Genomic DNA, 227,513 nt, shown 5'->3' with positions numbered 1-227,513 from the left:
CATATAGCAGGCGGCGCAACGCGCTGCCGGGGCGCTCGATCACCTTCAAGCCCGTCTCGTTGGGCGAGGCCAAGGTGACTCCGGTTTCGGCTGCGCAGGATGCGATGATGCTGCACGATATCCGGCTGCATGCCGGCGTCGCGCGTGAGGATGCCGGGCGGTTCGCCGATCGGGTTCGGCGCGACGCGCTGCGCTTCCCGAACGACGCCTTCGCACAGCAGCTTCGCGCGGAAGCCGACTACAATGCCAATGACGATGCCGATCTCAACGCCGCGGTGGACCGCTGGTTGGCGATCGCACCGCAGGATCCCAAGGCGATGCTGTTCGACGGGCTGCGCAAGGCGCGCGCGCTAAAGGCGGCAAAATCGACCGACAAGGCGGCCTGGACTGCGGCACGCGCGCCGATCGTCGCCGCGACCAGGATCGCCCAGGACGACCCGCAGATATTCAAGGGCTTCTACGACACCTTCGTCATGGAAGGCGTCACGCCGTCCGCAGGCGCCCAGAAGGGGCTGTTCCGCGCGCTCGAGCTCGTTCCCCAGGACGACGAGCTGCGCTACCAGCTCGCCGCCGACTTCGAACGCCGCGGCATGATCGGGGACGCGCGCAACACGATCCGCCCCGCCGCGCTGCAGCTCCCCGACAAGGTGCGTAGCGACGCAGAGATCGAGAAGGACCGCAAGGATCGAGAGAAGGAGGCGATCGCCGGCGTCCCGACACACGAGACCGCACGCGAGATGCTCAATCGACTGGACAAGAACGGGCTGCAGAAGGCGGAAGCCGGCAACTAGTCGATTGCGGCCAGGGCACGCGTGGTGGCGCTTGAACCGTCGCCGCTTTTGCTCGAAGGCTTCCGCAATGGAGGTCGCGTGATGGTTCGGCGGTTGGTGATGATGTTCGTGCTGGCGCTGGCGTGGAGCACCCCGGCGCGCGCCGACGACATTTCCGCCTCGGGCCGCGGCGTGGTGCGTATCGTCACGATCGCGGTGGTCGAGGACGAAGTCGTCGGCTTCGGGCATGGCAGCGGCTTCGCCGTGGCGCCCAACCGCGTCGTCACCAATGCACATGTCGTCGAGCTTGCCGACCGCTATCCCGGTAATGTCGTCATCGGGATCGTGCCTTCCGAGGGCGACAAGTCGTTCCAGGGGAAGCTCGTTGCGATCGACCAGCAGCGCGACCTGGCGCTGATCGAATTCAGCGGCGTGCGGCTATCACCGCTGACGCTGTTCACGGGGCTGCCCGCCGATGGCGAGAGCCTGATCGCGCTAGGCTATCCGGGCAATGTCGATCTCGCCACCGCGCGCTCGGCGGCGGACTTCATCCGGCCGCAATCGCCGGTGCGCTCGCAGGGCGGGTTCGCGGGCAACCGCATGCTCCAGGGCACCAACGTGCTGCTCCACACCGCGAGCATCGCACGTGGCAATTCGGGCGGGCCGCTGCTCGATCGCTGCGGCCGGGTGCTGGGGGTGAATTCGGCGATCACCCGCGCCGACGAAGGCGATTCGACCTTCGCGTTCGCAATTGCCGGCAACGAACTCGCCGCGTTTCTTCAGGGCGCGAAGCAGCCCTTCGCCTCGGTCGGCATTCCGTGCACCAGCGTCGAGGAGCAATTGGCGCAGGAGCGCGATGCCGACGAGAAAGCCCGGATCGAAGCCGATGCCAAGGCGCGGGCAGACGCCGCCAGGAGCGCGGACGAGCGCGAGGATACGATTGCCCAGGCGCGCGCACGCAACGCGGCGGCGCGCGAGAACTATATGGCGGGCGCCGCGGTGCTGCTGGTCCTCGGCGCGCTCGCGCTCGGCGGCGCGGGGCTGCTGCTTTCGCGAGAGCGCCAGCGCGAGGCGATCTGGCTCGCGGCGGGCGGCGGCGTGCTGATGCTCGGCGCGGTGGCGCTGTTCGTCAGCCGGCCCGATTTCGACGAAACCAAGATCCTCTCCATCCCCAAGGCAAGCGCCGGCCCCGCAGTGCCCAGCCAGTCGGCGCTCGGCCGGATGGTGTGCACGCTGGTGCCCGCGCGCAGCCGGGTGACGGTCACCGCGGTCGACAAGGTCGATCTCGATATCGGTGCCGATGGCTGCATCAACGGCCGTACCCAATATGCCGAATCGGGCACCCGCTGGCAGCGCATCCTCGTGCCCGAGCAGGAACAGTCGGTGTCGGTGCTCGATTACGATCCGGGCAGCCGCATCTATACCAACACGCGCTATTTGCTCTCCTCGGCGCAGATGGAGAAGGCCCGCGCGCTCCGATCGAGCGTGCCGATCAAGACGTGCTCGGCGGACCAGGCCGCCCGCGCCGCGCTCGCCACCCAGCAACAGGCGCTGCGCGCCGCGCTACCGCAGGTCTATAACGAGAAGCTGGTGTATAGCTGCAGCCCGGCGGCCTCGGGACCACCGACTGCGGCCGGCGGGGCTGCGGCGGCGGAATAACCCATCCCGTTCGTGCTGAGCTTGTCGAAGCACCGTTCGTCTGCCCACTTCGGAAGAAAGAAGGACGGCCCTTCGACAAGCTCAGGGCGAGCGGGGCTAAGCGGACCCTCCGCCTCCGGACTCAGTCGGACACCCCCTCGCGCTTGAGGAGGACGCGCTTGCGGTCGACGCCATAGGCGTATCCTCTCATGCTACCGTCGGCGCGCTGGGCGCGGTGGCACGGGATCAGCACCGCGACATGGTTGGCGCCGCATGCCGTTCCCGCCGCGCGCACCGCCTTCGGTTTGCCGGCCTGCGCCGCGAGCTGGGCATAGCTTCGCGTCTCTCCCGGCGGGATCGCGCGGAGCGACTGCCACACCGCTTCCTGGAACGCGGTGCCCTGCACGTCGAGCGGCAAGTCCATATCGCGCCCCGGCGTCTCGACTTCGCGCACTACCCGCGCCGCGAGCTCGGCGAGCGCCGCGCCGCCCTGAAGAATCTCCGCCGCCGGAAAGCGCCGGGCGAGCGCGAGCGAATCCTCGTCGAAGGCAACGCGGCACAGCCCCTTGTCGGTCGCCGCGATCAGCAGCGGGCCGAGGCTGGTCTCGGCGATCGTCCAGCGGATCGTCACCCCGGCGCCGCCGCGCTTCCATGCGCTCGGGGTCATGCCGAGCCGGGCATTGGCGGTCTCGTAGAAGCGGCTCGGCGCGGCGTATCCCGCCTCGTAGATCGCGTCGGTAACGCGCTCTTCCTCGGTGAGCGCGGCGGCGGCGCGGCGGGCGCGCAGCCCGCGGGCATAAGCGGCCGGCGTCACCCCGATGGCGCGCTTGAACAGCCGCTGGAAATGATGCGGCGCATAGCCGACCCGCGCGGCGAGTTGCTCGAGCCCGATCGGCGCCTCGGCCGCCTCGATCAGTGCGACGGCTTCGGCTACCGCGATCCTGTCGCGTCCCACTTCGTCGGGCTTGCAGCGAAGACACGCGCGGAACCCGGCGGCGCGCGCACTCTCGGCGTCGGGATAGAACAGCACGTTCTCGCGCCTCGGCCGTCGCGCCGGGCAGGTCGGCTTGCAATAGATCCGCGTGGTGGTCACCGCGACGAGGAAGCGCCCGTCAAAGGCGCGGTCGCGCGCCTCGAAGGCAGCCCAGGCGATGTCGGCGGTGATTGAGTCGTTGCCCATGCTCCGGATATAGCTACGCACGCGCGGCGCCACATCCCGAGCCTTGCGCTCAAAGCGAAACCACGCCACCGTTAGCGCTAACAGCGCCGGCTACGGGCGCAAATGGAGGGGCGCATGGGCTTCTGGCAACGCACCCGCGCGCTGCGCTGGTGGATCATCGCGATCGTGATGCTGGGCACGATCATCAACTATCTGGTCCGCCAGACGCTGGGCGTCGTCGTCGCTACGCCCGCATTCCAGGCCGACGTGCCGATGACCAAGGAGCAATATAGCTGGGTCACCGGGGTGTTCCAGGCGTTCATCATGCTCCAGCCGGTGGTGGGATACATCCTAGATCGCGTCGGGTTGCGCACCGGCATGGCGGTGTTCGCCACCGGCTGGGCCCTGCTGACCTTCGCGCATGGCTGGGTGACGAGCTGGCAGGGGCTGGCGGCGCTGCGCGGCGCGCTGGGCTTTGCCGAGGGAACTTCGCACACGGCGGGATTGAAGGTCGTCTCCGAATGGTTTCCCGCCAGGGAACGCGGGCTCGCCGGCGGCATCTACAATCTCGGCGCCTCGGCGGGGATCGCGCTGGCCGGGCCTATCGTCGCCATCGCGATCGTCTGGTGGGACTGGCGCGCCGCCTTCTATGTCGCCGGTGGCCTCGCCTTGCTCTGGGTCATGCTGTGGCTGCTCTATTACCGCAGCCCCGAGGACCACCCTGCCCTCTCGCCCGAGGAGCGCGCGCTGATCGCGACGGGGCAGGAATCGCATGTCCTAGCGACCGGCGCCAAGCCGGCGGTGCTGTCGCTGCTCGGCCGGCGCAATTTCTGGGGGATCGCGCTGCCGCGCTTCCTCGCCGATCCGACCTGGGCGACGCTGACCTTCTGGCTGCCGCTCTATCTGAGCGAGGTCCGCGGGTTCAATCTGGGCGAGCTGGCGATCGCCGTCGTCCTCCCCTTCGTCGCGGCCGATATCGGCTGCCTCGCCGGGCCGGCGCTGGTACTCTGGCTCGAGCGCCGCGGGATCGCGCTGATCGACGCACGGCGCTGGACTTTCACGGTCGGCGCGGTGCTGATGACGAGCATGATCTTCGTCGGCGGGGTGACCAGCCCCTACACTGCCGTGGCGCTGCTCAGCATCGGCGCCTTTGCACATCAGACATTGTCGGTGACTTGCATCACGATGGCGAGCGACCTGTTCCCCCGCAACGAAGTCGGCACCGTCGCGGGAATGGCCGGGACGATGGCCAATCTCGGCGTCCTGATCTTCACCCTGCTGATCGGCGCGCTGGTCGTCCGGATCGGCTATGACCCGTTCTTCATCGCGCTTGGCGTGTTCGACCTGATCGCCGCCGCCTTGCTGTGGACGCTGGTGCGCAAGCCGGGCGAGGCGCCGGGCGGCGAAAGCGGGTGGATCCCGATCTTGCTCGGCGCGATCCTGGCGGGCGGGCTGACGCTGTTCTACGCCACCAGCGCCGCGCCCGAGCCCTGCGCCCTGTTCACGGCGCTCAGCGCCTGCGACGTGCCAATCGCGATGCGCGGCATCTGGGGCTTCGGGCTGGCACTCGCCTTGCTCGGCATCCTGATCGAAATTCGCGCCCGGAGGAGCCGCGCCGCATGATTCGCAATCCCGTTCTGCCTGGCTTCAACCCCGATCCGTCGATCTGCCGGGTCGGCGAGGACTATTACATCGCCACTTCGACCTTCGAATGGTTTCCCGGCGTCCAGATCCACCATTCGCGCGACCTCGCCAATTGGCGGTTGGTCGGGCGCCCGCTGGTTCGCGCCAGCCAGCTCGACATGCGCGGCGACCCCGATGGCTGCGGCGTGTGGGCGCCCGACCTCAGCCACGACGGCGAGCGCTTCTGGTTGGTCTACACCGACGTGAAGCGCTATGGCCGCACCACCGTCGGCGGCGCTTCGGGCGCGAGCCTCCGCGACTTCCACAACTACCTCGTCACCTGCGACACTATCGATGGCGACTGGTCCGATCCGATCCACCTCAATTCGAGCGGGTTCGATCCGGCGCTGTTCCACGATGCGGACGGGCGGAAATACCTGGTCAACCAGCTCTGGGACCACCGCCCGGGCCGCAACCGCTTCGCCGGGATCGTGCTGGAGGAATATTCGCCAGAGGAGCGCCGGCTGGTTGGCGAGCGGACCAATATCTTCCCCGGCACTGCGCTCGGCCTCACCGAGGCGCCGCACCTCTATCGCCGGGGTGATTGGTACTATCTCATCGTCGCCGAGGGCGGCACGGGCTGGAACCATGCGGTGACGATGGCGCGGTCCCGCGACCTGCGCGGCCCCTACGAACTCCATCCCGACACGCATATCCTCGGCAGCCGCACCCGCCCCGATGCGCCGCTCCAGCGCGCCGGCCATGCGGATCTGGTCGACACACCCGACGGCCGCACCTGGATGGCCTATCTCTGCGGTCGCCCGCTGCCCAATCGCGGGCGTTGCGTGCTGGGGCGCGAGACCGCGATCCAGCCGATGGTCTGGGGCGACGATGGCTGGCTCTACACCGAGGACGGCAGCGGCATGCCGGTGCTCGAAGCGCCCTCGCTGCCCGCGGCCTCGCCGCCGCGCGAAACCGAGGGGCGCTACGACTTCGACGCGCCCGAACTCCCGCTCGACCTGCAATGGCTGCGCACCCCCGAACCCGACCGCATCTTCAGCTTGAGCGAGCGGCCCGGCCATCTGCGGCTATTCGGGCGTGAGACGATCGGCAGCGTGTTCACCCAGGCGCTTGTCGCGCGGCGGCAACAAGACTTCTGTTATTCCGCCATCTGCGCGATGGACTTTGCGCCCACGCATTTCCAGCAGGCCGCCGGGCTGGTCACGTACTACAATGGCAGCAAATTCCACTACTTCCATGTCAGCCATGACGAGGAGGTCGGGCGTCATCTCCGCGTGATGTCAGCGCTGCCGGATTCGCCGCAGGCCGATACCTTCACGACGCCGATTGCGATCCCCGAAGGCCGGATCGAGCTTCGCGCGGAAGTCGATTACGAGCGGCTGCGCTTCGCCTATCGTATCGAAGGCGGCGCGTGGACGTGGCTCCCCGAGCAGTTCGACGCGAGCATCCTGTCCGACGAGGCGACTCAGCCCGGCCAACCCAACTTCACCGGCGCGTTCGTGGGGATGGCGTGCCAGGACATGGCGGGCACAGGGCTCGCGGCTGATTTCGACTGGTTCGAATATCGCGAGCGGGAATATCGCGAGGATATGGTGGTAGATTAACCTGCTTAAGCCCCTTCCCTGAGGGAAGGGACTTGAAGGCGGCAGCCGAGCGCTCCCTACTTATCCAATATCTGCCGGATAGCGTCGACAAGCTTCTGCTTGCGAGCCTGGGGCGGCGGCGGAGCCTCAGCGGGTGCCGGCCGCGCCGCCGGCAGCCGCTTGCGCAATTCAGCCTCGAGATTGGCGATGACGCTCGCCTGCCCTTCGAACGCGCGCGCCATCTTCGATTGCGGCAGCGGCACCAGGAACTCGCAGCCGTGTCGGCGATCCTCGCGCCACACCACCTGCGCTTCGCGCGAGCCTGCGCCCGAAAGGCCGATCGCAATCAACGTGCCGGCCGGGAATTCTTCGTCCGATACGAACAGGAAACCGGTGCGCGAGAAATTGTCGACCAGCACTTCGATCGGCCTGCCATCGGCACCGCGCAGCGTGGTCTCGCTTGCAACATGGAAGCGGATTGCGCCGCGGGGGTCAACTTCGCCGAGAACTTCCAGACGCGCGACGAGCACGGCGCATTTCCCCAATACTACAGGAACCTCCGGGCTAGACCCCAATTGGTTAAGCAATCCTTTCGATTGTTGGTGAAGCGCACCGCAACCAGGACGGAATGAGCGCTACATTGACTTATGGCAGCTTTGCAGCCATATGCGCCGCCAGCGAGGCATCATGCAGCGTGATCGGACGACAGCCAAAGGCGTCGCCCCGGCTCTGCCTCGGTTATACCACGGCTTCCCTAGTCACGCGGGTCGTCATTTTTGACCCCGCCTTCGCGCGCCCATTTTGCGTGCGCGCGCCGGCCGCATTTGTAAGGTTCTCAATGCAATTCAAAGAACTCGGTCTCTCGCAGACCGTTCTCGCCGCGCTTGCCACCAAGGGCTATAGCGAGGCGACACCGATCCAGGCGCAGTCGATCCCGTCGCTGCTCGAAGGCCGCGACCTGCTGGGCATCGCCCAGACCGGCACCGGCAAGACCGCCGCGTTCATGCTGCCCTCGATCGATCGCCTGATCGCGTCGGGCAAGCGCGCCCAGCCGCGCGGCTGCCGCATGCTCGTCCTTGCGCCGACGCGCGAGCTCGCCAGCCAGATCGCCGACAATGCCCGGCATTATGCCAAGGGCACGCCGCTCAGCGTCGCGACGATCTTCGGCGGCACGTCGATCCACAAGAACAAGACCGATCTCGCCCGCGGCGTCGACATCGTCGTCGCCACCCCGGGCCGCCTCGTCGACCTGATGGACCAGCATTATGCGATCCTGCTCGGCATCGAGATCCTCGTGCTCGACGAAGCCGACCAGATGATGGACTTGGGCTTCATCCATGCGCTCAAGCGGATCGTCCGCGACCTGCCGACCAAGCGCCAGACGTTGTTCTTCTCGGCGACGATGCCCAAGACGATCCGCGAGCTCGCCGGCCAGTTCATCAAGAACCCCGTCGAAGTGAAGGTCACCCCCGAGGCGACCACCGCCGAGCGCGTCGAGCAGCACGTCACCTATGTGGCGCAGGCCGAAAAGCAGGCGCTGCTGACACTGGCGCTGCGCGATCCGAGCATCGATCGTGCGCTGGTGTTCACCCGCACCAAGCACGGCGCCGACCGCGTCGTCCGGCTGCTCGCGGGCAACGGCGTCGCGTCGAACGCGATCCACGGCAACAAGAGCCAGCCGCAGCGCGAGCGCGCGCTGGGCGAGTTCCGCAGCGGCAAGGTCAAGATCCTCGTCGCGACCGACATCGCCGCGCGCGGCATCGACGTCTCGGGCGTCAGCCACGTGTTCAACTTCGAGCTGCCCAACGTGCCCGACCAGTACGTCCACCGCATCGGCCGCACCGCGCGCGCCGGCGCGACCGGCCTCGCCGTCAGCTATTGCGCCGATGACGAGCGGCCGTACCTCAAGGACATCGAGCGGCTGACGCGCCAGAAGCTCACCGTCGTTCCGCTGCCCGCGGACTTCGTCAACGAGGCGAACAAGATCAAGTCGACGCGCTCGCCGATGCCGGTGAGCCGTGACGAGCAGAACGGGCGCAACGGTCGCGCGATGCAGAACGGCCGCTCGGGCGGTGGTCAGCGCAACGGCCAGGGCCAGCGCGGCGGCCAGGGTCCGCGCGGCGACCAGCCGCGTCGCGATGGTGCCCCGCGCGACGCGAGTGCCGAGCAGCGTCCGCGGCGCTTCGACGCGCCGCAGGGCGAGGCGCGTGGCGAGAAGCCGCGCAACTATGCCCGCCCCAAGGGCAAGTTCCACGCCCGTCCGGCGCGTCCCGCCGGTGCTGGTGGTGGCCGCGGGCGGTAAGTTCGGTCACAGGGCCTGAACACATGGGCGGCGGTGCGACCAGGCACCGCCGCCCGTTTTCGTTCCACGCCCTCACTCCGCACTAGAGCCCCTCCCCTGAAGGGGAGGGGCTTAGGAGCGCCGCCGCCGAGCCCGCTCCGCGGCATCCGCGCGGCCGGCGATGAGGCGGGTGGCGCGTTCGAATCCTTCGCGGCCTTCGCTTGCCCCTGCCTGCGCGGCATCCCGGTACAGCCCCAGCGCGTCCTCATAGGCCCCGCGCTGCTCGGCGCAGAGCCCCAGGTTGAACAGCAGCGAGGGATGCCCGGCCGCCTCGGCCCGCATCGCGTCCCAGCCGTGGCACGCGCCTTGTGCGTCGCGCTTGGTGCGCTTGACCCAGTCCTTGAAGCGGTTGGCGGTCTCCTTCGACAGCCCCTTGGTGTTCTCGCGAACCCGTATCTTGTAGGTATCGACATGCGGGACCAGGTCGCCGCGCAGCGATCCGGCGATGCCCTGGATCGCGTTCTCGATAACGTCCTCCGCGGTGCGCCCCGGATTGCCGCCCGGGCACCAGGTCACTTCCTCGCGGAACGGCTTGGGCTCCGAATAGAGAATGCGGCCGTCGCCGTTATGGACGATGCGGATATCGGCCTTGACGTCGATGATCCGGCGCTTGCAGCGGACCTCGACCTGCTCCTCCTTGGTGCACTTGCCTTTGCCGTCCTTCTCGACGCACTTCTTTTCCTTCCTGGTCCAGCCGCTCTCCTCGACTCCCGAGGAGATGCTGCCCGAGATCGATCCTTCGGCATTCTCGCGCCCGGTGCGCCCAGCGAGCAGCTCGAACTGGCTGCCCGCCAGCGCGCGCTCGATCGCGATCTGGAGCGCCGCGCCGTCATTGCCGCCGAACCGCTCGACCGCGACCGATTCGAGGAAGCTCGCCTCGCGATTGTTCGCCGGAAACTCGCCGGTGATCTCCAGCACCTCGCCCCGCGCGACTCCGGCGCAGGCCAGCGCCGACGCCGCGAGCAACAGGCCGATCCTATGCATTCCCCCCTCCCGATGACGTCCCCGGCGCGCAGAGCATCACCTTCGCCGCCGCTTGTCCAGAGGAGTCGGGTTGCATCCCCGTGACACCGATGCTAACCGCGCCGCGACCCATCGGGGCGCCCATCCGGCGTGCCCCTTTTTTGCATGGGGCCAATTCCGAACCCTCCAAGAGGAACAGACACGCGTGGAGAATTCCGGCGGTATCCAGGCCAGTCTAAGCGGACGCTATGCAACCGCCCTGTTCGAGCTTGCGCGTGAGTCGAAATCCCTGCCCCAGGTCGAGGCCAGCCTCGCCACGGTGCGGCAGGCGCTCGACGAATCGGCCGACTTCAAGGCGCTGACCAGCAGCCCGCTGGTCAGCCGCGGCGACGCCGCCAAGGCGATCGCGGCGACGGCGCAGGCGCTCAAGCTCGATGTCACCACCGGCAACTTTCTGGGCGTGCTCGCGCAGAATCGCCGGCTCGGCCAGCTTCCCGCGATCATCCGTGCCTTCCGCCAGCTGGCAGCGGCGCATCGTGGCGAGACCACTGCCGAAGTCACCTCGGCGCACCCGCTCGATGCCGAGCAGGTCGATGCGCTCAAGGCGCAGCTGCGCACCCGGCTGGGCCGTGACGTCAATGTCGACCTTTCGGTCGATCCCTCGCTCCTTGGCGGGCTGGTCGTGAAGATCGGCAGCCAGATGATCGATTCGTCGATCAAGACCCGACTGAACTCCCTCGCGCAGGCGATGAAAGGCTGAACATGGATATCCGCGCCGCAGAAATCTCGAAGGTCATCAAGGACCAGATCGCCAGCTTCGGCACCGATGCGCAGGTCTCCGAGACCGGCCAGGTGCTCAGCGTCGGCGACGGCATCGCGCGCATCCACGGGCTGGACAATGTCCAGGCCGGCGAGATGGTCGAGTTCGCCAACGGCATCCAGGGCATGGCGCTCAACCTCGAGGCCGACAATGTCGGCGTCGTGATCTTCGGCTCGGACGCCGAGATCAAGGAAGGCGACATCGTCAAGCGCACCGGCACCATCGTCGACGTGCCGATCGGCAAGGGCCTGCTCGGCCGCGTCGTGGACGGCCTGGGCAATCCGATCGACGGCAAGGGCCCGATCGTCGCCGACCAGCGCAGCCGCGTCGAAGTCAAGGCGCCGGGCATCATCCCGCGCCAGTCGGTCAGCGAGCCGATGCAGACCGGCCTCAAGGCGATCGACGCGCTCGTTCCCGTCGGCCGCGGCCAGCGCGAGCTGATCATCGGCGATCGCCAGACCGGCAAGTCGGCCGTCGCGATCGACGCCTTCATCAACCAGAAGGGCGTCAACGCCGGCGACGACGAGAGCAAGAAGCTGTATTGCGTGTACGTCGCAGTCGGCCAGAAGCGCTCGACCGTCGCGCAGCTCGTCAAGACGCTCGAAGAGAATGGCGCGATGGAATATTCCATCGTCGTCGCCGCGACCGCTTCGGAGCCCGCGCCGCTGCAGTTCCTCGCGCCGTACACCGGCACCGCGATGGGCGAGTATTTCCGCGACAACGGCATGCACGCGCTGATCGTGTTCGACGATCTTTCGAAGCAGGCCGTCGCCTATCGCCAGATGTCGCTGCTGCTGCGCCGTCCGCCGGGCCGCGAAGCCTATCCGGGCGACGTGTTCTATCTCCACAGCCGCCTGCTCGAGCGCGCGGCGAAGATGTCGGACGCGAACGGTGGCGGCTCGCTGACCGCGCTGCCGATCATCGAGACGCAGGCCGGCGACGTTTCGGCCTACATCCCGACCAACGTGATCTCGATCACCGACGGCCAGATCTTCCTCGAGACCGACCTGTTCTTCGCGGGCATCCGCCCGGCGATCAACGTAGGTCTCTCGGTGTCGCGCGTCGGCTCGGCCGCGCAGACCAAGGCGATGAAGAAGGTCGCCGGCTCGATCAAGCTCGAGCTCGCCCAGTATCGCGAGATGGCGGCGTTCGCGCAGTTCGGCTCGGACCTCGACGCCTCGACCCAGAAGCTGCTCAACCGCGGCGCGCGCCTGACCGAGCTGCTCAAGCAGCCGCAGTTCAGCCCGCTGCCGTTCGAGGAGCAGACCGTGTCGATCTTCGCGGGCACCCAGGGCTTCCTCGACGGCATCGCCGCGCAGGACGTGGTGCGCTACGAGCAGGCGATGCTCGCCGAGCTGCGCTCGAAGCATGCCGGCATCCTGACCGCGATCCGCGACAGCAAAGATCTCAAGGACGACGTCCGCGACCAGCTCAAGGCCGCGCTGACCGAGTTCGGCAAGACGTTCGCGTAAAGCAAAAGAGCCCTCTCCCCACCGGGAAGAGGGTTGGGAGAGGGGCAGTGTCCCGCACCTCTCCGTCCATGCCCCTCTCCCCCGCCCTCTCCCCGGAGGGGAGAGGGAGTAAGAAGAGAAGAAGATGGCCTCTCTCAAGGCACTCAAGGTCCGGATCAACTCGGTCAAGTCGACCCAGAAGATCACCAAGGCGATGAAGATGGTCGCCGCCGCCAAGCTGCGCCGTGCGCAGGAGGCGGCGGAGGCCGGGCGTCCCTATGCGCAGCGCCTCGAGAGCGTGGTCGCGAGCCTCGCCTCGAAGGTGACGGTGAGCGAATCCTCGCCCAAGCTGCTCGCCGGCACCGGCAAGGACCAGGTGCACCTGTTCGTCGTCGCGACGTCGGACAAGGGCCTGGCCGGCGCGTTCAACACCAACATCGCCCGCCTGGCACGCCGCCGGGCGCAGGAGCTGATCGCGCAGGGCAAGACGGTCAAGTTCTACACGATCGGCCGCAAGGGCCGCGCGGTACTCAACCGACTGTTCCCCAAGGACTTCATCCACTCGATCGAGCCGGGCGACCTGGGCAAGCTGAAGTTCGCCGAATCGCGTGCCTATGCCGACGACCTGATCGCGCGCTACGAGGCGGGCGAGTTCGACGTCGCGCACCTCTTTTATTCGCACTTCAAGTCGGTGCTGACCCAGGAGCCGACCGAGCAGCAGATCATCCCGGTCGCGCCGTCCTCGGTTCCCGAAGGTACGCCGACCAGCCAGGCGGCGCCCGCCGCGGTGATCTACGAGCCCGACGAGGAAGCGATCCTCGCCGACCTGCTGCCGCGCAACGTTGCGATCCAGCTGTTCCGCGCGATGCGCGAGAATGCCGCGTCGGAGCAGGGCAGCAAGATGACCGCGATGGACAACGCCACGCGCAACGCCGGCGATCTGATCAAGCGGCTGTCGATCCAGTATAACCGCGCCCGCCAGGCCGCGATCACCACCGAGCTGGTCGAGATCATCTCGGGCGCCGAAGCGCTCTGATGCTCGGCCGCGCCGCCCTTCTCCTCGCACCGCTGGCGCTCGCCGGCTGCGGCGGCGCGCCTTCGCAGGATGGCGCGGCGCTGCAGAAGCAGGAGCAGGCGCGCGCCGCCGATCTTGCCAAGGTTACCGGCTGGGAGCGTGCCTTCCAGCCCGACGTCGCGATCGCCGCAGCCAATCAGTTCGGCTTCCACGCCCCGGCGTACGGCCCGGCCAAGAACGGCTTCGCGAGCATCGGCACCCCGGTTCTGGTCAGCGACAGCGGCGCCAAGGCGCCCAACCGCGCCGGCTTCGCCGCGACCGGCGCGACGGCCGACCGCATCGACGCGCTGGCGTTCGACCTCGCGATCACCGATGCGAACAGCGCCAAGCTGGCGCACACGCGCTTCGCCGACATCGTTCGCGATTTCCTGTTCCAGTCGAAGATCGACGCCAAGTCGGTCCACGAAGCGATCGTCAAGGGCGAGGCCGCCAAGGGCCAGCTCGGCGGGATCGACTATGCAATCGAGAAGGCGGCCGACCGCCTCACCGTGACTTTCCACCGCACCGGGGCTAGTGCCCCCGCCAACAGCTAGAAGCCGCAAGGAAGAGACGATGGCAACCGCCGCTGAAATCACCCGTCCGGGCACCACCAACAATGTCGGCCGCATCTCGCAGGTCATCGGCGCCGTCGTCGACGTGTCGTTCGATGGTGGCGTGCTGCCCGCCATCCTCTCGGCGCTCGAGACCGACAATAACGGCAACCGCCTCGTCCTCGAGGTCGCCCAGCATCTCGGCGAGAACACGGTTCGCACGATCGCGATGGACGCGACCGAGGGCCTGACCCGCGGCCAGTCGGTCACCGACACCGGTTCGCAGATCCGCGTCCCCGTCGGCCCCAAGACGCTCGGCCGCATCCTCAACGTCATCGGCGAGCCGATCGACGAGCGCGGCCCGGTCAATGCCGAGATCACGTCGCCGATCCATGCCGAGGCCCCCCTCTTCGTCGACCAGTCGACCGAGAGCAGCATCCTCGTCACCGGCATCAAGGTGATCGATCTGCTCGCGCCCTACGCCAAGGGCGGCAAGATCGGCCTGTTCGGCGGCGCCGGCGTGGGCAAGACCGTGCTCATCCAGGAGCTGATCAACAATATCGCCAAGGGCCATGGCGGCACCTCGGTGTTCGCGGGCGTCGGCGAGCGCACCCGTGAGGGCAACGATCTCTATCACGAGTTCCTCGACGCCGGCGTCATCGCCAAGGACGCCGACGGCAACGCCCAGTCGGAGGGCTCGAAGGTCGCGCTGGTATACGGCCAGATGAACGAGCCGCCGGGCGCCCGTGCCCGCGTCGCGCTCTCGGGCCTGACGATCGCCGAGTATTTCCGCGACGTCGAAGGCCAGGACGTGCTGTTCTTCGTCGACAACATCTTCCGCTTCACCCAGGCGGGCGCCGAGGTGTCGGCACTGCTCGGCCGCATTCCTTCGGCCGTGGGCTACCAGCCGACGCTGTCGACCGACATGGGCGCGCTGCAGGAGCGCATCACCTCGACCAACAAGGGTTCGATCACCTCGGTCCAGGCCGTGTACGTTCCCGCCGACGATCTTACCGATCCGGCGCCGGCAACCTCGTTCGCCCACTTGGACGCGACCACGGTTCTCAACCGCGCGATCTCGGAGCTGGGCATCTACCCGGCAGTCGATCCGCTCGACTCGACCTCGCGCGTGCTCGAGCCCCGCGTCGTCGGCCAGGAGCATTACGAGACCGCCCGCGCCGTCCAGGCGATCCTGCAGAAGTACAAGTCGCTGCAAGACATCATCGCGATCCTGGGCATGGACGAGCTTTCGGAAGAAGATAAGCTGACCGTCAGCCGCGCCCGGAAGATCCAGCGCTTCCTCTCGCAGCCGTTCCACGTCGCCGAAGTGTTCACCGGCATCCCCGGCGCGTTCGTGCAGATCGAGGACACCATCAAGTCGTTCAAGGCGGTGGTGAACGGCGAGTACGACCACCTGCCGGAGTCGGCCTTCTACATGGTCGGCGGCATCGACGACGCCATCGCCAAGGCGCAGAAGCTGGCCGCCGAGGCGTAAGAACCACTAGCCCCTCCCCTTCAGGGGAGGGGTTGGGGTGGGCCCTGTCCGCGAGCCACAGGCTCGGCGAGCCGGCACTGCCCCACCCCCAACCCCTCCCCTGAAGGGGAGGGGCTTAGGAAGAAAAGAAATGCTGCACTTCGAACTCGTCACCCCCGAACGTCTCGTCCGCTCCGAGGACGTGCACATGGTCGTCGTCCCCGGCACCGAGGGCGATTTCGGCGTGCTCGAAGGGCATGCCCCGCTGATGTCGACGATCCGCGACGGCAATCTCGAAATCTACAAGACCGGCGCCACCACGCCCGAGACGATCCGCATCGAAGGCGGCTTCGCCGAGGTCAACGAGCGCGGCCTGACCGTGCTGGCCGAAAAGGCCGACTAATTATTCCGCCGTGCGGTGGAAGGTCCACCGCACCGCCCTGCTGCCATCGAGCATCGAGATCTCCGTCAGCAGCGCCTCGCCCTCGCGCCAATAGCGCACGCGCTGCGGATAATCGTGGCTGCGCTCCTCGAAGGTCACCGATCGCGCGGCGGAATCGAACTTCGCCATCCAGAAATCGGTCGGCTTCTGGTTCGCCGGCTCGGCGTGGAAGAATATCCCCGATTCACTGACCATGATCATCATGGCTTCGTTCGTCCGCACGCTCGTGCCCATCCGGCTGGTACCCGTGCCGTGCATCCTGCCCTTGTCCATCGGCGTCCAGGTCTCGCAAATGACTTTGCCGTCTCTCGGCTCGGTGCACCAATGCCCGGCAAGCCAGCTCAGATCAGGTTGCTGCGCGAGCAGCAGAGCAGCGAACAACATCGGCATCAGCCTCGCAGGGGATAGGCCGGGAAAGTCCCACACCGCCGCCACCTGCACAACCAGGCATTCGATGGTTAGGCAATTCTAAAGCCTTGGCGGCTAAGCCTGCCCAATCGCGGGGATTATGGGTTAACCGATGAGCGCTTTCGGACGACGCAACGGAATGGGTGGCGGAGCAGCGGGCGGACGGCCTGCGTTCGGCGTCGCACGCCCGATGCAGGGCCCCGGGCCCGCGCCGCGTCCCTCCGATCCGATGCCGACCGGCGGCGATCAGTTTCCGCCGCTGGGCAGCGTTCCTCTCCCCGGCGCTGGCGCTCCCGATCCGATGGAACTGCGCGATCCCAGCGCGGGCAACGCCGCCAATACCGACGCATTGCAGCGACTCGCCGATCGCCAGGCCGCTTCGGGCGAGGCCGGCAATTCGCGCGTCGAGGGTTTCGAAGCCTCGATCCACCGCATCAAGGAACAGGTGCTGCCGCGCCTGCTCGAGCGCGTCGATCCCGAAGCCGCGGCGACGCTGAGCAAGGACGAACTCGCCGAGGAATTTCGCCCGATCATCGGCGAAGTGCTCGCCGAGCTGAAACTTACCCTTAATCGCCGCGAGCAGTTCGCGCTCGAGAAGGTTCTGGTCGACGAACTGCTCGGCCTGGGGCCGCTCGAAGAGCTGCTCTCCGACCCGGCGATCTCGGACATCATGGTCAACGGCCCCGAGCAGACCTTCATCGAACGCAAGGGCAAGCTCGAGCTCGCCAACATCCAGTTCCGCGACGAGGAGCATCTGTTCCAGATCGCGCAGCGGATCTGCAACTCGGTCGGCCGCCGTGTCGACCAGACCACGCCGCTCGCCGACGCCCGATTGAAGGACGGCAGCCGCGTCAACGTGATCGTGCCGCCGCTGAGCCTCAAGGGCACCGCGATCTCGATCCGTAAATTCTCGGCCAAGCCGATCACGCTCGACATGATGGCCAACGGCGGCTCGATGAGCCAGAAGATGGCCACCGCGCTCAAGATCGCGGGCGCCAGCCGCTTCAACATCGTCATCTCGGGCGGCACCGGCTCGGGCAAGACGACGATGCTCAATGCGCTGTCGAAGATGATCGACCCGGGCGAGCGCGTGCTGACGATCGAGGACGCGGCCGAGCTTCGTTTGCAGCAGCCGCACTGGCTGCCGCTCGAAACGCGCCCGCCCAACCTCGAGGGCCAGGGCGAGATATCGATCCGCGACCTCGTCAAGAACGCGCTGCGTATGCGCCCGGATCGCATCATCCTCGGCGAAATCCGCGGCAGCGAGTGTTTCGACATGCTCGCCGCCATGAACACGGGTCACGACGGCTCGATGTGTACGCTCCACTCCAACTCTCCGCGCGAGGCGCTCGCCCGTATGGAGAACATGGTGATGATGTCGGACATCAAGGTGCCCAAGGAAGCGATCAGCCGCCAGATCGCCGACTCGGTCGATCTGATCATCCAGGTCAAGCGCCTGCGCGACGGTTCGCGCCGCGTGACCAACGTCACCGAAGTGATCGGGATGGAAGGCCCGGTGATCGTCACCCAGGAACTGTTTAAGTTCGAGTATCTCGACGAGAGCGCCGACGGCAAGATCATCGGCGAATATCGCTCGATGGGCCTGCGCCCCTACACGCTGGACAAGGCCAAGCAGTACGGCTTCGACCAGGCGATGCTCGAGGCGTGCCTCTAAGCGCGATGTCCTCGCGGGCGTTTCGGCGCTAAGGCGGACACATGCTTGCCCTGCTCGCGCCGGTCGTCGCGCTCACACAGGTCGTGCCCGGCGCTACGCTGGCACCCGATACCGAGGCGCGCTGGATCGATTTCCAGCGCACCGCCTACAATCAGCTCCGCTTCCCGATCGAGCTCGACGGCCATGCCGCCTGGGCGATTCTCGATACCGGGCTCAGCGACACGATCGTCACGTCCAGCTTTGCCGAGAAGGCAGGGTTGACGGCTGCTCGGCGCCAGCGCGCGATCGCGATCGGCGGCGGCGTCGAAGTCGGCTGGGCGCAGGCGAAGTCGATCCGCCTCGGCGGACTCACGCGCACTTCGGCGCGCGTCGGCATCGCCGATCCGAAGGGCGGGATACGATTCGGGGCCGATATCCTGGTCGGCGCGGACCTGCTCTCATGCTGCGCGCTCGACATCGATTACGACGCAAAACGATTCCGCATCCTGCAAAGCGGGCGGATGCCGTTCACCGGCAGCACCGCGATGCTGCGGCACCGGGAGCGCGGCGTATACCAGTCCGACGTCAGCGTGGCGGGCAAGGTACTGCGACCGATCATCGTCGATACCGGCGACGGCGGATCGCTGACATTGAGCCGCGCGGCCTGGCTCTCGACCGGCTATCGCGGCGGGCGGGTTACCACCACACTCGGCTGGGGGATGGGCGGCCCGGTGGTCACCGACACGCTGGTGATCCCGTCGCTCGCGCTCGCCGGCATGGCACCGCACGAGGCCGAACTGCGCATCGAAGGCGAAGGCGGCTTCTCGGCGAGCGTCGGCGCGGCGGGCCGTCTCGGCTCGGGACTGCTGGAGCGCTATCGCGTGCTGCTCGACCCGCGCGCCGGGCGGATGGTGCTCCAGCCGGGGAAGACCATCGCCGCGAAGGTGCCGCGCTCGACCAGCGGGCTGCTGATAGAGTTCACCGGCAGCGCACTGCGCGTCGTCCATGTCATGCGCGGCTCGCCCGCCGCGGCAGGTGCGTGGCAAGCGGGCGACACGATCTGCGCGGCCGACGGCATCGCCGTGGCCGAAGACGTCCGCGACGGGACCGTCGAATGGTCGGTCGGCCCGCCCGGCCGTACCGTCATGCTGAAGCTGTGCGACGGAAGCGAACGCAGCCTGACGCTGGCCGATTTCTACTAGCGCTGGTTGAGCGCGATGCTTGCCAGGGCCAGCGCGAGCAGCATCGCCAGCACCTGGAGCAGCATCCACGGCATGAACCCCACCCGGTCGAGATGCCGCCGCCGCTTGCGGCGGTACTCGCCGAAGCCGCTGACCAGCGCGACGAAGACGGCAGCCACCGCGCCGCCCCATAATTGCTGTTGCATCGTCTCGAAAAAGTCCCACATGGCCCGTGCCCATCTAGGCAAGGAATCGCCATGCGCCAGACCCTGACCGTTTTCGCTCTCCTCACGACGGCGATTGCCGTCGCCAGCGTCGCAGCGGGGGAGCCCAAGACCCAGCGCAGTACGGTTCAGGCCGCAGTCGCCGCGACCACGCGTACGCCGGCGAATATCGCCCGCGACAAATATCGCCACCCGGTCGAGACGCTGACCTTCTTCGGGGTCAAGCCGGGCAATACGGTGGTAGAGATCTGGCCGGGCGGCGGCTGGTACACCGAGATCCTAGCCCCGCTCACTGCCGGCAAGGGCACGCTCTATGCCGCGGCCCCATGGCCCAACGGCACAAAGGGCGTGCAAGGCCTCCAGGCCAAGGACGCGGCGCTCTACGGACCGATCAAGCTCGCCGCCTTCCCCTGGGCCGAGGGCCAGCCCAAGGTTCCCGACGGCAGCGCCGACGTGGTCCTCACGTTCCGCAACGTCCACAACTGGCGAATGGGGAACGCGCAGGAAGGCGATTACTCCGCCAAGGCGTTCGCGCAGATGTTCGCGATGCTCAAGCCCGGCGGCGTGCTGGGCATCGAGGATCATCGCCTGCCCGAGAGCGCCAGCGCCGAGCGCGAGAAGAACAGCGGCTATATCAAGGTCTCGACGGTGCGCCGACTCGCCGAACAGGCCGGGTTCAAGTTCGTCGCCGCGTCCGAAGTCAATGCCAACCCCAAGGACACCACCGACTGGAAGGACGGCGTCTGGACGCTGCCGCCAACCTATCGCCTCAAGGACGTCGATCGCGCCAAGTACGAAGCGATCGGTGAGAGCGACCGGATGACGTTAAAGTTCAGGAAGCCCTGAACTTTATTTTGTTGCGGTAGCGAAATACTCCATGCTCCGTTAACCACTGCTGGGTAGCAATGGGGTCCGTGCCACGCCGGATCCGCTCCTTGTTGTCCGTCCTTCGCGACGAGGTCGACACTTTCGCCAGCACGAGCGAGGAAATCGCCGCGCGCACCAACCTGCTCGCGCTCAACGCCGCGATCGAGGCCGCCCGCTCAGGCGAGGCCGGGCGCGGCTTTTCGGTGGTCGCGCAGGAAGTCAAGGCGCTCGCCCAGCAGGCGCGCCACGCCAGCCTCGAGTTCCGCTCCGAAGTCCGCGAGCGACTCGCGCTCGGCGCGGGCATCGCCGACGAGATGGTCGGGGAGATCGAAGGCACCCGCCTCGTCGAGCTCGCCCAGGCGCTGATCCAGAACGTCACGCGCCACCTCTACGATCGCAGCGTCGATCTGCGCCTGATGGCCTCGGACGCGGAAGTCATCGCGGCGACGCTGGATCCGACGCCCGAGAAGATCGCCGCCGCGCAGGAACGCCTCGCGGTGTTCGCGCGGACATCGCCTTATTATCTCAACGCCTTCGTCGCCGATCGCGACGGGCGGATCGTGATCTCGTCGGACCCCAATGCGCGCGTCCGCCAGACCAATGTCGCCAACGCCTCGCAATTCCTCAAGGCGATGGGCAGCACGCACCACGACCAGTGGTTCACCGACGAGGTCTGGCAGAACCCCTGGTCCGAGCACCGCGCGGTGCTCGTCTTCGTCACCGGCATCCGCGAGCGCGGCGCCGGCGGCCGGCCCGCCGGGGTATTCTATGTCGAATTCGACTGGGAAAGCCGCATCCCGGCGATCATCTCCGATCGCTCGCTGTTCGCCGAGCGCGAATGGGCGCGTACGCGCATCTCGATCGTCGACGAATCGGCGCGGATCGTCGCCGACTCGTCGGGCATGCGCTTCGGCGAGACGGTTCCCCTGCCACGCAATGCCGTCCGCGGCGCCGAGGCACGCGCCGACACGACGATCGCCTTCGCCACGGCCGCCAGCTATCACGGCTTCGACGGGCTCGGGCTGCGCTGCGTGATCGAGCAGAAGATGATCAGCCTGGACGAGATCCAGGCGGCTTTGGGCGGGTTGGGCAAGCGCAAGGCCTCTTAGCTCCCTCCCTGCAAGGGGGCGGGTGGGTGGCGAGCGCAGCGAGCCTCCAAACTATCGGCGAAAAAAGAAAAGGCCGGGCATCGAGCCCGACCTTTTCTAACCCACCCCTAGCCCCTCCCTTGCAGGGAGGGGAATCGGAGGCGCTTACTTTGCCAGCTTCTCGATCTTGTCCTGCAGGCGCGCCAGCTCGGCCTTGAGCGCGGAGACATCGTCGCCGCCTTCCGCCGGCTTCGCCGCGGGGGCAGCAGCCGCGCCGCCGCCCACCCCGGCGGCACCCGGCTTGAACGCCTCGGCCGCGGCTTCGAACATCGCCATGTTGCGCTTGGCGATCTCGGCGAAGGGCGAGTTGGCGAACGCCCCCTCGACCGCCGACTTGAACTGTTCCTGGTTGCGGCGGAAGCTGTCCATCGACGCCTCGAGATAGCCCGGCACCATCGCCTGCATCGAATCGCCATAGAGCGAGATCAGCTGGCGCAGGAAATTGACCGGCAGCATCGACGTACCGCGCGCTTCCTCTTCCATGATGATCTGGGTGAGGACGTTGTGGGTGATGTCCTCGTCAGTCTTGGCGTCCACGACCTTGAAGTCGCGCCCCTCGCGCGTCATCGCGGCGAGATGATCGAGCGTGATGTAGGACGAGGTTTCGGTGTTGTAGAGCCGGCGGTTCGCGTATTTCTTGATGATGACCGGACCCGAACCCGTAGCAGCCTTCTTCATGGACACCCCCGCGCGTGATTGACGCACATCTATCACCCTTTTCCGCATCGCAACAAGGGCCTCGCCCTTTGCCGCTGTTTCTGGCGCTTTTGCGCAGCGAAACTGCAGCATCGCCCGAAAGTCGCGCCGCAGCACTATCCGGGCTGCGTATCTATCAGGAAACGCCCCGTCCGGCGCCGCGCCCGGCGATGCCCGCCATCGCCCAGGCCGGCCGCGCGACGCTGCGCGACTATGGCGGCGAAGGCATCCCCGTCGTGTTCGTGCCGTCGCTGATCAATCCGCCGCTGGTGCTCGATCTCGCCGAGGACAATTCGCTGCTGCGCTGGCTGGCGACGCAGGGCTTCCGCCCGCTGCTCGTCGACTGGGGCTCGCCGACGCCCGACGACCGCGCCCAAGACGTCACCGCGCATGTCGAGCAATTGCTGCTGCCGCTGCTCGCCGCGCTCGATCGCGCGCCGGTGCTCGCCGGCTATTGCCTGGGCGGCACGATGGCGATCGCCGCGGCATCCGCAATCGAGACTGCGGGGCTCGTCACCATCGCCGCACCCTGGCGCTTCGCCGGCTATGGCGACGCGCTTGAGCCCATATCCGCGCTGTGGGACGAAGCGCACGAAACCTGCGAGCGCCTGGGCCTTGTCCCGATGGAAGTCCTCCAGGCTGGCTTCTGGCAACTCGATCCCAGGCGCACCGTCGCCAAGTTCGAACGCTTCGCCAGGCTCGACCCGAAAAGCGAAGCGGCGCGCGCCTTCGTCACGCTCGAGGATTGGGCCAATGGCGGCGCCCCGCTACCCTTCGCCGCGGGCCGCCAGTTGTTCGAGGATTTCTTCGTCGCCGACCTGCCCGGTGGCGGCCGCTGGCAGATTGCGGGCAAGCCGGTCGATCCCGAGTCGTTCGGCGCCCCTGCGCTCTCCTTCGTCTCGACCACCGACCGCATCGTCCCCGCCGCCAGCGCCGCGCGGCTGGGCGACGTTCGCGAGCTGGCGATGGGACATGTCGGGATGATCGTCGGCGGCCGCGCGCGCGCCGCGCTGTGGCAGCCGCTTGCGGACTGGCTAACCGCGCTCCGCCACCCTAGATAGCCGCCGAACCACGAAGATATCTGCGCAGGAGCCTTGCATGACCGAGATCGTGATCACCGCCGCGAAGCGTACCCCCGTGGGCAGCTTCCTCGGCGCCTTTGCCGCCACGCCCGCGCACGAGCTGGGCCGCATCGCGATCGAGGCTGCGCTCGAGCAGGCCGGTGTCAAGGGCGAGGACGTCAGCGAAGTCATCATGGGCCAGGTGCTCACGGCGGCGCAGGGCCAGAACCCCGCGCGCCAGGCGTCGATGGCCGCCGGCGTTCCCAAGGAAGTCCCCGCCTGGGGCGTCCAGCAGGTCTGCGGCTCGGGGCTGCGCGCCGTCGCGCTCGCGGCGCAGGCAGTCGCCACCGGCGACGCGACGATCGTCGTTGCCGGCGGGCAGGAGAGCATGTCGATGTCCACCCACGCCCAGTCGCTGCGCCCGGGCACCAAGATGGGCGATCTCGCGCTGGTCGACACGATGATCAAGGATGGCCTGACCGACGTGTTCAACGGCTATCACATGGGCATCACCGCCGAGAACCTGGCCGAGCAATATCAGGTCACCCGCGGCGAGCAGGACGCCTTCGCCGTCGCCAGCCAGAACAAGGCCGAAAAGGCGCGCGCCGAGGGCAGGTTCAAGGACGAGATCGCGCCGGTGACGATCAAGGGCCGCAAGGGCGACACGGTGGTTGCCGACGATGAATATATCCGCGCCGGCGCCACCGTGGATGGCGTGTCGGGCCTGCGACCGGCCTTCAAGAAGGACGGCACCGTCACCGCCGCCAACGCCTCCGGCCTCAACGACGGCGCCGCCGCTTTGGTGGTGATGAGCCGCGAGGAAGCCGAGAAGCGCGGCGCGCCGATCCTGGCGACGATCAAGAGCTGGGCGAGCGCCGGCGTCGATCCGTCGATCATGGGCATCGGCCCCGTCCCCGCCTCGAAGAAGGCGCTGGAGAAGGCCGGCTGGACGATCGCCGATCTCGACCTGATCGAAGCCAACGAGGCGTTTGCCGCGCAGGCGCTGTCGGTCGGCAAGGAACTCGGCTGGGACGCCGACAAGGTCAACGTCAACGGCGGCGCGATCGCGATCGGCCACCCGATCGGCGCCTCGGGCGCGCGCGTGCTCACCACGCTGATCTACGAGATGCAGAAGCGCGACGCCAAGAAGGGCCTCGCCACTTTGTGCATCGGCGGCGGCATGGGCATCGCGATGTGCGTCGAACGCGGGTGATCTGAGCCTATCGGGAACCGCCCATCCGGGCGGTTCCCGTCATGCCTGATCCCAGATACGGTCGAACCGCGACCCCAGCCCGGTGATCAGTTCGTACTGCGAGAGCCCACTCAGCGCCGCGGTCTCCGGCAGGCCATAGTCGATCGCCACCCAGTCGCCCTCGGCAAGGCCGGGCGCGGCATCGGCGCGGATCGCGGTCATGTCCATCGAAACGCGCCCGATCACCGGCAGCGCCACGCCTCCGAACCGCGCGCCGCCCTTGCCCGAGAAGCAGCGCAGATAGCCATCGGCATAGCCCAGGTTGAGCACCGCCACCTCGGTGTCCGCCGTCGCCGTGAAAGTGGCGTTGTATCCGACGACTTCTCCCGCGCGCACGCGCCGCCGCTGGATCACCTGCGCCTGCGGCGTCACCACCTGGCGGATGCCGGCATGCGCGGCGCATTGCTGCCCGCCATACAGCGCGATCCCCGGTCGGGTCAGGTCGAAGTGATAGCCCTCGCCCAGCGCGATCCCCGCCGAATTGGCGAGGCTCATCCGCTTCGCCGAGGTGCGCCCGGCGAGCGCCGCGAACCCGGCACGTTGCGACTCGTTGCGCGGCGACTCCTCGTCCGCGCAGGCGAGGTGGCTCATCAGCACCTCGATCGCGAGCCCGTCGAGCAGCCCGTCGGCCACGTCCTGCGCTGCGATGCCGAGCCGGTTCATGCCGGTATCGACCATCACGTCGCACGCCCCGCCGCCGGCCGCGTGCCAGCGCCGTACCTGCGCCACCGTATTGAGCACCGGCCGCGCAGTGCCGGGCCGATCGGCCATGTCTTCGTCGCGCACGCCGTGGAGCACCGACACCGACACGCCCAGATCCGCGAGCGCGCGCGCCTCGCTCCACATCGCGACGAAGAAGTCGCGGCACCCCGCCTCGGCCAGCCGCCGCACCACCTCACGCGCGCCGAGCCCATAGCCGTCGGCCTTGACCGCCGCGCCGCACGCGGCAGCGCCGCTCAACCGCTGGAGCAACCGCCAGTTGGCGACCAATGCGTCGCCATCGAGCCTCAACCTCAGGGGGGAATGCATCATCCGCCCGCGGTTAGCGCGCGGCGGACGCCCGCGCCACCACCGTCTCCTTCAGGCCCCATGCCGTGACGGCAAGTGCCAGCGCCACCACCGCGAAGGTATACCACAGCCCGGCATAGGGGTCGCCGGTCCGCGCGACGATATACTGGCTGATCAGCGGCAGGAATCCGCCGAAATAGCCCGTGCCGATATGATAGGGGATCGACATCGAGCTGTAGCGGATCTTCGAGGGGAACATCTCCGAAAGCAATGCCGCCACCGGGCCGTAGGTCGCCCCCGACAGCGCGGTCAGCCCGACGATCGCGAGCACGATCACCGCGATGTTGCCCGCGGGCGGCACCGACGGCGCGAGATCATAGCCCGCCGCCGCCAGTGCGGTGTCGAGCCCGGCCGGGCTGGTATCGGCGACCGGCAGCCCGCCGATCGACACCGTCACTGCCGGGGCCTTGGTGGTCTTGTACGCCACGCCCTTTTTCGAGAAATGGTCGAGCAGCGCGCCGCATTCGTCGGCCTGTTTCGCGGCGAACGGATCATAGCCGCAGTGCGGGCCGGAGACGATCACCGGCGCGCGCCGCGCCGCCTCGGCCAGCCCCGGATTGGCGGCGCTGCCGATCACCCAGAACAAGGGGAAGAGCATCACCAGCGTCAGCGCATAGCCCGCGACGATCGGCACCTTCCGCCCGATCCGATCGGAAAGGTGCCCGAAGAACAGGAAGAAGCCGACCCCCAGGATCGCCGCGCCGCCAGTGATCAGCTGCGCCGCGGTCGGATCGAGCCGCATCGGCCCCGACAGGAACGACAGCACCGAGAAGGTCGCGGTGTACCAGATCACCGTCAGCCCCGCCGCGATCCCGAACAGCGCGACGAACAGCCGCTTGCCGTTACCGGGATAGGTGAAGCTCTCGACGAACGGGTTCGCTGCGGTCTCCCCGGCTTCCTTCATCGCCTTGAACACCGGGCTCTCGGAGAGCTTCAATCGCATCCACAGCGACACTGCGAGCAGCACGATCGAGAACAGGAACGGCACCCGCCAGCCCCAGCTGTCCCACACGCCGGCGAGCGCGATCTTGGAAAGCAGCACCACGGCGATGCTCAGGATGAACCCGCCGATCACGCTCGCCTGGATGAAGCTGGTGTGGAAGCCCGCGCGCCCGGCCGGCGAATGCTCGGCGACATAGATCGCCGCGCCGCCATATTCACCGCCCAGCGCCAGCCCCTGGGCGATTCGGAGCGCGATGATCAGCACCGGCGCCGCCATCCCGATCGCGGCATAGCTCGGCACCAGCCCGACGCCCGCGGTCGCCACGCCCATCAGCGTGATCGTCACCAGGAAGGTGTATTTGCGCCCCAGCTTGTCACCGAGATAGCCGAACAGCACCGCGCCGAGCGGCCGGAAGCCGAACCCGACCGCGAACCCCGCCCAGGCAAGCAGCGCCTGCAGCACTTCGTTGCCCGCAGGAAAGAAGGTGCGCCCGATGATCCCCGAGGCGGCGAGCGTCCCGTAGATGAAGAAGTCGTACCATTCGAACACGGTGCCAAGCGACGACGCGCTGATCACCAGCCGCATGTCCTTGCCGCCCGGTTCCGCTGCTGCTGTGGCCATGCGTGTCCCTCCCTGTTTGCCCAAGGTGTAGCGCACGCGCACGCTGCGGCAAGGCCGGGCGTGGAACTGGTGCTGCCGTCACCCATTCTACAATCACTTCAACTGGATAGCTGGACTCGGGCAATGGCCAACGGATGGGCGCAGGATGGCGCCGTGCAGGATCAGATCGACGACACCGTGGCCGATGCCGTACTGGCCGCCCGCGCACGCATGCCGAGCGGCGAAAGCGCGCAGTATTGCGGCGTCTGCGGTGACGACATTCCCGAAGCCCGCCGCCGCGCGGTGCCCGGAACCCGCACCTGCGTCCTCTGCCAGTCCGGCCGCGACGCGATGATCCGCAGCGCCGGCATCAACCGCCGTGGCAGCAAGGACAGCCAGCTGCGGTAGGCGAGGCTCCCTCTCCCTGAAAGGGAGGGCTTGTTGGTTCAGCCCGCCGCCTCCAGCGCCTCGCTCGCCTCCATCCACGCCAGTTCCGCCGCCTCGACCTGCGCATCCAGCTCCGCGCGCTGCTTCATCAGCTCGCCCATCGACTGGCCGGCAGGCGTGGGCCCGGCCAGCGCCGCGTCGATCTCCTCGCGCTTGCCGATCAGCCGCGCCAGCGCCGCCTCGGCGTCGCGCGCGACCTTCTTTAGCTCTTTCTCCTTGTCGCGGTTCAGCGCCTTGCGGCCCTTCTTCTCGCCCTTGCCGCCCTTGTCGTCCTTGCTCAGCACGAAGGCGATATAGTCCTCGATCGAGCCGTCGAAGTCCTTCGCCGTGCCGCTGTCGACCAGCACCAGCCGGTCGGCGGTCATCTCGAGCATGTGGCGGTCGTGGCTGACGATCACCACTGCGCCCGAATAGGCATTGAGCGCCTGGATCAGCGCCTCGCGCGCGTCGACGTCCAAGTGGTTGGTCGGCTCGTCGAGGATCAGCATGTGCGGCGCATCGCGGGTGATCAGCGCCAACGCCAGCCGCGCGCGCTCGCCGCCCGAAAGCTTACCCACCTGCGTCGTCGCCTTCTGCCCCTCGAACCCGAACCGTCCGAGCTGGCCACGCACCGCGCCCTGGCTGGCGCCCTTCATCAGCCCCGTCATGTGCTGGAGCGGAGTCTCGTCGCGGTCAAGTTCCTCGACCTGATACTGGGTGAAATAGCCCACCCGCATCTTGCCGCTGGCGTTCATCTCGCCTTCCATCGGCGTCAGCTGCGCGGCAAGCAGGCGGGCCAGCGTGGTCTTTCCGTTGCCGTTGCGCCCGAGCAGCGCGAGCCGGTCGTCGGGATCGATCCGGAGATTGAGCCGCTTTAGGATCGGCGTCTCGCTATATCCCACCGCCGCCAGATCGAGCGTGATCAGCGGCGGACGCAGCTCGTCGGGATTGGGGAAATCGAAGCTCAGCGACGGATCGTCGATCATCTCGGCGATCGGCTGCATCTTCGCCAGCATCTTCACGCGGCTCTGGGCCTGCTTCGCGGTCGAGGCGCGTGCCGAATTCTTGGCGATATATTCCTGCAGGTGGGCGCGCTGCGCATCCTGCTTGGCCTTGGCCGAGGCGAGCTGCGCCTGGCGCTCGGCGCGCTGCCGCTCGAACGCGTCGTATCCGCCGGGATAGAGCGTCAGCTTGCCGCTGCCCAAATGGAGGATATGATCGACGATGTTGTTGAGGAAGTCGCGCTCGTGGCTGACCAGCAGGATCGTCGCCGGATAGCTCTTCAGGAAATCCTCGAGCCACAGCACTGCCTCCAAGTCGAGGTGGTTCGAAGGCTCGTCGAGCAGGAGGCAATCGGGCTGCGAGAAGAGCAGCGAGGCGAGCGCCACGCGCATCTTCCATCCACCCGAGAAACTGTCGAGCGGCCGGTGCTGCATGTCCTCGTCGAAGCCCAGACCGACCAGGATCGTCGAGGCACGCGAGGGTGCGGTGTACGCGTCGATCGCGATCAGCCGCTCATAGACGTCACCCAGCCGGTCGGGATCCTCGCACGTCTCGCTCTCCGCCATCAGCGCGGTGCGTTCCTTGTCGGCGGCAAGCACCGTCTCGAACGGAGTCGAATCCCCGTGCGGCGCTTCCTGCGCGATATAGCCGAGCGTCGTCCCGCGCGGCATCGTGATGCTGCCCGTGTCGGGCTCGAGCTGGCCGGTGATCGTCTTGATCAGTGTCGTCTTGCCGGCGCCGTTGCGGCCGATCAGGCCGACACGCCCGCCGGGCGGCAGCTTGGCGGTGGCACCGTCGATGATCGCGCGCCCGCCCAGGCGCACCGTGATGTCGGTCAGGTTGAGCATGGCGCGCGCCTAGCCCATTCCGGCACGAGCGTCACCCCGAAGCTTCCCCAACTTCCTACCAGTCACCCCCGGGGCCTGTGCCGGCGTGACGGTTTGAGGTGGGACACCTTCATAGTTGCTGGAATGTTGCTCGAATCTGACATAGCCTGTCCTCCGCGGCCTTCCGCCGCTGGAGGTCCGTTCATGCGCATCCTCGCTCCCCTGCTGCTTCTGCTTGCCGCCGCGCTTCCTGCACACGCCCAGGTCCCCGCCTATCCGTCCGCGTTCAAGACCCAGGAGATCGCCACCAACGGCACCACGCTTCATGTCCGCATCGGCGGCAGCGGGCCGGCGGTGCTGCTCCTCCACGGCTATGGCGAAACCGGCGACATGTGGGCGCCGCTCGCCGACACGCTGATGCGCGATCACACTGTGGTCGTCCCCGATCTGCGCGGCATGGGGCTCTCGGCGGTCGCGACCGGCGGCTATGACAAGAAGAACCAGGCGGCGGACATGATCGCGCTGCTCGACGGCCTCAAGATCGCCAAGGCCGACGTCGTCGCGCACGATATCGGCAACATGGTCGCCTACGCGCTCGCCGAGCAGAACCAGGCGCGCGTCACCAAGCTGGTGCTGATCGACGCGCCGGTGCCCGGCATCGGCCCGTGGGAAGAGGTGCTCAAGAACCCGATCCTCTGGCATTTCCGCTTCGGCGGCCCCGACATGGAGCGGCTCGTCGCCGGCCGCGAGCGCATCTATCTCGATCGCTTCTGGAACGACTTCTCCGCCGACCCGAAGCATTTCGACGAGGCTTCGCGTGCACACTATGCCGCGCTCTATGCCCGCCCGGGCAACATGCATGCCGGCTTCGCGCAGTTCGCCGCGTTCGATCAGGACGCGATCGACAATCGCGCATTGCTCGCGCGGTTCGGCAAGCTGCCGATGCCGGTCCTCGCGCTCGGCGGCGAAAAGAGCTTCGGCGACCAGATGGCCGCGATCATGCGCACCGCCGCGACCAACGTCACCGGCGGCGTCGTGCCCGGCTCGGGCCATTGGATCATGGAGGAGAATCCCGCGGCAACGGTCAAGCTGGTGACCGATTTCCTGGGTGCCAAGTGATCCGCGCCGCACTCGCGCTTGCCGCACTGCTCGCCGCCGCGCCTGCCGATCGCGAGGTAAGGCTCACGCCGGGCGAGGTCGCAGCACTGCCGCAGATCGGCGCCGTCGCGGGCACGTCCGGGCTCACGGGGGTCGAAACCCGCGTGCTGAGCGGCGACCCCGCCAAGCCCGGCCTGTTCGCGATCGAAATCAAGGTCCCGCCCAACACCCGCATCGCCGCGCACAGCCACAAGGACGAACGCACCGCGACGGTGGTCTCGGGCATGTGGCATTTCGGCTATGGCCCCAAGGCAGACGACAGCCTGCGCAAGCCGCTGCCGCCCGGCAGTTTCTACACCGAACCCGCCGGGATCCCGCATTTCGCCCGCACCGGGCCGGAGGGCGCACACGTATACATCACCGGCTACGGCCCGACCGACACGGTCTATGCCGAACCGGCCGACGCGGGGCGCTGACCCGTTTCACCCTGGCGAGTGCCGGAGTGAAATCAGTCCAGGTTTGGCCGCAGATACCGCGTAGCCAGGTCGAGCGGGATCCCGCGCCGCGCTGCATATTCCTCGAGCTGGTCCTGCCCGATCCGCGCGACGCCGAAATACTCGGCCTGGGGGTGGCCGAAATAAAAGCCCGAGACCGCTGCGGTGGGCAGCATTGCGAAACTCTCGGTCAGGCTGATGCCCGTGCGCTTGTGCGCGTCGAGCATCTTGAACAGGATCGGCTTGAGGCTGTGCTCGGGGCAGGCCGGATAGCCCGGTGCCGGGCGGATGCCGCGATACTGTTCCTTGATCAGCGCCTCGTTGGTCAGCTGCTCGCCCTCGGCATAGCCCCACAGCGAGGTGCGCACGAACTGGTGCAGCCGCTCCGCGAACGCCTCGGCCAGCCGGTCGGCCAGCGCCTTGAGCAGGATGTCCGAATAATCGTCGATCGCGTTCTTGAAGCGCGCGAGATGCGGTTCGATCCCGTGGATGCCCACGGCGAACCCGCCGATCCAGTCGCCGTCATGATCGATGAAGTCGGCCAGGCACATGTTCGCCCGGCCCTCGCGCTTGGCGATCTGCTGGCGCAGCATCGGCAAGGTATAGTGCACCTCGTCCTCGACATGGACGATGATGTCGTCGCCCTGGCGGCGGCACGGCCACAGCCCGGCGACGCCCCGCGCGGTCAGCCACTTCTCGGCGATGATCTTGTCGAGCATCGCCTGCGCATCGGCGAACAGCGACGTCGCGCTCTCGCCGACCACCTCGTCCTCGAGGATCGCCGGATAGTTTCCGGCAAGCTCCCAGGCGCGGAAGAACGGCGTCCAGTCGATATACTTCCGGAGATCCTCGAGATCCCAGTCGAGGAACTCGTGGACGCCGGGCATCCGCGGCTTGCGGGGCTTGAGCGCCATGTCGGCCTCGAACGCATTGTCGCGCGCGGTCGCCAGCGGCAGCAGCGCGCTCTGGCCCTTGCTCGCCCGCGCCACGCGAACCTGCTCGTACTCGGCGGCGACCTTGGCGACATAGTCGTCGCGCTGCGTATCGCTCACCAGCGCCGTCGCCACGCCCACTGCGCGCGACGCGTCGAGGACATGGACCACCGGGCCCTTGTACATCGGCTCGATCTTGAGCGCGGTATGCACGCGGCTGGTGGTCGCGCCGCCGATCAGCAGCGGCATCGTCATCGCCGAGCGCTGCATCTCCTCGGCGACGGTGACCATCTCGTCGAGCGACGGGGTAATCAGCCCCGAAAGCCCGATCATGTCGGCATCGTTCTCGTTCGCCGCCTCGAGGATCTTGGTCCAGGGCACCATCACGCCTAGGTCGACTACTTCGAAGCCGTTGCACTGGAGCACCACGCCGACTATGTTCTTGCCGATATCGTGGACGTCGCCCTTCACCGTGGCCATGATGACCTTGCCCTTGCCCTTGGCGCCGGGCTCCTTGGCGGCCTCGATGAAGGGCAGCAGATGCGCCACTGCCTTCTTCATCACGCGGGCGGACTTGACCACCTGAGGCAGGAACATCTTGCCCGATCCGAACAGGTCGCCGACCACGTTCATCCCGTCCATCAGCGGGCCCTCGATCACCTCGATCGGCCGCGCCGCCTTGACCCGGCACTCCTCGGTGTCCTCGACGACGAATGCGTCGATACCTTTCACCAGCGCGTGTTCGAGCCGCTTCTCCACCGCCCAGCCGCGCCACTCGGCCGCCTGCTTCTCGGCGACCGCATCGGTGCCACGGTATTTCTCGGCAAGCGCGACCAGCCGGTCGCCCGCCTCGGGATCCTTGTTGAGGATGACGTCCTCGACCGCGGTGCGCAGCTCGGGATCGATCTGGTCGTACACGTCGAGCTGGCCGGCGTTGACGATCGCCATGTCCATCCCCGCGGGGATCGCATAGTATAGGAACACCGAGTGCATCGCTTTCCGGACCGGCTCGTTGCCGCGGAAGCTGAACGACAGGTTCGAAAGCCCGCCCGAGATATGGCAGTGCGGGCACCGCGCCTTGATCTCGCGGCACGCCTCGATGAAATCGACGCCGTAATTGTTATGCTCCTCGATCCCCGTCGCCACCGCGAACACGTTGGGATCGAAGATGATGTCCTCGGGCGGGAAGCCGATCCCGACGAGCAGGTCATAGGCACGCGAGCAGATTTCGACCTTGCGCTCCTTGGTATCCGCCTGGCCGACCTCGTCGAACGCCATCACCACCACCGCGGCGCCATACGCCATGCACTTGCGCGCATGATCGAGGAACTGGTCGACGCCTTCCTTCATGCTGATCGAATTGACGATCGGCTTGCCGCTGACGCACTTGAGCCCCGCCTCGATCACGTCCCATTTCGAGCTGTCGACCATCACCGGAATGCGGGCGATGTCGGGCTCGGCCTGGATCAGCTTGAGGAAGGTGGTCATCGCCTCGTGCGCGTCGAGCAGGCCCTCGTCCATGTTGACGTCGAGCACCTGCGCGCCGGCCTCGACCTGCTGGAGCGCGACTTCGACCGCGGCGGGGTAGTCCCCGTTCATGATCAGCTTCTTGAAGCGCGCCGATCCGGTGACGTTGGTGCGCTCGCCGATATTGACGAAGCCGGTGGAGAGGTTGGTCATCGGTTCTTCTTCTTAACCCCCTCTCCCCTCCGAGGAGAGAGCTGGGGAGAGGGGGGGTGTCTTCAATCGCTAGCTTCGAGAGCGGCGGCACAGTCCTGCCCCTCTCCCAACCCTCTCCCCGGAGGGGAGAGGGCTTTAGAAAGTCATGCCGTCATCGTGAACGGTTCGAGCCCGGCGAGCCGAGTCTGCACCGGCTGCACCGGGATCGGCCGTGGCGGCAATGCCGCGACCGCGTCCGCGATCGCCTTGATATGCGCCGGGGTCGATCCGCAGCACCCGCCGAGCACGTTGACCTGCCCGGCATCGGCCCATTCCTTGACCAGCCCCGCAGTGGTCGCCGGTGCCTCGTCATAGGCGCCGAGCTCGTTGGGCAGGCCGGCATTGGGGTAGACCATGATCAGCGTGTCGCAGAGCGCCGACAGCGTCTTGACGTGCGGCCGCAGCTGCTCCGCGCCGAACGAGCAGTTGAGCCCGATCGTCACCGGCTTGGCATGCCGCACCGCGTGCCAGAACGCCTCGACGGTGTGCCCCGACAGATTCCGCCCGCTCAGGTCGGTCAGCGTCATCGAAAGCATGATCGGCAGGTCGCGGCCCAGCGCCTGCGCAGCTTCGAGCGCGGCCATCACCGCCGCCTTGGCGTTGAGCGTGTCGAAGATCGTCTCGATCAGCACGAAATCGATCCCGCCCTCGACCAGCGCGTCGATCTGCTCGCGATACACGTCCTTGAGATAATCGAAATCGATCTCGCGATAGCCCGGATCGTTGACGTCGGGGCTCAGCGAAAGCGTCTTGTTGGTCGGCCCCAGCGCGCCGGCGACGAAGCGCGGGCGCCCATCCTTGGCCTCGAACTCGTCGGCGATCGACCGCGCCAGCTTCGCGCTCTCGACATTGATCTCGCGCACCAGATGCTCGGCGCCGTAATCGGCCTGGCTGATCCTGTTGGCCGAGAAGGTGTTGGTCTCGGCGATATCGGCACCGGCCTCGAAATAGGCGCGGTGGATCGACGCCGGCACCTCGGGCTTGGTCAGCGCGAGGATGTCGTTATTGCCCTTCTGGTCGTGGCTCAGCCCGAGCGTACCCGCATAGGCCGCCTCGTCGAGCTTCCAGTTCTGGATCTCGGTCCCGAACGCCCCGTCGGTGATCAGGATGCGCTTTGCTGCTTCGGCCAGCAGGGATTCGCGTGGTGTCATGGTCTTCACCTTCTTAAGCCCCTCCCCTTCAGGGGAGGGGTTGGGGGGTGGGGCCTGTCTATCTCATCGAGAGCAGCGCTCGCGGCACTGCCCCACCCCAACCCCTCCCCTGAAGGGGAGGGGCTAGTTTTCATTACGCCGCCGCCAGCGCCGCACCGACCTTCGGCCGCAGCCCGAGCAAGTGGCAGATCGCGTAGCTCAGCTCGGCGCGATTGAGCGTGTAGAAGTGGAACTGCCGCACGTCGCCGGCGTACAATTTCCGACACAATTCGGCCGCCAGCGTCGCCGCGACCAGCTGCCGCGCCGCGGGGTGCTCGTCCAATCCCTCGAACAATTTGCCCATCCACACCGGCACGTCGGTCCCGCACATCGCCGACATGCGCTGGACGCTGGCGAAGTTCATCACCGGCATGATCCCCGGCACGATCTCGGCGCTGATCCCGGCCTTGGCGCAGTCGTCGCGGAAGCGGAAAAAGGTGTCGGGCTCGAAGAAGAACTGGGTAATCGCGCGCGTGGCGCCGGCATCGATCTTGCGCTTGAGATTGTCGATGTCCGCGCCCGGATTGGGCGAATCCGGATGGCACTCGGGATAGGCCGCGACCGAGATCTCGAACGGGTGCAGCTTGCGCAGCCCCGTCACCAGGTCGGCGGCATTCTCATAGCCGCCCGGATGCGTCGCATATTTCTCGCCAGCGCGTGGCGGATCGCCGCGCAGCGCGACGATATGCCGCACGCCCGCCGCCCAATATTCCTCGGCGACCTGATCGATCTCGGCCTTGGTCGCCTCGACGCAGGTCAGGTGCGCCGCCGCCGGGATCGCGGTCTCGCGCGCGATCCGAGCCACCGTGTTGTGCGTCCGCTCGCGCGTCGTCCCGCCCGCGCCATAGGTCACGCTGACGAAGCGCGGCCCGAGCGGCGACAGCGTCTGGATCGACTCCCACAAGGTCTCCTCCATCTTCTCGCTCTTGGGCGGGAAGAATTCGAAGCTCACTTCGATGTCGCCGGCCACGTCCGCGAACAGCGGTGCTGCCAGCGGGTCCACGATGCTCATGCCGCCTTCACTTCCTTCGATTCACTGCCGGTCTTGCGACCCAGCCACAATTTGACGGTCAGTTCGCCGCCCTCGAGCGTCTCGACCTGCACCGGCGCCAATCCGGCACCCGCGAACCAGCCGAGGATCTGCTCGTCCGAGAAGCCGAGCCGGGTATGCGCGTCGCGCGAGCGCAGTTCCTCGCGGTCGTGCGGCGCGAAGTCGACGATGAGCAGCCGCCCCCCGTCGCTCAGCACGCGCGCCGCCTCGCCGATCGCCGCGCCTGGCTGCTGCGCGAAATGGAGCACATGATGCAATATAGCCGCGTCCGCGCCGCCATCCGGCAGCGGCAGCGCATAAAGGTCGGCCTGGCGCAGCTCGGCATTGGCGAGCCCGCGCTCCGAAAGCTTGGCGCGCGCCAGCCGCAGCATCTCGGACGAGCGATCGATCCCCAGCGCGTTGCGCGCGAGCGGGGCGAATAGTTCGAGCATCCGCCCGGTGCCGGTGCCGATATCGACCAGCGACCCCAACGGCGCATCGCCCAGCGCCTTGGCCATTGCCGCCTCGACTTCGCTTTCTGCGACGTGGAGCGATCGGATCGCGTCCCATTCGCCCGCATTGCTTTCGAACCAGTCCGCCGCCGCGCTGGCGCGATCGGCGCGCACCGCCGCCAGCCGCGCCTCGTCGGCGATCGTCCAGTGATCGCCCTCGCTCCAGCTATCGAGCGCGGCGAGGATCGGCTGAACCTTGGCTTGCACGCCCAGCGCGACGAACACCCAGCTCCCCTCCTTGCGCCGCTCGGCAAGCCCGGCGTCGCACAGGATCTTCACATGCCGGCTGACCCGCGGCTGGCTCTGCCCGAGCACCTGCGCGAGCTCACCGACCGACAATTCCATCGAGCGCAGCAGCGCAACGATGCGCAGCCGGGTGGAGTCCGCGAGCGCGCGGAAGATGGCAAGGGCCTGGACCATGGGATATAGATATAAAGATATCTTTATATCAGGTCAACGCAGTTGCGCCTTCCCCTCCCGCGCTTTAGCCCTCCACCTACCGAACCATAAGGTGAATCATGCGCAAGTCCTTCCTGCTCCCCATTGCCCTGCTCGCCCTTTCCGCCTGCGGCGGCGCAAAGAACGAAGCCACCGAAGCCAATGAGACGATCACCGGTGACAGCAACACGATGGGCGAAGCGGTCAGCGACGTGAACGCCGCCAATGCCGCCACCGACGCCGCCTTCACCGAGGCCGAGAACGCCTACGCCGTGAGCAACGTCGCCGAGACCGGCAACGAGATCGAAGAGTGATCAAGGGCCTGCCGCTGCTGGCGATCGCGCTGGCGCTCGCCGGCTGCGGCGGGTCCGACGATAGCAGCGCGTCGCGCGACGAGGCCCGCCAGCTCGACGAAGCCGCGGCCGCAACCGATATCAATGCCAGCCTGGCCGACAACGGAACCCAACCATGACCACGCTCCGCGACCTCGGCGCCTCGGGCCTGTCGATCACGCCGCTGGTGCTCGGCGGCAACGTCTTCGGCTGGACCGCCGACAAGGCGACCAGCTTCCGCCTGCTCGATCGCTTCGCCGAGCGCGGCGGCGTGATGATCGACACCGCCGACGTCTATTCGTCCTGGGTGCCCGGCCATACGGGCGGCGAATCCGAAAGCGTCATCGGCGAATGGCTGCGCACCTCGGGCAAGCGCGACAAGGTGTTGATCGCCACCAAGGTCGGCATGCTCGACGGCGAAGGCGGATCGAAGCTCGCCCCCGCGCGCATCGCAGCCGCGGCCGAAGCGTCGCTCGCGCGGCTCGGCGTGGACACGATCGACCTCTATTTCGCGCACCAGGACGATGAGGACGTGCCCCAGGCCGACGCCCTTACCGCGTTCGACACGCTTATAAAGGCGGGCAAGGTCCGCGCGCTCGGCGCGTCCAACTTCCACGCCGTGCGGCTCAAATCGGCGCTCGACGTCGCGACCCGCGAGGGCCTGCCGCACTACCGTGTGCTCCAGCCCGAATATAATCTCGTCAGCCGTCACAAGTTCGAGGGCGAACTCGAGGATCTGTGCATCACCCACAATATCGGCGTGGTTCCCTATTACGGCCTCGCCTCAGGCTTCCTTACCGGCAAGTATCGCAGCGAAGCCGATCTCGGGAAGAGCGTCCGCGGCGGCCGGATGGGCGAATTGCTCCAGGGCAAGGGCAAGGCCGTACTCGAAGCGATGGACCAGGTCGCCGCCGAGACCGGCGCCAGCCTCGCCCAGATCGCGCTTGCCTGGCTCGCCGCGCAGGACGGCGTCACGGCCCCGATCGCCAGCGCCACCAGCCTCGAGCAGCTCGACGAACTGCTCGCCGCCTGGGATTTGGAACTCACCAAGGACCAGCTCGACCGGCTGACCGCCGCAGGCGCCTAGCCGCCCGAAATCATCCGGGGGGTATAGTGCCGCATCTCGGCGATCTCGGGGATGAAATCGCGGATCGCCGCGAGGAAAGGCGGGAAGTGCGGTCCTCGGCGAAAGCCGTGCATGTGCGCCGCAGCGCTGGTCCATTCGATGCGCAGAACGAGGCTGTTCGGCTCGTCATCGCATTGGGCAAGGTCGTAGGCGAGGCATTCAGGCGCGGCGTCCAGATGCACGCGCGCCGTCTCATAGGCAGCGATCAGCGCTGCCGGCACATGCGTGACCAGCAGATAGCGGATATACTCGACCGTCATTGGCGTTCCCCCGGGCGGCTGGATCGATGCCGCGCGACCGCTGGTTGCGGGCTGCGCGCTTCACAATCAACGCACCAGATGGTGCGTGCGGAGGCAGGATGAAGCGTTTGAAGGCGAGCTATGGCTGTCCGGTCGAGCTCGCGCTCGATTTCGTCGGCGGCAAGTGGAAGACGGTGATCCTCGCCCGGCTCAAGGAAGAGCCCCACCGCTATGCCGAGCTGCGCGCGCGGATCGGCGGGATCTCCGACAAGGTACTGACGGAGCGCCTCAAGGATCTCGAACGGCTCGAGCTCGTCGAGAAGCGCAGCGCCGCCGATGCATCGATCGTCTATCACCTGACCGATCGCGGCGAGAGCCTGCGCCCCGTGCTCGAGGCACTCTATCGATGGGGCGATCACGCTGCCGGCGCACTCCCCGTCACGGTCCGGCGGGGCTGACCGAGGAACACCCCGCGCGCTGCCGCATTCTCCCCTCATGCCTCACGCGACGCACGCTGCATGACCACCAATCGCTGGCCCAGCCGCCTCTGGCTCGTCCGGCATGGCCAGAGCGCGGGGAATGTCGCGCGCGACCTGGCGCATGCCTCGGGCGAGCATCGCATCGCGATCGACATCCGCGACGTCGACGTTCCCCTCTCCGAGCTCGGCTACGCCCAGGCCGAGGCGCTCGGCCGCTGGTTCGCCGAGGGCAAGGGCAATGGCCGCCCCGAAGTGATCCTCACCTCGCCCTATGTCCGGGCCCGCGAGACCGCGCGGCGTTTCCGCGATGCCGGCGGCGCCGATCCGGACGAGAGCATCTGCGCCGACGAGCGGCTTCGCGAAAAGGAGTTCGGCGTGCTCGACGGACTTACCACCGCGGGCATCCAGGCAGTCATGCCCGAACAAGCCGAATTCCGTCGCCTGCTCGGCAAATTCTATCATCGCCCGCCCGGCGGCGAGAGCTGGTGCGACGTGATCTTCCGCCTGCGCTCGCTGATGGACACGGTATCGCTTCATTATGCCGGGCGCGACGTGATGATCGTCGCACACCAGGTCGTCGTGCTGTGCCTGCGCTACGTCATCGAGAATCTGTCCGAGGCCGAGATCCTCGCGATCGACAGGCAAGGCGACGTCGCCAATTGCTCGATCACCGAATATGTGCACGACCCTGCGGCTGGAAAGGACGGCGGCCTTGTCCTCGTCCGCTACAATGTCACCGCCCCGGTCGACGAGGATCCCGAGGCCAAATCCACTTCGGCACCCGACGCGATGGTCGCCGCGCGCGGATGACGCCACTCGACGCCTCCTGGCTCGCCGAGCATCCGCTCCCCCCGCCCGGCACCGATCTCGACAAGAACAGCCGCGGCCATGTCGTCGTCGCCGGCGGCTCGGAGGCCGTCCCCGGCGCGCTCCGCCTCACCGGCGAGGCGGCGCTGCGCGCCGGTGCCGGCAAGCTCCAGTTCGCCACGGCCGAACGGCTCGCGCTGCCGCTTGGGATGCTCGTGCCCGAAGCGGCAGTCTTCGCACTCCCCGCCAACCCCGCGGGCGAACTCGACGCAGCCGCGGGCGACGCGCTGTGCGGCTATCTCATGCGCTGCGACACGCTGGTGCTCGGGCCCGGCATGGGGCCCGACGCCGCTGCCGAGGCGATCCTCGAGGCCGTCCTCGCCCGGCCCCGTGCGACGCTGTCGCTGGTGCTCGACGCCGCGATGATCGGCGCCGCCACCGATCTCGCAGCGCAGATCCACGCGCATGAAGGCCGCATCGTCCTCACCCCGCATCCCGGCGAGATGATGCGGCTGATGGGGTGCGACGAAACCCGCATCGCCGACGACCCCGCCGGGCTTGCGCAGGAGGCGGCGCGCCGCTTCAACGCGACCGTGCTGTTCAAGGGCACCGAGACGTGGATCGCCTGCCCGCGCGAGGGGCTGCTCCGCTATCCCGGTGGCGGTCCGGGGCTGGCGACCAGCGGCTCGGGCGACGTGCTCGCCGGCGTGATCGGCGGGCTGATGGCGCGCGGCGCCGTCCCCCGCCTCGCCGCCGCCTGGGGCGTCTGGCTCCATGGCGAGGCGGGCCGAAGGCTCGCCGAGCGCATCGGGCCGCTCGGCTTCCTGGCGCGCGAGCTGCCGGCGGAGATTCCCCGGCTGCTCGCGACGATCCGCTAGAGATAGCTCGTCACCGCGGGCGGCTGCCACCAGGCGTCGTTGCGCCCGTCGCCATAGTTGATCGGCGCCGCTGCCAGCTCATCGTCGGTGGCGTCGTCGAGCGAGCCGAGCTGCACCGATACGAACGCCCCGCCGATCTCGGGCACGTTGCCCTCGCCGAACGGCGCGCAGCCGCAGGTGCCGCAGAAGCGATGACTGCCCTGCATCGTGCCGAAGCGATAGTCGCGCAGCACTTCCTCGCCGCTGAGCAGGCGGAACGCGTCGGGCTTGAGCAATGCGGCCCAGCTGCGGCGCTTGGTGCAGATCGAGCAGTTGCACCGCCCGGTGCCGGCGGCGAGATCGATCTCAGCCTCGAAACGGACCGCGCCGCAATGACAGCTGCCGTGATAGGTCTTCAGCATTGATTCCTCCTTTGAATGCAGGAATCGACTTACTGCCATGCTGCTGCCAGCATGGTGTCAGCAGCATGGCAGTAGGAGTTGCGGCATGCGAAAGGCCGACCGACTTTTCCAGATCGTCCAGATCCTCCGCCGGACCACCAAACCGGTGACTGCGGAGGCGATCGCAAGCGAATTGGAGACGTCGAAGCGCTCGGTATATCGCGATATCGGCGCGCTGATGGCGCAACGCGTGCCGATCCGGGGCGAAGCGGGCATGGGATATGTCCTCGAAGGCGGGTTCGACCTACCGCCGCTGATGCTCACCGCCGACGAAATCGACGCGGTCGCGCTCGGCGCGCAATGGGTTGCCGGACATGCCGACCCCGCGCTCGCCCGCGCCGCGCGCGACGTGCTCGCTAAGGTCGCCGCAGTGCTGCCCGAGGAGATGCGCGGCATCCTCGACGATCCCTCGGCGCGCACCCCGCCGGCCTGGGACACCCCCGTGGACAAGGTCGACGCCGCCGAACTGCGCGGCGCGATCCGCGGCGCCCGGAAGATCGCGCTGCGCTACACCGACCCCGGCGGCGCCGCGACCGAGCGCACCGTCTGGCCGCTGGTGATCGGCTATCTCGACTCGACCCGCGCGCTCATCGCCTGGTGCGAGCTGCGCGAGGATTTCCGCACCTTCCGGCTCGATCGCATCGATCGGGCAGATATCCTCGACGCGCGCATTCCGCAGGATCCGGGAGCATTGCGCCGCAAGTGGCGCGCCTCGCTCAGCGATGATTCGGGGCGACGACCTGCGGGAGTGTCTTAATTTATGATACCGGTATCAATTTTACCATCCTACTGATTTTTATACGTTTTAAACATGCTCCTCCCGGTTGCCCCCGGCGAGTGTTGGCGTTACCATCATGCTACCGGTGTCTATGGGCCATCGGGAGAGACGGCCACAAGGCCGCGAACTGAGGAGAGGTGCATGCCTCGGGCCGCGCAGCGACGTGCATGCGCCCCGTCACGGCATCGCGGCCATGCCGCCCCCTCCTCGCTGGGAGACACACGCTGACGGGACGACCGCGGGGAAAGCGGCGCCCGACCAACGGGAGGGGACTATGATCAAGAAATATGCCACCACCGCAGCCCTGCGCACCGGCGCGTCCTGCGCAGCGCTGATGCTTGCCGCAAGCTGGAGTGGCGCCGCATTGGCGCAAGGGGCCGGCGCGACCCCGGAGGCACCCGCGACGGTCGGCCAGGAGGACGCCGCGCTCGATTCCGAAAGCGAGATCCTCGTCACCGGCTATCGCGCGTCGCTACGCAGTTCGATCCGCGAAAAGCGCGACGCCACCGTCCAGATCGATGCGATCAACGCCGAGGACATCGCCGACTTCCCCGACACCAACCTCGCCGAATCGCTCCAGCGCCTGCCCGGCGTGTCGATCGACCGCGACAATGGCGAGGGCCGCACGATCACCGTCCGCGGCCTGGGCGGCGACTTCAACCGCACCCGCCTCAACGGGCTCGAGGCGCTGTCGACCGCAGGCGCCAACGACGCGGGCACCAGCCCCAATCGCAGCCGCGCGTTCGACTACAACACCTTCGCGTCGGAGCTGTTCAGTTCGCTGAAGGTCCAGAAGACGCCCTCGGCGGAAACCGACGAAGGCTCGCTCGGCGCGACGATCGACCTGCAGACCGGGCGACCGTTCGATTACGCCAAGTCCGCCTTCGCGCTCTCGGGCGAGGGCAGCTACCAGCAGAACAGCAAGAAGTGGAACCCGCGCTTCGCCGGGCTCGCCTCGACGCGAATCTTCGACGGATCGATGGGCTTCCTGGTCTCGGGCGCGTACAGCAAGAACAAGAACGAGCTCGACCAGTATCGCCGCGCCGCGGGCCAGGCCGATTACCTTTACCGCAATTCGGACTTCCTCGGGAACGAGAACCCCCAGCGCGCCGGCTTCGCCGCGCCGACGGGGACCAGCTTCGGCACCGTGGTGACCAATCCGGAGGCGCTCGCCGCGCTCACCGGATCGGACCCCGCCGCTTACGCCAAGCTCTATCCCGGCGGCGCCTTCAACACTGCGGGTCGCTTCGACGATTCGCTGGTCCGCATCCCAGCGCTCGCCTCGATCGAGCAGCAGGACGTCCAGAACGAGCGCATCGGCGTCACCGCCGCCTATCAGTGGCAGATCAGCGACCGTACCTTGCTCAGCCTAGACGGGGCCTATTCGCGCTTCTGGAACCAAAGCACCTACAATCAGGTCTCGTCGGTCGGCCTCAACCGCAACAATACCAACGCGACCTACAACACCGCGAGCAACACGCTGACTCCCTCGGCGGCGCGCGCGCTCTATCCGGGCCTGTGCGTGCCAAATGCCGGCAGCGACCTCGTCCCCGCCCAGGATTGCGGACAGCAACTCTACGGCACCACCCCGGCCTTCGCGACCGCGCGCAATTCGGCCAACGCCACGGTCGCCTCGGTGCTCGCGCCCTCGGCGGTCGTGCCCGGCACGGTGGCAGCGAACGATCCGGCGAACGCCAACATCTTCAGCGTCAACCCGTTCAACCTCGACCCGTACGACTATTACAACAATCCGAACTCGGTCGGGTACATCCCGAGCACCAACCGGCTCGCCTTCCGCGGCGCGCTGATCGGGCGCCCGGCAGTGGAAGTGCTCGACGCCAACGTCACCAACGGGCTCGCCGACTATCTGGTGATGCGCAACGTCGACTTCCGCTCGGCGGCGGACCAATCGACCTACACCACCAAGTTCAAGCAGGGCTCGATCGACCTGCAGCACCAGTTCTCCGACGTGTTCAAGACCCAGATCATCGCGGGTGCTTCGGAATCGACCAACTACACTCAAGGGCTGCTGGTCGAGTTCAACCGCATGGATTCGCAGGGGCTGTTCACCTATGACGAGCGCGGCGGCGGATCGATGCCCAAGATCGATTTCGGCTTCGACGCAGCCAATCCGGCGAACTGGGAGACCGTGAAGGGCTTCTCCGGCATTCGCCACTATCAGCGCTTCGTCAAGAACACCTACAAGCAGGCCAAGATCGATTTCGACTGGCAGGCCAACGAGGAATTCAACCTCGGCTTTGGCGCCAACATCCGCAAATATACCTTCGAGACCAGCTTCTTCGAGCGCAACAACGACCTGCTCAACCCGACGCTGCGCGAGGCTGGGGTCACCACTGCCAGCGTCAGCAAGGTCATCAATTTCGGCCAGGGGCTGAACGTCCCCGACGGCACGCTGACCAGCTTCCTCGCGCCGAGCATCCAGGGCTTCGACAACGTCTTCGACTTCACCTGCAACTGCGTCAACAAATGGGGCGACTGGCGCCTGACCAACAAGCGCAACGGCGGGCGCGAGAATTTCAGCGTCGAGGAAGTCGATACCGGCTTCTATTTCCAGGCCGACTGGAATTCGGAGCTGTTCGGCCGCCCGTTCCGCGGCAATGCCGGCACGCGCATCGCGATCACCGACGTGACGTCGACCGGCGCGACCACCGCGGGCCGGCCGATCGTCGGCACCAACAAATACACCGATTATCTGCCGTCGCTGAACGTGGTGTACGAGCCCGTCAACGACCTGCTCGTCCGCATCTCGGCATCCAAGGTGATGGCGCGCCCGCTGCTCGGCAACCTTGCGCCGACGCTTACGGCTATCTCGGTGCCGACGACTGCCGGGGCGCAGTCAGGCGCGACGCTGACCGTCGGCAACCCCAAGCTCCAGCCGTTCCGCTCGACCAATTTCGACGCCAGCGTCGAATGGTATTTCGCGCCGGGCGGGCTGCTGTCGCTAGCGGCGTTCCGCAAGGATATCGACAGCTTCCCGCAGACGATCTTCTTCACCGCGCCGCTCAGCCGCTTCGCCGACCAGGCGACGATCGCCGCGATCCTCGCCCAGTTCACGCCGGGTTCGCCCCAGGCAAACTACATCACCGGCGGCTTCGACTTCCAGGCCCGCCAGTTCGCCGACGCGCCGGGCGGCTGGCTGAAGGGCATCGAAGCCAGCTTCCAGATGGACTTCACCTTCCTGCCGGGATTCCTCAAGAACTTCGGCGCGCAGGTGAACTACACGCATATCGATTCGGAGCTGAACTACATCCTCGATCCCGGAACGGCGACGGTGCCGCGCACCACCGGCAAGGGGCCATTCCTCGGCGTCTCGCCCGATGCGGTCAACGCGACGCTCTATTACGACAGCAAGCCGTTCCGCGCGCGCGTGTCGATGGCGCACCGCAAGGGCTACAGCACCAACTATCCGATCGCCGCGGGATCGTGCAGCCCGGGGATCATCCCCAACCCCACGCCGCTTACGCCCGGCCAGGTCAACGCCAACAACGCGCCGGGCGGCTATTGCACCGGCCCGCTGATCAACGACTTCATCTACAGCCGCTCGACCACCAATATCGACGCGTCGATGAGCTTCAACTTCACCGATTGGGTATCGCTGACCCTGGAGGGCCTGAACCTCACCAACCAGACCAGCGACCGCTATGCCTATGAGGGGCAGAATGCGGTGACTCAATATGCGAGTTCGGGCCGCATCTTCCGCGCCGGTGTGCGCGTCCGCTTCTAGGCGAGACGCACCGTTCGACCTTTCCTCCCTTTCACCGGCCTGGACGACCCCCGAGTTGATCGGCGGTCGCTCCTCGCCGGGGGCCTTTTGCTCGGGGGACTGGCGCTGGGCGGCGCGGCGCAGCAACAGGATCCGACCAGACCTTCGCTCGAACCTGAAAGAGACGACATGGACATCAGCAGGCGGGAAGCGTTCGCGGCCGCGCTGGCAGGGAGCGCGGCGGCAGTGACTGGTCCGGCGACCGCGGCGCCGCGCAACGCGCCCGATTGGAAGCGCGGGTTCGACAACCAGCGCATCGCTGATCTGGGCGACGGGCGTTTCCTCAACCCGCTGATCTCGGGCGATCGCGCCGATCCCGCGATCCTAAAGGACGGCGCCGATTACTACATGACCTTTTCGAGCTTCGATTCGTATCCGGGGCTGACGATCTGGCACTCGCGCGACCTGGCGAACTGGCAGCCGCGCAAGGCGGCGCTTTCGAAAAATATCGGCTCGGTGTGGGCGGTGAGCCTCGAGAAGCACGATGGGCGCTATTTCCTCTACATCCCGGTCAAGGCGAAGCCCAATTCGATCTTCGTGATCTGGGCCGATCATATCGATGGACCGTGGAGCGATCCGATCGATCTCGGGCTGCACGGCCATATCGATCCGTGCCATGCGGCAGGCGAGGACGGATCTCGCTGGTTGTTCCTCTCGGGCGGCGACCGCATCCGGCTCTCGGCCGACGGGCTTTCGACGGTGGGAGCGGTAGAGCACGTTTATGATCCGTGGCGCTATCCCGACGAATGGGAGGTCGAGGGGTTCTCGCCCGAAGGCCCCAAGATCCACCGGCATGGGAACTGGTTCTACATGATCACCGCGGTGGGTGGCACGGCGGGGCCGCCTACCGGGCACATGGTGATCGCCGCGCGCGCGACGTCGATCCACGGACCGTGGGAGAATTGCCCCGCCAATCCGCTGGTCCGCACGGTGAGCGCGTCCGAGAAATGGTGGTCGCGCGGTCATGCCTCGCTGGTCGAGGCGCCCGACGGGAGCTGGTGGTCGGTCTATCACGGCTTCGAGAACGGATACTGGACGCTCGGGCGGCAGACGCTGCTCGATCCGGTCGAATGGACCAAGGACGGCTGGTTCAAGATGAAGGGCGGCGACCTGTCGCAGCCGATGCGGAAGCCCAAGCGCGGTACCGCGCTGCCGCACGGGCAGGCGCTGTCCGACGATTTCAGCAAGCCGCTGGCGCTCGGCAGCAAGTGGAATTTCTTCAAGCCTGCCCCCGACGAGGCCGCGCGCGCACGAGTGGAGGACGGCGCCCTGGTGTTGAAGGCGTCAGGCACCGCGCCGAGCGGTTCGTCGCCGCTGCTGCTGATCGCCGGCGACCCGGCCTACCAGTTCGAATGCGATATCGAGATCGCGCCGGGCGGCATCGCCGGGCTGCTGCTCTTCTATGACGAGAAGCTCTATTGCGGGCTGGGGTTCGACTCGAAGCGCTTCGTCACCCACCAATATGGCATCGAGCGTGGCCGCCCCGCGAACCCACATGGCACAAGGATGCGGATGCGGGTGACCAACAACCGCCACATCGTCTCCTTCCACACCAGCGCCGACAATGGCCGGACGTGGCAGCGCTTCGATCGCGGCATGGAAGTCTCGGGCTACCACCACAATGTCCGCGGCGGCTTCCTGATGCTGCGCCCGGGCCTTTATTCGGCGGGCGAAGGCGAAGCGCGGTTCCGCGACTTCCGCTTCCGCGCGCTGTAATCGGCGCGCTGTGGGACCGGCACCCGTTGACAGCCGAGGCGACGGCCGCGACCACGGAGCATGGTAATCGCACTGCTTGGCGCCACCCGCTTGTTCTTCGCATTGGGAATCGGCGCGATGCTGCTTCCCGCAATCCAGGCAGAGTCCGGATCGCCCGGCGTCTATACACCCTCGCCCGGCAGCGCCGAGCGCACCGCGATCGTCAAGACGCTGCACGCGGGCGACGACAGTCCGCAGTCGCGCTTCACCTTCAGGAAGTTCCACGTGCTGCGCACAGGCCCGCGGTCGATCGCCTATGTTCAAGGTGAAGGCCCGGTCGGCGCCTTCCAGGCGATTCTCGAACGCGACGGCAAGACGCCGTGGCGCAAGGTCTGGGGCGAAAGCGACGGCGGCAGCAACAGCTGCGAAACGGGCGCACAGCATTATGTCTGGGCGCTGAGACGAATACGCGCCTACACCCCCGCCCCCGACGCGGTGTTCCCGGGGATCGTGGCAAGGACCAGGGAATTGCAGCGCATGGCCAAGGCCGATCCCGAGCTGCAATGCGTCGGCGATCTGGAGCGCAGCCCGGAATGAGATGCCGCCAGCCTTGATCGCAAGCGATCAGGCGGCCAACGGTGCCGTTTCGAGCAGGAACGGCGTCACCGCCGCGAGCGCCTGCGCGACATAGGTCCTTCCAGCCGACCGGCGAAGCGCGGTCTCGCCATGCGCGTGCCACGGCCCTAGAGGGCGGCGATGATCCGCCTGCGCCCCCAGACCGCCGCCTATGCCATGCTCGCTCTGGTGATGTTGCTGTGGGCGGGCAATTCGATCGTCGGGCGCGCGGTACGCGACGATATTCCGCCGCTGTTCCTCGCGCTGCTGCGGTGGACCGGGGCGCTGCTGGTGATCGCACCGTTCGCAGCGCGCCACGTCGCCGCCGACCGGGCGATCATCGTGCGGCACTGGCCGGCGATCCTGCTGCTCGGGCTGCTCGGAGTCGCCGCGTTCAACGCCTTCCTCTATTCGGGGCTGCGCTACACCACCGCGAGCAACGGCATGCTGCTCCAGGCGGCGATCCCGGCGCTCGTGCTGCTCGTCGACTTCCTGATCTTCCGCGCCCGCGCCGGGATCGGCGCGATCGCCGGCGTCGCGCTGTCGACGCTCGGCGTGGTCGTCATCGTTCTCCAGGGCCATCTGACCGCCCTCTCGCAGGTCGCATTCAACCATGGCGACGCGCTGATCCTGTGCGGGGTCGTCGCCTGGGCGCTCTACACCTCTCTGCTCCGCCTCCGCCCGCAACTGCACGCGCTGAGTTTCCTCGGCCTCACCTTCGCGATCGGCGTCGTGACGATGGCCCCGCTCGCCGCAGCGGAGTGGCGTGAGATCGCCGCGATGGCGTGGACGCCCGGGGTGATCGCAGCGATCCTGTATGTCGCGCTGCTGCCCTCGGTGGTGGCCTATGCGCTGTTCAATGCGGCGGTCGCGACGCTCGGCCCGGCAAGTGCCGGCCAGGCGATCACGCTGATGCCGCTGTTCGGCGCGCTGCTCGCCGCGCTGACCCTGGGCGAACAGCTCCACGGCCACCATTTCGCCGGCATGGCGCTGATCCTCGGCGGGATCGTGGTCAGCGCGATCGTCCGCGCGCGCAGTGCCCAATAAAAAGGGACCGCACCCCTGCGGGCACGGTCCCTTTCAAGCTACGAGGTTCAGCGGGTCAGGCGAGCGCAGGCTCGCCCTTCTCGTTGCGCTGCGCCCACTCCTTGTTGATGCCGAGCGCCGCGAGCGTGCAGATCGCGCCGGAGAGCAGATAGGCACCCACCGACCACAGCCCGAAATGGCTCGCCAGCGCGAGCGCGACCAGCGGCGCGAAGCCCGCGCCGATCAGCCAGGACAGGTTGGCGGTGGTCGCGGCACCGGTATAGCGGCGCTGGCTCGAGAAGCTGCTGTTGACCGCGCCCGAGGACTGGCCGAACGCGAGGCCGAGCAGGACGAAGCCGGCGATCATGTACACCGTCTCGCCAAAGCCGCCCGCGCCGAGCAACTGCGGCGCGAAGCCGCTATAGGCGCCGATCAGCACCGCCGAGACGCCGAGCACCGCGCGGCGGCCAACGCGATCGGCAATGAGCCCGGAAGCGATCATCGACAGCACGCAAATCACCGCGCCGATGATCTCAATCACCAGGAAGCGCTCCGCCGCCTCGCCGGTGTTGAGGATGACCCAGGACAGCGGGAACACCGTCACCAGGTGGAACAGCGCGAAGCTGGCCAGCGGCGCGAACGCGCCGAGCACAATCGTGCGGCCTTCCTCGCGCACCGTTTCGAAGAACGGCGCGGGCTGGAGCTCGCGGCTTTCGAACAGCTCCTGGAACTCCGGCGTCGCGACGAGGCGAAGCCGCGCGAACAGCGCCACCACATTGATCGCGAAGGCGACGAAGAACGGATAGCGCCAGCCCCAGGACAGGAAGTCCTGCGTCGACAGCGTCGAGAGGAAGAAGGCGAAGAGGCCCGCCGCGACGATCAGCCCGAGCGGCGCGCCGAGCTGGGGGATCATCGCATACCAGCCGCGCTGATTCTGCGGCGCATTGAGCGAGAGCAGCGACGGCAGCCCGTCCCACGCGCCGCCCAGCGCCACGCCCTGGCCGACGCGAAGCAAGGCGAGAAGCCACACCGCGAACATGCCGACCTGCTCGTAGCTGGGGATGAACGCCATCGACATGGTCGATCCGCCCAGAAGGAACAGCGCGATGGTGAGCTTGACGCCCTTGCCGTAGTTGCGGTCGACCCACATGAACAGCGCCGAGCCGAGCGGCCGCGCGAGGAACGCCAGCGAGAACAGCCCGAAAGAATAAAGCGTGCCGGTCAGCGGATCGACGAAGGGGAAGACCAGCGACGGGAACACCAGCACCGAGGCGATGGCATAGACGAAGAAGTCGAAGAACTCGCTGGTCCGTCCGACGATCACGCCGATGGCGATCTCGCCGGGCGCGATTCGACGATCGTGCGCGTGTAGGTTCTGTGCGTCGCGTTCGAGCGGAGTCGAACTGGACGCGGCGATCGGTGCACTCATTCGTTATCGCTCCGGCGGCCTGCTTGGATGTTATTGCGTTTGAACGCGCGTTGCACCAGAAAAGCGCACGGCGGGGATAGGACAAAATGTCCAATGTCGGCGTGGACACGCGCCGGGATAGGCGGAGGTCCATGCGCGAAGACAAACTTGTGCCCAACGGTCGCCGATTCCTGACCCTGTTGCCGCTAGCCGCGATGCTTTCGGCATGTAGCGGCGCCGTGCTCGATCCGGCGGGCGACATCGCGCTCCAGCAGCGCGACATCATCTACATCTCGACGGCGCTGATGCTGCTGATCATCGTGCCGGTGATGGCGCTGATCGTCGTGTTCGCGTGGCGCTATCGCGAGAGCAACAAGGACGCGACCTACGACCCCCATTTCGATCACTCGACGGGGCTCGAGCTGGTGATCTGGTCGGCGCCGCTGCTGATCATCATCTGCCTGGGCGCGCTCACCTGGTGGAGCACCCACCTGCTCGATCCGTTCCGCTCGCTCAATCGCGTCTCGGCGGAAAAAGCGATCGATCCCAACGTCCAGCCACTCGTCGTCCAGGTCGTCTCGCTCGACTGGAAATGGATGTTCATCTATCCCGAGCAAGGCGTCGCGACGGTCAACGAGCTGGTGATGCCGGTCGATCGCCCGGTGCGTTTCGAGCTCACCTCGACCAACATGATGAACACCTTCTACGCGCCGACGCTTGCCGGAATGATCTATACGATGCCCGGCATGCGCAGCACGCTCCACGCCGTGCTCAACCGTCCCGGCACGTTCGAGGGCATGTCGGCCAATTACAGCGGCGCGGGCTTCGCCAACATGCGCTTCAAGCTCTATGGCGTCGACCAGGGCGGGTTCGACGGCTGGGTCGCCCGCGTCAAGGCCAGCGGCACCGCCCTCGACACCGCGCGCTTCCTCGAGCTCGAGAAGCCGAGCGAGAAGGTCAAGCCGATGTACTTCTCGCGCATCGAGGCCGATCTGTTCGATCGCGCATTCAATCGCTGCGTCCGCCCCGGCACCAAGTGCATGAAGGACGTGATGCGCCACGACATGGAGTCGGGGATGGGCATGCCCGCGGGCCGCAACAATTCGACGCCGGGCGACAAGCCCGAAGGCGCGATCTTCAAGGAGGGCGAGGAAAAGGGCACTGGCCCGAACGTCACCAAGCCGCGCGCCACCGGCGCGCCGGGCAGCACCCAGCCCGCTTCGCAGAAGAACCGCGACATGTCGCTGAATCTCGTCCCCACCGCGCCGGGCTCGTCCCGCGCCGCCGCAGCGTAAGCGGCCGGAGCCATCATGTTCGACGAACCCATCCTCAAGGCGATCTTCGGCCGCCTCACCTTCGAATCGTTCCCGATCCACGAGCCGATCCTGCTTGTGACCTTCGCTGCCGTCGTCCTGGGCGGCATGGGCGTGGTCGCGGCGATCACCAAGTTCAAGCTTTGGGGCTGGCTGTGGCGCGAGTGGTTCACCTCGATCGACCACAAGAAGATCGGGATCATGTACATCATCCTAGGCATCGTCATGCTGCTGCGCGGCTTTGCCGACGCAGTGATGATGCGGCTCCAGCAGGCGATCGCGTTCGGCGGCAGCGAAGGGTATCTCCCGCCCCACCATTATGATCAGGTCTTCACCGCGCACGGGACGATCATGATCTTCTTCGTCGCGATCCCGCTTGTCGTCGGGCTGGTCAACTTCGTCATGCCGCTCCAGATCGGCGCGCGCGACGTCGCTTTCCCCTTCCTCAACAATCTCAGCTTCTGGCTCACCGCGGCAGGCGCAGCGCTGGTGATGGTCTCGCTGTTCGTCGGCGAATTCTCGACCGCGGGCTGGCTCAACTACGTGCCGGTCGCCAACCTCCAGAACAGTCCCGGCGTCGGCCCGGATTATTATCTATGGGCGCTGCAGATAGCCGGCATCGGCACGACCCTTTCGGGCATCAACATGGTCGCCACGGTGATCAAGATGCGCGCGCCCGGCATGACGATGATGCAGATGCCGATCTTCGTGTGGACCGCCTTCTGCTCGAACATCCTCGTCGTCGCGATCTTCCCGGTGCTCACCGCGGCCCTCGGCATGCTGATGCTCGATCGCTATCTCGGCTTCAATTTCTTCACCAATGATCTCGGCGGCAACCCGATGATGTATTGGAACCTGGTGTGGATCTGGGGTCACCCGGAGGTGTACGTCCTCGTCCTCCCTGCGTTCGGCATCTATTCCGAGATCACCTCGACCTTCACCGGCAAGCGCCTGTTCGGCTACTCGTCGATGGTCTACGCGACGGTGGTCATCACGATCCTGTCGTGGCTGGTGTGGCTCCACCACTTCTTCACCATGGGCTCGGGCGCATCGGTGAACAGCTTCTTCGGCATCGCCACGATGGTCATCTCGATCCCGACCGGCGCGAAGATCTTCAACTGGCTGTTCACGATGTATCGCGGCCGCATCCGCTTCGAGCTGCCGATGCAGTGGGTCATCGCGTTCATGCTGACCTTCACCGTCGGCGGCATGACCGGCGTGCTGCTCGCGGTTCCCCCGGCCGACTTCGTGCTGCACAACTCGCTGTTCCTCGTAGCGCACTTCCACAACGTCATCATCGGCGGCGTGGTGTTCGGGCTGTTCGCGGGCATCGAATATTGGTGGCCCAAGGCCTTCGGCTTCAAGCTCGATCCGTTCTGGGGCCGGATCCACTTCTGGGGCTGGGTGATCGGCTATTGGGTCGCCTGGACGCCGATGTACGTCGCCGGGCTGATGGGCGTCACGCGCCGCCTCCAGCATATCGAGGATCCGACGACCCAGCCGCTGTTCATCATCGCGGCGATCGGCGTGGCGATCATCGCGGTCGGCATCCTGGCCTTCATCATCCAGATCGCGGTCAGCATCATCAAGCGCGACCAGCTGCGCGACACGACCGGCGACCCCTGGAACGGCCGCACGCTCGAATGGGCGACCTCGTCGCCGCCGCCGCAGTACAATTTCGCGTTCAGCCCGCAAGTCCACGACCTCGATGCGTGGTACGACATGAAGTCGCGCAACGCGCAGCGTCCGACCAGCGGCTTCCGCGCGATCCACATGCCGCGCAACACCGGCGCGGGCGTGATCCTCTCCGGCCTGGCGCTGGTGCTCGGCTTCGCGATGATCTGGTACATGTGGTGGCTGGCGGCGCTCTCGGCCGTGGGCCTGCTGGTCTACGCCATCTTCCATACCTTCAACTATGATCGCGATTACTTCATCCCCGCGGAGGAAGTGACGCAGACCGAAGACGCGCGCACCAAGCTGCTCGCGGCAGGAGCCTGAACCATGGCCGCGGACGCACTGACCGACGCGCACCCGACCGAGCTGTCGTTCTACGACATCGAGGATGCGCACCACCACGAGGCCGGCGGCAGCACGCTGATCGGCTTCTGGATCTACCTGATGAGCGACGCGCTCATCTTCGCCACGCTGTTCGCCACCTATGGCGTGCTCGGCACCGCTTATGCCGGGGGGCCCTCGCCCAGCGAGATCTTCCAGCTCCCGCTGGTCGCGCTCAACACCGCGCTGCTGCTGATCTCGTCAATCACCTATGGCTTCGCGGTCATCGCGATGCAGGAAGACAAGCTCGGCGCCACCAAGCTGTGGCTGGCGATCACCGGGCTGCTCGGCGCCGGCTTCGTCGGGATCGAGCTCTACGAGTTCAATCACCTGATCCATGAAGGCGCGACGCCGCAGACCAGCGCATTCCTGTCGGCCTTCTTCACGCTGGTCGCGACCCACGGGCTGCACGTCACCTTCGGGATCATCTGGCTGGTCGTGCTGCTTGTCCAGCTCACCCAGCGCGGGCTGATCCCGGAAAACAAGCGCCGGCTGATGTGCCTCAGCATGTTCTGGCACTTCCTCGACGTCGTCTGGATCGGCGTCTTCACCTTCGTCTATCTGCTCGGGGCCCTGCAATGAACGACGCCACGCACGCACATGCCGAACCTGGCCACGGCCATGACGAGGCGCCCCACTTCACGCGACGCGGCTATGTGATCGGCTTCCTCCTGTCGGTCGTCCTCACCGCCGTTCCGTTCTGGCTGGTGATGACCGGCGCGCTGCAGAACCCGCAGGCGACCGCGATCGTCATCGTCGCGTTCGCGGCGGTGCAGATCGTCGTCCACACGATCTTCTTCCTCCACGTCAACACGCGGGCGGAGGGCGGCTGGACGCTGATGGCCTACGTCTTCACGGCCGTCATCGTGCTGATCGTGCTCGCGGGCTCGCTATGGATCATGTACCACCTCAACACCAACATGATGCCGGTGGCAGAGATGGGCGCACAGCCCTGAACCGCCGCGCCGCGCGCTGGATCTTCGCCGCGCTGGCACTGGCGGCCGCGGCGGGGTTCCTGGCGCTCGGCATCTGGCAGGTCGAGCGCCGCGCCTGGAAGCTCGACCTGATCGACCGGGTGGCGGCGCGCATCCACGCCGCCCCGTCTCCCCTCCCCGCCTTCACGCGCGATCCGCGCGACGACGAATATCGCCGCGTCCGTGCCACCGGCCGCTTCGACCACGCCCGCGAGACGCTGACCCAGGCGGTCACCGAACGCGGCCCCGGCTTCTGGGTGCTGACCCCGCTGCGCACCACCGAGGGCACCGTGCTGGTCAATCGCGGCTTCGTCCCCTCCGATCGCCGCACGCCCGCCAGCCGCGCCGCTGGCCAGGTCGCGGGTGTGGTGCGCGTCACCGGGCTGCTCCGCCGCAGCGAGCCCGGCGGGGGTTTCCTGCGCGCCAACGATCCCGCTGCCGACCGCTGGCACTCGCGCGATGTCGCCGAGATCGCACGGGCAAAGGGCCTGGGCGCCACCGCCCCCTATTTCGTCGATGCCGATGCCACTCCCAATCCGGGCGGCTATCCGATAGGCGGGCTTACCGTGGTCCGCTTCGCCAACAGCCATCTCGTCTATGCGCTCACCTGGTTCGGGCTCGCCGCGCTGAGCCTGGGCGGCGCGGCGCTCCTGCTTCGCCGACCTTCGCGCGCCTGATGGACGCCCCGCTCCTCGCGCTCACGCGGCGGCGCACTCCGGGGGGGCCGCCGCCCGAGAATGCCGCAGCGGAGAATATGCGCCAGCTCACCCAGCTGCGCTGGATGGCGGTCGCCGGGCAAACGCTCACGATCCTGCTCGTCCACTTCGCGCTGGGCGTGAAGCTGCCGCTGTTCCAGATGCTCAGCGTGGCGCTGGTGCTGGGCGCCGCCAACTTCGCCGCGCGCATCACGCTGCCGCATCACCGCGTGCGTAGCAGCGAAGTGATGGCGGCGCTGCTGCTCGACATGGGGGCGCTCACGCTCCAGCTCTATTTCAGCGGCGGCGCGACCAACCCGTTCACTTCGCTCTATCTGCTCCAGGTCGCGCTCGGCGCGATCCTCCTGCCCTCTGCCGGGATCGCGGTGCTCGTCGCCGCGACCGGGCTAAGCTATGCGCTACTCACGGTGAGCTATGTGCCGCTGGCGCTGCCCCAGGGACTGATCGCCGACGCTGCCGACCTGTTCGCGATCGGCCGCTGGATCGGCTTCGTCCTGGTCGCGGTGCTGCTCGTGCTCTTCGTCACGCGGATCAGCCGCAACCTCCACGCGCACGATGTCCGCGTTGCCGACCTGCGCCAGCACGCCGCCGAGGAAGACGGCATCGTCCGCATGGGGCTGTTCGCCTCGGGCGCGGCGCACGAGCTGGGCACCCCGCTCGGCACGCTGTCGGTGATCCTCGCCGACTGGCGGCGCATGCCGGTGATCGCCGCCGATGCCGAGCTGCTCGCCGATGTCGAGGCGATGCAGAACGAGGTCCAGCGCTGCAAGGCGATCGTCTCCGACATCCTCCACTCCGCCGGCCAGCCGCGCGGCGAGGCGATGCAGAGCCAGGCCGCCGGCCCGTTCCTCGATGCGGTCGCCGAGGCCTGGCAGGCGAGCTATGCGCAAGTACCGCTCGATTACACCCCAGGAGCGGCCGGGGACGCAGTGATCGCCGCCGACGACGCGCTGCGCCAGGCGGTGTGGAACCTGCTGGACAATGCCGCGGAGGCGTCGCCCGTCGGCATCCGGCTCCGTGCGAACATCGAGGACAAGATGTTCCGCATTGCGGTGAGCGACTGGGGAGAGGGCTTCTCCCCGGATGCCCTCGCCAAGGTCGGCAAGCTGTACCAGTCGACCAAGGGGGCCGGCCACGGCGTCGGCCTGTTCCTCGCGACCAACGTCGCCAGGCGGCTGGGCGGCCGGCTCGAAGCCCGAAACCGCGCAATGGCAGGCGCCGAAGTGCGAATCCTGCTACCCCTCGCGCAGTCCGAGGAGAAAGCCTGATGGACAGCCCCAGCCTGATCTTGGTCGAGGACGACGAGACCTTCGCCCGCACGCTCCAGCGCTCGTTCGAGCGCCGCGGCTATCGCGTCCGCACCGCCGCCTCTCCCGCCGAGCTCGACGCGCTTCTGGAGGCCGAGACGCCCGATCGCGCCGTGGTCGACCTCAAGCTCGGCACCGCCTCTGGCTTGCCCTGCGTCGCGCGCATCCACGCGCATGATCCGAGCACGCTGATCGTCGTCCTCACCGGCTATGCCAGCATCGGCACCGCAGTCGAAGCGATCAAGCTCGGCGCGAGCCATTATCTGGTCAAGCCATCGAACACCGACGACATCGAAGCTGCGTTCGGCAAGAGCGAAGGCGACCCCGACGCCCCCCTCACCGCACGCGCGACCTCGATCAAGACCCACGAATGGGAAATGATCAACGAGACGCTGGCGGCGACGGGATTCAACATTTCGGAAACCGCGAGGCGGCTGGGGATGCACCGACGCACGCTGGCGCGGAAGCTCGACAAGCCACCGGTGAAGTAACGCCCCGAGTGGAAATCAACGCTGGGGAGGGGTGGTGCCCGGGGACGGAGTCGAACCGCCGACACTGCGATTTTCAGTCGCATGCTCTACCAACTGAGCTACCCGGGCCCGTCCGGCATCGGCCGGCGGCTATGACCGGCGAACGCCGGAAGCGGGCTCTTAGTCGGGGTCCCGGCCCGTGTCCAGCCCGGTTTGTGCATTTGGATCGACAGCCTCGCCGGGAACGCGATAGCCCTCGCCCAGCCATTGCAGCAGGTCGCGGTCCTTGCAGCCGCGGCTGCAAAAGGGCTTGAATTCGCTTTGGGTCGGTTCGCCGCAGATCGGGCAGCCATCACGCTTGGGCACACTTCACTCCTTGGGGGCGACGAAGGCCGTCGCGCCGCCGATTCGCTGCGCAAGCTCAACGGTCCATTCAGGCCGCTGCGCCAGCCGGTTGGCGATTCGCCTGTGGACCATATGGGTAGTGGGCGGCGGCGGGGGAAGCCGCTCGATCCGGCGCAGTTCGGCGCGCGCCCCTGCCCCCACCGGATCGGCGCGCAGCAATTCGGGCAGCGAGGGCCGCACCCGCCGCCGCACGATCTGGAGAAAGCCGAAGCCGTTGACCGTAGTCCGCTCGAACGGCTGTGGCAGCGCCGCGTCGATCGCCTCGGCAACGGCCTGCCGCGCCGCCTTGCCCGGCAGCGTCGGAAAATCGATCCCGATCGATCCGGCGATCCCGTGCCGCTCGATCGCGCGCGCCACGGCATGCGCCGCAGCGACCGCCAGCGGCTGGAGCGGGCCGCCGCCATCGACATCGAACAAGGTCATCGCCGGAGTCGGCGACAGCCGCAGCATCCCGCCCGGAAAGGCGATGTCGCCCTGAACCGCTTCTTCGAGCACCTCGGACCAGCCCGCCTCTTCGAACGCGTCGCCCTCATGCGCACGAAGCCGACGCACCGGGACACCGCTCGCGATGATCCGCGCGAGCAGGTCGGGTCCGTCGCCCGGCACTGCATCGGCACCGGCAGGCACCGCCTTGGGAAGCTTAAAGCGGCCTTGCTCCGGAATCGCCTCGCGCACGATGCGCACGCGCAGCATGGCGCCCTGGGTGATCCCCTGCGGCAGCGGATCGCACAGCGCCTCGCCGCCTGCGAACGCGACCTTGCCGGTGCTCTTGTCGATCAGCCGCGCGTCGAGCACTGCGCCGTGGCGCGGCGCGCTGCCCTCCAACTCGATCCGCGCCTTCCAGATCGTGCCGCGCGAAACCAAGGCGGCGCGGTTCTCGCCGATCCCGGCCTCGTACAGCCACTCAGCCAAGGGCGTAGCCTGCGCCTTCGAGCAGCGCACGCGCATCGAATACCGGCAGCCCGACCACGCCCGAATGGCTGCCCGAGAGGAAGCGCACGAATGCCTCCGCCCGCCCCTGGATCGCGTAGCCGCCGGCCTTGCCGCGGCCCTCGCCGCTGGCGATGTACCAGTCGATCTCGGCGTCGCTCAGCCGCTTGAAGGTGACGATCGTGTCGGTGACTCGCGTGCGCGCCTTGCCGTCGAGCCCGATCACGCAGACCGCCGACAGGCAATGGTGGCGCCGCCCGGAGAGCAGCGCGAGCATCCGGCGATGATCGGCATCGTCCTCGGGCTTGTTGAGGATGCGGCGGCCAACGCCGATCGTGGTATCGCCCGCCAGGACGATCTCGTCCTCGGCACGGTGCACCGCACGCGCCTTTTCCTCGGCGAGGCGCAGCGCGTAGGGACGCGGTGGCTCGCCGGGGCGAGGGTCCTCGTCGATATCGGGACCGACGATCCGGTCGGGCACGACGCCGATCCGCGCGAGCAGGTCGCGACGGCGCGGCGAAGTCGAAGCGAGGACGAGCCGCACAGGCCCGCCGCTCACTTGAAGCGGTAGGTGATACGGCCCTTGGTCAGGTCGTAGGGCGTGAGCTCGACGAGCACTTCGTCGCCAACCAGCACGCGGATGCGGTTCTTCCGCATCTTGCCGGCGGTGTGGCCGAGGATCTCGTGATCGTTCTCGAGCCGGACGCGGAACATGGCGTTGGGCAGAAGCTCAACGACCTGGCCGCGCATTTCCAGAAGTTCTTCTTTGGCCAAAAATATGCCTCTCAGGTGAACGCCAGCAAAAGTGGCGGTGCCTTTACTCTGCTGCGCGCGAAAAGGGAAGGCGGACGGCAGACCGCCGACGCCTTGTCCCCAGATGGGAATTGCGCGCGGCAAAGTCCAGCGCGGAACAACAGCACGATTGAGGAGCTTGTCCCGCACGCATATGGAGGTCCGGCCCGCCTGTAGCCGCAAGCTGCCGGATGGAAACTGCTTAGGGAGCAAGCTTTGGCCGACGGCGCCGATATCGCCAATTTTCCGGTCGGCGGTGGTGAGATGGGGGGGCTGATCCGCGAGTTCGACTGGTCGAGGACCAGCATCGGGGCCCTCGTGCGCTGGCCGCAGAGCCTCAAGTCGGTCACGGCGTTCCTGCTCCACTCGCCCGTCCCGATCGTCCTGCTCTGGGGCGAGGACGGCATCATGATCTATAACGATGCCTATTCGGTGTTCGCCGGCGACCGGCATCCGCAATTGCTGGGCTCCAAGGTGCGCGAGGGCTGGCCCGAGGTCGCCGACTTCAACGACAACGTGATGAAGGTGGGACTCGCCGGCGGGACGCTCGCCTATCGCAACCAAGAACTGACCCTCGATCGACGCGGCAAGCCCGAGCCGGCCTGGATGAACCTCGATTATTCGCCGGTCCCCGACGAGAGCGGCAAGCCCGGCGGCGTGATCGCGATCGTGGTCGAGACCACCGAGGCGGTGCTCGCCGAGCGCGCGCTGGTCGAAAGCGAACGCAAGTTGCGCGCGCTCGCCAACGCCACCTCGGACGTGATCTATCGGATGTCGCCCGACTGGAGCGTGATGCAGCCGATCGAGGGACGTGGGCTGATTCCCGACAATAGCGCCGCCAATCCGAACTGGATGGAAGAGAACCTCGTCGCCGAAGACCACGCGATCGTGCGCCTGGGGATCGACGAGGCGATCCGCGGCCGCCAGGCCTTCCAGATGGAGCATCGCGTGCGCCGCCCCGACGGGACGATCGGCTGGACCTTCTCGCGCGCGGTGCCGGTGGAGGGTCCCGACGGCGAGATCGTCGAATGGTTCGGCGCGGCAAGCGACGTCACCGCGCGCCGCCGCGGCGAGGAGCATCTGCGGCTGGTGATCAACGAGCTCAACCACCGCGTGAAGAACAACCTGGCGATGACCCAGGCGATCGCCGCGCAGACCTTCCGCAATGCGGGCGACCTCAAAGATGCGCAGGAACGCTTCACCGCGCGCATCGTCGCGCTTGCCCAGGCCAACGACCTGCTCACCGGCGAGCGCTGGGCCAGCGCATCGCTGCGCGGCGTGCTCGAACAGGCGATGCGCACGCATTGCGGCGAGGAGGGACGCTGCACGATCGAGGGCCCCGATGTCGAGCTTTCGCCCAAGACCGCACTGGCGCTCACGCTGGCGATGCACGAACTCGCCACCAACGCCGTCAAATACGGCGCCTGGTCGGTGCCCGAGGGCGAGGTATCGATCCGCTGGTCGCTTTACATGCCCGAGGCCTGGGGCGAGCGTATCCGGCTCGAATGGCGCGAGCGCGGCGGGCCGCCGGTGTCGCCGCCCGAGCGCCGCGGGTTCGGCTCGAAGCTGATCGAACGCGGCCTTGCCGCCGAGATGGGCGGGACGGTCACGATGCAGTTCGCTCCCGAGGGACTGGCGTGCGTCGTCGATGCGCCGCGCAACCTCTACGGCAAGGGAGAATGACGATGCCGCTGCGCGTGCTGATCGTCGAGGACGAGATGACCATTGCCCTGCTGATCGAGGACATGGTCACCGACATGGGCCATGAGGTCGCCGGCATGGCGATGCGGCTGCCCCAGGCGGTCGAGCTAGCCGAGACCGGCGAGTTCGATTTCGCGATCCTCGACGTCAATCTCGACGGCCGCCGCTCCTTCCCCGTCGCCGACGTGCTCAGCGCACGCGGCGTGCCGTTCATTTTCGCAACCGGCTATGGCTCGGCGGGCATGGAAGGCGCCTATGTCGGCCAGCGCGTGATCAAGAAGCCCTTCCTGGCGAGCGACCTCGAGAATGTGATCCGCAGCGTCGCATGATCTTTTCTAGTCCCCGCCCAACACCTCTCGCCGCACCATGATCTCGGTGAACAACGGCGCGGCAAGCTGCTCCGCCAGCCAGCGCTGCACGCTGGGCAAAGGCTGGGCATCGAACCAGCCGCCATCAACCGCGGCGAACTGGCGGACGAACGGGAATAAAGCCGCATCGGCCAGCCCATAAAGATCGCCACACAACCACTTGGACGCCACCAACCGTGCCTCGAGCGCTCCCAGCAAACTCAACGCCTCCGCGCGGTGCACAACCGCGTCAGACCCGTGCCGCTCGGGATACTTATAGCGATCGAGATGGTGCTAGAACGGCCCGTCATTGGCCGCGATCAGCGCGGTGTCGTCGCCCGCGAGCCAATCCTCGGGATCGTTCCGCCCGAGCGCCCAGCGCATGATGTCGAGGCTCTCGTCGATCACGCGTTCGTCCGGCAACACCAGCACCGGCACGGTGCCCTTGGGCGACGCTGCGAACATCGCCGCGGGCTTGTCGCGGAGCTGGACCTCGCGGACCGCATGCGCCGTGCCGCTCACTGCCAGCGCCAGCCGCGCCCGCATCGCATAGGGGCAGCGGCGGAAGCTGTAGAGGATCGGCTCAGTCAGCCTCGCGCTCCCCGAAGGTCGCGCCGACATGGGCCTCGCCGCGCGCCGCCGCCAGCGCCGCTTGGCGGTGCCGCTCGGCATAACGGATGCGCTGGTCGTCGGTCCGCTCGGCATGGCAGGCCGGGCAGGAAACCCCTTCGACGAACTCGGGCGCGGCGCGATCGGCTTCGCTGACCGGCATCCGGCACGCGCGGCACAGCCCGTGGCTGCCGAGTTCGAGGCCGTGCTTCACCGACACGCGCTCGTCGAACACGAAGCATTCGCCCTGCCACCGGCTGTCCTCGGCGGCCACCTGCTCGAGATAGGCGAGGATACCGCCCTTGAGGTGATAGACCTGCTCGAAGCCCTCGGCCTTGAGCAAGGCCGTCGATTTCTCGCAGCGGATGCCGCCGGTGCAGAACATCGCGATCTTGGGTTTCTGGCCCTCGCCTTCCCATTCGTGGCGATGCGCGCGTACCCATTCGGGGAAGTCGCTGAAGCTCCGCGTCTGGGGATCGATCGCACCCGCGAAGCTGCCGATCGCGACCTCGTAATCGTTGCGCGTGTCGATCACGATCGTGTCGGGCGCGTCGATCAGTGCATTCCAGTCCTGCGGCGCCACATACGCGCCGGCGTCAGTCGGATCGAGATCGGCCACGCCCAGCGTCACGATCTCGCGCTTGAGGCGCACCTTCATCCGGTGGAACGGCATTGTCGCCGCGCGCGAAAACTTGACGTCGAGATCGGCGCAGCCCGGCAAGGTGCGGATATGCGCGAGCACCGCGGCGATCGCGTCGTCGCTTCCGGCGATCGTCCCGTTGATGCCCTCGGGCGCGAGCAGCAGCGTGCCCTTAACCCCTTGCGCGCAGCACAACGCGGCGAGCGGGACCTTGATCGCCGGGCAATCCTCGAACCGCGTGAACTGGTAGAGCGCGGCGACTTGAACTGGTAGCTTCTCGGACACCGCGCGCTCGTAGCAGAGCCGCGGCGCCGCGTCATGCCGCCATGCGCAGCTGCTCCTTGGAGAGCAGGGCCAGCAGCGAGATGCGGTTGAAGAACCACATCTTCTCAAGCCGCAGTGCACTGTATTTCTGGATGGTGTTGGCGAAGGTGTAGGGCGTGTACCAGGCGTTGTGATCGGGGTGGACCACCTCGACGAAGGTCTCGCTGTCGCCGAGATAGTCGAAATGGCGCGCCCGGCATTGGAAGGCATCGGGCACCGAGATCAGGAAAGCGCCGGCGTCGATCGCCTGCAACTCGGCGAGGAAGTCCGAGACATTGGCGACATGCTCCATCACTTCGGGGACGAGCACCAGGTCATAGCTGTCGGTGGCCTCGCTCAGGCTGGAGAATAGCCGGCCCTTCACGTGCGGGGCGAGCTGGTCGAGCGCCTCGGTATGCGGATCGACGCCGTCGAGCTGTGCGCAGACTGGCTCGAGCCCAAGGTGGAGCGAGGTGTTGATATCGGTGATCGGCCAGTCGGCGCAGCCGACATGGAGCACGCGCTTGCCCGCGCAGAAATTGCGCAACACCGATCCGCGACCGAGCCCGACCAGTTCGCTGCTCACCTGGACGCGCTGGACGAAATAGGGCGCGTTGCCCGCCTCGACCGGCGACACGCCCGGCGTCGGAGCGGACGACGGTGCCGGCGCGACGATGCGCGGCTTGGGCGGCGTCAGTTCGGCCTGCGCAGTCACGTCGAGTGCGTGGATCTCGTCATAGGCGCGCCGGGTCGAGCCCCAGAGCTGGTCGGCATAGACCGGGTCGTTGCCGTCATATTCGAGGCCGGTGAAATGCCGCGGGATGAAATAATGGCTCGGATAGACGCGCAGCTTCGAATAGCCGTACTTCCGGTAGCTGTCGGTCAGCCGCTGCGGGCCGACGGTCTTCCACGCCTTGGCATGGGTGACGCTGGGCTCGTCGTGGATGTCGCGGATGATCTGCTCGACGAACGGATTGCCCGCCTCGCAGCCGAAATAGCCCGCGGCAATAAGCCCAGGGCGCGCGATCTCGCTTTCCCAGCAGGCGAAGGCCTCGCAATCGAGCAAATGATCGTCGAGCGGCCGCCGCGCGATGCTGTCGGCATCGACCACCACGCCGCCCTTGGCGTGGAGGATCTCCCAGCGCATCATGTCGGCGACGCCGTTCAGCTCGACATCGTACATCGCGGCAATGTGCTCGCGGTTGAACCAGTCCTGGCTCGCGAGATCGTCATTGCCCCAGAGCAGGAACTCCCAGTCGGGATTGAGCGCGCGCCACGTATCCATGCAGTTGGTCGGGCATTTGCCTTCGTCGCCCACCCAGATGAAGTGCATCAGCTTCGGGATCATAGCCAGTTCCTTACGGTGCCGGCACGAAGCTAGGGCGCTTTGGTTAACAGTTTGTTTGCCTTGTTCGGGGATGTTTCGGGCACGTCACCAAATCGAGGCCTCGATGCGCAATCCTGAAATCGCCGCCGTGCTGATCGTCCGCGACGAGGCGCGCTGCATCGTCCGCTGCCTCGAAAGCGTTCGCCCGCATGTCGATCGCGTCGTCGTGCTCGACACCGGCTCGACCGACGGCACCCCGCTGCTCGCGGCGAGCGCGGGTGCAGAGGTCCACCACCTTCCCTGGCCGGACGACTTCTCGGCCGCGCGCAACCACGCGCTCGATCTGGCGGACGCCGAGTGGAATCTGATCCTCGACGCCGACGAGTGGATCGCCTCCGGCGGCGAGCGGCTCCGCGCCTGGTGTCGCCAGCCGCGGCTGGGCAAGGTCTGCGTGCATAGCGTGGTCGACGGCGCCGATGGCGATGCCGAGCGCCGCAACTGGCTCACCCGCCTGCTCCCGCGCGGCGTGCGCTACCAGGGCCGCGTCCACGAGCAACCGGTGTCGCCGCTGCCGCGCGGCCGAATCGAGCTTCATGTCGGGCATGACGGCTATCGGCCCGAGCAGCTCGACCGCAAGCGCGACCGCAACGCGCCTTTGCTGCTCGCCGAACTCGCCGAGCGGCCGGGCGACCCGTACATCCTCTATCAGCTCGGCAAGGATGCCGAGATGCGCGGCAAGCTCGAGACCGCGTGCGTTCGCCATGCGGCCGCACTCCACGCCACGCCACACGACGCCAATTGGCGCCATTCGCTCGTCGTCCACCAGCTCCACTGCCTGAGCAAGACCGGGCAGGCCGACGCCGCACTCGCGCTCGCCGATGCCGAGATGGTCCGCTATCCCGACTCGCCCGACCTGTTCTTCGTGCTCGGCAATCTGCTGCTCGACCGCGCAATGGCAGATCCGGCGCAGGCGCTCGACCAATGGCTCCCGCTGGCGATCGGATCGTGGGAACGGTGCCTGGAGATCGGCGAGCGGCCTGACCTCGAAGGCAGCATGCAGGGCTGCGGCAGCCGCCTCGCACGCCACAATCTCGATACTGCGCGCACCCAGCTGCGGCTGCTGGGCATGCAACAGGAAATCGACCGGCTGGTCGCCTGAGCTACGCCGTTCAGAACGCCTTGCGGACGGTCAAGCCGATCGTTCGGGGCTGGTTCGTCGCGAAGCCGAGACGCGCGCGGCCGCCGCGCTCGCGATCGAAGGAGAGCAGTGCGTTCTCGTCGAGCAGATTGTTGACATAGACCGACACCCCCAGGCCACGGGCGAAATCCACGCCCGCGCTCAGGCTCACCAGCTGATAGGCCGGCAGTTCCAGGTCGACGACGGTCGAGGCGCCGGCGGGCGCACCGCCGAACGGCAGATTGTGGACGAAGCGCCGCGGATTATTCTCCTGGTCGCCGGGCTGGGTGAATCGGCTGCCGACGTGCTGGAACGAAGCCGAAAGATAGGCATCGCTCCCCTCGCCGACCGGGAAGCTGTAGCTGGCGCTCGCCGACATCTGGAACTTGGGCACCGAGGGCAGGCGATTGCCGTCGCGGATACCCTCGATCACGGCGCCAGCGGGCAGCGCGATCGTGGCGTCGAACTGCGCCTCGACATAGCTTCCCGAAACCGACAGATCGAGGCCGCTGACCGGCGTGGCTTCGAGTTCGAGTTCGATGCCCTTGGTGTGCGCCTTGGGCACGTTGAACACGACGCGCGACGAGCACGAGCCGGCATCGGCGGTGACCTGCAGGTTGCGGATGTCGGTGTAGAACAGCGCCGCGCTTGCACGGAATCGCCCGGTGATCGCCTTGAACCCGCCTTCATAGTTCCACAGCGACTCGTCGTCGTAGCGCGGGCGATTGCCGAACACGCTCGCGTCGCTGGGCCCGCAGAGTGGCAAGTTGAGCGGATCGTTCACGCCGCCCAGCCGAAAACCCTTAGATACCTGCGCATTGAAGGTCACCGCATCGCTTGCCTCGAAGCTCAGGAGCGCGCGCGGCGAGAACCCGTCCGATTGGGTCTTGTCGGTATTGTCGTCGAGGTTGGTGAACAGCCCGCCCGAGGTGAAGGTCCGCTTCTCGTTGAACGCATAATATCGGCCGCCCACCGTGGCGGTGAACCGATCGGTCAGATCGTAGCTCATCTCGCCGAACGCCGCCATTTGCTGGAGGCTGTAGGGGATATTGGCATTATACGGCGAATCGGCGCCAAAGCCATTCCGCACGGCGACGGACGTGCCCGCCCCCAGCGTGGCGTCGGTCGCCGCATCATAGCCCGGGGTCGGCAGCCGCTGAGTATAATCACGATCGGTATTCGAATAGAACAGCCCGACCAGCCATTGGAACGGGCTGGCGGTGTCGTTCGACGCGAACCGCAGTTCCTGCGTGAACTGATTGAGCTTGGTCCGATCGACCAGGTTCGACGGCAGCAGCACCCCGCCGACCGCCGGGAACCCCAGATCGACCGAAACGCTGCCCGTGAGCGCGCTGGCATCGCGGCTGACCAGGATCCTGCGGTCGGTGTAGCTGGTCACCGAGGTCACATCGACGGGCCCGCGCGAAAGCTGGATCGTCAGGTCGCCCAGCAGGATCTCGTCTTTGAAGCCTTCGCGCAGCAGCAGATATTGCTCGCGCTCGCCCAGCGTGACCTGCGGCCGCGTGGTGGTGTAGGGATTGGCATAGAGGTTGTAGACCTCCTGGCGGTTGAAGCCGTTGGTCGTGATCTTCTGATAGACGAAGCGCGGGGTGATCGATAGCTGCTCGGTGGGCTGGAGCAGCATCGACAGCCGGCCGCCATAGCGTTCGCCGTCGTTGACGTCCTCGTCAATGCCGCCGCCCTCGCGCCGCGCGTCGATGAAGCCGGCATAACGCGTGTAATAGCCGACGGCGCGAACCGCGGCCTTTTCCGAAAGCGGCAGGTTGATCGCACCCTTCAGATGCCCGCCAAGGTCATCTTCACCGACCACATTGATGTTGGCCTCGACCTTGCCCTCGACCCGGTCGGTTCTCGGCTGGTTGGTGATGTAGCGCAGCGTGCCCCCAACCGATCCCGATCCGAACAAGGTGCCCTGGGGTCCGCGCAGCGTCTCGACGCGGTTGAGATCGTAGAGGTCGAGATCTGGCGTAAACAGCGAGAGCGAGACGACCGATTCGTCGAGATAGACGCCGACCTGCTCCTTCACGCCCGGCTGATCGCGCGCGACCTGACCGGCGGAAACGCCGCGAACCGAAACCTGGCTCTGCCCGGGTCCGAGATTCTGGATCGCCAGCCCCGCAACGTTGCGCGACAGTTCCTCGACCGTGCCGGCATTGGCGCGCAGGATGTCCTCCTCGGTCTGGGCATTGATCGAGAAGGGGACGTCCTGGATCGAGGTCGCGCGCTTGGTCGCGGTGACGACGATCTCGTCCTTGTCCTGCGCTTCCGGTGCCTGCTGGGCGTGAGCGACCGACGCCGACGAGGCCAGCGCGACGATCGCCGTGCCGCAGACAAGATATGGTCTCAGCGATTTGCGAATTCGGATCATGTTTCCTCCCCTCAGCCTCGCCGGTGCCGATAGTTGGCGATACGGTATCCCTGCCTTGTTCATCTACCCGCCAGGCACCGTAGACGCGCAAGTAACGATCCTTGTCGTATCTATAATTTTACAACGGCTATCACGCTCTTTGTAATAGGAAGTATCACATGGTAATTACCTTGACCAATAGATCATTATCAACCTGACGCTATTCGCTGCACTTTCCTTCCGACACACGAACTTCGCGCCTCGCCCAAAAGAAAAGCCCCGCCCGGATTGCGCCGGGCGGGGCTCCAATTATTCTGGATCTGGCCGCAGACTCACCCCACGACATGCCCTCCCGCCAGCGCCGCGAGCAGCAGCAGCGCGACGATGTTGGTGATCTTGATCATCGGGTTGACCGCCGGACCCGCAGTATCCTTGTACGGATCGCCGACGGTGTCGCCGGTCACCGCGGCCTTGTGCGCCTCGGATCCCTTGCCGCCGTAATTGCCGTCCTCGATATACTTCTTGGCATTGTCCCATGCCCCGCCGCCCGAGGTCATCGAGATCGCGACGAACAGGCCGGAGACGATCACGCCGAGCAGCATCGCGCCCAGTGCCGCGAAGCCCTCATGTTGCCCCGCGACTGCAGTGATCAGGAAATAGACCGCGATCGGGCTGAGCACCGGCAGCAGCGACGGGACGATCATCTCCTTGATCGCCGCGCGCGTGACGATGTCGACCGTGCGGCCGTAATTGGGCCGGCTGGTCCCTTCCATGATCCCCGGATTGTCGCGGAACTGGTCGCGCACGTCCTGCACCACCGATCCCGCCGCGCGGCCGACTGCGGTCATGCCGAACGCGCCGAACAGATAGGGCAGCAGCGCGCCGAGCAGCAGCCCGACAATGACGTACGGATTGCTCAGCGAGAAATCGACGTCGACGTTGGGGAAGAACTCGTGGAGGTCGGTGGTATACGCGCCGAACAGCACGAGCGCCGCCAGTGCCGCCGAGCCGATGGCGTAGCCCTTGGTCACTGCCTTGGTGGTGTTGCCCACCGCGTCGAGCGCGTCGGTCTTGTGTCGCACTTCGTCCTCAAGCCCCGCCATCTCGGCGATGCCGCCGGCATTGTCGGTCACCGGACCATAGGCGTCGAGTGCCACGACCATGCCCGCGAGCGCGAGCAGCGACGTCGCTGCGAACGCCACGCCGATCACCCCGGCGATCTGGTACGCCGCGATCACCGCGACCACGATCACCAGCGTCGGCAGCGCCGTCGATTCGAGGCTGATCGCCAGGCCCTGAATCACGTTGGTGCCGTGGCCGGTCACCGATGCCTTGGCGATCGACCGGACCGGGCGATACTGCGTGCCGGTGTAATATTCGGTGATCCAGACGAGCAGCCCGGTAACCGCGAGGCCGATCATCATGCAATAGACGAGGTCCCAGCCGGTGAAGCTGGGGCCGGTGGCAGTGCCGATATTGGCCTGGTCGGCCGTGCCGGTCGAGCTTTCGAGGAACGCCGCTGGATCACCCATCCCGCCGATCAGCGTGTCGAGTCCGCCCAGCGTATAGTGCGTTACGCCGATGATCGCCGGGATCGACAGGATCACCGTGACCCAGAAGCCCTTGTACAGCGCGCCCATGATCGACTGGCTCTTTCCCAGCCGGACGAAATAGGTGCCGATGATCGAGGTGATGATGCAAACACCGCCGATGATCAGCGGCAGCGACATCAGCGCCAGCAGCGTTTCCGGGGCGAGACCGCGCATCAGCAGCGCGATCGTCACCATGGTGATGCCGATCGTCACGACATAGGTTTCGAACAGATCGGCAGCCATGCCCGCGCAGTCGCCGACATTGTCGCCGACATTGTCGGCGATCACTGCCGGGTTGCGGGGATCGTCCTCGGGGATTCCGGCCTCGACCTTGCCCACCAGATCGGCGCCGACATCGGCAGCCTTGGTGAAGATGCCGCCGCCCAGCCGCGCGAAGATCGAGATCAGCGAGGCGCCGAAGGCGAGCCCGGTCAGCGTCTCGATCACCGGCCGCGCATTGGGCGCCAGCCCCGCGCCTTCGACCAGATAGGCGAAGATGCCCGCGATCGAGAGCAGCCCGAGCCCCGCCACCAGCATGCCCGTGATCGCGCCCGAACGGAACGCGAGGGTAAGGCCCGCCTGAAGCGAATGCCGCGCCGCTTCCGCGGTGCGGACATTGGCGCGCACCGAGATGTTCATCCCGATGAACCCGGCAAGCCCCGACAGGACCGCGCCGATCACGAAGCCGAGCGTGGGCAGCGCGCCCAACGTAAAGAACAGCACGATCCCGACGACCACGCCGACAACGGCGATCGCCAGATACTGCCGCGCAAGATAGGCCTTGGCCCCCTCCTGGATCGCGGCGGCGATGTCCTGCATCTTCGCATTGCCGGGCGAGGCCCGCAGCACTTGCTGACTCGTCAGAAAGCCATAGGCCACCGCCAGCAAACCGCAGGCGATGGCGAGATAAACAATCGTCATCAGGCGAAGTCCTTCCCCTAGAACTGGATCCCGCGCCGGTCTTGTGCCGGTCATTGCGGAAGCGGGAAGGTATCGGTCACCCCCGGCGGGCGCAACCCGCCTCAGCGGTGCTCGTATCCGAGCCGTTCGGGCGGGGATTTGCCGTCGAGCAGCAGGGGGTGCGAAGCCTTGTCCAGCATCGTGCCGATACGCGTCGCGGGCACTGGTAGCGCCACGCCCTCGGGCGCGGCGAACAGCAATTCATAATCGTCGCCCCAGCTTGCCGCGGCCAGCCGATCGGTCGTGCCGGCAGCGAACGGAATCGCATCCAGGGTCAGCGCGGCGGTGCAACCGCTCGCCTGGGCCATCCGCCGCGCATCGAGCAACAGCCCGTCGGACACATCCATCATCGCAGAAACATGCGGCCCCAGCGCCAGCCCCTCGGCCAGCCGTGGCTTCGGACGGAGATAGGCGACGCCATCCCCAGCCTCGAACCCCAGCAGCGCCGCACCGATCGTGCCGGTGACGTAGAGCGCATCCCCTGCCCTCGCGCCGGTTCGCGCCGGCACCGGGCGCGTGGTCGCGCGCCCGATCGCGGTGCAGCCGAAGGTTGCCGGGCCGGTATGTGAGATGGTGTCGCCGCCGAGCAGCTTGACGCCATAGGCCTCGAGCACGTCGCGCAGCCCCTCGACAAAGCGCGCGGCGCCTTCGACCAGCGTCGCCCCGATCAGCACCCCGATCGGCTCGGCGGCCTTGGCGGCGAGATCGGAGAGGTTCACCGCGACCAGTTTCCAGGCGATGTCGGCGGGATCGGTGCCGGCGCGGTAATGCACGCTCTCCGCGATCGCGTCATGGGTGACGACCAGCGCTTCGCCGGCGATCTCGATGACGGCCGCGTCGTCGCGCAGATCCTGCGCGCCGGGATGCAGCGGCAGCGACCGGAGTGCGGCGATGAAATCGGCTTCGCGCATCAATTCCTCCCCGGAACGGGGAGGTGGCAGCGCGTAGCGCTGACGGAGGGGGCTCTCCCCGCGAGACGTCCTTTGCGGCACGCCCCCTCCACCATGCTGCGCATGGTCCCCCTCCCCGTTCCGGGGAGGAGTTGATTCAACCCCGCACGTCCTTCGCCACGGCGTCGAGGATGCCGTTGACGAACCCCTTCTCGCGGCGGTCGTAGAACGCGTCCGTCACGTCGAGATATTCGCTGATCACCGCGCCCACCGGTACGTCGTTCCGCGCCATCAGCTCGTACGTCCCGGCGCGGAGGATCTGGCGCATCGGCTTGTCCAATCGGTCGAGCGACCAGTCCGCGGCGAGCTTGCCCGCGATCGTCCGGTCGATCTCCTCGCGGCGCGCATCGACGCCCTTCACGATATCGTCGAAGAAGGTCACGTCGGCGTCGGCATATTCGACATCCTCGATCGTCGCGCCGAGCCGGTGCTGGTGGAACTCGGTCAGCAGGACGGGGAGCTTCGTTCCCTCCATCTCCTGCTGGTAGAGCGCCTGCACGGCGGCGAGCCTCGCGGCGGCGCGGGCCTTGGATCGGGTCTTGGCTTTGGGGCTGGGCATAATTCTCTTCACTACACCGTTCGTGCCGCGCTTGTCGAAGCGCAGACAAACGGGTTCAGGGTTTCAAACGGATCGCGACGGACTTCGCGTGCGCGGGCAAGCCTTCTGCATTGGCGAGCGCAACTGCGGCGGGCCCGATAGCAGCAAGCCCGGCTTCGTCCAAGGCCAGGAAGCTGGTCCGCTTCATGAAATCGAGCACCGACAGCCCCGAGGCGAAGCGCGCGCGCCGCCCGGTCGGCAGCACATGGTTCGGGCCGGCGACATAATCGCCCACCGCTTCGGGGGTATGCCGCCCGAGGAACACCGATCCGGCATGGCGGACCATGTCGAACAGGTCATCCGCATCGTCGCAGGCGAGCTCGAGATGCTCGGGCGCCAGCCGATCGCACAGCGGGATCGCGTCGACCAGGCTCGGCACGAGGATGATCGCGCCATTGGCGTCCCAGCTCGCCCGTGCGGTCGCCGCGGTCGACAGCGTCTCGATCTGTGCATCGACTGCCGCGGCGACACGATCGGCAAAGGCCGCATCGTCGGTGAAGAGAATCGACTGGCTGGTCGGATCATGCTCGGCCTGGCTGAGCAGGTCGGCGGCGATCCAGTCGGGATCGTTCCTGCCGTCGGCGACGACCACGATCTCGCTGGGACCCGCGACCATGTCGATCCCGACGACGCCGTAGAGCTGGCGCTTGGCCTCGGCGACCCATGCATTGCCGGGGCCGGTGACGACATCGACCGGCGCGATCCGATCGGTGCCATAGGCAAGCGCGGCCACCGCCTGCGCCCCGCCGACGCGCCACAATTCATCGACCCCGGCGATATGCGCCGCGGCAAGGACCAGCGGATTGACCTCGCCGTTCGGCGTCGGCGTGACCATCACCAGCCGGCGCACCCCAGCCGCCTTGGCCGGGATCGCGTTCATCAGCACCGAGCTGGGATACGCCGCGCGCCCGCCGGGGACATAGACGCCCGCCGAATCGACTGCCCGCCAGCGCGCGCCGAGCCGGACGCCGGCGCTGTCGACCTCGTCGCGATCCTCGGGCTTCTGCTTGGCGTGATAGACTGCGATCCGCTCGGCGGCGAGCTCGAGCGCGTCGCGTAGCTCGGAGGTGAGCCCCTCCCACGCCGCGAGGCAATCGGCGCGATCGATCTTCCAGCCGCTCTGGTCGAGATCATGCTTGTCGAACAGTCGGGTCAGGTCCCTGAGCGCGGCATCGCCTTCGTCGCGCACGCGCTTGATGATGTGCGTGACGTTGCGCGCGACATCCTCGTCCGCCTCGCGACGCGCGTTGACCAGCGCGGTAAACTTGGCGGGGAAATCCGATGAGGAGGCATCGAGGCGGATCATGCCACTGCCTTCCGGAAACCGTCGACCAGCGGCACGACTTCGCTTGCGCGCATCTTGAACGCCGCGCGGTTGACGACGAGCCGTGACGTCACCTGCGCGATCACTTCGACTTCGACCAGACCGTTCTCCTTGAGCGTCTTGCCCGAGGAGACGAGGTCGACGATCCGCGGCGCGAGCCCGAGCACCGGCGCCAGCTCCATCGCACCGTTCAGCTTGACGCATTCGGCCTGTACTCCGCGCGCCTCGAAATGCGCGCGGGTGATGTGCGGGTATTTGGTCGCGATGCGGACATGGCTCCAGCCGCGAGGATCGTCCTTGGCGGCCAGGTCCGCAGGCTCCGCGACCGAGATGCGGCAATGACCGATCCCCAGATCGACAGGCGCGTACAGCTCCGAATAATCGAACTCCGCCAGCACGTCCGACCCGACGATGCCGAGCTGCGCCGCCCCATGTGCGACGAAGGTGGCGACGTCGAAGGCGCGCACGCGGATCAGGTCGATCGCAGCGTTGTTGGTCCTGAAGCGCAACGCCCGGCTATTGGGGTCCGAAAAGGCGGGCTCGGGAACGATGCCGACCGCGGCGAGCAGCGGCAGCGCCTCGTCGAGGATCCGGCCCTTGGGCACGGCGAGGATGAGCGGTTCTTGCATGAGTGCCGGGGCTTTACTTGTGGGGGGCCGGGCGCGCAACAAGCGTGGCATGGCCGACGAACAGACCAACCGCGACAGCTTCCGCATTCAGGCGGGATATTGCGCCGCAATGGCGGCGCCGATCACCACGCGCGTCTCGACTGTGCTCGGCCACAGCCTCACCCGCGACAGCGCGACCGGGCGCCGCGTGCTCGACTGGCCGGGCGAGCCGGTCGCCGATGCGCTGGTGCTGCGCCTGATCGGCGGGCTCCACGCGCTGTATCGCCACGGGGTGCCTGAGATCGCCCCGGTGTTCAGCGGCGCTGTGACCGACGAAACCGAGGTCGCCGCGATCCTCCACGACGTCTTCGTCAAACACGATGCCGACCTCCTCCCCTGGCTCGACGGCCCGCCCCAGACCAACGAGGCCGGTCGTTCGGCCGGGCTGATGACCGGCATCCTCCACCTCGCTGCACGCTACGGCCCGAAATTCGAATTGCTCGAGATCGGATCGAGCGCCGGGCTCAACCTGCTGATCGGCCGCTATCGCTTCGATCTGGGCGGTTTGCGGTTCGGCCCGGCAGACTCGCCGGTCCAGATCAAGCCCGACTGGCGCGGGCCGCAGCCACCGGATGCTCCGGTCGAGATCGTCTCCGCACGCGGCGTCGACATCCAGCCGCTCGATCTTTCGGGGGAACGCGATGCCGAACGGCTCCAGGCCTATTGCTGGGTCGAGAATGTCGAGCGCCAGGCGCGGCTGGAAAAGACGATCGCGCTAGTCCGCGCCGAGGGCGTCGACCTGGCCCAGGGAGACGCCGCCGACTGGGTCGAGGCGCGTCTCGCCGAGCCCCAGCCCGAGGGGGTGACGCGGGTGCTGATGCACTCGGTCGTCTGGCAATATCTCCCCGACGCCACCCAGCAGCGGATCGCCGACGCGATGCTCGCCGCAGGCGAGCGCGCGACGCCCGAGCGCCCGCTCGGCTGGGTGATGATGGAGCCCAATCGCGACCTGCACCGCCACGAGGTCCGCGTCCGCGGTTGGCCGGGCGATACGCCGATGCAGCTCGTCGCGCTCACCCATGCCCATGGGGCCTGGGTGGAGGCGCTGGCGCCACCCTACGAAACCCGCCCCTATGTCATGCGAGCCTATTAGCATGCACACGACCAACTATCGCGACACGCTGATCACGCCCTCGCCCGATTCGCCGGTGTCGCAGGGCACGATCCCCGAAAAGCCGGGCACGATCGCCACGGTCCAGCACGGCCTGCTGGCCGAACCCTATGCGATGACCAGCGACGACCTGCTCTACGAGACCCACCGCGCGCGCGGCGGGGTCAAGAGCCGCGACGACTTCTTCGCCAAGCCCCAGGCGTGCCTGCGCGCCTCGCCTTTGGTCAAGCAGTTCGGCTGGGGTGTGCACCACGACGGCGAAGGCCGGATCGCGCTGCTCGATCCGCAGAGCACGGACTATCGCAGGCTGCTAGACGATGACGCAGTCAAGAAGGCGCCGGGAATGCGCAGCAAGCGCTAGGGCCGCACTGCCCCGTAGTCGGACCGACTATTGGTTACGCCGATCATCGGGAGCATTGCTTCGTGCTGGGGCACGACGAGGAGCTTTCTGATGTTGGCCGTCGAAAACACTGGCGCAAACCTGTCGAGCGGAGCGACCGCGCCCGCCAGCCCGCCGCTCCCGACCGACGCGCAAGGCCGGACGGACGTCAACGCGCTCGGCGTCGAGATCGCGGCGCTGGCCCAGACCGATGCCGGCGCGGCCGCCCAGCGCTATGACCAGGCATCGGCGGCGCTCACGCCGGTCGAGCAAGGCGAGTTGCTGCGCTCGATGCCGGTCACTGCGGCGTTCGGCGGCTGGGATATCCCCGGCGTTCCGGACCTGCCCGACTTGCCCAGCCTGCCGAGCTTTCCCGGGTTGCCCAGCTTGCCCGGGCTGCCCGATCTTCCCAGCCTGCCCCACCTGCCCAATCCGATCGATTTGGCGCGGCGCGGTATCCAGGAATTGCGCGAGGCAGCCGATGCGATCGGCGACAAGCTGCGTTCGCTGCCGCACAAGGCGGCCGACGCGCTGGCCGATTCGATGCGCGGTGACAAGGCACGGACGCTCACCCCCGCCGAACGCACCGCGATCGCTGCGGCCTATGGCGACAGGGTCGATCTCGACAAGGTCCGCATCGTCGACGGCCCCGGCGATTCGCCGGCCGCGCACGCTGCCTTCAAGATCGGGGGCAATCCCGCGATCACGATCGGCAACACCATCTATCTCGACAGCGCGCATTATTCGGGCGACCTCGGTCAGCCCGGCGCCGAGCGCGCGCTGCTCATCCACGAGTTCAGCCACGTCGTGCAGTATAAGGAGCTCGGCTACGGCTCGTTTGCGAGCAAATATGCCAACGACCTGAAGGAGCATGACTTCGACCGCAACGAAGTCTACCGCTACGACCAGCGGGACACGACCTATGCGCAAGAAACCATCGAAGGGCAGGCGGAAATGGTCGGCGACTATGCGCGCCTCCGCGGATCGACGCTGCCCCAGGACCAGGCGACGATTCGCGATCTCGAACAGCGCCTCGCCGGCACCGGGATCTATGGCCTATAGGGCACCGGTTCGGATACTCGCAGGACTGGTCTGCCTGGCGCTGGCGGGATGCCAGGAAGGCGCAGAGCTGCGCGTGACGCAGGATGATCGCGGCGTATCGTTTTCGCTGGCGCCCGACACGGATACGCAGCGCTGCATCGACGCGGTGACGGTGTATCCCAAGACGCCTGACGATGCCGCCCCGCTCTGGGACATCAGCCGCGATCGTAGCGTGAAGGGATGCACCACCCAGTTGCGCTACGGTGAGCTTCCAGCCGGTTTCGGCGCGCGCCAGCCTGCTGCGACGTTGCCACCGGGCGCGGCCTATCGCGTAATGGTCTCGGGCGTCGGTTTCAGCGCCGCGGCGCAATTCACGCGTACGCCCTAGGATCGCTTGCCCAGCCACCCGCGGATCGCGGCGGTTACCGCCTCGGGCTTTTCCCACGGCACGAAATGCCCGCCGTCTTCGATCCGGACCACCGTCAGATCGGGCACATAGGCTTCCAGCGCGAGTTGCACCGGCAGCAGCGCCTTGTCGCGCATTCCCCATATCACCAAAGTCGGCTGGGTGACCGGCGGGAACGGCGCGTCGAGCCAGACCGGACGCTCGGTGCCGTCCTCGGGGATGACGATCGCCGAGGCGCGATACCAGTTGAGCATCGCCGTCATCGCCCCGGGCTGGCCCCATTCGTCGAGATACGCCGCCTTGTCCTCGCCCGCGACCGCACTGACCAGATGCTGGGTGAAGGTCGAGGCGAAGAACTTCTCCAGCCCCGCCCCGACCAGCCCCTGGTCGATCCGCGTGTCGCGGAACCGGCTGATATACCGGCTGGCCTCGCGCTGCGCGGGATCGTCGAACAGCGAGCGCTGGAAGACCAAAGGATGCGGCGCGTTGACGATGATCAGCCGCGCGATACGCTGCGGGTTCTGCAGCGCGGCCATCCACGCGATCGCCCCGCCCCAGTCATGCCCCACCAGCGTGAAGCGATCGATCCCGAGATGATCGGCGAGCGCGAGCAGGTCGGCGACGGGTTTGTCGGGCGTGTAGTTCGCGACGCCCTCTGGCTTCGACGAGCGCGCAAACCCGCGCTGGTCGGGGGCGACGACATAATGATCCCTGGTCAGCTCGGGGATCTGGTGGCGCCAGGTCCGATGCGATTCGGGGAAGCCGTGGAGCAGGAACACCGGCGGATTGGCCGGATCGCCCGCGATCACGACGTCGAGTTCGACGCCGGTTGCCAGTGCAATACGTTGGAGTTCCGTCACGTCCCCCTCCCGCTCACGGGAGGGGTTTAGGGAAGGGCCGGCCTCCCGCCTCCCAGCGATGGAAGAAGGTCATGCCCTCCCCCAACCCCTCCCGCAAGCGGGAGGGGAGCATTTACGGATAGCTCACCGTCTTGGGCACCTCGGGGATCGGGATCCATTCCTTGTCGTCGCCGGGCACCTTGGGGAAATTCCCCGCTGTCCAGTCTTGCTTGGCCTGGTTGATCCGGTCGCGGCTCGAAGAGACGAAGTTCCACCACACGTGCCGCGGCGTCTTGAACGCCTCCCCGCCGCACAGCATCACGCGCGCGCCGCGTTCCGAGCGCAGGGTCGCGGCGATGCCGGGGCGCAGCACGTAGAGCGTCATCGGGATCAGCGGCAGCCCGTCGAGGCTCGCCTCACCCATCGACACATAGAGCGCGCGCTCGTCGGCGCTCGGATCGATCGGGATCGACCCGCCGGCGGTGAGCGCGATATCGGCATAGATGGTCTGGGCATAGGTCGTGGTCGGCGCGGTGGCGCCCCACAGCTCGCCCATCACGACGCGCGCCGTCGCCCCCTTGGCCTCGATCACCGGCAGGTCGGCTGCGGTGACGTGCTCGAAGGCGGGATCGATTTCCTCGTCGCGCTCGGGCAGCGCGAGCCAGGTCTGGATGCCAGACAGCTCGGGGCCCACGATGCGCTCGGCCGAGGGCGAGCGCTCCGAATGGACGATCCCGTGGCCGGCAGTCATCAGGTTGACGGCGCCCGGCTCGATCGTCGCGAAGGTGCCGAGCGAATCGCGGTGATCGAGCGACCCGGCGTAGAGATAAGTCACCGTGGCGAGGTTGATATGCGGGTGCGGCCGCACGTCGATCCCCGTGCCGACGTCGAGCCGCGCTGGGCCCATCTGGTCGAAGAAGATGAATGGTCCCACCATCGTCCGCGGCCGCGAGGGCAGCGTCCGGTGCACCTTGAACCCACCCAGATCGTGGGTGACGGGCTCGATCGTCATCGTGATCAGGTCTTCGCGCATGCTGTCCCTCCGTTTCCTCACCGGACTAACCGCTCGGCGGGGCCCAGGACAGCCACCGATCGGAAAGTCAGGGTTTCCGATCAGTCGGCGTCGAGCTCGGGATAGTGGCGGAAGATACCCTGCTCGTTGAACCCGATCCGCCGGTCGCTCGCGCAATAGTCGTGGATTCCGGGAAGTTGCGCCACCTTGTCGCGGATCGCGAGCAGCTTGGGATAGTCGCGCTCGATCGCCTTCATCCGCCGCGGGAACATGTAGCGCAGTCCCTCGATCAGCTGGAACAGCGAGGTGTCGCCATAGCTCCACGCGTCGCCCGCCAGCCAGTCGCCCGCCACCGAGCGCTCGAACCAGCCGAGGAACTTGGGCATCCGCTCTTCGCGGAATTCCTTCGCGAAGCGCGCCGCTTCGGGCTTCTGGTCCTCGTAATAGAGCCCGGTGCCCACCGGATGATGCACCTGGTGCACCTCGGCGACGAAATCGGCGATGGTGAGTTGGACTTCGTGCAGCCAGCGCCGCGCCGCTTCGTCCCGGGGCGCAATGCCATGCCGGTCGCCCAGATAGAGCAGGATGTTGGCAACCTGCGCGATCACCTGTTCGCCGGTATCGAGATAGGGCGGTGCGAAGGGCGGGCGATCGCTCCGCGCCTTCATGTCGGCGATCAGCGCCTCGCTACCGCGCTCGCGCGCCATGTCGACATAGGCGATCCTGCCCGCCTCCATCGCCAGCCGGACGAACTCGCCCCGGCCCTGGATTTCCGCCCAATACCAGAGCTTGTACGCCGTCATGCTTATTCTCCCGGTGCGCGTGCCCGAATCGCCAGCGCATGGATGCGGCCGGTGAGCAGATCGGCGAGCGCGGTGTTGACCAATCGCTGTCGCGCAACGCGCGACTGGCCGACAAAGGCCTCGCTCTCGATCACCACGGTCCAGTGCGATTCGCCGGTGCCGTCGTCGCCGAGATGACCGCTATGCTGGTGGCTGTCGTTGATCACGTCGAGCGTCGTCGGAGCGAGCGCGGCGATGAGACGGGCAGCGATGATATCGGCGAGTCCGCCGCTGGAAGGGTCGGTCATCGCGCCTATATACCCCGTTTGCTCAAGGGAGGTAGCGTGGCTGACGCTCAGCCGAAAAAGGATCGACCCAATGCCCGTTTCCACGGGCGAGTGGAGGCGGAGGGCCGCTTGTGCGCCGAGCCGGGCTGCGGCGAGCCGGGCGAATTCCGCGCGCCGCTGCTCGAAGGTGCCTATCGCAGCGGCGACGGACCGCCGCCGTTCCGCTGGCTGTGCCTCGATCACGTCCGCGCGTTCAATTCGGGGTATAATTTCTTCGCGGGGATGAGCCCCGACGAGATCCACGACGCGCAGCGCCCGCTCGCCGGCTGGGAGCGCGAGACGCGCGCGTTCAACGCCAGCGGCGGCGCCGACCGGCCCCCGCGCTGGGCCGACTTCGCCGACCCGCTCGACGCGATCGGCGCGCGCTTCCGCGATCGGATGAAGGACACGGCCGAGCGCAAGGACGGAAGGCCGCTCTCGGGCAAGGACCGCGAAGCACTGAAGGTGCTCGACCTGGCGGTCGACGCCGACCGCACGGCGCTGCGCAAGCGCTATTCGGAACTGGTGCGGAAATTCCACCCCGACCGCAACGGCGGCGACCGCAGCCACGAGACGCGGCTGCAGCGGGTGATCGAGGCGTACCAGCAGCTCAAGAGCGCCCCGGCATTTGCTTAGAATTCCCTCTCCCGATGGGAGAGGGAGTTAACCCTCCGCCTCCCATTTCTCCCGCCGTGCCAACTCCTCCGGCGTCGGCGTTTCCATTGCAAACGAACCCGTCTCGATCGCCCCCGCCGGCTCATACGTCCCCATCGCCATGCCGTTAACCGTCACGCGATGCTCGATCAGCCGCCAGCGGCCCGCCGGCGTAGCTTCGCCGAACAACCGCTTGCCGTGGCCCAACAACATCGGCGCGGTCATCACCACCAGCCGGTCGACCAGCCCGCGTTCGAGCAACTGCGGATAGAGCGTCGAGCTGCCCTGGATCACCAGGTTCGGCCCCGCCCCGTCCTTGATCCGCGCAACATCTTCCACGCTCTCCAACCGCTCGCTGCCCTTCCAGCGGAGATCGACATCGTCACTGCGGCTCAGCACATATTTGCGGTTGTCGCGGAAGATCGCGCCGATCTGGTCGTCCTCCGCCACGAACGGCCAGTGCGCGGCGAAAATCTCATAGGTCCGCCGCCCCAGCAGCAGATCGAACGGCTGGCCGAACAGCGTGTCGACCTGGTTGCCCAGCCCTTCGTCGAAGATCTGGGTGAGCCAGCCGCCATGAGAGAAGCCGCCGGTCGGATCCTCCTCGGGGCCGCCCGGTGCCTGCATCACGCCGTCGAGCGAGACGAACGCGCCGCCGATGATCTTACGCATGGTTACTCCTTCAATCTCTTTCGGGCGCGCCGAGCGGGAAATAGGATCGGTAGGGCCGCGCCTCGTCGATCGCGCGCGCCACCGAAGGACGGGCGAGCAGGCGGGCGCGATAGGCGCGAAGGCTGATCAGCGCCTCGGGAATCGGATCGACCCAGTCGGCGTAGAAGAGCGACGGCGCGGCGGCGCAGTCGGCGAGCGAGAAATCGCCCGAAGCCCATTCGCGCCCCGACATCCACTGATCTAGCCAGGCATAGGCCTTTTGCAGCGCCGCCTTGGCCTCCGCGACTTCCACGGAATCGTGCCGCTCGGGCCCGCGGATCGCATCGACCACCACGCGCGTCATCTGGTTCATGACATGGTTGTCCAAGATGCGATCGAGCATCCGCACCTCCAGCGCCGCGTCGCCCCCGGGGATGAAGGCGACCGGCCCAGGATGGAAGCGCTGGAGATGCTCAATGATGATGCTCGATTCCATCACCGGCTTGCCGTCGTCGACCAGCAGCGGGAACTTGCCGATCGGCCAGAGCCGGGCGAATTCGGCGGGGTTACCCGGCTCCTCGAGCGAGCGATACGTGAACGACGTGTCGTTCTCGTAGAGCGGGATCAGCACCTTCCAGCAATAGGACGAGAAGGGGTGTGCGTAGAGTTCGAGCATCAGCGCGAGCCGACCACGCCGAACGCGGCACCCTGCGGATCCTTGGCATAGATAACGAAGTCTCCGCCCGGAACCTCATGCGGCCCGTCCACGACGGCACCGCCATTCGCTTCGATCCGCTCCTTGGCCTCGTCGATCCCGCCGACGCGGAAGAAGTAGTTCCAGTGCGGGGGCTTGCCGCCCTGCACCTTCATCACGGCGCCGATCACCCCGCCGTCGTGGCTGAGGAAGGTATAGTCGCCCATCGGACCCATCGGCATCGCGCCGTCCTTGATCCAGCCGAACTGCTCGCCGTAGAAAGCGAGCGCGGCCTGGTCGTCGCTGGTCTGGAGCTCGTTCCATTCGCCATGCCCAGGCGCCATGCGCTTGAACGCCGTGCTCGCCTCGGGGCTGGCACCCTTCATCACATAGAAGGGCACACCCTGTGGATCGGTGACCATTGCCATCCGCCCGACGCCTTCCATCGTGGTCGGCGGCATCTGGATGCTGCCGCCCGCCGCCGCGATCTTCGCGGCTGCGGCATCGACGTCGTCCACGCCGACATAGCTGAACCAGCGCGGCTCGGGCGGCGCGCCTTCGGGGATCTGCATCATCCCCGCGACGCCTTGCCCGTCAGGGGCGGCGTAGACCTGATAGCCGCCGCTGCCGTCAGTGGTGCTGCCGGGCGTCTCTCCGCGCTGCCAGCCGATCACCTTCGCGTAGAAGACGCCCGCCGCATCGGGATCGCCGGTGATCAGTTCGTACCAGATCGGTGTTCCGTGAGGGTTGGTCATCGTGTCTCTCCCGCTCAGCCGAGTTTCTCGTCGAGGATCGGCACGAAGCCACCCCACATCATCCGCTTGCCGTCGAAGGGCATGTCGTTGCCCGGCTGCATCTCCGGATCGGCCATGATCTTCTCCCAGGTGGCGTCGCGGGTCGGCTTGTCGGGCCATTCGATCCACGAATAGACGACGTTTTCGTTCTCCTCGCGCAGCGTCGCTCGGGTGTAATCGGTGACCTTGCCCTCGGGGATGTCGGCGGCCCAGGTCTCGACGACGCGCAGCGCGCCATGCTTCTCGAACATCCCCGCGGCCTTCCGGGCCATCGCGAGATAGGCGTCCTTCTTCGCATCCGGCACCGCGACGACGAAGCCGTCGACATAGCCCGGCGTGCCGCCCGCCCCCTGATCGAGGATCGAATCGAAGCTGGCATAGACCATCCGGCGGGCGTCGAACGGCATGTTCTTCATCATCTCGGCGGTCCTGGGATCGTTCGCCATCTTCTCGCCCGCGGCCTTGCCGGTCGCGGCATCGGGATATTCGATCCAGCTGAACAGCACGGTCTCGTCGGGCTTGAGCTGCACCGATTGCTTGAGATCGTTGACCTTGCCGTCGGGCACGTCGTCGCCCCAAGCCTCGATCATCCGCGTGGCGCCGAGGTTGCGGAACAGGTCGGCGGCCTCCGCGGCGTGCTTGCGGTACGCTTCCTTGTTGGCGGTCGGGACCGGGGTCAGGAACCCATCGACATAAGGCATCGTCTCTCTCCTCGGATTACGCCGCGACCGGCTCGGGCCGGAAGTCGGCAAGCTGCGCGGCAATCGCGCGTTCGAATGCGGGGCGCGCGGTGCCCCGCGCGACATAGTCGGCGAGCCGCGGGCGGCTCGACATCAGGTCCGCGTGATCGGCACCGCGCAGCACCGTGACCATCGCGATGTCGGCAACGCCGAACGCCTCGCCCAGCCACTCGCGGTCGCCGAGCGCGTCGGCCAGACCGTCGAGCCGCTTGCCGGTATCCCGGACCAGGCTCGACTTGCGCAGCTTCGCCCAATCCTCGTCCTTCGAGAATATCTCGACATTTGCCAGCTCGAACAGCCAGGGCTCGACGCTGTTGAGCGCGGCGAACAGCCAGGCGATCGCAGTCGCCCGCCGCTGCGGATCGCGTGGCAGCAGCCGTTCGTCCTTTTCGGCGAGGTGGAGCAGGATCGCGCCGCTCTCGAACAATTGGACGCCGCCATCGTGGAGCACCGGCACCTGCCCCCAGGGCTGCTCGCACAGATAGTCGGCGGGCTTGGGGGGCATCGGGCTGATCAGCCGCGTCGTGTAGGGCAGCCCGAGTTCCTCGCACGCCCAGCGCGGGCGGAGGTCGCGGACGAAACCGCGGGCGAAGTCGGGGACCCAGTTGAATGCCGTGATCTCGATTGTCATGACGCCCTCCTCAGCCCGCGGCCGCGGCTTCGATCGCGGCGATGTCGATCTTCTTCATCGCCATCATCGCCTCCATCACCCGCTTGCCCGCGGCACAATCGGGGTTTTCCAGCCCGAGCGCGATCAACTGCCTGGGGGTGACCTGCCAGTTGACCCCCCATTTGTCCTTGCACCAGCCGCACTGCGATTCGGCCCCGCCATTGCCGACGATCGCGTTCCAGAAGCGGTCGGTCTCTTCCTGGTCGTCGGTGTGGATCGTGAAGCTCACCGCCTCGGTCTGCGGGAAGATCGGCCCGCCGTTCAGCCCGATGAACTTCTGCCCCATCAGTTCGAACCCGACGACGATAACGTCGCCCGCCTTTTGCGAAGGCGTGTCCGCAGGGGTCCGCTGGACGCTGGTGATGCGACCGCCGGGGAACAGCCCGACATAGAAGTTCGCGGCTTCCTCGGCGGTGTAGTTATACCAGATGCAGGTGGTGATCTGCTTGTCCATGATACTCTCCTGTCGATCGGATCAGGCGTCGCCTTCCTTCTTGCTGCCCTTGAGCAGCGCGACGATCGCCATTGCGTGGCCGTGGCCGAGCCCGAACCGGTCCTTGAGGTCGGCGACGACACCGCCGACCTTGATGTCCGGCCGCAACACGCCCTCGGCCAGCCAATCCTTGTCTGCGGCATAGGCACGAAAGTCGGCGGGGCTCCTGCCGGTCTTCGCCTCGATATTGGTCAAATAGGCCTGGAAGGACATCGTGCGCTCCTCAGGCCGGCTCGTGCGCCGGGCCCTCGGGGAAGGCCGCCATCGCTGCTTCCAGGTCCATGAACATCGGCTCGAAGACATGGCCGTCTGGATCCTCGAACGTGCGGCCGTACATGAAGCCCATGTCCTGTTTGGGCCCGACATCGGCCTTGCCGCCCGCCGCCACGGCAGCGTCGACGATCGCGTCGACTGCCTCGCGGCTGTCGCGCGAGATGCAGATCAGCACTTCGGTGGCTGCATGCGCGTCGGCAATCGCCTTGGGGGTGAAGGTCTGGAAAAATTCCTCGGCGAGGATCATGAACACGATCTCCTCCGAAAGCTGCATCGCGCTGGCGTTCTCGTTGCTGAAGCGCGGATCCTTGGTGCAGCCGATTGCCTCGTAGAAGACGGTCGATTTGGCGACGTCCTTCACCGGCAGGTTGACGAAGATCATCTGCGGCATCGTTCTTCTCCTAAGCGTTCGGGTAGGTGAGCGACGGATACCATTCAGCACCGCGCCCCTCGGGGGTGAAGTCGAGAATCGTCCAGAGCGGCATCAGATCGGGCGCGCCGCGCGGATCCTGGCCGGGATCGGCGCTGGTGTCGTCCATCTCGCCGGCCCAGAAGAAGCGGATCGTGCCGCCGCGTCGTGTGAACACCAGCAGCTGCGGTATCTCGCCGGCATCGGGGACGATCGCATTGTAATCGCGGCTGAAGTCGCCGCTCGGGTCCGAATAGAGCGGCAAGTCGCGCCAGCCGCGCTCGGCGGCGAACGCCTCGAGTTTGTCGAGCGGCGACCGTGCCGTCACGGCGAGCGCGACGCGCTGCTGGATGTCGCGCGCCTCGCCTTCCCAGGCCGACAGCAGCGACGTGCACATCGGGCACGGCCGTTCGCGCTCGGGCCCGAACATCCATGTGTAGACAACCAGCGTTTCCTTGTCGCCGAACAGCTCGGCGAGCGTCACCGGCCCTTCGACACCTTCGAACCAATAGTCGCCGACAACCGGCCCCGGCGGCAGCGCCCGGCGCCGCTCGGCCACGCGCTCGATCTGCCGGCGCAACGCAATTTCCTCGGCGAGCAGGGCGGTACGCGCGGCCCGGTACTCGGCGCTTTCACCCGGCCAGCGCGACTTGGCGCGCGCCGCGAGCACCTCGGGCGGAGCCAGCATCGTTTCGACCGTCATGCAAACCTCCGCTTTGCGTGTGTCGCGAATCGCTTTCTTGATCTGGATGCCCGACGCGGTTATAAAAAACAACTATGGAGTCACAAAAAATAACCACCGGTGATCTCAGCCAGATGCGCCGCTGGTATCGGGACGCCTGCGGTACGGCGCTTGCGATGGATCTGGTAGGCGAGCGATGGACGCTGCTGATCGTGCGCGAATTGCTGCTCGGGCCGAGGCGCTTTGGCGAGGTCCGCAATGCACTCGAGGGGCTGAGCGCCAACATCCTGACCCAGCGCCTGGAGGGCATGGAGCGCGCCGGCATCCTGCGCCGCCGCGCGCTGCCCTCGCCCGTTAACGCCCAGGTCTATGAGCTTACCAAATGGGGCCGCGCACTCGAAGAGCCGATCTTCGCGCTGAGCCGCTGGGCGGCGGGCTCGCCCGCACACGATGTGACGTTGCCGCTCAGCAACACCGCCTTCATGCTCTCGCTGCGCACGATGATGGACAATCGCACCGACCCCGACTTCGCGCCCGATCTCGGCTTCCGCATCGGCGGCGAGCCGTTCCGCGCGCAGATCGCGAATGGGCGCCTCGATATCGAGCGCCGCGATCCGGAGGGCGCCGAGGTCGTGTTCGCGGGCGAGCCGCTCAAGCTCGCCTGGACCTTCTACGGCCCAATCCCCCTGGCCGAGTCGATCCGCGAAGGCCGCGTCGCGGTCACTGGTGACCTCGGCACCGGGCAGCGCTTCGTCGACATGTTTGGGCTGCCCAGGTTCGAGAACGACTGAACATCCGTCGTTGCGGTGCGGCAAGCGAGGGACTAACTCGAAGGCCAACGCCGCGCCCGCGGACACCAGGAAGAGCGCCATGGCCGACATCCCCAACACCCAGCCCGACAGCCGCGAGACGACGATTCTCGACGCCCCCGACAAGACGATCAGCGTGCGCGACGTGTTCGGCATCGACATCGATATGGAAGTCCCCGCGTTCAGTGAGGCCGACGAGCGCGTGCCCGATCTCGATCCCGCTTATGTCTTCGATGCCGATACCACGCTCGCGGTTCTGGCAGGCTTCGCGCACAATCGCCGCGTGATGATCCAGGGCTATCACGGCACCGGCAAGTCGACGCACATCGAACAGGTCGCCGCGCGCCTCAACTGGCCGTGCATCCGCATCAACCTCGACGCGCATATCAGCCGCATCGACTTGATCGGCCGCGACGCGATCGTGCTCAAGGACGGCCAGCAGGTCACCGAATTCCGCGAAGGCCTGCTCCCCTGGGCGATCCAGACCCCGACTGCCTTGGTCTTCGACGAGTACGACGCCGGACGCCCGGACGTGATGTTCGTGATCCAGCGCGTGCTCGAAACCGAGGGCAAGCTGACGCTGCTCGACCAGAACCGCGTGATCCGCCCCAACCCCTGGTTCCGCCTGTTCGCCACCGCCAACACGGTGGGCCTCGGCGACACCAGCGGGCTCTATCACGGCACCCAGCAGATCAACCAGGGCCAGATGGACCGCTGGAACGTGGTGGTGACGCTCAACTACCTCCCCGCCGCGGTCGAGGCGCAGATCGTCCTCGCCAAGTCGGGCGAATACGACCAGCCCGACGGCAAGCAGACCGTCGAGAACATGGTCCGCGTCGCCGATCTCACCCGGAAGGGCTTCATCAACGGCGACATCTCGACAGTGATGTCGCCGCGCACGGTGATCACCTGGGCGCAGAACGCGCTGATCTTCAAGGATGTCGGCTTCGCCTTCCGCCTCTCGTTCCTCAACAAGTGCGACGAGGCCGAGCGCGCGCAGGTCGCCGAATATTATCAGCGCGTGTTCGGCAAGGATCTGCCCGAGAGCGTGGTCGGCAAGGCTTGAGATCGCGGCAGCGGTGGACTAACTTGCCTAGTCCACCTTGGAGGTAGCGATGGCCGAAGCCGATCCGCGCAACTTCGTGAACGTCCACGACGCCAAGACCAATTTTTCGAGGCTGCTCGACCGGGCGCATGCCGGGGAGGAGATCGTGCTGGCCAAGGCGGGCATTCCCTACGCCAAGCTTGTTCCGTTCAACGAGCCGGACAAGCCGAAGCGCAGGCCCGGTCGCTGGCCCGAATTGCGCAACATTCCTGACTCGGTCTGGTTCGATCCGCTTGGCGAGGACGAACTGGCCGCTTGGGAAGGAAAATATTCGGGCGCGGATTGATGCAGGTCCTGGTCGATACACATGCGTTGATGTGGTGGTGGGCGAACGACGCTCGCCTGTCTCAGCCCGCGCGCGCCGTCCTCGAAGACGATGCGAACACCGTCTATGCGAGCGCAGCGTCGGCCCTGGAGATGTCCATCAAGGTGCGCCTGGGCAAGCTGCCGGAGATGACCGACAAGATCGACCGTTTTGAACAGGGAGTGCGCGAAGACGGGTTTCATCTTCTCCCCATTCGGCATGATCATGCGGTGAGGGCCGGCCTGATGCCGGGTGATCATCGTGACCCGTTCGATCGCGTGCTTGCCGCGCAAGGCTTGATCGACGAACTCGTCGTCCTCACGCGCGACCGCGAAATCGCCGCGTTCGGCTGTAAGGTGCTTTGGTAATGGCTGTCGATTCCCCCCTCGAACGGTTGCGCAACGTCCTGGGCGGCACCGCGCGCGCGCTGTCGGGCGAGGCCGAGGCCGAGCTCAGCTTCACCTCCGAAGCGCCGCGGCAGGACGGCAAGAGCATCAAGGTGCCGATGCCCTCGCGCACCTTGCCGCTCGAGCAGATCGCGGAAGCGCGCGGCTTCGCCGACAGTTTCGCGCTGCGCATGCGCCACCACGACACCGCGATCCACCAGCGCGGCGCACCGAAAGAGCCGGTGGCGCGCGCCGTATTCGACGCAGTCGAGAGCGCCCGCGTGGAAGCGCTGGGGTCGCGCGGTTATGCCGGGATCGCCGACAATCTCGAGCATTCGCTGGCGCTGCGCCTGCGCTCGGATCCCATCTCGCGCGCGCGCAACCGCGAGGAAGTGCCGCTGTCGACGGCGCTCGGCCTCATGGTCCGCGAGCGGCTGACCGGACGCGAGGCCCCCGCCAGTGCGGCGATGGGCATGGCGCTGATCCGCGACTGGATCGAGGAGCGCGCCGGCGAGGATCTCGACGCGCTTGCGTTGACGATCGACGACCAGAAGGCGTTCGCCAGCCTCGCGACCAAGCTGCTCCAGGATCTCGAACTGATCGAAGGCGAGATGATCCCGGACGAGGCCGACGAAGGCGGCGGCGACGATGAGGGCACCGACGACCAGGACGAGCAGACCGACGAGGACGGCGAGAGCGAAGCCCAGCAGGGCGAAGGCCAGGTCGAGGCGCGCGGCGAGCAGCGCGAGTCCGACGAAAGCGAGCAGGGCGAGGACAGCCAGTCCGAGATGATGGACGATGGCGACGGCGAGCCCGGCGACGAAGGCGAGGAAGGCATGATGCCCAACCGCCCCAACCGCCCGTGGAGTGACTTGCCGCCGCAGTTCGAATATCGCCCTTACACGACCCAGTTCGACGAAGTGATCGCCGCGACCGAACTGTGCGATGCCGAGGAGCTCGATCGCCTCCGCTCGTATCTCGACCAGCAGCTCGTCCATCTGCAGGGCGCGGTGACCAAGCTCGCCAACCGGCTCCAGCGCCGGCTGATGGCGCAGCAGAACCGCAGCTGGGATTTCGACCAGGACGAGGGGCTGCTCGACGCGGCGCGGCTGGCGCGCGTCGTGGTCAATCCGATGCAGTCGCTGTCGTACAAGATCGAGCGCGACACCGAATTCCGCGACACCGTCGTCACCTTGCTCATCGACAATTCGGGATCGATGCGCGGGCGGCCGATCTCGATCGCCGCGATCAGCGCCGACATCATGGCGCGCACGCTCGAGCGCGTCGGCGTCAAGACCGAGATCCTCGGCTTCACCACCCGCGCGTGGAAGGGCGGACAGGCACGCGAGAAATGGCTCGCCGAGGGCCGCCCCACCCAGCCCGGCCGGCTCAACGACATCCGCCACATCGTCTACAAGCAGGCCGACGAGCCGTGGCGCCGCGCCAAGCGCAGCCTGGGGCTGATGATGCGCGAGGGGCTGCTCAAGGAGAATATCGATGGCGAGGCGCTGCTGTGGGCGCATGGCCGAATGATCGGGCGGCCCGAGGAGCGCAAGATCCTGATGGTGATCTCGGACGGTGCGCCGGTCGACGATTCCACGCTCTCGGTGAACAGCGGCTCGTACCTCGAACGCCATCTGCGCCAGGTGATCAACTGGATCGAGACGCGCTCGCCGGTCGAGCTGGTGGCGATCGGCATCGGCCACGACGTCACCCGCTACTATCAGCGCGCCGTGACGATCATGGACGCCGAGCAGCTCGCCGGCACGATGGTCGAGCAATTGGCCGCCTTGTTCGACAGCGAATGAAGGTCGATCCGCCTCAGGGCGGGTTCCGCGGCCCGGTCAAAAGATCGGTCACCATCGCCGGGCACCAGACCTCGATCAGCCTGGAACCGATCTTCTGGGACGCGCTGGAGGCGGCAGCAGCGGCCCGCGCGCTGCCGCTGAGCGCGCTGATCGCCGCGATCGACCATGCCCGCATCCAGGGCGACACGCCCCCGAACCTCGCCAGCGCGCTGCGCACCTGGCTGCTTGCCGCCTACGCAGTGCCTCGCTGAACCCGCAACATTTTGCGACAACGTTGCAAACCGCTCGCAATATCATTGACTCTGCGACTGACTCGCAATAGCTGCCCCCGTAACAACAACAGGGGGATTTCCGTGATGCGTTCGACGCCTGCCGCTTCGCCGGCCTTTCTCGCGCTTGCGTGCGTGGGGTTCATTGCGTCCGCACCCGCCAGCGCCGCCGACGACAAGGACAAGCCCGCCCTCGCCGACGCGCTGCAGCAGGAAGCCGGCGGCCAGGCAAGCACGGCGCAGGAACGCGAAGCGATCATCGTCACCGGCCAGGCCTATCAGCCGCACCAGCAAAGCCCCAAGGCGACGCGCACCGTCCGCGACACGCCCCAGACCGTCACCGTGATCACCGCCGAGACGATCGAGCAGCAGAATTTGCTCACCCTGCGCGACATGCTCTCCACCGTCCCCGGCATCACCTTCGGCGCGGCCGAGGGCGGCAGCCCGCCCGCCGATGCGATTACCCTGCGCGGGTATTCGGCAGGCAGCGACATCACCCAGGACGGCGTGCGCGACAGCGCAGCCTATAGCCGCTCGGATTCGTTCAACCTCGAGCAGCTCGAGATCGTCAACGGCGCCAATTCGGTCTCCAGCGGGTCGGGCTCGGTCGGTGGCTCGATCAACCTCGTCACCAAGCGCCCGCTCGCCGAGACGCGGGGACTCGTCACGGCCGGTATCGGCACCGACAATTATTATCGGGGCACCGTGGATCTCAATCTGCGCGCCAGCGAGCTGATCGGCCTGCGCCTCAACGCGATGGTCCACCGGAACGACGTGCCCGGGCGCGACGTCGAGGATTACAGGCGCTGGGGCGTCGCGCCCGCCGTCACGATCGGCGTGGGCAGCCCGACCAAGCTCACGCTGCAATATCTCCACCAGGAGGACGACAACATCCCGCAATATGGCGTGCCGTATTTCATCAACGCGGTGAACGACGGCGAAGTCCCGGGTGTCGATCGCAGTTCCTATTACGGCTATCGCAACGTCGATACGCAGGAGATCACGGTCGATCAGGCAACGATCACGTTCGAGCACGAGCTGAACAGCAATTTCTCGCTGCGCAATCTCGCCCGCTGGCAGAACGTGACGCAGCTGACCATCGTCGGTCCGCCGCAGGGCACCTATTGCCTGGCCACCAATGTCCAGCCGACCGGCGCTGCCTGCCCGGCGACCACGCCGCCCGGCTACTATCTCATCGGCGGCCCGCGCGGCACCTATCGCGATTCGAAGAACCAGCTGATGTACGACCAGTTCGATCTGCGCGGCGTGTTCAACACCGGCGGGATCGAGCACACCCTGGTGGCGGGCGCTTCGGCGACGTGGGAGAAGTACAATCTGACCAACGGCAGCGTGTACCGCAACGCCAACACGACGACGCTGCCCTATCCGCTGATCAATATCGCCAATCCGAACGAAGTGATCGCGGGGCCCGCCGGCTTCAATTACGGCAGCAACGTCTGGACCGGCCCGGTCAATCCGACGCCAACCGGCCGCCAGCAAGGCGAAGTCACCAATTACGCGCTGTATCTGTTCGACGCGATGAAGATCGGCAAGTTCGAGCTCAACGGCGGCGTGCGCTGGGAATCGAACAGCGGCAATTATCGCACCGATGCGCTGGCTTCGGCCGCGACCCTGACCACGCCGCAGGGGCCGATCATCATCGGCCCGACGCTACGCAACAAGGCCAAGCTGTTCTCCTATCGCGTCGGGCTGGTCTACAAGCCGGTCGAGGAGCTCACGCTCTACGTAGCGCACGGCAATTCGCGCACGCCCTCGATCAGCGCGGTCAACGGCGCATGCACCGCGCTCACCTGCAACGTGAAGCCCGAAAGCGCCAAGAATTACGAAGCCGGCGTCAAGGCCGAAGTCGCCAACGGCAAGCTGCTGCTGAGCGCGGCGCTGTTCCGCAACGAGCGCGACAGCTACCGCGTGCCGTCGAACGACGTCACCATACCCGACCAGGTGCTCGACGGTGCGTCGCGCGTCGACGGCGTCGCGGTGAGCGCGGTGGGCAAGATCACCCCGCGCTGGTCGGTGACGGCGAACTACACCTATCTCAAGCCGAAGCTGCTCCAGTCGGTTTCGGACTTCTGCCTGGCCAATCCGAGCGCAGCGTGCGCAAACAGCGCGTCGGTGCGCGATCCGGCGGCGGGTGCCGAGCTTCAGAACACGCCCAAGCATTCGGGGAGCCTGTTCACCTCGTACGAGCTGCCCTTCGGACTGACGCTCGGCTATGCGGCAACCTATCAGGGCAGCTTCGCACTCAACCTGCCCGCGCTGGCGGCCCCCGGCGGTTCGACGCTGACGCCGGTGTACCGCTCGCACGACTATCTTGTCCATTCGGCAGTGGCGACCTTCCAGGTCAACGAGCAGATCAAGGCGCAGCTCAACGTCAAGAACTTCACCGACAAGGTCTATTACACCCGCGTCCGCAACAATGGCTGGGCCACTCCCGGCGACGGCCGCGCGGCGATCCTGTCGCTTACCTACGGCTTCTGAGAAAAGGGGGAGGCGCGGGCGGCGGACCTACCCCCCCAGCGGGTCCGCCGTCCGCGCCTTTAATTGATCTGGGCCAGGAATTGCGGCAGCCAAAGCGGGTACACTGTTCGCGGCTGCCGCTTATTTCCAGGGGGGCGGCAGCCACCCGCCCGCAATCGAAGGCCACTCGCATGATGATCGCGATCCCCGACCTGTTCGACGCGCCCGGCGTGGCGCGGCTGCGCGGAGTCATCGACGCCGCGCAATGGGTCGACGGCAACGTCACCTCTGGCCACCAGTCGGCACTCGCCAAGCAGAACGAGCAGCTTCCCGAGAACAGCCCCGCCGCCAAGGAAGCCGGCGCGCTGGTGCTCGAGGCGCTGGGAAAATCGCCCTTGTTCTTCGCCGCCGCTTTGCCGCTGAAGGTCTTCCCGCCGCTGTTCAATCGCTATGGCGAGGGCCAGACCTTCGGCACGCATGTCGACAATGCGATCCGCATCCAGCGCGGCACCGATTTCCGCATCCGCAGCGACCTGTCGATGACGGTATTCCTCGAAGACCCCGCCGCCTATGACGGCGGCGAGCTGGTGGTCGAGGACCATTTCGGCGTCCAGCGCGTCAAGCTGCCCGCGGGGCAGGCCGTGCTCTATCCCTCGTCGAGCCTCCACCACGTCACCCCGGTGACGCGCGGGGTGCGCGTCGCCTCGTTCTTCTGGCTCCAGTCGATGATCCGCGACGACGGCAACCGCCGCATCCTGTTCGATCTCGACCAGGCCGTGCAGCGCCTCACCGGCCAACTGGGCGGCACCGACCGCTCGGTGATCGAGCTCACCGGCGTGTACCACAACCTCCTGCGCAGCTGGGCGGACGCGTAAACTCCCCTCCCTGCTCGCCGGGGAGTTTCCCCACCCGTTCGTTTCGAGCGAAGTCGAGAAACGCTTGCACTACCCAGCCCCGTTTCTCGACTTCGCTCGAAACGAACGGAGGAGGAGTGCCCCCCTACTCCAGCATCGCCACCAACGCCGGCGACAACACCTCGCGCCCGTCTCGCGTCACCATCCGCATCGCCAGCCCCTCGCGCTCGCCCAGCGCCGGTCCTGCCTCGGGCCCGAGCACGGTCAGCGCCGTCGCCCAGGCATCGGCCAACATGCATTCGCCATGGAGCACGCTTACCGCCACCACGCCATTGTCCAGCGGCATCCCCGTGCGCGGATCGAGCGTATGCGCATAGCGCCGCCCGTCCACTTCGAAATACCGCCGATAGTCCCCCGATGTCGCCACCGCGAGCCCATGCAGCGCCACCCGGAACGGCGCCGCCGCCACCCCCGGCACGGCCTCCAGATCGACCCACCAGGGCTGGCCGTCGGGCTTGATCCCGCTGCCGCGCAGTTCGCCGCCGATCTCGACCAGCCAGTCCGCGAGCCCGAGCCCGCGCAGATGCGCCGCGACTGCATCGACAGCGTACCCCTTGGCGATTCCCGAAAAATCGAGCGCCGCGCGGCCATAGCGTCGCGCGCGCAGCAGCAGCGGATCATATTCGATCTCGCTCCGCCCGCCGAGCCGCAGCGCCTCGGCAATCCGCGCCGCATCGGGCACCGCGTCGGTCCGCCCCGAAGCACCGAAGCCCCAAAGCTCGGCAAGCGCGCCCATCGCCGGATCGAACGCACCCCCGCTCGCCTCGGCGACTTGCAGCCCCGCGGCGAGCACGACGTTGAATTCGGGCGGCAGCGACCGCCACGTCCCCGGCGCCCCGCGATTGAACCGGCTGAGATTCGACCCCGGCTCCCACTGGCTCATCTGCGAGATCACGCGCGCCAGCACCGCCTCGCTGCCCGCCTGCACGCCTGCCGGCGCGCCGACGATACGCGCCGACCAGCGCGTGCCCATCGTCGCGCCGCCGATCGAGGTCACGGCGGCGCCCGGCGCCCGGCGATGGAATGCCCCCGCCGAAAGCGCAGGCGGGATCGCGATCCTCAGGGTGCGAGCACCTCGAGCGTCGTCACGTAATTGGCGCGCCGCGGCGCCGGTCCCTCGGGCGCCGCCGGGGTGGCACCGCCCTCGGCACCCGGCCCGCCGGGGCCCCCCGGACCACGCCCGCCGCCAGTGGTGACGTTGAGCCAGTACATCCCCGGCTCGGGCCATTTGATCTGCACCTTGCCGCTGCCGTCGGTCTTGAGATCCATCTGGTTGAGCTTGTCGCGATAGCGGATGCCGCCCGGGATCACCGTCACCGCCTGATCGGGCATCGGCTTGCCGTCGAGGACGAACTGGAAGGTCGCGGTCTCGCCAGCGACGAGATCGTTGGGATGGGTCACCGGCACCAGCTCGATCCCCTTGCCGGTCGGCTTGAACACCGTCGTGGTCGGCTCGCCCGAGGTGAGGAACACCTCGTTGCGGCTGCTGGTCTCGCTGGTGCGCACTTCGGTGGCGCCCGCGGGGATCGCGCTCGCCAGCGTCGCAGTGGTGGTGCCACGCGGCAGCATCTTGCGCTCGCCGTTCAGCATGTAGCTGCCCATCACGCCCTCGTTGACGATCGCCACCTTGTACGTGCCCTTCTGCGTCAGGTGGACGTCGAAGGTGGTGCGATAGCGTCCGGTCGCCTTGTTCTCGACTTCGCTCGTCGTGCCGTCGGGCGCCCATACCTTGGGATCGCCGCGCAGCGGCTGGTGCTCGAAATAGAACAGGTCGTTCGAGACCGCGGCGTCGACCGTCACCCAGACGTCGTTGCCCGAGACCACGGTGGCCGAAGGCAGCATCCACATGCGGTGCGCCTGGACGGCGACGGGGGCGGCGAGCGTCAGCAGCGCGGCGGCGGCAAGCAATGGTGTGCGTAGCTTCATGAGTTCCCCCTGTATCAACGACGAACGGTCAGGCTGACGGCGCCGAGCTCGCCCGAGCCCTGTGCCTTGGCGGTGCCCCCGGCGGGCACGCTGAACGGCAGGCGGAGCAGCTCGCGCCCGCCGACCTCGCGCGCCGCCTCGACGACGAGCGTGTAACTGCCGCCGGTCAGCGCCGGCATCGGCCCGCGCCCTGCGGTGAAGCTCAACTTGTGCGTGCCGGGCGCGCGCGTCGCCCCCGTGACGCCATCGGCCGGGAACGACATCGAGCGGCCCGAGGCGCGCCACCATTGGCGAATGTCGCGCAGCCACTTGGTGCCCTCGTTTGCCTTCATATCGAAATCGTACCAGACCGCGAGCGAGCGCGGCGCGGCGCCCTCCTTTTCGAGCCACACCGCCACGTACGGCCGGTGATATTCGGCGACGCTGAGCTTGGGGATCGTGATCGTCAGGTCGAGCGTCTGTCCCGCCGCCGGGCCGGCGACGAGCGCGCTCGCCCCCAGCGCGGTTACGGTAAGACCGGTCAGTCGGATCTGCATGGCGTACCCCTTAGTGAATGAAGAAGACGGCGAGCGCCGCCGGAATGGCGAGGCCGGCGAAGACCAGCGGCCAGGTGCTCTTGCGGTGCTTCGAATGCATCCACAGCAGCACGAGGCCGGTAAGCGTGAAGACGATGCAGGCGAGCACGAAGAGGTCGATGAACCACTTCCACACCGCGCCCGAATTGCGCCCTTTGTGGAGGTCGTTGAGATAGGCGATCCAGCCGCGCGAGCTGACTTCGCTGGTTACTTCGCCGGTTGCCCGGTCGATCGAGATCCAGCCGTCACCGCCCGGGCGCGGCTGCGCGAGATAGACCGTATCCACACTCCATTCGGCGTCGCCCGCGGTCGGCATCGCCAGCTTCTCGCCGACGAACTTGGCGACGTCCGCAGGCAGCGGCTTCTTGGAATCGGGCGCGTCGTCGGGCTTCACCATCGCAAGCAACGGCGGCGGCAACTGCGCCGCCTTCTCGACCGAGGCCGGCGTCGCCTCGATCTCGGCGGCATGGTTTAGCGTGAAGCCGGTGATCGCGAACAGCAGCAGCCCGATCAGGCTGATCGCCGAGCTCATCCAGTGCCAAGTGTGCAGCTGCTTCAGCCAGAAGCTCTTCCGGCTGCGCTTGGCCTTTGCGGCAGCGGCTTGGGTACCATGCATAAGCGGGAGAGAACTCGATGGTTGACACACGCGGGTAACGCGAACGATTCGCAATTGCAATGATTTGGATGCTTCTAGTTGACTCCCCTCCCTGAAAGGGAGGGGCTGGGGTGGGTGCGAGCGAAGCGAGCCCAACCTTTTCTGACCCACCCATAATCGGATGAACAGCGCGACCCGATCATCCCTGCCGTGCAGGGGGGATAGATTGGGCAACATCCCAAATCTCGCACCCGCAGCAAAGTCCCGCTGCAATGCAGCAACGAATATTATTGCGTCGCGCAACAAACCCGGACAGTCTTGCCACAGAACATATGGAGAGGAACTCGATGTCGGGACTTTACATCGGACTTGCGTCGATTTGTGGCGTTGGCATCGCGGCCTGCCTGGGCACGATGTACCTGATCCTGCGCCGCACCCCCGTCCGCCGCGACATCGAGGCCTAACAGACTCCCCTCCCTGAAAGGGAGGGGCCGGGGGTGGGTGCGCGCGTCTGCGCGGGTGGGTGCGCGCGTCTGCGCGCCCAAAAGACTCGCCGGCTTGCAATGTAGGATTTCGTCTGCTGCACTGCGCCCGGGCGTGGCCTCATCATCGCGCCCCGGCTCTTTGACACGGTAAACCCCGTCCCAAAACCCAGCTAATCTTGTTTCAACACCGCGCAATTTTCGGAATGAAAAAATGCGCAAAGTGCGAAGTTAAGCCGGCCAAATCCTATTTCGGCCGGCCCTGCTTCACCGTCCCAGCAGCACGCGCGCCTGCCCGGCGATCTGCGCGAGCATCGCCGCATTGGGCATTGCGGCCTGCCGCGCGCGGCGCACCAGATTGGCGAACTGCTCGACCCGCGGCCGGTTGGCCTCCAGCCAGGCATCGACCGCCGCCTGCGGATCGCCCTCGGCACGGCTCAGGAATTCGAGCCGCAGCTGCTGGAAGTCGCGCGCCAGCCCCGCGATGAGCAGCCGCTCCCACGGATCGCCGGTGGTGATCCGCGCCGCGGTCGATTGCGCCCAGTCAAGTCCCAAGGCTTGGCCCAGATGCGTGAACGCGCGGGTCAGCACGGTCTCGTCGATGCCCTTCTGCGCGCTCAGCTCGGCGAGCCCGACTGCGCCGTCCATCTCGAAGAGCCGGATGACCTTCTCGACCAGCTCGGCCGGCGCACCTGCGGCTTCGAGCTTGGCGGAGATCCGCCCGCTCTGGCTCTTCACTTCGTCGAGCAGCAGCGCCTTGGCCTGCTTGTCGAGCGCATCGATCCCCGGCTTCAACCGCGCGATGACTTCGGCGGGGCTGGCGCCCGGGCGGCACACGCGCAGCAGGTCGGCGACCTGGCCGCGTACCGCCACTGCCATCTCGTCGAGCAGCGCGAGCCGCGCGGCCTCGCTGATCGCCGCAGTCTCGACGGCAGCCCAGGTGTCGCGCAGGCAGAACAGCCGCTCGGCAACGACGAACATCGCGGCGATGTCGCGCACCGCGGCGCCTTCCTCCTCGGCGATCTCGAAGGCGTGGAGTACGCCCAGCCGGTTGACGATGCGGTTAGCGAGCTTGGTCGCGACGATCTCGTTGCGCAGGCGATGCTCCTCGATCGCGTTCGCGAAGCGCTTCTGCATCGCCTGCGGGAAGGCCGCGAGCAGATCGTCCTCGAGTTCGGGATCGGCGCCCAGCTGGCCGTTCTCGATCGCATCCTGCAGCGCGAGCTTGGTCGAGGCGAGCAGCACCGCCAGTTCGGGCCGGGTGAGCCCCCTGCCCTCCTGCGCCCGGCGCAGCAGGTCCTCGTTCGACGCCAGCCCCTCGACTGCGCGATCGAGCCGACCGGCGCCTTCGAGGATCTCGATCACGCGCACATAGCTCGGCAGCGATACCGCGCCGTCATTCTCCATGAACGACAGCGCCAGCGTCTGGAGCCGATTGTCCTCGAGCACCAGATGCGCGACATCGTCGGTCATTTCGGCGAGCAGCGTGTTGCGGTCTTCGAAGTCGAGCCGGCCTTCGATCACTTCCCGGTTGAGCGCGATCTTGATGTTGACCTCGTTGTCCGAGCAATCGACGCCCGCCGAATTGTCGATGAAGTCGGTGTTGATCCGCCCGCCCAGGCTGGCGAAGGCGATGCGCGCGGCCTGGGTGACGCCCAGATTGGCCCCCTCGCCGATCGCCTTGGCGCGGAGCTGCTCGGCGTTGACGCGGATGCGATCGTTCGCCGGATCGCCGACATCGATATGGCTCTCGCTCGCCGCCTTCACATAGGTGCCGATCCCGCCGAACCACAGCAGATCGACCTGTGCCTTGAGGATCGCCGACAACAGGCTGGTCGGATCGATCTCCGCAACCTCGAGCCCGAGCATCGCCTGGACTTCGGGGGTCAGCGGGATCGACTTCTCGGTGCGCGCGAACACGCCGCCGCCCTGGGAAATCAGCCCAGGATCGTAGTCCGCCCAGCTCGATCGCGGCAGCGCGAACATCCGCGCCCGCTCGTCCCAGCTCTTCGCCGGGTCGGGATCGGGGTCGAGGAAGATGTGGCGGTGGTCGAACGCGGCGACGAGCTTGATCGACTTGCTGAGCAGCATGCCGTTGCCGAACACGTCGCCTGACATGTCGCCGCAGCCGGCGACGCGCACCGGCTCGGACTGCACGTCGACACCCATCTCCAGGAAATGCCGGCGGACCGATACCCAGGCGCCCTTGGCAGTGATCCCCATCGCCTTGTGGTCATAACCGTGCGACCCGCCCGACGCGAAGGCATCGCCCAGCCAGAAGTTGCGCTCGACTGCGATGGCGTTGGCGACGTCGGAGAAGGTCGCCGTGCCCTTGTCGGCGGCGACCACGAAATACGGGTCCTCGCCGTCGAGGATCGCCACGCTCTCCGGGTGCACCACCTCGCCCGCGACGATGTTGTCGGTGATCGACAGCAGCGAGCGGATGAAGATGCGATAGCTCTCGGTGCCCTCGGCGAGCCAGGCGTCGCGATCCTGCGCGGGCGACGGCAGCAGCTTGGGATAGAAGCCGCCCTTGGCGCCGGTGGGCACGATCACCGCGTTCTTGACGCGCTGCGCCTTCATCAGCCCGAGGATCTCGGTGCGGAAATCGTCGCGCCGGTCGGACCAGCGCAGCCCGCCGCGCGCCACCGGGCCGGCGCGCAGATGGATGCCCTCGACGCGGGGGCTGTACACCCAGATCTCGCGCCACGGCAGCGGCGCCGGCAGCCCGGGCACCTTGGCCGAATCGAGCTTGAACGCCAGCGCCTCGGCCGCAGCCGGCGCGAAAGCGTTGGTCCGCAACGTCGCCAGCACCACCCCCCGCAGCGTGCGTAGGATGCGGTCGTCATCGATCGCCGAAACCTGGTCGAGCCCGGCGTCGATCGCCTTGGCCGCGGCCTTGACCGCGTCATCGTCCTTGCCGACGCGCTCGGGATCATGCGCCGCCTCGAACCGCTCGATCAGCGCGGCGGCAACCGCCGGCGCGCGACGCAGCGCATCGACCACCGTTGCCATGCCGTAGCTCAAGCCGGTCTGGCGCAGATAGCGGAACCAGGCGCGGAACAGCACGACCGCGCGCGGCCGCATAGCCCCCTCGACGATCAGCCGGTTGAAAAGGTCGTTCTCGGCGCGGCCTTCGAGCACCGCGGCGATCGCGTCCTCGACCAGCTGCGGCTCGCGGGCGAGCGCCTGCGAGGTGCCGGTGAGCGCGACTTCGAAGTCATGGACGAAGCTGCCATTGGCGAGCTGGGTCGGCACTTCCTCAAGCACCCGGAAGCCGAAATTCTCGAACACCGGCACTGCGTCGGACAGCGCCAGCGCACCGCCTTGGGCATAGAGCTTGACGCGATAGGCGCCCTTGTTGATCGGGTGCGGGGTGATCCGCACCGATCGCGCACCGGGGGTTTCGAGCGTCGCGATGCGCAGAATGTCGAGCGCGGCTTCCTCGGGCGTCGTCGTCGTCCGATAAACCGCGGGGAAGGCACTGGCATAGCGCAGCGCGAGCCTGGTCGAGGCACTGCCGGCTTGTTCGGCCAGCGCCGCCTCGACCGCGGGCACCCAGCCGCGCAGCATCCGCGCGAGCCGCGCATCCAGCTCGTCGGCATCGGGCATGACACCCCCGCCACGCAAATCGAGCGTGTAGCGCACCAGCGCAACCACGCCGTCTTCGAGCGCGATCGACCAGTTGATCAGCTTGGCGTTGGCGGCTTCGGCAAGCATGTCGCCGATCGCTTCGCGGCGCCCGGTCGAGATCTCGTCGCGCGGCAGCCACACGAACGCAAACAGATGGCGCCCGAGCGGACTGCGCACCAGCACCAGCTTCGACCGCGGACGATCGGCAACCGACATCGAAGTCAGCACGAGATTCTCGAGCGAGCTCGCATCGAACGCCGCGGTCAGATCGTGCGGCAGTGCGGTCAGCGCATGCGCCATCGCCTTGCCGGTGTGGCCCTTGGGGTCGAAGCCGAACTTCTTTTCGAGGCCCGCCAGCCGCGCGCGCAGCACTGGCACTTCCTGCGGATCGGCGAACAGCGCGGCGCTGGTCCACAGCCCGGCATGGATCGACAGCCCGATAACTTCGGCGCCGGTGAGGATCGGCAGCACGACGATGTCGAGCGGCACACGGCGATGCACGGTCGAGATCGAATTGGACTTGAGCAGCAGCGGCGCTTCGCCGCCCTGGCGGAAATAGTCGATCGCCGCCTTGCGCGAGGGTTCGGCGAGAATCGGCGTATCGAGCTTGAAGCGCGCAAGCCCGAGCTGGTCCGACGTCGTGCCGTCGGCGCGCCACTTCTCGTGCGCGAGCAAGGTCATCGCGCCGTCATGGAACCAGCGCAGCAGCGCCGCGCCCTCCTCCGGCAGGTTCGCGGCATCGGCGACGATCGCCGCTTGGAGCGCGCGCCAGTCCTCGACGGCGCTGCGCACCTGCGCGAGCGTATTCTCGATTTCGGCAACCAGCGCGCGGCGGGTGCGCGCGTCGCTGCGCTCCATCTCGATATAGATCATCGATTCGCGCCGCGCCGCCGCGGCATCGGGTCCGATCGAAACGAGCTTGCCGGCGCCGTCGCGCTCGACGGCGATCACCGGGTGGATGATGCGGAAGATCGCGATGTCGTGCGTCGCGATCGCGCTCGCGATCGAATCGACCAGGAACGGCATGTCGTCGTTGACCACCGCGAGCCGCATGCTGCGGCGCTCCTCGTCGAGATAGGTTTCGAGCCGGATCTGCGGCCCGCCCGGCGGGCGCACCGCCGCGGCTTCGGCGACGAAGTCGGCGGCCTCGGCGCGCTCGCTTTCGTCGAAACCTTCCAACTCTCCCGGCAGCGCTCCTTCGAGCAGCCGCGCCTCGAACGCCTGCGTTAGCGACGTCATCATGCTTTTCATGCCCGCCGCTATGCCCTTGGCGGCGCGCGACCTCAAGGCTTGGCAGGCAATAAAGTAACGATTGCTACTAGTTTAGCGCACTCAGGCGGCGGCCTTGCGGATCGCGCGTTCGGTCAGCGCCGCGTCGCCGGTGATGCTCGCGACGATATCGAGGCCTTGCCTGCCCGCACGCGCGAGCAGAACGACGAACTCGTCCTGGCCAGCATCGATTTCGACATGGCCGAGCGGCGGACGGTTGCGCAGTTCCTCGGCGGCGCGCGCGAACACGTCGCGCTTCGGCGCCGGGCGGCGATGCTCGCGCTCGGCCTTGACCACGCCCTTGATGCCGCCCTCGGCGACTTCGAGGAATGCGTCGAGCCCACCCTGCGGAATGTCCTGGCGCCGCGCAAAGGCGAGCACCGCGGCGAATTCGGTGAGCCGGGTCTTGTCGTAATCGGCTCCGAAGACGAGCTTCACCGCCGGCGTCATCGGCGCCCGCGCCTGAACGCTCAGCCCCGAATCGGCGAGCAGCTCGGCATAATCCTCGGGCGCCTGCTCGGCGGCGAGGACGAAATCATAGCCGCGGCTGAGCGCGCGATAGAGCGCCGAGCGGCTGCGCAGGTCCGACGCGCGGGCAGCGGCCGCCGATTCGCGCGCGAGCATCAGCTGGTCGGCAAGCGTCTCGCCATATATCTGCGCCGCTTCGGGCTCGGGCGAATCGAAGCCGGCGCTGGGCCCATCGGCCCAGACCGCAGCGGCAACCGGGTTCAGCGGCGCCGCGCGGCGCGATTCCTCGACCTCGGCGCTGAGCCGCGCCTGTGTCTCGGCATCGACCAGTTCCTTCCAGTTGATCACGCCATAGATGAAGTCGATCGTCTCTCCATCCGACGAGAAGGGCATCAGGATGCCGCGATAGAGCGTATTGTGCCCGCGCTGCCCGACGAACTCGGCCTCGAAGCCGATCGGCGCGCGATTCGCGATGATCTGGAGATAATGATCGGTCAGCCGCGAGAGCAGCGAGCGGCTGGGCACTTCGCCGATCGTCTGGATCGCCGGCGTGAAGCCGCATTCCTCGCGCAGCATCGTGCCGAGATAGCGAATCGCCGGATCCTCCACCCCGCGGGTGAAATCGAGCAGCACGCTGTGCGGGCCGAAATCGGCGATATTGTCGGGATCGAGATCCTCGATCGAGGGGTAGGCGCGCCCGTGGAGCAGCGACACCCAATAGTTATAGGCGCGCACATGCATCCGGCGCTCGTCTGCGCCGATCTCGATCGGGCGCTCGGTGACGGCGTCGTCGTTCGAGCCCTCGGGGGCCGGGTCCAGGGGCTCATTGATCCCGCGAGCCATGTCCATGCGCGTGCTCCGTTGCGGGCGAACTGGCCCGATCCTTGGACACGCTTGTGCACCCCCCGTGGTAAACGACGCGTAAAGCCGAACGGGTAGGTATTTTTGCGGGGCGCGGGCCCCGAAAAGGCGGTGGCAAGCAAATCGCAACGCTTGTCAGCTAGGGATCATGCTGGTAAGCGCGCGCTCTCTTCGAAGCCGAGCGCTTCGACAGGGCCGCTTTAGCTCAGCTGGTAGAGCATCGCATTCGTAATGCGGGGGTCACAGGTTCGAGTCCTGTAAGCGGCACCAGTACATATTGAGAACATGCCTAGAAAACCGCAGAAATCTGCGGTATATTGCCTCTTGGCGGTCCCACAAAATCTCACTTTGTTCCGCCGTGGCCCACGCAAAAGGGGCCACGAAACGTGGGGCCACGAACGTGCAAGGAGGCGTGGCCCCATGCTTACTGTGGTACAGGTTCAGTCACTCAAACCGGCGGAGCGTCCTTTCAAAGTTTTTGATTCGGACGGCCTCTATCTGCTGGTCCAGCCATCCGGAGCCTTGCTCTGGCGCTTCCGTTACCGTTGCTGCGGCATTGAACGTAAGCTGTCGCTCGGCAGCTTCCCGGACGTGACCCTGCAGCAGGCGCGGAGAAAGCGCGATGCAGCCAAGGGAGAGCTGGAGGACGGGTTCGATCCGGTTGAGGCGAAGCGGCAAAAGCGCCTCCAAAACGAATTGGCGGCGAAGACCACCTTTGGCCTGGTGGCCGAAGAGTACATCCAGAAGATGGAACGAGAAGCGCGGGCTCCTGCCACGATCAAGAAGGCCCGCTGGTTCCTCGAACTGCTCGGCGGCCTCTCGAAGCGCCCGATCGCCTCAGTGACGCCGCATGAACTGCTCGATGTGCTCAAGCGAGTGGAGCGCCGGGGCCATCACGAAACTGCGGTTCGGCTACGCGCCTTTGCGGGGCGGGTTTTCCGCTATGGCTTCGCGACCCTCCGCACGGAGAAGAACCCCGCCGACATCCTGCGAGGGGCACTGACGGTTCCTCGCGTGCAGCACCATGCGGCGATCGTCGAGCCCAAGAAGGTCGGCGAACTGCTTCGGGCGATTGAGGACTACAAGGGTCGGCCGGAAACGCTCTATGCGCTTCGGCTCGCGCCACACGTGTTCTTGCGACCGGGGGAGTTACGGCAGGCGAAATGGACCGAGATCGACTTCGCGGAGAAGGTCTGGCGCGTACCCGCGGAGCGGATGAAGATGAAGCAGCCGCATGCAGTGCCCCTATCTCGGCAGGTGCTCTTCATCCTTCAGGATCTGCGCTCGCTTGCGCGCTCGAGCGAGTTTCTGTTTCCGGCGCTGCACACGACCAAGCGCCCGATATCAGAAAATACAATGAACGTCGCGCTTCGCCGGCTCGGCTTCCAGCACGACGAGATGACCAGCCACGGCTTCCGAGCGATGGCCAGTACGCTTCTCAATGAGTCGGGCCTTTGGCACCCGGATGCAATCGAGCGCGCTTTGGCGCACGGTGAGAAGGATCGCGTTCGGGCTGCGTACCATCGCGGAGCGCACTGGAATGAGCGTGTGCGGATGGCGCAGTGGTGGTCCGACTATCTCGATCAGCTTCGCGTGGGCGGCAAAGTGATTAAGGCGAAATTCCGAAAGCGCGCGTGAGGCGTTCGCCTCGGCAGATAATTTTCCAGTCTTATCCACTAACGAGGATAACTGCTCGGCCGCGCAAATGCCTCAACCGCTAACGCGCCGCTTTTATTTCCAGAAGAGAACCCGAAAAAACCAACTATATAATTGTTTTAAATTCCTAATTTACTATAGAAATATACTATTTTACATTATATCTGGCCATATCATCTTGATGATAGATGCAGACTAGGAGATTTTACTACTGATTTTATCAAATAGTGTCAAGATGTCTTAGGAGCCTCATGGTGAGGCGGTCATGGATTGGGGCTAGAGCTTTTATCGTATCTTACCTTTGAATGCATCGCGCCTGTCCGCACGAAAAATCATCGCCAGACATTCGACCTCTGCACCCCGACGAACACTCGCCCTGCAAGGTTGCCAGCTGACACGTGTCTCAAAAGCACGGTGCGGGCGGCGGGCTAGGAGGGGGCCTTCGCCACCGCGCTGGAAATCGATATCAACATCAACGAGCATTCCGCCGTCTGCATATGCATCGAGATCCTGTCGATTCGTTGGTAGGCAACCAGGAACAGAAACTGGCGGCAGCCTGACTGCCGCCGCAAGTCCACCATGCTGGCAAGGACGGTCGATGCGATTTTGAGTGGGACTTGGATCGTCGCTGGGAGATCGATCGTAATGTGCCGGTCAATTGGCGCTGGGGATGATCGGCCTCAAATATCGACGGCGCTCGCCGACAGGCGTGGCGGTTCTCCGGTCAGCGACTTCGGCCGGCGCCTCGCTTTCTGGCACTCAACCTACTCCCTGCGCAGGACCTTTGATCAGAACGGGATCACGCCACGCCGGAAGAGATCGATCACCGCGTGACTATCGACGAATCCCTCCTGATACGTCGCGCGCTGATGGGGCCAGGTCGCGAAGAAGCTATGCCGCTCGACGCCGATAATAGGCCGGCGCCCCGCGAACTGGTGCGCGGTGAGGTCATAGCAAAGGCCGCGAACCCTCACCCAATAGTGATGCTGCCACAAGCGTGGCTTTGTCCCGCGCACGATCGTCACGCCGGACACCCCATAGCGCTCCTGAAGCAGAAGCATGAAGATGATCGATGCGCTTTCGCAACAGTTGCGCGGATAGGAATAGCCAAAGGGATAGTCGAGAACCTCGCTGGCCTTGTTCTCCTCGAGAAAAGCCATCAGTCGCCTTGCCGAGTCCGCGATTTGCCTGTCCAAATCCGCAATGCCGATCGCCGGCCTTTCTCGTCCACGCCCCATAGTCCGCGAATGACGTGCCGCAACGTTGCCCACAATATGCAGGCGACGGAAATCCACAAGATTCTGCGACGGGCTGGCAACTTGCCGGGCATGATCGGCTAGCGCTTACAAAAGCGCCGCTAACCTATCTTCTCGTGCAAAATCTCCCGTAGCGAAGCAGGTGGCGACCATAGCCCAGCCTGTGCTTTCGAATAGGTCTGGCAAAGCGTGAGCACCTTGTCGCGCCCTTCGAACCTGATCCGCTCACGGTCGAGCTGGGTCAGATACTCGAACGCATTGCCGGTATAACCATGTGTCGACAGGAAGAGACCGCCGGCCACCTTGTCGCGAGCGATCACCTCAATGAAATCGCTCACCGCACCCGATCCGACCTTGGTCGCCGAACGCCAATGCTTCACCTCGACATAATATTCTACCGCCTTGCCATTGAGCGTGAACGCCAGGATCACGTCCTTACCGCCGTCCTTCGCGGGCGGCGTCAGGGTGACCTGGAAGCCGAGCCCATCGAATATCTCCGCGATGGTGGGCTCAATATGATACCATTCGAGGCGCTCGAGCGCGCTCGGATCGCGAGCGATCTCGATCGCCAAAAAGCGGCTGAACATCTTTATCCCTTGGCTGAGCCGGTCGGGAGCCTTTCGCTCGCTCGCGATCGCCCGAGTCCAATCGACCAGCCCGTCATAGCTCAGGAGCTCGATTCGCACCGGCAGGCTTTGCCTGATCGCCTCATGCGCAGATTGCGAGAAGCCAGCATTGCTAACCAGCACCGCGCGGTCCACGCCAGCCATCATCGCCGCGCCGACAAGCTGTCGTATCGCCGACACGGACATTCTGGCGCGCGTGTGCTTCAATTCGATGGCGATCGTAACCGCATCGGCGTCGGTGGTCGCAGGCCGGCGAGCCAAGAAATCCATGCCTTTGTCGCGCTGCGCCGCCGTGCGCTCGAGAGCGTAGCCGCTCGTCTCGAGCAGTGGTCCGATCGCGTCCCCGAGCAACTGCTCGGCATCCCTGGGCGAGATCGAGGCCCCGCCTTCCTTTAGCTCATCCAGCGCTGCCTGAGCAGCGGTAATGCGGCCTTGCGTGTCAGTCTCCAGCATCCCGGAAACGACTAGCGGCCAGCCTCGCCAAGTCGAGCGGCAAAGCAGGACTCATCCGAAATGGAGTTTCTTTGCTCCACAGCTTTAGCGATCACGCGTGATGCGTTCCTTGCTTCGATCATGCATGCTTCCTTAAAGCTCGGGCAAATCTCCGCGCTAGAGCGCGGGCGCGAATTGAACTTGGGTGGGGAGGCCCGAATGAACATAGATTCTGTCTCGGCGCCAGGCTGGACGGCCGCGCTAGCCGCGCAAATCCGCAGCTGGGGCATTCGCGATTTCACCGGGATCCAGACGCAGGCGATCGAGGCCGGCGTCGCCGACGGCCGGAGCATGATCGCTTGCGCCCCGACCTCCTCGGGCAAGACCTTGGTCGGCGAGATCGCGATCCTCGCCGGGCTCGAGCGCGGTCATCGCTGCCTCTACCTCGTCTCGCACCGCGCACTCGCCGACCAGAAATATGCCGACTTCGTCGCACGGCTGGGCAGCGAGGTGTCGATCGGCCTGAGCACCGGCGACCGCGACGAAGGCGAGGCGGCCGCCCGCCTTACCATCGCGACCTACGAAAAGGCGCTGGCGCTGCTCTTGTCCGGGCAGCTCGACGTCACCGCTTCGGTGATCGTCGCCGACGAGCTGCAGATCATCGGCGAGCCGGGCCGTGGGCCCAACATCGAGACCCTGTGCACCATCCTCAAGCGGCAAGGCATGGCGCAGATCGTTGGGCTGACCGCGACGGTCGGCAACGCGGGCGAGCTGGCCGAATGGCTCGGCTGCGCATTGGTCGGCTGCCAGGACCGCGACGTCGATCTGATCCAGCAGGTCTGGTCGGGCGGCACCGCCTATGAGGTGCGCTTCGGCCAGGAGGACGCGCTCGATTGCCTCGAAGGCGAGCATATTCCCCAGGACCCCGTCGAGGTCGCGCGAAAGCTGATCGCGCTAGGCAGAGGGCCGGTACTGATCTTCACCGAAAGCCGGAACGAGGCCATGGAGCTGGCAGCGCGCTTCGCCATCGGGCGTCAGCAAACTGTGCGCGGAATCGAGCTTGCCGAGCAGATCGCGCTTTTCTCAGAGCCGACCGAGGCTTCGGAGCAGCTCCAAGACTTGGCTCGACGCGAGGTCGCGTTCCATTCGGCGGACCTGACGGCGCAGGAGCGGCAGGTGCTTGAGCAGGGCTTCGCCACCTCTGCGTTCTGCGCCTGTTTCGCGACGTCGACGCTCGCCGCCGGGGTCAACTTTCCGTTTCGCTCAGTCGTGTTCGCCAAGCTGACCTACGCTTATGGCGAGCGGGAGGGCACGATGCTGACGCGCGCCGACTATCGCAACATGTCGGGTCGCGCGGGCCGGCTAGGGCTGCACCCTGACGGCTATGCGGTGCTGCTGCCCAGAACCCAAATCGAGCGGAGCCATGCCGCGACTATCGTGCGCCCCGAAAACGACAATGTCGTATCGCGGCTCGTCGGCCTGTCGATGCGTCGCAGCGTGCTGGCACTGATCGCTCACGGTGTCGTCAACACCCGACCGGCGCTGGTCGACTTCTTTCGCCTGAGCCTGCTCTGGCATCAGATCCGGGAGCGCAATCCGCACAAGCTCGACGATGTCGTGGCAAAGGCGGCGACCGCGACCGACTGGCTGATCCGCGCAGGCTTCGTCGACGACGACTTCGACGTGCTTCTAGCTACGCCTGTCGGCAGGGCCGTCGCCCAATCGGGGCTGCTCCCGCTCACCGCTGTCGGCTTCCTCGATATGATGTGCGCGCACGCAGCGGACATCGACGCCGATTTCGAGCGCTATCTGACCGGGCTTCTGCACTGGGTCTGCACCTGCGCAGAGTTCGGCAGCGAGCGTCCTTCCCGCTACCTGCCATGGCCGAGCAAGGGCTATGTTGATTCGGTTGGCTTTCTCCAGGCATTTCCGCTGCTCGCGGCGGTCGACCGCAATGACCGCCGCGCCAATCAAGGCGCGCATGCGCTGGCGCTGTTCGCGGCGGGCGCGCCCGAGCGCGAGATTCGCCGCAAGACCAACCTGCCTTCGGGGCAGCTTCACCGCCTCGCCGCCGATATAGCCTGGGTATTGGATGGGCTTCGTCGGATCGCGAGCGTGCCCGAGCTGGGCTATCCGCAGACGCTTACCAACAAGCTGCAAATGCTCGCCCGCCAGATCCAATGGGGCATTCCCGTCGAGGCGCTCGACATATTGCGCGTCGCGCAGCGCGAGAACGTGCCGGGCTTCGGGCGCCAGCGCGCCGTTGCCTTGCTGCGCCAAGGAATCGAGACGTTCGACCAGCTGCTCACCGCTGCCAAGGACAAGGTCCAGCAAGCGGTCGGCGGCGAGAAGCGGATGTCGGCTTTGCTGCATGCGGTCGCCTCCTGCATAGGCTTCAGGCAGGACAAGTTCCGCGAGGCGCATCGCCAGCTTGCGGAACGGCTGGGCGTCGAGGCGCTGGTCGAGCGCTGCAATGACGCGCTCGGGACCGACTATGAGGATGCCGTAATCGCCTTGCTCACGCGAGAGCCCTCGTGGTCGATTCGACAGATCGACGACGGCAGGCAGCAGAACGCGCCGGATCTGCTGCTTACGCTCGGCGTGCACGCGCTTCTCATCGAGTGCAAGACGACTACCAAGAAGCCGCCGCTGCTGGCCAAGGAGGCGGCGTTCGCGATCCTGCAGAAGGCGCTGGGGTACGACAAAGCGATGCACCGGGTCACGCTCGGAAAGCCGCGCTTCGACGAGCATTCGCGCAAGAAGGCACAGGCTGCCGAGGAGGTTACGCTCATCGAGCACGAGGTGTTCATAGAAGGCGTGCTGCGCGTGCTGGCGGGCAAGGTAACACCGCGGCAACTCGTCGAATGGCTTATCGCGCCCGGCCTGACCGAGCTGGATCGCTTGGGCGGGCCGGCATCCTACCAAATTCTCGCGAACGACAAGTCTTCCTCTTGATATCTGGATTGACGATATCAAATATTCTGATATCAAGATGTCAAGGAGGCACGATATGCGCATTATTGCCGGACCCCCGGTGAGCGGAGCGGACTTCAAGTTCCGCTCGACAGAGATCGCGCTTGCGACACAGTCCCTGACCGACGGCACGAGCTTGCTCGTGAAGGGCTGGCGCCGGATCGGAAAGAGTTCACTTCTCGTCGAGACCGCGCGCGTGCTGGCGGAGACGCCTGCGACGACACCAATCTATCTCGACGTCCAGGACATGAAGTCGCTGAGCGAGTTCTTCTCGGGCTTCCTGCGCGCGCTTCCTGCCGATCGGGTCCAGTGGCTGCGCAAGCAGTGGGACGCCGCACGCCTCATTCCCGGCCGTATCGCGGATGCGGTCCAGCGGCGGGTGCGCAAGGTTTCGGCCGGCGGCGGCGGGATCGAAGGCGGCCTCGAACTCGATGCGAGCGTGCGCGAATATTGGGAGCCGCTGAAGGAAAGCGTCGAGCGCCTGGCGCGCGAGCAGCTCGCGCAGGGCAACCGCATCATCCTGCTAATCGACGAGCTGCCATTCTTTCTCGAGAACATGCATCGCCAGAACAAGAATGTCGACGATATCCGGATCGTCTTGGCAACGCTGCGCGCATGGCGCAATGCCGGCCTTACCATGGCGATCGCCGGGTCGGTGAGCATCCAGCTGTTCCTTGAGGACCTCGAGATCGAGGGTCTCGTCATAAACGATCTCCAGCATGTCAACCTGCAGCCGCTGGCGCAGCTCGAGGCCGAGGCGCTGGTCGTCCAACTCGCGGGAATCGCCAAGCTGACAGGCTGGACGCCGGCGTCCACGGCGGCGCTGCTTGCCGAGCTTCCCGACCATTTCCCGTTCTTCATCCAGACCGCGATGAATCAGCTTCGCGCAAGCGGCAGCTCGACGCCGGAGCAGATCGCCGACGTCGCGGAGAACAGCCTGCAGCAGCAGCTGTTCGCGACCTTCTATCAGCAGTTCGACGAGCGGCTGGCGCGCCGGTTCGAGCCGGGCATTCGTGGTGCCGCCGAGGCGGTGCTCAACGCGATGGCGAAGGATGTGCATGGCAAGATCAGCAATGCCGCGATCGATGCGCTCTGCGAGCCGCTCGGACAGGACTCGCTCGCGGTCAAGCGACGGCTCGAGCTAGCGGAGTTCGTGCGCGGTGACCCACGCACCGGCGGCTATCGGCTTGTCCAGAACCTGCTCAAAACCTGGCGCGCGGCACGCGGAGGCATCTGATGGACATATCGCGCTTCAACCCGCACGCGATGAGCGACGCCCAGGTGCGCCTGCTGTCGACCGGCCGCGATCTGCTGATCGAAGCCGTCATCGAGACGCTGATCAACGGCGAAGGCACCCGCCAGCACGCGTTGATCAGCGCGCCGCGCGGGTTCGGGAAGTCGTTCTTCGCCCGCGCGATCGAGCTGGGCGTCCGGGACAAGGAGCTGCCCGCCCGGGTCTTCGTCCTGCCGGAGGAGCAGCGCAACGTCTCTACTCCGTCGAGCTTCCTGCGTGAGATCGCCCGCGCGCTCCTGGGCAAGCCGGCCTCGAGCGTCACTGGGCTTTTCCTCGACGACCCTCCGGAAGCCTGGGGCGAAGCGCTGGTAGAGCTGGAAGCGGCGATCGATACCGTGCCAACGGGCGCGATCGCGATCGTCGTCGTGGAGAATTTCGACGAGCTCATCGCCAATGTGTTCCACGATCCCGTCGATCAATCACGCTTGCGGGCCTTGCTCGCCGAGAGCCAGCGCCTCGCGCTGCTCGCAACCTCGGTATCCGACAAGGTCGATCAGGACTATGAGCAGCGCCTGTTCCATGCCTTCGCGAAGTTCGCGCTCGATCCCTGGACCGAGGCCGACCACATTCTCTATTTCGAGCGCCGCGCCGCGCTCGAGGGCAAGACCGATCTCGACCTCGATCTGGCCAAGGTGCGCGCGCTCGCGAGCTTCACCGGCGGCGCACCGCGCATGGCGGTGGCGCTCGCCAATCTGCTGCTCGAGAGCGACCCGCTCACAGCGGCCGAGCTTCTGGACAAGCTCGTCGACGACCTGACCCCCTATTATCAGGCGCTTATCGACCAGATGCCGATGCGCACGAAGACTTTATTCGACGCGCTCATCCGCCAGGGCGAGCCCTGTTCCCAAAGCGATCTCGCAGTACGGGTTGGCACGACGCAGAACCGGATCGCGCAGCATTTCGCCTGGCTGCGCGAGCGCCAGATCGTCTTGGGCAAGCGAAGGACCGGCGGCCGCGATTCGCTCTACAAGGTCGCGGATCGGCTGTTCGTCCAATATTATCGCAAGCGGCACCTTCTCCATGACAGCTACACCCCGCTCGCCGGCATGGCCGAGTTGCTGGACGGATTCTTCAGCGCCGAGGAGAATCGGCGGCAGGCGATCCGATTGCTGGAGCAGGGACGCAGCGAGGAAGCGGCCGAGTTTTGCCGTGCCTTTCTCGCCACCGACACCAGCGATCTGGGATTATGGGCGCGCGAGTCGCGCAACCAGGATGCGCTTGCCGGCCTCACGGCGGGAATGAACCACGATCACGAAGCCGCTCTCGTGCATCTCGGGCGCGCCTTGATCCCCGCGCAGGCGGCCGGCGACCTGCGCGGCGCCGCCTTGCTCCAGGGCCAGATCGGCGTCGCCGCCTCGCGGCTTCGCCACTATGCCCGCGCTATCGACGCGCATCGCGCCGCGCTCGCTTTCTGGGAGAACGAAGGCGCCACCGCCCATATCGCCTGGGTAATGAACCAGCTCGCCCAGGACTATCGACGCGCCATGCAGTTCGACGACGCACTGCACTATGCGCAGCAGGCGATCGCCGTACTCGGCGACAACGGCCCATCGGACCGGATCGCTTCGCTTTGGGGCGAGGTCGGCGAATGCGCGCGTCGGCTCGGGCAACCGGAGGAAGCGGTCGCTGCTTATACGACTGCCGCGGCCATCTGGAAGGGGCTGGGCGAGGTCCCTGCCCAGGCCTGGGTTCTGGGAGGCCTCGGCCTCGCCCATTGCCTGGCCGGCAGGTTCCGCGACGCCATCGACAAGCATCGGCAGGCAATCGGACTGTTCGACACCTTGCCCGGTAAAGCGCTCAACATCGCGCTCAACCACGGCTGGATCGCGGCATCGGCGCGCCAGCTCGAGGATTACGACCTCGCGCTCGCCGAGGATCGCGCGGCGCTAGCGCTGTGGCAGGAACTGGGAGACACCCGGCAGCAGGTACGCGCCTACCACGCGCTTGCGCTCGACTATGCCGCGAAGCGCGATCTTGCGGCCGCGACCGAATCCGCCAAGACCGCGTTCGAGCTGGCGCGACATGCAGACCTGCAAGGGCAGGTCGTGTGGATCGCCGGGCATTTCGCTGCGCTGCAGGTGCGGGCAGGCGATGCCGAAGGTCTCTGGATGCCGATCGACGAGCATCCGGTCCCCGACCTGCGGCGGCTGGCGGAAGCGGTGCTCACCCAGGCCGGCGCTACTCTCGCCGGCGAGGCCAAGGAGCTGGGGCGTGCCGCCGCCTACGCGCTCGGCATGCGGATCATCGAAGGCCTCACCGCCCGTGCGAACCGGCGGTATCTCTCGGACGGCGCGACCTATCTGCTGAGCGGACTACTGGAGCAGGGCGCGGCGCCGGGGCTTCTGCGCGATCTGACCGATGCATGCGTGCGCTTGCCCGACGGCCTGTCGGGGGTGCGCCAGCAGGCCTTCGAACTGGCGGCCGAGGTGATCGAGGCGGAAGGTGACGAGGCGCTGATCGAGCAGGCAGATCCCGATATCGGCGATGCCGTGCGCGTGATCCTGGCGGTGATCGCCGAGCGTCGCCGGCGCCGGAACCAGTAAGCAGCAACCGCGCGAGACGAGGAGACCTACAGATGTTCGCCTATGTCGACGAAGCCGGCAACACGGGCAAGAATCTGTTCGATCCGGCCCAGCCAGTGTTCTCGACGCTGGCGGTTCTGACGCTTGACGACTTTGACGTGGTCAAGACGGCCGACATGGCCGCGCTTCTTGCGGACATCGGAGCGACGGAGCTGCACGCCTGCGAGCTTGGGCAGGCAGGTGTAGAGACGATCGCCGCTAGGCTCTTTTCGATACTAAAGAGCGCCCGTGCGCGCTTCGCCGTCGCGCATGTCGAGAAGCGCTATCTTCTCGCCACCAAGATCTTCGACGCTCTGTTCGACCATGGCGAGAATCTTGCCGCCTATGCGCACATCTACCGTATCCGGCCGCTGCGCCTCTGGATGGTGTTCAATCTCGCCGAGCTTATCCCCGACGCGCTTGCGAGGCGGTTCTGGGACGCGATGATGGCGAAAGGCGCCCGGGCTGCCGAGCAGGGACTGGTCGAGTTCTGCGACGAGGTCGCAGCGCTTGCCAGCGCGCAGCCGGACAAGCGGATGGCGGAGATTGTCGGCAATGTGATGCGGTGGGCGCGCGACAATCCCGAGGCCATCTACTTCCATAGCGCCGGCAAGCTGGGCCGGCAGGGCCACATGCCCAACACGGTCGGCTTCGGCAATTTGATGGACGGGATCGAGGCACAGGCGCGGAGCTGGGGCGCCTCGATCGACCTGATCCGACACGACGAGCAGGACGAGTTCGCGAAGGCCCTCGCCTTCTGGCACGAATATTTCTCCACCGCCTCGCCGGAGGCCGTCGAGGTCACGCTCGGCGAGAAGTTCGTGATGCAAAAAGGCTATGGCAGCCGGCTCGAGATGGTCGAATCGTCACGCAGTCCGGGCATCCAGGTGGCAGACCTGCTGCTGTGGCTGCACAATCGTGCGCTCGCCGGGCAGCCGCTTGGGAGCCAGAGCTGGCGGCTGCTCAACTGGATGCGCAAGAAATCGGCCGAATCCGACTTCTCGTTCGACGGCGTGGGCGATGCCATGGACCGCAATTTCGGCTGGATGATCGCGAACGACCCGCCTCCCGGCCAGATGGCGAAGGCACAGCGGCTGATCGACGAGATGGAGGCGATCCGAGGCGGCCGGGTGCTCGGCTATGCCGAGCAGAAGTCGCTACCGCACATGGACGACGCCACTTCTCGCGGCGTTCAGCCTGAGAAATGAAGCCACCCCTTTGAGAAGAAGGCGCGCTGCGCGCTCAGGAGATTTCGACAATGCGCGACATCCACGGCATCGATCGCATTCTTGCTATTCTCGAGCCCCATTGGGAAGAGGTCGAGGAAGAATTCGAGCGTGCGAACCGTAAATTCCTGGAACTCGCCGAGACAGACCATGATCCCATCGGGCGAGTCTTGCGTACGCATCTCATCGTCGAGAATTTCCTCACGACCTATCTTGAGCAAAGCCTCGACGTCGACGACATCGGTGATGCCCGGCTTACCTTCGCCCAAAAAGTCGCCTTACTTCCCAATAGCGGCGATAGCGCCGCTTTCGTGAAACCCGGCATCAAACAGCTGAACGGCGTGCGGAACAAGTTTGGCCATAGCCTAGACTATCAGGTCCGCCGCGCCGATCTGCGCGCGGTCTATGCGGTCCTGGAGGTAGCACGTCAGGGCGAGGAGTTTCGTGATCCCATCGAGGCGATCGAGGCGTTCGCGCCGATCGCCTGCGCCTTTCTTTCGATGCCTTCAGAGGGACTTCAGGACGCTTTTGCCGACGCCTTCCGGCATGTAAATATCGAACCGGACCGCGAGAGCCGAGGGTGACATGAGCGCGCTCGGCCGCGACATCTACAGGCGCAAGCTGGAGCGAAATCTCGGACGATCGCTCGACGAGCCGATGATCGCGGCGATGTCGGCGATCAGCGCCTATCAAGCGGGAGGCAAGCCTCCATACCAGCTCCTGCCCGACTTTCCACGCGAAGCGATCGGCGCGGAGCTGGGCTCGCCGTACTATATTCCACCCTGGTCGATGGAGACGCTGGTCAACGAGCTGCTGGCGACGCGCAAGCGCCCGGGATTGGGCACGGGGCAAACGCGGGTGCTGCGCCACGATCGCTTCGCGGTGTTCCAGCTGCTTCTTAGCAATCTCATTGATCTCGAGAACGCGGAAGATGGGCTATATCTCCAGAAGCATGACGTGCTCTACGAGATGGCTCGCATAGCCCAGCGACAATTTCACTGGCAGCGCGGCGTGGCGAACGCGCCCAACCTCTATCGGTCGATGTTCCTATACGGGTCGGGCTCGGCAGCAGAGTTCTTCGCGGAGGACGCTGGCATTTCCGTCGCGCAGCTCGTCAAGGTGGGAGCCTATTTCTCCGGCGCCTTCACCAGGGGCGCCGTGATCGACCGCGATCGCGATCTTTCGGAGCTGGGCATCACGCTCGAGCAACGAAATGCCGCGCTCGCGCGGTTCAGCCTGGAGATCGCGACCGCCAGGAAAAGCGCGGCCGCGATGCGCGCCGGGCGACGCCATACGGCGTATCGACCTAGCCTGCTGCGTGGCTACCCGATCCTGGCCTTCGGTCCGGACGGCGAGCGACTGATCGCGCCGATACCGGAGCTGGTTATGTACCGCTATACTTCCGGCCTGTACCTCGATGTCGTGCGTGGAGGAGCTGGCGTTTGGACCGACATCGGCCGCCGCTTCGAGCAATATGTGCACGACTATCTGACGGCGATGATGGCTCCCTACCATGTCAGCCGGGAGACGACCTACGGGCCCAAAAAGGCCAGTTTTCGCACGCCGGACGTGCTGATCTCCGCCGAAGGCGGCACAGTCGTCGCCGCCATCGAGTGCAAGGCGAAGCGCATGACGTTCGAGGCCCGATTTGGCGACGACCCGGTGCTTGAGGCGAGCATGGGCTTCGACGAGATGGCCAAGGGCATCTACCAGCTCTGGCGCTTCTTCGCGCATGCCCGGATAGGCATCGCGGGCACGCCGAGCGTGGCCCCCGATTGCCAGGGGATCCTGGTGACCGCCGATAGCTGGCTTGCAATGGCGCTAAAGCAGGCAGTTGACGTGCTCCAGGCAGCCAACGCGCTCGCGGACGCCGAGGGTAGCATCGAGCCCGAAGACCGGCGCGACATCGCCTTCTGTCAGATCGACGACGTCGAGTTTGCCCTGCAGAACGGGTCCGGCACCAGCTTTCTCGACGGCTGCCGGGAGATCGCCTCCGGCGAGAAGAAGGGATGGATGCTGCTGGTGGCGCATGCGGCGCAAAAGGACGTGGTTCGCTCCTATCCATTCACCGATCGCCTGGGCGAGCTGCTGCCATGGTTCGCTGCCGGAAAGTAGGTCGCCCCGAGATTAACCGCGACCGCCTAGGCTTCCGGGCGCCCAACGACCGGCCCGGTCATCCGCCAGCGGCGAAACGCTCGCGATGATGTGCGACGAAGCGCGGGCTTGGCCATAAGGCCCGGTCGCGAGGCAGCCGTATCGCCTGATCGTGCCCGGCCATCAGTCCCCGCAGTTCCGCCGGTACCTTGTTGTGCGAGATCAGCAGCCGCCAGTCCTCGCCGATCGAGATCAGGTGGCGATCGAACAACCAGTGCAGCGTCGCGGACAAGGCGATGCCGTTCTGAACGTCGTCCGGACCGCCATCGCCCACCGGCACGATATGCGCGGCCTGAGCCTCGGCGCGGCCACCACCATTGATGATGCGGATGCCGGTCGCCGCACAAGTGTCCTCATAGGCGTCGAGCACCGCTCGGCGAAATGCCGCGTCGCGCACGACCCGGCTGGCGAGCACGCGCTCCAGTCGCGGCGCGATCTCCGGGCCGTCGAGCAGCGCTGCGATGGCCGGATCCTCGATGTGATCGAGATTGAGACGACGGCGATTTTCGAGCGCCAACGTCTCGCTTAGCCCGGCGCTGACGATGCCGGCGAAGTCCACGTCGGACAGCGGCCGGATCGACCGCCCCTGCAGTGCGCGCCCGACGGCTCGCGGATCCTCGACGGCGCGCAGCAGGGCCTCACGGTAGCCGGCCGGTCCCCGAAGCGGCAGGGGCGCGTCGAAGGGCAAGCGCTCGACGAGCCGCGCAAAATGATAGCCGGGCCGATCGGGATCGGGCGTCACCTCGGCGAGTCGCGCCACGGCGACATAGGCTGCGCGCCCGCCTTCGCGCCGCGGCTCGTAGAGCACGACCCATTGCCCGAGCGCCGGCAGAGCGTGCTTGAGGTAGCGGCCGCCCGGAAAATGATAGCGCTCGTCGCTATCGAGATAGCCCGAGCCTGGCCGGGTATCGAGGACGACTTTCAACATATTAGCTCCGGCCGGCTGCGCATGCCCGCTTTCCTATCCTCGCGTCCTCGGCCACTATCATGACCATGATCCTGGGACTTCGCCGTTATCCTGTCCAGCGCGCCGCGCGGGCGCCGCTGGTCGACTTCATGCTCGACGCCCTGCGCGCCTCGGGCTGCATCATCCTGCACGCGCCAGACGCCGGCGAGGCGCCATTCGTGATCACCTTCGAGACGCCGGCCGGCGAGCGCATGGGGATCATCGCCTATGCCTTCTTCGCGAACGAATCCCCGACCAAGGTCAACCGTCCTCAGGACGAGCGCAGCTTCCAGATCAAGTACGGCACCGACGACAAGCAGCTCCACACGCTCTACCAGGATCCGCTCGGGCTCTACACCACGCTGTTCCTGGGCATCGACACCAAGGAAGGTTTCTTCGTTGCGGCCGATCCCGAGGTGCACAACCCCACCCGCTTCTTCATCCGGCTCGAGTTCAAACAACGCCATGCCGACGCCATTCTGCGCGACGGGTGGCATGCTTGGGAGCGCGAGAGCCGGGGCCGCAAGGACCTCCAGCCCGGCGAGCGCCTATTCAGCTTCGAGACCTTGGTCGGCGGCACCCGGGACAGCTTCCTCGATCTCGTCCGCTTCGAGCGCGCGGCGCAGGGCCTGTCGCCGGGCGACCGGCAGCTGCTCGCGGAACGGCCGCAGCTTTTTACCGCGGTCACGCCGGGCGCCAGCGGAGCGAGCGCGACGCTGTCCGGTGCCGCCATCCACCCGCTGGCAGCCGAGTTCGCGCTGGAGCCGGGCCAGATCCTCGAGCTGATCGCCGGCGCCCGTCGGCTCAAGATGGCGGTGCGCGGCTGGGTCGCCGAGGAGAAGCTGCGCGACGTGCTGAGCCGCACCAAGGGCGTCACCGACTGCGAGCGGCTGGACGAGGAAGGTGGCGCCGACCTTCGCCTGCGCTGGCATGGCGGCCCGCCCCTGCTCGTCGAGTGCAAGAACGTGTCACGCAAGACCAACGCCGCTGGACTGGCCAGGATCGACTTCCAGCGTACCCGCGCCTCCAAGACCGATCCCTGCTCGCGTTATTATGCGCCGACAGACTTCGACATCGTCGCCGGCTGCCTTCACGCCGTCACCGAGGATTGGGAGTTCCGCTATGCCGTGCCTTGGCTCCTCAATCCGCGTCCCGACTGCCCCGGCAAGCTCGACAATAAGGTGCTGATCGACGAACGGTGGACCGCAGAAGCCGGACAGGCTTTCAAGGCGGCCTACGCGCGCGTAGGAGCGGCGTGATGAAGCGCCTTACCGCAATCAGCTTGTTCACGGGGGCCGGTGGCCTCGACCTCGGCTTCGAGGCGGCGGGGTTCGACACGCGGGTCGCGGTCGAGATGGACGCGCGCTGCGTCGAGACGCTGCGCGCCAATCGGCCTTGGCCGGTGATCGCGCGCGACGTCGGCCAGGTCTCGACCGAGGAGCTGCTCAAGGCTGCGTGCCTCGCGGTCGGCGAGGCGGACGTCCTGATCGGCGGCCCGCCCTGCCAGCCCTTCTCCAAGTCCGGCTTCTGGGCGACAGGCGAGGCGCGCCGCCTCGACGACCCGCGCGCGACGACGATCGACCATTATCTGCGCATCCTGGAAGAGGCGCGCCCGCGCGCCTTCCTGCTCGAGAATGTCGAAGGGCTGGGCTTCAAGGGTAAGGACGAGGGCCTCGCCCGGATCCGCGAGGCGGTGGCGGCGATCAACCGGCGCTATGGCACCGCCTACAAGCCCGAGATCGCGGTGCTCAACGCCGCCGACTATGGCGTGCCGCAGGTACGCCGGCGCCTGCTCATAGTCGCCGCGCGCGACGGCGCGCGGTTCCGCTTCCCCGAGCCGACACATTTCGGCCCCGACGCCGAGCGCCCCGGCGACAATCGGCGCCGCTGGCTGACCGCCTGGGATGCGCTCCACGACCTGCCCGAACCGCGCGACACGGCGCTCGCGCTCAAGGGCAAATGGGCCGGGCTCCTCCCCTCGATTCCCGAGGGCCTGAACTATCTCCACCACACCGATCGCGGCGAAGGCGAGCCGCTGTTCGGCTGGCGCCGCCGCTACTGGTCGTTCCTGCTCAAGCTGGCCAAGGACCAGCCTGCCTGGACGCTGCAAGCGCAACCCGGCCCGGCCACGGGTCCCTTCCACTGGAAAAGCCGTCGACTGAGCATGCGCGAGATGGCCCGCCTTCAGACCTTCCCCGACGACTTCATGGTCCTCGGTTCGGTCAGCGACGCGCAGAAGCAGCTCGGGAACGCCGTGCCCTCCCTGCTCGGCGAGGTACTAGCGCGTGCGATCCGGACCCAGCTGCTTGGGACCCCGATCACAACCGAACAACCCGAGCTGCTGCGCGAGACGGCGCAAGGCACCCCGCCGGCAGAAGCGGCCACGCCAGTCCCCGCCGTTTATTTAGCGCTGAAGGGCGAGCATGCCGCGCATCCCGGAACCGGACGGGGTTTCCGCGCGGCGGCAAGGCAGACGTTGGCGATCGCGGCAGAATAGCTCCGGATCGGAACGTCTTTAGTCCGGTTCGGATCTATTAGCCGGCCGCCCGCTCGATCTGGGCCTTGGTCTGGAATACCATTCTAAGCGCGCTGTCGCGGTGGGCGGAATAGACGTCGTGCGCCCGCCTTATGGCGGCTGCCAGTTCTGGGTGCGCGCTGCTATCGTCAAGAAGTGTCATCAGCGCCGTGTGATCGCAGACGGGGGTCATCGTAGGAAAATGGTATGAGTAAGCGTGACTAACTAACGGACGAGAACGCTCAGCAGTAACAGAAGCGACTTACGCAGGCCTCTTCAACCGCGTCAGATGCCAAATTCGAATGTCGATCGCTCGCTCACAGCTTCCTTTGAAACATCGCCGCACCTCCGTTCCGCAGCTGGGCGACGCGAGACGGTGCGATGCGACAACACGGAAGTTGACATCGGTACGGAGGAGGAATGAACTCCAGCGATGGGGATGATCACGAATATCAAATCGCTGCAGAGAATGGGCATTTATGCCGACCGGGGAGCCCGCTCGCCGTCGCTGCAGTTCCGGCGCTTCAATCTGGTCTACGGTTTCAACGGGTCAGGTAAGAGCACGCTGTCACGCATGTTCGCGAGCCTTGAGGCCGGCGCACCGCACCCTAAACTTCCCGACGGCGGCTCGTTCGAGGTGACGATGGACGATGGGTCAGCCTTCGGCTGCCCGACCAACCCAGCCGGGCTCGAGCAGCGCCTGCTGGTGTTCAACGCGGACTATATCGAGCGGAACCTGCAGTGGTCCGCCGCACGCGCGAACCCGGTATTCTACATCGGCGCGGGCCAGGCCGACGCTGCAGCCGAACTGACGCGGCTCGAGGCCGACATCGTCAAGGTCGAGGCGAAGAGGGAGGTAGCTGCAGCGGCAGAGCGAGGCGCTGACAAAACCTTCGCCAACTTCAAGAGGGAGCGCGCGAAGTCCATCGCGTCCCGCCTCCATCTAGGCAGCCGCAAGTACGAGGCGCCTGCGCTCGCCAAGGACTACGAGACTTGGAAGGAAGACGGCGGGGCGCTGCTCACCGACGAGGAGCTGAAGGCAGCCGAGGACACGCGCCGGCTGGAAGAGCCGATGCCCCGCCTCGCCCCGGTGACGTTCGACAAGGCGACGATCGGGACCGCATACCGCTTCATCGCTGATGTTTGCGGCCAGTCATTGGCGCAGGTGGCGCTCGACGAGGTGCAGCACCATCCTGACATGCTGCTCTGGCTCAAGCAGGGGCACGAATATCATGAGAGGAACGGCATTGCCGAGTGCCTGCACTGCGGCAACCCGGTCTCTCCGGAGCGACGGGCGCTGCTGGCAGTCGCACTGGACGACAGCGTCGATCAGTTCGTCGCCCGCCTCACTACGACGGCGGACCGCCTGGGGAAACTCGTCGAGACAACCACCCTGATGACTTCTCGGCTTCCCGCCGCCGACGACCTCTCCAGCGAACTCCGGGCCGGGTTTAAGGACGCGCGCGCCGCCGCCTCGAGAGAGGTGACGCAGCTCGTGAGGCAGCTCGAGACGCTGGAGATAGTGCTCACCGCCAAGCGCGAGCGTCCGGCGACGCCCGCCGACATGCAGGGCGTCGCCGCAGAGGCGGAGGTACTGGCGACCGCAGAACGTCTCGCTGCGAACGTGGCTGCCATCAACGAGGCTATCGCTGCCCACAACCAGGCGGTGGCCGACTTCGCGAAACGCAAAGACACGGCCGAGACCTCGATCCGGCGGCACTTCATTGTCGACTGCCGCGTCGACTACGTGAAGATCGCGAAGGACCTGGAGGACGCGACCGGTGAGCTGAAGACGCAGTCAGACGCCCTCGCGGCGCTGAGGGAGACGGCGCGTAAGCTGCACCAGCAGATACGAACGCACGGCCCAGCCGCCAAGGTGATTAACAAGCTGATCGCTGCGTACCTCGGCCACGGTGAGCTGACGATCACTCCCGTCGACGAGGGCTACGAGCTGCAGCGACACGGGACGCCTATTGCCGGAGTCCCCAGCGAGGGCGAGAAGACCGCTATCGCGATCTCGTACTTCCTGTCGTCGATCGAGGCCGACAACCGGAAGCTTAAGGACGTCATCGTGGTCGTCGACGATCCCGTGTCGAGCCTCGACACGAAGGCCTTGAACTTCGCTTGCTCACTCGTACGGACTCGCCTCGAGAAGGCCGCCCAAGTGTTCATCCTGACCCACAACCTGCAGTGCATGAACGAGTTCAGGAAAGCGTGGAAAGGCAAGGTGCGGCCAGCCGAAGGCAAGGCGCAGACCGCGACATTCCTGTTCATCGACGTCACGATCCCGGAAGGGCAGCAGCGGCGCTCCTCCAGGATCATCGAGATGTCGAAGCTGCTCCGGGAGTATGATTCCGAATACCACTTCCTTTTCAGCCACCTGCTACGGTTCGTGAACCAGCCGGACGCATATGATGACCACGGCTACATGATACCCAACGTAATCCGACGGGTGCTGGACGTCTTCCTTGCTTTCAAGTGCCCGGGCGGCGGCGGACTTCCGAGCCAGCTCGACAAGCTGGTCAGCGATTACCCGGACGTGGACCGCGAGCGCCTTGCCGCACTCGAACGGCTCGCCCAAGTCGAATCGCATTCCGACAATATCGACGACCTGCTATCCTTCTCCACGATGACGCTGGAGGAAACCAGGGGAGCAGTGAAGCAGCTTTTTGAGATGATTGAACTCGTCGATCCGAAGCACCTCGCGCGGCTTAGAACCCTTTGCAACTGAGATTGCGCCGTTTAGCGCCGGGTCCAGTTGGAAACTCACTCGACGATGCCAGCCAACCATCTTGGAGTGAACGAGCCAGCGCATTAGGTGGGCAGCGTCCCTGAAAGCGGTCGGGCAGCGATCCACCTCATACCCGTCGAAATCATCTGAAAGAAAGGCTGCTTCCGGGACCCGCTTGCAGCGCGTCAGATGACCGAGCTTAGGGCGCAAAGCCGCTACTCGCCTTTGACTGGCCGTTGACGCCGTTCGCGGGTGGCAATCTGTTCCCAGCGCTCTGGATCGGCCTTCGCCATCATCTGCTGACCGGCCCGCCACATATCGGCACCCAGCATTCGTGCCGCAATCCGCTCGGGCACGGCCCAGCTGACGGGCAGCGATCTCGCGACCGCACCGGGCAGAATCGCGAACGTCACCATACCAGCGATGGCAAAGGCCACGCGGTTGTGCAGCAATTCGCGGTTCTGCTCTGCAGCGGACCGCGCGCCTACAAGCGCTGCGCTGAGATTGCCGGCGGCCTCGTCCATGTTCGCGGCGGCGCTCCGCAACATTTCCTGGTCCCGTCCCCGGCTTGCAACCGCGACTGCCGCGATCTCTCGCGCCATTGCTTCAGGCGTGAGCTTCAGCGCTGGCCGCTCCGACAGCCGCTCCACCGAGGCGCAGACATCCTCCAGCCGTTTGGCAATTGCCTCAAGGCTGGGTGCATAATCAGGCTGCGATGTTCGCTCGTCGGTCAGCCGCTCGACAGCTCGACGCAACAGGCTGATCTCTGCACGCAACTCGCCAAACGCATGGGCGGCAAGGCTGGTGTCGACTGCGCGGTTGGTTTCCTGATCCATTCGCGAAGATCTATCGTCCGAGTCCGCGACCACGCGAGAGGCCGAGCCATTCCTGCACATTGTGGGATATCGAATTGCCTCCGCTGGCCCTGATCCCGAGTTCCGGCAGCCGCTTTTTGACCAGCGACTCGACCTGGGCATCGCGTTCAAGGCTCTTGCCCCAGGCACCCATCTGCTGGCCGATGGCCCGGGCGCCCGCGTCATCGCCGGCATGGCGGAATGCACGATGTGCCTTGGCCAGTTTCTGCCAGTCCTCGACAAACCGATCGGCACGCTTCTCCGGACTGACACGCAACTCCGCTTCCAGCGCCATCGCGCGAAGCGCAGCGTTGGTGCGCCCCTGCGCCGCTTCACTGATCATGCCGGGATCGCGCGCAAAGGCTGTGCGAAGATCGCGCGACGCGTCGGGTCGCGCGGTGTCCAGCGCCTCGCGCGCCTTGTCATAGGCGATCCGCTGATGCGGCAATTCGGCATAACCGTCGTTGCGCATCCGTACGATATCGGCGGCTGCCCGGGCGAAGCGCTGCACTGCGGTTTCCAAACCGATCGATTGTGGCGCACGAGCTGGCTGGGGTGCCGCAATCCGCACGCCATCGAACATGCCGCGTGTCGGCGGTGGCGCCATGGGCCGCAGGTCCAGACCAGCGAACGGATCGCGCACCGGCGCGGGCTTCGCTTTCTCAATTGCAGGCTCGGGCAGCCGGATCTGCCGACGATCGGCGAAATCGCGCGTGTAATCCGAGGCCATGTCCTTGGCACGATCGCGCGACAATGCCCGGACCAGCTTCGAGGGCTCAGCGAAATCGTCGCGACCGTAATGCAGCTCCACGGTGTCGCGATGCCGCGACAGCGCGACATAGGCGGCATGGCGGTCTAGACCCGGCGTCGCCAGCACATGGGCTCGATCGATCGTCACACCCTGTGCCTTGTGAATTGTCGCGGCATAGCCGTGATCGACATGCGCATAGTCCTTGAGGTCGAACGCGACCGCGCGACCATCATCGAGCGTCACCGTCATGCGCGCGGCGGTCACGCTCTGGACGATGCCGAGCGAACCGTTCCTCACCCCCATGCTGCGCTCATTCTTGAGAAACATGATCCGGTCACCCGAGGCGAAGTTGCGCGGCCCGCGCTCGGCGCGCAGCGGGACATCCTCACCGAGCTGCCCGGCGATACGCAGCCGGTCGCGCGCGCCCTGGTTGAGCGCCTGCACCTCGTCGTTGGTGTGGGTCAGGATGATGCGGGTCGCAGCCGGCATCGCCTGACGATCACGATCCCAGCGATCAATCAGATCGGCACGGGCCTGATCGCGCGTGTCAGCGGCATGGACATGATCATACTCGGTATAGGCCTGCAACGCCTCGCCGGTTCGACCGGTGGCAAGCTGCCGGGTGGCGTCACGCTGCCAGTCTTCACACTGGCGGCGAATGTCGGTGATCTCGACGCTGCCATGGCGCTCGGCAATCGAGCGGAAGGCCGAACCCGCCTCGATCGCCTGGAGCTGTTCGGGATCGCCGACCAGCACCACCTTGGCACCGCGCTTCTCGGCTTCGGCAATCACGCGCTCCATCTGCCGCGAGCCGATCATACCGGCCTCATCGATCACCAGCACATGATCGCGAGTGAGCAATTCACGATCCTGCGCCCATTGATTCTCGATGCTGGCGATGGTGCGCGACGCGATGCCCGAACCGCTTTCCAGATTTTCCGCCGCGATGCCGGATAGTGCGAGGCCCTGCACCTGATAGCCAGCACGCTCCCAGGCTTCGCGCGCGACGCCGAGCATCGCGGATTTGCCGGTGCCGGCATAGCCGACAACGACGCTAATCCCTTTGGCGTCGGTGACGTGCTCGAACGCCGAACGCTGTTCAACGGACAGCACCAGGCCGCGCTTCGCAGCAGTGGCCAGCGCGCGCTCGCGATGCGGCTCAGCGATATTATGCCGCCGGCTGGCCTCCAGCCGAACGGTCGCGCGCTCAAGCCGCTGTTCGGTCTCGATCATCGCCCGGCTGGTGAAGCGGTCCTCACCGCGCCCATCCTTGCCAAGCGCGACCAGATCGGGCGAGCCGCGCACGGCTGCCATCACATGATCGAACTGTTCCTTCCCTTCACTGTGTCGGTGCACGAACATGGCGAGGTCACGCGTGGTGAAGGTGGCCTGGTTGTGCGTGATCGCATCGAGCGCAATGCGCGGATCGGCGATGATCTTGGCGCCGTTCGAACGCGCGATCTCGCGATGCTCGTCAACCCGCTCAAGCTCGAGCCCCTGCGCGGCCATGCGCGACGCAGCCGGGCCGATCTTGTTCTGCGGCTCGAGGTCGATGCCCTGCGCCTCCAGCGACCGGTGATCGACACGCGCATCAATGTCGAGTTCGGCCAGCCGCGTGTTGACATGCTCGGCCCAGCGCTCGCGCCATTTCTCAAGAAGGTCGGTGCGGTTCCAGTCGCGGTTCTTCTTGCCGAAACCGTCTTCGTCGACATCGCGTAGGGCGAGCATGACGTGCGCGTGCGGCTTGGCCTCGCCATCGGCACCGACATCCCAATGGATATTGAGATCGGCGACCATGCCGGAGTCGACAAACTCGCGCCGAACGGAGTCGCGCGCGAGCGCAATCCCTTGTTTCTCGGATAGCTCGCGCGGAATCGCGAACTCGATCTCCCGCGCAAGCTGCGCGTCCTTGCGCAGCTCGACGGCTTCGACCTCATTCCACAGGGTTTCGCGGTCGCCCAGGCGCTCGGGCGCACCCTCGGGCAGCATCACTTCGGAATGGACGACGCCGGCCTTGTTCGAGAAATCGTGATGGCGATCGAGCCGTTGGTCATAGAGCCGCGACGCGGAGCGATAGGCGGCAGCCGCCAGCGCCGAAGAACCGTTGGCGCGGGAAATGACCTTCGCGGAGAAATGGTAGATCGCCATAGCGACCATACCAACTACACTTAACAAGCGACGTCGGCACGACGTATAAGCGCGCCCTCAAAAGATTTCATCTTGTTCGGGACAGATTGTCCCACACGGTTTCACAATATTTACGCTGATCGATCTACTCTATAACTGAAGCGGCTCCCATCTGGAATGGAGGTTGCCCCCATGCGAAAGCCACGGGACTTTGAAGCGGAGCTGAAAACGCTCAACCACAGGGCATCGCAGCTGAAACAACGCAAGCTTGTCCAGCTCGGCGAGCTGGTCATCGCAACTGGGGCGGATGGGCTGCCGGTCGAAGTGCTCGCCGGCGCGCTGCTGAGCGCGGTCGAGTCCGCAGATGCGACGATTAAGGAGGGATGGCGCAAACGCGGCGTTACCTTCTTTCAGCGGGGTCAGCGCAAAGTGCGCGGCATCACTCCGCCAAATTCTGGCGGAGAACCGGCGCGTAATGGCGGCGCGCAATCGACTGCAGATCCGGACCGCGCGTGAAGACAAGCGAGCCTGGGTAGTGAAGCGCCGAGAACGGACGCGGCAGTTGATCGAGCTGGGCGGGCTGGTCGCAAAGGCTGGCCTGGTGGATCTCGTGGACGATGATCGCGCAGTGATTTTCGGCATCCTCAGTGAAGCGGCGGCGAGGATACGCAGCGAGGAGGGCGAACGACTGATAGCGATCTGGCATCGACGCGGCATTCGAGAATTTGCGCAAGCAAAATTGGGATCTGACCGGCGATAGAGTCGACTTCCGCTGCAGCTTGCGTATGGCGATCACTCTGCCGACGTGCGGTAGATTTTGCTTCATCGGACAAGGGGTCGAAATGTCTGAAGAGAATATGTTGAACACGGTCGAGCTGGCGACGGAACTGACGATCGCGTGGCTGGGCAATCAGAATAATCGGACGTCGGCCGAGGACGTGCCGGCTTTTCTCCGCACGATGCACGCGACGCTGAGCGAACTTGCTGACGGAGCCTCGGCAACGCCTGGCGATGAAGCCGCATTGAACGAGCAGGAATTCACGCCGGCAGTTTCGGTGCGCAAATCGCTCGCGTCGAAGGACCACATCATCTCGATGATCGACGGCAAGCCCTATCGTACGCTGCGCCGCCATCTGAGCACGAACGGCCTCACTCCCGAAGAATATCGTGCACGCTACAAGCTCAAGGCCGACTATCCGATGGTGGCGGAAAGCTACTCGGCACAGCGGCGCGAAATGGCGATGAAGATCGGCCTAGGCGCGCAAGGTCGCGCAGCGCGCGCTGCTGCTCCTGAACCCGCGCCGAAGGCGAAGCGCGCGGCACGCAAGCCGGCTGCAAAAGCCGAATAATTCCCGCGAGCGCCGCGCGATCAGTCGCGCGGCGCGAGCCGCTCTTCGCACACCCGTCGGACAAGATCGCGCAGCACTGCGACGCGCTCGCCGAGCCATGCCAGCTCCTCGCCCGTGATCTTGTAATGTGGCGAGTAGCGCGCGTTGACATAGGCCTGTCGCAGCAGTTCGAAACGGCGACGGCTGTCCTTGTCGTCGCGCGGCCAAGCCTCGATCAATGCCGGTGCAATGTCCTCGGCGCGCGAGCGGAGGAAGTTCAGCCGGTGGGACTTCGGACTATAGAGATTGAGAACCAGAAGTACGCAGTGGTAAAATCGCTCTGTCGCCTGATGTAGCGTGAACGCTGCATCCTTGCACCACTCAACGTCGGCCCTGGTCTGAAGCATCTCCATCTCGAATGCGACCAAGCGACGCTCCGCGCTGGCGAACCAATTATCGAAATGCTCCTGCGCTTCTGCTTTCGCTACCTCGGGCGGCAGATTCTGTGGCGTCGCGAATGGGTGAGCCTCCGCCTCGTACAGCGCGATCCCCTGCTTGAGGATATCGATGAAGAACGGCCGCCCGCGCTCGAGCTGCTTGTTCACATCGGTGAGCGTGTGGACAATGAAATTGACCGGCGCACTGAGCGTCTGCGCGATCGTCACCTCGCGCATCAGCCGGTCATCGGCCGCGGCCCAATACTCCGTGACATCGGTTAGCCGCTCGTCGTTGACCACGACGAGGATGTCGTAATCCGAGTGATAGCCGCCGATCGGATCGTCGACCCAGTCACCGCGGGCGTACGATCCGAACAGCACCAGCTTGAGGATCCGCGCTGCCTTCTTCTTGGGATCGGTGGTGCGCGCGGTGATCTCGGCGAATTCCTCGAACAGGATGCGCACGACCAACGCCAGCTCGCGCTGCTTGGCCTGGGGCAGATGGTCGAGGTCCGTTCGCATGATGGCCTAACCTGTGGCAGGGGCGGACCGGAAGGCAAGGCCATTCCGGTCCGCGCATGATCGGACGATCACTGCTCGTCCGCCGCAACGAAGCCGAGCAGATAGTCGGCCGCCTTGCTGGCCGCGCTCGCGGCACGGAAGATCGCCTTCTCGTCCTCGCGCAGGACGGCCAGCCAGCTACCGATATAATCGGCGTGCCGAACTGTTGGCCGGATCGCCAATGATGCGCAGGTGAAGGCGCTCGCCATCTCAGCAACCAGCTCCTCGCGCGCATAGGCCGCGCTGCCGAATGCACTCGTCTGATCCCGGTTGAGCCGCGACCTGTGCCCGGTCCAATGCCCCAGCTCGTGGAGCGCGGTGCGGTACCAGTTGATCTTGGAATGAAATGCCAGCTGCGGCGGCACCGCGACATAGTCTCCGGACGGGCTGTAATAGGCTTCGCCACCGCCAATCCGAAAGTCGGCGCCGCTCGCCTCGATCAGCGCATAGGCTGCCGGGATGCGGTCGGCATCGTTCACCGGATCAGGCGTCACTTCAGGCGTGAACCACTCGGGCAAGCCCTCGCACTGGTCGAGGTTAAACACGGTGAAGCGCTTCAAGAACGCCAGCTGCCGCGCCTCGCGATGCTCGTCCCGCGCGCGTTCGGCTTCGTCCTTCGGTGTGAACCGATCGGCATAGCAGACGGTTGTCCCCCGCTCGCCCTTGCGGACATTGCCGCCCGCCGCCTGGGCCTGCTTGTAGGTCAACCAGCGCTGCGACCGATACCGCCCCTCGATCACTGCCGCCCACAGGATCAGGACATTGATCCCCGAATAACGGCGTCCAGAGACCGCATTTGCGGGCATCGCGCACCCGCATGCGGACGCGTCCCAAGGCTGCACCCAGGGCAGCCGTCCCTGCTCCAGCTCGGCGATCACACGGGCCGTCACCTCGGCATAAAGGCTCGAACGGTTTTCAGACTTCGACATCGCTCCTGCTCCTTCCAAACCACCGCAACCGGCGCCGGAATGGCGGGGGGTGGGCGGCAGGAGCGGACCGGCAGTCTCGCCGACAGAGGCGGGCTGCACCCGCAGGGCCGAAACGCAGAGTAGGAGCTGCGCGCAGCGCAGCTTGCGGCACGCCGCGGCGGGACTAAGGGCAGCGACGCCCAGACCCCGCCAGTTCGAGAGCCGGAGGCCAACGCCGCCGCGCCACGCGCGGCGACCGCAGATCTCAGCGCAGCGGCGCTGCCTCAAAGCAGCGCTCTCGAAGCCGGCCGGCCGTCGCGGCGGCGTGCGACCGCGCCCGTGGGCCAGCCGCCGCCGCGCCCTCCGGCCGGATCGAGTGCGCCACGCGGAAACCAGAACACCGCGACCTCTGGCGGCTTCGCAAGAAGCGCCAGTGCGCGCTCTGCTGATCCCTGCGTTCCGCCTGGGCGGGCATGTTGTCCGCCACCAACGTCAGTGATCGTCATCCGAATGGACCGAGACGCCGCAGTGCGACTCGGCGGCGCATCAGCGACGTAGAGCGCGATCACGCGACGCGTGAGACGTCATGACACTTACGGCAGAAAATGCCGTTCTACGCCCTGACCGCCTTTATGTGCGACCCGATACGCCAGAGCCCGCACCCTTCGCAGAACCCTCTTTTCAACGGGAATAGCCCGCATCACTCTCGCCATTGAGCATCAACAAGCCGCACAGGATGCAAGGCCATGCCGAACCCCGAAACGCCCGACCGGATCCTCCGCATCGACGCCGTCCTCGACCGAACCGGACTGTGCCGATCGACACTCTACCGAAAAATGGAAGCCGGCACCTTCCCCAGGAACATCAAGATCAGCACGCGCTGCGCCGGCTGGCGCGAGTCCGCGGTAGATGCATGGATGCATAATCCGATGTTCTACAGCGAAGGCAGCAACTGATCGCAGTCTGCAGCAGGGAGCATCCAAGCGTGCTTGGCTAGGGCTTCGATCGCGGGCATGTCGGAGCGATGAGCAGCGCCGACGCAGACGACCCGTTCGACCTAAACCGCTTCGTACAAGCCCAGCAGGCCAGCTACGACCAGGCGCTCGCCGAAATGCGCCGCGGCGCGAAGCGAACGCATTGGATGTGGTTCATCTTCCCCCAGATCGTCGGCCTGGGTTCAAGCCCGACCGCGCAGCGCTATGCGATCCGATCGATCGACGAGGCCCGCGCCTATCTCGCGCATCCGCTGCTCGGTACACGCTATGAGGAGTGCGTGGCCGCCCTTCAGGATCTCACCGATACGACAGCGGAGCGAGTATTCGGCAGCATTGATGCCATCAAACTCCGCTCGTCGCTGACGTTGTTCAGCGCTGCGGCAGACAGACCGATCATCAAAGCGGCGCTTGTCCGCTGGTTCGGGAGCCCCGACCAGGCCACGCTGCAAATCCTCGATACTCTCTAATCCATGCCGTACGCGGCACCGCGCAAATGCGCCGGCTGGTGTGCCCGACGCTAGCTAGTAGGCGATGCCTGGGAAAGCCGCTCTGCGAGCGTGGCGAGGCTTTCTCCCGAGAAGGAGGAAATGGAGGCGCCTTCGATGACCAGCGGGTGTTCCGGCGTAAGGATCGCCGCAGCTTAATGCTCCGGGTCAAGCGATTGCCAGGCCACAATGGCGCCAGCGAGGCTGGTCACCTCGGCAAGATCGCTATCGCCGCGCGGCACGTTCTCAAGCGCCGCACTCATCCTCCAGTTGATATCCGGCGACATCGCGTCGCCGCCCCATGTAGCTTCGGTCATGCTGGTCTCCTCACCTCAATCAGCTCTATTCCACGGTAAGTGCGGGGTCGTTCCTATCGACCTTGCCGGCCATACCCGGAACTTCGTCGAGTTGGCGAAGATCGGTGAACTGGCCCCTCTCCTCGCGATAGCGGACGATTTCGAAGCCGTGGCCCTGAAGCGCGGGGACTGCATCAAGCTCGTCGGCGGAAGCCGCGTTGATGTTGGTGGCGTGTTGCTGACCCATAAGAAAGCGATCTTTCCACTCGTTATTTCAATCGTGGTCATGCCCCTATTCCGATCCTAGCCCCCGGACAAAGGCAGGTCTCACTCGATCGCCGGTCCGAATACCGACCAGCCGGTCCGGGCCGCCAGCAATTCGAGTGCGCGAACGCCGAGGATCGAATTGCCATGCTGATCGAGGTTCGGGGACCAGACCGCGATCGACGCGCGCTCGGGCGCGATGGCGAGAATGCCGCCACCCACCCCGCTCTTGGCGGGCAATCCGACCCGCACGGCAAAATCGCCCGAGCCGTCATAGTGGCCGCATGTCATCATCAAGGCGAGCACCTTACGCATCCGCCGGGCGCGCTCCGCGTCCTCTGCATTGTCCGCATCCAATCGCGTCCGGCTGAGGAACAGCCCCGCTTGCGCCAAGCCGCCGCAGTCGACCGAGATGGCACACTGCTTGGCATAGGACGAGAGCACCTCCTCGACCGGGGAATTGAGATTGTCGTGATGCTTCATGAAGCTCAGCATCGCTCGATTGAGATCCCCGCCCTCGTGGAGGACCGCGTCGTTCAACTTGAGCGGCCGCCCCTCTAGCTGTTCGCGGACCAGCTCGACGACGGTATCTTCGCTGGCATGCGCTCCCACCAGCATATCGACGACGACAAGCGCGCCGGCATTGATGAAGGGATTGCGCGGTATCCCCTTGGTACGCTCGAGATCGATCACCGAGTTGAAAGGGTCGCCGGACGGCTCGCGCCCTACGCGCTCGAAGACCCGGTCCCCACAGGCACGCATCGCCAGATCCAGCGCGAACACCTTCGAAATGCTCTGGATAGGGAAGAACGTCCCCGCCGCGCCGGCAGTGAGCACGCCATCCGGAGTTGCTACTGCGATGCCAAAGGGTCCGGGCTCCGCGCTCTCATCCTTGGCATCCGCTTCAGCCTCGAGCTTCGCGGCGTTGGCTGCGATTTCTTCAGCGATGTCGTTGAGCGCATTTTGAAGATCCATCGCGCAGCAACGTCCTGATGCCGCAGCAGGTCCATTCGGCGACGCGCATCGTGCCATCCGAAATTCACTCTCCAATGTGGTAGCCTGGAGTCAGAGGCGACAGCGCTACAGAGCAGCGTATCCGCGGAACGCCACCTTTGCGCCCTAAAATCAGTCGTCCCGTGCATCGTTGAGGGACGCAGGAGCGGTCGTCGATTTGAATAGGGCCGGCTTACTTTTGGGTCGGAGATGCGGTCCGGGCAACACGCAAGATGGTGCTACAACTTCGCGCCAGTTGCGTCAGCACAGGCCGCAGCGTTGGGATCTCGTGGCCGCTCTGCGAACTGTCTAGTGATGGCGGCGCGAACGGCAGGATGAACCTTTTCGGAAACCTCCTTCACTGTAGCAAGCAGAGCGCTCAGCTGAGACCAACTGTGCGCCAATTCTGGACCGTACCGACTCGTCAGGTACTCACGTGCGCTGCTGAGCCCTAGCAAATGCGCTTCGGTTCGCTTTCTCAAGACCAGCCCGGCTTTGATGGCCAATTCGCTTCGCTTGCCGAGGTCGTGTTGAAGTGCGCGAATGGTTGCAGCGCACTCACCTGAGCTTAGCAGATAGGCGTTGAGATACAGCTCCACTGCCTGAATCGACACGAGGCGCATTGGAGCCGACTGAAGAGGATTGCCTGTTTCGTAGTCCATCAATTTATAAGCGGCGGCGAGGTAGGCCTCGGCAAGACCGAGCATCTGCCCCAATGAAGCACTCGTTCCAGGGTAAGGCGTACGGGCCTCAGACTTCTGCATCAGGTACCTCCTCGTGAAGGCGTACCGAGATTTGATTAAGCGCGAGTTTTCGACGCTAGGCCCTAGCGGGAAGCTGACAGACATCTAAGCGTCCATTGCCGGTCACTCGATGCAGATTTGACTTTCCCCGAAACCTGCTGTTCCGCCGTGGCGAGCTGCTGAACCGGCGATGTCCATAGCTGCGAATTGATATGCCTTGGGTAGCCCAGCCGAAGTGCTCACGTTGCGAATAGAGGGATCTGAATGGCGGGACAGATAACGACACGACGAATCGTTCGCTTGAACGAAAGGCCGACATCTCTTTCCGGGATCACGCTTGAAGAGACGGATATTACCCGAGTTGATATCGTGGTTCAGCGTACCTTGCCAGCCTATCGCGCTACTGAGATTCAGCACGATGTGGAGGAATATCGCCGTCGTAACATGGAAATATTCAACAAGCTGGAAAATGATGATCCGTATCATCATCCTAAAGTGGAAGATGTAGCAACACCGATATACCTAATAGCTCGGATCTATGAAGGCCCGGGTGAGATCGTGTATGTCGGTAAGGCAGAGTCTAAAAAGAATAGGTTTGAGGGCGGACACATTGCTCTGCTACGTCTACTCGATCCTGAATACAAGGATCACGACAAGTTTATATCATTTGCTATTATCAATATAACGACATCGAACAAACAGATCGTACCAGTGGAGTGGGTGTACGATAAACAGCTTCGTACTAAATTGATTAGCCATATTGAACATGCACTCGTATGGAAGTTTCAGCCATGTTATAACACTCATTTCAAGGCCAGTGAGCCACAGGACTTCTCTTTTGAAATAAACTTTTGGGACGCCAGCGACGGCGACCTTCTCGCGATTAAGGATGTCCGGGTGCGGGCTGCACACGGGCCGATCGCACAGCTCACACCCGAGGTGCTAAGGGGCGCTATAGCCGACGCGGTTGACGGCGCTTAGGCAGATGCCAGAATGCGTAAATTATGGCGGAGTTGTCTCAAGTCCCTGCTTTCGCGCGACCTCTCGCAGGATAAAGCTCGTAAACTCGCGCACAGTGACGGTGTTATCTAACCCATGAGGCAGATAGCAACCTGACGACGCGTCGGGGTCGAGCAAAGGACGTATGCCGAGGCCAAAAGGACGTTTTCCAAACACGCTACCTGTGTGGAGATAGCCAGATCGAGCTTTATAGGCTCGGTCGATGATTCCCTCTGCCGCCTCGCCGAGATGGCGTCTCGCAACCTCGCGCACGCGTTTGCGGATCGCATAGATGGGCTGACCACATCCCTCGCACTTCAAAGGATTTGTTTCCTGTGCGCTGGCCGCCTCCAGCGCTGAAACGTACAGCGTTCTAACGGCGTCTGTCAGCGTTGGGTCGCGCCCATAGTCGAGATGAAGCGCTTGGTGGAAAAGCCGAGCGGCGCGAATTACGTGGTCATCGCCGGGCGCGACAGCGAGCCCTTCCAGATACCTCAATTGCTCGGGTGTGATCGCTAGCCGACCGTCGACGATCGGAGATCCGTCGATCCAATCTACCTGCGCCCACCTGTCGTTGACCAGTTCGACGACCTCTTCACGGACGGGAAGCGGCCCGTACCGGAAACTACAGTTGGTGAAGACCGAAAGTGCATTCAAGATCGGTTCCGCGATCGCTAAGAACTCGTCCTCGCGATCAGGCGTGTCGTATCCCGAAACGTAAAGGCGAAGACATATGGCCCCTCTCGCCAGCCCCTTTAACGAAAGGTGATCAGAGGCGTAGCGCGCCATGTTCACAGGCGGGAAAACTGCGATCTCCGCATTGATCCAAGCAGGCTGTAACTGGGACGCGCCCTTAGCGTCTCGTATGCTTGCAGCGATTTCTGGGAGAAGATTTTCGGTGCCGGCCTCCGGTCGCACCCACAACTGATCGATTACGCCGCGCCGGGCGTAGCTGATCCCGAAACCGACCACGCCCAACTGTGGAAACGACGCTCTGCCAAACGTAACCGTCTGACGGTGACCATCCTTGCTGGGCATGAACGCCCAAGCATGAGATCCCACGCGCTGCCGCAGGGCCGCCCAGAAGGCTCGCAGGAAAAGGTTCGACTCCGCGACGCCCCGCGCTTTGACATCATACCAGATCAAACCTGCGGACATACTCGCTCGTTCAGCCGCCATCTAAGAACATTCCAGTTCGAGCGATGGCGGTTCGCCCGAGTTCCATCCTCGGGCAGCTTGTAGCGCAGGACGTCTCATCGGAGGAAGCTATGGAGCAGCCAGTCCGTTCCAGCCTACCAGAAATCATAGGGATGAGGCGCCCATCCGGCTCAATATCCGCTATGGCCGTTTTCGCCTGTATGGAAACGAGAGCGGACAGGCCGCTTACGGCCCAATTCCGGCCTTTCAATCGCGTCGAAAGCGCCGATGTGAACGCGCACGAGGCGGCCTGAATCGAGTCGCTCGTCAAGGGTTCGAGTCCGACGACCGGACCAATTTTTGGGATGGGGCCACGCAGGGGCCACGGTATTCAGCTGAGCCAAAAACCCACGGTTTTCTGCCGCTTATGAGAGCAAGTGTGAGTCCTGTAAGCGCACCAGTACATATTGAGAACATTGTAGAAAACCGCAGAAATCTGCGGTATATTGGCTCCTGCGGGTCCCACGGTTCCACCGTGGCCCACTCAAAGTGGACCACGAATCGGTGGACCACGCACATCGCGGGAGGCGTGGTCCACCATGCTTCGCGCGCTGAGCCCGAAGCGCCTCCATATAGGGTTTCTGACAGCCAAGGGCTGTTTCTGTTGGTGCAGCCTACCGGCGCGCTGCTCTGGCGATTTCGATACGAGGTGCTCGGCGTCGAGCGGAAGCTTCGCTCGGGACCTTCCCCGAGGGGAGCTTGCAGCAGGCGCGCCGGCTGCGAGACCGCGCGCGCCGACGTGGAGGAAGGCGGCGATCCCGCGGCTGAGAAGCGGCAGAAGCGCCTGGAAGCCGAACTCGCGGCGAAGACCACCTTCGAGCTGGTCGCCACCGAGTACATCCAGAAGATGGAGCGGGAGGGCCGCCCGCCGCCTACGATCAAGAAGGCCCGGTGGTTTCTCGAATTGCTAGGGGGAATCGCCAAGCGTTCGATCGCCTCGATCACCCCGCATGAGCTGCTCGACGTGTTGAAACGGGCGGAGTGGCGTGGTCACCATGAGACGGCGATCCGATTGCGCGTCTTTGCTGGTCGCATCTTCCGCTATGGCTTCGCGACCTTGCGGATGGAGAAGAATCCGGCCGACATCCTACGCGGCGCGCTGACGGTTCCCCGCATAAAGCATCACGCCGCGATCGTGGAGCCCAAGAAAGTGGGCGAACTGCTTCGCGCTATCGAGGACTATAAGGGGCGACCGGAGACGCTCTACGCGCTTCGGCTGGCTCCGCACGTCTTCCTGCGACCAAGTGAGCTGCGCGAGGCGAAGTGGACTGAGATCGATTTTGCCGAGAAGGTCTGGCGGGTGCCGGCCGAGCGGATGAAGATGAAGCAACCCCCGTGCGGTGCCGCTTCCTCCTGCCCCCTTCTATGTTCGCGTGCTCAGCATTCTTTCGAAGGTTTCCATCCTCGAGCGTGTCCGCGTCGCCGTCATACGCCCCCGATACAGTCATTCACAAACCGGTCGGCATCGCCCAAAAGTTCTCATACGCGCCGCGACCGGCGTCGTGACGTCGTCGTCTTACATCCAAACGGACCGCCGCTGGAGAAACCGCTGCATACCGGCCGCGAATGAATTGACGCGTGCCCGGAGCAGCGTGCGGCGCCCATCGCCGGTGCGGGTGTAGACTAGCCTCGACGGTCCGACACGCTGCCGCCAATGGTGAAGGAAATGTTCGGCGCGTTCTTTGCGTGCGCCGAGGAGCGTGGGTACCGCATGATAGTCGCCGCGACGGACTCGCCACAGCCGGCTTTCGCGAACCAGCAGGTAACGCGGATTCTGCACTGGCCCGAGCACTTCGGCTAGTGCGTCGAGAAAGGCGCGCTCCTCTGCACGGGTGGCACCATCTATGATCACCTCGTAGCGACCCGTGAGGGTCGGTTGGACGAGAATTTCATAGTCCGTCTCATCCCGCGATAGCGCCCCGGCATGATGCAGGCTGGCGACGAGCGCCTCGCCGACTTGCCTCAGACTTCGCTCGAGGGAGCCATTTCTTCGCCATAGCATCATGGCGCGCGAGAGTTTGGGCAAAGAGTAGAGGAACGTCGCGCCCAAGAAGATCATCAGCAGCGTCACCCAACTGCCTGCACCTATGAATTGACGGACGACACCCGTCCCTGACAGGGCGCCACCGCTGACGCCCGAGACGACCAAGGCATGCAACGTGTCGTGCCATGCGAGCGCGCGGGGTGCGTAGCGGGCTTCGGCGATGCGCCGGACATGGCTGCGTTCGGTCGCGCCTCCCAAGGAAGTCCGCCACTTCGCTGCAACCCCTTCACGATCGCGAACCCGCGCCAATGTCCTGGCATTCTCGGTTTCTGGAGACGCTACGAGATTGAGCCCCAGCCGGTCTATTCCGCTCTCGACCGTTAGGGAGGAGCCGTTGGTAATTCCCTCGAACGCCTCGAATCGCCGAGCGAGCAGTGCGATATCGCCTTCTTGCATGGCCGGATCCCCGGATGCGCCGGGGAATACAGTTGCGAGATGCCATATCGCCGCCACCTTTCCTGGCGTGTTGGGATCAATGCGGATCGCACGGCCTCGCATCTGGTTTGACAGCATGTAAGAGCCAGCATTGCTTGCGAGAATCAGGCTGTTGATCGCCGGCGCGTCCCATCCCTCGCCAAGCAGCGCCTGGGTGCCCACCAGCACCCGGATAGCGCCGCTCTGGAACAGTCGCGTAACCACGGTGACGAGGGCGTGGCCGATCTCGCCCTGGGCTTCCAGGCTGACATGCTCGGGGCATCCCGGAAGCGCGCGACGGTTCAGGCGAGCTAGATCGATTCGCATGGCCGTCGGTTCCGTGTCGAAAGCTGGCAAAACCGCCTTCGGGAGGACGACCAGTTTCCCGGTAAGAACCGCAAGCGCGTCAGGCATGATCTTGGCTCGACGCAGCGCCTCGAAGATCGGCACCACCCCCAACTTCGTTGGCGAAAACGGCTCGTCGACGCGCCTTGGCAGTTCGTTGGCGCGGACCCGATCAGAAAGGATGACCAGGCGTAGATCGTCTCCGAGGGCGTCCACTTCCGCCCGCGCGATTTCGACGACGCTGTCCACCTTTGCAACGCTGCCTGCCACCGCAGTGAAGATCGCCTTGGTTTCGCGCAGGGTAACGCGCTCGTTCTCGATCACCCCAAGGCCATCGAGTTCGCGGCGCAGCGCGCGCCAGCGTTCGTCCCCCAGAACGCTCTTGCTGCGCGGGTCATAGAGCAAGCCTTGCAAAGCCGCTCTAGCCAATCGGAAGTCAAAGAAGGCAGAGCGGCGTCCGCGATGCTGAGCAGGTTTGTCGCGGCTCGCGGAATGGCCCTTCCGGCAGCATGGATCATGATCATCAATGCGGTCAGATATTCGGGGCGGTCGAGCAGTTCCTCTTCATGCGCTTCGGGATCAGCCAGCCAGGGATGCGCCATAAGGCAATCGATCAGCCCGGCATCGCCAGTCAATGCTACGGTCAGGCGCTCGATGGCCTCACGCCGCGCAACAAGCAGCGCCCATTCGTCATGATGGGGGCGCGAGAGATGGATATGGTCCTGATGAGGGCACAAGTCGCCGTTGCGAACGAGCTCCGGCACTGAGATCTCGCTATCGATCGGTCCGCACAACGCTTCGTAACGGGCCCATTCGGCAAACGGCGCATCATAGGGCGGCGTGGCGGTCAGCGCGACAAGCAGCGTGCCTTGCAATCGTTCGCGCAAAGCGAACAGCGCGCTCCACCATTCGCGGCGCAGATGATGTGCCTCGTCGACGATCAGAGTAATCGGCCCCATACGTTCAAATGCTGTGACGAGGGCATCGAACTGCGCTGCTCCGCTGGCATGGACAGCGTGCAGCGCCTGATAAGTTGTAATCGTCATCGTCGCAGCCGCGTTGATATCAGTTGAGATATGGGCGTCCCAACCGTGAGGCTCGTCGAGAAACAACGGAAACAGGCGATCACGCCACTGGTTGCGGATTGTAAGGCTCGGAGATAGGATTACCGCAGGGCGCCCAATCCGCCGCATCAACTCCAAGCCCAATATAGTCTTGCCAGACCCTGGTGCAGCGACAATGTGCAGTCGTGCATCATCGATGTGGCTGTCCATTTCCGCCAGCACCCGCGCCTGATAGTCGCGCCATGCGCCTTTGAACTGCATATCGGTCAGCATCGGGATGCACCTGAATGGCTGTCGGGCGCGCGGTCAATCGTGATCTGGCGGGCGACCGCCGCGCCGAGTTCTCGCTAGTCTTCCCAATCAAGCGATCGCGGACGGCAGCTAACGCGTCTTTGCGATATGGAAGCCTTCAGGCAACTCCCGGCCAAGACTCGACCCAAGGCTTACACGTCAGGCCGGTCGACAATGCGCCCCAATTCCGGTCGTCTAGCAGTTTGCTGACGATTCTGAGAGCTGCCCTGCCCCTTATGAGTGCCGCGCGGCTGAGTGTCGCGTGGGCTTCGGCACATGCTGCGTGGCCAGCGACGGATGGTTAAACGCACGGTCAAAGCCATCCTTGTTCGCGAGCGATGCGGCTGGCTTCGACGCGGTTGGAGGCGCCTAGCTTGGCGGCGGCTTCGGAGAGGTAGTTGCGGACGGTGCCGGGGGAAAGCTCGAGGGCGCGGGCGATCTCCTTGTTCGACTGGCCGTCCTGGGCAAGGCGGAGGACGGCACGCTCGCGATCGGTTAGCGGATCGGGCGGCGCAAAGGCGGCGGTGGCGGCTAGAGCGGAGTCTATCACGCGGCCGCCACGCGCGACCTGCCGGATGGCGTCGGCAAGCTTGTCGGCCGGGCTGTCCTTGAGGAGGTAGCCGCAGACGCCGGCGGCGATGGCGCGGCGCAGATAGCCTGTGCGGCCGAAGGTGGTCACGATCAGGACGCGGGCGGGCGAGCCTTCCTCGGCGAGGCGCGCGGCGACCTCGATGCCGGTGAGGCCCGGCATTTCGATATCCGAGAGCAGGACATCGGGGGCGAGTGCACGGACGCTATCTAGCGCGGCGAGGCCATCGGGGGCGCGGCCGATCACCTCAATATCGGGTTCGAGCGCGAGTAAAGACGCCAGCGCCCCGAGGACCATGCCCTGATCCTCGGCAATGACCACGCGGATCATGCCGCGGCGACCGCCGGGACCGCGGCCATCACTTCGGTGCCGCTCTCGCCCGCCTTGACGCGCAGGCGCCCGCCCGCCGCCGACAGCCGCGCGCGCATGCCGCGCAGGCCCGAGCCTTCGGCGAAGCGGCCGCCTTGGCCGTTATCGGATACGCTGACGCGCACGCCATCGGCATCCTGCTCCAGTGCAATGTGGCAGCGCGTCGCGGCGGCGTGGCGGATAACGTTAGTCACTGCCTCGCGCAGCGCCATCGCCAGCACTGCGCCATTGGCGGCCGGGACGGCGAGGTCCTCGCCGGATATCTCGCAGGCGACCCCGGCGGTAGCCAGCGCGGCACGCGATGCCTCAATCTCGCGGGCGAGACCGGCTTGGCTGATGCCCGCCACGGTAGCGCGCACTTCGGCAAGTCCGCCGCGCGCGGCTTCGCCGATTTCGCGGATTTCGCGCTCGGCGCATTGCGGGTCGGAGGCGATCAGCCGCGCCGACAGGTCACTCTTGAGCGCGATCAGGGTGAGAGTGCGGCCGAGCAAATCATGGAGATCGCGGGCAATCCGCTCGCGCTCTGCCTCCTGCGCGAGGAGGCGGACTTCCTCCTGCGCCTTGAGCAGGGCGCCGTGCTTCTCTCCGAGCGCCATGCCCGCCATCTTGCTGTAGACTACCATCGCCTCGAACAAGGCCATCATCGCCACGACATACCAAGGCATGCCCTGAAGGATCGCCGCGGCCACCGAAACCGCGATGAACGCCGCAACGAGCCGCACGCCATCACGCGCAGGCCGCAACTCGGCCGCCGCCGAGCAAGCATAGACCGCCAACACCGTCCAGTTTGCGCCGAACGGAATCATCGCAAGCGCAAGCACCAGGGTCAGCACCGCCGGCAGGATCACCGCTCGGCCCGAGCATCGCGCCGCATAGAGATAGAGCGCGAGAAAGACGATCAGTCCGGCGATCGAGACAATGAAATCGAACGTGCTCGGCGTGTGGTAGAGCCAGGTCATACCGTACAAGGGCAGATAGGCGAGCCATACCCACGGGCGGCGGACGTCGAAGACGCGCTGGTACCACCTTTGATCCGCCTGGGTTGCAACAGTGTCTTGCATAAGCGTGATGCTCGTTCGCATCGGCCCGGCGGTCAAGCCGGGCTGCGCTGCCAGCCGTCGACCGCGAACCACGCGGCGAGGATGGTGATGCCGACAAGCGCGGCGATATGGGCGAGGATGGATCCGTGCGGCAGCACCCCAATCACGGTCAGCGCCAGCTGGCCGAGATGGAAGGAGGGCGTGACCCAGGCGAGATGCTGCATCCACGGTGGCAGGATGGTGATGGGCATCCACAGCCCGCCAAGGATCGAGAAGCCGAGATAGAAGGCATTGGCAGCGGCGATCGCACCTTTGGCGCCTATGCGCATGCCGATCGAGAAGCCCAACAGAGCGAAGGGAACCACCGCGACGAGATGGACTGCGACCAATTGCGCCCATTGCTCCTCGGGCATGCGGACGCCGCCGATCAGCGACAGGCCGTATATCAGTATCAGGGCGAGCGCTGCCATGGCTGCCGCCGAGACCAGCTTGGCGACGACATAGGCGCCGCCAGGAAGCGGGGATACACGCTTCAGCTCGATCAGCCCGCTCTCGCGCTCGACCGCAACGCCGGCACCGAAGCCGAACAAGGCCGGCCCGGTGGCGGCGAACACACCGAAGGTGGCGAGCGAGTAGGCCGCGGCATCGGGACCGCCTTTGTTGAGCGCGATTGCGAACAGGCCGTAAAAGACCGCAGGGGTGATGATAGTCGGCAGCGCAAATTGCGGCAGGCGAAGGTTCTTGCGAAGCTCGGCGACGCTTTCGCGCGCGAACACGCCGAGCGGATTAGCGAGTGCGGTGGCCATCAGGCTGCCTTTCGAGTCGAGGTGGCGAGGTTGGCGAGCGCTTCCTCAAGCGAGGCTGCGCTGATCGTCAGATCGGTGAGCGCTAGATCGGCGGCGAGCAACGCGCGGGCGCTGGTGGCGGCATCGGTTACCAGCAGGGTGGCGGCGGCGCCGCTGTGGGCGACCGAGCGCACGCCGGGGAGCGCGGCGAGGTGCGGCTCGGTGAGCATGGTGCGGCACCGGATCGTCGAGCCGCCGACGCTGGCCTTGATCCCAGCGGGAGCATCGTCGGCGATGATCCGGCCTTCAGCGATGACGACGATGCGGTCGGCAAGGGCGTCGGCCTCTTCGAGGTAATGGGTTGTGAGCAGGACCGCGGCGCCGCTGTCGGCCTCTTCGCGGACGGTCGTCCAGAGGCGGCGGCGGGCCTCGTGGTCGAGCCCGGTGGTAGGTTCGTCGAGGACGAGCAGGTCGGGTTGGCCGCAAATGGCGAGGGCATAATGAAGCCGGCGCTGCTGGCCGCCCGAGAGCTTGCCGGCCGCGCGCTTTTCGAGGCCATCGAGGCCGGCGATGGCAATCGTCTCGGCGACTTCTCGGGGGCGGCGATAATAGCCCGATTGCAGCGTCACCAGTTCGCGGACGGTCAGAACGTCGGGGAGACCGGCGCTCTGGAGCATGACGCCCATGCGGGCGCGGGCGAGCGGGCGCGAGGGATCGAGCCCGAACAGGTCGACCTTGCCGCTGTCCGGGGTCAGCCGGCCGGTGAGCAGGCCGACGGTGGTGGTCTTACCGGCGCCGTTGGGGCCGAGCAGCGCGGTGACTTCGCCGGCGCGGATCTCAAGGCTAATGCCGTCAAGAACCGTGTGGCCGCCGAACTTTTTAGAGACTCCTTCGAATTGCCCTACGATTTGCATATGGCCCCCCTTCACTTTTCGCTCCTTCGATGGCGTTTTCATCGAGGATGGGGACACTGCGCACCAGTGCGCGTCGTCAGAGGATTTGGGTGACAGATATCATGCATTTCCGACGCAAGTAGGCATCTGCGCCGTAGATGCTCAGCCTGCCTGGACGGTCGGATATGGACTTGCCTGTCCGCAATCAGCCCTATTGTGTTGAAAAACTCCGAGCACGTAATTTTCGTGCGCCAATGCGCAGGGATAGAATCAGGTTCGCGCCATGTTTGAATCGGTCGTGCGCACTCGAAGTATTCAGAGTTCCAATATTTCGCTACGTTTTGAGAGGCTCACTTTTTCAACAAAATTAGCCCAATTCGCCCACTCAATCCCATTGAAACGCCAATGCAACCGCGCACGAGGCGGCCTGAAACGAGTCGCTCGTCGGAGGTTCGAGTCCGGCGACCGGACCGAATTTGAGAGTGTGGCCACGCAGGGGTCATGGTTTTCAGCTGGACTGATCCCCGCGCTTTTCCGCAGTTTATGCGGACAAGTGCGAGTCCTGTAAGCCCCGGTCAAAGCCAGGCATCACCTCTTTCGGATCCATCGCCCGTGCGGCCACTGCGCGTCTAAGAGACCGCCAAAAACTACCGGGCCATGTCCCCCTGCGGCCGTCATCCCCGGCGCAGATAACTGTCCGCACAAGCTAGTTCTCGATAAAAACCCGGCGCCCAGCGGCGGTCACGGCACGGGTGCGATCATCAACCCGCAATTTTGCGAACAGTTGCTTTGGATTGGCTTTGATCGTGTCGGTCGAGACGCCGAGACGCCAGGCGATCTGCTTGTTGGTATAACAGGCGAGACGGTCGGCGCTGCCTCCGAATATGGAACCTTGCAACCGGACATCTTTGCGGTCTGCAACGCGCGGGCGGGTTCGGCCAAACGGGTCGCTTCCTTCGTCGGCGAGGGCTTGGTCGTTATTTCTAAGGTCTGGGAATGCGTTGAGCGTCTCGCCTACTTTGAACGCTATCAGCGATGTCGATGGGGCGCTGATTCCAGGCCCCATCACCACTTCGTGGGAGCCGGCGCGCCCGAGGTCGTTCCTCGGGCGCGCCTTGCCGATCAGAACCGCAGGCTGATCGCCCCCTTCACGGCATTCGACTGGTTGGACGAGCCGATCCGCCCCTCATAACCGAACGATGCAGTCATCGTCTCGGAGAGGCGCAGTACGCCGTTGAGCGCGACCGCCGCGGTGTTGCGCGACAGCGGTGCGCCGAGCACGTCGAAGCTACCCGTGGTGCCGGCCAAGGTCATGCTGCTGACCGGATAGAGATCGCCCCAGGCATGTTCCCAGCCCAGCTTGCCGCCGACCGAGAATGCACCGGCCAAGGCCGTCTCGAAGCGCACACCGATGTTCGACAGCGTGGTGGTGTCGTTCGCCTTTTCCGCCGCCAGCGCAACGCTGCCGCCGGTTTCCGCGAAGTCGGGCCGGGCGAAGTTCGTCACCGTTACCTTGCCGTAGGGCGCGACCACGCCGCCGCCGAGCGGCATCGGATAGGCGACTTCGGCGAAGCCCTGCACCACGTCGCTGGCATAGCTGGCAGTCAGGCGCTGGCTGGCCCCCGCCACCGGCACGGTCCGCGTGGTATCCGCGTCGACACGGCTGTATCCGCCGCCCGCGCGCAGTTCGACCCCGGAGACGCTGGCGCCCAGATACCCCAGGACGTGCACGCTCTTCAGCTTGGCGGTGCTGGCGACCGCCGAAGCGGAGAGGTCGTCCTGCGTATAGCCGCCGGCAATGCCGATGCGCAGGTTCTGCTCCGGCGCGACGACGAAATCGACGCCGCCCATCAACCCCTGAACCTTGCTGCGGGTGAAGGCCGACTCGCCATTGGCATCGAACTGTGACCAATTGCCCAGGCCCTGCATCCACACGCCGCTATGTGCCGACGTCTCCGCAAGATGATCGACCGCCGCGTTCACCGGAAGCGCCGCATCGTTGAGCATCGCGGTGCGGGTGGAGGCATGGATCTCGCCGGAGAGCAGGTTAAACTGCTGGCGGGCGCCGCCAGCGTCCATGAACAGCACCGAATTGAACAGCGGATTGCCGACGCCGAGCGCCGTCACCTTTGCCGCGATGTTGCGCTCGTTGCTGCTCTGCGCGATCGCGGTGAAGCTGATGTCGTTGCGAACGAGATCGAGCGACACGCTGGTCGACGCATAGCTAAGGATCGGCGTGAGGAAGGCGAGGTTGCTGGTCACGCTACCGAACTTGCCGTTCACCCCGGCATCGGCAGTGAGCAGCGTGTAGTGGGTCAGTGGCGCATAGCTTCCGCTCGCCGCCAGCACCTGCACGGTTCCGCCCTGGATCGATGCGCTGCCGGTGGCGGCGATCTTGTCCGAGGCGCCGCTGGCATTGACATTGACCCGGTAGAACGAGCCCGCCTCGAAGGTGACGTTGCCCGCGACGCTGAGCGTGCCGATCGGCGAAGGCGCGACGGCAAGCGCACGCAACCCCGTGGCGCTCCGCAGCGCGACCAGGCTGCCCGGCGCGGCGACGCCGCCCGAACGCACGACCATGCCGCCGACGCGGCCGGTGCCGCTGAGCGTCGCCCCGTTCGCGACCGTGACGGTGCTCGCTAGGCTGCCGCCGACATCCAGACCGCCCGCGTCGAGCAGCAAATTGCCGGTAAGCGTGCTGGCGCCAAGCAGGCTGAGCGTGCCGGTGCCCGCCTTCACCAGCGTGCCGTTGCCGGTGAGGTTGCCGGCATAGCTGGAATTGTCGTTCTGGTTGACCGCCAGCCTGCCGCCGCCGAAGTGAAGGCTTCCGCCCGTACCGGTCAGGCCGGAGACCGACTGGCTGGTGCCGCCGAGATCGAAGGCACCGCCGTCGATCTGCAGCGTGGTGGTGGTCGGCAGCAGCGAAGCGACCGAGACGGTGCCGCCGAGGACGACCGTGTCGCCGGTATAGGCATAGTCGCCCGCGAGGGTCAGCGCGCCGCTGCCCTGCTTGACCAGCGCGCCGGCGCCCGAGAGCGCGCCTTCATAGCGATAGTCACCCACTTGGTCGAAGATCAGCGTCCCGTCGTTGCGCGTGTCGGCAAGAAGGTCGCCCGAGCGGGTTCCGTCGCCCACCTGCAGCGCTGCGCCCTGCCGGATCGTGACCGCGCCATTCAGCGCGCCGGTCAGCAGCACGCCGCCCTGGGTGATGTCGGTGGTCCCGGCGAAGTCGATCGACCGGCCAGAGAGCCGCACTGTGCCGGCCCCCGTCTTAACGAACTGGCCATTGCCGCTGACCGCGCCGTTGAAGTCCACGACGCGGCCTTCGGCTTCCCCGATCTGCAGCGTCGTTTCGGCGCCGACGAAGAAGTCGCCCCACAGCGTGCTGCCCGTGCCGACAAGGCTGCCGCCTTCGATCCGGGTGCCGCCCTGTGCGCCGAACTGGCCGGTGACGGTGAGTGCGCCCGCGCCGGATTTCACCAGCTGGCCGCCCACGCCGACACCCTCGAGGTTGACCATGCTGCCGGCATAGATGCCGTCGGCCTGTTGGTCGAACTCGAGCGTGGCGCCCTGCGCTACCGAGATGTCGCCCAGGATCGAGCTGGTCGACCCGATCAGGCGACCGCCGATCACTGCGGTGATACCGGAGTGATCGATGGTGCCGGTGAGCCGCACCGTGCCGACGCCCGCTTTGTAGAGATTGCCCGTGCCCGAGAGGTCGGCGGCGAAATCGCCGTCGGTGCCCTGCCCGATCACCAGGTTCGCATGGTTGACGATCGAACCCTGGAGGTTGGACGTGTTGCCGATCAGCACGCCTCCGTCGATGCGGGTGCCGCCGGAGTGGCTCGCGCTGCCGGCCAAAGTCACTGCGCCCGCCCCGGTCTTGACTAGCGCGCCGGTGCCCGAGAGGTCGCCGGCATAGGCGCCGTCGAAATCCTGCGCGAAGGCGAGAACGCCTTCATTGGTCACATCACCCTGGAGCGAATGGGTGTCGCCCTGCAGCGTGCCCGAGGTGACCAGCGTGCCGCCGCCATAGGTGTTGGCGCCCGAAAGCGTAAGCGTGCCGCTGCCTGCCTTCACCAACATACCCGACCCGGAGACGGTGCCGGCATAGCCGCCGTCGAACGCCTGATCGAAGACGAGCGTGCCGTCATTGGCGACATCGCCCCGAACCGCATTGCTGTCGCCTCGGATCGTGCCGGCAGCGATGATTGTGCCGCCAGTATAGACGTTGGTGCCGCCCAAGGTGAGCGTGCCCGTGCCGGCCTTGACCAGCATGCCGGTGCCCGAAACGCTTCCGGCATAGGCGCCATCGAAGTCCTGCGCGAAGGCAAGGACGCCATTATTGGCGACATTGCCCTTGAGCGAATTGGTGTCGCCACGCAGCGTGCCCGAAGCGATCTGGGTGCCGCCGCTATAGCTGTTCGCACCGGAAAGCGTCAGCGTGCCGCTGCCGGCCTTCACCAACGTGCCGGTTCCGGAGATCGCCCCGGCGTGGCTGCCGTCGAAACCCTGATCGAAAACGAGCGTGCCGTTGTTGGCGACATCGCCCTGGATCGCATTGCTGTCACCCCGGATCGCGCCGGCCATAATGATCGTGCCGCCGGTATAAACGTTGGTGCCGCCAAGGGTCAGCGTGCCCAGACCGGTCTTGACCAGCGCGCCGCTACCCGAGACGCTGCCGACATAGGCGCCGTCGAAATCCTGCGCGAAGGCGAGGACGCCGTCATTGGTCACATCACCCTGGAGCGACTGCGTGTCGCCCTGCAGCGTGCCCGAGGTGACCAGCGTGCCGCCGCCATAGGTATTGGCGCCCGAAAGGGTTAGCGTGCCGCTGCCCGCCTTCACCAGCATGCCGGTCCCAGAGACGGTGCCGGCATAGCCGCCGTCGAACGCCTGATCGAAGACGAGCGTGCCGTCATTGGTGACATCGCCCTGGATCGCATTGCTGTCGCCCTGGATCGTGCCGGCCGCGATTACCGTGCCGCCGGTGTAGTTATTGGTGCCGCCCAAAGTGAGCGTACCCGTGCCGGTCTTCACCAAGGCACCGGTGCCCGAGATCGCACCGGCATAGGTCGTGCTGCTATCGTTGCCTCCAAGCGTCAGTGCCTGATCGAGCCGGACCGCGCCGCTGCCCGACAGGCTGCCGATCGTCTCGGCAGTCTTGACCTGGAACGTGCCGCCGCCGCCAATTACGACCGAACCGCTGTCGGCGATCGCATTCCCGCCAGCGACCGCCAGCGTACCGCCATCGACGGTGGTCACGCCCGCATAGCCGTTCGTGCCCGAAAGCATCAGCGTTCCGGTGCCGATCTTGGTCAGTCCGCCGGCGCCACCGATCGTGCCGGCAAAGCCGGTGCTGCTGTTGTCGCCGCCGATCGCAAGGGTCTGGCCGAGAACGACCGTGCCGTTGCCAGACAGGCTCCCGATCGTCTCAGCCGAAATCACCCGGAAGGTGCCAGCCGCGCCGATCACCACCGCGCCGGTGTCGGCGATCGCCTGCCCGCCGTCGACGGCAAGCGTGCCGCCGTTGATCGTGGTGGCGCCGGTATAGGTGTTCGCGCCGCCCAGGATCAGCGTGCCCGCGCCGCTCTTGGTCAGCGCGCCCGAGGGCGTATAGAGGAAGGCGTAGTTGACCTTTTCGCGGTTCCAGTCGCTGACATAGGTCGAGAAATCCTGCGTGCCGCCATAGCCCGGCGCGCCCGCGTCGTTCTTATAGTCCTGTGCGACCGGCGCCTCGGTGTTGAACCCGGCGAAGCCCGATCCCCACGCCTTGAAGTCGATGTCGGCGCCCGAATTGGACACCGTGGAGATCGCATAGTCGCTCGCATTGCCGCCGAACAGCAGCGCCGCGGCTTCCCGCCCGGAATAAACGACCGGGTTGGTGGACCAGGCCGGACCGCTGCCGACCGCCCAGGAGCCCACATATTGAGTCACGCCGCGGACGCCCGAGATCGCGCCATCGAAGCGCGTCGTGCCGCCGGCGACGTTTACGTCGAGCGTGGAGATGCCCAGATCGATCGCGCCGGTGCCGCTCAGCGTGCCGATATTCTGGTTCGCGCCGAGCTTCAGCGTGCCGCCGGTCATCGTGACCTTGCCGCCGGTCGCAAGGGCGCCGGAGACATCGGCGATGAGCGTGCCGTCCGCGATCCGCGTGCCGCCCGTGTTGGTGTTGGTCGAGGTCAGGGTCAGCGTGCCGGCACCGGTCTTGACGATGCCGCCGGTGCCCGAGACGGTCCCGGCGAAGCTGCCATCGATGTCCTGGTTGAACGCGAGCGTGCCGTTGTTGACGACGTTGCCCTGGATCGCGTTGCTATTGCCCTGGAGCGTGCCCGCGGTGATCGTGGTGCCGCCCGTATAGCTGTTCGTCCCGGTGAGCGTGAGCGTTCCCGCGCCTGTCTTGACCAGCCCGCCGGCACCCGAGATCGCTCCCGAATGGCTGGTGCTGGCGTTGTTGCCGCCCGCAGTCAGCGTCTGGTCGAGCACCACGGTGCCGCCGCCCGCCAGGCTGCCGATCGTCTCGGCAGTGGTGATCTTCAGCGTGCCGGCAGTGCCAACCAAGATTGCCGCGGTATCGGAGATCGCACGGCCACCCTCCAGAGCCAGCGTGCCACCCTGGACGGTGGTCGTGCCGGTGAAGGCGTTATTGCCGGCAAGGACCAGCGTGCCGTCACCGGTCTTGGTCAGCGACCCGGCGCCGCGATAGGAGAAGGCGTAGTTGACCTTGTTGCCGTTATGATCCGACACATACGTCGAGAAGTCCTGCGGGCTGGCATAGCCGGGGGCGCCGGCATCATTCTTGTAGTTCTGCGCAACCGGCGCGGAGGTGTTGAAGCCGCCGTAGCCCGAGCCCCAGGCCTTGAAATCGATGTCGGCAAGCACGTTGGAAACCGACGAGATCTCATACTCGCCAGCAATGCCCCCGAAGATCAGCGCGGCCGCCTCCTGGCCGGTCAGCACGGCGGGATTGGTGCTCCAGGCGGGGCCGGCGCCGACGCGCCAGGATCCGACATATGCGAGGCCCCCGACGAGCGCACCATCGAAGCGGCTGGTGCCGCTGGCGAGATCGACCGTGAGGTTACGGCTGTTCAGCTCGACCCGGCCATTGCCGTTCAAGGCGCCGATAGTCTGATCGGTGCCGAGCTTCAGCGTGCCGCCGCTCGCGATGGTAACGTTGCCGCCGGTGGGCAGCGCACCGTTCGCATTCGCGATCACCGTGCCGGCGTTGACGGTCGTGCCGCCTGTGAAGCTGTTCGTTGCATTCAGGGTGAGCGTCTTCGTCCCGCTCTTTGCCAGTCCCCCGTTACCCGTGACCGTACCGTCGAAATTCATGTCGTTGGCGGAATTGCCGCCAAACACAACATTGCCACCGGTGAGGGTGAACTGGTCCCCCGCCGCCAGGTTGGGCGAACCCGGGTTGCTCGCGGGCGTGTAGGTCGTGTTCGCCTGGGCGTGGGCGACGCCTGCCTGCGCTACGCTCAGCAGCGCCGATGTCGCCAGGAGGATCGAAGTGCCGCGAAGGCGGCGGAAGCTGGTGGTACGGCCGAGAAGCGGAAGACGGATACGGTTCGTCACGGTTGAGACCCTTTGCGCATGACTTTTAGCGCGCCGCTTCGCCGGCGCAGTTTTTGGGAAGAGCGGCTGCTAAAGGCCTGCAATCTAAGATTGGTTAACAGGCGTGGCGCAGCCGACGACGCGCCATATCGACACTCCGCGCGACATCACCGATCCTGCACCAGAAGCGTTTGCTCCCCGTGACGCATTATAGGTAGGACTCCCGATTTCGACTTGTTCTCAGCATGTTTTCGCCATCTGATGACATCGTCGAAAGGCGCTCCGCCTCTTCTGGCGTGTGGGCCGTCGAGTCGTGGAATCGCTTGGAAGCTGGTGGCTGTTCACATCGTTCTACGCCTACGTGCTCCCGTGCGCGGCGCTGGGCTCGACGAGGAGCGCGCGAGGCCACTTTCCACCGAAACGATGTCCATCCCCTTAGATACGATGGCGCACACGCGCTCGCGAGAATGGCAGGAGCCCCGTTGCTGCCGAAGTCCAACCGGAGGCCTAGTGGCGGAAAAGTATTTCCCGTTGAATCAACGTGTCTCGCAATAGCATCGGTGCTTCAAAATCACTTTAGACCATTGACTTAGTAGAGCGAACCTCAGAGGCGCACCGCACGGACGACTTTCGTCGACCGCCAGGAATTTCGATGCATCTCACAGGTCCGACCGCGCCCCTGCCTCCTTTTCGGAGCGCAGGCTGAGAGCCTAGCCATCTTTTGAACGAGCCTCGAAGGTCTCGTTGCCTGCCTACAGCGCCCGCGACCGCGGGCACCTCACAAACAGAGATTTTGTCGCTCGATCCGAGGCGCGTTGCGCGCCGCCATCGAGCGCTTCCGGGAGACTATCTATGACGGTGATTTCGACTGCGGCTTCGGGCCGTATCCGGTCTGCGCGCGCATTCGTCCTGGCGGGCACCGCCGTGGGCGCGCTGCTCGCGCCCGCCACCGCCCAGGCGCAGAACCTCGCTTCCTCCGGCAGCACCGACTATTCGCACACCGAGACCGGCACGCGTTCGGGCGGCCCGCGTACTGTCGACATCACCACCAGCGGTGGCAACATCTCGCTCGATCTGGGCACGATCGAGGTGCTCAACAACGGAAACACCACCGGTGCCGGCGTCGCTGCGACCAATACCGGCCCAGGCAACGTGACGATCGACGTGGACGCGGTCACCGCCTCGGGCACCGGCGCCACCAATGGCGTGGATGCGCGCGCCGCCAGCGGCAACGTCATCGTCACCACCGGCACGGTCAATTCGAGCGGCAACAACAATAGCCGCGGTATCCAGGCGATCAGCGGCGGCGGCGACATCACCATCAACGCCGACACGACCACGGGCGGGCTGCGCGGGATCTTCACCGGCTCGAACGGCGGCGTATTCCCCGACGTGACGACGATCGTCAGCAAGAATGCCACCGCCATCGGCACCGGCCAGGTCAATGCGATCATCGGGCAGGGCCAGACGGTCGACATCACCAGCGGCACGGCGCGCATCACCAACACCGCGGGCTTCATGGGCACCGCGATCTACGCCAATGCCGGCACCGGCGGCGCGATCGTGCGCTCGGGCACCGCGGAGGCGCTGGGGAATCGCCAGGCCGCGATCCAGATCTATTCGGACGGCAGCGTGCTGCTCGAGAGCGCCAATGCTAGCACCACCCAGAATTCGGACGGGCTAAGTGTGCAGAGCGGCACCGACGTGACCATCCGCAGCGGAACGGTTTCCACGACCGGCGCCACCGGCGCACGCGGCATCGTCGTCAACGTGCCCGGCGCGCCGCTCGATCTCACCAGCGAGATGGTCACCACGCAAGGCGCCGATTCGACCGCGATGCTGATCACCGGCGGCGCCGGCGCAGTGAAGATCGACAGCGGCACGATCGCGACGCGGGGCGCCAACTCGGTCGGCATCGATCTTGCCGGCCAGACCGGTGCGACAGTGATCGCGAGCGACGCGATCACCACCGTGGGCGAATTCGCCTATGGCATCTCGGTCGCTTCGACCGGGGCGGTCGATATCAGCAGCGGTTCGATCACCGCCACCGGCCAGTATAGCGAAGGCATCACGGTCGGCTCCAGCGGATCGCTGAAGATCGCGAGCGGCACGATCGCCACCACCGGCAACATCTCGAGCGCGATCTACGCGCGCAGCTCGGGCGCGATCGACGTGACGAGCGAGAAGGCGACGTCGGGCGCGGGCTCGCTCGGCGTGTATCTCTCGAATCGTGGCAGCATGGCGGGCACGCTCACGCTCACCAGCGGTGAGGTGCTCGGCGCCAAGAACGGCATCGCAGCCTATGGTCAGGACGCTACCACCGTTACCAGCGGCACCGTGACGCTCGCGGGCGCGTCGACGGTGGCGAGCCCCGGCTACGGAATCAGCGCGCGCTCGGCGAACGGCGCGGTCTCGGTAACCAGCGGCACGATCGACGGCATCGAGGGCGGCGCTTCGTTCGGCATCGACGCACGCGCGGCGGGCGCCAACACTGCGACGATCACCAGCGGCTCGATCTCGGCCTATGGCGATGGCGGCTTCGGCATCCACGGCGCGACCGACACCGGCGCGCTGACGATCGCCTCGACCGGTGCGATCACCACGACCGGCACCACCGCGACCAACGTGCGCGACAGCGGCGCAGTCAATCCGTCGACCGCACCGCGCGAGACGCGTCCGTCGCACGGCATCTGGGCGACATCGACCAACGGCCCGATCAGCATCGACAATGCAGGCACCATCTCGACCAGCGGCGCCGCCGCGTTCGGCATTTTCGCGCAGTCGACCACCGGCGCCATCACCGTTGAGAGCGACACCGTCAACACCTCTGGCCTGGCGGCACAGGGCATCTGGGCGCAGACCACCAATGGCAACATCCTGATCAATGCCGGCACGACGCGCACCGCCGCGATCGGCTGGGACGCCGCCGCCGGTGGGACTTCGGACGCAGTGTTCGGCTACTCAAGTGGCACCGGTTCGGTAACCGTGACCAGCCAGGACGCATCGAGCGCGGGTGACTATGCCTCGGCGGTCGGCGGCGTCGGCGGCGGTGCGGTGAACATCACCAGCGGCACCGCGTCGAGCTCGGGCTTCCAGCTCGCAACGGTCTACGGCTCGAGCCGCAACAGCGACGTCACGATCAACTCGACCAATGCGACTGCCACCGGCGTCAACGCCTATGCCGTCGAGGGTCATGCCGCGAACGGCAACCTGACGATCACCAGCGGCACCGCGAGCGCGGAGCATGGCAATGCCGTGTTCGGCGATGCAGGCGGCCTCGTCACGGTCAACGCCACCACCGCCACTGCGCGCGGCGATGGCGGCACGGCCGTCGCCGTCACCGGCGGCACCGGCGTGGTGCTCACTGTCGGTTCGGCCTCGTCGAACGGCACGGTCGTCACCAACCAGCAGACCAGCGTCACCTATCGTGCCGATGCAGTGTTTGCACAGGCGACCAACGGCGCGATCAACGCCACGATCGGATCGGCCACTGCGACCGGCGCGGGCATGGACGCGGTCCATCTGATCGCCAACGGCACGGGCGGCGCCGTGAGCGCCACCATTACCGGCGCCGTAAGCTCGACGAGCGGCACCGGTCTGTGGATCGACCCGCCGGGGCAAGTGAACATCAATGTCGGCACCGGCGCTAGCGTCGCGGGCGGGGCCAACGGCATCAACACGGTCGGCGGTGCGAACAGCATCGTCAATCTCGGCACGGTCAGCAGCACCGGCGGCGCGGCGATCCTCGCCTCGGGGCCCACGACGCTCGACAATAGCGGGACGATCACGGCGGGCACCGGCGCGGCAGCGGTCCAGTTCGGCGTGTCGAACGACACGGTGATCCTGCGTACCGGCTCAACGGTCACCGGCACGATCGTCGGCGGCGGCGGCACCGATGCCGCGGTGCTGATCGGCACCGGCGCTACACCTGCCGCCACGCAGACCATCGCCGGCTTCGCGGGCTTCGACAGCCTGCGCGTGCAGAGCGGTTATTGGACCGCCCCTGCCGCAGGCGCCAGCCCGTTCAACCGTACGACGATCGACGCCGGCGCCACGCTGGGCCTAGTCAATGGCGCGAACGGCATTGCCGGACTCTCCACGCCGAGCATCGTCGACAACGGCACGCTCGTCGTCACCAGCAGCGCCAGTTCGGGCGCCGGCGTCTTCGGGACGGCGGTGGTCACCGGCACCGGCGGCGTGCGCTTCACCGGTGCGGGCACGGCAACGCTGGACGGCGTCAACAGCCTCCAGAACACCGGCACCAACCTGGTCGATGCGGGCAGCACCGTGCTGGTCACGGGCACGCAGGGCGGCGCGTTCGTCAACAACGGCACCTTCCAGATCGGCACCGGCGGTACCACCGGCAACTTCACCGGCAATCTGATCGACAACGGCACGCTGATTGTGAACCGTTCGGACGCCTATACCTTCGTCGGCGCGCTGAGCGGCTCGGGCACCTTCGTCAAGGAAGGTGCGGGCACGATCACCTTCGGCTCGGGCTATGGCTTCACCGGCACCACGGTCCTCAACGGCGGCGGGATCAAGCTGACCACCGCAGTGGCGACGACTACCGAGCTGCAGGTCGAGGGCACCGGCACGGTCGACTTCTCGGGCACCAACCAGCAGGTTGCCGAGCTGGCCGGCACCAGCCGTACCGCAAGCGTCAACATCGCCGGCGGTTCGCTCACCGTGAACCAGAACAGCAACACCGCGTTCGCCGGTTCGCTGACGGGCAACGGCTCGTTCACCAAGTCGGGGACGGGCTCGCTCAACTTCACCGGGGTGAACACCTATACCGGCCCGACCAACGTCAATGGCGGCCGCCTGGCGGTAAACGGCAGCATCGTCTCGCCGCTGACGGTCAATTCGGGCGGCACCCTTGGCGGTACCGGCACGGTCGGCAACACCACGATCGGCAGCGGCGGCACCTGGGCTCCGGGCAATTCGATCGGCACCCAGACCGTCAACGGCAACGTCACGTTCGCGGCAGGCTCGATCTTCGCCGTCGAAGTCAATGCCGCCGGCCAGTCGGATCGCGTCAATGCGACGGGCACGGCGACGATCGCGGGCGGCACGGTGCAGGTGTTGGCGGAAGCGGGGATCTATGCGCCGCTGACCAACTACACGATCCTCACCGCGGCGGCGGGCGTCAACGGCCGCTTCACCACCGTGACGTCGAACCTGGCGTTCCTCACGCCGCTGCTCAGCTACGGCACCAACAATGTCGTGCTGACGCTCGGGCGCAACGACACGACGTTCGCGTCGCAGGCAGCATCGGGCAACCAGCGCGCCGTCGCAGCCGTAGTGACGGCCCGCGGCCTGGGCGATCCGATTTACAATACGGTGCTCGTCCAGAGCGCCGCGGGCGCGCGCAACACCTTCGACCAGCTTTCGGGCGAGCTTCATGCGGCGCTTCCCTCGGTGTTGATCGACGACAATCGCCGCGTTCGGGACGCGGTGCTCACGCGCGGCCTCGTCGACGGCGACGGGATTGGCATGTGGGCGCAGGGGCTGCAGGACTATGCGGGCTCGCGGAACCAGGAGGGCTTCGCCAAGATCGACAGCAATCGCACCGGCGTGATCGGCGGTGTCGATTATGGCGCAGGTGATCTGCGCGTCGGCGTCAACGGCGGCTATTTCGATCAGGACCTGACCCTCGGCGCTCGCGGCAGCAATGCTTCGGTCAAGACCAAGCTGGCGGGCGCCAGCCTCGCCTGGAATGCGCAGGGCAGCTTCACCGCCCAGGTCGGCGGCACCTGGGCGTGGCACGATATCGACACCGCGCGCGCGATCTCGGTGAGCGGCATTGCCGGCACTTCGGTGGCGAGCAGCAAGGCCGAATCGAAGCAGGCGTTCGGCGAGCTGGGATATGACCTGGTCGACGGGCCGCTCGATCTCGGCATGTTCGTCCGCTACGCGCACGACTGGACCGATGTCGACGCGGTCGCCGAGACCGGGGGCGTCGCGGCGCTCAGGGTCGGCGACACCCATCGCGAGACCAACAGCGCGTCGGTCGGCCTGCGCATGGGGGGCTCGGCGCCGGTCTCGACCGGTCTGAGCATCGCGCCGCGCGCTTCGCTTGCCTATATCCATAGCTGGGGTGATCTCGGGGGTACTCGCTCGGTCGCCTTCGGCACCGGGCCAGGCTTCGCGATCGGCGGTTCGGCGCTGGGCAGCGACGCGCTCGACGTCGATCTCGGCATCGACCTGGTGACCGAGAGCGGCCTGCGCTTCGGGATTGGCGGCTTTGCCAACGCTTCGGACCAGTGGGGCGATTACGGCGCCAAGGCATCGGTCAGCCTGCGCTTCTAAGAATCCGAGCGCTCTGATCTGACATCGGAGGGCGCCTGCTTCGCTGGCGCCCTCCGAACAGCCATGCGCAAGGTTCAGGAAACGATGGCGCAAGGTCGCGTTCCGCAAGCATAAGGATCGGCGCCCCCTGTGCAGGCTGGGATGACTCGGCCATCGTCTAATGGCGACCCAATCCACAAGCTTTTGGAGACTCTGGGAGCCTTCCCTAGCGCCAATGACCTCCTGCAACCCGCGCCAGCCCCGGGGGCGGATCGGGCCGGAGTGCCTTGCGGTCGTCAGCCGTGCAGCGAGACCTGCTCGTCGAGGAGCCCCGCGGCGGCGAGTTCGCGTTCCGCCTGGAAGAAACCATAGTCCGGCACCATTTCGCCTCCGCGATCCGACACGGCATCCCAGGCCGCGACCAGTTGCTCGCCCGCGTCGTCCGCATGGCCGATCTGCACGCCGCGGGTGAGCGTGACGTTGGCGCGCGCGAAATGACCCGCGCCGGCGCATAGAATCGCGCGGCTCGGAGCATCCTCGCCGACCAGCGCGAGCAGTCCGGGACTGACGCCGGCAGGGTCGAGCAAGGCGAGGCTGGCTTCCGAAAGCACGCCCTGCGTCATCTGGGTCGCGGCGGTAGGCGCAAGCGCGTTGACGCGTATGCCGTATTTCTCGCCCTCGATGGCAAGCGTCTGCATCAGTCCGACCAGCGCCATCTTCGCCGCACCGTAATTCGCCTGGCCGAAATTGCCGTAGAGCCCCGAGGACGACGTGGTCATCACGATGCGGCCATAACGCTGCGCCCGCATGCCCTCCCACACCGCCTTGGAGCAGATCGCGGCGCCCATGAGGTGCACGTCGAGCACGAGGCGGAAATCCTCGATCGTCATCTTGGCGAAGCTCTTGTCGCGCAGGATGCCGGCATTGTTGACCAGGATGTCGACACGCCCCCAGCGGGCCGTCACCGCGTCGACCATCGCTTGCACGCCCGCCTCGTCGGTGACCGAAGCCGCGACCGCCATCGCTTCGCCGCCCGCGTCGGCGATCTCGCCAGCGACATGCGACGCATTGGCTTCCGAAACGTCGTTGACGACCAGTCTGGCGCCCTTGCTCGCCAGATACAGAGCATGCGCGCGCCCGAGCCCGCCACCCGCACCGGTTACGATCGCCACGCGTCCCGACAATGCCATTCGTTCCTCCCGCTTATCGTTGCGGGCGGTCTAGCAACACAAACATTCACTAACAAGTGAGCGAATGATTATCCGGTGGTCACCGCTTGCAGATTTCGAGGAAGCCTGCCGCCATGAACGACGCCATGCGATCCTTGACCGCGACGAAATCGTCGGACTTGCACAGCCCACCCGAAAGCTTGTCGATGCGCCCCGTGCGCGCCAGCGTGAGCATCAGCGCGCCGGTCACGAAGTGATAGCCCCAGAAGATGTCCTGCTCGGCGCAATCCGGAAGCGCCTGCTTGAGCAGGTCGATCAATCGCAGCACCACCGGATCGAAATGCTCGTCCATCAACTCGGCGCCCCATTCGGGGGTATTGGCGACCTGCGCGCCGAGCGCGGCATAGTTCTTCCAGGCCTCGCCGCCCTCGATGTATAGATCGAGATCGGTATCGAGGAAGGCACGCAGCGCGCCCTCGACGGTCGGCGCGCCGTTGCAGGCGGCGGCATAGGCGTCGAGCGCCTGCATGCGACGCTCGCTGGTGACGACCGCGCGCCGCGAGAACACGGCGTGGAAGAGCTTGCCCTTGTCCTCGAAATAATAGTTGAGCAGCGTGTGGTGGACGCCGACGCGCTTGGCGACATCCTTCAGCGTGACGCCGTGGAGGCCATGCTTGGAGAACAGATATTCGGCCGCATCGAGGATCTGCTCGATCGTCTCGGCGCGCTGCTCCGCCTTCTTGGTCCGCCGCTTGGGCTTTTCATTCTCTTGCACGCGAACGTCCTTCGCGCCTGCAAGATCGGGCGTCAAGCCGACCGCTTCTCCTGGCCCTAGGCGCTTCCATACTCCGCGCGAAGCCGCAGCTTGTCGATTTTGCCCGTGGCGGCGAGCGGCATCGTCGCGAGGCGCACTACGGCATCGGGGATCCACCACGGCGCGACGCGGCCTTTGAGCGGCGCCAGCAACGCCTCGTCGCTCAGCGCCTCGCGCTCGCGCATCTCGACCAGCAGGACCGGGCGCTCGCCCCAGCGCGGATCGGCACGGCCGATCACCGCGGCGAGCGACACTTCGGGGATCGCGCCGACCACCGCCTCGATCTCGGCGGGATTGATCCATTCGCCGCCCGACTTGATCAGATCCTTGGCCCGTCCGGTGATCGCCAGGTTTCCTTGCGCGTCGATCCGCGCGAGATCGCCGGTCGCGAACCAGCCCTCGGCATCGGTGGCGGGCTCGGCATGGCCGAAATAGCGCTCGATCACCGCCGCGCCGCGAACGTGCAAATGGCCCTCGGTGTCGCGCTGCGACGAAAGCGGCACGCCCGCCGCGTCGGCGAGCATCAGGTCGACGCCAATCGCGGGGCGGCCCGACACCGCCGCGGTGCGGACCGCCTCGTGCGGCGATGCCACCGTTCCGCTCGGCGAAAGCTCGGTCATTCCCCAGCTCGTCTGGACGGTGACGCCGAGCCGCTGCTCGACCCGCGCCATCAGCGCGGGCGCGAGCGGGGCGCCGCCCATGATGATCCGCTCGAGCGACGGCAGCGTGCCGCCGCTTGCCTCGAGATGTTCGACCAGCCCCAGCCAGACCGTCGGCACGCCGACCCCAACGGTGACGCCCTCGGCCGCGATCAGCCGGGCAAGGCTCGCGCCGTCGGTGGCGCGCCCGGGCAGGACAAGCGTGCCGCCCGCCGCCGGCATTGCGAACGGCAGCCCCCAGGCATTGGCGTGGAACATCGGCACGACCGCGAGCACCGTGTCGCGGCGCGCGATCGCCATCACATCGGCCTGGAGCAGCCGCAGCGTGTGAAGGTAGCTCGAACGATGCGTGTAGGTGACGCCCTTGGGAGCGCCGGTGGTGCCCGAGGTGAAGCACAGTCCGGAGGGCGCGGTCTCGTCGAAATCGCCCCACGCGACCTCGGTTTCGCCCGCTTCGATCATCGGCTCGAGCGCGGCAACCGCCACGCCGTCGGCGAACGCCGGCATCGCCGCGAGGGCGTCGATCACCAGCACGCGCGTCACGACGGGCGCGGCGCGCGCGATGTCGAGCGCCAGTGGCAGCAAGTCGCCGCTGGCGATCAGGATCCTGGCCTCGGATTGCGCGATCATTGCCCCGAGCTGCGTTCCGGTCAGGCGCGGGTTGAGCGTATGGCATACGGCGCCCATCCCCATGATCGCGTACCACGCCTCGACATGCGCCTGGCTGTTCCAGGCAAGCGTGGCGACCCGATCGCCGCGCCGCACGCCCAGATCGTGGAGGACGCCCGAGATCCGGCGGCTGCGCGCGTGCAGATCGCGGTAGCCGATCCGGGTCACCACGCCCTTCGAACCAGCGGTCACCACCTCGGCGTCGGGGTGCCATTTGGCGGCATGTTCTAGGAACTTGTTGAGCGTCAACGCGAACGACTGCATGTCTCCGTCGATCATCGGCACCCTGCAGTCTTTTGGAGCGTGGGCGAGATCACCCCGGTGTTCCAGTTCCACGGCTGGTCGCCCGCGGCGCGGCGGCGGCAGACCGCCGCCTCGTGCAGCGCGAACATGCCGGGGAAGGGCTTCCTGCCCGGCCGGGGCGCCTGGGCGAACGCCATGTAGCTGGCGTCCTTGCCATAAGCCGGCCAGTCGGGCTGGCCGCTCGCGATCGGCACGCCCGTCTTCGCGAACGCAGTCCAATAGCCGATCATCGCGTCCGACAGGCGACGCTCGGCGAGCGTGTCGGGGATCTTGGGCCAATAAGGCGGCGTGGTGCCTGCAGTCCCGAACACATAAGGGAGTTCGGCAGCATGGAAGGCATGCAGCCCGTTTTCGTCCGCGGCCGGATAGCCGTGATCGAACAAATAGAGATAGCCGCGCTGACCGATCGCGGTCTGGCCGATCACCAGCCGAGTCGAGGTCCAGCCGTAGAGCGCATCGCGCGTGTTCGCGAGCATGCCCTCGCCGATCGCCTTGGCCGGATACAGCGCGAGATAATGCTCGGCGAGATCGCCATAGCGGCTGCGGATCGCGGCCTCATACGCCGCAGCATTGGCGGGCGCCGGCGGGAGCAGCACGCGGAGCGAGCGGATCTCGCCGCTGTTGAACCCGGCGAGGATCGGCACCGGCGCCTGTTCGCCGCGATCCCAAGTGTCGACGAGCTGCCGCATCAGAACCTTGCCGTCGATCGTAGCCCAGGGCCCGAAGCCCTTGGCCGCCGCGCCGTCGGTGAGTGTCTCGGCGTCCATCGCCCGCAGCCCGGCCAGGTCTTTCGCGCCAAGCGCCGTCATGATCTGGGTACCCGCCCCCTCGGCCGAGGGGGTGCCGTGTGCCGACCGTTTGAGCTCGGGCGTCGAGATCATATAGGCGCTCTGTGCCACGGCTTTGTGGAACAGCCCGCGCGCACGCGGCGATGCCATCAGGTACATCACGCTGAGCGCGCCCGCCGACTCCCCTGCGACGGTGACGTTGCCGGTGTCGCCGCCAAACGCCGCGATGTTGCGCTTGACCCAGCCGAGTGCCGCGATCTGATCGAGCAGCCCATAATTGCCCGAAATGCCCTCCGGGGATTCTGCGCTCAGCCCCGGATGCGCAAGATAGCCGAGGATGCCGAGGCGATAGTTGATCGACACCACGATCGCGCCGCGCGCGGCCATCCGCGCCCCGTCGTACATCGCCTCATGGCCATAGCCACCGACCAGCGCCCCGCCGTGGATCCACACGAAGACCGGCAGGTTGTTCGCGTCCCTCGGCGCCCAGATGTTGAGCGTCAGGCAGTCCTCGCTCATCTTCTCGGGCGGGTTGGTATAGATCCCCGCGGCGCGCCCGCGCGGCTGTACGCAGGCCGGCCCGAACGCCGTTGCCTTGCGCACGCCTTGCCACGCCGGAAGGTCGGCCGGCGCCTTCCAGCGCAGCGGACCCACAGGCGGCTGGGCATAGGGCACGCCCTTGAAGACGCGGACAGTGCCCTGCGCGCTGCCCTCGATGCTGCCCGCGGGCGCCGTCACGGTCGGCGCCTGCGCCCATGCCGGGGGCGCACCGACCAATAACGCGACCAGCGCGGCTCGGCTCGTCAATCTCATAGGCCTGTCTCGGCGGTGCGGGTCTCGCGGCGCAGGATGCGTGCGAGCCAGAGGAAGAGCGCGATCGCGATCAGATAGAAGGGCGTCAGCGTGTAGAGCGCCGACTGGAGATATTGGGCATGGCCCTGCGCCTTGAACCAGTCGCTCGCCTGGCCCACCCAGGTCGGCCCGAGCCCGAGCCCGATGAAGTTCATCACCAGCAGCAGCAATGCCCCGGCAAGCACCCGCTGATCGGGCCGAACCTCATCCTGAACCAGCGCGACCGAGGCAGAGAGGTAGAAGTAATTGAACGTCATTACCACGCCCAGCAACAGCAACGCGAGTGGCCAGCCGGGCGCCAAGAGGAAGGCGAGGTAGAACGGCATCGCCACCGCGAGCGACAGGGCCGGCGCGATCGCATAGCCCGTGCGCGAGCGGCGCGTCATACGATCGATCACCCGGCCTGAGATCACCATCCCGCCACCCATGCCGAACACGAGCACCAGCGCGTACCAGATCGCGACCTGGTCCAGCGTCATGCCCTTGTCGCGCATCAGGAACAACACTGCGAAATTGCCGAGCCCATAGGTGACGAACTGCGTCGCGCCGCTGCCGAGCGCGGCGAGCATCAGCACCGGGTGCGAAAAGAACATGTGCAGCGTCGGCCAGAAGCCGACCTTCCCGGCCCCCTTTGCGCGGACCGTATCGGTGGCTCCCCGCTCCGGCTCGCGCAGCAGCAGACGCAGCAGCAGCGCAGCGACGATCCCCACCACGCCGATCACCAGGAAAGGCATCCGCCAGTCGTAGCGCGCAGCGATCGCCGCGCCGAACGCCACGCCGATCGCCGCGCCGATCGCCGGCCCCAGATTGAAAATACCGAGCGCCGCAGCGCGCTTGCCCGGCGGATAGCTGTCGGTGATGATCGCATAAGACGGGGGCACCCCGCCGGCCTCGCCGAAGCCGACCACCATTCGCGCGGCCACCAGTTGCGTATACGTCCCTGCCATCCCGCAGGCGACGGTGGCGCCACTCCAGATCGCGCAGGCGAGTGCCAACACGTTGACGCGGTTGGTCCGGTCGGCGAGCCACCCGACCGGTATCGCGATGAAGCAATAGAACATCGCGAAATAGAGCCCGCCGATCAGCCCGAGCTGGCCATCGGTGACCTGCAACGCATCCTGGATCGGCTTGGCGAGGATGCCGATCAGCTGCCGATCGAGGAAGTTGAGCACATAGACGAAGGTCAGCGTGGCCAGCATCACCCAGCGCGGCACGCCCCTGCCCCGCTCGGCGCGTTCGGCGGCAAGGCTCCGCGCCGCCACCGATCAGAGCCCGTAGCCGAGGCGGATGCCGATCGTGCGCGGCCGCAGCGTCCCGAACCGGCTGACCAGGAATGCCTCGGGATGGATGTACGTCACCGAATGATCGTCGAAGACATTCTCGACATAGAGCTGCGCCGAAAACGCGCGCCGCTTCAGGCCGAAGCTGAAATTGGTGTTCACATATTCGTCGGTCTCTCCAAACGTAACCAGCCGGACGTTGGGCGCGCCGGGCGTGTTCGGGAACGAGCTGTTGTACGACCCGACATATTGCGCGTTGATCGCGAGCGTCGCCTTGGTCTCCTCCCCGATATCGAAGCCGTAGGAGGTGAAGAGCGCGCCCTGCAGCCGCGGCGCCGACAGCCGGTGGCCGAGCACCGCACCCGAGATCGCCGCCTCGGTGGGGCTGAGCCTGGTGATCTTCGAGTCGTTGTACGCCGCGTTGAAGCCGATAAAGACGTCGCGTCCCGGGATGATGCCCATCTCTACTTCGAAGCCCTTGCTGCGCGCGCCGCCGATATTGGTGGCGAACTGCACCGAATCCGACACGCGATTGGCCTGTGCCTGGATGTTGCTCCAGTCGATCAGATACGCCGCGGCGTTGATCGTCACCAGCCCGCCCAGGAAGCGCGCCTTGGCGCCGACCTCATAGCTCTTGAGATCATCGGAATCGGCGCCGTCGGGGATGATGATATCGCTGGGCGTGACCAGGCTCGGACGCCCGGCGAACGCATTGACGATCGGCGCGCGGAAGCCGGTCGCGAAGGTGGCGTAGGTGGTCAGCGTCTCGCTCGGCTTGAAGCTCGCGCTGGCTTTCCACGAAGGCTTCGATCCGGTCGCCTTGATGCCCTCGACTGCGGCATAGGGCGTGAACGTGTTGAAATTGACCGGAATGTTGAGCAGCGCATAGGTGAAGTAGTTCTGGCCGAACGCGCTGGCGAGATAGCCGCCGGCTTCGGTGAACGCCTGGGCCGAGGTGCGGCCATAGCGCATCCCGCCGGTCAGCCAGAACTTGTCCGAGAAGCGATAGGTCAGTTCGCCGAAGCCCGCGAGTTCCTCGCTGATCGAATGGGTATATTGCTTCTGATAATATTGATCGGGCAGCCCGGTGAGCCGGCGCGCCTGGAGGAAGGGCAGGCTCGACCGGTAGAAATAGTCCACATCGCGGCGGCGATGCAGATAGAAGCCGCCGAGCGTGAACTGGAGCGGTCCGTCGAGCGACGAGACCAACCGCGTCTCCTGCACGAACACCTTGTCATAGGCATTGGCGTCGAGCCCGAAGGCGATCGGCGCGCCGGGGAAAGCAGGCTGGGCCGGGAAGGTGCCGGCGAGATCGAGCCAGAAGCGCTGGTCAAAATCGGAATAGGTCGAAGAGCTCGTCAGCCGGGCGAAGTCGAATTCATAGTCAAGCGTGGCGTTGAACACGGTCTGCTTGCCGGTGAACCGATCCGGCTGGTCCGAGACGCGCTTCTCTCGCCCGAGCGACGGGCTGGTCAGCGACGAATCCTTGGGATCGCTGTCCTCGTAGGAGCCTAGCAGCTTGATCGAGAGCCGGTCGTTCGGGCGCCACAGCGCGACCAGCCGCCCGCCCCAGTCCACCAGCTTGTTCGAGTTGCGCACGCCGGTGCCGACATTGTCGAGATAGCCGTCCTCGTTGCGATAGAAGCCGACGCCGCGGATCGCTAGCTTGTCGGTCACCAGCGGCACGTTGACCATCAGATTGTAGCGCTGGCGCAGCGAGTCCGACCCGGTGAGGCCGATATCGGCCAGCGCCGAGGCGTCGAAACTGGCGAGGTTCGGGCTCTTGTTGAGGATCCGCATCGCGCCCGAAAGAGACCCTGAACCGAACAGTGTGCCCTGCGGCCCGCGCAGGAACTCGACGCGCTCGACGTCGAACAGATTTGGATCGACCACGGTGGTGTTGCCGATCGTCGAGATCGGCAGCTCGTCGATATAGACCGCGACCGAGCTCTGCAGATTGGCATTATAGCCGTTGGTCGCGATGCCGCGCGCGGTGAAGTTGTTGAAGTTTTGGGTAGGGCGGTTGAGCACCACGCCCGGCGTCTCGCGGGCGATGCCCTCGAACCCGACGATGCCCTTCTCGCTCAACTGCTCCTGCGAGAAGGCGGTGATGCTGAGCGGCACGTCCTGGATGCGCTCCTCGCGCCGGGTGGCGGTCACGACGATATCCTGCTCCGCGCCCGTCGCCTGCCGATCCCCATCCTGGCTGTCAGGACTGACCCGCTCGATCACAGGCGATGGCGCCTCCGAAGCCGTCTGCGCCGACGCCGATCCTGTACCGACCGCAATCGCGACGACACAGGCCGACACGCAAAGCAATGCCCGCATGCTCTCTCTCCCATTTTGCCGATCGTTTGCCATCGGCTTGAATTGGCAGAGTGCCGCGCTGTGGTACGCATGTCAACATTCACTATCTAGCGTGTGAATGTGTTGAGATAGTAGTAAGCGGAAGCATCCCTCTCGGAGCGTAGCCGAGGAGCAACCGGACAGCGGTGAACCTCACTCGATCGCCGGTCCGAACACCGACCAGCCAGTACGGGCCGCCAACAACTCGAGCGCGCGGACGCCAAGGATCGAATTGCCGTGCTGATCCAGGTTCGGGGACCAGACCGCGATCGACGCGCGCTCTGGCGCGATGGCGAGAATGCCCCCACCCACGCCGCTCTTGGCGGGCAATCCGACCCGCACGGCAAAGTCGCCCGAGCCGTCATAATGGCCGCAGGTCATCATCAAGGCGAGCAGCATGCGCATGCGCCGGGCGCGAGCTGCGTCTTCTGCGTCGTCTGCAACCAGGCGCGTCCGGCTCAGGAACAGCCCCGCTTGCGCCAAGCCGCCGCAGTCGACCGAGATGGCACATTGCTTGGCATAAGACGAGAGCACCTCCTCGACCGGGGAATTGAGATTGTCGTGATGCTTCATGAAGCTCAGCATCGCTCGATTGAGATCCCCGCCCTCGTAGAGGACCGCGTCGTTCAACTTGAGCGGCCGCCCCTCCAGCTGTTCGCGCACCAGCTCGACGACCGCATCTTCGCTGGCATGCGCTTTCAAAAGCATGTCCACGACAACAAGCGCGCCGGCATTGATGAAAGGATTGCGCGGTATCCCCTCGGTGCGCTCAAGATCGATCACCGAGTTGAACGGGTCGCCGGACGGCTCGCGCCCTACGCGCTCGAAGACCCGGTCCCCACAGGCACGCATCGCCAGATCCAGCGCGAACACCTTCGAAATGCTTTGGATAGGGAAGAGCGTTCCCGCCGCACCGGTAGTAAGCACGCCATCCGGAGTTGCTACTGCGATGCCAAAGGGTCCGGGCTCCGCGCTCTCATCCTTGGCATCCGCTTCAGCCTCGAGCTTCGCGGCGTTGGCTGCGATTTCTTCAGCGATGTCGTTGAGCGCGTTTTGAAGATCCATCGCGCAGCAACGTTCCGATGCCGCAGCGGGTCCGTTCTGTGTGCAGCGTCGCGCTTTAATGCTCCCCAAGCAACGCCAAAATTACGAGAACCGTTCATGCGATATGGCTCGTAGGCGCGCTGCGGAAGCTTTCCTAAAAACGACGCAAGCTTGGCTGCTCGTACATGAACTACTGGACGGATCACATCCGCCTCCAGCGATAGCTGGCAGTTCTCTCAAAAAAATCGCCAGCCATTGAACGATCTGCTCGATCAGACCGAGGTCACGCCAGGCCAGTCGAGTCCGAACCGCGCGAGATATTTGCGCAGCCGATCGGCATCGTTTGCCGATGTCCGGCGAGTACGCGAAGCCGTGAAAAGCGTACGACCGGCCTCCGAAAGCGAGCGACTCCTTCGGCAGATCCGAATGGTTTCGGCAAGCTGCACGCGGTCGAAGGGATCGATTTCGGCAAGGGCCTCGGGCGCCAGGACCTCGGTCAGCGAGTCCGCGCCATCGTCACGCTGGCCCGACCATAGGCGCTTCAGGCGCCCGATCTCGGCTTCGACGCACCCGATGTCGATGCGGCCCTTGGGGCTGAGGGTCGCCATGCGCGTGACGCTGGCCGCGAGGTCGCGGAAATTGCCAGGCCAGGTCGCGTCCGGGCTGGTCGCGAAAGCGAGATAGCGCTGGCGTGCTTCCCGGTTGAAGCTCGCACGATCGCCCTCGCGCTCCGCGAAGCGGTCGAGTTCGTAATCGAGATTGGGCTCGATATCCTCGCGCCGCTCGGCGAGGCCGGGCAACTGGAACGTCCACAGGTTGAGCCGCGCGTAAAGGTCGTCGCGAAACGTACCGGCGGCCACCGCCTCACCCAGGTCGCGATTGGTGCCGGCAATCAGCTGGAATTCCGACGCGGCTTCCTTGTCCGAGCCAACAGGCAGGAAGCGCTTGTCCTCGATCGCGCGCAGGATCATCGCCTGCTCGTCGATCCCCAGCTCGCCAATCTCGTCCAGGAACAACATGCCCCCGTCCGCGGCGCGCAGCAGCCCGGGCCGGTCGGCGACCGCGCCGGTAAAGGCACCCTTGCGGTGCCCGAACAAGGCGGACATCGCACTGTCGCCCTTCAAGGTCGCGCAGTTCACTTCGACGAACGGACCTGCGATCTGGTGCTTGAGGCGCTTCAATTCGTAGATGCGGCGCGCAAGCTGGCTCTTGCCCGCCCCGGTCGGGCCCATCAGCAGGATCGGCGCCTTTGAGCGGTGCGCGACCTGCTCGATCTCGTCGATCATCCGGTTGAAGGTAACGCTCTGCGTCGCGATGCCAGACTTGAGGAAGGACGTACTCTCCTCTGCTGCCACGGCGAAGCGTGTGGCGATGCTGTCGTAGCGTGAAAGGTCGAGGTCGATTGCCGTCCAGCGTCCGGGCGTGCCTCCGTCCTCGGCACGCTTGGCCGGCTGGGTCTGGAGCAACCGCCCGGGCAGATAGCGCGCCTCGGTAAGCAGGAAGAGGCAGATCTGCGCGACGTGCGTGCCGGTAGTGATGTGGACCAGATAGTCCTCGGCATCGGGATCGAAGGGCTCGGCGCGGGCGAAGTCGAGCAGCTTGCCGTACACTTCCTCGAAGTCCCACGGATCGCTGAAGTCGAGGCGGCGCAGATCGATTCGCGTCTCGGGCGATACCGACTGGATATCCTCAGCGACATAGTCGGCGAGGCGGCTGTGCGGCGCGCCATGGAGCAGGATGAAGCGATCGACGCGCAGATCCTCGTGCATGGTGAGCGCGACCGAGGGGCGCCACTTGTTCCAGCGCGACGGGCCGAACTTGCTCGCGTCAAGCGTCGATCCGAGGAATCCGATAACGGTAAGTGGTCTCATGCTTATCCCTTAGGATAAATCACGATATAAAACGATAGTTATTCTGCGAGGGTGCCGTTCTCCCACGGATCACGATGCGGTCACAGATTTCAATAAAAGCACAGTGAATCATGGCATTATAACAATTTCGCGAGTCGACTCTCCGAACTGGCATGCCTCCTGCGAAGTACATCACCGCCGGACAGGGCGGTCGAACATTCTGAACCGGCGGCGGAACGCGGGGCGGCCGGAATGGGCTAGCCGCCCCCGAGGAATTCACGGTGTCGCCCAGGGCGGTGCCAGCAGGAGGGTTGGACAATGGCCAACAAGGGACTTTTCGCTTCGGCGATCGCAAAGCTGATGCCAGCCGCGGACACGCGGAACCGGGAGGGAGTGCCGGCCTATGCCTATGGGCCCGAGCACAAGCTCGCCCAGGTTGCGGCGACCGGCACGCTGGCCGACGGCTTCTACGGCGCTGCGGAGACGCAGCTGTCGGACGTACTCGAGGCGGCGCGCGCCTGCGATTCGTACTTCGTGGCGCAGGCAGCCATCTATGCCCGCCAGTCGGGTACGATGAAGGACATGCCGGCTTTGCTGGCGGCCTATCTGACGGTTGCCGATCCCGACCTTGCGGTTGCGGTGTTCAACCGCGTGATCGACAATGGCCGCATGCTGCGCAATTTCGTGCAGATCATGCGCTCGGGTCAGGTGGGGCGCTCGTCGCTCGGCTCGCGGCCGAAGCGGCTGGTCCAGCGCTGGCTGGAGCAGGCATCGATGCCGCAGCTGATGGCTGCGGCGACGGGCAAGGATCCGAGCCTGGCGGATATCGTCCGTATGGTTCACCCCAAGCCCGCAGATGCGACGCGGCGCACTTTCTATGGCTGGCTGATCGGACGTCCCTATGACGTTGCCGCACTGCCTGCCGAGATCGCTGCGTTCGAAGCGTGGAAGGCCGATCGGTCGCTGCCGTTGCCGGCGGTGCCGTTCGAGTGGCTCACCGCGTTTCCGCTGACCGCGGAGAACTGGGCGGAGCTTTCCACGCGGATCGGGTGGCAGGCGCTGCGGATGAACCTCAATACGCTGGCGCGCAACGGCGCGCCCGATGTGGCGGGGGTCACCGATGCGGTTGCCGCGCGGCTCGCCGACGCGGGTGCGCTCGGAAAGGTCAAACCCATGCCCTATCAGCTGATGGTGGCGTTGGGGCAGGCCGGTGAGGGCGTGCCGCTCAAGGTGCAGGCGGCGCTGGAGGATGCGCTCGAGCAGTCGCTCGTCCGCGTGCCGACGGTGCCGGGCCGTGTGGTCGTCTGTCCTGACGTGTCGGGCTCGATGGGCTTTCCGGCGACGGGGTACCGCAAGGGCGCCTCGTCGAAGGTTCGGTGCATCGATGTCGCGGCCCTGGTCGCGGCGGCGATGCTGCGCACCAACCGCGATGCCCGCGTCCTGCCGTTCGAGCAGGCGGTGGTGAAGCTGAAGCTGGACGCACAAGCCCGCGTCGCCGTCAATGCAGCGAAGCTGGCGGCGGTCGGCGGGGGCGGGACCAAGGTCTCGGCGCCGCTCGCCCTGCTCAATGCTGAGCGGGCGCAGGTCGACCTGGTCGTGATCGTTTCGGACAACGAGTCCTGGGTGGATGCCACCCGGGCCGGCGCGACCGCGACGATGCGCGAATGGGAGCGGCTGAAGAACCGCAACCCGGGCGCCAAGCTCGTATGCGTCGACATCCAGCCCTACGGTACCAGCCAGGCGCCGCAGGGCCGGGCGGACATACTCAATGTCGGAGGCTTCTCCGACGCGGTGTTCGACACCATCGCGCGCTTCGTCTCCGGCGAGACGCGCGACTGGGTGAGCATCGTTCAACAGACGGAGGTTTGAAAACTTGGATCACGGCGAATGCCGGGAGGGACTACATTGATAATGCGGATGTCGCGGGTTCGAGTCCCGCCGGGCCTTCGATGCGTTCGGGCTCGTAGCTCAGTTGGTTAGAGCACCGGCCCTTCGGGGTGTCCTTCTCACTCTCGTCGCCGTGACCCATGATAATCTGGCGAATGCCGCGTTGGACTACATCCTGTCACGATGCCCCTCTTGGGGCTGTCCTTCGCATTCTTCGTCGCCAGAACTGGAATTGCAGCTGGCGAATGCCGGCGGGACTACAGGTAGAGCACCCGCTGATAGGCGGGAGGTCGGCGGTTCAACTCCGCCTCCGGGCAACCGGATAGCTCAGCAAAAAATGTCTCGCCATCGATCGTCGCCGGCACAGGAAAAATGAAACGCTGGCGAATGCCGGTGGGACTACATGGGTAAGGCCGAAAGGCTGAGGCGGTTCGACCCCGCCCCCGGGCTCGCCCGGGATGTCTCGCCAATCATCGTCGCCGGCACCATGATCGCGTTTGAGGGAGGTCGGGATGACCGAGGCTTTGTATGATTTCCAGCATGTCGAAGGTGGCGTGCCGATCAAGATGTGGACCCGTGGCGTGCCGGTCGAGGACGGTGCGCGCGCCCAGCTTGCCCGTGCGGCGCAGATGCCGTTCGTGTTCAAGCACGTGGCCGCGATGCCCGATGTCCATATCGGCATCGGCGCGACTGTCGGTTCGGTGATCCCGACCAAGGGCGCGGTGATCCCGGCGGCGGTGGGCGTCGATATCGGCTGCGGCATGATGGCGGCGCGCACCTCGCTGGTGGCGAGCGACCTGCCCGACAATCTCGAAGGCATTCGCTCCGCGATCGAGCAGGCGGTGCCGCACGGACGCGACGTGGGCCGGGGCAAGCGTGACAAGGGTTCATGGGGTGATCCGCCCGTGGCGATCGTCGAGGCCTGGGCTACGCTTGCCCAGCGCTTCGAGCGGATCTTCGAGAAATATCCGAAGCTCAAGAACACCAACAATCTGGTGCATCTGGGCACGCTCGGCACGGGCAACCACTTCATCGAGCTGTGCCTCGACCAGGAGCAGCGCGTGTGGGTGATGCTTCATTCGGGTTCGCGCGGCATCGGCAACGCGATCGGCAGCTATTTTATCGAGCTGGCGAAGCAGGATATGCGCAAGTGGCACATCAACCTGCCCGACGAGAACCTGGCCTACTTCCCGGAAGGGACCGACCATTTCGACGACTATGTCGAGGCGGTCGGCTGGGCGCAGGACTTTGCGGCGCTGAACCGGCGGATGATGATGACCAATGTCATCCGCGCGCTGCGGGGACAGATCGCCAAGCCGTTCGATGCGGAGTTGGAGGCAGTCAACTGTCACCACAACTATGTCCAGCGCGAGAACCACTTCGGTGAAAACGTGCTGGTCACCCGCAAGGGCGCGGTCCGCGCGGCGAAGGGCGTGCTGGGTATCATCCCCGGCTCGATGGGCGCCAAGTCGTTCATCGTCCGAGGGCTGGGCAACGCGGAGTCGTTCGACAGCTGCTCGCACGGAGCTGGACGTATCATGTCCCGAACCGCGGCGAAGAAGCTAGTGACGCTCGACGAGCACATCCGCGACACTGCGGGCGTCGAGTGCCGAAAGGACGAAGGCGTGATCGACGAGACGCCGAAGGCGTACAAGCCGATCGAGGCTGTGATGGCGGCGCAGGCCGACCTGGTCGAGATCGTCCATACGCTCAAGCAGGTGGTGTGCGTGAAGGGCTAAAAGCTCTCGTCAGCCCGACACGCACACCGCCGATTTTCCCGAAAGGGCCGAAAAGGATGCGTCGCCGCCCGGTAACGGGCGTGCGGCGCACCTGCAGGTTTGATGAAAAGAAAGATAACGCAGCCTGACAAGACCATCCCTCCCGCCGTGCGGCGCGAGATCGAAACCCGCCTAGACCGGATCGAGGCGGATAATGGAGTGCGCCTGCTGCTCGCGATCGAATCCGGTTCGCGTGCCTGGGGCTTCCCCTCGCCCGACAGTGATTACGACGTCCGCTTCCTCTACGTCCGGCCACAGGACTGGTATCTGTCGCTCGCGCTTGGCCGCGACGTGATCGAGACGCCGATCGAGGACGAGATCGATCTGAATGGTTGGGACGTGCGCAAGGCGCTCGTCCTGCTGCTCAAGTCGAATGCGGTGGTGAGCGAGTGGATCGAATCGCCGATCCGCTACCAGCCCGACGATCCTTTCGTATGCGCGATCGGGCAAGCTGGCTGCGGATCGGTGGCTCGATGGTGGGGATGCGGTGCCGGTGAAGAAGTATTTCTACGCGCTGCGTCCTGCGCTGGCGATCCGTGCGATCCGGCTGAACCCGGCATCGCGCCCGCCGTGAACCTGCAGGCGCTTGTTGCCGCCAGCGACCTGCCGTCGGCGCTCGTCGAGCAGATCAATGCGCTGGTTGAGGCCAAGGCGCGCACCAACGAACGTGCGAATGGCGCCCGTCTGCCTGAGATCGACGCACTGATCCGCAGCGAGCTCGATCGGGCGGGCGAGCTGCCGGCACGCAAGCTGCGCGATCGCTTCGTCGATCGCGCGGATCAACTCTTTCTTGAACTGACAAACACATGATCATCATTGACGGATCAGAGGGCGAAGGCGGCGGACAGGTGGTGCGCAACAGCTGCGCGCTGTCGCTCTTCACCGGGCAACCCTTCCGCATCACCAACGCGCGCGGCAAGCGCGAGAATTGCCAGTCGACCGACCGACCCACGCTCGTCGAGTTTTCCAAGGAAGTCCGGAACTGCTGCATAAGGCATAGCCGCAAAATGCCCGTCCTTCTTCGGTTGCCTGGGCAATCCTTTGGAAAGCGATCGCATGGGGGCTTCGATCGCACGAAAGCCCTTCGCGTACGACCAATCCAGAACAGTGCCGATGCATTGCCGTACTCGCCGGGCGGTTTCAGCCAAATTGGCGCCAGCACGTCTCGAATGAGGGGGCCTTCGATCTCGTTGACGGGCAGATCGCCGATCTTGGGGAAAGCGTAGGTCTTCAAGGTCGCGATCCACTGGTTCTGATGCTTGCAGTTCTTCCAAGCTTTCTGGTGTTCCTCGTGGACCAGCTCTGCCGCCTTGCGGAACGTCGGGACTACCAGCCGCTGCTTCCGCTCGGCGACCGGATCGATGCCCTGCGCGATCTTCTTCCGCGTTACGAAGGCGGCTTCACGAGCCTCAGCGAGCGATACCGACCGCAACGAACCCAGCCGAAGTCTCTCCGGCGCCCTCCCATCTGAACGCGTAGGAGCCACCGAGCCCAATCTTTGCCGTTCAATTCGAGAAAAAGGCCGTCGCCGTCGGAGTATCGTCCTGGCTCAACGAGCGCCCAGACCTTCGATGCCGTGAGCTCCCATCGCGTCTCACCCCGAATTACCCCACACGTTTTTGGGATAGTGTCGGATCTCGTGGAATTCAGCGGAACGAAAAAACCGCTGATTTCTGCGATTTTCTAGCAGTTTTCAGGGGTTTTGGCGAGGCCCGGAATGGGGTGGTTGGCGGAGCGGGAGGGATTCGAACCCTCGATACGGTTTTGCCGTATACTCACTTTCCAGGCGAGCGCCTTCGACCACTCGGCCACCGCTCCGCATACCCGGAAGGCGCGGCCCTAGCCCTTGCGCACGGGCTAGGCAAGCGCGGGCGCGCATGCCAGTCTCGCCGCCATGCTCAAGCCCCTGCTCGCGCTGTCCGCGCTCACCGCCTCCCCTGTCCTCGCACAGACCGCGGCGGCACCTTCGCCCGCCGATGCCGCGCCGTGGGATTGGCAGGCGATCCCCGATAACCAGCTGCTCGTCATGACGCTGAAGGGCGGACACCAAGTCTTCATCCGCCTCGCCCCGCGCTATGCGCCCGCGCACGTCGCCAACATCCGCAAGCTCGCCGAGGCGCATTGGTGGGACGGCACCTCGGTCTATCGCGTCCAGGACAATTACGTCACCCAATGGGGCGGCGGCGACGACAAGACCACGCTGCCGCCGGCGGTGATCCAGAACCCGCCAGCCGAATATGAATGGGCGCGCTACGACGGCGTCACTACGCCCGCCAGGCCCGACAGCTATGCCGCCAAGACGGGGCACAGCGCCGATGGCTGGCCGGTCGCGACCGACGGCAAGGCGGCGTGGCTCACCCATTGCTACGGCATGGTCGGCGTGGCGCGCGATCTCGCGCCGAGCACCGGCAGCGGCGCCGAGCTTTATACCGTGATCGGCCATGCCCCGCGCCATCTCGACCGCAACATCGCGCTGGTCGGCCGCGTGGTCGAAGGCATGCAATGGCTCTCGGCACTACCGCGCGGCGGCGGGGCGCTCGGCGTCTATGAGAACAAGGCCGAGCATGTCCCGATCCTGTCGGTGCGACTGGCGACGCAGCTTCCCGAGGACGAGCGCCCGCACTTTCAATATCGCGCTACCGACAATGCCCGCTTCGCGGCCTGGCTCGGCGAGCGCGAGAACCGCAAGCCGCCCTTCTTCACCGTGCCCGCAGGCGGCGCCGATATCTGCAACGCGCAGGCACCGGTGCGCCGGGCGCCTTAGATTATTTTCCGACCCAGTCGGCAACCTCGGCCGCGACCTGGTTGGCCGCCTGGTTGAGCGCGGCGCCGACTGGCGCTGCCTCGATCTCGGACACCGGCACACGCGCTTCGAAGCGACGCTTCTCGACGACGCTCTCGGGTCCGCGGATCAGCGCGGCGTCATAGGTGACCACCGCCTCGCTGGTTTCCTCCTGGATGCCGAAGCGGCGCAGCTCGCCCATCAGATAGGCGCCCGGATCGGTGAGCGATTGGCGCGAGCTGAGCACCAGCCGGCCGGTCTTGGCGGTGATCGTGTCGCCGAGCAGCCGCTGGAGCAGCTGCGAGGGCCGCTCGACCCATTGCGCGTCCTTGACGAAGGCGATCGCGGTGCCGCCCGAATGGACGGGCACGCGCGACGAGGCGAGTTCCTGCGGCAGCGAGGGTACCGCGATCGTGATCGTCGCCGCGACGTTCGAGCGCTGCGATTCGCCGACCGGCAGCGTCGCTTCCGACGTCAGCGTGAGCAGCGACTTGGGGGGCTTGCCGCCGAACGAGATGCAGCCGCTGAGCGATGCCAGCAGCGGCAGGGCAAGAAGCAGAGCGCGCTTGGTCATCATGGTCCTCACTTCTTCTTGTAGTCGGGCAGCTTGGGCGATCCGACCAGGCTCGAAGCGCCGCCCTGATCGAGCTTCTCGGCAACCGAGGCGAGGCTGGTCGACATCACGCGGAGATCCTGGACGAGCTGGCCGATCTCGGGGATCGTCTTCTTCGACAGCGCCTGGAGACCCGGCCGCGCATCGCCGATGGTCGCGTCGAGCGTCTCCATGGATTTGCGCGCCGAGCCGATCGTGCGGTTGAGATTGGCGATCGTCGGACGAACATCGTCGGCGAGGACGCCGTTGGTGGTGGTGGCGAGCTTGCCGAGCTCCTCGGTCGCCAGCCCGAACCGCTGGATCGCGATCCGCGTCTCGGCGAGCGTGGCAGCGATTTCGGGACCGCGATCGGCGAGCGCGTCGGTCAGCCGGTTGGTATTGGCGAGGATGCCGGCAATCGAATTCTGGTTCTTGTCGCCGAGCAGCTCGCCCAGGCGCTCGGTAAGCGTAGAGATCCGCTCGAGCAGCTGCGGCGCCGAACTCAGCAAAGCGCCGAGCCCGCCCTGCTTGGTCGGGATCACCGGCACGCCGAGCGGGCACGCCGCGCGCGGATTGGCCTCGGGGCAGACGATCGGCGGGGCGCCCTTGACCGCGCCATCGAGCTGCACGGTGCTCGGCCCGGTGAAGCTGCCCTGGATCGAGGCGGTGGTGCCTTCGAGGATCGGCACGTCGTCGTTTACGCTCACCCGGACCCGGACGAGGCTGGGATCGGGCTTCCAGAAGCTGATTTCCTTGACCTGCCCCGAGGGGACACCGGAAAAACTAACCGCCGATCCTGGATTGAGCCCATCGACCGATTGCTTGAAGAAGATGTCGTACTGGCGCTCGCTGCCACCACCGATGCGGGCCAGCCAGACGATGAACAGCGCTAGCACCGCAAGCAGGATCAGCACCACCGCGCCGACAAGGACATGGTTCGATCGCGTTTCCATCAGACCTTCATCCCGGCTTGCGCCCGCTCGGCGCTGTCGACCGCAGCGCGGCCGCGCGGTCCGTTGAAATATTCCTGAATCCACGGATGATCCAGCGCGAGCAGTTCGTCGATCGTGCCGACGGCGATCACCTTCTTGTCGGCGAGCACCGCAACCCGATCGCAGATGGCGTACAGCGTATCCAGATCGTGGGTGATCAGGAACACGGTCAGCCCCAGCGTCTTCTGGAGCGAGGCGGTGAGTTCGTCGAATGCCGCCGCGCCGATCGGATCGAGCCCGGCGGTCGGCTCGTCGAGGAACAGCAATTCGGGGTCCAGCGCAAGCGCGCGCGCGAGCCCCGCACGCTTCTTCATGCCGCCCGAAAGCTCGGCGGGGAATTTGGGCCCTGCATCGGGCGACAGGCCGGTCATCACCACCTTGTACGCCGCGATCTCCTCGAGCAGCGCCTGGTCGAGCCCGGGGTAGAATTCCTTGATCGGCACCTGGACGTTCTCGGACACGGTGAGCGTCGAGAACAAGGCGCCGCCCTGGAACAGGATACCCCAGCGCTTGCGGATGTTGGTCGCCTCGGTCTCGTCGCGGCCAATCGTGCTTTCGCCGAACACGTCGATGCTGCCCTCGATCGGCGTCTGCAGCCCGATGATCGAGCGCATCAGCACCGACTTGCCGGTGCCCGACCCGCCGACGACGCCGAGGATCTCGCCACGCCGGACCTCGAGATCGAGATCCTCGTGGACGACCTGCTCGCCAAAGCCGTTCTTGAGGCCCTGGACGCGAATGATCACGTCTTCGCGTTCGCGCCGTGCCATCAGATCCAGCCCACTTCGCTGAAGAACACCGCGAAGAACGCGTCGAGCACGATGACGAGGAAAATCGCCTGCACCACCGCGGTGGTCGTGCGCTTGCCGACCTGCTCGGCATCGGCCTCGACCTGCATGCCCTGGAAGCATCCCGAAATGGCGATGATCGCGCCGAATACCGGCGCCTTGACCAGCCCGACCCACAGATCGGTGAGCGGCACGACTTCGCGGATGCGCTGGATGAACGTCACCGGCGGAATGTCGAGGCTGATCCAGCAGAGCAGCCCGCCGCCCATGATCGCGACCAGCGAGGCGTAGAAGCCGAGCAGCGGCATCATCAGCACCACCGCCAGCGTGCGCGGCACCACGAGCGCCTCCATCGGCGACACGCCGATCGTGCGCATCGCGTCGATCTCTTCGGTGAGCTTCATCGTGCCGAGCTGCGCGGCGAACGCCGAACCAGAACGGCCGGCGACCATGATCGCGGTCATCAGCACGCCGAGCTCGCGCAGAGTGATCCGGCCGACAAGGTTGATCGTATAGACTTCGGCGCCGAACTGGCGGAGCTGGACCGCGCCCTGCTGCGCGATGACGATCCCGATCAGGAAACTCATCAGCCCGATGATGCCCAGCGCCGACACACCGACCACTTCGAACCGGTGGACCGTCGCGTTGAAGCGGAAGCGCTTGGGATGGGTAAACACATTCCAGAACGCGATCACCGTCGCGCCCATGAAGCCGAGCAGGCCGTAGAGCGTGTGAATCGCGACGAAAACAGCATCGCCGACTTCGCCGAGCGTCCGGGTAAACGGGTCGGCGGGCTTGCGCGCCAGCGCGATCGGCTGCTCGGCAGCCGCGACCTGGTCGAGAAGGTGCTGCTCGTCCTCCTCCAGCCCTTCTACGGTCGAGCCGTGGTCGCGGGCGAAACGGTGGATCAGCCAGGCGCCAACGGTGTCGATCCGCTCGACTTCGCTCAGGTCGAGCCTGGCGACGTCGCCTTCGATCGCGTTGAGCCGGTCGGGCAAGTCGCGCAGGCACGCCAGCGACAGGTTTCCGGTGAAGCGCAGCGTAGTGCCGCCGCCCCCATCGACTCGCTCAAAATCCGCGCTTCCCCTCATCGCGGCCACCTTTCGGCGATTCGCGCTGGAACGGCAAGGATTTGCTCTGCCCCGCTGAGAATGCCTAGATGCGCCAATGCAGCACCTCGCAATCTACGACATGGACAAGACGATCACGGCGACGCCGACCTGGACGCGCTTCCTGGTCCATGCGGCGCGCGCGCGGGCACCGTGGCGGCTTGCGCTGATGCCCGCGGTGGGCGTTGCCGGGCTCGGCCACCTGCTCAAGCTGATCGATCGAAGCCGACTCAAGCAAATTTCGCAACGGCTGCTGCTCGGCCATGCGCTGACCGCATCGGATGTCGAGGCCGTGGCGGCGCGCTTCGCCGATGCCGAGTTCGCGACCGGGGTGCTTCAGGGCGCGCGCGATCGCATCGAAGCCGATCGCGCCGCTGGCTATCGACTTGTGATGGCGACAGCGTCGCACGGCTATTACGCCTCGGCGATCGCCCGGCTGCTCGAATTCGACGATGTCGTCGCCACGCAGGCGAAACGAGATGCGCAAGGCCGTGTTCTTTCCCTGATCGAAGGGGATAACTGTTACGGCCCCGTAAAGCTCCGCATGATCGAAAACTGGATGGCCCAATCCGGGATCGATCGCGCCGGCCTGCATGTCCGCGCCTATTCGGACCATGTTTCCGACGCGCCGCTGCTTGAATGGGCAGACGAGGCCTTCGCGGTAAATGCGCACGGCCCGCTGCGGATATTGGCGCGTGCGCGGGGCTGGACCGAACTGGACTGGAGATAATGGCGCCGGCCTGCGTTCTGCCCGGGAATGATAGGAGCAGGACGCATGACCAAGACGCTCGCCGACCTCGCCAAGATCCTCAAGGACATCGACTTCGCGACGCTCTCCACCCATTCGGATGGCGGCACGATCGCCGGCCGGCCGATGAGCAACAACCGCGACGTCGAATATAACGGCGACAGCTGGTACTTCGCCTGCGAGGATACCCGGACGGTGCGCGACCTGCGCGCCAACCAGCAATGCGCGCTGAGCTTCCACGGGAAGAGCGGGCTGCTCGGCATGAAGCCGCTGTTCGTCCATCTCGAGGGCAAGGCCGAGCTGATCCAGGACAAGACTCAGTTCGAGGCGCATTGGACCAAGGATCTCGGCTTGTGGTTCGAGGAAGGCATCGACACGCCGGGTCTCGTGCTGATCAAGGTCCACGGCATCCGCGCGCATTATTGGGACGGCGCCGACCAAGGCGAGTTCCTGCTCGGCGACGCCACCCCGGAAACGCGGGCGACGCCGACGGAGTGAGCCTTCATCCTCCTCCCTTTCAGGGAGGGGAGCTCAGAGCATCGCATCCACTGCGTGGATCGTCACCCCGACCAGCCCGCCGACCAGCGTCCCGTTGATCCGGATATATTGCAAGTCGCGCCCCACGGCGTTCTCCAGCCGACCGGTGATCGTCTGCGCGTCCCAGCCGCGGATCGTGTCCGAGACCAGTCGGACGATGCCGTCGCCATAGTCCGACGCCGCGCCCACTGCAGCGCGGCGAACGAAGCGGTTGATCGTCTCGGCCAGCCGCGCGTCGCCCTGCAGCGTCTCGCCGAGCTGGCGCAGCGCGCCGCCGAACTCGCCCGCCAGCACGCGATCGGGGTTTCGCGCCAGCCGCAGCAGCGCCGCGCGGCCCGATTCCCACACCCCCAGCCACCAGTCGCCGAGCGCCGGATTGTCGAGCAGCTCGTTCTTGAACGCCTCGACCCGCGCCCGCTTCTCCGGATCGTGCTGGAGGTCGTGCGCGAGCTGCGCGAGCCCTTCGTCGGCCTTGGCGCGCAACGGATGGCGCGGGTCTTCGGCCATGTCGCCGATCAGCTTGGCGAGGCCCTCGATGATCTTGTTGGCCAGCGTCTCGTCGAGCCCGGTCCAGCGCATCACGCTGCCCGACCGCTCGTGGACCATCTGGCGGATCAGATGCTCGTTGGCGTCGAGGATCTTGGCCGCCCAATGGACGATGCCGTCGAGCAGCGGGCGATGCCGATCCTCCTTCATCGCGGTTTCGAGCGCGCGCCCGAGCAACGGTGCGATTTCCAGCCCGCGCAGCCGCTCGGCCAGCGCGCGCTTCGCCATCCCGCCGAGCCGTTCCTGGTCGAGCGCTTCGAGCATGTCGGCAGCGAGCCTGCCAATCCCCGCGCGCAACCGCCCGCGGCCGGTGCCAGGATCGGCAAGCCAGCGGCCCGCAGCGCGCGCGACGTCTACTTGCTGCATCCGCCGCGCGACCACCTTGGGAATCAGGAAATTGTCGCGCAGGAACGCCGCGAGCGTGCCAGCGATACGGTCCTTGTTGCGCGGGATGATCGCGGTGTGGGGGATCGGCAAGTGCAGCGGGTGGCGGAACAAGGCGGTCACCGCGAACCAGTCGGCGAGGCCTCCGACCATCGCGGCTTCGGCGAAGGCGCGAAGATAGCCGATCGCGGGGTGGAGGTGCTGGAACTGGCGCGCAGCGAGGAAGGTCGCGGCCATCAGCACGAGCAGCCCGGTCGCGACCAGCCGCATCCGGCGCAGCGCCGCGGGGGGTGCCTCATGCGGAAGGGGAGCGCGCGACCTGGTCACACGCTCCCCAATACGCGAATCACGCCGAAGTTCACTCTGCCGGTTGCGGCGTATCGTCCCCGGGCTTGTGCTCGATCGTCGCCTTGCCGTGCGGGCCAGCGATCACCCGGCTGCCGTCGTCGCCCGGCGTGTAGGTGAGCAGACGGCGCGACAGCCGTGGTCCGAGCCAGGCTTCGAGGCCGACTGCGAGGCTAAACAGCGCGGGCACGATCACCAGCGTCAGCACCGTCGACAGGATCAGCCCGCCAATCACCACCACGCCCATCGGCGCGCGCCACGACGAGTCGCCGCTCAGCGACAGCGCAGTGGGCACCATGCCGGCGACCATCGCGATCGTGGTCATCACGATCGGCTGGGCGCGCTTGTGCCCGGCATCGACGATCGCAATCATCTTGGGCACACCCTTCGCCATCTCCTCGAGCGCGAAATCGACGAGCAGGATCGAGTTCTTCGCGACGATGCCGAACAACATCAGGATGCCGATATAGACCGGCAGCGACAACGGCATGCCCATGATCATCAGCGCGATCAGCCCACCGAGCGGCGCGTTGAGCAGCGAGCCCATGTTGACCAGCGGCGACATGAAGCGGCGATAGAGCAGCACCAGCACCGCGAAGACCAGGAACACGCCCGAGGCCAAGGCGACGAAGAAGTTGTTGAGCATCTCGGCCTGCCACTTGGCCTGGCCGACGGTCATCTGGCTGACGCCCAGCGGCAGCTGCTTCATGATCGGCAGCTGGTTGATCTTCTCCATCACTTCGCCGTTGACGAACGGCTTGCCGGTCGCCGGGTTCATCGCGAGGTCGGCACCCACCACCAGGCGGCGCTGGAGGTTGAGGCGCTCGATCTTGGTCGCGCCGGCGCCGAAGCTGATGTCGGCGACTACCGAGAGCGGCACCGATCCGCCGCTCTGGGTCTGCACCGGCATGTTCTGGATCGTCGACAGCTTCGAGCGGGCATCCTCCTCGAGCGCCACCCGGATCGGGATCTGGCGGTCGGAGAGCGAGAAGCGCGCGCTATTCTGGTCGATATCGCCCAAGGTCGCGATGCGGATCGCCTGGCTCAATGCTGCGGTCGTGACGCCCAGGTTGGCGGCGAGATCGAGCCGCGGCTTGATCACGATCTCGGGCCGCTGGAGGTCGCCGGTGATGCGCGGCGCGACGACTTCCTTCATCCCCTCCATCTGCTTGACGAGCGTCAGGCCGGTCTGGGTGAGCAAAGCGGGATCCTCTCCGCCCAGCGTGATCGTCAGGTCGCGACCCGACGAGCCCCAGCCGAACTGCGAGCGGAAGTTGACCCGCGCGTCGGGGATGGCGAGCAGCTTGGGCGCGACCCGCTTCTCGAACGCCGTCGATTTCTCGGTGCGGTCTTCCTTGAGGTCCGCGGTGACGCGGCCGTTGCCGACGAAGCTGCGCTCATAGACATTCTCGACATTGGGCTCGGCGCGCAGGATCGCCGCGACCTGGCGCACGACCACGTCGGTCCGCTCCAAGGGGGTGCCCGGCACCATCTCGATCGTCGCGGTGACGCTTTCCTGGTCCTGCGCGGGCTGGAAGGTCTTGGGACTGACGACCATCAGCGCGATCGTCGCGCCGAGCGACAGGATATAGCCGACCACTGCGACCCAGCGATGCGTCAGCGTCCAGCGCAGCAGCCCGACATAGCGGTCCATCAGCCAGCCCTCGCCGTGATTGGCGTGGCCCTTGGCCTTGAGGAAATAGGCCGCGATCATCGGCGTGAGCAACCGCGCGACCGCGAGGCTCATCAGAACCGATGCGACGACGGTCAGGCCGAAATTCTTGAAATACTGGCCGGCGATGCCCGGCATCATGCCGACGGGCAGGAACACCGCGACGATCGACATGGTGGTGGCGAGCACCGCGACGCCGATCTCGTCGGCCGCGTCGATCGACGCCTGGTACGCCGATTTGCCCATGCGCATATGCCGGACGATATTCTCGATCTCGACGATCGCGTCATCGACGAGCACGCCCGCGACCAGCGACAGCGCGAGCAGCGTCATCTGGTTGAGCGAGAAGCCCAGCATGTCCATGAACCAGAAGCTCGGGATTGCCGAGAGCGGGATCGCCAGCGCCGAGATCAGCGTCGCGCGCAGATCGCGCAGGAAGATCAGCACGACGAACACCGCGAGCACCGCGCCCTCGATCATCGCCTCGAGCGCGCTGTGATATTGCTGCTCGGCATATTTGGAGCGGTTGTCGAGGAGCTGGAAGGTGACCTTGGGGTTGTTCTTCTCGAGCTCCTTGAGCTTCTCCTCGGCGGCATGGAACACGGTGACGTCCGAGGCGCCCTTGGCGCGCTGGATGTCGAACGAGATCACCTGGTGGCCGTTATATTTGGCGAGGCTGCGCTGCTCGGCGAAGGCGTCCTGGACGCTCGCGATGTCGGCGAGGCGGACGGTGCGGCCCGCGCCGGTCGAGATCTGGGTCTGGCCGAGCGAATAGGCGTCCTTGGCGTTGCCGATCACGCGAACCGACTGTTCGTAGCCCGAGATCTCGGCGCGGCCGCCCGCGGCGTTGAGGTTGACCTGGCGGAGCTGGTTGTTGACCTGGCTTGCAGTCAGCCCGACGCCCTGCAGCTTGGCGGGGTCGAGGATGACGCGGATCTCGCGGTTGACGCCGCCGTTGCGGTTGACCGCCGACAGGCCGGAAACGGTGAGCAGGGTCTTGGCGACGCTGTTGTCGATGTACCAGCTCAGCTGCTCGACAGTCATGTCGGTGGCATTGGCGGTGAAGCTGGCGATGTCGTTGTCGCTGGCGGTGTCGACGCGGCCGACCTGCGGCTCGAGGATGCCGTCGGGCAGGTCGCCGCGGATCTGCTGGATCGCACTGCGCACGTCCTCGACCGCGCGGTCGATCGGGGTGCCGATGGCGAGCTGGACGACGGTGGTCGCCTGGCCTTCCTGGACGGTCGAGTTGATCTCGTCGATGCCCTGGAGCGAGCGCACCGCGCTCTCGACCTTCTGGGTGATCTGGTTCTCGAGTTCGCTCGGCGCGGCGCCGGGCTGGCTGATCGAGATCCACACGATCGGGAAGTCGATGTCCGGATCGTTGTTGACGTCCATCCGGTTGAAGCTGACGAGGCCCGCGATCGTCAGGAACAGGAAGAGGACGATCGAGGGGACCGGGTTGCGGATCGCCCAGGCCGAGATGTTCCGGAAGCCCATCGTTGTTCGCCCTTAGTTCGACTTCTGAAGGTTCGGGATCACCTTCTGACCCGGATTGAGGAAGGCGCCCGCGGTGAGCACCACGCGCTCGCTTCCGGTCAGTCCGCTGGTGATCGCCACGCCTGCCTCCGACACTTCGCCGGTGGTGACGCTACGGCGCACCGCTTGGTTCTTGCCGTCGATGATATACACGTAATTGCCCTCGGCGTCGCTCTGCACCGCCGATTGCGGCAGCAACACCGCGGTGGTGCCGCCCGCGACGATGCGCGCCGCGGCGAACCCGCCCGGACGCAGCCCGGGATCATATGCGAGCGCGACGCGCGCGATGCCCTGGCGGGTCTGCGGATCGATCACCGGCGAGACCTGCCACACCTGGCCCTTGAACACCTGCTTCGATCCGGTCGGGGTCACTTCGGCCTGCGCGCCGGCGTGCAGCTTCTGCAGGTCGGTCTCGGCGAGCTGGGTGCGCAGCTCCATCTGGCCGCCCTGCGCCATGCGGAACAGCACGCCCGATCCGCCACTGACGATCTGGCCGGGCTCGACCTGGCGCGTCAGCACCAGGCCGGATTCGGGCGCGCGGATGTCGAGCCGGCGATTGCGCGCCTGGGTCTCGGCGAACTGCGCCTGGGCGACGCGGACGCGCGCCTGGGCCTGGTCGCGCGTCGCGGTGCGGCGGTCGATATCGGCCTTGGAGATGAAGCCGTTCTTGACGAGCTGCTGCGCACGATCGAGCTCGGCCTGGGCGAGCCGTGCATCGGCCTGCGCAACGCGTACCGAGGCTGCGAGCGACTCGGCGGTCTGCGCCTGGACGCTGCGATCGACCGTAGCGAGCACCTGGCCCTTGCCGACCCAGCTGCCCGGCTCGACGAGCACGCGCGTCACTACGCCACCCTCACCCACCACGCCGACTGGCATCTCGCGCCGCGCGGCAAGGCTCCCGGTGCCGGTGACGATCGTCGCGACCGTACGACGGCCAGGCGCCGCGACGGTCACCGTAGGCATCTGCGCGCCCGACGCCGCCGCGGCGTCCTTGCCGGCAGCCGCCTTGGGGTCGGCGGGCTTGGATCCGCTCATCATGAAGAAGGCGGCGATTCCCACCACGACGATGACGGCGATTCCGACCCAGAGCCATTTGCGGCTCTTGCGGGTTTCCTCACCGATGAACTCCAGCCGCTCCTGACGTCCGAACATCCCTGCCTCATAGTTCATGTGCGAGCTTTCTTGTCCGGCCGAACCGGCCGATGCCCCCTTGATCGCACTGTATTAGATGAATAAAGCACCGGCCACAAGAGCCGTTTCGCTTTTGTTGCTGTGCAATGCCCGTTCTGGACCTTTTCCGCAAGGTCAGGATCGTTGGGCGCAAGAAACGGTTGCAATGCAGACGCTCCGGCGCGAGTCTCGCGGCCGGTCGCGTATCTGGCCGCAACGGGAGGGATGGCATGCCTGAGGGGATAATAGGCTGGCTGTTGATCGGGCTCGTCGCCGGGGCGCTCGGCAAGCTGATCATGCCGGGGCGCGATCCCGGCGGGATCATCGTCACGATATTGTTCGGCATCATGGGCGCGCTGCTCGCCTTCTACCTCACCCCGCTGCTCGGGATCGACGTGCGCCACAGCAGCTGGCAATCCTATGCCGCGGCGACCGCCGGCGCAGTGATCCTGCTGATCTTCTACCGGATAGTGATGGTCCGCCGCATCTGAACGGCACCAATCCGGTTCGTTCAGCTTGGGTGCGGCTGCGGTGCGGCACTGGCCGCGAAACCAACCTGATTTTGGGGAGATGCTTTGATGATTCGCCTGGCCTTGTTCGCGACTGCCGCGGGAATGACGTTGGCCACCATGTCGGCCTCGGCCCAAGAAGCGCGCCCGGTAATGCTGCCGGTCGACGGCACCCTGCTCGACGTTTCGGCCGACGGCGTGAGCACACGCACCCCCGATCTCGCCGTGATCCAGGCGGGCGTGGTCACGCAGAACGCCACTGCCGGCGAGGCGATGCGGCTCAACAGCGCCCGGATGTCGACCGTGCTCGCCGCGCTGCGCCGCGCCGGCGTAGCCGAGCGCGACATCCAGACATCGAGCATCCAGCTAAGCCCGCAATATCGCTATGCTGAGAATCAGCCGCCGGTGATCACCGGCTATCAGGCATCGAACCAGGTGACGGTGCGCTTCCGCGACGTCGCCAAGAGCGGGACGATCCTCGACGCGCTGGTCAAGGAAGGCGCCAACAACATCTCGGGGCCCAATTTGACCGTCGAAAAGCCCGAGGCCGCGCTCGACGAGGCGCGCACCGCCGCGGTCGCCACCGCGCGCGCACGCGCCGAGCTTTATGCCAAGGCGGCGGGGCTGCGTGTCGATCGCATCCTGTCGATTTCCGAGAGCGGCGGGGTGCAGCCGCCGATGCCGGTGATGGTCCGCGCCGAGCGCTTCGCCGCCGCGCCGCAGGCCGATACCCAGATTGCCGCGGGCGAGCAGGAACTGCGCGTGTCGCTCTCGGTGCGCTTCCTGCTCAAGTGAGGCGCGCATGAAAAAGGGGCCGCCCTTTCGGGGCAGCCCCTTTTTTTTGATAGCGCCTCGTGCGTTTAGCGGACGGCGCCGCGACGAACGAGGTTGACGATCGCCAGCAGGATGATCGCACCCAGCAGCGAGACCAGGAAGGTCATCGGAGTGATCGCGCCGTTGTTGATCGAGCCGCCGAAGAGCAGGCCGCCGATGAACGCGCCGACGATGCCGACTACGACGTTGAGGAAGATGCCCTGCTGGGCATCGGTACGCATGACAATGCTCGCCAACCAGCCGACAACACCGCCGATGACGAGCCAAACAATAAGACCCATGACAAGTCCCTTCCGTTGCTAGCCCGGTTGGCCCGGGCGACAGAAACAGAAATACGCAAATGGTCGTATTGGTTCCGTACCGATATTTCGATGCGGGGGCGGAACTTTACTGCCATTTGGCCGTGCCGAAAAGAAAACGGCTCGCCTCCCGTGTCCGGGAAGCGAGCCGCCTCTGGCCCGATGGGAGGGGCGTCTCAATATTTCTGCTGGCGCTCGTAGAGCGAGCGATAATGCTGGATGCGCGTCACGCGCAGCCCCGGCATGCCCGAGCGATCGATCGCGCGCTGCCAGCCTGCGAATTCCTCGACGGTGAGTCCATAGCGCTCGCAGACTTCGTCGACGCTCAGCAGGCCCCCGTTGACCGCCGCGACGACCTCGGCCTTGCGACGTACCACCCAGCGGGTAGTCTCGGGCGGTGGCAGCGTATCGAGCGTCAGCGGCTCACCGAGCGGCCCGATCACTTTCGCTGGACGGATCTTCTGGTTCTCAATCATCTACATGCCTCATCGGGGCGGGGGGCCCCCGTTACTCACACAACACGCAATATCCGCAGCGTTTGAACATCGGCTAAAACGCCACGGTAAATGCCAAATTCATTCCTCTTGCCGGCTTCTTAGCGTCAGCGCGGCGGCGCGGTGGAATGCGCCATGCGCCGGCGCCAGCAGCGAGTCCGCCGGTGCCACGAGCGCGAGCCTGGTCTGCGCACACGCGGTGGGGCTCGCCGCCTGGCGGGCCGCCACGCCGACCAGCAACACCGCCAATTCGGTCGGCATGGCGGTAACCGCCACGTCGCGATCCAGTCTGGCGAAGCTCAAGTCCACGAATGCGAATCCATTCTCTACTCTCTTGGCCGGCCAGCTTTAGCGAAGCAGCATGAAGGGGCCGTAAAGCCGCTGGAAACGCTCGCTTAACCTCGGTTTCCGAAGCGTTTCCGCCCGGACCGTGTTACCCGCACCGGCCGAGTGCGCTGGCCAAGTGCACTGGCCAAGTGCACTGGATCATGCGGACACAAGCGCTTATGTGCGCGGGCGTGACCTCCGCCGATTTCCAGTTGCCCGAGCCGCTCGCCAAGCGGCGCATCGTCGTCGCCATGTCGGGCGGAGTCGATTCCTCCGTCGTGGCCGCGCTCGCGGCGGCAAGCGGGGCCGAGACGATCGGGGTTACGCTCCAGCTCTACGATCATGGCGAGGCGGTGGGCCGCGCGGGCTCGTGCTGTGCCGGGCGCGACATCCGCGACGCGCGCGCGGTTTGCGATCGGCTGGGCATCGCGCATTACGTGTTCGACCACGCCTCGAGCTTCCGCGAGACCGTGATCGACGATTTCGCCGACGAATATCTCGCCGGGCGCACCCCGATCCCGTGCGTCAAGTGCAACATGGGCCCCAAGTTCACCGATCTGTTCGCGCTCGCGCGCGACCTCGGCGCCGACTGCCTCGCCACCGGCCATTATGTCCGCCGAGTCGAAGGGCCGCAGGGCGCCGAGCTCCACCGCGCCGCCGATCCCGCGCGCGACCAGAGCTATTTCCTGTTCGCCACCACCCAGGCGCAGCTCGACTTCCTGCGCTTCCCGCTGGGCGGCATGCCCAAGCCGCGCGTCCGCGAGCTGGCCGCCGAACTCGGCCTCGGCGTCGCGGGCAAGCCCGACAGCCAGGACATCTGCTTCGTCCCGGACGGCGATTATGCCAGCCTGGTCAAGAAATTGCGTCCGGAAGCGGAAACGAGCGGCGCCATCGTCGATGAAAGCGGGCGGAAGCTCGGCGAGCACAAGGGTCTCATTCACTTCACCGTCGGCCAGCGCCGCGGGCTCGAGATCGGCGGGGCACCCGAACCCTATTATGTCCTCCGCCTCGATGCCGCGACGCGCGCGGTGGTGGTCGGCCCCAAGCGCGCGCTTGCGGTGCGCGCAGCGCGGATCGACGGGGTGAACTGGCTCGGCGGCGAATACGACGGGCTGATGACGGTGAAGGTACGCAGCCTCGCCAAGCCGGTGCCCGCGCGGTTTGCGGACGGGCGCGTGGTGTTCGAGACCCCCGAATATGGCGTGGCACCGGGCCAGGCGGCAGTGCTGTACGCCGAGGACCGCGTGCTCGGCGGCGGCTGGATACAGGAAACCGAACGGGCGGAACTGGCGACTGCCTGACATTCCGCCGCCTATGGCGCAGGCCGGTGCCGGCAGGGCGCGACGCTGGCTTCGGGATTGAAGGTGAAGATCTGCGAGCGGCCGGCGGCGGCGCCCAGCGCCTCGAGCCAGAACTACTCGCGCAGGCGCACGAACTCGGGCGCGCCGAAGGGGAAGATCGCCGCGACCGCATCGACCACGAGATGATTGTGGAACAACGGCAGCTCGGCGATGACGCGCGCGATGGTGCGCTTGCCCGCGGCGGGCGGGCCATAGAGGACAGCAGCTGCATTCGGGCTATGTCCAAAATGAAAGAGGCCGCCGGGGCCCATCAGGGCACCCGGCGACCTCCGACATGGTCAGCGGCCGGAGAGCTCCAGCCCGGGAGACCATGCGGACCGCTGTTCCGATGGCTGGCGCGCGTTGATTGGAGGAAAATACCTCCCGCGCACCCTACGAGCGGAGGACTTCCGCCCGCGCCTTCAGATCAGCGGCGCGTCTCCCGAACGAACTGAACCGACCCCATTGCTGAACCATGAGACATCGGATCACCTCCTTTCGCAAGTTGAAGAACGAGCGTGGCTTGCGGCCACGGACGAATCTTGAATCAATGCGAGTCGCAGAACAAGTCTTGTTTTAACGCGAAGATGATGCGATTCTTAGAGTTCTGTGGTTCGCCGCACGCACCCTGCGTGGCGACTCAGCCGCGGCAGTCTTCCGCCACTCGCAGGATCTCGGCCCAGGACGGCACCACCAGCGTCGGCATCGCCCCACCCTCCACGACGAAGCGCCCGCGGCTGTATCCCAGCGCGTCGATAAGCGTGTCACGCGCGCCGAGATCGGCGGCGAGGGTGCCAGCGGCGGGAGCGGCGGTCAGCGTTCGCGCCACGCTGGTCGTGCGGATGGTGAGGCTCGGCGCACCGCCCGCGCTGCGGCGCGACAGGACAATGCGGCCGCGGGCCTGGTCACATCGCAGAGACAGTTCGGCGGGCTGGCCGGCGAGGCCGAAGCTGGCGACGCCGCCGGTGGCGTCGGCGCGGTAGCTCCAGGTCCCGGGGGAATAGGGCCAGTCGCGCCAATCGGCGCTGGCAGGCGGCGGCGCGGGAGCCGGGGTCGGCGCGGGCGTGGGGACGGCGACCGGCGGCGCGGGGCGGACCGGGGGCTGGCTGGGCGCAACGCAGCCTGCGAGCAGCAGGGCGGTGGCGGATACGCTGGCGAACACGATGCGACGCATGCCGCCTTATGGGGGAAGTCCCCCGCCGCCTCAACCTTCGATCAAGCAGCGGCCCGGCGGTGCGCGAGAACGCGCTCGGCATGGGAGTAGAGCACATGCTCTTCCCGCTCGATGCGTTCGGCAAGGCCGGCGAGGACCTTCCGTGTTTCCTCGCGAAACCGCACCCATTCGCGGTTGATCCGACCAACCGGCCAGGCGACGACATAGTCGGCGAAGGCTGGCGCGAGCCGGCCATGATCCTTGCGATACCGCCAGGCAATGCCGGTGGCGACTGCATCGCCGGACGACAGCAACACATCGTAGACCTGCCGGTCCTCGCGGCTGCAATGGGCGACCAGGGCCTGCGCCATCCCCCACCGCATCCCGGCGACGGCGGCGGCATCGGGAACCTCGCCCGCGACGATATCGAGCAGAAGCGCGGCCTGGGCCTCCAGGGCGCGATGTTCTGCGCAGAGCTGCTTAATCACTACGCGACTCCAACAATTTCGTGCTTTAATTAAGCATCAAGCGCCGCGATCATAAATCCGTAGAGTCCCCAGTACGTAACCGTTACGATAGCAATTCTTGAGGCGCCTGCGCCCTGATCATCGCCCGCGCGATCCGCCGAAGCGGGTCTTGGTCTGCTTCCCGTACCTTGTCTTGCGGGTGCCCGGCTTGCCTTCGTTGCTGCGGCCCATGATCGGGGCCTTGTGCTCGCCCGGGGGCAGCCCGAGTTCCTCCTGCTCGAGGCCGCGAATCTCGTCGCGGAGACGCCCGGCTTCCTCGAACTCCAGGTTCGCGGCGGCGTCGCGCATCTTCTTCTCGAGCTCCTCGATATAGGCGCGGAGATTGTGGCCGACCATGTGCGGGCGGTCGGCGTCGATCTCGACCAGCACGCCATCCTTGTTCGAGACGTGCGAGATGATGTCGCCGATGTCGCGCTTGATCGTCTCCGGCGTGATGCCGTGCTCGATATTGTAGGCGTGCTGCTTCTCGCGGCGGCGGCCGGTCTCGGCGAGCGCGCGCTCCATGCTGCCGGTGATCCGGTCGGCATAGAGGATCACGCGGCCCTCGACGTTGCGCGCCGCGCGGCCGATCGTCTGGATCAGCGAGGTCTCGGAGCGGAGAAAGCCCTCCTTGTCGGCGTCGAGGATCGCGACCAGCCCGCATTCGGGGATGTCGAGCCCCTCGCGCAGCAGGTTGATCCCGATCAGCACGTCGTACACGCCCATGCGAAGGTCGCGGATCAGTTCGATGCGCTCCAGCGTCTCGGTGTCCGAGTGCATGTAGCGGACCTTGACCCCCGCCTCGTGCATGTACTCGGTCAGGTCCTCGGCCATCCGCTTGGTGAGCGTGGTCACCAGCGTGCGATAGCCCTTCTCGGTCGTCTTGCGGCACTCCTGGATCAGGTCCTGGACCTGCTCCTCGACCGGCTTGATCTCGACCGGCGGATCGATCAGCCCGGTCGGGCGGATCACCTGCTCGACGAACACCCCGCCCGACTGCTCCATCTCCCACCCGCCCGGGGTCGCCGAGACATAGGTGGTCTGCGGGCGCATCGCGTCCCATTCGTTGAAGCGCAGCGGGCGGTTGTCGATCGCCGAGGGCAGGCGGAAGCCGTATTCCGCCAGCGTGATTTTCCGCCGATGGTCGCCGCGCGACATGCCGTTGATCTGGCCGATCGTCTGGTGGCTCTCGTCGACGAAGAGCAAGGCGTTCTCGGGGAGATACTCGAACAGGGTGGGCGGCGGCTCGCCGGGCATGCGGCCGGTGAGGAAGCGGCTGTAATTCTCGATGCCCGCGCAACTGCCGGTCGCGGCGATCATCTCGAGGTCGAAATTGGTGCGCTGCTCGAGCCGCTGGTGCTCGAGCAATTTGCCCTCGGCCTCCAGCTCCTTGAGCCGCTCGGCCAGTTCGAACTTGATCGCCTCCATCGCCTGCTTGAGCGTCGGCCCCGGCGTGACGTGGTGCGAATTGGCATAGACGCGGACGTAATCGAGGTTGGCGACCTTGCTGCCGGTCAGCGGATCGAACTCGGTGATCTCCTCGATCTCGTCGCCGAAGAACGAGATCCGCCAGGCGGTGTCCTCATAGTGCGACGGGAAGATTTCGAGGCTGTCGCCGCGGACGCGGAAATTGCCGCGCGCGAAGGCCTGGTCGTTGCGCTTGTACTGGAGCGCGACGAGTTTGCGGATGATCTCGCGCTGGTCCTCGACCTGGCCCTTCTTCAAATCGAAGATCATCGCGCTGTAGGTCTCGACCGAGCCGATGCCGTAGAGGCACGAGACCGAGGCGACGATGATGACGTCGTCGCGTTCGAGCAGCGCGCGGGTGGCCGAGTGGCGCATCCGGTCGATCGCCTCGTTCACCGAGCTTTCCTTCTCGATGTACGTGTCCGAGCGGGGGACATAGGCTTCGGGCTGGTAATAATCGTAATAGCTGACGAAATATTCGACCGCGTTCTCGGGAAAGAACGACTTGAACTCGCCATAGAGCTGCGCGGCGAGGATCTTGTTGGGCGCGAGGATCAGCGCGGGGCGCTGGAGCTCCTCGATCACCTTGGCCATGGTATAGGTCTTGCCCGATCCGGTGACGCCGAGCAGCACCTGGTCGCGCTCGCCGTTCCTGGCCTGCTCGACCAGCTCGGGGATCGCGAAGCGCTGGTCGCCCGAGGGCCGATAGTCGCTGACCAGCTTGAACGCCTTGCCGCCCTCGCTCTTCTCGGGGCGGTTGGGGCGATGGGGGACGAAGGTGTCGCCGGTTTCGGGCTCGTCGAGATTGGTGCGGATCTGGATGACCATGACGGGGATATGGGGCCTTTATCGGGGGGTGCAATCGGGCGGGCGGTTGACGGTCAAGTTGACGAAGTTGACTCGTGCCGCACGCGAGTCCGGCTTGGCTTGACTCGAGCGCCCAGAGGTCGGCTGCGCGGCGTTTCCGTGGCGAATGCCAAGTCTACCTAGCCACGCCGCTTCCCTCTTAAAGCTGGAACGCGCCCTCGCGCAGCGGAGGATAGACGACCGGCTTGTCGCCATAGCGCGCGCGCAAGGCCGCATCGACGCGCCCGTCGTCCATCACCTCGACATCGACCTCATCGCGATATTTGAACGCCACGGCAAACGCGTTTCCCTTTACGTCATACTCCATCACCGACCAGCGCCGCTCCTCCGGCTCCGCGCGACAAGCCTTCCACAGCAGGTCGATCAGGATCCTGTCGCCACAGTCGAAATATCGAACAGCCTCTCCCTCGTCCCTATACGCACTAGGCCTGCTCCAACCCTGGCCAATCTCGACATAAAGAAAGACGCCATCTGGATCGCCGCCTGCCACATTCGCCAGCGCACCTCCAATCTCGCTGAGGATTGGCCCAAAGGTATCGAATCTATCTTTCTTCATTTTCCTGATCCGTGATTTCGTGGGCAAAATCCTGAAAGTAGCTTCTTCCGTCGATGCTCCATCTCACCTCAAACGTGCGAGGGCCGCTTCGACGCACCCTCGTAGAAGGGCGTGATATCGACGAACGCCTTCTTCCCTTCGAGCGTAGCCTTGTACCAGCCATCCTTCCATGACGCGGTACGCCCCACGGTTGACCGAATATACCTTAGCATTTAGATAAGAACAAAGAAAGAACAAATTGTCCGGCAGTTCTGGATTGCCAATTTCGACGAATTCCGCTCAGAGCCTTGCAGTCACCTACGCAGGAACCGTCTTGATGCGCGCTACCATCGTCCTTGCCGCCACGGCCTTTGCGCTTTCCGCCTGCCAGTCCGCAGCCGAGAAGCATGCCGCCGAGACCGGCGAGATCGACGCCACCAACGCCAAGGCCGACGAAGTCGCCGGGCTGATCAAGGCGGCGTCGGCTAAGACCGCGGTCAAGCCGGGGCTTTGGAAGGCGACCCTGGCGATCGAGGCAGTCGATGTCGGGCCGGGCGCCGACAATGCGCGGCAGCTCGAGATCGCCAAGCGGCTCGAGCGCGATTCGACCGAGTGCCGCACCGCCGAGCAATTGAAGCCCTTCGACATCGACAAGCTGGAGAAGGCGGCGGGCGAGTGCACCTTCATCCGCTATGTCGCCAAGGGCGGCAAGGTCGACGCGCGGATCCAGTGCTCGAAGCCCAATGCGCCGGTGACCACGATCGAGATCACCGGGACCAGCACGGCGACCGGGTTCGACGTGGTGACGCAGAACAAGAGCGGCGTGGCCGGGCAGGCGGGGTATTCGCTGGTACGGATGCGCTCGACCGGCACGCGCGTGGGGGAATGCCCGGCGCAAGCCAAGGGGTGATCCTTAGCGACTCCCCTCCCTGCAAGGGAGGGGTTGGGGGTGGGTTGCGCGGCGCGGGGCTCGATGCCCCGGCCGGCGCCTTGAGGCCGGGCAATCGAGTCTTTTGGGCGCGCAGACGCGCGCACCCACCCCCTGCCCCTCCCTGCAAGCAGGGAGGGGAGTATAGAGGTTCACCCTTCGCCGCGGCGGTAGGCGATGCGCCACATCGCGGCGGCGATGGCGGCCGCCAGGCCGGCGAGGAGCGCGCTGGTGGCTAGCGCGCTCAGCCAGCGGAACAGCAGCGTTCGGCTGTCGAGCGCGGGGAGGCCGAACAGGCCGAAGCCATAGGTCTGCGCGCCGACGAAGATCAGCATCGCGGTGACCGAGCCGACCGCGGCGGCATGCCAGACGCGGCGCAGCCCCGCGATGTGGAGCGCGAGCCAGATCGGGCCGCCGACGGTGGTGATCGCCAGCGCCGAGAACACGCTGCCGATCAGCCAGCCGGCGAGCAGGCTCAACGGCTCACGCTGGCCACCCGAGAGCAGCAGGACGAGGATGAGCAGCCCGGCAAGGCCGCTGCCCGCGCCAAGCGCGAGCCCGGCGCGATCGATGCTGGTCTCGTAGCGGCGCTGCACGCGCACGACGCGGCGACTGACCTGTTCCAGAGCCCCTCTCCCCCGCGCCAGGATAGGCGCATGGCGGGTTCGCCTCAAGATGGTCACCGAAAGACGTCGAACCGGCCGGCGCGGGTGCACGCCTCTACTCGCGCCATATCGGGACGCGAGGGCGCCGCGCCGAGCGCGGGCACGTCGATTTGCCGGCCGATCGGGTGCGCGCCGAAGCGGGCGGAGTCGCTGCCGGCGCAGCCGTGCATCGCGCGCAGCATCCGCGGGGGCGTATCATGGGCTTCGCGCGACAGGCGGAAGGTGCCCCAATGGATCGGCAGCGCGAAGGGGCGGCCGAGCCCGTCCCAGACGCGGAGCGCGTCGCCCGGACCGATATGGCTGCCGCTCGCCATCTGCCCCTCCTCGAAGCGGAACGCGCCGATCGGGATCGCGGCGAAGCGGATCGGCCCGAGCGCCGCAGCCTCGGCTGGCCATTTGCCGTCGCCCAGGCCGGTATCGCCGGCGAAGAAGACATTGCCATGGGGGAGCCGCACCACGAAGCTCGACCAGAGCGCGCGGTTGCGGTCGGCGAACCAGCGGCTGTCCCAATGGTGGTTCCGCGTGACGGCGACCTGGATACCGGGGCGGATCGCCAGCCGTCCGCCCCAATCGAGCGCGTGGGCCGGGATGCCGGCCTGGCCGATGACGCTGTCATTGCCGAGGCTGGTGACGATCACCGGCTTGTCGCGGACCCAAAGCCGCTTGAGCGTGGCGCGGTCGAGATGGTCGTAATGGTTGTGGCTGACGAGGATCAGGTCGATCCTGGGCAGATCCGCGAGGCGCACGCCGGGCTCGGCGACGCGGCGCGGGCCGAAGCCGAACGGTCCGGCGCGGTCGCTCCATACCGGATCGGTGAGGATGTTGAGGCCGTCCGCCTGAATCAGCACGCTGGCATGGCCGATCCAGGTGACGCGCATTGCTGCGCCCTCGACGCGGGCGGGCGGCTTGGTCGGGGTCACGGCGATTTGGTCGGGCCAGGCGGGCTGGGTGGGATCGCCGAAGATGCGGCGGGCGATGAAGCCGGCGCGGTTGCCCTTCATCGCGATGCGATCGTCGTCGCCGTCGGGATTGAAGAAGTGCTCGCCGTCGAAATGCGCGGTGGCGGGGCCGCGATAATAGATCCGATCGAGGAAATGCGGGGCGATGGTGACCGCGAGGGAGAGAAGGACGATCGTCCATAACAGCCCGGCAAGGGCGAGCTTGAGCAGGCGCATGCCCCTATCTCGCGACGGCGGCGTGCTGGTTCAAGCTTGATCGTGCGGGGTGCGCTAATCTAACCCGCTGGGATGACCGCGCCGCTGCCCCAGACCCCGGAAGATGCCGCTGCCGAGCTCGCCACGCTCGCGGCCGAGATCGCGCATCATAACAGCCGCTATCATGGCGACGACGCGCCCGAGATCAGCGACGCCGATTTCGATGCGCTGATGCGGCGCAACGGCGCGATCGAGGCGGCGTTTCCCGAGCTGGTGCGTAGCGATTCGCCCTCCAAGGCGGTCGGCGCGGCGCCGAGCGGGCGGCTCGCCAAGGCAGCGCATGCGCAGCGGATGTTCAGCCTCGACAACGGCTTTTCGAACGAGGACGTCGCCGACTTTCTCGGGCGGGTGCGGCGGTTCCTCGCCTTGCCCGAAAGCGAGCCGGTTGCGCTGACGGCCGAGCCCAAGATCGACGGGCTGTCGTGCTCGCTGCGCTATGAAGGCGGCAAGCTGGTCCAGGCGCTGACCCGCGGCGACGGGCTGATCGGCGAGGACGTTACTGCGAACGTCCGCACGATCGGCGACATTCCGCAGGCGATCGACGGGGCGCCCGCGGTGTTCGAGGTGCGCGGCGAAGTCTATATGGCGAAGGACGCCTTCGCGGCGCTCAACGCGCGGCTGCTCGCCGAGGCCGAGGGGACCGACAAGGAAGCTCGCCAGTTCGCCAATCCGCGCAACGCCGCGGCGGGGTCGCTGCGCCAGAAGGACGCCGCGGTGACCGCGGCGCGGCCGCTGCGCTTCCTCGCCTGGGGCTGGGGCGAAGCGACCGCGCTGCCGGGCGAAACCCAGGTCGAGGTGATCCGCGCGATCGCGGCGATGGGGTTTCCGGTCTCCGAGCTGTTCGTCGGGCCGGTCGACCTCGACGCGGCGCTGGCGCACTACAAGGCGATCGAGACGGCGCGCGCGGACCTGCCGTTCGATATCGACGGCGTGGTCTACAAGATCGACCGGCTCGACTGGCAGACCCGGCTCGGCTTTGTCGGCCGCGCGCCGCGCTGGGGGCTGGCGCACAAATTCCCCGCCGAGCGCGCGCAGACGACGCTCAACGACATCGAGATCCAGGTCGGCCGCACGGGCAAGCTCACCCCGGTCGCCAAGCTCGAGCCGGTGACGGTGGGCGGCGTCGTCGTGCGCAACGCGACGCTGCACAATGCCGACGAGATCGCGCGGCTGGGGGTTCGGCCGGGCGACCGGGTGGTGCTCCAGCGCGCGGGCGACGTGATCCCGCAGATCGTCGAGAATTTGACGCGCGACGAGTCGCGCGAGCCCTATGCGTTCCCCGATCACTGCCCGATCTGCCATTCGGAGGCGGTGGCCGAGGAAGGCGAAGTCGATGTCCGCTGCACCGGCGGGCTGATCTGCCCGGCACAGCGGCTCGAGCGCCTGAAGCATTTCGTCAGCCGCGGCGCGCTCGACATCGAGGGGCTAGGTGAGAAGACCTTGGCCGAGCTGCTCGACCTGGGCTGGATCGCCGAGCCGGCGGACATCTTCCGGCTGGCGTCGCACCGCGACGAACTGCTCGGGCGCGAGGGGTGGCAGGAAAAGTCGGTCGATGCGCTGCTCGCCGCGATCGAGGCCAAGCGCACGCCCGACGCGGCACGGCTGCTGTTCGGGCTGGGCATCCGCCATATCGGCGCGATCACCGCGCGTGACCTGATGAAGCGCTACACCACCCTCCCCGCGCTCCAGGCGCTCGCCGACCAGGTCATCGCGCTGCGCGAGGCGACGCCCGCCCAACTCGGCGAAAGCGAAGCCAAGTACCGCGCGCGGCTCGACAAGGCGGTGGCCGAGCATATCGGCGTCGAGAATGTCGGCGGCGCGGTGGGGCAGGCACTCGCCGACTTCTTCCACGAGCCGCACAACCGCGCCGTGTGGGACGATCTGCTGGCCGAGGTTTCCCCCCCGCCCTTCATCGTCGAGACGCGCGAGTCCGAAGTCTCGGGCAAGACGCTGGTATTCACCGGCAGCCTGGAGACGCTGAGCCGCGACGAGGCCAAGGCGCAGGCCGAATCGCTCGGCGCCCGAGTCGCGGGATCGGTGTCGGCAAAGACCGATCTGGTGATCGCCGGGCCGGGCGCCGGATCGAAGCTCAAAAAGGCCGCCGAGCTCGGTATCCGTGTGATTTCAGAGGAAGAATGGTCTGCATTGGTCGCTGCGGTTAAGTGACTTTTTTGCAACGCAGCAATGGAATCAAACGTTACCAACAGCTTGAAACGGCTCAGTCGATTGACTGTCACAGCTTCGACATAAATGAATTCCATGGGCGGCCCGGACGGTGAACCGCACCGCGTGACTCAGTGCATCAGAGCACACCGAAAGGGACATTCTTAAAATGCGCACCAAGCTTTTTGCTGGCGTGGCTTTTGCCGCGCTGATGATTCCGGCGAGCGCCTTCGCGCAGTCGTCGGGCACGATCGACTCCGAGGAAGGCACCGAGATCGTCGTCACGGGCAGCCGCGTCGATAACGGCGTCTCCGGCGTCATTGTTCCCGATACGTCGAAGGCCAAGGGCGTCCTGACCCAGGAGTTCATCCAGCGCCAGGCGCCGGGCCAGTCGGTCAACGACATCATCAATCAGCTTCCGGGCGTCAGCTTCCAGAACAACGATCCGTTCGGTTCGTCGGGCGGCACGCTCACGATCCGTGGCTTCGACTCGAGCCGCATCAGCCAGACCTTCGACGGCGTTCCGCTGAACGACTCGGGCAACTATGCGATCTATTCGAACCAGCAGCTCGATCCCGAGCTGATCGAGCAGGTCAACGTCAACCTCGGCACCACCGACATCGACAGCCCGACCGCGGGCGCGACCGGTTCGACCGTCAACTACCGCACCCGCCTGCCGGGCCAGGATTTCGGCGTGAAGCTCTCGGGCTCGGCCGGCGACTTCGACTTCTTCCGCATCTTCGGCATGGTCGATACGGGCGAGTTCACTTCGTTCGGCACCCGCGCCTTCTTCGCCGCCAGCACCGCGCGCAACCGCTCGCCGTTCAACGCGGACGCCAAGGTCGAGAAGCAGCAGTATAACGGCCGCCTCTACCAGCCGATCGGCTCGAACGGCGACTTCATCTCGATCGCCGGCCATTACAACGAGAACCGCAACAACTTCCAGGGCTCGGTGCCGCTGCGCACCGACACCGCGGCAGTGACCGGCGGCCGCGTCGTCGGCCCGAACAGCTCGAACCGCTTCCCGATCACCACCGACGAGCGCGAATACACGGTCGCCGATTGCTCGATCACCAACACCGCGCGTCCCGGCGTCGCCGATACCGCGAACACCTGCGGCTCGATCTTCGACGAGCGCTTCAACCCGTCGAACACCGGCAACATCCGCGTCGGTTCGCGCTTCACGCTGGCCGACGGCCTGACGCTCTATGTCGATCCGAGCTACCAGTATGTGAAGGCCAATGGCGGCGGCACCGTCGTCGGCCAGGAAGCGCGTCGCGACGTGTTCCCGGCGGGTGGCGCAGCCAACTGCAACACCACCGCGAACGGCGTGGCGGTGAACTGCCAGACCGGCTATATCGGCGGCATTCCGTATTTCGGCCGTGATCTCAACGGCGACGGCGACCTGCTCGACACGATCCGCCTGGTCGCACCGAACCAGACCCAGACCCACCGTATCGGCGTGATCGCATCGATCCGTTACGAGATCACCCCGGACCAGACCGTCCGTCTCGCCTACACCTATGACCGCGCGCGTCACCGTCAGACCGGCGAGACCGGCTATCTGCAGCTCAATGGCAAACCGGTCGACGTCTTCCCGGTCAACAACGGGCTCACCGATGCCAATGGCCGCGTGCTCCAGCGCCGCGACCGCCTGTCGTTCGCGATCCTCCACAAGGTCGCGGCCGAGTATAACGGCAACTTCTTCGACGACACGGTGCACATCACCGCGGGTCTCGGCCTGCCGTTCCTCAAGCGCAACCTGACCAACAACTGCATCACTTCGAGCGCTGCAGGCTTTGTCGAGTGCTTCACCGACGACGCAGCCGCACAAGCAGCGTGGCTGGCCGGCACTCCGACCCAGCCGGCAGTCGGCGTGCTTCCCGCATTCCCGACCCAGGGGCCGCAGCAGCGCATCCTGAACTACAAGAAGGCGCTTCCGAGCATCGGCTACGTCGCCGACATCAGCAGCAACTTCTCGCTGTTCGGCAATTATTCGAAGAGCATCCAGGTCCCCGGCACGGACAATCTGTACAACTCGTTCTACTTCCCCTCGACGGCGGCCCAGGCCAACCCGGCGCCCGAGACCACCGACAATTTCGATACCGGCATCCGCTATCGTTCGTCGAAGGTGCAGGCGCAGGCCGTCGCCTGGTACACCGACTATAAGAACCGTCTCGCGCAGTCGTACGACGTCGAGCTCGAGCGCTCGATCTATCGCAACCTGGGCACGGTGAAGAAGTTCGGCTTCGACGGTTCGGTCGCCTTCCGCCCGATCCCCGAGTTCAGCGTCTACGCCTTCGGTTCGTACCTCGACTCGGAGATCCAGAACGACGTGGTCGTGGGCCGCACCACCGCAGCGGGTCCGCTCGGCCCGGTCGGTTCGCCGATCTACGCTCCGACCGCTGGCAAGCGTGAAGCGGGCTCGCCCGTCTACACCTTCGGCGGCGGCGCCCAGGGCTCGATCGGTCCGGTCGATCTCGGCGTCAACGTCAAGCGCACCGGTCCGCGCTACGTCTACGACACCAACGAGCCGGTCCGTGCGATCGTCGCCGGCACCACCTACGAAGTGTTCGGCACCAAGACCCCGGCCTACACGCTGGTCGACCTCAACGCCCGCGTCGGCCTCGAATGGGCCGGTCTGAACAAGAACACCTTCTTCCAGCTCAACGTCCTGAACGTGTTCGACGAGCTGTTCGTGGGTGGCTTCCAGGGCAACATCAACCAGGGTCCGACCTTCAGCCCGAACGGCACGATCACGAACTACGGCAGCGCGCCGAACTCGCAGATCGGCTATCCGCGCACCTTCATCGGTTCGCTGGTGGTGGGCTTCTAAGCCCACTTCCTTCGGGTACGAAAAGAAGCCGCCGCTCCAGCGATGGAGCGGCGGTTTTCTTTTTTGGGGCGATGCTGTCCGCCAATCCCGTTTGCCCTGAACTTGTCGAAGGGCCGTTCTGCCTTTCCTGCGCGGGAGAAGAAGAACGGTGCTTCGACAAGCTCAGCACGAACGGAGGGGAACCCCAGACAGGACGCGTGCCACCAGTCAGTCCGGGATCGCGGAAACCTCAAGGATCTCGATCGCTTCCGCCCGACCGTTGAAATCGACGCGCTCGCCCTCTTCGGCGCCCAGCAGCGCGTTGGCGAGCGGGGCCGAGAAAGCGAGGCGATCGGCATGCGGGTCGGCTTCGTCATGGCCGACCACGTCGATCACCCGCTCCTTGCCCGCCAGCTTTATACGCACGCGCGAGCCGATGCCGACCACGCCGTCCTCGGGGGGCGGCGCGATCTCGGCGGTGGTGCGGCGGGTGTTCCAGTAGCGCAGCTCGCGCTTGAGGACTTCGCGCGCCGCTTCCTCCGGCTCGGCAGCGACCGCCGCTTCGAGTTCGGCGACCCTGGCCTGGGTCAGCGCGAGGCCACGCGCAGTGACGAGGTTCGGGCCCGCGGGAAGCGGGATTTCGAACTTGGGTTCCTTATGTTCCTCGTCGCTCTCGCGGCGGAAGGCGACGCTCATCGTTGGGGTAGATCCTCTAACGTGCTCGAGACCTTCCAAAGATCGATCGCGCCTTCGGTTGCATGCACGTCGATTGCGGCAAGCTCCTCGGGACTGAAATCCAGATTGTTTACGGCGTCGAGCGAATCGTCGAGCTGCTGGACGGTGCGCGCGCCGACCAGCGCCGAGGTGACGCGGGGATCGCGCAGCACCCAGGCGATCGCCATTTGCGCGAGCGTCTGGCCGCGCTTCGACGCGATGTCGTTGAGCGCGCGAATGCGGGAAAGGTTCTCGTCGCTGAGCAGCCGCTGGTTGAGCGAGCCGCCGCGTGCCGCGCGCGCATCTTCCGGCACGCCCTTGAGGTATTTGGACGTCAGCATGCCCTGGGCGAGAGGCGAGAAGGCGATGCAGCCGGTGCCGAGATCGCCGAGCGTGTCGAGCAGTTCGTCCTCCACCCAGCGATTGAGCATCGAATAGCTCGGCTGGTGGATGAGCAAGGGCACCTTGTGCTCGGCGAGGATCGCCGCGGCCTGGCGAGTGAGTTCGGGCGAGTAGCTGGAGATGCCGACGTACAGCGCCTTGCCCTGGCGATGGAGGTGCGCGAGCGCGCCCATCGTCTCCTCGAGCGGGGTCTTGGGATCGACGCGGTGCGAATAGAAGATATCGACATAATCGAGCCCCATCCGCTTGAGGCTCTGGTCGCACGAGGCGATCAGGTATTTCCGGCTGCCGCCGACATCGCCATAGGGCCCCGGCCACATGTCCCAGCCCGCTTTGGTCGAGACGATCAGCTCGTCGCGGTGCGCGGCAAAGTCGGTCGCCAGCACGCGGCCGAAATTCTCCTCCGCCGAGCCGTAGGGCGGCCCGTAATTGTTGGCGAGGTCGAAATGGGTGACGCCGCGGTCGAACGCGCGGCGGAGCATCGCGCGGCCGGTCTCGAACACGTCGGTGCCGCCGAAATTCTGCCAGAGGCCGAGGCTGATCGCCGGCAAATCGAGCCCCGAGCGACCGGTGCGCCGATAGGGCATGCGGCCGTCATAACGCGCGGGATCGGCGGTCCAGGGCTGCGGATAGGGCATCGTGTCTCTCCATAAATGCCGATGTCGGGGGCGGACGCGGTTCGGCTGTCGCACGTCCTATAATGACATGGGTCCGCTTGTGTCATGGAAGGAGTTGGAATGCCCCGATTGGCGCTCGTCGTGATCGCTCGCAACGAGGCACGCTGCATCTCGCGCTGCCTGACCAGTGCGCGGCCTTATGTCGATGCGATGATCGTGCTCGACACCGGATCGACCGACGACACCGTCGCGATTGCGCAGGCCTGCGGCGCGACGGTGCATCATTTCGACTGGTGCGACGACTTCGCCGCCGCGCGAAACGCCGCGCTGGCGCATTCGGATGCCGACTGGAACCTCATCCTCGACGCTGACGACTGGCTCGAGGGCGATGCGAGCGCGCTGGGTGCCCGGACACTGCCCCCCGCCCCTGCTCCCGCGCGCTTCGTCGGCTGCGTGCGGATCGTCAATCGCAGCAGCCCCGACCAGCCAGTGACGCGGAAGTTCATCCCGCGGGTGCTGCCGCGCGGCGTGCGCTACGAGGGGCGGATACACGAACAGCCGGTGTCGTCGCTGCCGATGGTGCTGCTACCGCTGATGCTGCGCCATGACGGGTTCGAGGAGGCCCAGCTCGCGCGGAAGGCAGGGCGCAACGAGGCGATCCTGCGCGCCGAGCTGGAGGCCAATCCGGGCGATTCGTATCTTTGGTACCAGCTCGGCCGCGAGCATCTGGTGCGCGGCCAGCCGGACGAGGCGGTCGAGGCGCTGTGGACCGCGCATCGCACCAGCACGCAGGATACCGCCTATCGCCACGGCATCGTCGTCACATTGCTCCAGGCGCTCAAGCGCGCCGGGCGGCTCGACGAGGGACGGGCGTTCGCCGATGCCGAGCATATGCATTGGCAGCGCTCGCCCGATTTCTTCTTCGCGGTCGCCGACCTCTATCTCGAGGCCGCGAGCCGCCAGCCCGAGATCGCGATGGCCGAGCTGCTGCCGGTCGTCGAGGGGAGCTGGAAGCGGTGCCTGGAGATCGGCGAGCGGCCCGACCTCGACGGCTCGACCGAGGGCTGCGGCAGCCACCTCGCCGCGCAGAACCTCGCGATGCTGTATGAATCGCTCGGGATCGACGACGAGGCGGCTTTCTACGCCGATATGGCGGCGGGAATGCGCGGGAAGCTGGCGGCCTAGACGGTGAAGCTCTCGCCGCAGCCGCAGCTGCCCTTGGCATTGGGGTTCTGGAAGGTGAAGCCCGCCGTGAAATCGTCCTCGACCCAGTCCATCGTCGAGCCGATCAGATAGAGGATCGAGCTGCCATCGACATAGAAGGTGCCGCCCGGCGTCTCGATCTTCTCGTCGAACGCCTTGGCTTCGGTGACGTAGTCGACCGAATAAGCGAGCCCCGAACAGCCGCGGCGCGGGGTCGACAGCTTGACGCCCACGGTGCCCTCGGGCGCCTTGGCCATCAGGTCGGCGATGCGCTGCTCAGCCGCAGGGGTAAGGTTGAGCGCGGCGGGGCGGGTGCGGACGCTGACCATCAGAGCATTCCCAGTTCGAGCTTGGCGTCGTCGGTCATCTTCTGCGGATCCCAGGGCGGATCCCAGACGAGATTGACTTCGGCATGGCCGATCCCGGGCACCGATCCGACGCGTAGCTCGACTTCGCCGGGCATCGATTCCGCCACCGGGCAATGCGGGGTGGTGAGCGTCATCTGCACCGAGGCATGGCCGTCGGCCGTGATGTCGACGCTGTAGATCAGCCCCAAATCGTAGATGTTCACCGGGATTTCGGGATCGTAAATCTCCTTGAGCGCCTCGATCACGGACTCGTAGAGCGCGCCGCCGGGCTCGCCCGCGGGATGCGGCTCGGGCTTCTGCTGGAGGAAGCCGGTCAGATAGTCGCGCTTGCGCTCGAAGGTCTCCGTCACGCCCGCCGATGTTTCGGTGGGGGCATCGAGAACGTCTTCCACGCGCGCCTTGGGCGGAGCTTCGACGGCGTCGACCTGCTCGACTGCGATCCTGCGTTCCTCGTTCACCCGAAAATCCTCGTCACCCGTTCGATACCCTTGACCAACGCGGCGATATCGTCCGCGCCGTTATACACCCCGAAGCTCGCCCGCGCCGTCGCCGGCACGCCGAGCGCATCCATCAGCGGCTGTGCGCAATGATGCCCCGCGCGGATCGCTACGCTGCCTTCGTCCAAGATGGTGGCGACGTCGTGCGGATGCACCCCCTCGACGGCGAAACTGACGATTCCTGCGCTGTCGTCGGGGCCGAACAGGCGAACGCTGTTGATCTGGCCGAGCGCCTCGCGCGCCTGGGTCACCAGCGCGGTCTCGTGGGCGTGGATACGGTCCAGCCCGATGCCCTCGACATAATCCATCGCCGCGTGGAGCCCGAGCACGCCAACGATGTGCGGGGTGCCCGCCTCGAAGCGTCCGGGCGGCGGCGCGTAGGTCGTCCTGGCGAAGGTGACGCGGTCGATCATCGATCCGCCGCCCTGATAGGGGGGCATCGCGTCGAGCAGTTCGGCTTTGCCCCACAGCACGCCGATCCCGGTGGGGCCGTAGAGCTTGTGACCCGAGAAGACGTAGAAGTCGCAGCCGATCTCGGCGACGTTCACCGGCAGCCGCGGGACTGCCTGGCAGCCGTCGAGCAGGATCCTGGCGCCGACCGAATGGGCAATCTCGGTCGCGCGCCGTGCGTCGAGCACCGAGCCGAGGACGTTCGAGACGTGCGCGAGCGCGACGAGCTTGTGCGCCGGCGTGATCATCGCGGCCATCGCGTCGAGGTCGATGCGGTGGTCGGCGGTGAGCGGGATCACGTCGATTTCGGCGCCGACCTTCTCGGCGACCATCTGCCAGGGGACGATGTTCGAGTGGTGCTCGAGCGTCGAGAGCAGGATGCGATCGCCGGGGCGGAGCTGGGTGCCCGCCCAGCACTGCGCGACGAGGTTGATCCCCTCGGTCGCGCCGCGGACGAAGATCGTCTCGTTCGGCTGGCCGCCGATGAACTGCGCCACCCGCTCGCGCGCTGCCTCGAACGCCAGCGTCATGTCGGCCGAGCGCTGGTATACGCCGCGATGGACGGTGGCGTAGGTCTCGCCATAGCCGCGATTGATCGCGTCGAGCACGGGCCGGGGCTTTTGCGAGGTCGCCGCGGTGTCGAGATATGCCCAGCCCGCCGGGATCGCCGGGAAATCGGTGAGGACGTCGAGGGGACGGGTGTCGGTCGTCACACTCATTCTGCGTCACCCTGAACTTGTTTCAGGGTCCAACCCTCCACGAGCGACGTCCTCGGTTGCTGCACGTTGGATGCTGAAACAAGTTCAGCATGACGGCGGAAGAAGGCCATCACAGTGCAGCCTCCAGCCAGCGCTCGGCATCGGCTTCGAACGCCGCGCGAACTGCTTCTTCGCCGATCCGCGACAGCGCCTCGGCGACGAAGGCATGCGTGAGCAGCGCCTTGGCGCGGGACTCGGGGACGCCGCGGCTCTGGAGATAGAACAAGGCGCGCTTGTCGAGCTCGCCCACGGTGGCGCCGTGCGCGCACTTCACGTCGTCGGCGAAGATCTCGAGCTCGGGCTTGAGGTTCACCGTCGCGCCGCGATCGAGGAGCAGGCCGCGCAGCGACTGCTCGCCATCGGTCTGCTGGGCATGGCGGGCAACTTCGACCCGCGCGGCGAGGCTCGCGGCCGACCGATTGGCGGCGACTGCGCGCCACAATTGCCGCGAACTGCCTTCGATCGCCTCGTGGCGTACCGCGACCGCGGCTTCCTGCTTCTGGGTGCCCGAGGTCAGCAAGGCGCCGCCCATCTCGGCGAACGCGCCCTTGCCGGTGAGCGTCAGCGCGCCGTCGATCCGCGTGCCCATCCCGCCGGCACCGAGGAAGATCGAGACGAGGCTCGCCGCCTCGCCGACCTGCGCCTCGTCGCGGATCGAGACGAAGCCGTCGGCCTGGACCAGCCGCACCGCGCGCATCAGCCGGGCGCCGCGGGCAAGGTGCATCTGGGTGATGCGATTGGCCCAGCCGCTGCCGGCATAGGTCTCGGTGATCGTCGCGACGGCGTCTTCGGCGAGCATGATCCGCGCGGGGACGTGACTCTCGCCGCCCGAGCCGAGATGGACGATCTGGATGCCGGTCATTGCGACTTGCGGGTCGAGCGAGAGCACCCAGCCCTCGCCCTCTGCCATGCTGCCGAGCGGGTGCGCGGTCTCGGGCGCGAAGCGCGCGACCTTGACCGGGCCCGGGCGGCTATGCGCGGGCTCGAACACGCCGTCGACGAAGAGCAGACGCGGGCCCTCAACGTCGAGGAACAGGTCGGCGGGCTTGATCCCAGAGTCGCGCGGCACGGTATCGGCGGCGGCGCGCAGCGCCTGCATATCGGCCCACCGCCACTCTTCGAGCTTCGGCGTGGGGAGTTCGAGGACCGAACTCATTCCCCGTCACCCTGAACTTGTTTCAGGGTCCAACCCTCCACGGGGGACGTCTTCGCTTGTTGCGCAATGGATGCTGAAACAAGTTCAGCATGACGAGGCGTAGAGCCCTTCACGCCGCCACTCCATAGCCTTCGCGCTCGAGCTGGAGCGCGAGTTCGGGGCCGCCGGTGCGCGTGATACGGCCGGCTTCGAGGACGTGGACGAAATCGGGCTGCACATAATCGAGCAGGCGCTGATAATGGGTGATCAGGATCACCGCCTTGTCGGGCGCGCGCATGATCCGGTTGATGCCGTCGCCGACCGCCTTGAGCGCATCGATGTCGAGCCCGCTATCGGTCTCGTCGAGGATCGCCAGCCTGGGGCCGAGGATGCCCATCTGAACCATCTCGTTGCGCTTCTTCTCGCCGCCCGAAAAGCCGACATTGACCGGGCGCTTGAGCATTTCCTGGTCCATGCCGAGCGCGTCTGCCTGCGCCCTTGCGAGCTTGAGGAACTCGCCGCCCGACAGCGGCGCCTCGCCGCGCGCACGGCGCTGGCTGTTGAGCGCCTCGCGGAGGAACTGGACGTTCGAGATGCCGGGGATCTCGACCGGATATTGGAAGCCGAGGAACAGGCCAGCCGCGGCGCGCGCATGCGCGTCCATGTCGAGCAGATCCTCGCCGCCGAAGGTCACGCTGCCACCGGTCGCTTCGTAATTGGGGCGCCCGCCCAGCACATAGCCGAGCGTCGACTTGCCCGCGCCATTGGGCCCCATGATCGCATGGACTTCGCCCGCATTGACGGTAAGGCTGAGCCCCTTGAGGATTTCCTTGCCGTCGATTTCGGCGCGCAGGTCGGTGATGGTAAGCATTATTCCTGTTCTTCCTGGTCGATCTGGGCGCGCGCGAAGGCGAGCAGCTTCGGGCGGGCACAAGCGCGGATCGCCTCCGCGCTCTCCGCGGGCACAGTGCGTGCGCAGGCGACAGCGGTCTCACAGACAGCACGATCGAACGCCGCGTCGCCGCTGGTCTTCGCGATTGCACAGCCGCGCACCCGACGCTTGCGATCGTAGCGGAGGCTGACTCGCATCCGTTCCTGGCGAGCCTGCACGACGATCTCTTCCGCCGACAGGTCGACGGACGGCGCCTCTTGCACAACAGGCGCGAGAAGCAATGCCGCGAGCAGCGTCATAGCGGCACTGTTAGCAGCTTGACCGAGGTCAGCGGCTCCGGGGCGTTATAGGCATCGACGCGGCCGCCATCGGGCAGCTCCCAGATGATCTTGTATTGTTTGGACTGGACGATCGCCGCCGAGACATCGGCCTCGACCGAATCGAGGATGCCCTGCATCCGGCCCCACCAGCGCTTGTTGACCGGGCGATCACCGACGGTGATCCGGCCCTGCGTGAAATCGCCCTCGGCAAAGGCGCGGCAGCCCTTGACCGCATCGGCGACCTTGGCGGCACGCGCGCCATCCTCGCCCGGCGCGACGCCGACCTGGCGGACGATGCAGCGGGCGTGCTTGGTGGCGATGCCGATCTGCGGCACGCTGTCGACGGCGACGCCGCCGGCGGCCTGGGGCGCGGCGAGCGCGAGCAGAAGTGCGAAGGTCATTGCGATACTCCCAGGGGCGCGAACATCCGCCCCGTGTGTGGCTGTAGCCGGACGAGGCTTGCCCGGCGCTGACTGGCGCAGATCATTCGCCGACCTCCCTGGCCGGACCGACGCGGATCACCGGGCCGTCCGACGGCGGCCGGGGCAGCGGCGGCAGCTTGACGCGCTGGCGCTCGGTCTCACGGCTCGGCTCCTGGAGCCCGAGCGGCCCCGCCTGCCCTTCGGCGAGCGAAGGCCTGGGCTCGTTGAGCTTGGGCAGGACGAAGGTCTGCGGCACCGATGAAGTCGCCGGGCGCGGCTCCGCGGGCATGGCGACGGCGGCAAGCTCGACGAAATCGCGGCAATCGGTCACTTCGTCGGCGGTCTTGGCGTAGCAGACCGGCGTCGCCTGGCACGCATTGGTGTCACGCCGCTGGCTGCCGCTCGACACCATGATCCGGCAATTGCGCAAGCGGCCGTCGGTGCCCTTGTCGAACAGCATCGTGGTGTGCCCGAAGGTCGCGCGCACGACGATCTCCTCCTCCTCCTCCTGCCCCTCGGTAGCAGGCGGCGCGGCAGGCACGTCCTGCGCGAGAAGAAGGAGCAACGCCAGCATCAGCGGTTTTCGCTTCTGGACGCTATGTCGTGGTGCATACCATCGGCATCGCGCACCAACCCTACGCCCGCAAGAATATGGGCAATCGCCTCGCGGTCCTCGCGAGCCACGGCGGCCTCATATTTCGACAGTACGCCCGCAGCGAAGAGGCGCTCATTGACCGTCATTCCGGAATAACGGTCAACCAACGGAACCCTCCAGCGATATCCCCAGCAGCTTCTGCGCCTCGACGGCGAACTCCATCGGGAGCTGCTTGAGCACTTCGCGCGCAAAGCCGTTGACGATCAGCGCAACGGCCGCCTCCTGGTCGAGCCCGCGCTGCATCGCGTAGAAGAGCTGGTCCTCGCTGATCTTGGAAGTGGTCGCCTCGTGCTCGATCTGTGCGCTCGGGTTCTTGACCTCGATATACGGCACGGTGTGCGCGCCGCACTGGTCGCCGAGCAGCAGGCTGTCGCACTGAGTGAAGTTGCGGACATTCTCGGCGCCGGCATTGACCAGCACCTTGCCGCGATAGGTGTTGTCGCTGCGGCCCGCCGAAATGCCCTTCGACACGATCGTCGAGCGCGTATTCTTGCCGATATGGAGCATCTTGGTGCCGGTATCGGCCTGTTGGCGGCCGTTGGTCACCGCGACCGAATAGAATTCGCCGACCGAGCCATCGCCCTTGAGGACGCAGCTGGGGTATTTCCAGGTGATCGCGCTGCCGGTCTCGACCTGGGTCCAGCTGACCTTCGAGTTCGTCCCCTCGCACAAAGCGCGCTTGGTGACGAAGTTGAAGATGCCGCCCAGCCCGTTCTCGTCGCCGGGATACCAGTTCTGCACGGTCGAATATTTGATCTCGGCATCGTCGAGCGCGACCAGCTCGACCACCGCAGCGTGGAGCTGGTTCTCGTCGCGCATCGGCGCGGTGCAGCCTTCGAGATACGAGACGTAGGCGCCCTTGTCGGCGACGATCAGCGTGCGCTCGAACTGGCCGGTATTCTCCGCATTGATGCGAAAATAGGTGCTCAGCTCCATCGGGCAGCGCACGCCTTCGGGCACGTAGACGAAGGTGCCGTCGGAGAAGACCGCAGCGTTGAGCGCCGAGAAGAAATTGTCGCGCACCGGCACGACCTTGCCGAGCCATTTGCGGATCAGATCGGGATATTCGCGGATCGCCTCGCTGATCGAGCGGAAGATGACCCCGGCTTCTTCGAGCTCCTTGCGGAACGTCGTGGCGACCGAGACGCTGTCGAACACGGCATCGACGGCAATCTTTCGCGATCCCTCGACCCCGGCGAGCACCTTCTGCTCCTCGATCGGGATGCCGAGCTTCTCGTAGACGCGCAGGATCTCGGGATCGAGTTCGTCGAGGCTGCCAATCGTCTTCTTCGCCTTGGGCTCGGCGTAGTAATAGGCGTCCTGGTAATCGATGTGCGGAATCTGCAGCTTCGCCCATTGCGGAAGCTCCATCTCCTGCCAGATGCGGAACGCCTTGAGGCGCCAATCAAGCATCCATTCGGGCTCGTTCTTCTTGGCGCTGATATAGCGAACCGTGTCTTCGCTCAGCCCCTTGGGCGCGAATTCCTGCTCGACGTCCGAGGCGAAGCCCCATTCATACTTCTTGTTCGCGGCGGCGAGCGCCTCGGCATTCTTCGTGGCCATATTACACCTGTTCCCCGGCAAGCGCCGGGACCCGATCGACGGACTCGGGATGCTGGCCGCCGGCGGACGCCGGGGCAGCGGAAAGTTGGGAGAGCGTGATGCCCGCGAGCGCGCCCTTTACGGCGCCGTTGACGGCATTCCAATGCGGTTTGACCCGGCACGTCTCCTGCACGCAACAATCATGCTTGCCGCTATCGACGCACGCGGTGAGCGCGATCGGCCCCTCGATCGCCTCGACGATGTCGGCGACGGTGATCGCCGCAGCCGGGCGGGCGAGACGGAAGCCGCCGCCGGTGCCGCGCGCGCTTTCGATCAGGCCGGCGGCGGAAAGCTTGCTGACCAGCTTCTGCACCGTGGGAAGCGGCAGCCCGGTATCGGCGGCGAGTGTAGTCGCGTTGAGCCGGCACGATTCGCCGCAACGGCGCGCGGCGGCGGCCATCATCACTACGGCATAGTCGGCGAGGCTCGAAAGGCGCATCGGCTCCTGCTCACCCTCTGCGCGAAAGCGCAACGGGCATCAATCGGATTGATTCTGTCCGATTGCAGATGGGCTCAAGCAGCGCGAAGGTCAACCGGTTCGGGAATGACTTCGGGCAGGAAGTGCAGTCCTTCGTTCTTGAGCGTCAGCGCGAGCGCGGGATCGGTGTTGCCGCGGATATTGGTCGGCGTGTAGCCAGTGAAGTGCTTGACCTCGTTGATCATGTGCGACTGATCGGAGAAGGGATCGAGCACGTCGGAGAGCGGCGCGCCCTGGAAGATCTGCATCGCGGCGCGGATCGCGCGGAACTTGCGCTTGAGCTTTGTCGGCGGGCCGCCGAAATATTCGAGGCACAGCCGCTGGACCTGGCGCTCGCCGAGCCCCGAATTGGCTTCGATCGTGGCATAGAGCGCGTCGATCGTCGGATCGGCGCGCGCGGCCCATTCGCGCACCGCGCTTAGGAAGGGGAAATGCGCCTCGGGAACGGGCTTCACTTCCTCCTGCCGCATGATTAACTGCGGCGCGATCGCCGAGATCATCTCGTCGAGCTCGGTCATTCCGCGCAATTGCTCGAGCAGCCTCGGCGCGCGCTCGCAGAACAATTTCTCGCCGTCGATGATGTGATCGGTAACCTTGTGCGCGGGGATGCCGATCAGCGCCTTCCAGCCGATCGCGCGCAGCACCACGCCGAAGCAGAGGACGGGCCCGCGCATCTTGTACGTGGCGGCGGCGGTGCCGGGACCCGCAACCATGATCGGCTTGAGCTTCTCGACATGGCCGTCGGGGAAGGTCATCTCTCCCTCGCCGCGGATCAGGAAGCGGATATGGCCCAAGTCGATCCGCTCGGCGCGCTCGATCTCGCCCTCGCCTTCCCAGCGGAACAGATAATAGGATTCGACGTGCGGCAGCAGCCGGCCCTTGGCGGGGACGACTTCGATCGACGGTGCAGGCGCGTTTTCGCTGACGTCGCGAACGGCCGGCTTTCTGTTGGTTGCGCCCCGCATGTACGAATCAAGCCCCTCGATCCACGAATCCGTGTCTCGTCCGTGTCTATATCGACAAGGACGGCCAGATAAAAGTGACCCGGCCGGTGTTACCCGGCCGGGCCAGTGGAAAGGGTTCCCCCCGTTGAAGCGGAAACCCCTCGGGTCGCAACACCTACCTAGACCCCCGTAAGACTACTGTATTGGACGGATTCGACATTGCGTGAATTTTGACGCGGGCGCGCCTCGATGCGATGGCGCGGGGCATGGCCTATCCGCTCCGTTCCGCCCTGTTCGCCCTCGATGCCGAGACCGCCCATCGCGCGTCGATCGCCGCGCTGCGTGCCTGGGGAGCGCTGGGCGTGCCCTTTGCCCCGCGCGGCGACTCGCGGGTGGTGCGCGTGGCGGGGATCGACTTTCCCAACCGGGTCGGGCTCGCCGCGGGAATGGACAAGAATGCCGAGGCGGTGGCGGGACTGTTCGGACTCGGATTCGGGGCGGTGGAGGTAGGAACGCTGACGCTGCGGCCGCAGCCGGGCAACCCCAAGCCGCGGCTTTTTCGGCTCGCCGAGGACGCGGCGGTGATCAACCGGATGGGGTTCAACAATGACGGGATCGACGCGGCGCTGGCGCAGATCGCGGCGATGCCCGGGCGCGCGGGGGTGCTGGGGATCAATGTGGGGGCGAACAAGGATTCGACCGATCGCGTTGCCGATTATGCCGAATGTGTGCGGAAAGCGGCGCATTTTGGCGATTATCTGACGATCAATGTCAGCTCTCCCAACACGCCGGGGTTGCGCGATCTCCAGTCGCGGCCTGCGCTCGACGAATTGCTTGCGGCCTGCGACGCGGCGCGGGGCAGCACGCCGCTGTTCCTGAAAATCGCGCCCGACCTCGACCGGGCAGGGATCGAAGGCGCGGTGCGCGCGGCGATCGACAATCGGATCGACGCGTTGATCGTGTCGAATACCACGATCTCGCGGCCTGCATTGCAGTCGAAGCATGCGGGCGAGGCCGGCGGGCTTTCGGGAGCACCGCTGCGCGAACTGGCACTGGCCAAGCTGATCGAGGCGCGCGAGGCGAGCGGCGGGGCACTGCCGCTGATCTCGGCAGGCGGGATCGACGGGCCCGACGAAGCCAAGCGGCGGATCGATGCCGGCGCGGCGCTCGTCCAGATCTACAGCGCCTTGGTCTATCGCGGTCCCGGGCTGGCGCGGGCGATCGCGCGCGCGCTGACGTAGCGTCTTTGCCGGCACGCCAAAGCGGGCTACGGCTGGGGCCATGAAAAAGATGGTCGCGCTGCTGATTGCCCTGTTCCTGCCCTTCGCCGCTTCGGCGCAGGGAATCGTCAGCGCCGCGGACCCCAGAGCCGCCGCGGCGGGGGTCGAGATCCTGCGAAAAGGCGGCACCGCGACCGATGCGGCGATCGCGACGATGCTCGCGCTCAACGTGGTCGAGCCGCAGAGCGCCGGGATCGGCGGCGGCGCGTTCTTCGTGGTCTATGACGCCAAGAAGAAGGTGACGATCACGGTCGACGGGCGCGAGGCGGCGCCGATGGCCGCGGACGGCCACTGGTTCTACGCTGACGGCAAGCCGCTCGGCATCCGCGACGCGATACCGGGCGGGCGCAGCGTCGGCGTGCCGGGCACGTTGCGCGCAATGGCGCTGGCGCACGACAAGAACGGCAAGCTGGCCTGGGCCGAGTTGTTCACGCCCGCGATCCGGCTGGCGCGCGAGGGCTTCCCGGTTTCGCCCCGCCTCGCCAATGCGCTGCGCGCCTATTCCAGCCATGTCTCGCCGGCGACGCGCGCGCTCTATGCCGGTCCCGACGGCAAGCCGCTGGCGGCCGGCGCGATCGCGCGCAATCCGCAACAGGCCGACCTGCTCGAACGCGTCGCGAAGCTCGGCCCGGACAGCTTCTATGTCGGCCCGCAGGCGCAGAAGCTGATCGACACGGTCAACAACGCGGCGCGCAATCCCTCGAAGATGACCGTGGGCGACCTTGCCGCATACGAGGCCAAGGAGCGGCCGGTGCTGTGCGGCAGCTACCGGAAGTACAAGGTGTGCTCGATGGCGCCGCCGTCGTCGGGCGGGATCGCGGTGCTGATGATCCTCAAGCAGCTCGAGCGCTTCGACATGGCGAAGCTGGGCAAGGATTCGCCCGTCGCCTGGCATCTGTTCGCCGAATCGACACGCCTCGCCTTTGCCGACCGCAACCTCTATCTCGGCGATCCCGATTTCGTCGACGTGCCGCTCAAGGGACTGCTCGATGCGAAGTATCTCGCCGGCCGCTCGGCGCTGATCAGCCCCAAGACCAGCATCGCCAATATCGTGCCGGGCACGCCGAAGGGCGCGCCGGCGCGCAAGCGCGTCACGCCCAACGAAGTCTCGGGCACCACCTCGCTGTCGGTCGCCGATGGCGCGGGCAATGTCGCGCAGGTGACGACGACGATCGAGGGCGGCTGGGGATCGGGCCTGTCGGTCGACGGGACGATGCTCAACAACGAGCTCACCGACTTCGACATCGTGCCCGAGAGCGACGGCTACCTCGTCGCCAACCGGATCGAGGGCGGCAAGCGCCCGCGCAGCTCGATGGCGCCGACGATCGTCTACGGCCCCGACGGCAAGGTGCGCCTCGCGGTCGGCGCAGCCGGTGGCCCGACCATCATCGCGCAGGTCGCCAAGGCAATCATCGGCGTGATCGACTGGAAGCTGAGTTCGCAGGATGCGATTGGCCTGGGATTACTGTTCGCGCCGGGCCCGATGGCCACCGCCGAGCGCGACACCCAGCTCGACGCGATGATCCCGGCGCTCCAGGCATTGGGCGAGCAGGTCCGCTCGGGGCAGCTCGGGCTCAAGGCCAATGCCGTCGAACGAGTCGGCGGGCGCTGGAGCGGCGGCGCGGACCCTCGGAGCGAGGGGGTCGTTATGTATCAGGACGGGCGCGTCGCGCCGATCACGCGTTTCGTGCCGAAGCCCGACCGTCCGTCGGAATAAGCGGGACGCCGACAAAGCGGCGCCCGAGGGGAGAGCGATGCGAAAACTCGAGCATTTCGACAATCTGGTGCAGATGTTCTTCACGCGGGCACGCGAGAAGGGCGACGCGCCGTTCCTGTGGCACAAGGCCGGCGGCGCGTGGCAGCCGACGAGCTGGAGCGAGGCGGCACGGCAGGTCGCGAGCCTCGCCACCGCCTTCCAGGCGATGGGATTGCGCCAGGGCGACCGCGTGATGCTGGTTTCGGAGAACCGGCCGGAATTCTGCATCACCGACCTGGCGATCATGGCTGCGGGCTGCGTGACCGTGCCGACCTACACGACCAATACCGAGCGCGACCACCAGCACATCATCGAGAATTCGGGCGCGTGCGCGATCGTCGTGTCGAACGCCAAGCTCGCCAAGACGCTGCTTCCCGCGGCGATCCGATCGTCCTCGGCGCGGATGATCATCGGGATCGACGACATGCGGCCGTCGCAGACGGGGTCGATGGACTTCCATGACTGGAAGGCGCTGATCGCCAAGCACCCCGCCGACCCGGTGGCGTTCGCGTCGGGCGTGACGTTCAAGCGCGAGGACCTGGCCTGCATCATCTACACCAGCGGAACCGGCGGATCCCCGCGCGGCGTGATGCAGCACCACGGCGCGATCCTGCACAACGTCAATGGCTGCTGCACGGTGATCAGCGAGGATTTCGGCTGGGAAGACGAAGTGTTCCTCTCGTTCCTGCCGCTCAGCCATGCCTATGAGCATAGCGGCGGGCAGTTTTTCCCGATCGGGCTCGGCGCGCAGATCTATTATTCCGAAGGGCTCGAGAAGCTCGCCTCGAACATCGAGGAGGTTCGCCCGACGATCATGGTCGTCGTGCCCCGGCTGTTCGAGGTTCTGCGCACCCGCATCACCAAGCAGATCGAGAAGCAGGGCAAGTTCGCCAACTATCTGCTCGACCGCGCGGTGAGCATCGGCGGCAAGCGCGCCGCGGGCGGGGTGCCGATCCAGGACCAGCCGATGCGGCTGTTGCTCAAGGCGACGCTGCTGCCCAAGATCTCGAAACGCTTCGGCGGGCGGATCAAGGCGATGGTCTCGGGCGGCGCGCCGCTCAATCCCGAGGTCGGCATCTTCTTCGAATCGATCGGGCTGACCTTCCTCCAGGGCTATGGCCAGACCGAGGCGGCGCCGGTGATCTCGTGCAACCGGCCGAGCGCGGGATTGAAGCACGACACGGTCGGCCCGCCGCTGCCCGATGTCGAGGTTCGTATCGCCGAGGACGGCGAGATCCTGGTGCGTGGCGAACTGGTGATGCACGGCTATTGGCGCAACGAGGAGGAGACTGCGCGTGTCCTCAAGGACGGCTGGCTCCATACCGGCGATATCGGGATCATCGACGACAAGGGCCGGATCAAGATCACCGATCGCAAGAAGGATATCATCGTCAACGACAAGGGCGACAATGTCGCGCCGCAAAAGGTGGAGGGGATGCTCACCCTCCAGAACGAGATCGTCCAGGCGATGATCGCGGGCGACAAGAAGCCCTATATGACCGCGGTGATCGTCCCCGATCCCGAATGGACCGCCGAATATTGCGCGCACACCGCGACCAAGTGCAACTTCAAGGAGCTGGCGCACGATCCCGACTACAAGGCGGCAGTCGGCGCGGCGGTCGAACGGGTCAATCGCGACTTGTCGGTGATCGAGCGGGTCCGGAAATTCATCATCGCCGATGCACCGTTCACGATCGAGAACGAGCAGCTGACGCCGAGCCTGAAGATCCGCCGGCACGTGCTGAAGCAGGTCTATGGGGCGAGGCTCGACGCGCTGTATTGAACCTGGGATCAGCGGAATCTTCGTCCCGGACCCAAGCGACGCAAGGCCGGGTCAGGTCGGGTCGATGATCCCCATGCCGATCATCCGCAGCGCAGTCATGCTGGGGAGGAAGAAATAATCGCCCCCGCGCGGCTCGACGAGCTGCGGAATGTGATCGCAGATGAAGGGTGGCTTCCGGGTCTCGGGATCGACTGCGATCACCAGCTTGGGCTCGTCCTCCGCCGGGTGATTGCCGATCACCGGACAAGTGTCGCTGCCCGCGTTGAAATCGAGTCCGTACTGCATCCATTGCTGCTGCACGAACTCAAACTGGCGGAATAGATTGGTGCAGATCGCCATGAAGATGATGCCATGGTCGCCATCGTCGGCCGGGGCGTTCGCGTCATAGTGTCCATAAGGCAGGCCGCGGCGCAGGATGCGGCGGCGGTTGATGATCGCCGATCCGTCCTTCGACATGCCATTCGCGGCGAAGGTGGGCCCCAGCGTGTCGCGCGGATTGGCGCGGCGCAGATGCGAGGTCACCGGGCATTTCGACCCCGCCGGGTCGGACGCGTAGATGAAGTTGGTGAACTTCAGCGCGATCTCGGCGAGCTTGGCCTTGTCCTTCTCGGCGCGGGCCTTGTCGAGCTCGGCCCGGAAGGCCTGCCACGCGGCGAAAGTGGGGGCGACCATCAGCGGCACGCCATCTTCCCAGCGGCCGACCATCTTGGCCTTGATCGTGTCCACCGCCTCTTCGTGCGGGACCTGGTGCGTCTGCGCGTAGCGCCTCGCCTGTTCGTCGATATAGGCGTGGAAGGTGCCGACTTCCTCGTGCAGCTTGCGATAGGCCATGAAGGTGCCGTTGCGGCTGAAGGCGATCGGCATTGCCGCACCGGGAACCTCCTGCGCCTCGTCGGGATAGCCGAGCAGGAATTCGCCGGTGGCCAGCGGCTGCCAGCTGCCGTCCGCCATCAGCTTGCCGCCGCCCGCGACCCGCACCCGCTCCGCCTCGCCCGAGAACTGCCCCGAAAAGACCGGGTCGCCAAAGCCGTCTGAAAGGCCGAAATGCTCCTTGTTGGTCGGCCAGCAGCGTTCGCCGTCCTGCCGCATCACTGCCGACAGATCCTGCCATCTGGCATTGGTCGGTCCCACCCCTCCGAGCAGCACCACGCCGCCCTGCGCGTGGTCGCAGAGTGCGACGATCGCGTCGGTTTCGGCATCCAGCTCAGCGCAGGCGGTGCCGTCGGGGTTCTGCTGGGCATAGAGCGTCAGCAGGATGTGGACGCGCTTGTCGCCCTTCGAATCGCGCCATACCGCATCGCGCTTGGCGAGGAAGGGATCGTCCCCGAGCAGCGCGGCGCGCGCCTCCATCCCGTCGATGAAGTCGTCGGGCATGCCGCGCAGCGTGCGGGTCGGCACGCCGAGCGCCAGCAATCCCGTGAAGGTGAAGCCGATATTGAGCGTCACCTTGGGCTTCATCAACTGGACGCGGCCGGGATAATCGGGCTCGCCCTCGGCACGGGCGATATCCTTCACGCGCGGATTGCGCGTGCGCAGCAGCGGCTCCTCGCGGTTCGGATCCTTCCAGCGCGCGGCGGTGGTTATCTTGGGCAGCAGCGCCTCGACAAAGGCGCGGCCCTTCCGGGCGTCGCGCACGGTCAGGTAGAAGTTGCGACCCTTGGGAAAGCCGTCGCCATAGGTGCGCAGGATCCCGCCCTGGATATCGGCAAGATCGAGCAGAGTCGCGGCCGGCGCAGTGTTGGTCGCGTTGGTCATGCCCCATCTCCCGGCAGCTTGCTGCGGATCACGCCGGCGGGCTGGGTGGGCCCGTCGAGATCAGCGGGCCTGGTGGCGGCCAGGAATGTGCGGAACGCGGCGCCCCGTTCGGCGGGATCGCGGCGCTGCTGCTCCATCGCGAAGCGGGTAAAGGCCTGTTGCAGGTACAGGCCCTTCAGCACGTTGCGCAGATCGGCGCCGGGAGATGCGGGATAGGGCTGCCTGCCCTTCCACAGCACCCAATAATAGTCGATCACCAGACCGAGGATCAGCAGCGCGAGCCCCGCCCAGGGCATCCAGCTCCACCCGCTCCAACCGGCGAAACCGGCCGCCCAGTGCCAGCCGCTCCATCGCAGCAGGCAGGCGAGCAGCGAGGCCAGCAGCATCAGCACGCCGGCGCCCGGGATCAGCGCGAGCCCGGTGGTCGAGATCGGATCGAGCTTGGGCGGCACGTACCAATAATCGTGGAACGGCATCGTCGTCTCGATCTGGCAGCGAAGGATGTAGGTCGCGAAGGCCGCTGCGTCCTTCACCGCATCGAAGCCGTAGCAATATTGGAAGATCGACCGAAGCTCGGGCGCCATCTGGCCCCACAGCTCCTCGAAATAGCGGCGCGGCTCGCCGGCGCCGCGGGGATCGGGCAGGTCGAAATCGATCATCCAGAGGATATACGGGCAGGAGATCTGGTCGACCGGCTGGGGGTCGAGCAGGTTGGTGCCCTTGATCGAATTGACCAGTGCGTTGCTATGGTCGCGGCCATTGAAATGAGGCTGGTCGAGGATCACCAGCCGCGTGAAATGGGTGCGCAGGTTGCGCGAGAAGGGGCTGTTGAGCCCGATCTCCTCGGTCGCATGCGATTGCAGCGCGGTGGGCAACGTCTCCAGGATCTCGCGGACGATATGGATGGGCGAGCTCTTGAGGACCCCCTTCGTCCCGACGAGGCTGCGATGCTCGACGATGCCCTCGTTGCACACCGGCACCGCGGCGGTGAAGAAATAGGTGCTGACGTCGATATCAGCCATCGGCCTTCTCCCCATTTTCGGCGGGAGGCACCGGTGGCGGATCGGTGACCTTGGGCGCCGCGTCGGTGTGCGGCGCCGAGCCGAGCGTGGCGGCGACCGTGGCGCGGACCGCGGCCTTGGCGGCGTCGTCGACGTTGGCGATGGAGGCAATGACGACGTCCGCTGCGATTGGCTGCAGCGCGCGCGGGGCCTGGATCGGGCCGCTGCCGCCTTCGACCCACAGGCCCCGCTCGGCATCGGCGCGGTTGCGATCGGCAGCGGCGGTATCGCAGCTCGCGACCGGCGCATAGCCCGGCGCGCCCAGCCCGCCCTGGTTGGCGATCAGCAGCCCCTCATAGGCCGAGGCGAGCGCGGCATCGCTCTGCTCGCCCGCCCGGGCGATGGCGGCGAGATCGTGCGAGAGCTTGAGCGCGAGCTTGATATCGCGCTGCCCGCTGCCCGGCGTCGCGTTATAATAATAGTTGGTGTCGACCTGGTTGGCGCGGATGTAATCCTTGAACGGGGTGATCGGAATCGAGTTCGGATATTTGGTGCTCGAATACCAGAACAGGTCGAGCCCGCCTGGAATGCCATCGGCAAAGGCATCGATATACTGATCCCAGGTGCCGTTGAAGTTGCTGCAGAACAGCATGTAATCATTGGACAGATTGGCGGGCGGCTGGCCCAGCTGCGGCCATTGCCCGCGCCGGATGATCACCCAGCGCGCGAAATGGATGAACCCGAGCCCCAACAATCCCGACAGTGTCGAGGGAAGCGCCCGCGACATCATGAACAGGAAATTATTGATCCACGTCACACCGGGACGCATCGGCGTGACAACGTTCATCCCATAGGCTTTGCCGGCCAGGTTGCTCATGGATCCACCCCCGAGGAGCTTGGCACGCCGCCAGTCATGAAGCGATAACACAGGACAGACTGTCGTCGCGTTCGAGATTTCACTTTCACGAACCTAGAATTTCACCGACCAAGGTTGCAAGATATTTCATGGACAGTGAATTAATCAAAACAAAAATGGATCGAATACGAAGGTTTTCCGTTGCCGCCCGCGACGCATCCTAATATGCTTGAGGCCCAACGGGGGCTGACGCCCAAGATTAGTTGCTCCCCGGGTTTGGAAACCTTCGGACCTCAGGGGGCTCCCGTGGATATGCCTGATCCAGTGACGCCGCTTACGCCCGCCGAGCAGGCGTTTGTGGCGACGCTCAACGCCACCTGGACCCGGGACCAGCTGCTCGCGCGCCTGAAGGCCGATCTCCAGACTGCGATCGAGATCGAACTCGCGACGATCCCCATCTATCTCTACACCTATTACTCGCTCGTCCGGAACAATGAGAGCGGCGAGACGATCAGTCCCGCCCAGCTCTTCGCCAACAAGGCGGGCGGCATCATCATGAGCGTGGCGGTGGAGGAAATGCTCCACATGTCGCTCTCGTCGAACATCCTGTGGTCGATGGGTGTCATGCCCCAGCTCTACGGCAAGGCGCCGGGGGCCTATCCGACCGGGCTGCCCTACCACAATCCGCAGGGGCCCGCCGGCCCGGACGGCAAGACCGGGGTGCTGATCCCGCTCGGCAAGCTGAGCTTCGAGCAGCTGTGGCACTTCCTCCAGATCGAGTATCCCGAGCAGTGGAACGCGCCGCCGCAGGACAGCGACTGGGATACGATCGGCCAATTCTATTCGTACCTCCGCTGCCTGCTGAGCACGCAGTTTTTGGACGATTCGGACTTTCAGCGCGGCTCCGTCATCAGTGCGATCCAGCCCTATAATTACTCGCCGAACAACGTCGACACCGTCTATCCTTCCGCCGGCTTCGATCCGTGGAAGCCCGCGCCGCCGGCCACGGCCCCGTGGGCCGACCCGATGCAGGGCGCCGCAGCGGCCGCGGTCTATCCCGATTATGCCGACAGCCATGCGGGCCAGACCCAACTCGTCGCGGTCCGATCGATCCAGGACGCCGCGACGGCGATCGACACGATCTGCGACCAGGGCGAGGGCGTGCCGATCCCCGATGTCGGGCCCAGCCCCGACGACGACCCATCGAAGGACGAGGAATCGCATTATGTGAAGTTCCTGACGCTCCAGGCCCAGTTCGCCGACTATGCGGGAACAAGCGAGGTGCGCCCGCTCCAGCCGCCCGCGCCGACCGCGGTGATCCAGCCTGCAATCGACAGCCAGGCGCTGCTCGATGCCGGGGTGCTGGTGAACGTGCCCGAGAGCCCGCTCGCGGCGAACTACCCCGAATATTATGTCGACATCGCCAATTTCTGCAGCGCCTGCTTCCAGTACATGCTGGTCATGACCGAGACGATCTATCTGGTGCCGCCCGAGAAGCAGAAGCTGTTCTTCAACGAGGGGCTGCACCGATCAATGATCTGGGTGCTCGACAAATATATCCGCACGATCCGCCAGATCCCGATCCCGAGCGGCGACTATGCGGGCATGATGATGGGCCCGACCTTCGAGAATGTCTCGCTGGGCGATCGGGCGGCATCGTTCCAGGGGCTGACCGAGTTCGGCAACAAGGCGATTGCATCGGCCAACGCCTTGATCGCCCAGCTCGACGCCAGCGAAGTGATCGAGCACGTCCAGGCGCTGTTCGCGCCCGGAGGCACCACCGCCGAAGCAGTGAAGATCGAGAAGGGGGACGACGACCTGATCGGCGTGCTCCAGAACGTCATCTATTATGTCGGCGTCGCGATCTCGAAGACCGGCACCAATAACGTATCGATGCACCTGCCCGATGTCGGGCCCTATTGGGCGGCCGCCCAGCAACGCTGATCGCCCGCGAGAGGAAACCCCGATGGCATCCTGCTCCACCCCGTCACCGACGCCAGCGCCCGGCGTTCCCGTGCCGGCGCCCTATCCCTATGCCGCCGAGCCTGCCTTTCCGGGCTCGGGGGTGATCGGCCCGCAGCCCGAGGGCATGCCGCTCCACGCCTGCATGGGGCTTAACGCCTGCGCAGGATCGGATCGTTTCGGCATGTTCGGCGCGCCGGGACGCGAGCCCAATGCCTGCGCTGGCCAGGGCTATTGCGCGACCGGCACCGACCATACCTGCCACGTCCAGAACGAGTGCAAGGGCCAGGGCGGCTGCGGTCTCTACGGCACGGGCGAGGAGATGAACAATCCCGGCGCCAATGCCTGCCGCTCGCAGGGATCGTGCGCCACGCCGATCAATGCCGAGCGTTTCAGCACCAACGGGCCGAACCAGGGGCAGAGCGTCTGGCTACGGGCGCGCGCGGTGTTCGAGGCGAATTGGGAAGCGACGCGGCTCGAGCTGCTCGCGGCGCAGGCGCAACAGAAGGTCGATCCCGGTCAGCCGCTCCCGGCGACGCTCGGCGATACGCCGGCAGCCTTCGCGGCGACGGGGCCGACCTATCTGTGGATTTCCGACGACAACAACGCGCGCGGCAACATGACCGCCTGTGGATCGAGCGCGATGAGCGGCGCCGGTGGCTGCAGCTGACGCACTGGCCGACCTGCCCCGGCTGGGACTGGGGCTGGGGCTTCGCAGCGTGCATTTCGATGCGATCCTGTCGGGCGCGGGGCAGGATTTGTGGTTCGAGGCGATCTCCGAGAATTTCATGGATTCCGGCGGACGGCCGCGCGCGATCCTCCGCGCGGTGGCCGAGCGCCATCGGCTCGTGCTGCACGGCGTCTCGCTCTCGATCGGCAGCACCGATCCGCTCGACCGGGCCTATCTGGCATCGCTCAAGCGGCTGGCGGACGAGATCCACCCCGCCTGGATCAGCGACCATCTCTGCTGGACCGGCGTCAACGGGCACAATTCGCACGACTTGCTGCCGATCCCGCTGACCGAGGAAAGCCTTGCGCATGTCGCAGCGCGGGTGCTTCAGGTGCAGGATATTCTCGAACGCCCGCTGATTCTCGAAAACCCCAGTTCCTATGTCCGTTTCGCGCAGTCGACGATGGAGGAGCCTGCCTTCCTCCGCGCGCTGGCCGACCGGACCGGCTGCGGGCTGCTGCTCGACGTCAACAACGTCTATGTCAGCTGCTTCAACGCCGGCACCGACCCGCTCGCCTATCTCGAGGCATTCCCCTGTGATCGCGTCGTCCAGATGCATCTGGCGGGGCATCAGGATTTCGGCACCCATCTGATCGACACGCATGACCGAGCGGTGCGGACCGAAGTGTGGGAGCTGTTCCGCATCGCCTGGGCGCGTACCGGCGGGGCGTCGACCTTGCTCGAATGGGACGATCACATCCCCGGCTTCGACGGCTGCCTCGCCGAGCTGCGCAAGGCCGAGCACTACATGGCGGGCGCCGCCGCGCCGCGCGGCACGACCGCGCGCACGGACGGCGGCGAAGGCGTCTCCAACCCGCTCGGCTTCATCATCCCGCGCGCAATGGATAGCGTGATGGAGGACGCGGCATGACCACGCTGGCAGCGGCGCAGCGCCGCATGCACGCGGCGTTGATCGCTCCCCATGCCGACCCGGGCGCGGCGCAGACTCTGTTCGAAACCGGTGGGCGGCTTGGCCCGGCGGGGGGATTGGCAGTCTATCAGCGGGGGTATTTTCTGCGCATCGCGGCTTGCATGCGCGAGCAGTTTCCCGCGCTGTGCCATGCGCTCGGCCGGGCGCTGTTCGACGATTTCGTCGCCGACTATATCCGCGACTGCCCGCCCGAGCGGCACACGCTGTACGACCTTGGCCGTTGCTTTCCCGGCTGGCTGGAAGCGAACCGGCCCGAGCCGCAGGCGCGCGAGGCGTGGGTCGATTTCATGATCGATCTCGCCCGCTTCGAATATGCGACGTTCGCGATGTTCGATGCCGAGGGCAATGAGGGAAGCCCCTTCGCGACGTCCGATACCGCGGACGGCGCATTGCGCCTCCAGCCCGCCTTCGCGCTGGGCACCTACGGGTTCCCCGTCGCCGGCTATTACCATGCCGTGCGTCGCGGCGAGGCGCCGCCGTTGCCTGCGCCTTCGACCAGCCATGTCGCCCTGGTGCGAACCGAGTTCGTCACGCGCACCGTACCCCTGGCCGATTCGCACTACGCCTTCCTCACGGCAATGCGCGCGGGAAGCGGTGTCGAGGCGGCGCTGGCGAGTGCTTCGGCGCG

General features: G+C 66.1%; 202 protein-coding genes, 3 tRNA genes and 2 pseudogenes (2 of these 207 running past the window's edge). 94 read left to right on the top strand and 113 right to left on the bottom strand.

Going from position 1 to position 227,513, the window contains the following annotated elements:
• Together RZN05_RS20260 and RZN05_RS20255 are read left to right on the top strand one after the other, a co-directional pair.
• A protein-coding gene (locus RZN05_RS20260) for a hypothetical protein (protein ID WP_317228485.1) crosses the window boundary here: on the top strand, positions 1–791 show its 3' portion. 772 nt of this gene lie to the left of the window's left edge; only the last 791 of its 1,563 coding nucleotides appear in the window; its start codon lies beyond the left edge, outside the window; it ends in the stop codon at positions 789–791.
• An 81-nt stretch (positions 792–872) separates the two neighbouring features.
• Positions 873–2,429 (top strand): S1C family serine protease, encoded by a 1,557-nt coding sequence (locus RZN05_RS20255; RefSeq protein ID WP_317228484.1) that lies wholly within the window; start codon positions 873–875, stop codon positions 2,427–2,429.
• Between the two features lie 121 nt (positions 2,430–2,550).
• On the opposite strand, the gene ada is transcribed toward RZN05_RS20255, so the two are convergent.
• Positions 2,551–3,588, bottom strand: coding sequence for a bifunctional DNA-binding transcriptional regulator/O6-methylguanine-DNA methyltransferase Ada (ada, locus tag RZN05_RS20250; RefSeq protein WP_317228579.1), 1,038 nt, complete (start codon positions 3,586–3,588; stop codon positions 2,551–2,553).
• A gap of 114 nt (positions 3,589–3,702) precedes the next feature.
• Here ada and RZN05_RS20245 point away from each other — a divergent pair, with 114 nt between their 5' ends.
• Together RZN05_RS20245 and RZN05_RS20240 are read left to right on the top strand one after the other, a co-directional pair.
• Positions 3,703–5,190, top strand: coding sequence for an MFS transporter (locus tag RZN05_RS20245; RefSeq protein WP_317228483.1), 1,488 nt, complete (start codon positions 3,703–3,705; stop codon positions 5,188–5,190).
• On the top strand, positions 5,187–6,815 hold the full coding sequence (locus tag RZN05_RS20240) for a glycoside hydrolase family 43 protein (RefSeq protein WP_317228482.1): 1,629 nt from the start codon (positions 5,187–5,189) through the stop codon (positions 6,813–6,815). The genes RZN05_RS20245 and RZN05_RS20240 overlap by 4 nt, the downstream gene beginning before the upstream one ends.
• A 56-nt stretch (positions 6,816–6,871) precedes the next feature.
• Here RZN05_RS20240 and RZN05_RS20235 read toward each other — a convergent pair whose 3' ends face one another.
• On the bottom strand, positions 6,872–7,324 hold the full coding sequence (locus RZN05_RS20235; RefSeq protein WP_317228481.1) for a PilZ domain-containing protein: 453 nt from the start codon (positions 7,322–7,324) through the stop codon (positions 6,872–6,874).
• 308 nt (positions 7,325–7,632) lie between these two features.
• Here RZN05_RS20235 and RZN05_RS20230 point away from each other — a divergent pair, with 308 nt between their 5' ends.
• Positions 7,633–9,096: a DEAD/DEAH box helicase gene (locus tag RZN05_RS20230; RefSeq protein ID WP_317228480.1), complete on the top strand. Its 1,464-nt coding sequence runs from the start codon at positions 7,633–7,635 to the stop codon at positions 9,094–9,096.
• 111 nt (positions 9,097–9,207) lie between these two features.
• Here RZN05_RS20230 and RZN05_RS20225 read toward each other — a convergent pair whose 3' ends face one another.
• Complete coding sequence (locus RZN05_RS20225) at positions 9,208–10,119, bottom strand: hypothetical protein (RefSeq protein ID WP_317228479.1); 912 nt, start codon at positions 10,117–10,119, stop codon at positions 9,208–9,210.
• 184 nt (positions 10,120–10,303) lie between these two features.
• Between RZN05_RS20225 and RZN05_RS20220 the strand changes: the two genes are divergently transcribed.
• The 6 genes from RZN05_RS20220 to RZN05_RS20195 all read left to right on the top strand — a co-directional run bounded on the left by RZN05_RS20220 (position 10,304) and on the right by RZN05_RS20195 (position 15,851).
• Positions 10,304–10,858 carry a F0F1 ATP synthase subunit delta gene (locus RZN05_RS20220; protein ID WP_317228478.1) on the top strand — a complete coding sequence of 185 codons (555 nt, stop codon included), beginning with the start codon at positions 10,304–10,306 and terminating at the stop codon, positions 10,856–10,858.
• A gap of 2 nt (positions 10,859–10,860) precedes the next feature.
• A complete protein-coding gene (atpA, locus tag RZN05_RS20215; protein ID WP_317228477.1) occupies positions 10,861–12,390 on the top strand; it encodes a F0F1 ATP synthase subunit alpha in 1,530 nt (509 codons plus the stop codon).
• Positions 12,391–12,514: 124 nt separating this feature from the next.
• The gene (locus RZN05_RS20210) at positions 12,515–13,405 is read left to right on the top strand and encodes a F0F1 ATP synthase subunit gamma (RefSeq protein ID WP_317228476.1); all 891 of its coding nucleotides are present in this window, start codon (positions 12,515–12,517) and stop codon (positions 13,403–13,405) included.
• Positions 13,405–13,977, top strand: coding sequence for a hypothetical protein (locus RZN05_RS20205; protein WP_317228475.1), 573 nt, complete (start codon positions 13,405–13,407; stop codon positions 13,975–13,977). The genes RZN05_RS20210 and RZN05_RS20205 overlap by 1 nt, the downstream gene beginning before the upstream one ends.
• A gap of 19 nt (positions 13,978–13,996) precedes the next feature.
• Complete coding sequence (gene atpD / locus RZN05_RS20200) at positions 13,997–15,469, top strand: F0F1 ATP synthase subunit beta (RefSeq protein WP_394804839.1); 1,473 nt, start codon at positions 13,997–13,999, stop codon at positions 15,467–15,469.
• A 130-nt stretch (positions 15,470–15,599) separates the two neighbouring features.
• Positions 15,600–15,851 (top strand): ATP synthase F1 subunit epsilon, encoded by a 252-nt coding sequence (locus RZN05_RS20195; RefSeq protein WP_294817049.1) that lies wholly within the window; start codon positions 15,600–15,602, stop codon positions 15,849–15,851.
• Here the strand turns inward: RZN05_RS20195 and RZN05_RS20190 are convergent, their stop codons facing one another.
• Entirely contained in the window at positions 15,852–16,274 is a 423-nt protein-coding gene (locus tag RZN05_RS20190) for a DUF6265 family protein (RefSeq protein WP_317228474.1), read from the bottom strand.
• Between the two features lie 136 nt (positions 16,275–16,410).
• Between RZN05_RS20190 and RZN05_RS20185 the strand changes: the two genes are divergently transcribed.
• Positions 16,411–17,973 (top strand): CpaF family protein, encoded by a 1,563-nt coding sequence (locus RZN05_RS20185; RefSeq protein WP_317228473.1) that lies wholly within the window; start codon positions 16,411–16,413, stop codon positions 17,971–17,973.
• Positions 17,974–18,014: 41 nt separating this feature from the next.
• Complete coding sequence (locus RZN05_RS20180; RefSeq protein ID WP_317228472.1) at positions 18,015–19,154, top strand: aspartyl protease family protein; 1,140 nt, start codon at positions 18,015–18,017, stop codon at positions 19,152–19,154.
• Here the strand turns inward: RZN05_RS20180 and RZN05_RS20175 are convergent.
• Positions 19,151–19,360 carry a hypothetical protein gene (locus RZN05_RS20175; protein WP_317228471.1) on the bottom strand — a complete coding sequence of 70 codons (210 nt, stop codon included), beginning with the start codon at positions 19,358–19,360 and terminating at the stop codon, positions 19,151–19,153. The genes RZN05_RS20180 and RZN05_RS20175 overlap by 4 nt on opposite strands.
• Positions 19,361–19,390: 30 nt before the next feature.
• Between RZN05_RS20175 and RZN05_RS20170 the strand changes: the two genes are divergently transcribed.
• Both RZN05_RS20170 and RZN05_RS20165 read left to right on the top strand, forming a co-directional pair.
• Complete coding sequence (locus RZN05_RS20170) at positions 19,391–20,203, top strand: class I SAM-dependent methyltransferase (protein ID WP_317228470.1); 813 nt, start codon at positions 19,391–19,393, stop codon at positions 20,201–20,203.
• An 89-nt stretch (positions 20,204–20,292) separates the two neighbouring features.
• On the top strand, positions 20,293–21,333 hold the full coding sequence (locus RZN05_RS20165; protein WP_317228469.1) for a methyl-accepting chemotaxis protein: 1,041 nt from the start codon (positions 20,293–20,295) through the stop codon (positions 21,331–21,333).
• 144 nt (positions 21,334–21,477) lie between these two features.
• Here the strand turns inward: RZN05_RS20165 and phaR are convergent, their stop codons facing one another.
• Positions 21,478–22,050, bottom strand: a complete 573-nt coding sequence (phaR, locus tag RZN05_RS20160; protein ID WP_317228468.1) for a polyhydroxyalkanoate synthesis repressor PhaR — start codon at positions 22,048–22,050, stop codon at positions 21,478–21,480.
• A gap of 68 nt (positions 22,051–22,118) precedes the next feature.
• Between phaR and RZN05_RS20155 the strand changes: the two genes are divergently transcribed.
• Positions 22,119–23,129, top strand: coding sequence for an alpha/beta fold hydrolase (locus RZN05_RS20155; RefSeq protein ID WP_317228467.1), 1,011 nt, complete (start codon positions 22,119–22,121; stop codon positions 23,127–23,129).
• A 37-nt stretch (positions 23,130–23,166) separates the two neighbouring features.
• Positions 23,167–24,342 (top strand): acetyl-CoA C-acetyltransferase, encoded by a 1,176-nt coding sequence (locus tag RZN05_RS20150; RefSeq protein ID WP_317228466.1) that lies wholly within the window; start codon positions 23,167–23,169, stop codon positions 24,340–24,342.
• Between the two features lie 39 nt (positions 24,343–24,381).
• On the opposite strand, the gene RZN05_RS20145 is transcribed toward RZN05_RS20150, so the two are convergent.
• Together RZN05_RS20145 and RZN05_RS20140 are read right to left on the bottom strand one after the other, a co-directional pair.
• On the bottom strand, positions 24,382–25,410 hold the full coding sequence (locus tag RZN05_RS20145; RefSeq protein ID WP_317228577.1) for an alanine racemase: 1,029 nt from the start codon (positions 25,408–25,410) through the stop codon (positions 24,382–24,384).
• 13 nt (positions 25,411–25,423) lie between these two features.
• A complete protein-coding gene (locus RZN05_RS20140) occupies positions 25,424–27,013 on the bottom strand; it encodes an MFS transporter (RefSeq protein ID WP_317228465.1) in 1,590 nt (529 codons plus the stop codon).
• A 123-nt stretch (positions 27,014–27,136) separates the two neighbouring features.
• Between RZN05_RS20140 and RZN05_RS20135 the strand changes: the two genes are divergently transcribed.
• Positions 27,137–27,400 carry a DksA/TraR family C4-type zinc finger protein gene (locus RZN05_RS20135; RefSeq protein ID WP_317228464.1) on the top strand — a complete coding sequence of 88 codons (264 nt, stop codon included), beginning with the start codon at positions 27,137–27,139 and terminating at the stop codon, positions 27,398–27,400.
• Between the two features lie 38 nt (positions 27,401–27,438).
• On the opposite strand, the gene RZN05_RS20130 is transcribed toward RZN05_RS20135, so the two are convergent.
• On the bottom strand, positions 27,439–29,268 hold the full coding sequence (locus RZN05_RS20130; protein ID WP_317228463.1) for an ABC-F family ATP-binding cassette domain-containing protein: 1,830 nt from the start codon (positions 29,266–29,268) through the stop codon (positions 27,439–27,441).
• Positions 29,269–29,451: 183 nt separating this feature from the next.
• On the opposite strand from RZN05_RS20130, the gene RZN05_RS20125 reads away from it, so the two are divergent.
• Together RZN05_RS20125 and RZN05_RS20120 are read left to right on the top strand one after the other, a co-directional pair.
• Positions 29,452–30,366: an alpha/beta fold hydrolase gene (locus tag RZN05_RS20125; RefSeq protein WP_317228462.1), complete on the top strand. Its 915-nt coding sequence runs from the start codon at positions 29,452–29,454 to the stop codon at positions 30,364–30,366.
• Entirely contained in the window at positions 30,363–30,821 is a 459-nt protein-coding gene (locus RZN05_RS20120) for a cupin domain-containing protein (RefSeq protein WP_317228461.1), read from the top strand. The genes RZN05_RS20125 and RZN05_RS20120 overlap by 4 nt, the downstream gene beginning before the upstream one ends.
• A gap of 32 nt (positions 30,822–30,853) precedes the next feature.
• On the opposite strand, the gene metH is transcribed toward RZN05_RS20120, so the two are convergent.
• The 4 genes from metH to RZN05_RS20100 all read right to left on the bottom strand — a co-directional run bounded on the left by metH (position 30,854) and on the right by RZN05_RS20100 (position 36,642).
• Positions 30,854–33,451: a methionine synthase gene (gene metH / locus RZN05_RS20115; RefSeq protein WP_317228460.1), complete on the bottom strand. Its 2,598-nt coding sequence runs from the start codon at positions 33,449–33,451 to the stop codon at positions 30,854–30,856.
• 143 nt (positions 33,452–33,594) lie between these two features.
• Entirely contained in the window at positions 33,595–34,641 is a 1,047-nt protein-coding gene (locus RZN05_RS20110; RefSeq protein ID WP_317228459.1) for a homocysteine S-methyltransferase family protein, read from the bottom strand.
• Positions 34,642–34,774: 133 nt separating this feature from the next.
• Positions 34,775–35,692 (bottom strand): methylenetetrahydrofolate reductase, encoded by a 918-nt coding sequence (metF, locus tag RZN05_RS20105; RefSeq protein WP_317228458.1) that lies wholly within the window; start codon positions 35,690–35,692, stop codon positions 34,775–34,777.
• Positions 35,689–36,642 carry an ArsR/SmtB family transcription factor gene (locus RZN05_RS20100; protein ID WP_317228457.1) on the bottom strand — a complete coding sequence of 318 codons (954 nt, stop codon included), beginning with the start codon at positions 36,640–36,642 and terminating at the stop codon, positions 35,689–35,691. Before RZN05_RS20100 ends, metF begins: the two co-directional genes overlap by 4 nt.
• A gap of 98 nt (positions 36,643–36,740) precedes the next feature.
• Here RZN05_RS20100 and RZN05_RS20095 point away from each other — a divergent pair, with 98 nt between their 5' ends.
• Genes RZN05_RS20095 through RZN05_RS20085 form a run of 3 tightly spaced genes read left to right on the top strand, consistent with a single transcriptional unit; the run spans position 36,741 to position 38,079 of the window.
• Positions 36,741–36,974 (top strand): hypothetical protein, encoded by a 234-nt coding sequence (locus RZN05_RS20095; protein WP_317228456.1) that lies wholly within the window; start codon positions 36,741–36,743, stop codon positions 36,972–36,974.
• Complete coding sequence (locus RZN05_RS20090) at positions 36,971–37,132, top strand: hypothetical protein (RefSeq protein WP_317228455.1); 162 nt, start codon at positions 36,971–36,973, stop codon at positions 37,130–37,132. Before RZN05_RS20095 ends, RZN05_RS20090 begins: the two co-directional genes overlap by 4 nt.
• A complete protein-coding gene (locus tag RZN05_RS20085; RefSeq protein WP_317228454.1) occupies positions 37,129–38,079 on the top strand; it encodes an aldo/keto reductase in 951 nt (316 codons plus the stop codon). Before RZN05_RS20090 ends, RZN05_RS20085 begins: the two co-directional genes overlap by 4 nt.
• On the opposite strand, the gene RZN05_RS20080 is transcribed toward RZN05_RS20085, so the two are convergent.
• On the bottom strand, positions 38,076–38,378 hold the full coding sequence (locus tag RZN05_RS20080; protein WP_317228453.1) for a putative quinol monooxygenase: 303 nt from the start codon (positions 38,376–38,378) through the stop codon (positions 38,076–38,078). The two genes, RZN05_RS20085 and RZN05_RS20080, sit on opposite strands and share 4 nt — an antisense overlap.
• A 98-nt stretch (positions 38,379–38,476) precedes the next feature.
• Between RZN05_RS20080 and RZN05_RS20075 the strand changes: the two genes are divergently transcribed.
• The 3 genes from RZN05_RS20075 to RZN05_RS20065 are packed head-to-tail and all read left to right on the top strand — an operon-like array spanning position 38,477 to position 40,521.
• Entirely contained in the window at positions 38,477–38,815 is a 339-nt protein-coding gene (locus RZN05_RS20075) for a winged helix-turn-helix transcriptional regulator (RefSeq protein ID WP_317228452.1), read from the top strand.
• A gap of 60 nt (positions 38,816–38,875) precedes the next feature.
• Positions 38,876–39,646, top strand: a complete 771-nt coding sequence (locus RZN05_RS20070; RefSeq protein ID WP_317228451.1) for a histidine phosphatase family protein — start codon at positions 38,876–38,878, stop codon at positions 39,644–39,646.
• Positions 39,643–40,521 (top strand): NAD(P)H-hydrate dehydratase, encoded by an 879-nt coding sequence (locus tag RZN05_RS20065; protein WP_317228450.1) that lies wholly within the window; start codon positions 39,643–39,645, stop codon positions 40,519–40,521. The genes RZN05_RS20070 and RZN05_RS20065 overlap by 4 nt, the downstream gene beginning before the upstream one ends.
• On the opposite strand, the gene RZN05_RS20060 is transcribed toward RZN05_RS20065, so the two are convergent.
• The gene (locus RZN05_RS20060) at positions 40,518–40,922 is read right to left on the bottom strand and encodes a GFA family protein (RefSeq protein ID WP_317228449.1); all 405 of its coding nucleotides are present in this window, start codon (positions 40,920–40,922) and stop codon (positions 40,518–40,520) included. The genes RZN05_RS20065 and RZN05_RS20060 overlap by 4 nt on opposite strands.
• Positions 40,923–41,007: 85 nt before the next feature.
• Here RZN05_RS20060 and RZN05_RS20055 point away from each other — a divergent pair, with 85 nt between their 5' ends.
• The 5 genes from RZN05_RS20055 to RZN05_RS20035 all read left to right on the top strand — a co-directional run bounded on the left by RZN05_RS20055 (position 41,008) and on the right by RZN05_RS20035 (position 48,880).
• Positions 41,008–41,718 (top strand): helix-turn-helix transcriptional regulator, encoded by a 711-nt coding sequence (locus RZN05_RS20055; protein WP_317228448.1) that lies wholly within the window; start codon positions 41,008–41,010, stop codon positions 41,716–41,718.
• A 295-nt stretch (positions 41,719–42,013) separates the two neighbouring features.
• Complete coding sequence (locus RZN05_RS20050; protein WP_317228447.1) at positions 42,014–45,484, top strand: TonB-dependent receptor; 3,471 nt, start codon at positions 42,014–42,016, stop codon at positions 45,482–45,484.
• A 168-nt stretch (positions 45,485–45,652) separates the two neighbouring features.
• Positions 45,653–47,239: a family 43 glycosylhydrolase gene (locus RZN05_RS20045; protein WP_317228446.1), complete on the top strand. Its 1,587-nt coding sequence runs from the start codon at positions 45,653–45,655 to the stop codon at positions 47,237–47,239.
• A 60-nt stretch (positions 47,240–47,299) separates the two neighbouring features.
• Positions 47,300–47,815: a hypothetical protein gene (locus tag RZN05_RS20040; RefSeq protein WP_317228445.1), complete on the top strand. Its 516-nt coding sequence runs from the start codon at positions 47,300–47,302 to the stop codon at positions 47,813–47,815.
• Positions 47,816–47,974: 159 nt separating this feature from the next.
• Positions 47,975–48,880 carry a DMT family transporter gene (locus RZN05_RS20035; protein ID WP_317228444.1) on the top strand — a complete coding sequence of 302 codons (906 nt, stop codon included), beginning with the start codon at positions 47,975–47,977 and terminating at the stop codon, positions 48,878–48,880.
• A gap of 55 nt (positions 48,881–48,935) precedes the next feature.
• Here RZN05_RS20035 and RZN05_RS20030 read toward each other — a convergent pair whose 3' ends face one another.
• Complete coding sequence (locus tag RZN05_RS20030; protein ID WP_317228443.1) at positions 48,936–50,288, bottom strand: MFS transporter; 1,353 nt, start codon at positions 50,286–50,288, stop codon at positions 48,936–48,938.
• A 131-nt stretch (positions 50,289–50,419) separates the two neighbouring features.
• Here RZN05_RS20030 and cyoA point away from each other — a divergent pair, with 131 nt between their 5' ends.
• Genes cyoA through RZN05_RS19995 form a run of 7 tightly spaced genes read left to right on the top strand, consistent with a single transcriptional unit; the run spans position 50,420 to position 57,123 of the window.
• Complete coding sequence (gene cyoA / locus RZN05_RS20025) at positions 50,420–51,562, top strand: ubiquinol oxidase subunit II (protein WP_317228442.1); 1,143 nt, start codon at positions 50,420–50,422, stop codon at positions 51,560–51,562.
• A 15-nt stretch (positions 51,563–51,577) separates the two neighbouring features.
• Positions 51,578–53,578, top strand: coding sequence for a cytochrome o ubiquinol oxidase subunit I (cyoB, locus tag RZN05_RS20020; RefSeq protein WP_317228441.1), 2,001 nt, complete (start codon positions 51,578–51,580; stop codon positions 53,576–53,578).
• 3 nt (positions 53,579–53,581) lie between these two features.
• Positions 53,582–54,217 carry a cytochrome o ubiquinol oxidase subunit III gene (gene cyoC / locus RZN05_RS20015; protein ID WP_317228440.1) on the top strand — a complete coding sequence of 212 codons (636 nt, stop codon included), beginning with the start codon at positions 53,582–53,584 and terminating at the stop codon, positions 54,215–54,217.
• Positions 54,214–54,591 carry a cytochrome o ubiquinol oxidase subunit IV gene (cyoD, locus tag RZN05_RS20010; RefSeq protein ID WP_317228439.1) on the top strand — a complete coding sequence of 126 codons (378 nt, stop codon included), beginning with the start codon at positions 54,214–54,216 and terminating at the stop codon, positions 54,589–54,591. The genes cyoC and cyoD overlap by 4 nt, the downstream gene beginning before the upstream one ends.
• Positions 54,528–55,286, top strand: a complete 759-nt coding sequence (locus tag RZN05_RS20005) for an SURF1 family protein (protein WP_317228438.1) — start codon at positions 54,528–54,530, stop codon at positions 55,284–55,286. The genes cyoD and RZN05_RS20005 overlap by 64 nt, the downstream gene beginning before the upstream one ends.
• On the top strand, positions 55,286–56,593 hold the full coding sequence (locus tag RZN05_RS20000; protein ID WP_317228437.1) for an ATP-binding protein: 1,308 nt from the start codon (positions 55,286–55,288) through the stop codon (positions 56,591–56,593). Before RZN05_RS20005 ends, RZN05_RS20000 begins: the two co-directional genes overlap by 1 nt.
• Positions 56,593–57,123, top strand: coding sequence for a response regulator transcription factor (locus tag RZN05_RS19995; protein WP_317228436.1), 531 nt, complete (start codon positions 56,593–56,595; stop codon positions 57,121–57,123). The genes RZN05_RS20000 and RZN05_RS19995 overlap by 1 nt, the downstream gene beginning before the upstream one ends.
• A gap of 32 nt (positions 57,124–57,155) precedes the next feature.
• Here RZN05_RS19995 and RZN05_RS19990 read toward each other — a convergent pair.
• From RZN05_RS19990 to infA, 5 genes are all read right to left on the bottom strand, one after another.
• Positions 57,156–57,231 (bottom strand) — tRNA-Phe (locus RZN05_RS19990).
• Positions 57,232–57,282: 51 nt separating this feature from the next.
• Entirely contained in the window at positions 57,283–57,468 is a 186-nt protein-coding gene (locus tag RZN05_RS19985) for a DNA gyrase inhibitor YacG (RefSeq protein ID WP_317228435.1), read from the bottom strand.
• A 3-nt stretch (positions 57,469–57,471) separates the two neighbouring features.
• Positions 57,472–58,419, bottom strand: coding sequence for a ribonuclease E/G (locus RZN05_RS19980; protein WP_317228434.1), 948 nt, complete (start codon positions 58,417–58,419; stop codon positions 57,472–57,474).
• Positions 58,412–58,981, bottom strand: a complete 570-nt coding sequence (locus RZN05_RS19975) for a Maf family protein (RefSeq protein WP_317228433.1) — start codon at positions 58,979–58,981, stop codon at positions 58,412–58,414. Before RZN05_RS19975 ends, RZN05_RS19980 begins: the two co-directional genes overlap by 8 nt.
• 11 nt (positions 58,982–58,992) lie before the next feature.
• A complete protein-coding gene (infA, locus tag RZN05_RS19970) occupies positions 58,993–59,211 on the bottom strand; it encodes a translation initiation factor IF-1 (protein ID WP_003049127.1) in 219 nt (72 codons plus the stop codon).
• Positions 59,212–59,445: 234 nt separating this feature from the next.
• On the opposite strand from infA, the gene RZN05_RS19965 reads away from it, so the two are divergent.
• The gene (locus RZN05_RS19965; RefSeq protein ID WP_317228432.1) at positions 59,446–60,912 is read left to right on the top strand and encodes a sensor histidine kinase; all 1,467 of its coding nucleotides are present in this window, start codon (positions 59,446–59,448) and stop codon (positions 60,910–60,912) included.
• On the top strand, positions 60,909–61,259 hold the full coding sequence (locus RZN05_RS19960; RefSeq protein WP_317228431.1) for a response regulator: 351 nt from the start codon (positions 60,909–60,911) through the stop codon (positions 61,257–61,259). The genes RZN05_RS19965 and RZN05_RS19960 overlap by 4 nt, the downstream gene beginning before the upstream one ends.
• 6 nt (positions 61,260–61,265) lie before the next feature.
• Here the strand turns inward: RZN05_RS19960 and RZN05_RS19955 are convergent.
• The 3 genes and pseudogenes from RZN05_RS19955 to RZN05_RS19945 form a co-directional block, all read right to left on the bottom strand.
• Positions 61,266–61,898, bottom strand: a pseudogene (locus RZN05_RS19955) (glutathione S-transferase).
• Complete coding sequence (gene trhO, locus RZN05_RS19950; protein ID WP_317228430.1) at positions 61,861–62,811, bottom strand: oxygen-dependent tRNA uridine(34) hydroxylase TrhO; 951 nt, start codon at positions 62,809–62,811, stop codon at positions 61,861–61,863. Before trhO ends, RZN05_RS19955 begins: the two are co-directional and overlap by 38 nt.
• 31 nt (positions 62,812–62,842) lie before the next feature.
• Entirely contained in the window at positions 62,843–64,177 is a 1,335-nt protein-coding gene (locus RZN05_RS19945; RefSeq protein WP_317228429.1) for a glycosyltransferase, read from the bottom strand.
• 103 nt (positions 64,178–64,280) lie between these two features.
• Between RZN05_RS19945 and RZN05_RS19940 the strand changes: the two genes are divergently transcribed.
• Positions 64,281–65,315 carry a glycosyltransferase family 2 protein gene (locus tag RZN05_RS19940; protein ID WP_317228428.1) on the top strand — a complete coding sequence of 345 codons (1,035 nt, stop codon included), beginning with the start codon at positions 64,281–64,283 and terminating at the stop codon, positions 65,313–65,315.
• A 10-nt stretch (positions 65,316–65,325) separates the two neighbouring features.
• On the opposite strand, the gene RZN05_RS19935 is transcribed toward RZN05_RS19940, so the two are convergent.
• From RZN05_RS19935 to hisG, 6 genes are all read right to left on the bottom strand, one after another.
• Entirely contained in the window at positions 65,326–67,722 is a 2,397-nt protein-coding gene (locus RZN05_RS19935; RefSeq protein WP_317228427.1) for a TonB-dependent receptor, read from the bottom strand.
• A gap of 311 nt (positions 67,723–68,033) precedes the next feature.
• Positions 68,034–70,214 carry a sodium-translocating pyrophosphatase gene (locus RZN05_RS19930; RefSeq protein WP_317228426.1) on the bottom strand — a complete coding sequence of 727 codons (2,181 nt, stop codon included), beginning with the start codon at positions 70,212–70,214 and terminating at the stop codon, positions 68,034–68,036.
• Between the two features lie 101 nt (positions 70,215–70,315).
• A complete protein-coding gene (thiL, locus tag RZN05_RS19925) occupies positions 70,316–71,164 on the bottom strand; it encodes a thiamine-phosphate kinase (RefSeq protein WP_317228425.1) in 849 nt (282 codons plus the stop codon).
• A 136-nt stretch (positions 71,165–71,300) separates the two neighbouring features.
• Positions 71,301–71,762: a transcription antitermination factor NusB gene (gene nusB / locus RZN05_RS19920; protein ID WP_317228424.1), complete on the bottom strand. Its 462-nt coding sequence runs from the start codon at positions 71,760–71,762 to the stop codon at positions 71,301–71,303.
• Positions 71,763–71,817: 55 nt separating this feature from the next.
• A complete protein-coding gene (gene hisD / locus RZN05_RS19915) occupies positions 71,818–73,107 on the bottom strand; it encodes a histidinol dehydrogenase (RefSeq protein WP_317228423.1) in 1,290 nt (429 codons plus the stop codon).
• Positions 73,104–73,754: an ATP phosphoribosyltransferase gene (gene hisG, locus RZN05_RS19910; protein ID WP_317228422.1), complete on the bottom strand. Its 651-nt coding sequence runs from the start codon at positions 73,752–73,754 to the stop codon at positions 73,104–73,106. Before hisG ends, hisD begins: the two co-directional genes overlap by 4 nt.
• 49 nt (positions 73,755–73,803) lie before the next feature.
• Between hisG and RZN05_RS19905 the strand changes: the two genes are divergently transcribed.
• The 4 genes from RZN05_RS19905 (at position 73,804) to RZN05_RS19890 (ending at position 76,712) form a co-directional block, all read left to right on the top strand.
• A complete protein-coding gene (locus tag RZN05_RS19905; RefSeq protein WP_317228421.1) occupies positions 73,804–74,886 on the top strand; it encodes a DUF2332 domain-containing protein in 1,083 nt (360 codons plus the stop codon).
• Between the two features lies 1 nt (position 74,887).
• The gene (locus RZN05_RS19900; RefSeq protein ID WP_317228420.1) at positions 74,888–75,265 is read left to right on the top strand and encodes a DUF6157 family protein; all 378 of its coding nucleotides are present in this window, start codon (positions 74,888–74,890) and stop codon (positions 75,263–75,265) included.
• Between the two features lie 90 nt (positions 75,266–75,355).
• Positions 75,356–76,345 carry an eCIS core domain-containing protein gene (locus tag RZN05_RS19895; RefSeq protein ID WP_317228419.1) on the top strand — a complete coding sequence of 330 codons (990 nt, stop codon included), beginning with the start codon at positions 75,356–75,358 and terminating at the stop codon, positions 76,343–76,345.
• Positions 76,335–76,712: a hypothetical protein gene (locus RZN05_RS19890; protein WP_317228418.1), complete on the top strand. Its 378-nt coding sequence runs from the start codon at positions 76,335–76,337 to the stop codon at positions 76,710–76,712. The genes RZN05_RS19895 and RZN05_RS19890 overlap by 11 nt, the downstream gene beginning before the upstream one ends.
• Here the strand turns inward: RZN05_RS19890 and RZN05_RS19885 are convergent.
• The 4 genes from RZN05_RS19885 to RZN05_RS19870 form a co-directional block, all read right to left on the bottom strand.
• Entirely contained in the window at positions 76,709–77,590 is an 882-nt protein-coding gene (locus RZN05_RS19885; RefSeq protein ID WP_317228417.1) for an alpha/beta fold hydrolase, read from the bottom strand. The two genes, RZN05_RS19890 and RZN05_RS19885, sit on opposite strands and share 4 nt — an antisense overlap.
• 112 nt (positions 77,591–77,702) lie before the next feature.
• The gene (locus RZN05_RS19880) at positions 77,703–78,602 is read right to left on the bottom strand and encodes a pirin family protein (RefSeq protein WP_317228416.1); all 900 of its coding nucleotides are present in this window, start codon (positions 78,600–78,602) and stop codon (positions 77,703–77,705) included.
• Positions 78,603–78,682: 80 nt separating this feature from the next.
• On the bottom strand, positions 78,683–79,384 hold the full coding sequence (locus RZN05_RS19875) for a glutathione S-transferase (protein ID WP_317228415.1): 702 nt from the start codon (positions 79,382–79,384) through the stop codon (positions 78,683–78,685).
• A 2-nt stretch (positions 79,385–79,386) separates the two neighbouring features.
• Positions 79,387–79,671, bottom strand: coding sequence for a BolA family protein (locus RZN05_RS19870; protein WP_317228414.1), 285 nt, complete (start codon positions 79,669–79,671; stop codon positions 79,387–79,389).
• A gap of 36 nt (positions 79,672–79,707) precedes the next feature.
• Here RZN05_RS19870 and RZN05_RS19865 point away from each other — a divergent pair, with 36 nt between their 5' ends.
• Positions 79,708–80,325 (top strand): J domain-containing protein, encoded by a 618-nt coding sequence (locus tag RZN05_RS19865; protein ID WP_317228413.1) that lies wholly within the window; start codon positions 79,708–79,710, stop codon positions 80,323–80,325.
• Positions 80,326–80,352: 27 nt separating this feature from the next.
• Here the strand turns inward: RZN05_RS19865 and RZN05_RS19860 are convergent, their stop codons facing one another.
• From RZN05_RS19860 to RZN05_RS19815, 9 genes are read right to left on the bottom strand one after another with little or no spacing between them, the layout of a single operon-like run.
• Entirely contained in the window at positions 80,353–81,015 is a 663-nt protein-coding gene (locus RZN05_RS19860; RefSeq protein ID WP_317228412.1) for a dihydrofolate reductase family protein, read from the bottom strand.
• Positions 81,016–81,025: 10 nt separating this feature from the next.
• Complete coding sequence (locus RZN05_RS19855; RefSeq protein WP_449619004.1) at positions 81,026–81,670, bottom strand: glutathione S-transferase family protein; 645 nt, start codon at positions 81,668–81,670, stop codon at positions 81,026–81,028.
• On the bottom strand, positions 81,670–82,443 hold the full coding sequence (locus RZN05_RS19850; protein ID WP_317228411.1) for a VOC family protein: 774 nt from the start codon (positions 82,441–82,443) through the stop codon (positions 81,670–81,672). The genes RZN05_RS19855 and RZN05_RS19850 overlap by 1 nt, the downstream gene beginning before the upstream one ends.
• 14 nt (positions 82,444–82,457) lie before the next feature.
• A complete protein-coding gene (locus RZN05_RS20715; RefSeq protein ID WP_449619003.1) occupies positions 82,458–83,183 on the bottom strand; it encodes a DUF1428 domain-containing protein in 726 nt (241 codons plus the stop codon).
• 16 nt (positions 83,184–83,199) lie between these two features.
• A complete protein-coding gene (locus RZN05_RS19835; protein ID WP_317228410.1) occupies positions 83,200–83,853 on the bottom strand; it encodes a glutathione S-transferase family protein in 654 nt (217 codons plus the stop codon).
• A gap of 10 nt (positions 83,854–83,863) precedes the next feature.
• On the bottom strand, positions 83,864–84,346 hold the full coding sequence (locus tag RZN05_RS19830) for a VOC family protein (RefSeq protein ID WP_317228409.1): 483 nt from the start codon (positions 84,344–84,346) through the stop codon (positions 83,864–83,866).
• A 21-nt stretch (positions 84,347–84,367) separates the two neighbouring features.
• Positions 84,368–84,598, bottom strand: a complete 231-nt coding sequence (locus RZN05_RS19825) for a DUF4287 domain-containing protein (RefSeq protein ID WP_317228408.1) — start codon at positions 84,596–84,598, stop codon at positions 84,368–84,370.
• Positions 84,599–84,608: 10 nt separating this feature from the next.
• Positions 84,609–85,049, bottom strand: a complete 441-nt coding sequence (locus RZN05_RS19820) for a VOC family protein (RefSeq protein WP_317228407.1) — start codon at positions 85,047–85,049, stop codon at positions 84,609–84,611.
• A gap of 10 nt (positions 85,050–85,059) precedes the next feature.
• Entirely contained in the window at positions 85,060–85,770 is a 711-nt protein-coding gene (locus RZN05_RS19815) for a DUF899 family protein (RefSeq protein WP_317228406.1), read from the bottom strand.
• A 74-nt stretch (positions 85,771–85,844) separates the two neighbouring features.
• Between RZN05_RS19815 and RZN05_RS19810 the strand changes: the two genes are divergently transcribed.
• From RZN05_RS19810 to RZN05_RS19775, 8 genes are all read left to right on the top strand, one after another.
• Entirely contained in the window at positions 85,845–86,540 is a 696-nt protein-coding gene (locus tag RZN05_RS19810; RefSeq protein ID WP_317228405.1) for a winged helix-turn-helix transcriptional regulator, read from the top strand.
• Positions 86,541–86,619: 79 nt separating this feature from the next.
• Positions 86,620–87,624: a cobaltochelatase subunit CobS gene (cobS, locus tag RZN05_RS19805; protein ID WP_317228404.1), complete on the top strand. Its 1,005-nt coding sequence runs from the start codon at positions 86,620–86,622 to the stop codon at positions 87,622–87,624.
• A 49-nt stretch (positions 87,625–87,673) separates the two neighbouring features.
• Complete coding sequence (locus RZN05_RS19800) at positions 87,674–87,949, top strand: type II toxin-antitoxin system Phd/YefM family antitoxin (RefSeq protein ID WP_317228403.1); 276 nt, start codon at positions 87,674–87,676, stop codon at positions 87,947–87,949.
• Entirely contained in the window at positions 87,949–88,335 is a 387-nt protein-coding gene (locus RZN05_RS19795) for a type II toxin-antitoxin system VapC family toxin (RefSeq protein ID WP_317228402.1), read from the top strand. The genes RZN05_RS19800 and RZN05_RS19795 overlap by 1 nt, the downstream gene beginning before the upstream one ends.
• Positions 88,335–90,161, top strand: coding sequence for a cobaltochelatase subunit CobT (gene cobT / locus RZN05_RS19790; protein WP_317228401.1), 1,827 nt, complete (start codon positions 88,335–88,337; stop codon positions 90,159–90,161). The genes RZN05_RS19795 and cobT overlap by 1 nt, the downstream gene beginning before the upstream one ends.
• Positions 90,158–90,412: a ribbon-helix-helix domain-containing protein gene (locus RZN05_RS19785; RefSeq protein ID WP_317228400.1), complete on the top strand. Its 255-nt coding sequence runs from the start codon at positions 90,158–90,160 to the stop codon at positions 90,410–90,412. The genes cobT and RZN05_RS19785 overlap by 4 nt, the downstream gene beginning before the upstream one ends.
• Positions 90,413–90,517: 105 nt before the next feature.
• Positions 90,518–92,929, top strand: a complete 2,412-nt coding sequence (locus tag RZN05_RS19780) for a TonB-dependent receptor (RefSeq protein ID WP_317228399.1) — start codon at positions 90,518–90,520, stop codon at positions 92,927–92,929.
• Positions 92,930–93,099: 170 nt separating this feature from the next.
• Complete coding sequence (locus RZN05_RS19775; RefSeq protein ID WP_317228398.1) at positions 93,100–93,783, top strand: Fe2+-dependent dioxygenase; 684 nt, start codon at positions 93,100–93,102, stop codon at positions 93,781–93,783.
• 124 nt (positions 93,784–93,907) lie between these two features.
• On the opposite strand, the gene RZN05_RS19770 is transcribed toward RZN05_RS19775, so the two are convergent.
• From RZN05_RS19770 to RZN05_RS19745, 6 genes are all read right to left on the bottom strand, one after another.
• Complete coding sequence (locus RZN05_RS19770; RefSeq protein ID WP_394804850.1) at positions 93,908–94,795, bottom strand: FAD:protein FMN transferase; 888 nt, start codon at positions 94,793–94,795, stop codon at positions 93,908–93,910.
• A gap of 86 nt (positions 94,796–94,881) precedes the next feature.
• Positions 94,882–95,748 carry a DUF4198 domain-containing protein gene (locus RZN05_RS19765; protein WP_317228396.1) on the bottom strand — a complete coding sequence of 289 codons (867 nt, stop codon included), beginning with the start codon at positions 95,746–95,748 and terminating at the stop codon, positions 94,882–94,884.
• A gap of 14 nt (positions 95,749–95,762) precedes the next feature.
• Positions 95,763–96,284, bottom strand: coding sequence for a DUF2271 domain-containing protein (locus RZN05_RS19760; protein ID WP_317228395.1), 522 nt, complete (start codon positions 96,282–96,284; stop codon positions 95,763–95,765).
• A 10-nt stretch (positions 96,285–96,294) separates the two neighbouring features.
• Complete coding sequence (locus RZN05_RS19755; protein WP_317228394.1) at positions 96,295–96,939, bottom strand: PepSY-associated TM helix domain-containing protein; 645 nt, start codon at positions 96,937–96,939, stop codon at positions 96,295–96,297.
• A gap of 728 nt (positions 96,940–97,667) precedes the next feature.
• Positions 97,668–102,284 (bottom strand): NAD-glutamate dehydrogenase, encoded by a 4,617-nt coding sequence (locus RZN05_RS19750; RefSeq protein WP_317228393.1) that lies wholly within the window; start codon positions 102,282–102,284, stop codon positions 97,668–97,670.
• 81 nt (positions 102,285–102,365) lie between these two features.
• Entirely contained in the window at positions 102,366–103,619 is a 1,254-nt protein-coding gene (locus RZN05_RS19745) for a PAS domain-containing protein (protein WP_317228392.1), read from the bottom strand.
• A 206-nt stretch (positions 103,620–103,825) separates the two neighbouring features.
• On the opposite strand from RZN05_RS19745, the gene RZN05_RS19740 reads away from it, so the two are divergent.
• Positions 103,826–103,901, top strand: a tRNA-Thr gene (locus RZN05_RS19740).
• A 150-nt stretch (positions 103,902–104,051) separates the two neighbouring features.
• Positions 104,052–105,269 carry a tyrosine-type recombinase/integrase gene (locus RZN05_RS19735; protein ID WP_317228391.1) on the top strand — a complete coding sequence of 406 codons (1,218 nt, stop codon included), beginning with the start codon at positions 104,052–104,054 and terminating at the stop codon, positions 105,267–105,269.
• Positions 105,270–106,075: 806 nt separating this feature from the next.
• On the opposite strand, the gene RZN05_RS19730 is transcribed toward RZN05_RS19735, so the two are convergent.
• Together RZN05_RS19730 and RZN05_RS19725 are read right to left on the bottom strand one after the other, a co-directional pair.
• On the bottom strand, positions 106,076–106,582 hold the full coding sequence (locus tag RZN05_RS19730; protein ID WP_317228390.1) for a hypothetical protein: 507 nt from the start codon (positions 106,580–106,582) through the stop codon (positions 106,076–106,078).
• Positions 106,583–106,644: 62 nt separating this feature from the next.
• The gene (locus RZN05_RS19725) at positions 106,645–107,622 is read right to left on the bottom strand and encodes a restriction endonuclease (protein WP_317228389.1); all 978 of its coding nucleotides are present in this window, start codon (positions 107,620–107,622) and stop codon (positions 106,645–106,647) included.
• A 198-nt stretch (positions 107,623–107,820) separates the two neighbouring features.
• On the opposite strand from RZN05_RS19725, the gene RZN05_RS19720 reads away from it, so the two are divergent.
• Genes RZN05_RS19720 through RZN05_RS19695 form a run of 6 tightly spaced genes read left to right on the top strand, consistent with a single transcriptional unit; the run spans position 107,821 to position 117,770 of the window.
• Positions 107,821–110,556: a DEAD/DEAH box helicase gene (locus RZN05_RS19720; protein ID WP_317228388.1), complete on the top strand. Its 2,736-nt coding sequence runs from the start codon at positions 107,821–107,823 to the stop codon at positions 110,554–110,556.
• A 55-nt stretch (positions 110,557–110,611) separates the two neighbouring features.
• Complete coding sequence (locus tag RZN05_RS19715) at positions 110,612–111,811, top strand: hypothetical protein (protein ID WP_317228387.1); 1,200 nt, start codon at positions 110,612–110,614, stop codon at positions 111,809–111,811.
• A complete protein-coding gene (locus RZN05_RS19710) occupies positions 111,811–114,411 on the top strand; it encodes a tetratricopeptide repeat protein (RefSeq protein WP_317228386.1) in 2,601 nt (866 codons plus the stop codon). The genes RZN05_RS19715 and RZN05_RS19710 overlap by 1 nt, the downstream gene beginning before the upstream one ends.
• A 32-nt stretch (positions 114,412–114,443) precedes the next feature.
• On the top strand, positions 114,444–115,637 hold the full coding sequence (locus tag RZN05_RS19705) for a DUF3800 domain-containing protein (protein WP_317228385.1): 1,194 nt from the start codon (positions 114,444–114,446) through the stop codon (positions 115,635–115,637).
• A 50-nt stretch (positions 115,638–115,687) separates the two neighbouring features.
• Positions 115,688–116,239 carry a hypothetical protein gene (locus RZN05_RS19700; RefSeq protein WP_317228384.1) on the top strand — a complete coding sequence of 184 codons (552 nt, stop codon included), beginning with the start codon at positions 115,688–115,690 and terminating at the stop codon, positions 116,237–116,239.
• A gap of 1 nt (position 116,240) precedes the next feature.
• Positions 116,241–117,770 carry a hypothetical protein gene (locus RZN05_RS19695; RefSeq protein ID WP_317228383.1) on the top strand — a complete coding sequence of 510 codons (1,530 nt, stop codon included), beginning with the start codon at positions 116,241–116,243 and terminating at the stop codon, positions 117,768–117,770.
• Positions 117,771–117,828: 58 nt separating this feature from the next.
• Here the strand turns inward: RZN05_RS19695 and RZN05_RS19690 are convergent, their stop codons facing one another.
• Positions 117,829–118,737, bottom strand: a complete 909-nt coding sequence (locus RZN05_RS19690; RefSeq protein ID WP_317228382.1) for an HNH endonuclease — start codon at positions 118,735–118,737, stop codon at positions 117,829–117,831.
• Between the two features lie 59 nt (positions 118,738–118,796).
• On the opposite strand from RZN05_RS19690, the gene RZN05_RS19685 reads away from it, so the two are divergent.
• The 3 genes from RZN05_RS19685 to RZN05_RS19675 all read left to right on the top strand — a co-directional run bounded on the left by RZN05_RS19685 (position 118,797) and on the right by RZN05_RS19675 (position 124,001).
• Positions 118,797–120,014 carry a hypothetical protein gene (locus tag RZN05_RS19685; protein ID WP_317228381.1) on the top strand — a complete coding sequence of 406 codons (1,218 nt, stop codon included), beginning with the start codon at positions 118,797–118,799 and terminating at the stop codon, positions 120,012–120,014.
• Positions 120,014–121,252 carry a DNA cytosine methyltransferase gene (locus tag RZN05_RS19680; protein ID WP_317228380.1) on the top strand — a complete coding sequence of 413 codons (1,239 nt, stop codon included), beginning with the start codon at positions 120,014–120,016 and terminating at the stop codon, positions 121,250–121,252. Before RZN05_RS19685 ends, RZN05_RS19680 begins: the two co-directional genes overlap by 1 nt.
• 451 nt (positions 121,253–121,703) lie before the next feature.
• A complete protein-coding gene (locus tag RZN05_RS19675; RefSeq protein ID WP_317228379.1) occupies positions 121,704–124,001 on the top strand; it encodes an AAA family ATPase in 2,298 nt (765 codons plus the stop codon).
• Positions 124,002–124,216: 215 nt separating this feature from the next.
• Here the strand turns inward: RZN05_RS19675 and RZN05_RS19670 are convergent, their stop codons facing one another.
• Positions 124,217–124,837, bottom strand: coding sequence for a DUF6118 family protein (locus RZN05_RS19670; RefSeq protein WP_317228378.1), 621 nt, complete (start codon positions 124,835–124,837; stop codon positions 124,217–124,219).
• Positions 124,838–124,847: 10 nt separating this feature from the next.
• On the bottom strand, positions 124,848–127,754 hold the full coding sequence (gene traA / locus RZN05_RS19665) for a Ti-type conjugative transfer relaxase TraA (RefSeq protein WP_317228377.1): 2,907 nt from the start codon (positions 127,752–127,754) through the stop codon (positions 124,848–124,850).
• Between the two features lie 171 nt (positions 127,755–127,925).
• Here traA and RZN05_RS19660 point away from each other — a divergent pair, with 171 nt between their 5' ends.
• The 3 genes from RZN05_RS19660 to RZN05_RS19650 all read left to right on the top strand — a co-directional run bounded on the left by RZN05_RS19660 (position 127,926) and on the right by RZN05_RS19650 (position 129,082).
• Positions 127,926–128,249, top strand: coding sequence for a conjugal transfer protein TraD (locus RZN05_RS19660; protein ID WP_317228376.1), 324 nt, complete (start codon positions 127,926–127,928; stop codon positions 128,247–128,249).
• Entirely contained in the window at positions 128,209–128,493 is a 285-nt protein-coding gene (locus RZN05_RS19655) for a conjugal transfer protein TraD (RefSeq protein WP_317228375.1), read from the top strand. The genes RZN05_RS19660 and RZN05_RS19655 overlap by 41 nt, the downstream gene beginning before the upstream one ends.
• 82 nt (positions 128,494–128,575) lie before the next feature.
• A complete protein-coding gene (locus tag RZN05_RS19650; RefSeq protein ID WP_317228574.1) occupies positions 128,576–129,082 on the top strand; it encodes a MucR family transcriptional regulator in 507 nt (168 codons plus the stop codon).
• 20 nt (positions 129,083–129,102) lie between these two features.
• Here RZN05_RS19650 and RZN05_RS19645 read toward each other — a convergent pair whose 3' ends face one another.
• Both RZN05_RS19645 and RZN05_RS19640 read right to left on the bottom strand, forming a co-directional pair.
• Positions 129,103–130,020, bottom strand: coding sequence for a nucleotidyltransferase domain-containing protein (locus RZN05_RS19645; RefSeq protein WP_317228374.1), 918 nt, complete (start codon positions 130,018–130,020; stop codon positions 129,103–129,105).
• Positions 130,021–130,088: 68 nt separating this feature from the next.
• Complete coding sequence (locus tag RZN05_RS19640; protein ID WP_317228373.1) at positions 130,089–130,988, bottom strand: ArdC family protein; 900 nt, start codon at positions 130,986–130,988, stop codon at positions 130,089–130,091.
• A 725-nt stretch (positions 130,989–131,713) separates the two neighbouring features.
• On the opposite strand from RZN05_RS19640, the gene RZN05_RS19635 reads away from it, so the two are divergent.
• Positions 131,714–131,923 (top strand): helix-turn-helix transcriptional regulator, encoded by a 210-nt coding sequence (locus RZN05_RS19635; protein WP_317228372.1) that lies wholly within the window; start codon positions 131,714–131,716, stop codon positions 131,921–131,923.
• A 68-nt stretch (positions 131,924–131,991) separates the two neighbouring features.
• On the top strand, positions 131,992–132,429 hold the full coding sequence (locus RZN05_RS19630) for a DUF1810 domain-containing protein (RefSeq protein WP_317228371.1): 438 nt from the start codon (positions 131,992–131,994) through the stop codon (positions 132,427–132,429).
• Between the two features lie 173 nt (positions 132,430–132,602).
• Here the strand turns inward: RZN05_RS19630 and RZN05_RS19625 are convergent, their stop codons facing one another.
• The 4 genes from RZN05_RS19625 to RZN05_RS19610 form a co-directional block, all read right to left on the bottom strand.
• Entirely contained in the window at positions 132,603–132,764 is a 162-nt protein-coding gene (locus tag RZN05_RS19625; protein WP_317228370.1) for a hypothetical protein, read from the bottom strand.
• A 25-nt stretch (positions 132,765–132,789) separates the two neighbouring features.
• Positions 132,790–132,990 carry a ComEA family DNA-binding protein gene (locus tag RZN05_RS19620; protein ID WP_317228369.1) on the bottom strand — a complete coding sequence of 67 codons (201 nt, stop codon included), beginning with the start codon at positions 132,988–132,990 and terminating at the stop codon, positions 132,790–132,792.
• An 80-nt stretch (positions 132,991–133,070) separates the two neighbouring features.
• Positions 133,071–133,982, bottom strand: a complete 912-nt coding sequence (gene glsA, locus RZN05_RS19615; protein WP_317228368.1) for a glutaminase A — start codon at positions 133,980–133,982, stop codon at positions 133,071–133,073.
• Between the two features lie 257 nt (positions 133,983–134,239).
• The gene (locus RZN05_RS19610; RefSeq protein WP_317228367.1) at positions 134,240–134,764 is read right to left on the bottom strand and encodes a hypothetical protein; all 525 of its coding nucleotides are present in this window, start codon (positions 134,762–134,764) and stop codon (positions 134,240–134,242) included.
• 243 nt (positions 134,765–135,007) lie between these two features.
• Here RZN05_RS19610 and RZN05_RS19605 point away from each other — a divergent pair, with 243 nt between their 5' ends.
• On the top strand, positions 135,008–135,724 hold the full coding sequence (locus tag RZN05_RS19605; protein ID WP_317228366.1) for a hypothetical protein: 717 nt from the start codon (positions 135,008–135,010) through the stop codon (positions 135,722–135,724).
• A gap of 21 nt (positions 135,725–135,745) precedes the next feature.
• On the opposite strand, the gene RZN05_RS19600 is transcribed toward RZN05_RS19605, so the two are convergent.
• Positions 135,746–136,900, bottom strand: a complete 1,155-nt coding sequence (locus RZN05_RS19600; RefSeq protein WP_317228365.1) for a hypothetical protein — start codon at positions 136,898–136,900, stop codon at positions 135,746–135,748.
• A 406-nt stretch (positions 136,901–137,306) separates the two neighbouring features.
• Here RZN05_RS19600 and RZN05_RS19595 point away from each other — a divergent pair, with 406 nt between their 5' ends.
• Positions 137,307–138,509, top strand: a complete 1,203-nt coding sequence (locus RZN05_RS19595; RefSeq protein ID WP_317228364.1) for a tyrosine-type recombinase/integrase — start codon at positions 137,307–137,309, stop codon at positions 138,507–138,509.
• Here RZN05_RS19595 and RZN05_RS19590 read toward each other — a convergent pair.
• From RZN05_RS19590 to RZN05_RS19555, 8 genes are all read right to left on the bottom strand, one after another.
• Positions 138,456–140,147, bottom strand: a complete 1,692-nt coding sequence (locus tag RZN05_RS19590) for a hypothetical protein (RefSeq protein ID WP_317228363.1) — start codon at positions 140,145–140,147, stop codon at positions 138,456–138,458. The genes RZN05_RS19595 and RZN05_RS19590 overlap by 54 nt on opposite strands.
• On the bottom strand, positions 140,063–141,079 hold the full coding sequence (locus RZN05_RS19585; RefSeq protein ID WP_317228362.1) for a DEAD/DEAH box helicase: 1,017 nt from the start codon (positions 141,077–141,079) through the stop codon (positions 140,063–140,065). Before RZN05_RS19585 ends, RZN05_RS19590 begins: the two co-directional genes overlap by 85 nt.
• 331 nt (positions 141,080–141,410) lie before the next feature.
• Entirely contained in the window at positions 141,411–142,016 is a 606-nt protein-coding gene (locus RZN05_RS19580; RefSeq protein ID WP_317228361.1) for a response regulator transcription factor, read from the bottom strand.
• Positions 142,013–143,116, bottom strand: coding sequence for a sensor histidine kinase (locus tag RZN05_RS19575; protein WP_317228360.1), 1,104 nt, complete (start codon positions 143,114–143,116; stop codon positions 142,013–142,015). The genes RZN05_RS19580 and RZN05_RS19575 overlap by 4 nt, the downstream gene beginning before the upstream one ends.
• Before the next feature lie 32 nt (positions 143,117–143,148).
• A complete protein-coding gene (locus tag RZN05_RS19570) occupies positions 143,149–143,901 on the bottom strand; it encodes an ABC transporter permease (protein WP_317228359.1) in 753 nt (250 codons plus the stop codon).
• Positions 143,901–144,794 (bottom strand): ABC transporter ATP-binding protein, encoded by an 894-nt coding sequence (locus RZN05_RS19565; RefSeq protein ID WP_317228358.1) that lies wholly within the window; start codon positions 144,792–144,794, stop codon positions 143,901–143,903. The genes RZN05_RS19570 and RZN05_RS19565 overlap by 1 nt, the downstream gene beginning before the upstream one ends.
• Before the next feature lie 685 nt (positions 144,795–145,479).
• Complete coding sequence (locus tag RZN05_RS19560; RefSeq protein ID WP_317228357.1) at positions 145,480–145,839, bottom strand: helix-turn-helix transcriptional regulator; 360 nt, start codon at positions 145,837–145,839, stop codon at positions 145,480–145,482.
• 56 nt (positions 145,840–145,895) lie between these two features.
• Entirely contained in the window at positions 145,896–152,348 is a 6,453-nt protein-coding gene (locus RZN05_RS19555) for an autotransporter-associated beta strand repeat-containing protein (protein WP_317228356.1), read from the bottom strand.
• A gap of 831 nt (positions 152,349–153,179) precedes the next feature.
• Here RZN05_RS19555 and RZN05_RS19550 point away from each other — a divergent pair.
• Entirely contained in the window at positions 153,180–158,639 is a 5,460-nt protein-coding gene (locus RZN05_RS19550) for an autotransporter-associated beta strand repeat-containing protein (RefSeq protein WP_317228355.1), read from the top strand.
• 275 nt (positions 158,640–158,914) lie between these two features.
• Here the strand turns inward: RZN05_RS19550 and RZN05_RS19545 are convergent, their stop codons facing one another.
• The 8 genes from RZN05_RS19545 to rtcR all read right to left on the bottom strand — a co-directional run bounded on the left by RZN05_RS19545 (position 158,915) and on the right by rtcR (position 170,413).
• A complete protein-coding gene (locus tag RZN05_RS19545; protein ID WP_317228354.1) occupies positions 158,915–159,808 on the bottom strand; it encodes an SDR family NAD(P)-dependent oxidoreductase in 894 nt (297 codons plus the stop codon).
• Between the two features lie 79 nt (positions 159,809–159,887).
• Complete coding sequence (locus RZN05_RS19540; protein ID WP_317228353.1) at positions 159,888–160,562, bottom strand: TetR/AcrR family transcriptional regulator; 675 nt, start codon at positions 160,560–160,562, stop codon at positions 159,888–159,890.
• A 56-nt stretch (positions 160,563–160,618) separates the two neighbouring features.
• Positions 160,619–162,208: an AMP-binding protein gene (locus RZN05_RS19535; protein ID WP_317228352.1), complete on the bottom strand. Its 1,590-nt coding sequence runs from the start codon at positions 162,206–162,208 to the stop codon at positions 160,619–160,621.
• On the bottom strand, positions 162,205–163,833 hold the full coding sequence (locus tag RZN05_RS19530) for a carboxylesterase/lipase family protein (protein WP_317228351.1): 1,629 nt from the start codon (positions 163,831–163,833) through the stop codon (positions 162,205–162,207). The genes RZN05_RS19535 and RZN05_RS19530 overlap by 4 nt, the downstream gene beginning before the upstream one ends.
• Positions 163,830–165,134 carry a spinster family MFS transporter gene (locus RZN05_RS19525; protein WP_317228350.1) on the bottom strand — a complete coding sequence of 435 codons (1,305 nt, stop codon included), beginning with the start codon at positions 165,132–165,134 and terminating at the stop codon, positions 163,830–163,832. Before RZN05_RS19525 ends, RZN05_RS19530 begins: the two co-directional genes overlap by 4 nt.
• Before the next feature lie 3 nt (positions 165,135–165,137).
• Complete coding sequence (locus tag RZN05_RS19520; RefSeq protein WP_317228349.1) at positions 165,138–167,480, bottom strand: TonB-dependent receptor; 2,343 nt, start codon at positions 167,478–167,480, stop codon at positions 165,138–165,140.
• Positions 167,481–167,651: 171 nt separating this feature from the next.
• Entirely contained in the window at positions 167,652–168,563 is a 912-nt protein-coding gene (gene glsA / locus RZN05_RS19515) for a glutaminase A (RefSeq protein WP_317228348.1), read from the bottom strand.
• A 251-nt stretch (positions 168,564–168,814) separates the two neighbouring features.
• Positions 168,815–170,413, bottom strand: coding sequence for an RNA repair transcriptional activator RtcR (gene rtcR, locus RZN05_RS19510; protein ID WP_317228347.1), 1,599 nt, complete (start codon positions 170,411–170,413; stop codon positions 168,815–168,817).
• Positions 170,414–170,710: 297 nt separating this feature from the next.
• Here rtcR and RZN05_RS19505 point away from each other — a divergent pair, with 297 nt between their 5' ends.
• From RZN05_RS19505 to RZN05_RS19490, 4 genes are all read left to right on the top strand, one after another.
• The gene (locus RZN05_RS19505; RefSeq protein ID WP_317228346.1) at positions 170,711–172,261 is read left to right on the top strand and encodes a vWA domain-containing protein; all 1,551 of its coding nucleotides are present in this window, start codon (positions 170,711–170,713) and stop codon (positions 172,259–172,261) included.
• Positions 172,262–172,791: 530 nt separating this feature from the next.
• Positions 172,792–174,018 carry an RtcB family protein gene (locus RZN05_RS19500; protein ID WP_317228345.1) on the top strand — a complete coding sequence of 409 codons (1,227 nt, stop codon included), beginning with the start codon at positions 172,792–172,794 and terminating at the stop codon, positions 174,016–174,018.
• A gap of 147 nt (positions 174,019–174,165) precedes the next feature.
• Positions 174,166–174,867, top strand: a complete 702-nt coding sequence (locus RZN05_RS19495) for a DNA polymerase beta superfamily protein (RefSeq protein WP_317228344.1) — start codon at positions 174,166–174,168, stop codon at positions 174,865–174,867.
• Positions 174,864–175,283 (top strand): RNA 3'-terminal phosphate cyclase, encoded by a 420-nt coding sequence (locus RZN05_RS19490; RefSeq protein WP_317228343.1) that lies wholly within the window; start codon positions 174,864–174,866, stop codon positions 175,281–175,283. Before RZN05_RS19495 ends, RZN05_RS19490 begins: the two co-directional genes overlap by 4 nt.
• On the opposite strand, the pseudogene RZN05_RS20695 reads toward RZN05_RS19490, so the two are convergent.
• Positions 175,262–175,543: pseudogene (locus RZN05_RS20695) on the bottom strand (integrase arm-type DNA-binding domain-containing protein); the annotation flags it as partial. The gene RZN05_RS19490 and the pseudogene RZN05_RS20695 overlap by 22 nt on opposite strands.
• A 241-nt stretch (positions 175,544–175,784) precedes the next feature.
• A tRNA-Ser gene (locus tag RZN05_RS19485) sits at positions 175,785–175,875 on the bottom strand.
• Between the two features lie 76 nt (positions 175,876–175,951).
• Between RZN05_RS19485 and RZN05_RS19480 the strand changes: the two genes are divergently transcribed.
• On the top strand, positions 175,952–176,821 hold the full coding sequence (locus RZN05_RS19480) for a peptidylprolyl isomerase (RefSeq protein ID WP_317228342.1): 870 nt from the start codon (positions 175,952–175,954) through the stop codon (positions 176,819–176,821).
• A 1-nt stretch (position 176,822) separates the two neighbouring features.
• Here RZN05_RS19480 and RZN05_RS19475 read toward each other — a convergent pair whose 3' ends face one another.
• From RZN05_RS19475 to RZN05_RS19460, 4 genes are read right to left on the bottom strand one after another with little or no spacing between them, the layout of a single operon-like run.
• Positions 176,823–177,413: an ABC-type transport auxiliary lipoprotein family protein gene (locus RZN05_RS19475; RefSeq protein WP_317228341.1), complete on the bottom strand. Its 591-nt coding sequence runs from the start codon at positions 177,411–177,413 to the stop codon at positions 176,823–176,825.
• Positions 177,414–177,421: 8 nt separating this feature from the next.
• On the bottom strand, positions 177,422–178,384 hold the full coding sequence (locus RZN05_RS19470; protein ID WP_317228340.1) for an MlaD family protein: 963 nt from the start codon (positions 178,382–178,384) through the stop codon (positions 177,422–177,424).
• A complete protein-coding gene (locus RZN05_RS19465) occupies positions 178,384–179,193 on the bottom strand; it encodes an ABC transporter ATP-binding protein (protein ID WP_317228339.1) in 810 nt (269 codons plus the stop codon). The genes RZN05_RS19470 and RZN05_RS19465 overlap by 1 nt, the downstream gene beginning before the upstream one ends.
• Complete coding sequence (locus RZN05_RS19460) at positions 179,193–180,302, bottom strand: ABC transporter permease (protein WP_317228338.1); 1,110 nt, start codon at positions 180,300–180,302, stop codon at positions 179,193–179,195. Before RZN05_RS19460 ends, RZN05_RS19465 begins: the two co-directional genes overlap by 1 nt.
• 76 nt (positions 180,303–180,378) lie before the next feature.
• Between RZN05_RS19460 and RZN05_RS19455 the strand changes: the two genes are divergently transcribed.
• On the top strand, positions 180,379–181,050 hold the full coding sequence (locus tag RZN05_RS19455) for an HAD family hydrolase (protein ID WP_317228337.1): 672 nt from the start codon (positions 180,379–180,381) through the stop codon (positions 181,048–181,050).
• A gap of 45 nt (positions 181,051–181,095) precedes the next feature.
• The gene (locus RZN05_RS19450; RefSeq protein WP_317228336.1) at positions 181,096–181,566 is read left to right on the top strand and encodes a pyridoxamine 5'-phosphate oxidase family protein; all 471 of its coding nucleotides are present in this window, start codon (positions 181,096–181,098) and stop codon (positions 181,564–181,566) included.
• Positions 181,567–181,599: 33 nt separating this feature from the next.
• Here RZN05_RS19450 and RZN05_RS19445 read toward each other — a convergent pair whose 3' ends face one another.
• The 3 genes from RZN05_RS19445 to RZN05_RS19435 all read right to left on the bottom strand — a co-directional run bounded on the left by RZN05_RS19445 (position 181,600) and on the right by RZN05_RS19435 (position 187,258).
• Complete coding sequence (locus RZN05_RS19445; protein WP_317228573.1) at positions 181,600–182,805, bottom strand: DUF445 domain-containing protein; 1,206 nt, start codon at positions 182,803–182,805, stop codon at positions 181,600–181,602.
• Between the two features lie 88 nt (positions 182,806–182,893).
• Entirely contained in the window at positions 182,894–186,049 is a 3,156-nt protein-coding gene (locus RZN05_RS19440) for an efflux RND transporter permease subunit (protein ID WP_317228335.1), read from the bottom strand.
• Between the two features lie 12 nt (positions 186,050–186,061).
• Positions 186,062–187,258: an efflux RND transporter periplasmic adaptor subunit gene (locus RZN05_RS19435; RefSeq protein ID WP_317228334.1), complete on the bottom strand. Its 1,197-nt coding sequence runs from the start codon at positions 187,256–187,258 to the stop codon at positions 186,062–186,064.
• Between the two features lie 230 nt (positions 187,259–187,488).
• Between RZN05_RS19435 and RZN05_RS19430 the strand changes: the two genes are divergently transcribed.
• Positions 187,489–187,749 (top strand): GlsB/YeaQ/YmgE family stress response membrane protein, encoded by a 261-nt coding sequence (locus RZN05_RS19430; RefSeq protein ID WP_317228333.1) that lies wholly within the window; start codon positions 187,489–187,491, stop codon positions 187,747–187,749.
• An 87-nt stretch (positions 187,750–187,836) separates the two neighbouring features.
• Complete coding sequence (locus tag RZN05_RS19425) at positions 187,837–188,562, top strand: SIMPL domain-containing protein (protein WP_317228332.1); 726 nt, start codon at positions 187,837–187,839, stop codon at positions 188,560–188,562.
• Positions 188,563–188,627: 65 nt separating this feature from the next.
• On the opposite strand, the gene RZN05_RS19420 is transcribed toward RZN05_RS19425, so the two are convergent.
• The 3 genes from RZN05_RS19420 to RZN05_RS19410 form a co-directional block, all read right to left on the bottom strand.
• Positions 188,628–188,882 (bottom strand): GlsB/YeaQ/YmgE family stress response membrane protein, encoded by a 255-nt coding sequence (locus RZN05_RS19420; protein WP_317228331.1) that lies wholly within the window; start codon positions 188,880–188,882, stop codon positions 188,628–188,630.
• Between the two features lie 194 nt (positions 188,883–189,076).
• Positions 189,077–189,376: a CtrA inhibitor SciP gene (sciP, locus tag RZN05_RS19415; protein WP_116839339.1), complete on the bottom strand. Its 300-nt coding sequence runs from the start codon at positions 189,374–189,376 to the stop codon at positions 189,077–189,079.
• Between the two features lie 99 nt (positions 189,377–189,475).
• On the bottom strand, positions 189,476–189,703 hold the full coding sequence (locus tag RZN05_RS19410) for a hypothetical protein (RefSeq protein ID WP_317228330.1): 228 nt from the start codon (positions 189,701–189,703) through the stop codon (positions 189,476–189,478).
• A gap of 209 nt (positions 189,704–189,912) precedes the next feature.
• On the opposite strand from RZN05_RS19410, the gene mnmA reads away from it, so the two are divergent.
• A complete protein-coding gene (mnmA, locus tag RZN05_RS19405) occupies positions 189,913–191,022 on the top strand; it encodes a tRNA 2-thiouridine(34) synthase MnmA (protein WP_317228329.1) in 1,110 nt (369 codons plus the stop codon).
• A gap of 113 nt (positions 191,023–191,135) precedes the next feature.
• On the opposite strand, the gene RZN05_RS19400 is transcribed toward mnmA, so the two are convergent.
• From RZN05_RS19400 to RZN05_RS19380, 5 genes are all read right to left on the bottom strand, one after another.
• Positions 191,136–191,333, bottom strand: a complete 198-nt coding sequence (locus RZN05_RS19400) for a hypothetical protein (RefSeq protein ID WP_317228328.1) — start codon at positions 191,331–191,333, stop codon at positions 191,136–191,138.
• A gap of 368 nt (positions 191,334–191,701) precedes the next feature.
• The gene (locus RZN05_RS19395) at positions 191,702–192,235 is read right to left on the bottom strand and encodes a hypothetical protein (RefSeq protein ID WP_317228327.1); all 534 of its coding nucleotides are present in this window, start codon (positions 192,233–192,235) and stop codon (positions 191,702–191,704) included.
• Positions 192,236–192,276: 41 nt separating this feature from the next.
• A complete protein-coding gene (locus tag RZN05_RS19390) occupies positions 192,277–192,702 on the bottom strand; it encodes a hemerythrin domain-containing protein (protein WP_317228326.1) in 426 nt (141 codons plus the stop codon).
• Between the two features lie 117 nt (positions 192,703–192,819).
• Entirely contained in the window at positions 192,820–195,015 is a 2,196-nt protein-coding gene (gene uvrB / locus RZN05_RS19385) for an excinuclease ABC subunit UvrB (protein WP_317228325.1), read from the bottom strand.
• A gap of 178 nt (positions 195,016–195,193) precedes the next feature.
• A complete protein-coding gene (locus tag RZN05_RS19380) occupies positions 195,194–195,610 on the bottom strand; it encodes a hypothetical protein (RefSeq protein WP_317228324.1) in 417 nt (138 codons plus the stop codon).
• A gap of 316 nt (positions 195,611–195,926) precedes the next feature.
• On the opposite strand from RZN05_RS19380, the gene RZN05_RS19375 reads away from it, so the two are divergent.
• Positions 195,927–196,499, top strand: a complete 573-nt coding sequence (locus RZN05_RS19375; protein ID WP_317228323.1) for a DUF3617 domain-containing protein — start codon at positions 195,927–195,929, stop codon at positions 196,497–196,499.
• Between the two features lie 170 nt (positions 196,500–196,669).
• Here RZN05_RS19375 and RZN05_RS19370 read toward each other — a convergent pair whose 3' ends face one another.
• Together RZN05_RS19370 and RZN05_RS19365 are read right to left on the bottom strand one after the other, a co-directional pair.
• Positions 196,670–197,119: a hypothetical protein gene (locus tag RZN05_RS19370; protein ID WP_317228322.1), complete on the bottom strand. Its 450-nt coding sequence runs from the start codon at positions 197,117–197,119 to the stop codon at positions 196,670–196,672.
• A gap of 77 nt (positions 197,120–197,196) precedes the next feature.
• Positions 197,197–198,357, bottom strand: a complete 1,161-nt coding sequence (locus tag RZN05_RS19365) for an MBL fold metallo-hydrolase (protein ID WP_317228321.1) — start codon at positions 198,355–198,357, stop codon at positions 197,197–197,199.
• Between the two features lie 72 nt (positions 198,358–198,429).
• Here RZN05_RS19365 and ligA point away from each other — a divergent pair, with 72 nt between their 5' ends.
• Complete coding sequence (ligA, locus tag RZN05_RS19360) at positions 198,430–200,562, top strand: NAD-dependent DNA ligase LigA (RefSeq protein ID WP_317228320.1); 2,133 nt, start codon at positions 198,430–198,432, stop codon at positions 200,560–200,562.
• A gap of 166 nt (positions 200,563–200,728) precedes the next feature.
• Positions 200,729–203,395 (top strand): TonB-dependent receptor, encoded by a 2,667-nt coding sequence (locus RZN05_RS19355; protein WP_317228319.1) that lies wholly within the window; start codon positions 200,729–200,731, stop codon positions 203,393–203,395.
• A 207-nt stretch (positions 203,396–203,602) separates the two neighbouring features.
• Here RZN05_RS19355 and RZN05_RS19350 read toward each other — a convergent pair whose 3' ends face one another.
• Positions 203,603–204,070, bottom strand: coding sequence for a GreA/GreB family elongation factor (locus RZN05_RS19350; RefSeq protein WP_317228318.1), 468 nt, complete (start codon positions 204,068–204,070; stop codon positions 203,603–203,605).
• Positions 204,067–205,128 (bottom strand): L-glyceraldehyde 3-phosphate reductase, encoded by a 1,062-nt coding sequence (gene mgrA, locus RZN05_RS19345; RefSeq protein ID WP_317228317.1) that lies wholly within the window; start codon positions 205,126–205,128, stop codon positions 204,067–204,069. Before mgrA ends, RZN05_RS19350 begins: the two co-directional genes overlap by 4 nt.
• Before the next feature lie 99 nt (positions 205,129–205,227).
• Here mgrA and RZN05_RS19340 point away from each other — a divergent pair, with 99 nt between their 5' ends.
• Positions 205,228–206,292 carry a glycosyltransferase gene (locus tag RZN05_RS19340; RefSeq protein WP_317228316.1) on the top strand — a complete coding sequence of 355 codons (1,065 nt, stop codon included), beginning with the start codon at positions 205,228–205,230 and terminating at the stop codon, positions 206,290–206,292.
• Here the strand turns inward: RZN05_RS19340 and RZN05_RS19335 are convergent.
• From RZN05_RS19335 to RZN05_RS19280, 12 genes are all read right to left on the bottom strand, one after another.
• Positions 206,289–206,639, bottom strand: coding sequence for a HesB/IscA family protein (locus tag RZN05_RS19335; protein ID WP_317228315.1), 351 nt, complete (start codon positions 206,637–206,639; stop codon positions 206,289–206,291). The genes RZN05_RS19340 and RZN05_RS19335 overlap by 4 nt on opposite strands.
• The gene (locus RZN05_RS19330; protein ID WP_317228314.1) at positions 206,639–207,136 is read right to left on the bottom strand and encodes an SUF system Fe-S cluster assembly protein; all 498 of its coding nucleotides are present in this window, start codon (positions 207,134–207,136) and stop codon (positions 206,639–206,641) included. The genes RZN05_RS19335 and RZN05_RS19330 overlap by 1 nt, the downstream gene beginning before the upstream one ends.
• Positions 207,133–208,344, bottom strand: coding sequence for a cysteine desulfurase (locus tag RZN05_RS19325; protein WP_317228313.1), 1,212 nt, complete (start codon positions 208,342–208,344; stop codon positions 207,133–207,135). Before RZN05_RS19325 ends, RZN05_RS19330 begins: the two co-directional genes overlap by 4 nt.
• A 109-nt stretch (positions 208,345–208,453) precedes the next feature.
• Positions 208,454–209,539: a SufB/SufD family protein gene (locus tag RZN05_RS19320; RefSeq protein WP_317228312.1), complete on the bottom strand. Its 1,086-nt coding sequence runs from the start codon at positions 209,537–209,539 to the stop codon at positions 208,454–208,456.
• A gap of 109 nt (positions 209,540–209,648) precedes the next feature.
• Positions 209,649–210,389 carry a Fe-S cluster assembly ATPase SufC gene (gene sufC / locus RZN05_RS19315; RefSeq protein WP_317228311.1) on the bottom strand — a complete coding sequence of 247 codons (741 nt, stop codon included), beginning with the start codon at positions 210,387–210,389 and terminating at the stop codon, positions 209,649–209,651.
• Positions 210,389–210,709, bottom strand: coding sequence for a hypothetical protein (locus tag RZN05_RS19310; protein ID WP_317228310.1), 321 nt, complete (start codon positions 210,707–210,709; stop codon positions 210,389–210,391). The genes sufC and RZN05_RS19310 overlap by 1 nt, the downstream gene beginning before the upstream one ends.
• A complete protein-coding gene (locus RZN05_RS19305) occupies positions 210,706–211,131 on the bottom strand; it encodes a hypothetical protein (RefSeq protein WP_317228309.1) in 426 nt (141 codons plus the stop codon). The genes RZN05_RS19310 and RZN05_RS19305 overlap by 4 nt, the downstream gene beginning before the upstream one ends.
• An 82-nt stretch (positions 211,132–211,213) precedes the next feature.
• Positions 211,214–211,726, bottom strand: a complete 513-nt coding sequence (locus RZN05_RS19300) for a hypothetical protein (RefSeq protein WP_317228308.1) — start codon at positions 211,724–211,726, stop codon at positions 211,214–211,216.
• Positions 211,726–211,914 carry a hypothetical protein gene (locus RZN05_RS19295; RefSeq protein WP_317228307.1) on the bottom strand — a complete coding sequence of 63 codons (189 nt, stop codon included), beginning with the start codon at positions 211,912–211,914 and terminating at the stop codon, positions 211,726–211,728. Before RZN05_RS19295 ends, RZN05_RS19300 begins: the two co-directional genes overlap by 1 nt.
• A complete protein-coding gene (sufB, locus tag RZN05_RS19290) occupies positions 211,907–213,370 on the bottom strand; it encodes a Fe-S cluster assembly protein SufB (protein WP_317228306.1) in 1,464 nt (487 codons plus the stop codon). Before sufB ends, RZN05_RS19295 begins: the two co-directional genes overlap by 8 nt.
• 1 nt (position 213,371) lies before the next feature.
• Positions 213,372–213,848, bottom strand: coding sequence for an SUF system Fe-S cluster assembly regulator (locus RZN05_RS19285; protein ID WP_317228305.1), 477 nt, complete (start codon positions 213,846–213,848; stop codon positions 213,372–213,374).
• Between the two features lie 74 nt (positions 213,849–213,922).
• Entirely contained in the window at positions 213,923–214,852 is a 930-nt protein-coding gene (locus RZN05_RS19280) for a DUF6597 domain-containing transcriptional factor (protein ID WP_317228304.1), read from the bottom strand.
• 245 nt (positions 214,853–215,097) lie between these two features.
• Here RZN05_RS19280 and RZN05_RS19275 point away from each other — a divergent pair, with 245 nt between their 5' ends.
• Genes RZN05_RS19275 through RZN05_RS19265 form a run of 3 tightly spaced genes read left to right on the top strand, consistent with a single transcriptional unit; the run spans position 215,098 to position 219,650 of the window.
• The gene (locus RZN05_RS19275) at positions 215,098–216,072 is read left to right on the top strand and encodes a quinone-dependent dihydroorotate dehydrogenase (RefSeq protein ID WP_317228303.1); all 975 of its coding nucleotides are present in this window, start codon (positions 215,098–215,100) and stop codon (positions 216,070–216,072) included.
• Between the two features lie 40 nt (positions 216,073–216,112).
• A complete protein-coding gene (ggt, locus tag RZN05_RS19270) occupies positions 216,113–217,828 on the top strand; it encodes a gamma-glutamyltransferase (RefSeq protein ID WP_317228302.1) in 1,716 nt (571 codons plus the stop codon).
• Between the two features lie 37 nt (positions 217,829–217,865).
• The gene (locus RZN05_RS19265) at positions 217,866–219,650 is read left to right on the top strand and encodes an AMP-dependent synthetase/ligase (protein ID WP_317228301.1); all 1,785 of its coding nucleotides are present in this window, start codon (positions 217,866–217,868) and stop codon (positions 219,648–219,650) included.
• A 51-nt stretch (positions 219,651–219,701) separates the two neighbouring features.
• Here the strand turns inward: RZN05_RS19265 and RZN05_RS19260 are convergent, their stop codons facing one another.
• From RZN05_RS19260 to RZN05_RS19250, 3 genes are read right to left on the bottom strand one after another with little or no spacing between them, the layout of a single operon-like run.
• On the bottom strand, positions 219,702–221,405 hold the full coding sequence (locus RZN05_RS19260) for a Dyp-type peroxidase (RefSeq protein WP_317228300.1): 1,704 nt from the start codon (positions 221,403–221,405) through the stop codon (positions 219,702–219,704).
• Positions 221,402–222,427: a hypothetical protein gene (locus RZN05_RS19255; protein ID WP_317228299.1), complete on the bottom strand. Its 1,026-nt coding sequence runs from the start codon at positions 222,425–222,427 to the stop codon at positions 221,402–221,404. The genes RZN05_RS19260 and RZN05_RS19255 overlap by 4 nt, the downstream gene beginning before the upstream one ends.
• Positions 222,420–223,283, bottom strand: coding sequence for a hypothetical protein (locus tag RZN05_RS19250; RefSeq protein ID WP_317228298.1), 864 nt, complete (start codon positions 223,281–223,283; stop codon positions 222,420–222,422). The genes RZN05_RS19255 and RZN05_RS19250 overlap by 8 nt, the downstream gene beginning before the upstream one ends.
• 291 nt (positions 223,284–223,574) lie before the next feature.
• Here RZN05_RS19250 and RZN05_RS19245 point away from each other — a divergent pair, with 291 nt between their 5' ends.
• The 4 genes in view from RZN05_RS19245 to RZN05_RS19230 are tightly spaced (at most 22 nt apart) and all read left to right on the top strand, a layout consistent with a single transcriptional unit that may run on beyond the window.
• Entirely contained in the window at positions 223,575–225,206 is a 1,632-nt protein-coding gene (locus RZN05_RS19245; protein WP_317228297.1) for a ferritin-like domain-containing protein, read from the top strand.
• Between the two features lie 22 nt (positions 225,207–225,228).
• On the top strand, positions 225,229–225,894 hold the full coding sequence (locus tag RZN05_RS19240; protein WP_317228296.1) for a hypothetical protein: 666 nt from the start codon (positions 225,229–225,231) through the stop codon (positions 225,892–225,894).
• Between the two features lie 4 nt (positions 225,895–225,898).
• Positions 225,899–226,825, top strand: coding sequence for an MNIO family bufferin maturase (gene bufB / locus RZN05_RS19235; protein WP_394804849.1), 927 nt, complete (start codon positions 225,899–225,901; stop codon positions 226,823–226,825).
• Positions 226,822–227,513 carry the 5' portion of a DNA-binding domain-containing protein gene (locus RZN05_RS19230; RefSeq protein WP_317228294.1) on the top strand. 328 nt of this gene lie beyond the right edge of the window, so 692 of the gene's 1,020 nt are visible here — the first part of the coding sequence; its start codon is at positions 226,822–226,824; the stop codon falls past the right edge of the window. The genes bufB and RZN05_RS19230 overlap by 4 nt, the downstream gene beginning before the upstream one ends.

Source organism: Sphingomonas sp. HF-S4 (genome assembly GCF_032911445.1).
GTDB classification, from domain to species: Bacteria; Pseudomonadota; Alphaproteobacteria; order Sphingomonadales; family Sphingomonadaceae; genus Sphingomonas; species Sphingomonas agrestis.
Note: the sequence above shows the minus strand (reverse complement) of the source record. Positions and strands in the feature narration are given on the sequence as shown.

What these genes read in the sequence shown, in the direction of transcription:
- RZN05_RS20255 (WP_317228484.1), top strand. Translation starts at nt 873, where the DNA reads ATGGTTCGGCGGTTGGTGATGATGTTCGTGCTGGCGCTGGCGTGGAGC.
- ada (WP_317228579.1), bottom strand. Translation starts at nt 3,588, where the DNA reads ATGGGCAACGACTCAATCACCGCCGACATCGCCTGGGCTGCCTTCGAG.
- RZN05_RS20245 (WP_317228483.1), top strand. Translation starts at nt 3,703, where the DNA reads ATGGGCTTCTGGCAACGCACCCGCGCGCTGCGCTGGTGGATCATCGCG.
- RZN05_RS20240 (WP_317228482.1), top strand. Translation starts at nt 5,187, where the DNA reads ATGATTCGCAATCCCGTTCTGCCTGGCTTCAACCCCGATCCGTCGATC.
- RZN05_RS20230 (WP_317228480.1), top strand. Translation starts at nt 7,633, where the DNA reads ATGCAATTCAAAGAACTCGGTCTCTCGCAGACCGTTCTCGCCGCGCTT.
- RZN05_RS20225 (WP_317228479.1), bottom strand. Translation starts at nt 10,119, where the DNA reads ATGCATAGGATCGGCCTGTTGCTCGCGGCGTCGGCGCTGGCCTGCGCC.
- atpA (WP_317228477.1), top strand. Translation starts at nt 10,861, where the DNA reads ATGGATATCCGCGCCGCAGAAATCTCGAAGGTCATCAAGGACCAGATC.
- RZN05_RS20210 (WP_317228476.1), top strand. Translation starts at nt 12,515, where the DNA reads ATGGCCTCTCTCAAGGCACTCAAGGTCCGGATCAACTCGGTCAAGTCG.
- RZN05_RS20205 (WP_317228475.1), top strand. Translation starts at nt 13,405, where the DNA reads ATGCTCGGCCGCGCCGCCCTTCTCCTCGCACCGCTGGCGCTCGCCGGC.
- atpD (WP_394804839.1), top strand. Translation starts at nt 13,997, where the DNA reads ATGGCAACCGCCGCTGAAATCACCCGTCCGGGCACCACCAACAATGTC.
- RZN05_RS20195 (WP_294817049.1), top strand. Translation starts at nt 15,600, where the DNA reads ATGCTGCACTTCGAACTCGTCACCCCCGAACGTCTCGTCCGCTCCGAG.
- RZN05_RS20190 (WP_317228474.1), bottom strand. Translation starts at nt 16,274, where the DNA reads ATGTTGTTCGCTGCTCTGCTGCTCGCGCAGCAACCTGATCTGAGCTGG.
- RZN05_RS20185 (WP_317228473.1), top strand. Translation starts at nt 16,411, where the DNA reads ATGAGCGCTTTCGGACGACGCAACGGAATGGGTGGCGGAGCAGCGGGC.
- RZN05_RS20180 (WP_317228472.1), top strand. Translation starts at nt 18,015, where the DNA reads ATGCTTGCCCTGCTCGCGCCGGTCGTCGCGCTCACACAGGTCGTGCCC.
- RZN05_RS20175 (WP_317228471.1), bottom strand. Translation starts at nt 19,360, where the DNA reads ATGTGGGACTTTTTCGAGACGATGCAACAGCAATTATGGGGCGGCGCG.
- RZN05_RS20170 (WP_317228470.1), top strand. Translation starts at nt 19,391, where the DNA reads ATGCGCCAGACCCTGACCGTTTTCGCTCTCCTCACGACGGCGATTGCC.
- phaR (WP_317228468.1), bottom strand. Translation starts at nt 22,050, where the DNA reads ATGAAGAAGGCTGCTACGGGTTCGGGTCCGGTCATCATCAAGAAATAC.
- RZN05_RS20150 (WP_317228466.1), top strand. Translation starts at nt 23,167, where the DNA reads ATGACCGAGATCGTGATCACCGCCGCGAAGCGTACCCCCGTGGGCAGC.
- RZN05_RS20145 (WP_317228577.1), bottom strand. Translation starts at nt 25,410, where the DNA reads ATGCATTCCCCCCTGAGGTTGAGGCTCGATGGCGACGCATTGGTCGCC.
- RZN05_RS20140 (WP_317228465.1), bottom strand. Translation starts at nt 27,013, where the DNA reads ATGGCCACAGCAGCAGCGGAACCGGGCGGCAAGGACATGCGGCTGGTG.
- RZN05_RS20135 (WP_317228464.1), top strand. Translation starts at nt 27,137, where the DNA reads ATGGCCAACGGATGGGCGCAGGATGGCGCCGTGCAGGATCAGATCGAC.
- RZN05_RS20130 (WP_317228463.1), bottom strand. Translation starts at nt 29,268, where the DNA reads ATGCTCAACCTGACCGACATCACGGTGCGCCTGGGCGGGCGCGCGATC.
- RZN05_RS20125 (WP_317228462.1), top strand. Translation starts at nt 29,452, where the DNA reads ATGCGCATCCTCGCTCCCCTGCTGCTTCTGCTTGCCGCCGCGCTTCCT.
- metH (WP_317228460.1), bottom strand. Translation starts at nt 33,451, where the DNA reads ATGACCAACCTCTCCACCGGCTTCGTCAATATCGGCGAGCGCACCAAC.
- RZN05_RS20110 (WP_317228459.1), bottom strand. Translation starts at nt 34,641, where the DNA reads ATGACACCACGCGAATCCCTGCTGGCCGAAGCAGCAAAGCGCATCCTG.
- metF (WP_317228458.1), bottom strand. Translation starts at nt 35,692, where the DNA reads ATGAGCATCGTGGACCCGCTGGCAGCACCGCTGTTCGCGGACGTGGCC.
- RZN05_RS20100 (WP_317228457.1), bottom strand. Translation starts at nt 36,642, where the DNA reads ATGGTCCAGGCCCTTGCCATCTTCCGCGCGCTCGCGGACTCCACCCGG.
- RZN05_RS20095 (WP_317228456.1), top strand. Translation starts at nt 36,741, where the DNA reads ATGCGCAAGTCCTTCCTGCTCCCCATTGCCCTGCTCGCCCTTTCCGCC.
- RZN05_RS20085 (WP_317228454.1), top strand. Translation starts at nt 37,129, where the DNA reads ATGACCACGCTCCGCGACCTCGGCGCCTCGGGCCTGTCGATCACGCCG.
- RZN05_RS20080 (WP_317228453.1), bottom strand. Translation starts at nt 38,378, where the DNA reads ATGACGGTCGAGTATATCCGCTATCTGCTGGTCACGCATGTGCCGGCA.
- RZN05_RS20075 (WP_317228452.1), top strand. Translation starts at nt 38,477, where the DNA reads ATGAAGCGTTTGAAGGCGAGCTATGGCTGTCCGGTCGAGCTCGCGCTC.
- RZN05_RS20070 (WP_317228451.1), top strand. Translation starts at nt 38,876, where the DNA reads ATGACCACCAATCGCTGGCCCAGCCGCCTCTGGCTCGTCCGGCATGGC.
- RZN05_RS20065 (WP_317228450.1), top strand. Translation starts at nt 39,643, where the DNA reads ATGACGCCACTCGACGCCTCCTGGCTCGCCGAGCATCCGCTCCCCCCG.
- RZN05_RS20060 (WP_317228449.1), bottom strand. Translation starts at nt 40,922, where the DNA reads ATGCTGAAGACCTATCACGGCAGCTGTCATTGCGGCGCGGTCCGTTTC.
- RZN05_RS20055 (WP_317228448.1), top strand. Translation starts at nt 41,008, where the DNA reads ATGCGAAAGGCCGACCGACTTTTCCAGATCGTCCAGATCCTCCGCCGG.
- RZN05_RS20050 (WP_317228447.1), top strand. Translation starts at nt 42,014, where the DNA reads ATGATCAAGAAATATGCCACCACCGCAGCCCTGCGCACCGGCGCGTCC.
- RZN05_RS20045 (WP_317228446.1), top strand. Translation starts at nt 45,653, where the DNA reads ATGGACATCAGCAGGCGGGAAGCGTTCGCGGCCGCGCTGGCAGGGAGC.
- RZN05_RS20040 (WP_317228445.1), top strand. Translation starts at nt 47,300, where the DNA reads ATGGTAATCGCACTGCTTGGCGCCACCCGCTTGTTCTTCGCATTGGGA.
- RZN05_RS20035 (WP_317228444.1), top strand. Translation starts at nt 47,975, where the DNA reads ATGATCCGCCTGCGCCCCCAGACCGCCGCCTATGCCATGCTCGCTCTG.
- RZN05_RS20030 (WP_317228443.1), bottom strand. Translation starts at nt 50,288, where the DNA reads ATGAGTGCACCGATCGCCGCGTCCAGTTCGACTCCGCTCGAACGCGAC.
- cyoA (WP_317228442.1), top strand. Translation starts at nt 50,420, where the DNA reads ATGCGCGAAGACAAACTTGTGCCCAACGGTCGCCGATTCCTGACCCTG.
- cyoB (WP_317228441.1), top strand. Translation starts at nt 51,578, where the DNA reads ATGTTCGACGAACCCATCCTCAAGGCGATCTTCGGCCGCCTCACCTTC.
- cyoC (WP_317228440.1), top strand. Translation starts at nt 53,582, where the DNA reads ATGGCCGCGGACGCACTGACCGACGCGCACCCGACCGAGCTGTCGTTC.
- cyoD (WP_317228439.1), top strand. Translation starts at nt 54,214, where the DNA reads ATGAACGACGCCACGCACGCACATGCCGAACCTGGCCACGGCCATGAC.
- RZN05_RS20005 (WP_317228438.1), top strand. Translation starts at nt 54,528, where the DNA reads ATGGATCATGTACCACCTCAACACCAACATGATGCCGGTGGCAGAGAT.
- RZN05_RS20000 (WP_317228437.1), top strand. Translation starts at nt 55,286, where the DNA reads ATGGACGCCCCGCTCCTCGCGCTCACGCGGCGGCGCACTCCGGGGGGG.
- RZN05_RS19995 (WP_317228436.1), top strand. Translation starts at nt 56,593, where the DNA reads ATGGACAGCCCCAGCCTGATCTTGGTCGAGGACGACGAGACCTTCGCC.
- RZN05_RS19960 (WP_317228431.1), top strand. Translation starts at nt 60,909, where the DNA reads ATGACGATGCCGCTGCGCGTGCTGATCGTCGAGGACGAGATGACCATT.
- RZN05_RS19945 (WP_317228429.1), bottom strand. Translation starts at nt 64,177, where the DNA reads ATGATCCCGAAGCTGATGCACTTCATCTGGGTGGGCGACGAAGGCAAA.
- RZN05_RS19940 (WP_317228428.1), top strand. Translation starts at nt 64,281, where the DNA reads ATGCGCAATCCTGAAATCGCCGCCGTGCTGATCGTCCGCGACGAGGCG.
- RZN05_RS19935 (WP_317228427.1), bottom strand. Translation starts at nt 67,722, where the DNA reads ATGATCCGAATTCGCAAATCGCTGAGACCATATCTTGTCTGCGGCACG.
- RZN05_RS19930 (WP_317228426.1), bottom strand. Translation starts at nt 70,214, where the DNA reads ATGACGATTGTTTATCTCGCCATCGCCTGCGGTTTGCTGGCGGTGGCC.
- thiL (WP_317228425.1), bottom strand. Translation starts at nt 71,164, where the DNA reads ATGCGCGAAGCCGATTTCATCGCCGCACTCCGGTCGCTGCCGCTGCAT.
- nusB (WP_317228424.1), bottom strand. Translation starts at nt 71,762, where the DNA reads ATGCCCAGCCCCAAAGCCAAGACCCGATCCAAGGCCCGCGCCGCCGCG.
- hisD (WP_317228423.1), bottom strand. Translation starts at nt 73,107, where the DNA reads ATGATCCGCCTCGATGCCTCCTCATCGGATTTCCCCGCCAAGTTTACC.
- hisG (WP_317228422.1), bottom strand. Translation starts at nt 73,754, where the DNA reads ATGCAAGAACCGCTCATCCTCGCCGTGCCCAAGGGCCGGATCCTCGAC.
- RZN05_RS19905 (WP_317228421.1), top strand. Translation starts at nt 73,804, where the DNA reads ATGGCCGACGAACAGACCAACCGCGACAGCTTCCGCATTCAGGCGGGA.
- RZN05_RS19900 (WP_317228420.1), top strand. Translation starts at nt 74,888, where the DNA reads ATGCACACGACCAACTATCGCGACACGCTGATCACGCCCTCGCCCGAT.
- RZN05_RS19895 (WP_317228419.1), top strand. Translation starts at nt 75,356, where the DNA reads ATGTTGGCCGTCGAAAACACTGGCGCAAACCTGTCGAGCGGAGCGACC.
- RZN05_RS19890 (WP_317228418.1), top strand. Translation starts at nt 76,335, where the DNA reads ATGGCCTATAGGGCACCGGTTCGGATACTCGCAGGACTGGTCTGCCTG.
- RZN05_RS19880 (WP_317228416.1), bottom strand. Translation starts at nt 78,602, where the DNA reads ATGCGCGAAGACCTGATCACGATGACGATCGAGCCCGTCACCCACGAT.
- RZN05_RS19875 (WP_317228415.1), bottom strand. Translation starts at nt 79,384, where the DNA reads ATGACGGCGTACAAGCTCTGGTATTGGGCGGAAATCCAGGGCCGGGGC.
- RZN05_RS19870 (WP_317228414.1), bottom strand. Translation starts at nt 79,671, where the DNA reads ATGACCGACCCTTCCAGCGGCGGACTCGCCGATATCATCGCTGCCCGT.
- RZN05_RS19860 (WP_317228412.1), bottom strand. Translation starts at nt 81,015, where the DNA reads ATGCGTAAGATCATCGGCGGCGCGTTCGTCTCGCTCGACGGCGTGATG.
- RZN05_RS19855 (WP_449619004.1), bottom strand. Translation starts at nt 81,670, where the DNA reads ATGCTCGAACTCTACGCACACCCCTTCTCGTCCTATTGCTGGAAGGTG.
- RZN05_RS19850 (WP_317228411.1), bottom strand. Translation starts at nt 82,443, where the DNA reads ATGACCAACCCTCACGGAACACCGATCTGGTACGAACTGATCACCGGC.
- RZN05_RS20715 (WP_449619003.1), bottom strand. Translation starts at nt 83,183, where the DNA reads ATGCCTTATGTCGATGGGTTCCTGACCCCGGTCCCGACCGCCAACAAG.
- RZN05_RS19835 (WP_317228410.1), bottom strand. Translation starts at nt 83,853, where the DNA reads ATGACAATCGAGATCACGGCATTCAACTGGGTCCCCGACTTCGCCCGC.
- RZN05_RS19830 (WP_317228409.1), bottom strand. Translation starts at nt 84,346, where the DNA reads ATGGACAAGCAGATCACCACCTGCATCTGGTATAACTACACCGCCGAG.
- RZN05_RS19825 (WP_317228408.1), bottom strand. Translation starts at nt 84,598, where the DNA reads ATGTCCTTCCAGGCCTATTTGACCAATATCGAGGCGAAGACCGGCAGG.
- RZN05_RS19820 (WP_317228407.1), bottom strand. Translation starts at nt 85,049, where the DNA reads ATGCCGCAGATGATCTTCGTCAACCTGCCGGTGAAGGACGTCGCCAAA.
- RZN05_RS19815 (WP_317228406.1), bottom strand. Translation starts at nt 85,770, where the DNA reads ATGACGGTCGAAACGATGCTGGCTCCGCCCGAGGTGCTCGCGGCGCGC.
- RZN05_RS19810 (WP_317228405.1), top strand. Translation starts at nt 85,845, where the DNA reads ATGGAGTCACAAAAAATAACCACCGGTGATCTCAGCCAGATGCGCCGC.
- cobS (WP_317228404.1), top strand. Translation starts at nt 86,620, where the DNA reads ATGGCCGACATCCCCAACACCCAGCCCGACAGCCGCGAGACGACGATT.
- RZN05_RS19800 (WP_317228403.1), top strand. Translation starts at nt 87,674, where the DNA reads ATGGCCGAAGCCGATCCGCGCAACTTCGTGAACGTCCACGACGCCAAG.
- RZN05_RS19795 (WP_317228402.1), top strand. Translation starts at nt 87,949, where the DNA reads ATGCAGGTCCTGGTCGATACACATGCGTTGATGTGGTGGTGGGCGAAC.
- cobT (WP_317228401.1), top strand. Translation starts at nt 88,335, where the DNA reads ATGGCTGTCGATTCCCCCCTCGAACGGTTGCGCAACGTCCTGGGCGGC.
- RZN05_RS19785 (WP_317228400.1), top strand. Translation starts at nt 90,158, where the DNA reads ATGAAGGTCGATCCGCCTCAGGGCGGGTTCCGCGGCCCGGTCAAAAGA.
- RZN05_RS19780 (WP_317228399.1), top strand. Translation starts at nt 90,518, where the DNA reads ATGCGTTCGACGCCTGCCGCTTCGCCGGCCTTTCTCGCGCTTGCGTGC.
- RZN05_RS19775 (WP_317228398.1), top strand. Translation starts at nt 93,100, where the DNA reads ATGATGATCGCGATCCCCGACCTGTTCGACGCGCCCGGCGTGGCGCGG.
- RZN05_RS19770 (WP_394804850.1), bottom strand. Translation starts at nt 94,795, where the DNA reads ATGGGCACGCGCTGGTCGGCGCGTATCGTCGGCGCGCCGGCAGGCGTG.
- RZN05_RS19765 (WP_317228396.1), bottom strand. Translation starts at nt 95,748, where the DNA reads ATGAAGCTACGCACACCATTGCTTGCCGCCGCCGCGCTGCTGACGCTC.
- RZN05_RS19760 (WP_317228395.1), bottom strand. Translation starts at nt 96,284, where the DNA reads ATGCAGATCCGACTGACCGGTCTTACCGTAACCGCGCTGGGGGCGAGC.
- RZN05_RS19755 (WP_317228394.1), bottom strand. Translation starts at nt 96,939, where the DNA reads ATGCATGGTACCCAAGCCGCTGCCGCAAAGGCCAAGCGCAGCCGGAAG.
- RZN05_RS19750 (WP_317228393.1), bottom strand. Translation starts at nt 102,284, where the DNA reads ATGAAAAGCATGATGACGTCGCTAACGCAGGCGTTCGAGGCGCGGCTG.
- RZN05_RS19745 (WP_317228392.1), bottom strand. Translation starts at nt 103,619, where the DNA reads ATGGACATGGCTCGCGGGATCAATGAGCCCCTGGACCCGGCCCCCGAG.
- RZN05_RS19735 (WP_317228391.1), top strand. Translation starts at nt 104,052, where the DNA reads ATGCTTACTGTGGTACAGGTTCAGTCACTCAAACCGGCGGAGCGTCCT.
- RZN05_RS19725 (WP_317228389.1), bottom strand. Translation starts at nt 107,622, where the DNA reads ATGCTGGAGACTGACACGCAAGGCCGCATTACCGCTGCTCAGGCAGCG.
- RZN05_RS19720 (WP_317228388.1), top strand. Translation starts at nt 107,821, where the DNA reads ATGAACATAGATTCTGTCTCGGCGCCAGGCTGGACGGCCGCGCTAGCC.
- RZN05_RS19715 (WP_317228387.1), top strand. Translation starts at nt 110,612, where the DNA reads ATGCGCATTATTGCCGGACCCCCGGTGAGCGGAGCGGACTTCAAGTTC.
- RZN05_RS19710 (WP_317228386.1), top strand. Translation starts at nt 111,811, where the DNA reads ATGGACATATCGCGCTTCAACCCGCACGCGATGAGCGACGCCCAGGTG.
- RZN05_RS19705 (WP_317228385.1), top strand. Translation starts at nt 114,444, where the DNA reads ATGTTCGCCTATGTCGACGAAGCCGGCAACACGGGCAAGAATCTGTTC.
- RZN05_RS19700 (WP_317228384.1), top strand. Translation starts at nt 115,688, where the DNA reads ATGCGCGACATCCACGGCATCGATCGCATTCTTGCTATTCTCGAGCCC.
- RZN05_RS19695 (WP_317228383.1), top strand. Translation starts at nt 116,241, where the DNA reads ATGAGCGCGCTCGGCCGCGACATCTACAGGCGCAAGCTGGAGCGAAAT.
- RZN05_RS19690 (WP_317228382.1), bottom strand. Translation starts at nt 118,737, where the DNA reads ATGTTGAAAGTCGTCCTCGATACCCGGCCAGGCTCGGGCTATCTCGAT.
- RZN05_RS19685 (WP_317228381.1), top strand. Translation starts at nt 118,797, where the DNA reads ATGACCATGATCCTGGGACTTCGCCGTTATCCTGTCCAGCGCGCCGCG.
- RZN05_RS19680 (WP_317228380.1), top strand. Translation starts at nt 120,014, where the DNA reads ATGAAGCGCCTTACCGCAATCAGCTTGTTCACGGGGGCCGGTGGCCTC.
- RZN05_RS19675 (WP_317228379.1), top strand. Translation starts at nt 121,704, where the DNA reads ATGGGGATGATCACGAATATCAAATCGCTGCAGAGAATGGGCATTTAT.
- RZN05_RS19670 (WP_317228378.1), bottom strand. Translation starts at nt 124,837, where the DNA reads ATGGATCAGGAAACCAACCGCGCAGTCGACACCAGCCTTGCCGCCCAT.
- traA (WP_317228377.1), bottom strand. Translation starts at nt 127,754, where the DNA reads ATGGCGATCTACCATTTCTCCGCGAAGGTCATTTCCCGCGCCAACGGT.
- RZN05_RS19660 (WP_317228376.1), top strand. Translation starts at nt 127,926, where the DNA reads ATGCGAAAGCCACGGGACTTTGAAGCGGAGCTGAAAACGCTCAACCAC.
- RZN05_RS19655 (WP_317228375.1), top strand. Translation starts at nt 128,209, where the DNA reads ATGGCGGCGCGCAATCGACTGCAGATCCGGACCGCGCGTGAAGACAAG.
- RZN05_RS19650 (WP_317228574.1), top strand. Translation starts at nt 128,576, where the DNA reads ATGTCTGAAGAGAATATGTTGAACACGGTCGAGCTGGCGACGGAACTG.
- RZN05_RS19645 (WP_317228374.1), bottom strand. Translation starts at nt 130,020, where the DNA reads ATGCGAACGGACCTCGACCATCTGCCCCAGGCCAAGCAGCGCGAGCTG.
- RZN05_RS19640 (WP_317228373.1), bottom strand. Translation starts at nt 130,988, where the DNA reads ATGTCGAAGTCTGAAAACCGTTCGAGCCTTTATGCCGAGGTGACGGCC.
- RZN05_RS19635 (WP_317228372.1), top strand. Translation starts at nt 131,714, where the DNA reads ATGCCGAACCCCGAAACGCCCGACCGGATCCTCCGCATCGACGCCGTC.
- RZN05_RS19630 (WP_317228371.1), top strand. Translation starts at nt 131,992, where the DNA reads ATGAGCAGCGCCGACGCAGACGACCCGTTCGACCTAAACCGCTTCGTA.
- RZN05_RS19625 (WP_317228370.1), bottom strand. Translation starts at nt 132,764, where the DNA reads ATGACCGAAGCTACATGGGGCGGCGACGCGATGTCGCCGGATATCAAC.
- RZN05_RS19620 (WP_317228369.1), bottom strand. Translation starts at nt 132,990, where the DNA reads ATGGGTCAGCAACACGCCACCAACATCAACGCGGCTTCCGCCGACGAG.
- glsA (WP_317228368.1), bottom strand. Translation starts at nt 133,982, where the DNA reads ATGGATCTTCAAAATGCGCTCAACGACATCGCTGAAGAAATCGCAGCC.
- RZN05_RS19610 (WP_317228367.1), bottom strand. Translation starts at nt 134,764, where the DNA reads ATGCAGAAGTCTGAGGCCCGTACGCCTTACCCTGGAACGAGTGCTTCA.
- RZN05_RS19605 (WP_317228366.1), top strand. Translation starts at nt 135,008, where the DNA reads ATGGCGGGACAGATAACGACACGACGAATCGTTCGCTTGAACGAAAGG.
- RZN05_RS19600 (WP_317228365.1), bottom strand. Translation starts at nt 136,900, where the DNA reads ATGTCCGCAGGTTTGATCTGGTATGATGTCAAAGCGCGGGGCGTCGCG.
- RZN05_RS19595 (WP_317228364.1), top strand. Translation starts at nt 137,307, where the DNA reads ATGAGAGCAAGTGTGAGTCCTGTAAGCGCACCAGTACATATTGAGAAC.
- RZN05_RS19585 (WP_317228362.1), bottom strand. Translation starts at nt 141,079, where the DNA reads ATGCTGACCGATATGCAGTTCAAAGGCGCATGGCGCGACTATCAGGCG.
- RZN05_RS19580 (WP_317228361.1), bottom strand. Translation starts at nt 142,016, where the DNA reads ATGATCCGCGTGGTCATTGCCGAGGATCAGGGCATGGTCCTCGGGGCG.
- RZN05_RS19575 (WP_317228360.1), bottom strand. Translation starts at nt 143,116, where the DNA reads ATGCAAGACACTGTTGCAACCCAGGCGGATCAAAGGTGGTACCAGCGC.
- RZN05_RS19570 (WP_317228359.1), bottom strand. Translation starts at nt 143,901, where the DNA reads ATGGCCACCGCACTCGCTAATCCGCTCGGCGTGTTCGCGCGCGAAAGC.
- RZN05_RS19565 (WP_317228358.1), bottom strand. Translation starts at nt 144,794, where the DNA reads ATGCAAATCGTAGGGCAATTCGAAGGAGTCTCTAAAAAGTTCGGCGGC.
- RZN05_RS19560 (WP_317228357.1), bottom strand. Translation starts at nt 145,839, where the DNA reads ATGGGGCCTGGAATCAGCGCCCCATCGACATCGCTGATAGCGTTCAAA.
- RZN05_RS19550 (WP_317228355.1), top strand. Translation starts at nt 153,180, where the DNA reads ATGACGGTGATTTCGACTGCGGCTTCGGGCCGTATCCGGTCTGCGCGC.
- RZN05_RS19545 (WP_317228354.1), bottom strand. Translation starts at nt 159,808, where the DNA reads ATGGCATTGTCGGGACGCGTGGCGATCGTAACCGGTGCGGGTGGCGGG.
- RZN05_RS19535 (WP_317228352.1), bottom strand. Translation starts at nt 162,208, where the DNA reads ATGATCGACGGAGACATGCAGTCGTTCGCGTTGACGCTCAACAAGTTC.
- RZN05_RS19530 (WP_317228351.1), bottom strand. Translation starts at nt 163,833, where the DNA reads ATGAGATTGACGAGCCGAGCCGCGCTGGTCGCGTTATTGGTCGGTGCG.
- RZN05_RS19520 (WP_317228349.1), bottom strand. Translation starts at nt 167,480, where the DNA reads ATGCGGGCATTGCTTTGCGTGTCGGCCTGTGTCGTCGCGATTGCGGTC.
- glsA (WP_317228348.1), bottom strand. Translation starts at nt 168,563, where the DNA reads ATGGATCTTCAAAACGCGCTCAACGACATCGCTGAAGAAATCGCAGCC.
- rtcR (WP_317228347.1), bottom strand. Translation starts at nt 170,413, where the DNA reads ATGAGACCACTTACCGTTATCGGATTCCTCGGATCGACGCTTGACGCG.
- RZN05_RS19505 (WP_317228346.1), top strand. Translation starts at nt 170,711, where the DNA reads ATGGCCAACAAGGGACTTTTCGCTTCGGCGATCGCAAAGCTGATGCCA.
- RZN05_RS19500 (WP_317228345.1), top strand. Translation starts at nt 172,792, where the DNA reads ATGACCGAGGCTTTGTATGATTTCCAGCATGTCGAAGGTGGCGTGCCG.
- RZN05_RS19490 (WP_317228343.1), top strand. Translation starts at nt 174,864, where the DNA reads ATGATCATCATTGACGGATCAGAGGGCGAAGGCGGCGGACAGGTGGTG.
- RZN05_RS19480 (WP_317228342.1), top strand. Translation starts at nt 175,952, where the DNA reads ATGCTCAAGCCCCTGCTCGCGCTGTCCGCGCTCACCGCCTCCCCTGTC.
- RZN05_RS19475 (WP_317228341.1), bottom strand. Translation starts at nt 177,413, where the DNA reads ATGACCAAGCGCGCTCTGCTTCTTGCCCTGCCGCTGCTGGCATCGCTC.
- RZN05_RS19470 (WP_317228340.1), bottom strand. Translation starts at nt 178,384, where the DNA reads ATGGAAACGCGATCGAACCATGTCCTTGTCGGCGCGGTGGTGCTGATC.
- RZN05_RS19465 (WP_317228339.1), bottom strand. Translation starts at nt 179,193, where the DNA reads ATGGCACGGCGCGAACGCGAAGACGTGATCATTCGCGTCCAGGGCCTC.
- RZN05_RS19460 (WP_317228338.1), bottom strand. Translation starts at nt 180,302, where the DNA reads ATGAGGGGAAGCGCGGATTTTGAGCGAGTCGATGGGGGCGGCGGCACT.
- RZN05_RS19455 (WP_317228337.1), top strand. Translation starts at nt 180,379, where the DNA reads ATGCAGCACCTCGCAATCTACGACATGGACAAGACGATCACGGCGACG.
- RZN05_RS19450 (WP_317228336.1), top strand. Translation starts at nt 181,096, where the DNA reads ATGACCAAGACGCTCGCCGACCTCGCCAAGATCCTCAAGGACATCGAC.
- RZN05_RS19445 (WP_317228573.1), bottom strand. Translation starts at nt 182,805, where the DNA reads ATGCGGCTGGTCGCGACCGGGCTGCTCGTGCTGATGGCCGCGACCTTC.
- RZN05_RS19440 (WP_317228335.1), bottom strand. Translation starts at nt 186,049, where the DNA reads ATGGGCTTCCGGAACATCTCGGCCTGGGCGATCCGCAACCCGGTCCCC.
- RZN05_RS19435 (WP_317228334.1), bottom strand. Translation starts at nt 187,258, where the DNA reads ATGAACTATGAGGCAGGGATGTTCGGACGTCAGGAGCGGCTGGAGTTC.
- RZN05_RS19430 (WP_317228333.1), top strand. Translation starts at nt 187,489, where the DNA reads ATGCCTGAGGGGATAATAGGCTGGCTGTTGATCGGGCTCGTCGCCGGG.
- RZN05_RS19425 (WP_317228332.1), top strand. Translation starts at nt 187,837, where the DNA reads ATGATTCGCCTGGCCTTGTTCGCGACTGCCGCGGGAATGACGTTGGCC.
- RZN05_RS19420 (WP_317228331.1), bottom strand. Translation starts at nt 188,882, where the DNA reads ATGGGTCTTATTGTTTGGCTCGTCATCGGCGGTGTTGTCGGCTGGTTG.
- sciP (WP_116839339.1), bottom strand. Translation starts at nt 189,376, where the DNA reads ATGATTGAGAACCAGAAGATCCGTCCAGCGAAAGTGATCGGGCCGCTC.
- RZN05_RS19400 (WP_317228328.1), bottom strand. Translation starts at nt 191,333, where the DNA reads ATGGGCCCCGGCGGCCTCTTTCATTTTGGACATAGCCCGAATGCAGCT.
- RZN05_RS19395 (WP_317228327.1), bottom strand. Translation starts at nt 192,235, where the DNA reads ATGCGTCGCATCGTGTTCGCCAGCGTATCCGCCACCGCCCTGCTGCTC.
- uvrB (WP_317228325.1), bottom strand. Translation starts at nt 195,015, where the DNA reads ATGGTCATCCAGATCCGCACCAATCTCGACGAGCCCGAAACCGGCGAC.
- RZN05_RS19380 (WP_317228324.1), bottom strand. Translation starts at nt 195,610, where the DNA reads ATGAAGAAAGATAGATTCGATACCTTTGGGCCAATCCTCAGCGAGATT.
- RZN05_RS19375 (WP_317228323.1), top strand. Translation starts at nt 195,927, where the DNA reads ATGCGCGCTACCATCGTCCTTGCCGCCACGGCCTTTGCGCTTTCCGCC.
- RZN05_RS19365 (WP_317228321.1), bottom strand. Translation starts at nt 198,357, where the DNA reads ATGCGCCTGCTCAAGCTCGCCCTTGCCGGGCTGTTATGGACGATCGTC.
- ligA (WP_317228320.1), top strand. Translation starts at nt 198,430, where the DNA reads ATGACCGCGCCGCTGCCCCAGACCCCGGAAGATGCCGCTGCCGAGCTC.
- RZN05_RS19355 (WP_317228319.1), top strand. Translation starts at nt 200,729, where the DNA reads ATGCGCACCAAGCTTTTTGCTGGCGTGGCTTTTGCCGCGCTGATGATT.
- RZN05_RS19350 (WP_317228318.1), bottom strand. Translation starts at nt 204,070, where the DNA reads ATGAGCGTCGCCTTCCGCCGCGAGAGCGACGAGGAACATAAGGAACCC.
- mgrA (WP_317228317.1), bottom strand. Translation starts at nt 205,128, where the DNA reads ATGCCCTATCCGCAGCCCTGGACCGCCGATCCCGCGCGTTATGACGGC.
- RZN05_RS19340 (WP_317228316.1), top strand. Translation starts at nt 205,228, where the DNA reads ATGCCCCGATTGGCGCTCGTCGTGATCGCTCGCAACGAGGCACGCTGC.
- RZN05_RS19335 (WP_317228315.1), bottom strand. Translation starts at nt 206,639, where the DNA reads ATGGTCAGCGTCCGCACCCGCCCCGCCGCGCTCAACCTTACCCCTGCG.
- RZN05_RS19325 (WP_317228313.1), bottom strand. Translation starts at nt 208,344, where the DNA reads ATGAGTGTGACGACCGACACCCGTCCCCTCGACGTCCTCACCGATTTC.
- RZN05_RS19320 (WP_317228312.1), bottom strand. Translation starts at nt 209,539, where the DNA reads ATGAGTTCGGTCCTCGAACTCCCCACGCCGAAGCTCGAAGAGTGGCGG.
- sufC (WP_317228311.1), bottom strand. Translation starts at nt 210,389, where the DNA reads ATGCTTACCATCACCGACCTGCGCGCCGAAATCGACGGCAAGGAAATC.
- RZN05_RS19310 (WP_317228310.1), bottom strand. Translation starts at nt 210,709, where the DNA reads ATGACGCTGCTCGCGGCATTGCTTCTCGCGCCTGTTGTGCAAGAGGCG.
- RZN05_RS19305 (WP_317228309.1), bottom strand. Translation starts at nt 211,131, where the DNA reads ATGACCTTCGCACTTCTGCTCGCGCTCGCCGCGCCCCAGGCCGCCGGC.
- RZN05_RS19300 (WP_317228308.1), bottom strand. Translation starts at nt 211,726, where the DNA reads ATGCTGGCGTTGCTCCTTCTTCTCGCGCAGGACGTGCCTGCCGCGCCG.
- sufB (WP_317228306.1), bottom strand. Translation starts at nt 213,370, where the DNA reads ATGGCCACGAAGAATGCCGAGGCGCTCGCCGCCGCGAACAAGAAGTAT.
- RZN05_RS19285 (WP_317228305.1), bottom strand. Translation starts at nt 213,848, where the DNA reads ATGCGCCTTTCGAGCCTCGCCGACTATGCCGTAGTGATGATGGCCGCC.
- RZN05_RS19280 (WP_317228304.1), bottom strand. Translation starts at nt 214,852, where the DNA reads ATGCGGGGCGCAACCAACAGAAAGCCGGCCGTTCGCGACGTCAGCGAA.
- RZN05_RS19275 (WP_317228303.1), top strand. Translation starts at nt 215,098, where the DNA reads ATGGCCTATCCGCTCCGTTCCGCCCTGTTCGCCCTCGATGCCGAGACC.
- ggt (WP_317228302.1), top strand. Translation starts at nt 216,113, where the DNA reads ATGAAAAAGATGGTCGCGCTGCTGATTGCCCTGTTCCTGCCCTTCGCC.
- RZN05_RS19265 (WP_317228301.1), top strand. Translation starts at nt 217,866, where the DNA reads ATGCGAAAACTCGAGCATTTCGACAATCTGGTGCAGATGTTCTTCACG.
- RZN05_RS19260 (WP_317228300.1), bottom strand. Translation starts at nt 221,405, where the DNA reads ATGACCAACGCGACCAACACTGCGCCGGCCGCGACTCTGCTCGATCTT.
- RZN05_RS19255 (WP_317228299.1), bottom strand. Translation starts at nt 222,427, where the DNA reads ATGGCTGATATCGACGTCAGCACCTATTTCTTCACCGCCGCGGTGCCG.
- RZN05_RS19250 (WP_317228298.1), bottom strand. Translation starts at nt 223,283, where the DNA reads ATGAGCAACCTGGCCGGCAAAGCCTATGGGATGAACGTTGTCACGCCG.
- RZN05_RS19245 (WP_317228297.1), top strand. Translation starts at nt 223,575, where the DNA reads ATGCCTGATCCAGTGACGCCGCTTACGCCCGCCGAGCAGGCGTTTGTG.
- RZN05_RS19240 (WP_317228296.1), top strand. Translation starts at nt 225,229, where the DNA reads ATGGCATCCTGCTCCACCCCGTCACCGACGCCAGCGCCCGGCGTTCCC.